This is a genomic window from Pseudomonas sp. MYb541 (assembly GCF_037479595.1).
In the GTDB taxonomy this organism is placed as follows: Bacteria; Pseudomonadota; Gammaproteobacteria; order Pseudomonadales; family Pseudomonadaceae; genus Aquipseudomonas; species Aquipseudomonas canadensis.
The window spans coordinates 1-230,686 of the sequence record NZ_JBBGYS010000002.1; the positions used below are offsets into that span (position 1 = coordinate 1).

General features: G+C 59.6%; 199 protein-coding genes, 1 other RNA gene, 3 pseudogenes and 1 riboswitch (1 of these 204 cut by a window edge). Of the genes and pseudogenes, 126 read left to right on the forward strand and 77 right to left on the reverse strand.

Going from position 1 to position 230,686, the window contains the following annotated elements; translation table 11 throughout:
- Positions 1-74: 74 nt before the first annotated feature.
- The 4 genes and pseudogenes from prpC to prpD form a co-directional block, all read left to right on the forward strand.
- Positions 75-1,112, forward strand: a pseudogene (gene prpC, locus WH299_RS01440) (bifunctional 2-methylcitrate synthase/citrate synthase); the annotation flags it as partial.
- A 198-nt stretch (positions 1,113-1,310) separates the two neighbouring features.
- Complete coding sequence (acnD, locus tag WH299_RS01445; protein WP_339549424.1) at positions 1,311-3,905, forward strand: Fe/S-dependent 2-methylisocitrate dehydratase AcnD; 2,595 nt, start codon at positions 1,311-1,313, stop codon at positions 3,903-3,905.
- A 9-nt stretch (positions 3,906-3,914) separates the two neighbouring features.
- Positions 3,915-5,105, forward strand: coding sequence for a 2-methylaconitate cis-trans isomerase PrpF (prpF, locus tag WH299_RS01450; protein WP_339549425.1), 1,191 nt, complete (start codon positions 3,915-3,917; stop codon positions 5,103-5,105).
- A 115-nt stretch (positions 5,106-5,220) separates the two neighbouring features.
- Positions 5,221-6,705 (forward strand): 2-methylcitrate dehydratase, encoded by a 1,485-nt coding sequence (prpD, locus tag WH299_RS01455; protein WP_339549427.1) that lies wholly within the window; start codon positions 5,221-5,223, stop codon positions 6,703-6,705.
- A 129-nt stretch (positions 6,706-6,834) separates the two neighbouring features.
- Here prpD and WH299_RS01460 read toward each other — a convergent pair whose 3' ends face one another.
- Genes WH299_RS01460 through WH299_RS01480 form a run of 5 tightly spaced genes read right to left on the reverse strand, consistent with a single transcriptional unit; the run spans position 6,835 to position 12,308 of the window.
- The gene (locus WH299_RS01460; RefSeq protein ID WP_323624117.1) at positions 6,835-7,563 is read right to left on the reverse strand and encodes an alanyl-tRNA editing protein; all 729 of its coding nucleotides are present in this window, start codon (positions 7,561-7,563) and stop codon (positions 6,835-6,837) included.
- Between the two features lie 2 nt (positions 7,564-7,565).
- Positions 7,566-8,558: a serine O-acetyltransferase gene (locus tag WH299_RS01465; protein ID WP_028617518.1), complete on the reverse strand. Its 993-nt coding sequence runs from the start codon at positions 8,556-8,558 to the stop codon at positions 7,566-7,568.
- A gap of 37 nt (positions 8,559-8,595) precedes the next feature.
- A complete protein-coding gene (locus WH299_RS01470; RefSeq protein ID WP_025999978.1) occupies positions 8,596-9,510 on the reverse strand; it encodes a PLP-dependent cysteine synthase family protein in 915 nt (304 codons plus the stop codon).
- Positions 9,511-9,525: 15 nt separating this feature from the next.
- The gene (gene moeB, locus WH299_RS01475) at positions 9,526-11,388 is read right to left on the reverse strand and encodes a molybdopterin-synthase adenylyltransferase MoeB (protein ID WP_339549429.1); all 1,863 of its coding nucleotides are present in this window, start codon (positions 11,386-11,388) and stop codon (positions 9,526-9,528) included.
- A 26-nt stretch (positions 11,389-11,414) separates the two neighbouring features.
- On the reverse strand, positions 11,415-12,308 hold the full coding sequence (locus tag WH299_RS01480) for a DMT family transporter (protein WP_339549518.1): 894 nt from the start codon (positions 12,306-12,308) through the stop codon (positions 11,415-11,417).
- Between the two features lie 160 nt (positions 12,309-12,468).
- Between WH299_RS01480 and WH299_RS01485 the strand changes: the two genes are divergently transcribed.
- Positions 12,469-13,893 carry an aminotransferase-like domain-containing protein gene (locus WH299_RS01485; RefSeq protein ID WP_016979259.1) on the forward strand — a complete coding sequence of 475 codons (1,425 nt, stop codon included), beginning with the start codon at positions 12,469-12,471 and terminating at the stop codon, positions 13,891-13,893.
- A 76-nt stretch (positions 13,894-13,969) separates the two neighbouring features.
- Here the strand turns inward: WH299_RS01485 and ppsR are convergent, their stop codons facing one another.
- The gene (gene ppsR / locus WH299_RS01490) at positions 13,970-14,788 is read right to left on the reverse strand and encodes a posphoenolpyruvate synthetase regulatory kinase/phosphorylase PpsR (RefSeq protein ID WP_003193298.1); all 819 of its coding nucleotides are present in this window, start codon (positions 14,786-14,788) and stop codon (positions 13,970-13,972) included.
- Positions 14,789-14,966: 178 nt separating this feature from the next.
- Here ppsR and ppsA point away from each other — a divergent pair, with 178 nt between their 5' ends.
- The 8 genes from ppsA (at position 14,967) to WH299_RS01530 (ending at position 23,052) form a co-directional block, all read left to right on the forward strand.
- Positions 14,967-17,342 (forward strand): phosphoenolpyruvate synthase, encoded by a 2,376-nt coding sequence (gene ppsA / locus WH299_RS01495; RefSeq protein ID WP_028617515.1) that lies wholly within the window; start codon positions 14,967-14,969, stop codon positions 17,340-17,342.
- Positions 17,343-17,448: 106 nt separating this feature from the next.
- Positions 17,449-18,438 (forward strand): alpha/beta fold hydrolase, encoded by a 990-nt coding sequence (locus WH299_RS01500; RefSeq protein ID WP_122726536.1) that lies wholly within the window; start codon positions 17,449-17,451, stop codon positions 18,436-18,438.
- 188 nt (positions 18,439-18,626) lie between these two features.
- Positions 18,627-19,118, forward strand: coding sequence for a ribonuclease E activity regulator RraA (gene rraA / locus WH299_RS01505; protein ID WP_339549431.1), 492 nt, complete (start codon positions 18,627-18,629; stop codon positions 19,116-19,118).
- A gap of 13 nt (positions 19,119-19,131) precedes the next feature.
- Positions 19,132-20,127, forward strand: a complete 996-nt coding sequence (locus WH299_RS01510; RefSeq protein ID WP_016979263.1) for a zinc transporter ZntB — start codon at positions 19,132-19,134, stop codon at positions 20,125-20,127.
- Between the two features lie 86 nt (positions 20,128-20,213).
- Positions 20,214-20,459: a hypothetical protein gene (locus WH299_RS01515; protein ID WP_005790375.1), complete on the forward strand. Its 246-nt coding sequence runs from the start codon at positions 20,214-20,216 to the stop codon at positions 20,457-20,459.
- A 2-nt stretch (positions 20,460-20,461) separates the two neighbouring features.
- Positions 20,462-21,286 carry a mechanosensitive ion channel family protein gene (locus WH299_RS01520; RefSeq protein WP_003175519.1) on the forward strand — a complete coding sequence of 275 codons (825 nt, stop codon included), beginning with the start codon at positions 20,462-20,464 and terminating at the stop codon, positions 21,284-21,286.
- A gap of 87 nt (positions 21,287-21,373) precedes the next feature.
- Positions 21,374-21,964, forward strand: coding sequence for an RNA polymerase sigma factor SigX (sigX, locus tag WH299_RS01525; protein WP_003175518.1), 591 nt, complete (start codon positions 21,374-21,376; stop codon positions 21,962-21,964).
- A gap of 107 nt (positions 21,965-22,071) precedes the next feature.
- A complete protein-coding gene (locus WH299_RS01530) occupies positions 22,072-23,052 on the forward strand; it encodes an OmpA family protein (RefSeq protein WP_339549434.1) in 981 nt (326 codons plus the stop codon).
- Positions 23,053-23,112: 60 nt separating this feature from the next.
- Here the strand turns inward: WH299_RS01530 and cobA are convergent, their stop codons facing one another.
- The 5 genes from cobA to WH299_RS01555 all read right to left on the reverse strand — a co-directional run bounded on the left by cobA (position 23,113) and on the right by WH299_RS01555 (position 28,736).
- Positions 23,113-23,856, reverse strand: coding sequence for a uroporphyrinogen-III C-methyltransferase (gene cobA, locus WH299_RS01535; RefSeq protein WP_339549435.1), 744 nt, complete (start codon positions 23,854-23,856; stop codon positions 23,113-23,115).
- 26 nt (positions 23,857-23,882) lie between these two features.
- The gene (locus tag WH299_RS01540) at positions 23,883-25,553 is read right to left on the reverse strand and encodes a bifunctional protein-serine/threonine kinase/phosphatase (RefSeq protein WP_339549437.1); all 1,671 of its coding nucleotides are present in this window, start codon (positions 25,551-25,553) and stop codon (positions 23,883-23,885) included.
- Positions 25,553-26,764: a nitrate/nitrite transporter gene (locus WH299_RS01545; RefSeq protein WP_016979267.1), complete on the reverse strand. Its 1,212-nt coding sequence runs from the start codon at positions 26,762-26,764 to the stop codon at positions 25,553-25,555. Before WH299_RS01545 ends, WH299_RS01540 begins: the two co-directional genes overlap by 1 nt.
- A 157-nt stretch (positions 26,765-26,921) precedes the next feature.
- Positions 26,922-27,497, reverse strand: coding sequence for an ANTAR domain-containing response regulator (locus tag WH299_RS01550; RefSeq protein ID WP_010208501.1), 576 nt, complete (start codon positions 27,495-27,497; stop codon positions 26,922-26,924).
- Between the two features lie 12 nt (positions 27,498-27,509).
- Complete coding sequence (locus WH299_RS01555; protein WP_028617508.1) at positions 27,510-28,736, reverse strand: CmpA/NrtA family ABC transporter substrate-binding protein; 1,227 nt, start codon at positions 28,734-28,736, stop codon at positions 27,510-27,512.
- A 274-nt stretch (positions 28,737-29,010) separates the two neighbouring features.
- Here WH299_RS01555 and sctC point away from each other — a divergent pair, with 274 nt between their 5' ends.
- The 5 genes from sctC (at position 29,011) to WH299_RS01580 (ending at position 32,784) form a co-directional block, all read left to right on the forward strand.
- A complete protein-coding gene (gene sctC / locus WH299_RS01560; RefSeq protein WP_339549439.1) occupies positions 29,011-30,438 on the forward strand; it encodes a type III secretion system outer membrane ring subunit SctC in 1,428 nt (475 codons plus the stop codon).
- A 15-nt stretch (positions 30,439-30,453) separates the two neighbouring features.
- The gene (locus tag WH299_RS01565; protein WP_095017238.1) at positions 30,454-30,675 is read left to right on the forward strand and encodes a FliM/FliN family flagellar motor switch protein; all 222 of its coding nucleotides are present in this window, start codon (positions 30,454-30,456) and stop codon (positions 30,673-30,675) included.
- A gap of 127 nt (positions 30,676-30,802) precedes the next feature.
- Positions 30,803-31,219 (forward strand): winged helix-turn-helix domain-containing protein, encoded by a 417-nt coding sequence (locus tag WH299_RS01570; protein WP_240037336.1) that lies wholly within the window; start codon positions 30,803-30,805, stop codon positions 31,217-31,219.
- Complete coding sequence (locus WH299_RS01575) at positions 31,212-31,673, forward strand: transglycosylase SLT domain-containing protein (protein WP_122726545.1); 462 nt, start codon at positions 31,212-31,214, stop codon at positions 31,671-31,673. Before WH299_RS01570 ends, WH299_RS01575 begins: the two co-directional genes overlap by 8 nt.
- A gap of 85 nt (positions 31,674-31,758) precedes the next feature.
- Entirely contained in the window at positions 31,759-32,784 is a 1,026-nt protein-coding gene (locus tag WH299_RS01580; RefSeq protein ID WP_339496381.1) for a quinone-dependent dihydroorotate dehydrogenase, read from the forward strand.
- A gap of 126 nt (positions 32,785-32,910) precedes the next feature.
- Here WH299_RS01580 and rmf read toward each other — a convergent pair whose 3' ends face one another.
- A complete protein-coding gene (gene rmf, locus WH299_RS01585) occupies positions 32,911-33,126 on the reverse strand; it encodes a ribosome modulation factor (RefSeq protein ID WP_002553055.1) in 216 nt (71 codons plus the stop codon).
- Between the two features lie 531 nt (positions 33,127-33,657).
- Between rmf and rlmKL the strand changes: the two genes are divergently transcribed.
- Complete coding sequence (gene rlmKL, locus WH299_RS01590) at positions 33,658-35,922, forward strand: bifunctional 23S rRNA (guanine(2069)-N(7))-methyltransferase RlmK/23S rRNA (guanine(2445)-N(2))-methyltransferase RlmL (RefSeq protein ID WP_028617502.1); 2,265 nt, start codon at positions 33,658-33,660, stop codon at positions 35,920-35,922.
- A gap of 142 nt (positions 35,923-36,064) precedes the next feature.
- The gene (locus WH299_RS01595; protein WP_339549441.1) at positions 36,065-38,497 is read left to right on the forward strand and encodes a sensor domain-containing diguanylate cyclase; all 2,433 of its coding nucleotides are present in this window, start codon (positions 36,065-36,067) and stop codon (positions 38,495-38,497) included.
- 1 nt (position 38,498) lies between these two features.
- On the opposite strand, the gene dacB is transcribed toward WH299_RS01595, so the two are convergent.
- The gene (gene dacB / locus WH299_RS01600) at positions 38,499-39,959 is read right to left on the reverse strand and encodes a D-alanyl-D-alanine carboxypeptidase/D-alanyl-D-alanine endopeptidase (RefSeq protein ID WP_016979276.1); all 1,461 of its coding nucleotides are present in this window, start codon (positions 39,957-39,959) and stop codon (positions 38,499-38,501) included.
- 237 nt (positions 39,960-40,196) lie between these two features.
- On the opposite strand from dacB, the gene WH299_RS01605 reads away from it, so the two are divergent.
- Positions 40,197-40,541, forward strand: a complete 345-nt coding sequence (locus WH299_RS01605) for a YggL family protein (protein ID WP_033900540.1) — start codon at positions 40,197-40,199, stop codon at positions 40,539-40,541.
- Between the two features lie 36 nt (positions 40,542-40,577).
- On the opposite strand, the gene WH299_RS01610 is transcribed toward WH299_RS01605, so the two are convergent.
- Positions 40,578-41,768 (reverse strand): benzoate/H(+) symporter BenE family transporter, encoded by a 1,191-nt coding sequence (locus WH299_RS01610; protein ID WP_323624107.1) that lies wholly within the window; start codon positions 41,766-41,768, stop codon positions 40,578-40,580.
- Positions 41,769-41,994: 226 nt separating this feature from the next.
- Between WH299_RS01610 and WH299_RS01615 the strand changes: the two genes are divergently transcribed.
- Complete coding sequence (locus WH299_RS01615; protein ID WP_015885332.1) at positions 41,995-42,759, forward strand: GntR family transcriptional regulator; 765 nt, start codon at positions 41,995-41,997, stop codon at positions 42,757-42,759.
- 201 nt (positions 42,760-42,960) lie between these two features.
- Here the strand turns inward: WH299_RS01615 and guaD are convergent, their stop codons facing one another.
- From guaD to xdhA, 4 genes are read right to left on the reverse strand one after another with little or no spacing between them, the layout of a single operon-like run.
- Positions 42,961-44,265: a guanine deaminase gene (gene guaD, locus WH299_RS01620; RefSeq protein ID WP_236320294.1), complete on the reverse strand. Its 1,305-nt coding sequence runs from the start codon at positions 44,263-44,265 to the stop codon at positions 42,961-42,963.
- Between the two features lie 12 nt (positions 44,266-44,277).
- Positions 44,278-45,117 (reverse strand): xanthine dehydrogenase accessory protein XdhC, encoded by an 840-nt coding sequence (gene xdhC / locus WH299_RS01625; RefSeq protein WP_339549443.1) that lies wholly within the window; start codon positions 45,115-45,117, stop codon positions 44,278-44,280.
- A gap of 21 nt (positions 45,118-45,138) precedes the next feature.
- Positions 45,139-47,541 (reverse strand): xanthine dehydrogenase molybdopterin binding subunit, encoded by a 2,403-nt coding sequence (xdhB, locus tag WH299_RS01630; RefSeq protein WP_123474530.1) that lies wholly within the window; start codon positions 47,539-47,541, stop codon positions 45,139-45,141.
- A complete protein-coding gene (gene xdhA / locus WH299_RS01635) occupies positions 47,534-48,982 on the reverse strand; it encodes a xanthine dehydrogenase small subunit (RefSeq protein ID WP_122726562.1) in 1,449 nt (482 codons plus the stop codon). The genes xdhB and xdhA overlap by 8 nt, the downstream gene beginning before the upstream one ends.
- A gap of 280 nt (positions 48,983-49,262) precedes the next feature.
- Between xdhA and WH299_RS01640 the strand changes: the two genes are divergently transcribed.
- The 10 genes from WH299_RS01640 (at position 49,263) to WH299_RS01685 (ending at position 62,848) form a co-directional block, all read left to right on the forward strand.
- Entirely contained in the window at positions 49,263-49,922 is a 660-nt protein-coding gene (locus tag WH299_RS01640) for a GntR family transcriptional regulator (RefSeq protein WP_122726564.1), read from the forward strand.
- 2 nt (positions 49,923-49,924) lie between these two features.
- On the forward strand, positions 49,925-53,413 hold the full coding sequence (gene smc, locus WH299_RS01645; RefSeq protein WP_339549445.1) for a chromosome segregation protein SMC: 3,489 nt from the start codon (positions 49,925-49,927) through the stop codon (positions 53,411-53,413).
- Between the two features lie 259 nt (positions 53,414-53,672).
- On the forward strand, positions 53,673-54,536 hold the full coding sequence (gene zipA / locus WH299_RS01650) for a cell division protein ZipA (RefSeq protein WP_122726568.1): 864 nt from the start codon (positions 53,673-53,675) through the stop codon (positions 54,534-54,536).
- Between the two features lie 88 nt (positions 54,537-54,624).
- Positions 54,625-56,982, forward strand: coding sequence for an NAD-dependent DNA ligase LigA (gene ligA / locus WH299_RS01655; protein ID WP_323624103.1), 2,358 nt, complete (start codon positions 54,625-54,627; stop codon positions 56,980-56,982).
- 138 nt (positions 56,983-57,120) lie between these two features.
- Positions 57,121-58,284 (forward strand): zinc-binding metallopeptidase family protein, encoded by a 1,164-nt coding sequence (locus tag WH299_RS01660; protein ID WP_339549448.1) that lies wholly within the window; start codon positions 57,121-57,123, stop codon positions 58,282-58,284.
- A 149-nt stretch (positions 58,285-58,433) separates the two neighbouring features.
- Positions 58,434-58,530: signal recognition particle sRNA small type (gene ffs, locus WH299_RS01665), an RNA gene on the forward strand.
- A 126-nt stretch (positions 58,531-58,656) separates the two neighbouring features.
- Positions 58,657-59,070 carry a hypothetical protein gene (locus tag WH299_RS01670; protein WP_122726575.1) on the forward strand — a complete coding sequence of 138 codons (414 nt, stop codon included), beginning with the start codon at positions 58,657-58,659 and terminating at the stop codon, positions 59,068-59,070.
- Positions 59,071-59,090: 20 nt separating this feature from the next.
- Complete coding sequence (locus WH299_RS01675) at positions 59,091-61,052, forward strand: hypothetical protein (protein WP_339549450.1); 1,962 nt, start codon at positions 59,091-59,093, stop codon at positions 61,050-61,052.
- Between the two features lie 157 nt (positions 61,053-61,209).
- Complete coding sequence (locus WH299_RS01680; protein ID WP_028617487.1) at positions 61,210-62,256, forward strand: N-acetylmuramidase family protein; 1,047 nt, start codon at positions 61,210-61,212, stop codon at positions 62,254-62,256.
- A 1-nt stretch (position 62,257) separates the two neighbouring features.
- Positions 62,258-62,848, forward strand: coding sequence for a hypothetical protein (locus WH299_RS01685; RefSeq protein ID WP_339549451.1), 591 nt, complete (start codon positions 62,258-62,260; stop codon positions 62,846-62,848).
- Between the two features lie 127 nt (positions 62,849-62,975).
- Here WH299_RS01685 and WH299_RS01690 read toward each other — a convergent pair whose 3' ends face one another.
- Positions 62,976-63,839 (reverse strand): LysR family transcriptional regulator, encoded by an 864-nt coding sequence (locus WH299_RS01690; protein WP_028617485.1) that lies wholly within the window; start codon positions 63,837-63,839, stop codon positions 62,976-62,978.
- Positions 63,840-63,941: 102 nt separating this feature from the next.
- Here WH299_RS01690 and WH299_RS01695 point away from each other — a divergent pair, with 102 nt between their 5' ends.
- The gene (locus tag WH299_RS01695) at positions 63,942-64,841 is read left to right on the forward strand and encodes a DMT family transporter (RefSeq protein ID WP_122726581.1); all 900 of its coding nucleotides are present in this window, start codon (positions 63,942-63,944) and stop codon (positions 64,839-64,841) included.
- Here the strand turns inward: WH299_RS01695 and WH299_RS01700 are convergent.
- The gene (locus WH299_RS01700) at positions 64,792-65,550 is read right to left on the reverse strand and encodes a substrate-binding periplasmic protein (protein ID WP_323624099.1); all 759 of its coding nucleotides are present in this window, start codon (positions 65,548-65,550) and stop codon (positions 64,792-64,794) included. The two genes, WH299_RS01695 and WH299_RS01700, sit on opposite strands and share 50 nt — an antisense overlap.
- Positions 65,551-65,683: 133 nt before the next feature.
- Between WH299_RS01700 and dnaX the strand changes: the two genes are divergently transcribed.
- The 5 genes from dnaX to WH299_RS01725 all read left to right on the forward strand — a co-directional run bounded on the left by dnaX (position 65,684) and on the right by WH299_RS01725 (position 71,287).
- A complete protein-coding gene (gene dnaX / locus WH299_RS01705; RefSeq protein ID WP_126570585.1) occupies positions 65,684-67,738 on the forward strand; it encodes a DNA polymerase III subunit gamma/tau in 2,055 nt (684 codons plus the stop codon).
- Between the two features lie 43 nt (positions 67,739-67,781).
- Positions 67,782-68,120 (forward strand): YbaB/EbfC family nucleoid-associated protein, encoded by a 339-nt coding sequence (locus WH299_RS01710; protein WP_003175481.1) that lies wholly within the window; start codon positions 67,782-67,784, stop codon positions 68,118-68,120.
- Between the two features lie 134 nt (positions 68,121-68,254).
- The gene (locus WH299_RS01715; protein ID WP_122815034.1) at positions 68,255-69,280 is read left to right on the forward strand and encodes an NADP-dependent oxidoreductase; all 1,026 of its coding nucleotides are present in this window, start codon (positions 68,255-68,257) and stop codon (positions 69,278-69,280) included.
- Between the two features lie 58 nt (positions 69,281-69,338).
- Positions 69,339-69,941, forward strand: a complete 603-nt coding sequence (recR, locus tag WH299_RS01720) for a recombination mediator RecR (protein ID WP_339549457.1) — start codon at positions 69,339-69,341, stop codon at positions 69,939-69,941.
- 197 nt (positions 69,942-70,138) lie between these two features.
- Positions 70,139-71,287, forward strand: coding sequence for an acyl-CoA dehydrogenase family protein (locus WH299_RS01725; RefSeq protein WP_122726591.1), 1,149 nt, complete (start codon positions 70,139-70,141; stop codon positions 71,285-71,287).
- A gap of 134 nt (positions 71,288-71,421) precedes the next feature.
- On the opposite strand, the gene WH299_RS01730 is transcribed toward WH299_RS01725, so the two are convergent.
- Complete coding sequence (locus tag WH299_RS01730; protein WP_028617477.1) at positions 71,422-71,970, reverse strand: adenine phosphoribosyltransferase; 549 nt, start codon at positions 71,968-71,970, stop codon at positions 71,422-71,424.
- A gap of 80 nt (positions 71,971-72,050) precedes the next feature.
- On the reverse strand, positions 72,051-72,785 hold the full coding sequence (fnr, locus tag WH299_RS01735) for a fumarate/nitrate reduction transcriptional regulator Fnr (protein WP_122726593.1): 735 nt from the start codon (positions 72,783-72,785) through the stop codon (positions 72,051-72,053).
- A 153-nt stretch (positions 72,786-72,938) separates the two neighbouring features.
- On the opposite strand from fnr, the gene WH299_RS01740 reads away from it, so the two are divergent.
- Positions 72,939-73,406, forward strand: a complete 468-nt coding sequence (locus tag WH299_RS01740) for a hypothetical protein (RefSeq protein WP_339549460.1) — start codon at positions 72,939-72,941, stop codon at positions 73,404-73,406.
- Here WH299_RS01740 and hemN read toward each other — a convergent pair whose 3' ends face one another.
- The 10 genes from hemN to ccoN (WH299_RS01790) all read right to left on the reverse strand — a co-directional run bounded on the left by hemN (position 73,407) and on the right by ccoN (WH299_RS01790) (position 83,917).
- Positions 73,407-74,789 (reverse strand): oxygen-independent coproporphyrinogen III oxidase, encoded by a 1,383-nt coding sequence (gene hemN, locus WH299_RS01745; protein WP_028617475.1) that lies wholly within the window; start codon positions 74,787-74,789, stop codon positions 73,407-73,409.
- Positions 74,790-74,988: 199 nt separating this feature from the next.
- A complete protein-coding gene (locus tag WH299_RS01750; RefSeq protein WP_323624097.1) occupies positions 74,989-75,672 on the reverse strand; it encodes a sulfite exporter TauE/SafE family protein in 684 nt (227 codons plus the stop codon).
- Positions 75,665-75,877, reverse strand: a complete 213-nt coding sequence (ccoS, locus tag WH299_RS01755) for a cbb3-type cytochrome oxidase assembly protein CcoS (protein WP_033900568.1) — start codon at positions 75,875-75,877, stop codon at positions 75,665-75,667. The genes WH299_RS01750 and ccoS overlap by 8 nt, the downstream gene beginning before the upstream one ends.
- Positions 75,878-75,899: 22 nt before the next feature.
- Complete coding sequence (locus WH299_RS01760) at positions 75,900-78,350, reverse strand: heavy metal translocating P-type ATPase (protein ID WP_339549462.1); 2,451 nt, start codon at positions 78,348-78,350, stop codon at positions 75,900-75,902.
- 114 nt (positions 78,351-78,464) lie between these two features.
- On the reverse strand, positions 78,465-79,004 hold the full coding sequence (locus WH299_RS01765; RefSeq protein ID WP_339549464.1) for a FixH family protein: 540 nt from the start codon (positions 79,002-79,004) through the stop codon (positions 78,465-78,467).
- A gap of 14 nt (positions 79,005-79,018) precedes the next feature.
- Positions 79,019-80,422 carry a cytochrome c oxidase accessory protein CcoG gene (gene ccoG / locus WH299_RS01770; protein ID WP_122687281.1) on the reverse strand — a complete coding sequence of 468 codons (1,404 nt, stop codon included), beginning with the start codon at positions 80,420-80,422 and terminating at the stop codon, positions 79,019-79,021.
- Between the two features lie 278 nt (positions 80,423-80,700).
- Entirely contained in the window at positions 80,701-81,678 is a 978-nt protein-coding gene (ccoP, locus tag WH299_RS01775; RefSeq protein ID WP_339549466.1) for a cytochrome-c oxidase, cbb3-type subunit III, read from the reverse strand.
- Entirely contained in the window at positions 81,675-81,860 is a 186-nt protein-coding gene (locus WH299_RS01780; RefSeq protein ID WP_003175465.1) for a CcoQ/FixQ family Cbb3-type cytochrome c oxidase assembly chaperone, read from the reverse strand. Before WH299_RS01780 ends, ccoP (WH299_RS01775) begins: the two co-directional genes overlap by 4 nt.
- 6 nt (positions 81,861-81,866) lie before the next feature.
- On the reverse strand, positions 81,867-82,475 hold the full coding sequence (gene ccoO, locus WH299_RS01785; RefSeq protein ID WP_003193167.1) for a cytochrome-c oxidase, cbb3-type subunit II: 609 nt from the start codon (positions 82,473-82,475) through the stop codon (positions 81,867-81,869).
- The gene (ccoN, locus tag WH299_RS01790; RefSeq protein WP_339549468.1) at positions 82,475-83,917 is read right to left on the reverse strand and encodes a cytochrome-c oxidase, cbb3-type subunit I; all 1,443 of its coding nucleotides are present in this window, start codon (positions 83,915-83,917) and stop codon (positions 82,475-82,477) included. The genes ccoO (WH299_RS01785) and ccoN (WH299_RS01790) overlap by 1 nt, the downstream gene beginning before the upstream one ends.
- A gap of 885 nt (positions 83,918-84,802) precedes the next feature.
- On the opposite strand from ccoN (WH299_RS01790), the gene WH299_RS01795 reads away from it, so the two are divergent.
- The 3 genes from WH299_RS01795 (at position 84,803) to WH299_RS01805 (ending at position 87,107) form a co-directional block, all read left to right on the forward strand.
- Positions 84,803-85,099 carry a DUF3077 domain-containing protein gene (locus WH299_RS01795; protein WP_339549469.1) on the forward strand — a complete coding sequence of 99 codons (297 nt, stop codon included), beginning with the start codon at positions 84,803-84,805 and terminating at the stop codon, positions 85,097-85,099.
- Between the two features lie 272 nt (positions 85,100-85,371).
- A complete protein-coding gene (locus WH299_RS01800; protein WP_339549470.1) occupies positions 85,372-86,724 on the forward strand; it encodes a hypothetical protein in 1,353 nt (450 codons plus the stop codon).
- Positions 86,721-87,107: a hypothetical protein gene (locus tag WH299_RS01805; RefSeq protein WP_339549471.1), complete on the forward strand. Its 387-nt coding sequence runs from the start codon at positions 86,721-86,723 to the stop codon at positions 87,105-87,107. The genes WH299_RS01800 and WH299_RS01805 overlap by 4 nt, the downstream gene beginning before the upstream one ends.
- Positions 87,108-87,238: 131 nt before the next feature.
- On the opposite strand, the gene ccoP (WH299_RS01810) is transcribed toward WH299_RS01805, so the two are convergent.
- The 4 genes from ccoP (WH299_RS01810) to ccoN (WH299_RS01825) are packed head-to-tail and all read right to left on the reverse strand — an operon-like array spanning position 87,239 to position 90,430.
- Complete coding sequence (gene ccoP / locus WH299_RS01810; protein ID WP_339549472.1) at positions 87,239-88,186, reverse strand: cytochrome-c oxidase, cbb3-type subunit III; 948 nt, start codon at positions 88,184-88,186, stop codon at positions 87,239-87,241.
- Entirely contained in the window at positions 88,183-88,383 is a 201-nt protein-coding gene (locus tag WH299_RS01815; protein WP_010208563.1) for a cbb3-type cytochrome oxidase subunit 3, read from the reverse strand. The genes ccoP (WH299_RS01810) and WH299_RS01815 overlap by 4 nt, the downstream gene beginning before the upstream one ends.
- Positions 88,384-88,386: 3 nt before the next feature.
- Positions 88,387-88,995 carry a cytochrome-c oxidase, cbb3-type subunit II gene (gene ccoO / locus WH299_RS01820; RefSeq protein ID WP_017735321.1) on the reverse strand — a complete coding sequence of 203 codons (609 nt, stop codon included), beginning with the start codon at positions 88,993-88,995 and terminating at the stop codon, positions 88,387-88,389.
- A 10-nt stretch (positions 88,996-89,005) separates the two neighbouring features.
- Positions 89,006-90,430, reverse strand: coding sequence for a cytochrome-c oxidase, cbb3-type subunit I (gene ccoN, locus WH299_RS01825; protein WP_016979314.1), 1,425 nt, complete (start codon positions 90,428-90,430; stop codon positions 89,006-89,008).
- 79 nt (positions 90,431-90,509) lie between these two features.
- On the opposite strand from ccoN (WH299_RS01825), the gene WH299_RS01830 reads away from it, so the two are divergent.
- Positions 90,510-91,202, forward strand: a complete 693-nt coding sequence (locus WH299_RS01830; protein ID WP_339549473.1) for an alpha/beta family hydrolase — start codon at positions 90,510-90,512, stop codon at positions 91,200-91,202.
- A 94-nt stretch (positions 91,203-91,296) separates the two neighbouring features.
- Here the strand turns inward: WH299_RS01830 and WH299_RS01835 are convergent, their stop codons facing one another.
- Positions 91,297-92,862, reverse strand: a complete 1,566-nt coding sequence (locus WH299_RS01835; RefSeq protein ID WP_123474512.1) for a methyl-accepting chemotaxis protein — start codon at positions 92,860-92,862, stop codon at positions 91,297-91,299.
- Between the two features lie 462 nt (positions 92,863-93,324).
- Here WH299_RS01835 and WH299_RS01840 point away from each other — a divergent pair, with 462 nt between their 5' ends.
- From WH299_RS01840 to WH299_RS01940, 21 genes and pseudogenes are all read left to right on the forward strand, one after another.
- Positions 93,325-94,767 carry a mannose-1-phosphate guanylyltransferase/mannose-6-phosphate isomerase gene (locus tag WH299_RS01840; protein ID WP_122726610.1) on the forward strand — a complete coding sequence of 481 codons (1,443 nt, stop codon included), beginning with the start codon at positions 93,325-93,327 and terminating at the stop codon, positions 94,765-94,767.
- Between the two features lie 116 nt (positions 94,768-94,883).
- The gene (locus WH299_RS01845; RefSeq protein ID WP_122687283.1) at positions 94,884-95,678 is read left to right on the forward strand and encodes an ABC transporter permease; all 795 of its coding nucleotides are present in this window, start codon (positions 94,884-94,886) and stop codon (positions 95,676-95,678) included.
- A complete protein-coding gene (locus WH299_RS01850; RefSeq protein ID WP_028617461.1) occupies positions 95,675-96,892 on the forward strand; it encodes an ABC transporter ATP-binding protein in 1,218 nt (405 codons plus the stop codon). The genes WH299_RS01845 and WH299_RS01850 overlap by 4 nt, the downstream gene beginning before the upstream one ends.
- Positions 96,889-97,872, forward strand: a pseudogene (locus WH299_RS29585) (class I SAM-dependent methyltransferase); the annotation flags it as partial. The gene WH299_RS01850 and the pseudogene WH299_RS29585, both read left to right, overlap by 4 nt.
- Before the next feature lie 1,121 nt (positions 97,873-98,993).
- Entirely contained in the window at positions 98,994-102,701 is a 3,708-nt protein-coding gene (locus WH299_RS01860; RefSeq protein ID WP_339549475.1) for a glycosyltransferase, read from the forward strand.
- A 33-nt stretch (positions 102,702-102,734) separates the two neighbouring features.
- The gene (locus WH299_RS01865) at positions 102,735-104,969 is read left to right on the forward strand and encodes a sulfatase-like hydrolase/transferase (protein WP_339549477.1); all 2,235 of its coding nucleotides are present in this window, start codon (positions 102,735-102,737) and stop codon (positions 104,967-104,969) included.
- Positions 104,969-108,037 (forward strand): PEP-utilizing enzyme, encoded by a 3,069-nt coding sequence (locus WH299_RS01870; RefSeq protein ID WP_339549479.1) that lies wholly within the window; start codon positions 104,969-104,971, stop codon positions 108,035-108,037. Before WH299_RS01865 ends, WH299_RS01870 begins: the two co-directional genes overlap by 1 nt.
- The gene (locus tag WH299_RS01875) at positions 108,037-108,675 is read left to right on the forward strand and encodes a gamma-glutamyl-gamma-aminobutyrate hydrolase family protein (protein WP_339549481.1); all 639 of its coding nucleotides are present in this window, start codon (positions 108,037-108,039) and stop codon (positions 108,673-108,675) included. Before WH299_RS01870 ends, WH299_RS01875 begins: the two co-directional genes overlap by 1 nt.
- A complete protein-coding gene (locus WH299_RS01880) occupies positions 108,675-109,454 on the forward strand; it encodes a phosphocholine cytidylyltransferase family protein (RefSeq protein WP_028617455.1) in 780 nt (259 codons plus the stop codon). The genes WH299_RS01875 and WH299_RS01880 overlap by 1 nt, the downstream gene beginning before the upstream one ends.
- A gap of 2 nt (positions 109,455-109,456) precedes the next feature.
- A complete protein-coding gene (locus WH299_RS01885) occupies positions 109,457-110,605 on the forward strand; it encodes a CDP-glycerol glycerophosphotransferase family protein (RefSeq protein ID WP_122726622.1) in 1,149 nt (382 codons plus the stop codon).
- 12 nt (positions 110,606-110,617) lie between these two features.
- The gene (locus tag WH299_RS01890) at positions 110,618-110,854 is read left to right on the forward strand and encodes a hypothetical protein (RefSeq protein ID WP_032864231.1); all 237 of its coding nucleotides are present in this window, start codon (positions 110,618-110,620) and stop codon (positions 110,852-110,854) included.
- A gap of 128 nt (positions 110,855-110,982) precedes the next feature.
- Complete coding sequence (yidC, locus tag WH299_RS01895; protein WP_323624087.1) at positions 110,983-112,581, forward strand: membrane protein insertase YidC; 1,599 nt, start codon at positions 110,983-110,985, stop codon at positions 112,579-112,581.
- A gap of 11 nt (positions 112,582-112,592) precedes the next feature.
- Entirely contained in the window at positions 112,593-113,954 is a 1,362-nt protein-coding gene (locus tag WH299_RS01900) for a hypothetical protein (RefSeq protein ID WP_148050879.1), read from the forward strand.
- 25 nt (positions 113,955-113,979) lie between these two features.
- A complete protein-coding gene (gmd, locus tag WH299_RS01905; protein WP_122726628.1) occupies positions 113,980-115,014 on the forward strand; it encodes a GDP-mannose 4,6-dehydratase in 1,035 nt (344 codons plus the stop codon).
- 94 nt (positions 115,015-115,108) lie between these two features.
- Positions 115,109-116,065, forward strand: coding sequence for a GDP-mannose 4,6-dehydratase (locus WH299_RS01910; RefSeq protein ID WP_126570595.1), 957 nt, complete (start codon positions 115,109-115,111; stop codon positions 116,063-116,065).
- A complete protein-coding gene (locus WH299_RS01915) occupies positions 116,062-117,237 on the forward strand; it encodes a glycosyltransferase family 4 protein (RefSeq protein ID WP_339549483.1) in 1,176 nt (391 codons plus the stop codon). The genes WH299_RS01910 and WH299_RS01915 overlap by 4 nt, the downstream gene beginning before the upstream one ends.
- Positions 117,238-117,317: 80 nt before the next feature.
- Entirely contained in the window at positions 117,318-117,698 is a 381-nt protein-coding gene (locus WH299_RS01920) for a GtrA family protein (protein ID WP_339549484.1), read from the forward strand.
- Positions 117,688-118,623, forward strand: a complete 936-nt coding sequence (locus WH299_RS01925; RefSeq protein ID WP_032864229.1) for a glycosyltransferase family 2 protein — start codon at positions 117,688-117,690, stop codon at positions 118,621-118,623. Before WH299_RS01920 ends, WH299_RS01925 begins: the two co-directional genes overlap by 11 nt.
- Positions 118,624-118,656: 33 nt before the next feature.
- Positions 118,657-120,951, forward strand: a complete 2,295-nt coding sequence (locus WH299_RS01930; RefSeq protein ID WP_339549485.1) for a DUF7024 domain-containing protein — start codon at positions 118,657-118,659, stop codon at positions 120,949-120,951.
- A gap of 353 nt (positions 120,952-121,304) precedes the next feature.
- On the forward strand, positions 121,305-121,751 hold the full coding sequence (locus tag WH299_RS01935; RefSeq protein WP_028617446.1) for a hypothetical protein: 447 nt from the start codon (positions 121,305-121,307) through the stop codon (positions 121,749-121,751).
- An 81-nt stretch (positions 121,752-121,832) separates the two neighbouring features.
- Positions 121,833-122,939: a glycosyltransferase gene (locus WH299_RS01940; protein ID WP_204937120.1), complete on the forward strand. Its 1,107-nt coding sequence runs from the start codon at positions 121,833-121,835 to the stop codon at positions 122,937-122,939.
- 87 nt (positions 122,940-123,026) lie between these two features.
- On the opposite strand, the gene WH299_RS01945 is transcribed toward WH299_RS01940, so the two are convergent.
- On the reverse strand, positions 123,027-124,184 hold the full coding sequence (locus WH299_RS01945) for an acyltransferase family protein (protein ID WP_339496404.1): 1,158 nt from the start codon (positions 124,182-124,184) through the stop codon (positions 123,027-123,029).
- A gap of 333 nt (positions 124,185-124,517) precedes the next feature.
- Entirely contained in the window at positions 124,518-125,306 is a 789-nt protein-coding gene (locus WH299_RS01950; RefSeq protein WP_339549488.1) for a CPBP family intramembrane glutamic endopeptidase, read from the reverse strand.
- Positions 125,307-125,715: 409 nt separating this feature from the next.
- On the opposite strand from WH299_RS01950, the gene WH299_RS01955 reads away from it, so the two are divergent.
- Complete coding sequence (locus WH299_RS01955) at positions 125,716-126,576, forward strand: DMT family transporter (protein ID WP_339549490.1); 861 nt, start codon at positions 125,716-125,718, stop codon at positions 126,574-126,576.
- Between the two features lie 36 nt (positions 126,577-126,612).
- On the opposite strand, the gene WH299_RS01960 is transcribed toward WH299_RS01955, so the two are convergent.
- Complete coding sequence (locus WH299_RS01960; protein ID WP_122687293.1) at positions 126,613-127,500, reverse strand: DMT family transporter; 888 nt, start codon at positions 127,498-127,500, stop codon at positions 126,613-126,615.
- A 52-nt stretch (positions 127,501-127,552) separates the two neighbouring features.
- A complete protein-coding gene (locus WH299_RS01965) occupies positions 127,553-129,178 on the reverse strand; it encodes a methyl-accepting chemotaxis protein (protein ID WP_122726640.1) in 1,626 nt (541 codons plus the stop codon).
- Between the two features lie 389 nt (positions 129,179-129,567).
- On the opposite strand from WH299_RS01965, the gene aceK reads away from it, so the two are divergent.
- On the forward strand, positions 129,568-131,274 hold the full coding sequence (gene aceK / locus WH299_RS01970; protein WP_122726642.1) for a bifunctional isocitrate dehydrogenase kinase/phosphatase: 1,707 nt from the start codon (positions 129,568-129,570) through the stop codon (positions 131,272-131,274).
- A 53-nt stretch (positions 131,275-131,327) separates the two neighbouring features.
- On the opposite strand, the gene WH299_RS01975 is transcribed toward aceK, so the two are convergent.
- Positions 131,328-133,205, reverse strand: coding sequence for a restriction endonuclease (locus tag WH299_RS01975; protein ID WP_339549491.1), 1,878 nt, complete (start codon positions 133,203-133,205; stop codon positions 131,328-131,330).
- Positions 133,206-133,443: 238 nt separating this feature from the next.
- On the opposite strand from WH299_RS01975, the pseudogene WH299_RS01980 reads away from it, so the two are divergent.
- Positions 133,444-133,593, forward strand: a pseudogene (locus tag WH299_RS01980) (isocitrate dehydrogenase kinase/phosphatase-domain containing protein); the annotation flags it as partial.
- Between the two features lie 25 nt (positions 133,594-133,618).
- Here WH299_RS01980 and WH299_RS01985 read toward each other — a convergent pair.
- Complete coding sequence (locus WH299_RS01985; protein WP_122726645.1) at positions 133,619-134,206, reverse strand: hypothetical protein; 588 nt, start codon at positions 134,204-134,206, stop codon at positions 133,619-133,621.
- 585 nt (positions 134,207-134,791) lie between these two features.
- On the opposite strand from WH299_RS01985, the gene hrpA reads away from it, so the two are divergent.
- The 4 genes from hrpA to WH299_RS02005 all read left to right on the forward strand — a co-directional run bounded on the left by hrpA (position 134,792) and on the right by WH299_RS02005 (position 141,132).
- Positions 134,792-138,703, forward strand: coding sequence for an ATP-dependent RNA helicase HrpA (gene hrpA / locus WH299_RS01990; RefSeq protein ID WP_339549519.1), 3,912 nt, complete (start codon positions 134,792-134,794; stop codon positions 138,701-138,703).
- A gap of 308 nt (positions 138,704-139,011) precedes the next feature.
- Positions 139,012-140,133 carry a beta-ketoacyl-ACP synthase III gene (locus WH299_RS01995; protein WP_028617435.1) on the forward strand — a complete coding sequence of 374 codons (1,122 nt, stop codon included), beginning with the start codon at positions 139,012-139,014 and terminating at the stop codon, positions 140,131-140,133.
- 145 nt (positions 140,134-140,278) lie between these two features.
- Positions 140,279-140,893: an RNA polymerase sigma factor gene (locus WH299_RS02000; RefSeq protein WP_123474499.1), complete on the forward strand. Its 615-nt coding sequence runs from the start codon at positions 140,279-140,281 to the stop codon at positions 140,891-140,893.
- Positions 140,887-141,132 carry an anti-sigma factor family protein gene (locus WH299_RS02005; RefSeq protein ID WP_122726649.1) on the forward strand — a complete coding sequence of 82 codons (246 nt, stop codon included), beginning with the start codon at positions 140,887-140,889 and terminating at the stop codon, positions 141,130-141,132. Before WH299_RS02000 ends, WH299_RS02005 begins: the two co-directional genes overlap by 7 nt.
- Positions 141,133-141,238: 106 nt before the next feature.
- Here WH299_RS02005 and WH299_RS02010 read toward each other — a convergent pair whose 3' ends face one another.
- The gene (locus WH299_RS02010; protein ID WP_028617432.1) at positions 141,239-142,561 is read right to left on the reverse strand and encodes a putative porin; all 1,323 of its coding nucleotides are present in this window, start codon (positions 142,559-142,561) and stop codon (positions 141,239-141,241) included.
- Positions 142,562-142,844: 283 nt separating this feature from the next.
- Here WH299_RS02010 and WH299_RS02015 point away from each other — a divergent pair, with 283 nt between their 5' ends.
- A complete protein-coding gene (locus tag WH299_RS02015) occupies positions 142,845-143,969 on the forward strand; it encodes a GNAT family N-acetyltransferase (RefSeq protein WP_339549492.1) in 1,125 nt (374 codons plus the stop codon).
- A gap of 12 nt (positions 143,970-143,981) precedes the next feature.
- On the opposite strand, the gene aqpZ is transcribed toward WH299_RS02015, so the two are convergent.
- The 5 genes from aqpZ to WH299_RS02040 all read right to left on the reverse strand — a co-directional run bounded on the left by aqpZ (position 143,982) and on the right by WH299_RS02040 (position 149,171).
- Positions 143,982-144,683 carry an aquaporin Z gene (gene aqpZ / locus WH299_RS02020; RefSeq protein WP_339496412.1) on the reverse strand — a complete coding sequence of 234 codons (702 nt, stop codon included), beginning with the start codon at positions 144,681-144,683 and terminating at the stop codon, positions 143,982-143,984.
- Positions 144,684-144,947: 264 nt separating this feature from the next.
- Complete coding sequence (locus WH299_RS02025; protein WP_122726653.1) at positions 144,948-146,780, reverse strand: ABC transporter ATP-binding protein; 1,833 nt, start codon at positions 146,778-146,780, stop codon at positions 144,948-144,950.
- A gap of 82 nt (positions 146,781-146,862) precedes the next feature.
- Positions 146,863-147,426 (reverse strand): peptidylprolyl isomerase, encoded by a 564-nt coding sequence (locus tag WH299_RS02030; protein ID WP_339549493.1) that lies wholly within the window; start codon positions 147,424-147,426, stop codon positions 146,863-146,865.
- 3 nt (positions 147,427-147,429) lie between these two features.
- The gene (locus WH299_RS02035; protein WP_095017173.1) at positions 147,430-148,233 is read right to left on the reverse strand and encodes an alpha/beta fold hydrolase; all 804 of its coding nucleotides are present in this window, start codon (positions 148,231-148,233) and stop codon (positions 147,430-147,432) included.
- A gap of 14 nt (positions 148,234-148,247) precedes the next feature.
- The gene (locus WH299_RS02040; protein ID WP_028617427.1) at positions 148,248-149,171 is read right to left on the reverse strand and encodes a LysR family transcriptional regulator; all 924 of its coding nucleotides are present in this window, start codon (positions 149,169-149,171) and stop codon (positions 148,248-148,250) included.
- Between the two features lie 49 nt (positions 149,172-149,220).
- On the opposite strand from WH299_RS02040, the gene WH299_RS02045 reads away from it, so the two are divergent.
- The 3 genes from WH299_RS02045 (at position 149,221) to WH299_RS02055 (ending at position 151,346) form a co-directional block, all read left to right on the forward strand.
- On the forward strand, positions 149,221-149,535 hold the full coding sequence (locus WH299_RS02045; RefSeq protein ID WP_339549495.1) for a 3-phosphoglycerate kinase: 315 nt from the start codon (positions 149,221-149,223) through the stop codon (positions 149,533-149,535).
- 139 nt (positions 149,536-149,674) lie between these two features.
- Positions 149,675-150,274, forward strand: a complete 600-nt coding sequence (locus WH299_RS02050; RefSeq protein WP_028617425.1) for an FMN-dependent NADH-azoreductase — start codon at positions 149,675-149,677, stop codon at positions 150,272-150,274.
- A gap of 202 nt (positions 150,275-150,476) precedes the next feature.
- A complete protein-coding gene (locus WH299_RS02055; RefSeq protein ID WP_126570604.1) occupies positions 150,477-151,346 on the forward strand; it encodes a carboxylate/amino acid/amine transporter in 870 nt (289 codons plus the stop codon).
- Here the strand turns inward: WH299_RS02055 and WH299_RS02060 are convergent.
- Positions 151,343-152,641: a mechanosensitive ion channel family protein gene (locus WH299_RS02060; protein WP_339549496.1), complete on the reverse strand. Its 1,299-nt coding sequence runs from the start codon at positions 152,639-152,641 to the stop codon at positions 151,343-151,345. The two genes, WH299_RS02055 and WH299_RS02060, sit on opposite strands and share 4 nt — an antisense overlap.
- Before the next feature lie 193 nt (positions 152,642-152,834).
- Between WH299_RS02060 and WH299_RS02065 the strand changes: the two genes are divergently transcribed.
- Positions 152,835-154,181 carry a DEAD/DEAH box helicase gene (locus WH299_RS02065; RefSeq protein WP_016979359.1) on the forward strand — a complete coding sequence of 449 codons (1,347 nt, stop codon included), beginning with the start codon at positions 152,835-152,837 and terminating at the stop codon, positions 154,179-154,181.
- A gap of 50 nt (positions 154,182-154,231) precedes the next feature.
- Here WH299_RS02065 and WH299_RS02070 read toward each other — a convergent pair whose 3' ends face one another.
- Positions 154,232-154,507 (reverse strand): hypothetical protein, encoded by a 276-nt coding sequence (locus WH299_RS02070; protein ID WP_339549497.1) that lies wholly within the window; start codon positions 154,505-154,507, stop codon positions 154,232-154,234.
- A gap of 153 nt (positions 154,508-154,660) precedes the next feature.
- Between WH299_RS02070 and WH299_RS02075 the strand changes: the two genes are divergently transcribed.
- From WH299_RS02075 to copD, 5 genes are all read left to right on the forward strand, one after another.
- Positions 154,661-155,050, forward strand: coding sequence for a transcriptional regulator (locus WH299_RS02075; RefSeq protein ID WP_339549498.1), 390 nt, complete (start codon positions 154,661-154,663; stop codon positions 155,048-155,050).
- Between the two features lie 127 nt (positions 155,051-155,177).
- The gene (locus tag WH299_RS02080) at positions 155,178-156,875 is read left to right on the forward strand and encodes a copper resistance system multicopper oxidase (protein WP_339549499.1); all 1,698 of its coding nucleotides are present in this window, start codon (positions 155,178-155,180) and stop codon (positions 156,873-156,875) included.
- Between the two features lie 10 nt (positions 156,876-156,885).
- Entirely contained in the window at positions 156,886-157,698 is an 813-nt protein-coding gene (locus tag WH299_RS02085; RefSeq protein ID WP_028617396.1) for a copper resistance protein B, read from the forward strand.
- Between the two features lie 50 nt (positions 157,699-157,748).
- Positions 157,749-158,135 (forward strand): copper homeostasis periplasmic binding protein CopC, encoded by a 387-nt coding sequence (copC, locus tag WH299_RS02090; RefSeq protein ID WP_068937125.1) that lies wholly within the window; start codon positions 157,749-157,751, stop codon positions 158,133-158,135.
- Positions 158,132-158,986: a copper homeostasis membrane protein CopD gene (gene copD, locus WH299_RS02095; RefSeq protein ID WP_339549501.1), complete on the forward strand. Its 855-nt coding sequence runs from the start codon at positions 158,132-158,134 to the stop codon at positions 158,984-158,986. The genes copC and copD overlap by 4 nt, the downstream gene beginning before the upstream one ends.
- On the opposite strand, the gene WH299_RS02100 is transcribed toward copD, so the two are convergent.
- The 3 genes from WH299_RS02100 to WH299_RS02110 form a co-directional block, all read right to left on the reverse strand.
- Positions 158,983-159,849 (reverse strand): DUF6279 family lipoprotein, encoded by an 867-nt coding sequence (locus WH299_RS02100; RefSeq protein WP_339549503.1) that lies wholly within the window; start codon positions 159,847-159,849, stop codon positions 158,983-158,985. The two genes, copD and WH299_RS02100, sit on opposite strands and share 4 nt — an antisense overlap.
- A 65-nt stretch (positions 159,850-159,914) precedes the next feature.
- Positions 159,915-160,637, reverse strand: coding sequence for a TorF family putative porin (locus WH299_RS02105; protein WP_123474491.1), 723 nt, complete (start codon positions 160,635-160,637; stop codon positions 159,915-159,917).
- Positions 160,638-160,843: 206 nt separating this feature from the next.
- On the reverse strand, positions 160,844-161,023 hold the full coding sequence (locus WH299_RS02110; RefSeq protein WP_003193095.1) for a hypothetical protein: 180 nt from the start codon (positions 161,021-161,023) through the stop codon (positions 160,844-160,846).
- 311 nt (positions 161,024-161,334) lie between these two features.
- Here WH299_RS02110 and WH299_RS02115 point away from each other — a divergent pair, with 311 nt between their 5' ends.
- From WH299_RS02115 to WH299_RS02125, 3 genes are all read left to right on the forward strand, one after another.
- Entirely contained in the window at positions 161,335-162,171 is an 837-nt protein-coding gene (locus tag WH299_RS02115; RefSeq protein ID WP_017845295.1) for a CvfB family protein, read from the forward strand.
- Between the two features lie 52 nt (positions 162,172-162,223).
- On the forward strand, positions 162,224-162,622 hold the full coding sequence (locus WH299_RS02120) for a DUF2177 family protein (RefSeq protein WP_122726661.1): 399 nt from the start codon (positions 162,224-162,226) through the stop codon (positions 162,620-162,622).
- A 199-nt stretch (positions 162,623-162,821) separates the two neighbouring features.
- The gene (locus WH299_RS02125) at positions 162,822-164,264 is read left to right on the forward strand and encodes an NCS1 family nucleobase:cation symporter-1 (RefSeq protein ID WP_122726663.1); all 1,443 of its coding nucleotides are present in this window, start codon (positions 162,822-162,824) and stop codon (positions 164,262-164,264) included.
- Here the strand turns inward: WH299_RS02125 and WH299_RS02130 are convergent.
- Entirely contained in the window at positions 164,176-165,384 is a 1,209-nt protein-coding gene (locus WH299_RS02130) for an MFS transporter (RefSeq protein WP_339549504.1), read from the reverse strand. The two genes, WH299_RS02125 and WH299_RS02130, sit on opposite strands and share 89 nt — an antisense overlap.
- A 103-nt stretch (positions 165,385-165,487) precedes the next feature.
- Between WH299_RS02130 and ptrR the strand changes: the two genes are divergently transcribed.
- From ptrR to WH299_RS02145, 3 genes are all read left to right on the forward strand, one after another.
- The gene (gene ptrR / locus WH299_RS02135) at positions 165,488-166,381 is read left to right on the forward strand and encodes a putrescine utilization regulator PtrR (RefSeq protein ID WP_122687305.1); all 894 of its coding nucleotides are present in this window, start codon (positions 165,488-165,490) and stop codon (positions 166,379-166,381) included.
- A gap of 142 nt (positions 166,382-166,523) precedes the next feature.
- Positions 166,524-166,646, forward strand: coding sequence for a PA1414 family protein (locus WH299_RS02140; protein WP_003193089.1), 123 nt, complete (start codon positions 166,524-166,526; stop codon positions 166,644-166,646).
- A gap of 235 nt (positions 166,647-166,881) precedes the next feature.
- Positions 166,882-167,313 (forward strand): hypothetical protein, encoded by a 432-nt coding sequence (locus WH299_RS02145; RefSeq protein WP_339549506.1) that lies wholly within the window; start codon positions 166,882-166,884, stop codon positions 167,311-167,313.
- A 64-nt stretch (positions 167,314-167,377) separates the two neighbouring features.
- Here WH299_RS02145 and WH299_RS02150 read toward each other — a convergent pair whose 3' ends face one another.
- Genes WH299_RS02150 through speB form a run of 4 tightly spaced genes read right to left on the reverse strand, consistent with a single transcriptional unit; the run spans position 167,378 to position 171,700 of the window.
- Positions 167,378-168,760, reverse strand: a complete 1,383-nt coding sequence (locus WH299_RS02150; protein ID WP_122726669.1) for a sodium:solute symporter family transporter — start codon at positions 168,758-168,760, stop codon at positions 167,378-167,380.
- Between the two features lie 34 nt (positions 168,761-168,794).
- Positions 168,795-170,306 carry a cytosine permease gene (locus WH299_RS02155; RefSeq protein ID WP_122726671.1) on the reverse strand — a complete coding sequence of 504 codons (1,512 nt, stop codon included), beginning with the start codon at positions 170,304-170,306 and terminating at the stop codon, positions 168,795-168,797.
- 21 nt (positions 170,307-170,327) lie between these two features.
- The gene (locus WH299_RS02160; RefSeq protein ID WP_095017154.1) at positions 170,328-170,750 is read right to left on the reverse strand and encodes a YybH family protein; all 423 of its coding nucleotides are present in this window, start codon (positions 170,748-170,750) and stop codon (positions 170,328-170,330) included.
- Entirely contained in the window at positions 170,750-171,700 is a 951-nt protein-coding gene (gene speB, locus WH299_RS02165; RefSeq protein WP_065909690.1) for an agmatinase, read from the reverse strand. Before speB ends, WH299_RS02160 begins: the two co-directional genes overlap by 1 nt.
- Positions 171,701-171,945: 245 nt before the next feature.
- Here speB and WH299_RS02170 point away from each other — a divergent pair, with 245 nt between their 5' ends.
- The 7 genes from WH299_RS02170 (at position 171,946) to WH299_RS02200 (ending at position 179,584) form a co-directional block, all read left to right on the forward strand.
- Positions 171,946-172,839 carry a LysR family transcriptional regulator gene (locus WH299_RS02170; RefSeq protein ID WP_028617381.1) on the forward strand — a complete coding sequence of 298 codons (894 nt, stop codon included), beginning with the start codon at positions 171,946-171,948 and terminating at the stop codon, positions 172,837-172,839.
- Positions 172,840-172,845: 6 nt separating this feature from the next.
- A complete protein-coding gene (locus tag WH299_RS02175) occupies positions 172,846-173,442 on the forward strand; it encodes a tRNA-uridine aminocarboxypropyltransferase (RefSeq protein ID WP_028617380.1) in 597 nt (198 codons plus the stop codon).
- A gap of 111 nt (positions 173,443-173,553) precedes the next feature.
- Complete coding sequence (gene cysM / locus WH299_RS02180) at positions 173,554-174,456, forward strand: cysteine synthase CysM (protein ID WP_123474483.1); 903 nt, start codon at positions 173,554-173,556, stop codon at positions 174,454-174,456.
- Complete coding sequence (gene rlmD / locus WH299_RS02185) at positions 174,456-175,808, forward strand: 23S rRNA (uracil(1939)-C(5))-methyltransferase RlmD (protein WP_028617378.1); 1,353 nt, start codon at positions 174,456-174,458, stop codon at positions 175,806-175,808. The genes cysM and rlmD overlap by 1 nt, the downstream gene beginning before the upstream one ends.
- Before the next feature lie 119 nt (positions 175,809-175,927).
- Positions 175,928-178,171 carry a GTP diphosphokinase gene (gene relA, locus WH299_RS02190; RefSeq protein WP_028617377.1) on the forward strand — a complete coding sequence of 748 codons (2,244 nt, stop codon included), beginning with the start codon at positions 175,928-175,930 and terminating at the stop codon, positions 178,169-178,171.
- 8 nt (positions 178,172-178,179) lie between these two features.
- Positions 178,180-179,013, forward strand: a complete 834-nt coding sequence (gene mazG / locus WH299_RS02195; RefSeq protein WP_122687306.1) for a nucleoside triphosphate pyrophosphohydrolase — start codon at positions 178,180-178,182, stop codon at positions 179,011-179,013.
- A 25-nt stretch (positions 179,014-179,038) separates the two neighbouring features.
- Positions 179,039-179,584: a DUF2058 domain-containing protein gene (locus WH299_RS02200; RefSeq protein WP_016976511.1), complete on the forward strand. Its 546-nt coding sequence runs from the start codon at positions 179,039-179,041 to the stop codon at positions 179,582-179,584.
- A 98-nt stretch (positions 179,585-179,682) separates the two neighbouring features.
- On the opposite strand, the gene WH299_RS02205 is transcribed toward WH299_RS02200, so the two are convergent.
- From WH299_RS02205 to purM, 4 genes are all read right to left on the reverse strand, one after another.
- The gene (locus WH299_RS02205; RefSeq protein ID WP_010208657.1) at positions 179,683-179,871 is read right to left on the reverse strand and encodes a hypothetical protein; all 189 of its coding nucleotides are present in this window, start codon (positions 179,869-179,871) and stop codon (positions 179,683-179,685) included.
- Between the two features lie 374 nt (positions 179,872-180,245).
- On the reverse strand, positions 180,246-180,959 hold the full coding sequence (locus WH299_RS02210) for a DUF3108 domain-containing protein (RefSeq protein WP_028617374.1): 714 nt from the start codon (positions 180,957-180,959) through the stop codon (positions 180,246-180,248).
- A gap of 8 nt (positions 180,960-180,967) precedes the next feature.
- Positions 180,968-181,618: a phosphoribosylglycinamide formyltransferase gene (purN, locus tag WH299_RS02215; RefSeq protein WP_028617373.1), complete on the reverse strand. Its 651-nt coding sequence runs from the start codon at positions 181,616-181,618 to the stop codon at positions 180,968-180,970.
- Complete coding sequence (purM, locus tag WH299_RS02220; RefSeq protein ID WP_016976515.1) at positions 181,618-182,676, reverse strand: phosphoribosylformylglycinamidine cyclo-ligase; 1,059 nt, start codon at positions 182,674-182,676, stop codon at positions 181,618-181,620. The genes purN and purM overlap by 1 nt, the downstream gene beginning before the upstream one ends.
- A gap of 342 nt (positions 182,677-183,018) precedes the next feature.
- Between purM and WH299_RS02225 the strand changes: the two genes are divergently transcribed.
- The 18 genes from WH299_RS02225 (at position 183,019) to WH299_RS02310 (ending at position 199,374) form a co-directional block, all read left to right on the forward strand.
- Complete coding sequence (locus tag WH299_RS02225) at positions 183,019-184,059, forward strand: DUF2066 domain-containing protein (protein WP_122726681.1); 1,041 nt, start codon at positions 183,019-183,021, stop codon at positions 184,057-184,059.
- 32 nt (positions 184,060-184,091) lie between these two features.
- Positions 184,092-185,165: an AI-2E family transporter gene (locus WH299_RS02230; RefSeq protein ID WP_038847700.1), complete on the forward strand. Its 1,074-nt coding sequence runs from the start codon at positions 184,092-184,094 to the stop codon at positions 185,163-185,165.
- A 203-nt stretch (positions 185,166-185,368) separates the two neighbouring features.
- Positions 185,369-186,073, forward strand: coding sequence for a DnaA regulatory inactivator Hda (hda, locus tag WH299_RS02235; protein WP_126570612.1), 705 nt, complete (start codon positions 185,369-185,371; stop codon positions 186,071-186,073).
- Between the two features lie 213 nt (positions 186,074-186,286).
- Positions 186,287-186,916, forward strand: a complete 630-nt coding sequence (locus WH299_RS02240) for a C40 family peptidase (protein WP_016976518.1) — start codon at positions 186,287-186,289, stop codon at positions 186,914-186,916.
- A 144-nt stretch (positions 186,917-187,060) separates the two neighbouring features.
- Entirely contained in the window at positions 187,061-187,597 is a 537-nt protein-coding gene (locus WH299_RS02245) for a C40 family peptidase (protein WP_028617370.1), read from the forward strand.
- 97 nt (positions 187,598-187,694) lie between these two features.
- Positions 187,695-187,945, forward strand: a riboswitch (cobalamin riboswitch).
- Positions 187,946-188,024: 79 nt separating this feature from the next.
- Positions 188,025-188,636 carry a cob(I)yrinic acid a,c-diamide adenosyltransferase gene (cobO, locus tag WH299_RS02250; protein ID WP_339549508.1) on the forward strand — a complete coding sequence of 204 codons (612 nt, stop codon included), beginning with the start codon at positions 188,025-188,027 and terminating at the stop codon, positions 188,634-188,636.
- Positions 188,633-189,964 (forward strand): cobyrinate a,c-diamide synthase, encoded by a 1,332-nt coding sequence (locus WH299_RS02255; protein WP_339549509.1) that lies wholly within the window; start codon positions 188,633-188,635, stop codon positions 189,962-189,964. Before cobO ends, WH299_RS02255 begins: the two co-directional genes overlap by 4 nt.
- On the forward strand, positions 189,961-190,611 hold the full coding sequence (gene bluB, locus WH299_RS02260) for a 5,6-dimethylbenzimidazole synthase (protein WP_339549511.1): 651 nt from the start codon (positions 189,961-189,963) through the stop codon (positions 190,609-190,611). The genes WH299_RS02255 and bluB overlap by 4 nt, the downstream gene beginning before the upstream one ends.
- Positions 190,608-191,516, forward strand: a complete 909-nt coding sequence (gene cbiB, locus WH299_RS02265; RefSeq protein WP_016976523.1) for an adenosylcobinamide-phosphate synthase CbiB — start codon at positions 190,608-190,610, stop codon at positions 191,514-191,516. The genes bluB and cbiB overlap by 4 nt, the downstream gene beginning before the upstream one ends.
- A complete protein-coding gene (gene cobD, locus WH299_RS02270) occupies positions 191,509-192,498 on the forward strand; it encodes a threonine-phosphate decarboxylase CobD (RefSeq protein WP_339549512.1) in 990 nt (329 codons plus the stop codon). Before cbiB ends, cobD begins: the two co-directional genes overlap by 8 nt.
- Positions 192,495-193,946, forward strand: coding sequence for a cobyric acid synthase (locus WH299_RS02275; protein ID WP_122726689.1), 1,452 nt, complete (start codon positions 192,495-192,497; stop codon positions 193,944-193,946). Before cobD ends, WH299_RS02275 begins: the two co-directional genes overlap by 4 nt.
- A gap of 139 nt (positions 193,947-194,085) precedes the next feature.
- A complete protein-coding gene (gene cobU / locus WH299_RS02280; protein WP_122726691.1) occupies positions 194,086-194,607 on the forward strand; it encodes a bifunctional adenosylcobinamide kinase/adenosylcobinamide-phosphate guanylyltransferase in 522 nt (173 codons plus the stop codon).
- The gene (gene cobT / locus WH299_RS02285; protein WP_122726693.1) at positions 194,604-195,659 is read left to right on the forward strand and encodes a nicotinate-nucleotide--dimethylbenzimidazole phosphoribosyltransferase; all 1,056 of its coding nucleotides are present in this window, start codon (positions 194,604-194,606) and stop codon (positions 195,657-195,659) included. Before cobU ends, cobT begins: the two co-directional genes overlap by 4 nt.
- Positions 195,656-196,231, forward strand: coding sequence for an alpha-ribazole phosphatase family protein (gene cobC, locus WH299_RS02290; protein WP_339549513.1), 576 nt, complete (start codon positions 195,656-195,658; stop codon positions 196,229-196,231). Before cobT ends, cobC begins: the two co-directional genes overlap by 4 nt.
- A 2-nt stretch (positions 196,232-196,233) precedes the next feature.
- Positions 196,234-196,962 carry an adenosylcobinamide-GDP ribazoletransferase gene (locus tag WH299_RS02295; RefSeq protein WP_028617361.1) on the forward strand — a complete coding sequence of 243 codons (729 nt, stop codon included), beginning with the start codon at positions 196,234-196,236 and terminating at the stop codon, positions 196,960-196,962.
- A 42-nt stretch (positions 196,963-197,004) separates the two neighbouring features.
- The gene (locus WH299_RS02300) at positions 197,005-197,409 is read left to right on the forward strand and encodes a MarR family winged helix-turn-helix transcriptional regulator (protein ID WP_016976530.1); all 405 of its coding nucleotides are present in this window, start codon (positions 197,005-197,007) and stop codon (positions 197,407-197,409) included.
- A 63-nt stretch (positions 197,410-197,472) separates the two neighbouring features.
- Positions 197,473-198,672 (forward strand): MFS transporter, encoded by a 1,200-nt coding sequence (locus WH299_RS02305; RefSeq protein ID WP_178083546.1) that lies wholly within the window; start codon positions 197,473-197,475, stop codon positions 198,670-198,672.
- 150 nt (positions 198,673-198,822) lie between these two features.
- Positions 198,823-199,374 carry a glutathione peroxidase gene (locus WH299_RS02310; RefSeq protein ID WP_122726701.1) on the forward strand — a complete coding sequence of 184 codons (552 nt, stop codon included), beginning with the start codon at positions 198,823-198,825 and terminating at the stop codon, positions 199,372-199,374.
- Positions 199,375-199,439: 65 nt separating this feature from the next.
- Here the strand turns inward: WH299_RS02310 and WH299_RS02315 are convergent, their stop codons facing one another.
- The 4 genes from WH299_RS02315 to WH299_RS02330 form a co-directional block, all read right to left on the reverse strand.
- Positions 199,440-200,729, reverse strand: coding sequence for an OmpP1/FadL family transporter (locus tag WH299_RS02315; protein ID WP_028617358.1), 1,290 nt, complete (start codon positions 200,727-200,729; stop codon positions 199,440-199,442).
- 146 nt (positions 200,730-200,875) lie between these two features.
- Entirely contained in the window at positions 200,876-201,358 is a 483-nt protein-coding gene (locus tag WH299_RS02320; protein WP_323624061.1) for a hypothetical protein, read from the reverse strand.
- Between the two features lie 282 nt (positions 201,359-201,640).
- Positions 201,641-201,865, reverse strand: coding sequence for a hypothetical protein (locus WH299_RS02325; RefSeq protein ID WP_005790139.1), 225 nt, complete (start codon positions 201,863-201,865; stop codon positions 201,641-201,643).
- Between the two features lie 443 nt (positions 201,866-202,308).
- Entirely contained in the window at positions 202,309-202,614 is a 306-nt protein-coding gene (locus tag WH299_RS02330) for a hypothetical protein (RefSeq protein WP_028617356.1), read from the reverse strand.
- A gap of 457 nt (positions 202,615-203,071) precedes the next feature.
- On the opposite strand from WH299_RS02330, the gene WH299_RS02335 reads away from it, so the two are divergent.
- Positions 203,072-203,395, forward strand: coding sequence for a hypothetical protein (locus tag WH299_RS02335; protein WP_025855837.1), 324 nt, complete (start codon positions 203,072-203,074; stop codon positions 203,393-203,395).
- A gap of 175 nt (positions 203,396-203,570) precedes the next feature.
- Positions 203,571-204,935: a DNA recombination protein RmuC gene (gene rmuC, locus WH299_RS02340; RefSeq protein WP_339549521.1), complete on the forward strand. Its 1,365-nt coding sequence runs from the start codon at positions 203,571-203,573 to the stop codon at positions 204,933-204,935.
- Between the two features lie 36 nt (positions 204,936-204,971).
- Here the strand turns inward: rmuC and WH299_RS02345 are convergent, their stop codons facing one another.
- The 3 genes from WH299_RS02345 to WH299_RS02355 all read right to left on the reverse strand — a co-directional run bounded on the left by WH299_RS02345 (position 204,972) and on the right by WH299_RS02355 (position 209,531).
- Positions 204,972-208,442 (reverse strand): hybrid sensor histidine kinase/response regulator, encoded by a 3,471-nt coding sequence (locus WH299_RS02345; protein ID WP_123474471.1) that lies wholly within the window; start codon positions 208,440-208,442, stop codon positions 204,972-204,974.
- A gap of 73 nt (positions 208,443-208,515) precedes the next feature.
- Positions 208,516-208,923, reverse strand: coding sequence for a YbaN family protein (locus WH299_RS02350; RefSeq protein WP_068937106.1), 408 nt, complete (start codon positions 208,921-208,923; stop codon positions 208,516-208,518).
- 20 nt (positions 208,924-208,943) lie between these two features.
- A complete protein-coding gene (locus WH299_RS02355; RefSeq protein ID WP_028617351.1) occupies positions 208,944-209,531 on the reverse strand; it encodes a UPF0149 family protein in 588 nt (195 codons plus the stop codon).
- A gap of 275 nt (positions 209,532-209,806) precedes the next feature.
- Here WH299_RS02355 and recQ point away from each other — a divergent pair, with 275 nt between their 5' ends.
- Both recQ and WH299_RS02365 read left to right on the forward strand, forming a co-directional pair.
- Positions 209,807-211,933: a DNA helicase RecQ gene (recQ, locus tag WH299_RS02360; RefSeq protein ID WP_016976542.1), complete on the forward strand. Its 2,127-nt coding sequence runs from the start codon at positions 209,807-209,809 to the stop codon at positions 211,931-211,933.
- 121 nt (positions 211,934-212,054) lie between these two features.
- Entirely contained in the window at positions 212,055-212,489 is a 435-nt protein-coding gene (locus tag WH299_RS02365; protein WP_028617350.1) for a MarR family transcriptional regulator, read from the forward strand.
- Between the two features lie 133 nt (positions 212,490-212,622).
- Here the strand turns inward: WH299_RS02365 and WH299_RS02370 are convergent, their stop codons facing one another.
- On the reverse strand, positions 212,623-214,812 hold the full coding sequence (locus WH299_RS02370; protein ID WP_339549522.1) for a patatin-like phospholipase family protein: 2,190 nt from the start codon (positions 214,810-214,812) through the stop codon (positions 212,623-212,625).
- An 84-nt stretch (positions 214,813-214,896) separates the two neighbouring features.
- On the opposite strand from WH299_RS02370, the gene WH299_RS02375 reads away from it, so the two are divergent.
- A complete protein-coding gene (locus WH299_RS02375; RefSeq protein ID WP_028617348.1) occupies positions 214,897-215,184 on the forward strand; it encodes a SelT/SelW/SelH family protein in 288 nt (95 codons plus the stop codon).
- A gap of 34 nt (positions 215,185-215,218) precedes the next feature.
- On the opposite strand, the gene WH299_RS02380 is transcribed toward WH299_RS02375, so the two are convergent.
- The 3 genes from WH299_RS02380 to WH299_RS02390 all read right to left on the reverse strand — a co-directional run bounded on the left by WH299_RS02380 (position 215,219) and on the right by WH299_RS02390 (position 217,366).
- Positions 215,219-215,500, reverse strand: a complete 282-nt coding sequence (locus tag WH299_RS02380; RefSeq protein ID WP_339549514.1) for a hypothetical protein — start codon at positions 215,498-215,500, stop codon at positions 215,219-215,221.
- Between the two features lie 132 nt (positions 215,501-215,632).
- The gene (locus WH299_RS02385) at positions 215,633-216,517 is read right to left on the reverse strand and encodes a DMT family transporter (RefSeq protein ID WP_339549515.1); all 885 of its coding nucleotides are present in this window, start codon (positions 216,515-216,517) and stop codon (positions 215,633-215,635) included.
- 99 nt (positions 216,518-216,616) lie between these two features.
- On the reverse strand, positions 216,617-217,366 hold the full coding sequence (locus WH299_RS02390; protein ID WP_323624059.1) for an AraC family transcriptional regulator: 750 nt from the start codon (positions 217,364-217,366) through the stop codon (positions 216,617-216,619).
- 137 nt (positions 217,367-217,503) lie between these two features.
- Here WH299_RS02390 and WH299_RS02395 point away from each other — a divergent pair, with 137 nt between their 5' ends.
- Entirely contained in the window at positions 217,504-218,313 is an 810-nt protein-coding gene (locus WH299_RS02395; protein WP_122726718.1) for a UDP-2,3-diacylglucosamine diphosphatase, read from the forward strand.
- A 125-nt stretch (positions 218,314-218,438) separates the two neighbouring features.
- Here the strand turns inward: WH299_RS02395 and WH299_RS02400 are convergent, their stop codons facing one another.
- From WH299_RS02400 to phhA, 3 genes are all read right to left on the reverse strand, one after another.
- On the reverse strand, positions 218,439-219,632 hold the full coding sequence (locus WH299_RS02400; protein WP_123474468.1) for an amino acid aminotransferase: 1,194 nt from the start codon (positions 219,630-219,632) through the stop codon (positions 218,439-218,441).
- Positions 219,632-219,988, reverse strand: coding sequence for a 4a-hydroxytetrahydrobiopterin dehydratase (locus WH299_RS02405; RefSeq protein WP_339549516.1), 357 nt, complete (start codon positions 219,986-219,988; stop codon positions 219,632-219,634). The genes WH299_RS02400 and WH299_RS02405 overlap by 1 nt, the downstream gene beginning before the upstream one ends.
- Before the next feature lie 97 nt (positions 219,989-220,085).
- Positions 220,086-220,877, reverse strand: a complete 792-nt coding sequence (gene phhA / locus WH299_RS02410) for a phenylalanine 4-monooxygenase (RefSeq protein ID WP_028617343.1) — start codon at positions 220,875-220,877, stop codon at positions 220,086-220,088.
- 258 nt (positions 220,878-221,135) lie between these two features.
- On the opposite strand from phhA, the gene WH299_RS02415 reads away from it, so the two are divergent.
- From WH299_RS02415 to WH299_RS02450, 8 genes are all read left to right on the forward strand, one after another.
- Positions 221,136-222,698, forward strand: a complete 1,563-nt coding sequence (locus WH299_RS02415) for a sigma-54-dependent transcriptional regulator (protein WP_122726722.1) — start codon at positions 221,136-221,138, stop codon at positions 222,696-222,698.
- A 308-nt stretch (positions 222,699-223,006) separates the two neighbouring features.
- Entirely contained in the window at positions 223,007-223,747 is a 741-nt protein-coding gene (locus WH299_RS02420; protein ID WP_015885209.1) for a flagellar basal body rod protein FlgF, read from the forward strand.
- A 63-nt stretch (positions 223,748-223,810) separates the two neighbouring features.
- The gene (flgG, locus tag WH299_RS02425) at positions 223,811-224,596 is read left to right on the forward strand and encodes a flagellar basal-body rod protein FlgG (RefSeq protein ID WP_005790105.1); all 786 of its coding nucleotides are present in this window, start codon (positions 223,811-223,813) and stop codon (positions 224,594-224,596) included.
- Positions 224,597-224,649: 53 nt separating this feature from the next.
- A complete protein-coding gene (gene flgH, locus WH299_RS02430; protein ID WP_028617341.1) occupies positions 224,650-225,345 on the forward strand; it encodes a flagellar basal body L-ring protein FlgH in 696 nt (231 codons plus the stop codon).
- Between the two features lie 27 nt (positions 225,346-225,372).
- Positions 225,373-226,461 (forward strand): flagellar basal body P-ring protein FlgI, encoded by a 1,089-nt coding sequence (locus WH299_RS02435; protein WP_033901075.1) that lies wholly within the window; start codon positions 225,373-225,375, stop codon positions 226,459-226,461.
- A 4-nt stretch (positions 226,462-226,465) separates the two neighbouring features.
- Positions 226,466-227,737 (forward strand): flagellar assembly peptidoglycan hydrolase FlgJ, encoded by a 1,272-nt coding sequence (gene flgJ, locus WH299_RS02440; RefSeq protein WP_061449189.1) that lies wholly within the window; start codon positions 226,466-226,468, stop codon positions 227,735-227,737.
- A 10-nt stretch (positions 227,738-227,747) separates the two neighbouring features.
- On the forward strand, positions 227,748-229,796 hold the full coding sequence (gene flgK / locus WH299_RS02445; protein WP_339549517.1) for a flagellar hook-associated protein FlgK: 2,049 nt from the start codon (positions 227,748-227,750) through the stop codon (positions 229,794-229,796).
- A gap of 14 nt (positions 229,797-229,810) precedes the next feature.
- On the forward strand, positions 229,811-230,686 hold the 5' portion of the coding sequence (locus WH299_RS02450) for a flagellar hook-associated protein 3 (RefSeq protein ID WP_122726726.1). Its footprint extends 747 nt past the window's final position; only the first 876 of its 1,623 coding nucleotides appear in the window; its start codon is at positions 229,811-229,813; the stop codon falls past the right edge of the window.

Here is a 230,686-nt window from a genome sequence, read left to right on the forward strand (position 1 = left end):
CGGGGGGGGTGGGGGGGGGGGGGGCGGGGGGGTGGGCCCCCCCCCCCCCCCCCCCCGGCCCCCCGCCCCCCCCCGGCCTGACCTATCGCGGCTACGACGTGCGCGAACTGGCCGCCGACGCGCAGTTTGAAGAAGTCGCTTACCTGCTGCTGTACGGCGAACTGCCGACCAAGGCCGAACTGGCCGCCTACAGCGCCAAGCTGAGCAAGCTGCGCGACCTGCCGCAAGCGTTGAAAGAAGTGCTGGAACGCATCCCCGCCGACGCTCACCCGATGGACGTGATGCGCACCGGTTGCTCGTTCCTGGGCAATATCGAGCCCGAGAAAGACTTCAGCGTGCAGCACGACGTCACCGACCGCCTGCTCGCAGCCTTCCCGGCGATCATGTGCTACTGGTATCGCTTCAGCCATGACGGCAAACGCATCGATTGTGTGACCGATGAACCCTCCATTGGCGGCCACTTCCTGCACTTGCTGCACGGCAAGAAGCCGAGCGAGTTGCACGTCAAGGTCATGAACGTTTCGTTGATCCTCTACGCGGAACACGAATTCAACGCTTCGACCTTCACTGCGCGGGTGTGTGCGTCAACCCTGTCCGACCTGTATTCCTGCATCACCGCCGCCATCGGCTCCCTGCGTGGCCCGCTGCATGGCGGCGCCAACGAAGCGGCGATGGAGATGATCGAGCGTTTCTCGTCCGCTGAAGAAGCGGTCGAAGGCACCCTCGGTATGCTGGCGCGCAAGGACAAGATCATGGGCTTCGGCCACGCGATCTACAAAGACAGCGACCCGCGTAATGAAGTGATCAAGGGCTGGTCGAAAAAACTCGCTGACGAAGTCGGTGACAAGGTGCTGTTCCCGGTCTCCGAAGCCATCGACAAGACCATGTGGGAGCAGAAGAAACTGTTCCCCAACGCCGACTTCTACCATGCCTCGGCGTACCACTTCATGGGCATCCCGACCAAGCTGTTCACGCCGATTTTCGTGTGCTCGCGCCTGACTGGCTGGGCTGCCCACGTGTTCGAGCAGCGCGCCAACAACCGCATCATCCGTCCAAGCGCCGAGTACACCGGCGTAGAGCAGCGCAAGTTCGTGCCAATCGAACGTCGCTGAATGGAGAAACCGCTGAACCCGGGGTGAAACCGGATCAAAAATGTGGGAGCGGGCTTGCTCGCGAAAGCGGTGTGTCATTCAACACACATGGCGACTGTTAAACCGCCTTCGCGAGCAAGCCCGCTCCCACCTTTTGATCGCATTCTCTCCCAGGATCCGTGGGCTCCTTTTGCAACCACCGTGACCGAGTCCTGACCGATGAACACTGAATTCCGCAAACCGCTCCCCGGCAGTCGCCTGGACTACTTCGACGCCCGTGCGGCGGTCGAGGCAATCACCCCCGGCGCCTACGCCACCTTGCCTTACACCTCCCGCGTGCTCGCGGAAAACCTGGTGCGTCGCTGCGATCCGGCCACCCTCAACGCGTCCCTCAGCCAACTGATCGAACGCAAGCGCGACCTCGACTTCCCGTGGTTCCCGGCGCGTGTGGTCTGCCACGACATTCTCGGCCAGACCGCGCTGGTCGACCTTGCCGGCCTGCGCGATGCCATCGCCCAGCAAGGCGGCGACCCGGCCCAGGTCAACCCGGTGGTGCCGACCCAACTGATCGTCGACCACTCCCTGGCCGTCGAAGCCGGTGGTTTCGACCCGGACGCGTTCGAGAAAAACCGGGCCATCGAAGACCGTCGCAATGAAGACCGTTTCCACTTTATCGAGTGGACCAAAAAGGCTTTCAAGAACGTCGACGTGATCCCGCCCGGCAACGGCATCATGCACCAGATCAACCTGGAGAAAATGTCTCCGGTGATCCAGGTGCGTGACGGTGTGGCATTCCCGGACACCTGCGTCGGCACCGACAGTCACACCCCTCACGTTGACGCGCTGGGCGTAATCGCCATCGGCGTCGGCGGCCTGGAAGCGGAAAGTGTGATGCTCGGCCGCGCTTCATGGATGCGCCTGCCGGAAAGCGTCGGCGTGGAACTCACCGGCAAGCTGCTGCCGGGCATCACCGCCACCGACATGGTGCTGGCACTGACCGAGTTCCTGCGTAAACAGAAAGTGGTCGGCGCCTGGCTGGAATTCTTCGGCGAAGGCGCTTCGGCACTTACGCTGGGCGACCGTGCGACCATCTCCAACATGGCCCCGGAATACGGCGCCACTGCGGCGATGTTCTATATCGACCAGCAGACCATCGCCTACCTCAAGCTCACTGGCCGTGAAGACGAACAAGTCACCCTGGTTGAGCAATACGCCCGCCACACCGGCCTGTGGGCGGATGACCTGAAAAGCGCGCAATACGAGCGCGGCCTTACGTTCGATCTGTCCAGCGTCGTGCGTAACATGGCAGGCCCGAGCAACCCGCATGCCCGCGTTGCCACCAGCGACCTGGCGTCCAAGGGCATTTCCGGCCAGTGGGACGAAGTGCCGGGGCAAATGCCCGACGGCGCGGTGATCATCGCGGCCATCACCAGTTGCACCAACACCAGCAACCCGCGCAACGTGATTGCCGCAGGCCTGCTGGCGCGCAATGCCAACAAGCTGGGGCTGACGCGCAAACCATGGGTCAAATCGTCCCTGGCGCCCGGCTCGAAAACCGTGGCCATGTACCTGGAGGAAGCGGGTCTGGGCCACGAGCTGGAAAAACTCGGGTTTGGCGTGGTGGCGTTTGCCTGCACCACCTGCAACGGCATGTCCGGCGCGCTCGACCCAGTGATCCAGCAGGAAATCATCGACCGCGACCTGTACGCCACCGCCGTGCTTTCGGGCAACCGCAACTTCGACGGGCGTATCCACCCGTATGCCAAGCAGGCTTTCCTGGCGTCGCCGCCGCTGGTAGTGGCCTACGCGATTGCCGGCACTATCCGTTTCGACATCGAGAAAGACGTGCTTGGCCTGGACGCCAACGGCAAGGAGATCCGCCTGCAGGACATCTGGCCGAGCGACGAAGAGATCGACGCGGTGGTCAAGGCCTCGGTCAAGCCGGAGCAGTTCCGCGCGGTGTATATCCCGATGTTCGCCATCCACGAAGACACCGGCCCGAAAGTCGCGCCGCTGTACGACTGGCGCCCACAAAGCACTTACATCCGCCGCCCGCCTTACTGGGAAGGCGCGCTGGCCGGTGCTCGTCCGCTCAAGGGCATGCGCCCGCTGGCGGTGCTGCCCGACAACATCACCACCGACCACCTGTCGCCGTCCAACGCAATCATGCTCGACAGCGCCGCCGGCGAATACCTGGCGAAAATGGGCCTGCCGGAGGTCGACTTCAACTCCTATGCGACGCATCGGGGCGACCACTTGACTGCGCAGCGCGCCACCTTCGCCAACCCGAAACTGTTCAACGAAATGGTGGTTGAAAACGGCAAGGTCAAGCAGGGTTCCCTGGCGCGCATCGAGCCTGAAGGCCAGGTCACGCGGATGTGGGAAGCCATCGAGACCTACATGGAGCGCAAGCAGCCGCTGATCATTATTGCCGGTGCCGACTACGGCCAAGGCTCGTCCCGCGACTGGGCGGCCAAGGGCGTGCGCCTGGCCGGTGTTGAAGCGATTGCCGCTGAAGGTTTCGAGCGCATCCACCGCACCAACCTGGTGGGCATGGGCGTGTTGCCGCTGGAGTTCCTGCCGGGCACCGACCGCAACACCCTGAAGATCGATGGCAGCGAAACCTATGACGTGGTGGGTGCGCGCACCCCGCGTGCGCAGTTGACCCTGGTGATCAACCGCAAGAATGGCGAACGTGTCGAAGTGCCGGTGACCTGCCGCCTGGACACCGCCGAAGAAGTGTCGATCTACGAGGCGGGCGGCGTGTTGCAACGTTTCGCCCAGGACTTCCTGGAATCGGCGGCGACGGCCTGAGAGGACACCATGGCACACGTAGCGCAAATCAAGATCCCCGCCACCTACATGCGTGGCGGCACCAGCAAAGGCGTGTTTTTCAGCCTCAAGGACCTGCCCGAATCGGCGCAGGTGCCGGGTGCCGCGCGCGATGCCTTGCTGTTGCGGGTGATCGGTAGTCCCGATCCCTACGACAAACAAATCGACGGCATGGGTGGCGCCACATCGAGCACCAGCAAAACCGTGATCCTGGCTAAGAGTGCCCGCGCCGAGCATGACGTGGACTACCTGTTCGGCCAGGTCTCCATCGACAAGCCGTTCGTGGACTGGAGTGGCAACTGCGGCAACCTGTCGGCGGCGGTGGGTTCCTTTGCCATCAGCGCCGGCCTGGTCGACCCGGCCCGCGTCCCGCACAACGGCGTGGCCGTGGTGCGGGTGTGGCAGGCCAATATCGGCAAAACCATCATCGCTCATGTGCCGATCACCGACGGTGTGGTGCAGGAAACCGGTGATTTCGAACTGGACGGTGTGACCTTTCCGGCCGCCGAAGTGCAGTTGGAGTTCATGGACCCAGCGGCGGAAGAAGAGGGCGGCGGTGGTTCGATGTTCCCCACCGGCAACCTGGTCGACGACCTGGAGGTGCCCGGCGTCGGCACCTTCAAGGCCACGCTGATCAACGCCGGCATTCCGACGATCTTCATCAACGCCGAAGACCTCGGCTATACCGGCACCGAGTTGCAAGGCGCGATCAATAGCGACCCGAAAGCCCTGGCGATGTTCGAGACGGTGCGAGCTTATGGCGCCTTGCGCATGGGCCTGATCAAGCACCTGGACGAAGCCGCCCAGCGTCAGCACACGCCGAAGGTGGCGTTTGTGGCCAAGCCTTTGGACTACGTGGCGTCGAGTGGCAAAGCGATCAAGGCCGGTGATGTGGACCTGCTGGTGCGCGCGCTATCCATGGGCAAGTTGCACCACGCGATGATGGGCACCGCTGCGGTGGCGATTGGCACGGCGGCGGCGATTTCCGGGACTTTGGTCAACCTGGCGGCGGGTGGTATTGAACGCAATGCGGTGCGCTTCGGGCACCCGTCCGGCACCTTGCGTGTGGGCGCAGAAGCCACCCAGGTAAACGGCGAATGGGTGGTGAAGAAAGCCATCATGAGCCGCAGCGCGCGGGTGCTGATGGAAGGTTTCGTCCGCGTCCCTGGCGACGCGTTTTAACCCTGTAGGAGCCGGCAAACCGGCTCCTACACAAAAGGCGGGCAATCAGACCCTCCGCAACACATCAACCCTGACCCTGAGGATGAAACAACCTAACCCACTTTGGAGTACTGCCATGAGCGCCAACGTCGACCAGAACAACCGCCCGGACTACGATCAGGTCCTGCAGGATATTGCTGACTATGTTCTCAACTACCGGATCGACTCGCCGGACGCATTGAACACCGCCCGCAACTGCCTGATGGACACCTTGGGCTGCGGCCTGCTGGCCCTGCGTTTCCCCGAATGCACCAAGCACCTGGGGCCGATCGTCGAGGGCACGGTGGTGCCGTTTGGCGCGCGGGTGCCGGGCACGTCGTTTCGGTTGGACCCGGTCAAGGCCGCGTGGGACATCGGCTGCATCGTGCGTTGGCTTGACTACAACGACACCTGGCTCGCCGCCGAATGGGGCCACCCCTCGGACAACCTCGGCGGCATCCTCGCCGTGGCCGATCACCTGTCGCAGAAACGCGTGGCCAATGGCGACGCGCCGCTGACCGTGCGCGCTGTGCTGGAAGCGATGATCATGGCCCACGAAATCCAGGGCGTGATTGCCCTGGAAAACTCCTTCAACCGGGTAGGCCTCGACCACGTGCTGCTGGTGAAAGTCGCCTCCACAGCGGTCACCGCCAAGCTGATGGGCGCCAACCGTGAGCAGTTGCTGGCGGCGCTGTCCCATGCGTTTGTCGATGGGCAGGCATTGCGCACCTACCGGCATGCGCCGAATGCCGGTTCGCGCAAGTCCTGGGCGGCGGGGGATGCGTCGAGCCGGGGCGTGCGCCTGGCGGATATCGCCATGCGTGGCGAGATGGGTATTCCGGGTGTCTTGAGCGCGCCGCAGTGGGGTTTCTACGACGTGCTGTTCAGCCACACCAACAAGGACCTGGCGCTCAAGCCGGAGGACAAACGCGCGTTCAGCCTGGCCCAACCCTACGGCACCTATGTGATGGAAAACGTGCTGTTCAAGATCAGCTTCCCCGCCGAATTCCACGCGCAAACCGCCTGCGAGGCCGCGGTGACGCTGCATCCGTTGGTGGAAGACCGCCTACAGGAAATCGAGCGCATCGTGATCACCACCCATGAATCGGCGATTCGTATCATTTCCAAAGTCGGGCAACTGGCCAACGCCGCTGACCGCGATCACTGCCTGCAATACATGACCGCCGTGCCGTTGGCATTCGGCAACCTGGTGGCCGAGCAGTACGAGGATGATTTCCACGCTGCGCATCCGATCATCGACGAGTTGCGCGACAAAATGGTCATCGTCGAAGACCCACGCTACAGCCGCGAATACCTGGAGGCCGACAAGCGCTCCATCGCCAATGCCGTGCAGGTGTTCTTCAAGGATGGCAGCAGCACCGAGCAGGTGGCGGTGGAGTACCCGATTGGCCATCGCCGGCGTCGGGTGGACGGCATTCCGTTGCTGGAAGACAAGTTCAAGGCCAACCTGGCGACGCGATTTACCGCGCAGCGCAGTGCCGAGATTTTTGCGCTGTGCAAGGACCAGGCACGGCTTGAAGCCACACCGGTCAATCGGTTTGTGGAGCTGTTCGTGATCTAAGCCGTTACAGGGTCAATGTGGGAGCTGCGGTTCGACGCTTCGACTTGCCTGCGATAGCATCACCTCGGTTTGCCTGAGGCACCGAGTTGCCTGCATCGCAGGCAAGCCAGCTCCCACATTGAATGGTGTTCACTCGAACCGCAGGATCACCCGGCGGTTGTGCTTGCTCTTCTTCTCGATCTTCTCGCAATACACCCGGCCGATTTCTTCAGTGTTGATCACATGGGTACCCCCACACGGCTGGATATCGATGCCGGCGATTTCAATCACCCGTACCGATCCCTGAATCACCGGAGGAGCCACTGCCTGTGTACGCGTGATCTGTAGCAGGGTCGAATATTCGGAAGCCGGCATCGACAGGGTTTTTACCGCGTGAGCCTGTTCGATCAGCGCATTGAGGTCGCGGGTGATGCTGTCTTTATCGAGGGTCATTTCGGGCAGGTCGAAATCCAGCCGGCCCTTGTCCGCACTGATGCTGCATCCGGTGACCGGCGCATCGATGATCGAACACAGCAGGTGCAAACAGGTGTGCATTTTCATGTGCTGGTAGCGCCGGTCCCAATCGAGGCCGGCATCCACCTGTACCCCGGCGGTCAGTTGCGCGGGGCAGTGTTCCACCTGGTGCCAGATGATCGAGCGCAGCACCGGGTCGCGCACGGTGCCGATCACTTCGACCCGCGTACCGTCGGCCAGTGTGAGGTGGCCCGTGTCGCCTGGCTGGCCGCCGCCCGTGGGGTAGAACAGCGTGTGCTCCAGGGCGATGCCGTGTTCGCTGACGGCAATCACTCGGGCGCTGAACGCGTTCTGGTAGGGCGCGCTGTCGAACAGCGCCAGGGTTTCCATGGTGTGCACGGACATGTTCAACCTCCGACGATCAGTGGGCTGGCTTGCAGCAGGGAGCGCACCATTGCACTCAGGCCAGGGGGGGAGAGCAGGGTGATTTCGAATTCCGGCCCGCAGACTTTCAGGTTCAGCGGCAAGCGCGGCAATGGAGTGCCCGACTCGACACGGTGCAGACGAAACTGCAGGTGGTGGCGCTCCTTGACCGTGGGCTCCAACATCAGCCCCGGCAGGGGGTGGAAATCAGCGTCCAGCACGGTCACCTTATGGCTGGCGTTGATTTCGCCCACCACATGCAATCGCTCATCCAGGGCGAAGGCACCGAGGTAGTTGCTGTGGTCCGATTCATCGTTTTTTTGCAGCTGGATCTGGTTCACCACCTTCACTTTGGTGCCGGCGGGGACGTCCTGGGTGATCACGCAGGACGGGCTGATAAACACGTTGTCGCCAATCAGCACATAACCCAGCACGCGGGCACCGGAGCCGACCTCGACATTGTTGCCCAGGCGTGGGTGACGCTTGCCGTCGGGGTTGTTGGCGATGCCTCGGGCGCCCAGGGTCACGCCGCAGAGGATGTAACAGTCGTTGCCAATTTCGCAGGTTTCGCCGATCACCGTGCCGTAGCCGTGGTCCAGAACGAAGCGTCGGCCGATGCGCGCCGCCGGGTGAATCTCGGCGCCGGAAAGCACCTTGCCCTGGTTGCTCAGCTTGAGGGCAATGCGCGAAAACACGCCGTTGGTCTGGTCGGGAAAATTCCATACAAGGTGCGCCAGGCGGTAATACAGCACCGCCTTGAACGAGGCGTAGGACTCCAGGATCAACTCGCCGCGCCCGCGTGAGGCCGGATCACGGTAGGCGTAGGCGATCAGGTCTTCGGCTACTGCCTGGGCAGCATTCTGGATCAGGGGCGCCAGATGCGGTTCCAGCTGCTTCATCTGTAGGGGCGTAAGGGTTTTGATGAGGTGAGTGATCAACTCATCGTGCAACTGTTGCATGTCGATAAAACCGCCCATGGAGGCACCCCTGCATTCTGGTTGGCTGGAAACCCGATTATTCGAAACTGGGCAGGTAGCTGTCGGCATTGTCGTAGACCATGGTCAGCACCACCGTTTCGGGCGGCAGTTCGGGGGCGAGCTTGGCAATGGCCACCATGTTGGCGGCGGACGACAGGCCTAGGCTGATAGCGTCGGTGCGCATGATGCGTTTCATCATGTCGATGCAGTCCTGGCGCGAGACCTTGAGCATGCCGTCGATCACGTCCAGGTTGAGAATGCTCGGGATCAAACCGATCGACAGGCCTTGGATGTGATGCGGTGCGTGCTGGTTTTTCAGCAGGTCGCACTCTTCCGGTTCCACGCCCATGACGCGTAGTTGCGGCCAGGCGGCTTTCAGGGTTTCACCGATGCCAGTGATATGCCCCCCGGTGCCGATGCCGCTGACAAAGTAGTCGGCGCGCAGCTCACCGAAGGCGCGCAGGATTTCCGGTGCGGTGGTGTCGCGATGGGTTTGTGGGTTGGCACCGTTGCGCTGCTGGTTGAGCATCACGTAGCTGGGGTTTTCCAGCTGCAATTCCATGCACTTCTCGCCATGGGAGTTGTTGCCCAGGCGGCTGTCCGACAGCACCACCTTGGCCCCGTATAAACGCAGCAGCTTCTGTTTTTCCGGGCTGTAGTTGTCGGGAATCACCAGCACCACTTTGTAGCCCAATACATTGCCCGCCATCACCAAGCCGATGCCGGTGTTACCGCCACTGGGCTCGATGATGGTCTGCCCGGAGTCGCGGATCAGCACGCCTCGGCGCTCGGCGTCGAGGATCATGCCCAAGGCGATGCGAGCCTTGTGGCTGCCGCCTGGGTTGAGGGATTCGAGCTTGGCGTAGACCTCGATACCGAGGTCTTCGGAGAACTGCGCCAGACGCACGATCGGCGTCTGGCCGATCACGTCGAGGATGGAGTTATGCAACATCATTCAGCCCCCGGCTCAATACAACGGCATGTCGGGTTCGACGTCACGAACCCAATGTTTCATGCCGCCCTGCAGGACTTTGGTGTTGGCGAAACCAGCCGCCAGCAAAGTACTGGCGGCTTGCTCAGCACGGGTGCCGGCGTAGCAGATCAGGTAATGGGTATTGTCCCGGCTGAGGCTGTCGAGGTGGCCGTCCAGTTCGGCCAGGGGGATATGCACCACGCCCGGCAATTTGCACACTTCCAGTTCGCTGGCGTCGCGCACATCCAGCAGCACATCGGCGCTGCTGGGGTGTTCGAGTACTTGCTTGAGTACGCGCGGCTTGATGTAACGTTCTTCGGCCAGCGACGGTTGGCTGGGCAGGGCATCCGCGCAGGCGGTCGGTGCCAGCGTTTCGCTGTGGCGCGCCTCGGAGCAGCATGGGCAGTCGGCGCGGCGCTTGAAACGGATCTCGCTGAACTTCATTGCCAGCGCATCGAAGCGCATCAGACGGCCGGATAACGGTTCACCAATGCCGATCAATAGCTTGATTGCCTCGGTGGCCTGGATCATCCCGACCACACCGGGCAGCACGCCGATCACGCCACCGGCGCTGCAATTGGGCGCCAGCTCGGCGGGCGGCGCGCTCGGAAACAGGCAGCGGTAGCACGGCCCGCCTTTATAGTTGAGCACGCTGATCTGCCCGTCGAAGCGGTAGATGGCGCCGTACACCAAGGGCTTGCCCAGTTGCACGCAAGCGTCGTTGACCAGGTAGCGGGTGTCGAAATTGTCGGTGCCGTCGATCACCAGGTCGTAGGCGCCTACCAGTTCCAGGGCGTTGTCGGCATTCAACGCGGTGTCGTGTGCGTTGATCTGGATATGGCGGTTGAGGTCTTGCAGGCGCTGCTTGGCGGATTCGACTTTGGGCATGCCGAGGGTGCTGTTGCCGTGGACGATCTGGCGTTGCAGGTTGCTGCTTTCCACCACATCAAAGTCCACCAGCCCCAGGGTGCCGATACCGGCGGCGGCCAGGTACAGGCTGATTGGCGAGCCGAGCCCACCGGTGCCGATGATCAGCACCTTGGCTTTCTTGAGGTTCAACTGACCTTCGCGACCCACACCGGGCAGGGTGATGTGGCGCACGTAGCGTTGTACTTCTTCATTGCTCAGCGCGTCGACGTCCATGCCGCCGGACGTGGCCAGCAGCACCTCGATTCTGGCTTTCTCGGGCAGTGGGTCATCCGCGCCAACCAGCTCTTCCTCGGCGGTAAACAGGAAGTGCTCCTTGAGCTGGTTGTTCTTCTCGTGAAACAAGTGCGGACGCAACTGTGGGTGACTGCTGCAGAGGTTTTCAATGACTTCGCGCAATGTCGATCCGGTACCCTCAAGGGTCGATTCCGGCAGCTTGGCCACGCGAACCAGAATGTCGGGGAAAGAGACAGCGTTCATGGACAACTCCGTGTGCAGGTCGTTGAAAGGTTGAAGGGCGAAATGCTTGCCATCCCAGGCAAACAGCTTGGAACCAAGGGGCTGGCCCTGGCGAACGTCGACCACCAGGTAGCTGACGGGGTAGATCGGCTCGCCCATGAACAGCGCCTTGTCCTGGTCCTCGTCGCTGAAATAGGCTCCCACATCCGGGTGCGAGTGGTAGATCACCACCACCGGGTTGTCGCTGCGAAACGCCTTGTTCATCAACAGGGTGTCGGCCACCGAGAAGGTGTAGCCGTTGGCCGCGCTGCGCGGGTACATCTCGGGGTTCTTGTGGTGCAGTTCATTCTGGATATTGCTGCCCAGGTACACGCTGCCGTCGGCGAAGACAAAACCACAGCATTCCTCGGGGTAGCTGCGGCTGGCGTGGGCGTAGATCTGTTCCAGGGCTTTGGGGCGGAGGGCGTCCATGTTTCTCTCGCGTGGTTGTAGAAGGGTCAATTTTTCTTGGTCAGGAGTTTTTCAACCGGCAACTTGGTGATCGCAAAGCCGGCCAGCAGGATGGCCGAATACAGCATCAGGTCGCGGGAAATCGACACGCCCTCGTACCAGGCGCCGATGATCACCGCGAACACCGGGAAGATGATGAACACGAACGACAGGATGATCGGGCTCAAGCGCTTGAGCAGCATGAAGTACACGATGAACCCGCCCACCGAAGCCACCAGGCCCAGGTAGAACAGCGCACCCCAGGAGCGCAGGGTGATGGTTTCGAAGGTCGGCGCTTCAAACCATAGCCCGGCGACGAACAGCATCAGCCCGGCAATGCCGATGGGCAGGGTGTTGTAGGTGATCACGCTGATGGCGCTGCCTTTCTGCTTGGTAATGACATAGCACAAGGCGTGCATGATTGCGGCGGTCAGAATCGCCAATACCCCGAAGAACTCGGCGTGATCCAGGTGCAGGCCCTGGCTCTTGATGATCATGTAAAGGCTGCCGAAGCCGATACCGATGCCGACCACCTGGGAAAAGTAGATGCGCTCGCGCAGGAACAGCGCAGAGAAAATCAGGATGAACACCGGCATGCAGCTGAACAGCAGCGCGGTCAGGCCGGAGGAGACATGCATCTCGCCGTAATTGAGCAGGTAGTAGGGCACGCTGAAGTAGGACAGGGTCACGAACACGAAGAACCAGCGGCTCTCGCGGGGGAACAGGATCGGCTCGCGGCGCACCATGGCAAAACACAGGAACAGTGGGAAGGCGATCAGGAAGCGCAGGCCCGCGGACGTCAGTGGCGGCACGCTCTCCACGGCAATCTTGATCCCCAGCCACGTGGTGCCCCAACTCAGGCAGACGATCAGGAACATCACGCTGGTGATCAGCCCTGCCAACCACTGTTTTTGGGTTTTTGTCTTGGCGGTGTTTTCGAGAACGGCGGACATTGGCATCGTTTATTGCTTCCCTGAGCCGAAATTGAACTCTATATTGAGCTTGTAATGAGTTGTAAAATCCGGCGATTGAACCCGTAAAAGCACACTATTAGGGCGAAAGATGGCTGTCAAAACAAATATTGACATGGTGTCAATTATGCGTGAGGGGTTGTCCAACGGGCAGGGCGTGAAGTACAAGCGCCTGTCCGATGTCATGGAACGGGGCATCCTCGAAGGCTTGATTGAACCAGGACGAAAACTGCCGCCCCATCGGGTGCTTTCCGACAACCTGGGTGTGACGATCGGCACCATCAGCCGGGCTTACGGCGAACTGGAACGCCTGGGGTTGGTGGTGGCGCGGGTCGGTGACGGTACTTTCGTGCGCAAGCGTGGGATGGAGCGCCAGCGCGATGAGGGTTTTCGCAACTTCAGCGAAGAACCGCGCCAGTACTTCGACATGAGCCGCAATATGCACATCCCCGGTCAGGAAACCGTGTTCCTGGCCCAGAGCTTCCAGACCCTGTCGACCAACGCCAAATTCCTCCAGGACATCAGCGCCTACACCCCGGACGCCGGCCTGCCGCGCTACCGTGAAGCGGGCGCGCAATGGCTGGTGCAGCGTGATTTTCATCCGATCCCCGAGCAGGTGATCTGCGTCAATGGCGGCCAGCACGGCTTGCTATGCTCAATGATGGCGCTGTTGCGGGCCGGCGATACGGTGGTCACCGAGCAACTGACGTATCCGGGCCTGATTACCGCCGCGCGGATGCTGGGTATCCGGTTGATCGGCCTGGAGATGGACGAAGAAGGCGTGCTGCCCGGCGCGCTGGATGAAGTCTGTCGAAATCACCGGGTTTCAGCGCTGTACTGCACACCGACGATCCAGAATCCGACCACGGCGGTACTTTCGGTGGCGCGCCGCGAAGCCTTGGTCAAAGTGTGTCGCGAGCACAACCTGCTGATTCTTGAGGACGAGGCCCACGGTGTACTGGTCGAGGACCGGCCGCCGCCCCTCAGCCATTTCGCCCCCGAGCGTACGATTTTGATCAGCAGCCTGAGCAAAGCCGTATCGGCCGGGCTGCGTGTGGGTTATGTGCATGCGCCACCGGCGTTGGTCAGCCGTATTTCGGCGGCGCTGCGTTCTACCTGCTGGATGGCTACGCCCGTCACCTTGGAGCTTGCTACCCAGTGGATCGAAAACGGTACGGCGGAGTACCTGCTGCGCCAGCAGATCAACGAAATCAGTCGGCGCAAGGCCCTGGTCCGTGACCTACTGATCGGCCTGGAGTACCGCACCCACCTCAACAGCCCGCACTTCTGGATTGAGGTACCGGAGCCGTGGCGGGCGTCGGAAATCGAGGCGGAGCTCAAGCAGAATAATTACCTGATCGCCACCGCCGAGGCGTTTGCGGTTGGGCAGACGGCGGTGCCGCAATTTATTCGGGCGAGTATCTGCAACACGTCGGGGGATGACCAGTTGTTGCGGGCGGGGTTTGATGCGTTGGCGACGGCGTTGGGGCAGGGGGGAGGGAGGTTTCAGTTGTAGGCCTTGATCCTTGTGGTGAGCGGGCTTGCCCCGCGCGAGGCAAGCTCGCTCACCACAAAGTAATAGGCAGACAACATTATTTGAAGCGTCGCTCCACGCCTTTCTCCACCAGAATCTTCGCCGAAATCTCTTCCACCGAAAAATGCGTGGAATTGATGTGCGCAATATTCTCGCGACGGAACAGATTTTCTACTTCTCGCACTTCGAACTCGCACTGCGCATAGCTGGAATAGCGGCTGTTGGGCTTGCGTTCATTGCGGATCGCCGTCAGCCGATCCGGATCAATGGTCAGCCCGAACAGCTTGTGCGAATGCGCCCGCAGGGCGGCCGGCAGCGTCAAATGCTCCATGTCGTCCTCGGTCAGCGGATAGTTGGCCGCGCGGATGCCGAATTGCATGGCCATGTACAGACAGGTGGGCGTTTTGCCGCAGCGGGACACGCCCACCAGGATCAGGTCGGCCTTGTCGTAGTAGTGGGTGCGGGCGCCGTCGTCGTTGTCGAGGGCAAAGTTCACCGCCTCGATACGCTCCATATAGTTGGAGTTGTGGCCAATGGAATGGGACTTTCCTACCGAGTACGACGAATGTTCACTCAGCTCTTGTTCCAGTGGTGCGAGGAACGTCGAGAAGATGTCGATCATGAAACCATTCGACGTTGCGAGAATCTCACGAATGTCTTGATTGACGATGGTGTCGAAAATGATCGGACGAAAACCGTCTTTTTCGGCCGCCAGATTGATTTGTTGTACCATGGCCCGCGCTTTATCCACGCTGTCGATGTACGGTCGCGTGAATTTGGCGAAGGTAATGTTTTCGAACTGCGCGAGCAGGCTTTGACCCAATGTTTCGGCTGTGATGCCGGTGCCGTCGGAGATAAAGAAAGCAGATCGTTTCATTTGAGCCCTGGGCCTTAAGCTGATGGCGAATCTTGGATATGATAGGCGCGATTTTGCCGTCCCGCAGTGGGCCGCATTCTCACTTATTTTCCAGGTCCAGGCCACAAGCGCTGGCACTCGCTCCTACTGAGCAGCCGGCGTCCTGAGCTTTTCCAACACAGTTAGTGGAGAGATCACCTTGGTAGAGTACGTAGTTTCCCTCGATAAGCTCGGCGTCCATGATGTAGAGCACGTGGGGGGCAAGAACGCATCCCTCGGCGAGATGATCAGTAATCTTGCAGGCGCTGGTGTGTCGGTGCCCGGTGGTTTCGCCACCACGGCCCAGGCTTACCGCGATTTCCTCGAACTGAGCGGCCTCAACGCTCAGATCCACGCCGCGCTGGACGCCCTGGACGTCGATGACGTCAATGCCCTGGCCAAGACAGGCGCCCAGATCCGCCAATGGATCATGGAAGCCGAGTTCCCCGAGAAGCTCAACGAAGAAATCCGCACCGCCTTCGCCGCGCTGTCGGCCGGTAACCCGGACGTCGCCGTTGCCGTACGCTCCTCTGCCACCGCCGAAGACTTGCCGGACGCTTCCTTCGCCGGCCAGCAAGAAACCTTCCTGAACATCCGCGGCGTTGAAAACGTGATCCGCGCGGCCAAGGAAGTGTTCGCCTCGCTGTTCAACGACCGCGCCATTTCCTACCGTGTGCACCAAGGTTTCGACCACAAGCTGGTGGCCCTGTCTGCCGGTGTGCAGCGCATGGTGCGTTCGGAAACCGGCACTGCTGGCGTGATGTTCACCCTCGATACCGAATCGGGCTTCCGTGACGTGGTGTTTATCACGGGCGCCTACGGCCTGGGCGAAACCGTCGTACAAGGCGCGGTCAACCCCGACGAATTCTACGTACATAAGCACACCCTTGAAGCCGGCCGCCCGGCCATCCTGCGCCGCAACCTGGGCAGCAAGGCCATCAAGATGATTTACGGCGACGAGGCCAAGGCCGGTCGCTCGGTGAAAACCGTTGAAGTCGACAAGGCCGAACGCGCGCGTTTCTGCCTGACCGACGCTGAAGTCAGCGAACTGGCCAAACAAGCGATGATCATCGAAAAGCACTACAAGTGCCCGATGGACATCGAGTGGGCCAAGGACGGTGACGACGGCAAGCTGTACATCGTGCAGGCCCGTCCGGAAACCGTGAAAAGCCGCACCTCGGCCAATGTCATGGAACGCTACCTGCTCAAAGAAACCGGCACCGTGCTGGTGGAAGGCCGTGCCATCGGCCAGCGCATCGGCGCCGGCAAGGTGCGGATCATCAAGGACGTGTCCGAAATGGATAAAGTCCAGCCAGGCGACGTGCTGGTTTCCGACATGACCGACCCGGACTGGGAACCGGTGATGAAGCGCGCCAGCGCCATTGTCACCAACCGTGGCGGGCGTACCTGCCACGCGGCGATCATCGCCCGTGAACTGGGCATCCCTGCAGTCGTGGGCTGCGGCAACGCGACCCAGCTGTTGAAAGACGGCCAAGGCGTCACTGTTTCCTGCGCCGAAGGCGACACCGGTTTCATCTTTGAAGGCGAGCTGGGCTTCGATATCAAGCAGAACTCCATCGACGCCATGCCGGACCTGCCGTTCAAGATCATGATGAACGTCGGCAACCCGGACCGCGCCTTTGACTTCGCGCAACTGCCAAACGCCGGTGTGGGCCTGGCCCGCCTGGAGTTCATCATCAATCGCATGATCGGCGTGCACCCCAAGGCTCTGTTGAACTACGACGGCCTGCCGTTGGACATCAAGGAAAGCGTCGACAAGCGTATCGCCGGCTACAACGACCCGGTGGGCTTCTACGTCGAGAAGCTGGTGGAAGGCATCAGCACCCTGGCGGCGGCGTTCTACCCGAAAAAGGTCATCGTGCGTCTGTCGGACTTCAAGTCCAACGAATACGCCAACCTGATCGGCGGCAAGCTTTACGAGCCGGAAGAAGAAAACCCGATGCTGGGCTTCCGTGGCGCCTCGCGCTACATCAGCGAAGCGTTCCGTGACTGCTTCGAACTCGAATGCCGCGCCCTCAAGCGCGTGCGCAACGAGATGGGCCTGACCAACGTCGAAATCATGGTGCCGTTCGTACGCACCTTGGGCGAAGCGAGCCAGGTGGTGGACTTGCTGGCTGAGAACGGCCTGTCCCGTGGTGAGAACGGCCTGCGCGTGATCATGATGTGCGAGCTGCCGTCCAACGCCATCCTGGCCGAAGAATTTCTGGAGTTCTTCGACGGCTTCTCCATCGGCTCCAACGACCTGACCCAGCTGACCCTGGGCCTGGACCGTGACTCCGGGATCATCGCGCACCTGTTCGACGAGCGAAATCCTGCGGTCAAGAAGCTGCTGGCCAACGCCATCCAGGCCTGCAACAAGGCCGGCAAGTACATCGGTATCTGCGGCCAAGGCCCTTCCGACCATCCTGACCTGGCCAAATGGCTGATGGAACAGGGCATCGAAAGCGTCTCGCTGAACCCCGATTCCGTGCTGGAAACCTGGTTCTTCCTGGCGGAAGGCCAAGCGTCCGCCTAAGATCGTCACGTCAAAAGTGCCGGTCACCCGTCGTGGGTGACCGGCATTCTTATCTGTACAGGGCGGGCCTCCTCGCGGACGCCGCCCTTTTTTGTGCAAGAGCATTATGCAAAGCAGCAGCAACCTGTTCCCCGTCGCCTTGATCAGCGCTGAACGTCGTGGCGACCTGAGTGAAGACGTGTATCGCCTCAAACCCGGTAACAGCCCCGACGGCACCGTCGAGCTGGCGGTTACCCGTTTAGGCCTGGCCGACGTCCCGGAAAACCGGGGCATCCCAGTTATTTTATTGCACGGCAGTTTTTCCAACCGGCGCTTCTGGTATTCGCCCAAGGGGATCGGCCTGGGCGCTTACCTTGCGCGCGAGGGGTTTGATGTCTGGATCCCGGAAATGCGCGGTCATGGCCTGTCCAAGCGCAATCATGACTACGCCCGCAACCGCGTCGCTGACTATGCACGTTACGATTTGCCGGCCATCGGCGCATTCGTGCGTGAACAAAGCGGGCAGATTCCCCACTGGATCGGCCATTCCCTGGGTGGCACCAGCTTGGCAGCGGCGCTAGGCGGTCAGCATCTGGGCGCGCCGGCCGTAGCTTCGGTGGCGCTGTTTGGTTGTCAGGTCAGTCGCACCCATTGGCCGTTGAAACTGCCACCAGTGGAGTGGACCGGCCGCTTGCTGTTGAAGCGCTTTGGCGAAGTGTCCGGCTCGCGCCTGAAACGTGGCCCCGAGGACGAACCGGCGGGCGTGATGATCGAAGCCATGCGCTGGAATGGCCTGTTTGGTCGCTTTGGCGAAGGTAAGAACGATTGGTGGAAAGGCTTGGCAGAGGTCGATGTGCCGCTGTTGGCGGTCAGTGCAGCCGGGGACCATCAAGACCCCGACTGGGCCTGTCGCAAGCTGTTCGAGCAAGTCGGTTCCGAGCACCGTCAGTACCTGTGCCTGGGCCGACAGCAAGGCTTTACAGGGGATTTTGGGCATGTGGAGATGCTGGTGAGCAAAGCCGCCCAGGCCGAAGTGTGGCCATTGGTGGCGCAGTGGTTGAAAGATCCGCTCACACCATTGTCCGGTGCGCAGGCGCAGGTGTTGGCCACGGTTTGACGCAGCGCTCTGCCAAGGGCGTTTCGCTCGTGTGTGGTTGCGGCTAAGATATGACGCGTTAAACGCTTCTGGTCATATTCAGTCGCGCAGTGGCTATTGCGTTGCGGCGAGGCGAATGGGATGTTTCGCACCTGCTCTGGCTGGCGCTTCTTTCGAAAGACACCTCTTTGACGGAAAGGAATTTTTCAATGAACCATTACGTGACCCCCGATCTGTGCGACGCCTACCCGGACCTGGTGCAGGTGCTCGAACCGATGTTCAGCAACTTCGGCGGCCGGGATTCCTTCGGCGGCGAGATCGTCACCGTCAAATGCTTCGAAGATAACTCCCTGGTCAAGGAACAAGCCGATCAGCCGGGGGTCGGCAAGGTGCTGGTGGTCGACGGTGGCGGCTCCCTGCGTCGGGCGCTGCTGGGCGACATGATCGCCGAGAAAGCGGCGAAAAACGGTTGGGAAGGGCTGGTGATCTACGGTTGCATCCGCGATGTAGACGTCATTGCCCAGACCGATCTGGGGGTACAGGCCTTGGCCAGCCATCCGATGAAGACCGACAAGCGCGGTATTGGCGATTTGAACGTGGTTGTTACTTTCGCGGGTGTGACCTTTCGTCCGGGTGAATACATCTACGCCGATAACAATGGCGTGATCGTTTCTCCCAGCCCGCTGAAAATGCCCGAATAAGACAGGAGTAAGGATGTTCGAGGAAGAAAACGCGCAATGGGGCCTGGTGCATGCCCTGGTGCTGGACGGTAAAGGCGGTGCGCGTTCGATTGCCCGGACAGAGCTCGACGATTTGCAACTGCAGCCCCAGGAAAGCCTGTGGCTGCATTGGGATCGCAGCCATCCGCAAACCCAGACGTGGCTGCGCAAATCCAGCGGCTTGAGCGAATTTGCCTGTGACTTGTTGCTGGAAGAGAACACCCGTCCGCGCCTGTTGCCGCTGCCGGACTCGGAACTGCTGCTGTTCCTGCGCGGGGTCAACCTAAACCCCGGTGCGGAGCCGGAAGACATGGTCTCGGTACGCATCTTTGCTGCCGCCAGCCGCGTGATTTCTCTACGCCTGCGCCCGTTGCGCGCCACTGACGAACTGTTGGTGCAACTGGCGGACGGCAAGGGGCCTAAGACCGCGTCGGAACTCATCCTTTATATGGCGCAGTACCTGACCAATAAAGTGCAGGATCTGGTCTCCGACCTGTCTGAAATCGTCGACGCTGAGGAAGAAAAACTCGATACCGACGAACGGTATACGCCGGAACATGGCAGCGTGTTGCAGATCCGCCGACGAGCGGCTGGGCTGAAGCGATTTTTGGCGCCGCAGCGAGATATTTTTGCCCAGCTCACGCGGATCAAATTGCCGTGGTTCTGTGACGACGATGCCGACTACTGGAACGAATTGAACAACAGCCTGACCCGCTACCTGGAAGAACTCGAATTGACCCGGGAGCGCGTGGGGCTTGTGCTGGAGGCCGAAGACCGGCGTTTGAGCGTGCGCATGAACCGCACCATGTACCGCTTCGGGATCATCACCGGAATCTTTCTTCCGATGAGTTTTTTGACCGGTCTGCTGGGGATCAATGTGGGCGGTATTCCGTTCTCCGCCAGCCCCTATGGATTCATGGTGGCGTGCCTGTTGATGGTCTCGGTTGCACTCGGACAATGGTGGCTTTTTCGACGATTGCGCTGGGTTTGAGCTGAATATGACCTGAACGTACGTACGGTCCTATGTGACCTCAAGAATTTTACCCTCGTCTTTTAAATCACTTGCGAGAGGTCTTTATGCACGATCCGTTCGAACAGTCTTTGCGTGACATGCTCAATGCCTCGCCGTCCAACCGCGACGACGATGCCTGCCTGGGCCGCGTGTTGAAAACCGCCAACCGCCAAGTCGGTGCGGGTGACCTGTTCGGTCTGCTCGGCCGCTGGCTGCCAGCGTTGATGATGGCCCTGAACAACGGTTCGGCCCATGTATCGCCGGTTTCCCGTCGTAAACCTCTTGCTCGCACTGCTGATAAGGCTGATTGAATATGGAACTTGATCTCTGGACCCAGAGCCTGGTCACCGCGATGACCGCATTGTGGACCAAGGTGGCGAACTTCATTCCCAACCTGTTTGGTGCCCTGGTCCTGGTATTGCTGGGCTTTGTCGTGGCCAAGCTGCTCGACACCCTGCTGTCCAAACTGCTCGCAAAACTGGGCCTGGATCGCCTGATGGCGGGCACCGGACTGACCAAACTGCTGGGTCGTGCCGGGCTGCAAGTGCCGATCTCTACCTTGATTGGCAAGATCGTTTATTGGTTTGTTTTGCTGATTTTTCTGGTTTCTGCGGCTCAATCCCTTGGACTTGAGCGAGTTTCAGCTACGCTCGACATGCTGGCGCTGTATTTGCCGAAGGTTTTCGGCGGCGCGCTGGTGCTGCTGGTAGGCGTTTTGCTGGCGCAACTGGCCAATGGGCTGGTGCGCGGCGCCGCTGAAGGCGTGGGGCTGGACTATGCTGCGGGCCTGGGGCGAATTGCCCAGGGCTTGGTGATCATCATCAGTATTTCAGTCGCGATCAGCCAGTTGGAGGTCAAGACTGACCTGCTCAACCATGTGATTGTGATCGTTTTGATTACCGTTGGTCTGGCCGTTGCGCTGGCCATGGGCTTGGGAAGCCGGGAAATTGCCGGTCAGATTCTTGCGGGAATCTACGTGCGTGAGTTGTATCAGGTTGGGCAACAGGTGCGTGTGGGCGAGGTCGAAGGGCAAATCGAGGAGATCGGCACAGTCAAGACGACAGTGCTGACCGATGACGGCGACCTGGTGTCGCTGTCCAATCGGATTCTCCTGGAACAGCAGGTCAGTAGCCGCTAATCCGGCAAACCCTGCTAATGTACGCCGCCGCAAACCCGGCTGACCGGGTTGTGGCGGACATTGACCTGACTGTCGGCACGACTTGTTTTGAATAAAGCCCAAACGCTGTCCACGCGCTATGACCCCCGTGAGCTCTCTGATGAGGAGTTGGTCGCGCGCGCGCACACGGAGCTGTTTCACGTAACTCGCGCGTACGAAGAATTGATGCGCAGATATCAACGCACTCTGTTCAACGTTTGTTCAAGGTATTTAGGGAACGATAGAGATGCGGATGATGTCTGTCAGGAAGTGATGCTCAAGGTGCTGTACGGCCTGAAGAACTTCGAGGGCAAATCGAAGTTCAAGACGTGGCTATACAGCATCACGTACAACGAGTGCATCACGCAGTATCGGAAGGAACGGCGAAAGCGTCGCTTGATGGACGCGTTGAGTCTGGACCCCCTTGAGGAAGCGTCTGAAGAGAAGGCGCCGGCACCCGAGGAGAAGGGCGGACTTGATCGCTGGTTGGTGTATGTGAACCCGATTGACCGGGAAATTCTGGTGCTACGATTTGTCGCAGAGCTGGAATTTCAGGAAATCGCTGACATCATGCACATGGGTTTGAGTGCTACAAAAATGCGTTACAAACGTGCTCTTGATAAATTACGTGAGAAATTTGCGGGCGAGACTGAAACTTAGTGCGTGGCAAATATCTCTTACGTGTAGGCAAGTTCTGTTAGACTTGTCGCCGAGTTGTCCCCCGGTTTGTGGGACTGCTTTACAATCACCAGATGGGGATTTAACGGATGAAACTGAAAAACACCTTGGGCTTGGCCATTGGTTCTCTTATTGCCGCTACTTCTTTCGGCGTTCTGGCACAAGGCCAAGGCGCAGTTGAAGGCGAGCTGTTCTACAAGAAGCAGTACAACGATAGCGTCAAGCACATCGAAGACGGCTTCAATCCTGGCGCTCGCATCGGTTACTTCCTGACCGACGACCTGTCCTTGAACCTGTCCTACGACAAGACCAACCACACCCGTTCGAACGACGGTACTGGTAACCAGAAGATCAAAGGCGATACCGGCAGCCTGGTTGCCCAGTATCACTTCGGTCAAGCTGGCGTAGACAGCCTGCGTCCATACGTTGAAGGCGGTTTCGGCCACCAGAGCCGTACCAACGTTCAAGCTGACGGCCACAGCGGTCGCGACCAGACTACCTTCGCTACCGTTGGTACTGGCGTGAAGTACTACTTCACCAACAACCTGTACGCTCGTGCCGGTGTTGAAGCTGACTACGGTCTGGACAACGGCAAGTGGGACTACTCCGCACTGGTCGGCCTGGGCGTAAACTTCGGCGGTAACGCTGGCGCAGTTGCTCCAGCTCCTACCCCAGCACCAGCTCCAGAGCCAACTCCAGAGCCAGAAGCTCCAGTTGCTCAGGTTGTTCGTGTTGAGCTGGACGTTAAGTTCGACTTCGACAAGGCCGTTGTTAAGCCTAACAGCTACGGCGACGTGAAAAACCTGGCCGACTTCATGGCTCAGTACCCAGCTACCAACGTAGAAGTTGCTGGTCACACTGACTCCGTCGGTCCAGACGCTTACAACCAGAAGCTGTCCCAGCGTCGTGCTGACGCTGTTAAGCAAGTCCTGGTTAAAGACGGCGTTGCTCCAAGCCGTGTGACCGCAGTAGGTTACGGCGAATCCCGCCCAGTTGCTGACAACGCAACTGAAGCAGGTCGTGCTGTTAACCGTCGCGTAGAAGCGTCGGTTGAAGCTCAAGCTCAGTAATTACTGAGTGGTAGAAAAAAGCCCGGCTTAGGCCGGGCTTTTTTTCGCCTGGAATTTGCCTCAGGCACTGACGGCTTGAGCGAGGCAAGCGACCTGTCCAGGGGCCGCGACACGGCCGATCACCAGGATAGCCGGGCTCTTCAAGGCAAATGCCTGCGCATCTTCATGCATACGCCACAGTTCGCTGCGGCATTCCCTTTGCTGGGGCAGCGATGCATTCTCGATCATCGCCACCGGCATATCCGCCGCCATTGCACCGTCGAGCAGTTGCTGGCGGATTTCCTCCAGTTTCGCCACGCCCATGTACACCACCAACGTAGTCCCGCCCTCGGCCAGGGCGCGCCAATTCAGGCGGCTGTCGTCCTGAGTATGCGCCGTGACCAGGGTTACGCCGCGACTGACCCCGCGCAAGGTCAGCGGCACCGCGCAATTCGTCGCGCCCGCCAGGCCTGCGGTAATACCGTTGACCAATTCCACCTCGACACCCTGTTCACGCAGCCAGATCGCCTCTTCACCGCCGCGCCCGAAAATGCACGGGTCTCCGCCTTTGAGCCGCACCACGCACTTGCCCTGGCGCGCATAGCGCAGCATCAGACGGTGGATAAAATCCTGCGGGGTCGACCGGCAGCCGCCGCGTTTACCCACGGTGACCACGCGCGCGTCTGCGCAATGTTCCAACACTGCCGGGTTGACCAAGTCATCGATCAACACCACATCGGCCTCACGCAGGGCGCGTACCGCCTTGAGGGTCAGCAGTTCCGGGTCACCCGGGCCCGCGCCTACCAGCCAGACTTTTGCATTCATAGGGTGTTCCTCGTCCAGGGATGACGTCAGTGGTGAAAAAGTGAGTACAACAGCACCAGATTGATCAATAACGAGAGCAGCGCCAGCGTGCGCCAGACCTTCATGGGCTCCCGCTCCAGCAAAGGCCGGGGGCGAATGCTCATTTCCTGGCGGTCAGCCTGTTCCAGCACGCGCAACCACTCTTCGGCGGTTTCATAGCGATGGGCGGGTTGGGCCGCCACGGCCCGTTCCAGGCTGAGGGGCAGCCAATCCGGCAGGTCGGGACGGTAGCGGCTGGGGCTGACAGGCTGAGTAAACCGGGGCCGTTGAAAGGCCTCGATTTCGCCGTAGGGGTAATGTCCGGTCAGCAGGTAATACAAGGTAACGCCGACGCCGTATAAATCCTGTTGGGCCGTAGGACGCTCGCCGTTGAAGGCTTCAGGTGCAATAAAGCTGGGCGTGCCCGGCAGCGCATGAGCGCCGTCTTCCGACAGGCCTGGGCAATACGCCAGGCCGAAATCCAGCACTCGCAACTCTCCGTCGTCTCCCAGCAGCAGGTTTTCCGGCTTGATATCGCGGTGCAGGATCTGCCGCCGATGCAGCATGCCCACGGCCCGCAGCAAACGCTCGGCAATCGACTGCCATTGCGCCAAGGGCAAGGGGCCTTGATGTTGGAACAGTTCGGCCAGGGTGTGGCCGGAATAATCACGCATCACGTAGTACAAATGCTGGCGCCCGCTGCCGGCATGGACTTCAGGGAATGCCCGCCCCGCAACCCGGCGCAGAAACCATTCCTCCGATAGCAAGGCTTGGCCGGCATCGTGATCGTCGTCACGGCTCAACGGCAGGGTTTTCAACAGCCAGGGTTGTTGCTGGGCATCGCGCACCCGGTAAAGCAGTGACTGCCGGCTTTGCGCCAACACGCTCTCCACCTGCCAGCCTTCAAAGTGCTGCCCGGCTTTCAACAGCGGTGGCAGTGGCCATTGCTGCAACTGTACCAGCGCATCGCCGAGGGTGGCTGCGCCGAGGGCGTCGACACGCACCAACAGCGCGCTGGCATTGTCCTGGCTACCCGCCAGGTGTGCGGCGTTGACTAGGGTGTTGACCGCCACCTCCAGGTTGGTTTGCTCGCGCAAAATCGCCTGGATACTGTGATCGCCCAGCGTTGCCCACACGCCATCACTGAGCAGCAGGAAACATTCGCCTTCACGCAACTGGCCATCGAGAAAATCCACCACCAGATGTTGATCCAGGCCAAGGGCGCGCTTGAGCACATGCTGCATGCCCGGTTGCTCCCAGACGTGATCCTCGGTGAGGCGCTGCAATTGGCCGTCGAGCCAACGATACGCTCGGCAATCGCCGACATGCGCCAGGGTGAAGCGCTGGCCGCGAAACACCAGCGCACTCAGGGTGGTCAACAGAGGCTGACCACCGCCATTGGCTTGCAACCAGCGATTCTGTGCCAGCAGCAAACGCTCCAAGGCCTGGGCCACGCCCCAGGTTTGCGGCGTGGCGTAGTAATCCAGGGCCAGTGCCTGCAAGGTCGAGCGCGCGGCCAGGCCGCCGTCGGCGCACTGGCTTACGCCGTCGGCGATGGCGCACAGATAGCCTTTGCTCGCCGCCAGTTCGGCCACGGGTGTGACCACCCGCAACGCGTCCTGGTTTTCCGCCCGAGGGCCAATGGCACTGGCCTGGGCGACGCTCAGTTGCAGGCTCATCAGACCCGCGCAGCCGTCACGGCAGCCGAGCCCCAGGTGGTTCTCCAGCGACGCTTAACGCCGTGCAGGCCGAACCAGGCCAATACGCCCAGGCTGGCGAACAACCACAACGCCATCTGATAGCTGCCGGTACTTTGTTTGATCGCGCCCATGCCGGCTGCCAGGGCAAAGCCGCCGATACCGCCAGCCATGCCGATCAGGCCGGTCATCACGCCGATCTCACGGCGGAAACGCTGCGGCACCAATTGGAATACTGCGCCATTTCCTGCGCCGAGCCCCAGCATGGTGCAGACGAAAAGCGCCAGCGCTGCGTAGGAACTCGGCAGGTTGAAACCCACCGCCGCGATGCAGATCGCCGCCACGCTGTACATGCCCAGCAAGGTCCGAATCCCGCCGAAGCGATCCGCCAACGCGCCACCCAGCGGGCGCATCAGGCTGCCGCCGAACACGCAGGCGGCGGTGTAGTAGCCGGCTGTCACCGGGCTCAGGCCGTATTGGTCATTGAAATAGCCGGGCAGGGCGCTTGCCAGGCCGATAAAGCCGCCGAAGGTCACGCTGTAGAAAAACATGAACCACCAACTGTCACGGTCACCCAGGGCCTTGAAGTAGTCGGCCATGGACTTGGCCTTCGGGCGTTCCGGGGCATTGCGTGCCAGCCAGGCAAAGACGATCAGGGTCAGCACCAGGGGGATCAGCGCGAAGCCGAACACGTTGCTCCAGCCAAAGGCGGCCGCCAATACCGGTGCCAGCAACGCGGCGAACACGGTGCCGGAGTTCCCCGCACCGGCGATACCCATCGCCTTGCCCTGATGTTCAGCCGGGTACCACTGGGAGGCCAGGGGCAGTGCAACGGCAAACGAGGCGCCGGCCATACCAAGGAACACGCCCAGCAACAGCGCTTGTTCGTAGCTATGGATCCCGAGTTTCCAGGCGCCGAACAGGGCGCAGATCACAATCACCTGGCCAATCAGGCCTGCCGTCTTGGGCGATAGCTTGTCCGCCAGCATGCCCATCAAAAAGCGCAAAATCGCACCCGCGAGGATCGGCGTTGCGACCATCAGGCCACGCTGCTGAGTGGTCAGGTGCAGGTCGGCGGCAATCTGTATCGCCAAGGGGCCCAGCAGGTACCAGACCATGAAGCTCAGGTCGAAATACAGGAACGCGGCAAACAAGGTCGGGGTGTGCCCGGATTTCCAGAAGCTTGATTTCATCACGCACCTCAACGGTTGGGGGTCTTGTAAGAAGGCCAAAACGAAAAAACGCCGCCACCGGGTTCGCGAGGGCAAACCGGGTGTGCGACGTCTTTGTCGGGGAGGGGCAACCGCCGTTGGCTACCTGTGGTGAATGCTTAGCAAGAGCTGCGCCAAATCAGCCGAGCAACTCGCTCATGGCGATAATCTGCTCCGCCACCTGGATCAGCTTCTGCTGGCGGCTCATGGCCTGGCGGCGCATCAGGGTGTAGGCCTCTTCCTCGTTGCAATCCTTCATTTTCATCAGCATGCCCTTGGCCAACTCGATACGTTTGCGCTCGGCCAACTGCTGGTCGCGGGCTTGAAGCTGCGCGCGCAAGGCCTGATCGCTTTCGAAGCGGGCCATGGCCACGTCAAGGATCGGCTGCAGGCGCTGGGCCTGGATGCCTTCGACGATGTAGGCGCTGACGCCGGACTTGATCGCCTGGCGCATCACGTTCGGGTCGTGTTCGTCGGTGAACATCACAATGGGCCGGGGTTGGTCACGGCTGACCAGCACCACTTGCTCCATCACATCGCGCCCCGGTGACTCGGTATCGATCAGGATCACGTCCGGGCGCACCGTTTCGACGCGTGCGGGCAGGTCAATGGTCAGGCCGGACTCGTCGATCACGTCAAAACCGGCTTCGATCAGCGCAGTCCTGAGTCGGCCTACCTTGCGTGGGGTGTCGTTGATCAGCAGGATTCGCAGCATGGGGTCCTCCTGTCAGCGCAAGGCTTGGCGGTGGGTCGGATCGGCCAGCGCATGCAGCCGGAAGCTGCGGGCATAGCCAGCGGGGTCGGAACCGTCCCAGATTTTGCCGTCGATCAGTTGGCTGCTGCGCATGTCCTGGTCGTTCGTGGCGATCCCCAGTCCATCGGCGGCCTGGCGATACAGCGCCAGTTGCTGCACCTGGCGCGCAACGCCGAGGTAGTCGGGGTCTTCGCGCAACAAACCCCAGCGCCGGAACTGGGTCATGAACCACATGCCGTCAGAGAGGTAGGGGAGGTTGACCTCACCGTCGGCAAAAAAACGCAGCGCGTGGGGATCCTGCCACTGATTGCCCAGGCCGTCGTCATAGATCCCCAGCAGGCGCGGCTCGATGCAGTCGAGCGGGGCATCGAGGTATTCGCGGCCACTGAGCAGTTGTGCGGTGGAGCGGCGGTTTTCGCGGCTTTCTTCGATAAACCGACTGGCTTCCAGGATTGCCCTCACCAGCACGCGTGCCGTGTTCGGGTTTTGATCCACGAACGCCTGGGTGCAGCCGAGCACCTTTTCCGGATGATCCGGCCAGATCGCCTGGGTCGTCGCCAGGGTAAACCCTTGGTTCTGTTTGACCGCGCTGGCGCACCAGGGCTCGCCGACGCAAAACCCATCGATGCGCCCGGCTTGCAGGTGCGCAACCATTTGCGGTGGTGGGACCACTACGCTGTCCACATCCTGTAATGGATGAATGCCCTGGCTTGCCAGCCAGTAATACAGCCACATCGCATGGGTGCCTGTGGGAAATGTCTGGGCGAAGGTCAGTTTTGTTCGACTTTGGTGCACGTGGCGATCCAGCGCCTCAGGAGTGATCACCCCCTGTTGTTGCAAACCGTGGGACAGGTTGATGCTCTGGCCGTTCTGGTTGAGCCCCATCAACACGGCCATGTCGGTGGGCGCGACACCGCCGATACCCAGGTGCACGGCGTAGATCAGCCCGTACAGGCTGTGGGCGGCGTCCAGTTCGCCGCTGACCAGTTTGTCGCGCAGGTTGGCCCAGGACGATTGGCGCTTGAGGTTCAAGGTCAGGCCATAGGGTTGCGCGAAGCCCTGGGTGGCCGCCACCACCATCGAGGCGCAGTCACTCAAGGCCATGAAGCCCAGGTCGAGGCTGCCTTTTTCCGGTGCATCACTGCCGTTGACCCAGGCCAGCGGGTCGTTCATCGGGCTGTTGCCCACCGAATCGTTCATCTACACCTACCTTTTCTTTCAAAAAAAAGCGTCGTTCCCTCAGATGGCGATGTAAGCCAATGCGGGTAACGACGCCTTTGTCCGTAAGCTCGCTCCGCCGTTGGTGCGTGCTCTGATACAGAGTTCATAGCAAGGCACATGCCACGGCCGAGTGGGCCTGGAGAGTCATCAACTTTCCATCAAGATTGAAAGCGGGCGGGCTCTCAGTATGGCGACTCTCCCACTGCCAGACCGCCGAGGAACGCCCACGGTGTACGCCGAAGTCCCAGCAACGATGCCTCGCCTCTGGCTATACCGCCGACTGTTGTTTGTCGCGCTGCTCTTGATCAACACGCGGGCCTGGGGCGAGCTTTATCAAGCGCAGGACGAAAGCCTGCATACCGTGTTCACTGCGCTGTCGGTGCCACTTGGGTTGCCCATCGTTGTGAGTCGCGAAGTCGCACGCAAACGCCTCAGCGCAGCACTGGATTTCGATGCGCCACAACAGGCCCTGGAGGCGCTTGCACTTGAGCAAGGGTTGATCTGGTACAGCGACGGGCAAGCGCTGCATGTCTATGACGCAGGCGAAGCAAAAAGTTCTGCGGTGACCTTGCGGCATATCTCGGTCGACAGGCTACGTAGCCTGATGCGCCGCTCCGGCCTCGATGAATCACGTTATCCATTGCGTGAAAGTGGAGCGCGCACGTTCTATGTGTCCGGCCCACCGAATTATATCGACCAGGTACTGCGCCTGGCTCAGTTGATGGACCGGAAAAGGGCTGACTTGCGAGTGGGCGTTCAGTCCTTTGCCGTCGTCCAAGTGCTCAATACCGATGTGGTGGATCGACAGTACGGCACGCGCGACAACCCGGTCACCGTGCCGGGGATGGCGACGATGATCGAGACCCTGTTGGCCAGCGAGCAAAAGGGGGTGCTCTCGGACAAGAGCCTGGGCGTGATCGCGTACCCGGACAGCAACAGCCTGTTGATCAAGGGCAAGCCGGCCCAAGTGAGTTTCATCCAGAAACTGGTGGCGGAACTCGACGTGCCCAAGCGAGCGATCGAGGTCTCGCTGTGGCTGGTGGATGTTGAACGCGATGAATTGAAGAAACTGGGCCTGGACTCGGATGAAGAACCGAAGGCGTCGACCACGCGAGTCTTGGCCCCCTTGGACGATAGCCTCCTCATGGCGAAGGTCGCTGCATTGGAGCGTCGCCGACGAGCGAAGCTAACCACCTTGCCGGTGATCCTCACCCAGGAGAATGTGCCGGCGGTGTTCCAGGACAACCATACGTTTTACATGCCGCCCCGCGGAGACGATCGCGCCGACTGGAAACCGCTGCGTTATGGCACCCAGGTCAGCGTGCTGCCGCGTTTTGCGCAGGGTAACCAGATTGAAATGCGCCTTGAGGTGGACGAAGGGCGCCAGATGAGTGAGGCGGGGCGGCGTGAAAAAAACGCGGCGGTGGGGCGGGTGGGCATCAACAGCATGGTCCGAGTGCCTCAGGGCAGACGCCTATGGCTGGGTGCGTTTCAGCGGGAATCAGAAGGGCGGGGAGCAGGTCGTCCAGCCCAAGTACGCCTGTTTGTGATCCAGGCCAGGGCGGTGGGTAGCGAGTTGAAGGGGTTGGAAGAGGCAGGAGGGCCACCACCCCTGACTGCGGCGCAATACGAGCGTGTCCAGCGTGCGTTTGTACGACCGCAGCGCGATGTCTCACCGTAAACAAGGTGTTAACTCATGCATCTGGAAATTCTTCTACAGGAACAACTGATCAGCCGCAGGCGGCTGGCTGCCTTTGCGCCCGGAAAGGTGTTGCCGCTGATGCCGGAGATCATCCACTGCGTGGAGGTTCGGGTGAATGGGCAGTTGTTGGCGTTGGGCGAGTTGGTGCAATTGGAAGACCGGCTAGGGGTTGAACTGCATGAGGTGTATCAGACGTGGTTGCCTGGAGGAGGGTAGCGAAATGTCCTACGGCGCGATGTCAAAAAACGCCTGATGTATGGGTTTTTTCCTCGGGTGAGCAGTGAGGCAGGTTTTTATAGTCATGACATGGGCACATGAGCCAGTGATTGAAATGAGGACGTCAATGTCAGTAGTCGGAGGTCGGGATAGCGTCATGGATGATGGAGGGACGACGACTTCCCTGCTTTTTGCGCATTGGACTTTGCATGACCATGGTCGCCTGACGGGGGAGGGTTCGGATGTCCAGTTGCCGCCTAAGGAATGGCGGGTGTTACGGCTGTTGCTGGTCTCCGGTGGTGCGTTGATGACCAAGGATCGCTTGTTGGAACTGGCTTGGCCCCAGGAAGAGGTCGCCGAGGAGTCCTTGACTCGCTGCATTTATTCATTGCGCAAGTACCTTGGTGCCGATAAGGGGTTTATCAAGACGATCTACGGTCGGGGGTATCGTTTCACCTGCCCGGTGAGTGCCATGTCTGATCGTGCGGAGCAGGTGTGTTCCGCCTGCGGCCGAGCCAGCCAGGGGGTGTTGAAACGTGGCTAGGTTCTGGAGCAAGGGCTGGCTGCTGGGTGCCTTGATGGCCAGCAATCAAGCTTTGGCCTACTGCTGGGAGGAGGCTGCCAGTCAATACAGCATCGAGCCGGAGTTGCTGCAGGCGATCGCGGTCGTGGAGTCGGGTAATCGTGCGCAAGCGATAAATCGCGCCAACCGTAATGGCACGTGGGACATCGGTCTGATGCAAATCAACAGCATCCACCTGCCACGCTTGCTGAAGCAGGGCATTACCGAGGATCGCTTGATCAATGAGCCCTGCCTGTCGGTTGAGGTGGGGGCTTCGATCCTGGCCGAGTTCATCCAGCGCTTTGGCTACAACTGGACGGCAGTGGGTTCCTACAACGTGGGGACAGGCACCGGGCCCGAGCGTGAGGCGTTGCGCATGCAGTATGCGCAGAAAATATGGGCGTATTACGAGCAGTTGGTCGCGCACCGTTACTGACGATTGAGGTTCACGCCTCGCGCGCTACCTGTCACCCCGGCTATAATCGCCGCCACCTTTCGCCGCCACCGAGTCTAGCCCGCCCATGTATACCCTGGCCCGCCAGCTGTTGTTCAAACTTTCCCCGGAAACTTCCCACGATCTGTCCCTGGACCTGATCGGTGCCGGTGGACGCCTGGGGCTCAATGGCCTGGTATGCAAGGCACCGGCGAAAATGCCGGTCTCGGTGATGGGGCTCGACTTCCCCAACCCGGTCGGGCTGGCGGCCGGTCTGGATAAAAACGGTGCGGCCATCGATGGCTTTGCGCAGCTGGGTTTCGGTTTCGTCGAAATCGGCACCGTGACCCCGCGACCACAGCCGGGCAACCCCAAGCCGCGCATCTTCCGCCTGCCGGAAGCCGAGGCGATCATCAACCGCATGGGCTTCAACAACCTGGGCGTTGATCATCTGCTGTCGCGGGTTCAGGCGGCGAAGTACAAGGGCATCCTCGGTATCAATATCGGCAAGAACTTCGATACGCCGGTCGAGCGTGCCGTCGACGATTACCTGATCTGCCTGGACAAGGTCTACGCCCACGCCAGCTACGTCACGGTCAACGTCAGCTCGCCCAACACCCCGGGCCTGCGCAGCCTGCAGTTCGGTGATTCCCTCAAGCAATTGCTCGAAGCCCTGCGCCAGCGCCAGGAAGACCTGGCCGTGCGCCATGGCAAGCGCGTGCCACTGGCGATCAAGATTGCCCCGGACATGAGCGACGAAGAAACCGTACTGGTCGCCCAAGCCCTGGTGGACTCGGGCATGGACGCGGTGATCGCGACCAACACCACCCTCAGCCGCGTAGGTGTCGAAGGCTTGGCCCATGGTGACGAGGCGGGTGGCCTGTCGGGTGCGCCGGTGCGTGAGCAGAGCACCCATATCGTCAAGGTGCTGGCCGCCGAGCTGGCTGGACGTTTGCCGATCATCGCCGCAGGAGGCATCACCGAAGGCAAGCACGCAGCCGAGAAGATCGCCGCGGGTGCCAGCCTGGTGCAGTTGTACTCCGGGTTTATCTACAAGGGCCCCGCGCTGATCCGCCAGTCGGTGGACGCGATCGCAGCACTGCCAAAACCCTGATCCGTGCCCATTAAAAAGGGCTCCATTAAGGAGCCCCCTGGGCCGAAGCCCGCCGCCCGGATAGGACGTGCGTGGTTAAGTCGTTACATCTTCATCGGTGATGATGTCGGAATGAGTTGCCCTTGATTAGCCGACGGCGTGAAGTTCGTTGAGTCTGTGGATTCCCGCAGTGCCAGTCATACCGTCCCAGTTGTCGCCGCGTCCTTCTCGCCAGCCGTTGATCCAGGCTTGGCGTACCGACGGTAGAGTAAATGGGCAAAGCTCACGGGATTTGCCATGAACGCCATATTGATATCCGCGTAAAAATGCTCTTTCCAACGGATCACGCTTAAGTCTTCTCATAGGGTGTTTCCCTCACTTGTTGACTGTCTTGATATCCTTCGGCCCCGCGTGGGGCCGGGCAGAGTTTTTCTGCCGTTGGTGGGCTCGCTGCCGGCGTGGCGAGCCTATGTGTCGGCGTCGTTACGGCGCCAACCTGTGTTGAGTTCTAACCAATAGGTCACATGGATTCAATGATCGTTTTGTCATAAGCACGTAACGATAACGATGCTATAGCCATAAGCTGGGATGGCTTTTCGCCCCATTTATCTGGCAAAGCCAGCTATGATGCACCCTGCAAAGAGGATGGGTTTAATCCTTTAGTGAGAATGTCCGCTCGTTGCAGTCGGTTATTATTCGACGAAGGGTCGGAATATTTCTTTTTGTTACAGCTAATTGTTATCTGCCCCGTCAATAAAGGCCCAAGGGCCTGTCGGACGGGGTGGGACGGCACATTCGTGCCACGCGAGCACTCTTCAAGAAAAGTGCTTGATTGAAAACCGAGCCGGCGATGCGTCGCCCGTTCATTTATTGCTGAAAAGCCTGGAATGCCCCATGTCGGACCGTTTTGAACTCTTCCTCACCTGCCCCAAGGGCCTCGAAGGCCTGCTGATCGAGGAAGCCGTCGGGCTTGGCCTTGAGGAAGCCCGCGAGCACACCTCGGCCGTGCGCGGCATGGCCGACATGGAAACCGCCTACCGCCTCTGCCTCTGGTCGCGCCTGGCCAACCGCGTGCTGCTGGTGCTCAAGCGCTTCCCGATGAAGGACGCCGAAGACCTCTACCACGGCGTGCTGGACATCGAGTGGGCCGACCACATGGTGCCGGACGGCACCCTGGCCGTTGAGTTCAGTGGTCACGGATCGGGCATCGACAACACCCACTTCGGCGCGCTGAAGGTCAAGGATGCGATCGTCGACAAGCTGCGCACCCCGACTGGCGAACGCCCGTCCATCGACAAGATCAACCCGGACCTGCGCATCCACCTGCGCCTGGACCGTGGCGAAGCCATCCTGTCCCTCGACCTGTCCGGCCACAGCCTGCACCAGCGCGGTTACCGTCTGCAGCAGGGCGCGGCACCGTTGAAGGAAAACCTGGCCGCCGCGATCCTGATCCGTGCCGGCTGGCCGCGCATTGCGGCTGAAGGCGGCGCGCTGAGCGACCCGATGTGCGGCGTGGGCACCTTCCTGGTGGAAGGCGCGATGATCGCCGCCGACATGGCGCCCAACCTGAATCGTGAACTGTGGGGCTTCACCACCTGGCTGGGTCACGTCCCGGCGCTGTGGAAGAAGCTGCACACAGAAGCTACTGAACGTGCCGCCATCGGCATGAACAAGCCGCCACTGTGGATCCGAGGCTACGAAGCCGACCCACGGTTGATCCAACCCGCGCGCAACAACATCGAACGCGCAGGCCTGAGCCATTGGATCAAGGTGTACCAGGGCGAAGTCGGCACTTTCGAGCCGCGTCCGGACCAGAACCAGAAAGGCCTGGTCATCTGCAACCCGCCGTACGGCGAGCGTCTGGGTGACGAAGCCAGCCTGTTGTACCTCTACCAGAACCTCGGCGAGCGTCTGCGCCAGGCCTGCATGGGCTGGGAAGCGGCGGTGTTCACCGGTGCGCCGGACCTGGGCAAGCGCATGGGTATCCGCAGCCACAAACAGTATTCGTTCTGGAACGGCGCGTTGCCGTGCAAGCTGTTGCTGATCAAAGTCAATCCGGACCAGTTCGTCACCGGCGAGCGTCGTACCCCGGAACAGCGTCAGGCTGAGCGTGAGCAAGCCGCTTACGATCAAGCCCCGGCTGAGCCGCAAGAGCGCCAGTACAACAAGAACGGCAACCCGATCAAACCTGCTCCGGCCCCGGTGGTCGAGCAGGCGCGCCTGAGCGAAGGCGGGCAGATGTTCGCCAACCGCCTGCAGAAGAACCTCAAGTTGCTGGGCAAGTGGGCCAAGCGCGAAGGCGTGGATTGCTACCGTGTGTACGATGCCGACATGCCGGAATACTCCATGGCAATCGACCTGTACCACGACTGGGTCCACGTGCAGGAGTACGCTGCGCCGAAATCCATCGACCCGGAAAAAGCCTCCGCGCGTATGTTCGATGCGCTGGCGGCGATTCCCCAGGCGCTGAACATCGACAAGAGCCGCGTGGTGGTCAAGCGTCGCGAGCGTCAGAGCGGCACCAAGCAGTACGAGCGCCAGAGCGCCCAGGGTAAGTTCACCGAAGTCAGCGAAGGCGGCGTGAAGTTGCTGGTCAACCTCACCGACTACCTGGACACCGGCCTGTTTCTCGACCACCGCCCAATGCGCATGCGCATCCAGAAAGAAGCCGCCGGCAAGCGCTTCCTCAACCTGTATTGCTACACCGCCACCGCCAGTGTGCACGCGGCCAAAGGCGGCGCGCGCAGCACCACCAGCGTCGATCTGTCCAAGACCTATCTGGACTGGGCGCGTCGCAACTTCTCCCTCAACGGTTTCTCCGACAAGAACCGCCTGGAGCAGGGTGATGTGATGGCGTGGCTGGAGGCCAGCCGCGACGAGTTCGACCTGATCTTCATCGACCCGCCGACCTTCTCCAACTCCAAGCGCATGGAAGGCATCTTCGACGTGCAGCGCGACCACGTGCAGTTGCTCGACCTGGCCATGGCGCGCCTGGCACCGGGCGGCGTACTGTATTTCTCGAACAACTTCCGCAAGTTCGCGCTGGAGGACAACCTCAGCGAACGTTATGCGGTCGAGGAAATCAGCGACAAGACCATCGACCCGGATTTTGCGCGCAATGCGAAGATCCACCGGGCGTGGAAAATCACCGCGCGCTGATCGTTGCCACTAAAAGAGCCGCAAGCCTGGATTATTCCGGGCTTGCGGCTTTTTTACGCTGGTCAAACACAGGGCCGATGGCTATAACTTAAGGCCTAGCCAAAGTGACACCCCCCGCACGCTGGCGTTGTGAGTGTTGCCTATGCCGTTGCAAGCCGTACGCCCGAAAATCCTAGGCTTTATCAGTGAGCAGGCGTCGGCTTGGCTGGTGGCATTGGTGGTGTTACTGGCAGGGTTTGCCTTGACGGCGGTTGTCGCCTGGGCGGCCGCCGACCTCTATCAGCAACAGGTGCGCCAGCGCTTTCAATTGCTGGTCAATGAGCGCTACACCCGCCTGCAGGAACGTTTCGAAGACCAGGAGCAACGGCTGAACAGCCTGCGGCGCTTCTTCGTCAATTCCGATGATGTGTCCCGCGAAGAATTCGACGGTTTTGCCCAGCCTTTGTTGTTGCGCGCCCGTGCGTACTCATGGGCGCCACGGGTGTACCGCGAGCAGCGCAGCCAGTTTGAGCAAGACGTCTCCCGCCAGCGCGGCCTGCCTTTCGTGATCCGCGAACTGAATACAGCCGGTGAGCTGGCCCCTGCGCCCCAGCGTGAGGAATACGTGCCGGTGCTGTACAGCCAGACTCAAAGCCTGTTGGGCGCGCCCCTTGGCTTTGATCTTTTGGCCCAGCCCTTGCGGCGTTCAACTCTTGAGCGTGCGCAAAAGACCGGCAAGCTGGCGGTGTCCCAGCCTATGCAATTGGTGGGAGTGGAGCCGGCCTATGCCACCGGGGTTTTACTGGTCGCGCCGGTGAGTCAGCTGCCCACCTCCGATCAGTCGCAGAACGAGCCCTACGGCTATGTGATGGCAGTGATCAGCATGCGCCAGCTGGTGGCCGACGGTCTGCCCAAGCCCGAGCGGGACAACCTGGTGATGCAGATCATCGACACGTCCGACCTGCAGAAACGCGTGCTCTTCGAATCCAGCAATGACGTCGGTAGCAGCGACCTGGTCGGTGCGCGTCGTCTCACGCTGGGTGACCATGTGTACGCCTTGAAACTGCGCCCCAGCCAGGTGTTCGACCAGGCCAACCATTCCTCGCTGAACACCATCCTGACCATGGGCTGCCTGCTCAGCCTGCTGCTCAGTGCCTTGCTCTATGTGCTGGTAAGCCAGCGTCAGCGCGCCGTGAAGCTGGTGGAGCAGCGCACTGCCCAGTTGCGCCTGCGTGAACAGGAACTGCGCGGTGCCCATGGCCAATTGCGCAGCGTGCTGAACGCCGCGACTCAGGTGGCGATCATTGCCACCGACCTGCGCGGCGTCATCAATACCTTCAACGCCGGCGCCGAGCAGATGCTGGGTTTCAAGGCCGAGCACGTGGTAGGCACGCACACATTGGAGAGCCTGCACCTGGCGTCGGAGCTGGAAGCGCGCGCGGCCAGCCTGAGTGTGGCGTTGGGCAAGCGTATTCCCGCCAGCCAGGCGATGCTGGTGGAAAGCCCGGACACCCTGCACGAAGCCCGCGAATGGAGCTTGATCCGCGAAAACGGCACTCAGTTGACCGTGAACATGCTGGCCACGGTGTTGCTGGACGACCATGGTTTGTGGATCGGCCACTTGGCGATTTACCTGGACATCACCGAACAGAAACGTGCCTACGAGGCCTTGGCGGCCCGCGATCGCCTGCTCAAGAAGCTCAGCGCCCATGTGCCCGGCGGGATCTTCCAGTTCACCCTGGAGCCCCAGGACAACTGGAAATTCATCTACGCCAGTGACGGCATGCGTGACATCTATGAAATCGAACCCAAGGTGTTGCAGCGGGATGCGAATAAAGTGTTCGAGCGCATCCACCCGTTGGATGCGGAGCGGGTGCGCGCTTCGATTCGCTTGTCAGCATTGCAGTTGAGCCATTGGCGCGAGGAATACCGCGTGTTGTTGCCGCAACGCGGCCTGCGTTGGATTCGTGGCGAGGCGACGCCGGAAGAGTTACCCGCAGGCGGTACGTTGTGGCATGGGTACGTGTCGGATATTTCCGATCTGAAGCGGGTGGAAGAAGAGCTGCGTGCGCTGTCCATCACCGACGCTTTGACTGGCATTCATAACCGCCGCTATTTCCAGGATCGTCTCAAGGCCGAAATGGTGAGGCTCAATCGCACCTCGGGTAACTTGTCCGTGATCATGCTGGATATCGATCACTTCAAACGCATCAACGACCAGCACGGGCATGCCGTGGGCGATGGGGTGCTGCAGGAACTGTGCAAGCGCATCAGCCAGCGCCTGCGCCGCACCGATGTGTTCTGCCGCCTGGGCGGCGAGGAGTTCATGGTGCTGTGCCCGCACACCGATGGTGCACAGGCCTACAGCCTGGCGGTGGAGTTGTGGACGTCGCTGCGCAGTGCGCCGATGGAACCGGTAGGCATCGTCACCGCCAGCTTTGGCGTGGCCAGTTGGCGGGTGGATGAGGGCATTGACGGGTTGCTGCTGCGCGCCGACTCGGCCGTGTATGTGGCCAAGCAGGCGGGCAGGGATCGGGTGGAAGTTGTGGCGAGGGAGCTTGCTCCCGTTGGACCGCGCAGCGGTCCCGTTCAATAAATCAGAGGACTGGAGCGGCCGCCACTGCCTTCGGCTGACGATACAAGTCCAGCAGCACCTGATCCAGCACCGACGAAGCGCCCCATGGCTTCGGATCGTTGAGGATTGCCACCACGGCCCAGGTATTGCCGTTGTTGTCGCGGCTGAACCCGGCAATGGCACGTACGGTGTTCAAAGTACCTGTCTTGACGTGGGCTTCGCCGCGCATGGCGGTGGTCTTCAGGCGTTTGCGCATGGTGCCGTCAGTGCCGGCAATCGGCATCGAGCTGATGTACTCGGCGGCGTAAGGGCTTTTCCACGCGGCTTGCAGCATAGCCGCCATTTCGCGGGCGCTGACGCGTTCGGCACGCGACAGGCCAGAGCCGTTCTCCATCACCAGGTGCGGCGCGGTGATGCCTTTCTTCGCCAGCCACTGGCGCACCACACGTTGTGCCGCCTTGGCATCGTCGCCATCGGCGTCGTTGCGGAACTGCGCACCCAGGCTCAGGAACAACTGCTGGGCCATGGTGTTGTTACTGTATTTGTTGATGTCGCGGATGATTTCCGCCAGGTCCGGCGAGAAGGCCCGGGCCAGTACCTTGGCATCCTTGGGCACTGGCGCCTGGATGTCACGGCCCTGGATGGTGCCACCCAGTTCCTGCCAGATCGCGCGCACGGCGCCTGCGGTGTAGGTGGCGTGGTCGAGCAATGACAGGTAAGTCTGCGAGCTGCAGCCATCGGCCAATTGCCCGCTGACGGTGACGGTTACGCTGCCATCTGCGGCCGTGACCGGGTTGTAGCGCACATCGCCAGTGCACTGCTTGGCGTTGGAAACCTTGACCTGGTTGTCGATGCGGATGCTCGCAATCGGCGGTTCGACCGACACCAGCACGCGGCCGGAATCATTACGCGTCACAAAGCGCAGGGCTTTGAGGTTGACCAGCAGCGCGTCCGGCTTGACCAGGAACGGTTTGTTCTCGTCGTTGCCATCGTCATTGAATTCCGGCAACAGCGGCTGGTTGAAGAAACCACGGTCCAGCACCAGGTCGCCAGTGACTTGCTGCACGCCGTTGGCGCGCAGGTCGCGCATCAGCAGCCAGAGTTTTTCCATGTTCAGCTTGGGATCGCCGCCGCCCTTGAGGTAAAGGTTGCCGTGCAACACGCCACCGCTGAGGGTGCCGTCGGTGTAGAACTCGGTTTTCCACTGGTGATTGGGGCCGAGCATTTCCAGGGCCGCATAAGTGGTGACCAGCTTCATGGTCGACGCCGGGTTCACCGAGACGTCAGCGTTGAAGACAGTCGGCGTGCCCGGACCGTTCAGGGGGATCATTACCAAGGACAACGCAGTGTTTTGCAGCTTGGCTTTGGCCAGCGCCTGTTGAACATTGGGCGGCAGGGTGTTGTTGACGGGGGCGGCGGAGACGGAAAAGGCCAGTGGCAGAATAAGACCGGCGAAAAACACTGAACGCAAAGATTTGATCATAAGAAGTAAAACCCTACTGCTGAGGAGGGTGAAAAAGGCGAGGGGTAAATAAGAAAAATCCCTCAATGGTCATGAAAGTGTCGGCATTATGCCCCAAGGTGGATCCACTTGTAGCTGAACGATAGCTGGAATTCGGCGTTTTTTTACACGCAAAGTGCCGCCTGTCCCAGAGAGTCGGGCAATCGCCGCCTTAAACTGCTAAAGTGCCGCCCGTTATTACTTATGAGGATTGTTCCAATGGCGACTAACCGTTCCCAGCGTCTGCGCAAAAAACTGTGCGTTGATGAATTTCAAGAGCTGGGTTTCGAACTGAACCTGGACTTCAAAGAAGACCTGAGTGAAGAAGCTACCGACGCTTTCCTCGAAGCATTCATCAAAGAAGCCATGGAAGCCAACGGTCTGGGCTATGTTGGCGGCGATGACTTCGGTCTGGTTTGCCTGCAGAAGCGTGGCTCGGTCAACGAAGAACAGCGCGTAGCTGTTGAAAGCTGGCTCAAAGGCCGCAGCGAACTGAAAAGCGCTGAAGTCAGCCCGCTGCTGGACGTGTGGTATCCGGAAAAGCCGATCAACGCGGCTAAGTGATACTAAAAAAACGGCGACCTCAGGGTCGCCGTTTTTTTATGCCTTGCGCCAGTTCAGAATCAGCAACGTCAACACCCCCGCCACGATTCCCCAGAACGCCGACCCGATGGAAAACAGCGTCAAGCCAGACGCGGTGACCATAAAGGTGATCAGCGCCGCTTCTCGCTCCTTCGGCTCATTCATGGCGATGCTCAAGCCATTGATGATCGAGCCAAACAGTGCCAATGCCGCAATCGACAGCACCAGTTCCTTGGGCAAGGCTGCGAACAACGCCGCCAAGGTCGCGCCGAACACCCCGGCAATCCCGTAGAACACTCCGCACCACACGGCGGCGGTGTAGCGTTTGTTACGGTCTTCATGAGCATGGGGCCCGGTGCAGATGGCCGCGCTGATCGCCGCCAGGTTGATGCCGTGGGAGCCGAACGGCGACAGCACCAGTGAGGCCAGGCCGGTGGCGGTGATCAGCGGCGAGGCGGGCACGTTGTAACCGTCGGCCCTGAGCACGGCGACGCCGGGCATGTTCTGGGATGTCATCGCCACGACGAATAGCGGGATGCCGATGCTGATGGTGGCAGCCAGCGAGAAGTGCGGCGTGGTCCACACTGGCGTCGCCACTTCCAGGTGAAAACCACTGAAGTCCAGCAACCCCATCAATCCGGACAATACGGTGCCGATCACCAATGCCGCCAGCACCGCATAACGCGGCGACAGGCGCTTGATCACCAGATACGTGAAGAACATCCCCAGCACCAGCCCGGTGCGATGCTGCGCGGCGACGAAGATCTCGCTGCCGATCTTGAACAGAATCCCTGCCAGCAAAGCGGCCGCCAGCGACGCCGGGATGCGCTTGACTAGTTTTTCAAAGCTGCCGGTCAGCCCGCAGATCGTCACCAGCACCGCGCAGGTGATATAGGCACCGATGGCCTCGCCATAACTCACACCGCCCAGGCTGGTGATCAGCAGTGCCGCGCCCGGCGTCGACCAGGCAATGGTGATCGGTGTGCGATAGCGCAGGGACAAGCCGATGCTGCACACCGCCATGCCGATGGAAATCGCCCAGATCCATGAAGAAATCTGCGCGGTGGTCAAACCGGCGGCTTGCCCGGCCTGAAACATCAGGACCAGGGAGCTGGTGTAGCCGGTCATCATGGCGATGAAGCCGGCGACAATGGCCGACGCAGACGTGTCGGCCAGCGGGCGCAAAGGCGCTTGGGTGGCGTCGTTCATGGAGAGGTGTTCCTTTTACCTGGATTTTTGCCGTCGTCGGCACGGATTCAAGCCTAAACTCAAACGTAACGACTCATTGCAATACAGCCGACGGCGCAAACAGCCGTACAGTGTGTTGGCGCATCCGGTTGTGTACAATGTGCCCTGATTTTAGGTGATACTTGCCAGCGACACGCTGTTGCCGTATTACCGTTAATTCGCCGCCGTTCTCCAAACCCGAGTGCCCATGAACGAACAGTTGCAACCTCTCAAGAAACAACCGCGTGCCGGCAAGGCCGGTCGCAGCGGAACCCAGGACGATATCGTCTACGCGCATATCTTCGAGGCGATCCTCGAACAACGCCTGGCACCCGGCACCAAATTGAGTGAAGAGGCACTGGGCGAAATCTTCGGCGTGAGCCGCACCATCATTCGCCGCGCCCTGTCGCGCCTGGCCCATGAAGGCGTGGTACTGCTGCGGCCCAATCGCGGTGCGGTGGTGGCCAGCCCGAGTGTCGAGGAAGCGCGTCAAGTGTTCCTTGCGCGGCGTCTGGTGGAGCGGGCGATCACCGAGTTGGCCGTGCAACACGCCACGGCTGAACAACTGGCCGAGCTGCGCCAGATGGTCAACGACGAGCGCGACAGCTTCTCCCGTGGCGATCGTGGCGCCGGTATCCGTCTCTCCGGCGAATTCCATCTCAAGCTGGCCGAAGCGGCGAAGAACGCGCCGCTGATCAGCTTCCAGCGCAGCCTGGTGTCCCAGACTTCATTGATCATCGCCCAGTACGAAAGCGGCAACCGCTCGCACTGTTCCTACGACGAGCACACCCAGTTGATCGATGCGATCGAAGCGCGGGATGCGGCGCTGGCGGTGAACTTGATGATGCATCACATGGACCATATCGACAGCAAGCTCAACCTTGATGAAGAGAGCGCGTCGGATGATCTGCATGCGGTGTTCTCGCATTTGTTGCAGACCAAGAAGCCGGGTCGTTCTTCGATCAAGCTGTAAACGTTCCTGAAATGTTAAGGGGGCTTGTGTGGTGAGCGGGCTTGCCCCGCGCTGGGGCGCGAAGCGGCCCCAATAAAGACACCGCGTTCTATTTAGTAGAACGCGGTGTCTGGGTCTAGGGCCGCTTCGCAGCCCAGCGCGGGGCAAGCCCGCTCACCACAACAAGCCAGCTCCCCCCTTTGTTTTGTGGTGTGGCTGAAATTAGCGCTGGTGCACCAACTGCCCGGCCGCATACGTCTGCAACACCGTCCGATCATCCCCCAACGTCATCAGCACAAACAACGTCTCGGCAATATTCTTCGCCTGCTTCAAGCGATAGCTCAGCAGCGGCGTGGCGTTGTAGTCTAATACCAGGAAGTCCGCATCGGTGCCCGGTTGCAACGTGCCGATCTTGTCTTCCAAGCGCAATGCACGCGCACCACCCAACGTCGCCAGGTACAGCGATTTGAACGGGCTCAACCGCGCGCCCTGCAATTGCATGACCTTGTACGCTTCGTTCAGGGTTTGCAGCAGCGAGAAACTGGTGCCGCCGCCCACGTCCGTGCCCAAGCCCACATTCAGTTTGTGCTTCTCAGCCATCGGCAGGTTGAACAAACCGCTGCCGAGGAAGAAGTTCGAGGTCGGGCAGAACGCGACAGCCGAACCGGTTTCCGCCAACCGCGCACATTCGTCATCACACAGGTGCACGCCATGGGCAAACACCGAGCGCTCGCCCAGCAATTTGTAGTGGTCGTACACATCCAGGTAGCCCTTGCGCTCCGGAAACAGTTCCTTCACCCACTCGACTTCCTGCTTGTTCTCACTGATGTGAGTCTGCATGTACAGGTCCGGGTATTCCCCCAACAGTTGCCCAGCCAGCGCCAGTTGCTCGGGTGTGCTGGTCGGTGCAAAACGTGGGGTGACCGCGTAGTGCAGGCGACCCTTGCCGTGCCAGCGTTCGATCAGCGCCTTGCTTTCCTGGTAGCCGGATTCGGCGGTGTCGGTCAGGTAGTCCGGCGCATTGCGGTCCATCATCACCTTGCCGGCGATCATGCGCAGGTCGAGTTTCTCGGCGGCTTCAAAGAACGAATTCACTGACTGCGGGTGCACGCTGCCAAACACCAGCGCGGTGGTGGTGCCATTGCGCAGCAGTTCCTTGATGAAAATATCCGCGACTTCTTCGGCGTGGGCCTTGTCGGCGAACTGGCTTTCGCACGGGAAGGTGTAGGTGTTGAGCCAGTCGAGCAACTGCTCGCCATAGGCGCCGACCATGCCGGTTTGCGGCAGGTGGATGTGGGTGTCGATCAGGCCGGGCGTGATCAGCGCGTCCTGGTAGTGGGTGATTTCGATGTCGGCAGGCAGGGTTGGCAGCAAATCGCTGGCATGGCCAAGGGCACTGATCTGACCGTTTTCGATCACCAGCAGGCCGTCTTCGAAATATTCGTACGAGGCTTCTATCCCCACTTCAGCAGGGTCGGCGATGCTGTGCAGAAGGGCGGCACGGTAGGCTTTGCGAGTCAAAGGCATGGTGATCTCAATTCAAATGGCTTGGCTGCGACGTGAAGCCGGCAGCAGTTTGGCAATAGGTTCGGCGCTGGCGGTGTGCTGGCCGAAATTGGCGTTATAGGTGGCGATGATTTCGCCGGCGATGGAGATGGCGATTTCCACCGGCAACTTGCCCTTCACCTCGGTGAGGCCCATGGGGCAGCGCATGCGTTGCAACTGCGCGGCATCGAAACCGCGATCACGCAGGCGGTGTTCGAACTTGACCCGTTTGGTCTTCGAACCGATCAGGCCGAAGTAGGCAAAGTCATTGCGTTTTAGCAGCGCGGTGGTCAGTTCCAGGTCCAGCGCGTGATTGTGGGTCATGACGATGCAGTAACTGCCCACCGGCAGGTCGGCAATTTCGTCGACTGGCTCTTCGCTGACGATTTTACGCACGCCCTGGGGGATATGCTCTGGAAACTCCTGATCCCGCGAATCGATCCAGCGCACCCGGCACGGCAGGCTGGCCAGCAATGGCACCAGCGCACGGCCGACATGGCCGGCGCCAAACACCGCGATCTGTGCCTGCACCTGGCCCATGGGTTCGAACAGCAGCACCGTCACGCCGCCGCAGCACTGGCCCAGGCTGGCGCCCAGGCTGAAGCGCTCCAGGTGGGTGTTCTGCTGACCGCGTACGAGCATGTCGCGGGCGATCTGCATCGCCTTGTATTCCAGGTGCCCGCCGCCGATGGTGTCGAAGGTCTGCGCGGCGCTGATGACCATCTTCGAACCGGCATTGCGCGGCGTGGAGCCGAGCTCTTCGATGATGGTCACCAGCACGCAGGGTTCACCCCGGTTTTGCAGGTCGGCGAGGGCGCTGATCCAGTTGTTCATAGTCACCTCTTGTGGTGTCTGTCAGGCCGTCATCGCTGGCAAGCCAGCTCCTACAGGGGGTGGGGTTGTTTGCAACTGCCGCATTTGTTCGCAGCCCCACAACACCCGTTCCGGCGTCGCTGGCGCATCGATCTTGGGTTGATGGCGATAGTCACCCAGGCTCGCTACCGCGTCCTTGATCGCGCACCACGAAGCAATCCCGAGCATGAACGGAGGCTCGCCCACGGCCTTGGAGTGGAACACCGTGTCTTCCGGGTTCTTGCGGTTTTCCACCAGCTTCACCCGCAGGTCCAGCGGCATGTCGGCCACGGCCGGGATCTTGTAGCTGGCCGGGCCGTTGGTCATCAGCTTGCCCTTGTTGTTCCACACCAGCTCTTCCATGGTCAGCCAGCCCATGCCCTGGATAAACCCGCCTTCTACCTGGCCAATGTCGATGGCCGGGTTCAGCGAGGCGCCGACGTCGTGGAGGATGTCGGTGCGTAGCATCTTGTATTCGCCGGTCAGGGTGTCGACGATCACTTCGCAGCACGCCGCGCCGAATGCGAAGTAGTAGAACGGGCGACCACGGGACTGGCTGCGGTCGTAGAAGATTTTCGGGGTCTTGTAGAAGCCGGTGCTCGACAGCGAGACCTGGGCAAAATACGCCTGTTGGATCAACGCTTCGAAGGTGAGGATCTGGTCACGCACGCGCACGTGACCGTTGTGGAATTCCACATCCGCTTCACTCACGTCGTATTTGCGCGCGGCAAACTCCACCAGGCGCTGCTTGATGGTTTCGGCGGCGTTTTGCGCGGCCTTGCCGTTCAGGTCGGCACCGCTGGAGGCCGCCGTTGGCGAGGTGTTGGGCACCTTGTCAGTGTTGGTGGCGGTGATCTGTACACGGTCGATGTCCACTTGGAACACTTCGGCCACCACCTGCGCGACCTTGGTGTTCAAGCCCTGGCCCATCTCGGTGCCACCGTGGTTCAGGTGGATGCTGCCGTCGGTGTAGATATGGATCAACGCACCGGCCTGGTTGAGGAAGCTGGCGGTAAACGAAATGCCGAACTTCACCGGGGTCAATGCCAGGCCTTTCTTGAGGATCGGGCTGTGGGCGTTGTACAGGCGAATCGCTTCGCGGCGCTCGGCGTATTGGCTGCTGGCTTCCAGTTCGGCAGTCATCTCTTCGAGCATGTTGTGCTCGACGGTCTGGTAGTAGTGGGTGACGTTGCGCTCGGTCTTGCCGTAATAGTTGGCCTTGCGCACCGCCAGTGGGTCCAGCGCCAGGTGGCGGGCGATGGCGTCCATCACTTCCTCGATGGCGACCATGCCTTGTGGGCCGCCGAAACCGCGATAAGCGGTGTTGGACGCGGTGTTGGTCTTGCAGCGATGGCCGTTGACGGTGGCATCGCCCAGGTAATACGAGTTGTCCGAGTGGAACATCGCACGGTCGACAATCGAGTTGGACAGGTCCGGCGAACAGCCGCAGTTGCCCGCCAGCTCCAGGTTGATCCCGTGCAGGCGGCCGCTGTCATCGAAGCCCACGTCGTATTCGATATAGAAGGGGTGGCGCTTGCCGGTCATCAACATGTCTTCGACGCGCGGCAGGCGCATCTTGGTCGGCTGACCGGTCAGGCGCGCCACTACCGCGCACAAGCACGCCGGGCTGGCCGCCTGGGTTTCCTTGCCGCCGAAACCGCCGCCCATACGGCGCATATCCACGACGATTTTGTTCATCGACACGTCCAGCACTTCGGCCACCAGCTTCTGCACTTCGGTGGGGTTCTGCGTGGAGCAATAGACGATCATGCCGCCGTCTTCGGTGGGCATTACCGAGGAAATCTGGGTTTCCAGGTAAAAGTGTTCCTGGCCGCCGATATGCAGGGTGCCCTGGATGCGGTTTTTTGCGGTGGCCAAGGCGCCCGCCGAATCGCCGCGTTGGTGAGTGTGGCTGTCGAGCACGAAATGCTTCTTGCGGAAGGCCTCGACCACGTCCAGCACCGGCTCCAGGTCTTCATATTCGATCACGGCGGCCATCGCGGCCTTACGCGCGGTTTCCAGGTCGCGGGCGGCGACCGCCAGCACGACCTGGCCGACGAACTGCACGGTGTCGATCGCCAGCAATGGATCGCCCGGCATCAATGGGCCGATGTCTTTCAGCCCCGGCACGTCTTCGTGGGTGATGACAATGCGCACGCCTTCAAAGGCATAGCAGGGCGCGGTGTCGATGCTGATGATGCGGGCGTGGGCACGGTCGGACATGCGCGCATACAGATGCAGCTGGTTAGGGAATTCCAGGCGATCATCGATGTACTGCGCTTCGCCGGACACGTGCTTGGCGGCGCTGTCATGCTTGACGCTGCGACCGACCCCGGAGGTGAGGTCCTGGGCGAACAGCTCGGCGAGTTCGGCCTGGGTTTTAACGACGGCGTGATGGTTAGACATAAGCGGTCACCCGAGTCTCGATGTGCGGCGTTTGCAGTTCGATGAAGTATTTGCGCAGCAGGTTCTGCGCGCTGAGCAGGCGGTATTCCTTGCTGGCGCGGAAGTCTGACAGGGGGGTGAAATCTTCGGCCAGGGCGGCGCAGGCTTTTTCCACGGTGGCGGAGTTCCAGGTGGCGCCAACCAACGCGGCTTCGCAGCTCTTGGCACGTTTTGGCGTGGCAGCCATGCCGCCGAACGCGACGCGGGCCTCGTTGATCACACCGTTTTCGATCTTCAGGTTGAACGCGGCGCACACGGCGGAAATATCATCGTCCAGGCGCTTGGAGACCTTGTAGGCGCGGAACAGCGTGTGGCCTTTCGGCACGATGATTTTCTCGATGAACTCGCTGTCCTGGCGCGCGGTGACGCGGTAGTCGATGAAGTAGTCTTCCAGCGCCAAGGTGCGGCGGGTTTCGCCTTTGCACAATACGATCTGCGCGCCCAAGGCAATCAGCAGCGGCGGTGAGTCCCCAATCGGCGAGGCGTTGCCAATGTTGCCGCCCAAGGTGCCCTGGTTGCGGATCTGCAGGGAGGCGAAGCGGTGCAGCAGCTCGCCGAAGTCCGGGTACTCATGGTGCAGCGCGGTGTAGCAGTCGGAGAGGGCGGTGGCGGCGCCGATTTCCAGGCGGTCGTCGAAGTCGTCGACACGTTTCATTTCTTCGATGTTGCCGACGTAGATCATCACCGGCAGTGTGCGGTGGAACTGGGTGACTTCCAGCGCCAGGTCGGTGCCGCCCGCCAACAAGCGAGCTTGTGGGTAGGCGTCATAAAGGTCGGCCAGGTCGGCGACGGTCAGCGGCACGAGGCAGCGTTTGTCGCCGCTGTTGAGTTCACCGGTTTGCGTCGGCGCGATGGCTTTGAGGCGGGCAATGGTCTCTGCCTGCCGGCTGTCGAACTGATCCTGGGGTTTGTTGCAGCAGGCCTGTTCGGCGGCGGCAAGGATCGGGCGATAACCGGTGCAGCGGCACAGGTTGCCGGCCAGGGCTTCGTGGGCTTTTTGGCTGTCGGGCGCGTCGCTGTTTTTTTGCAGGGCGAACAACGACATCACGAAGCCTGGGGTGCAAAAGCCGCATTGCGAGCCGTGGCATTCGACCATGGCTTGCTGGACGCTGTGCAGTTGGCCTTGGTGCTTGAGGTCTTCGACGCTGATCAGTTGCTTGCCGTGCAACGACGACACAAAGGTCAGGCACGAATTGAGACTGCGATAGCGAATCTGCTCGGCGCCTTGATCATCGGTGTGCAGTTCGCCGACCACCACGGTGCAGGCACCGCAATCGCCGCTGGCGCAGCCTTCCTTGGTGCCGGATTTGCCTAGATGCTCACGCAGATAGTTGAGCACCGTCAGGTTGGGGTCCAGGGCGTGCTCGCTACGGAGTTCCTGGTTAAGTAAAAACTGGATCACGGAAGGCCTCGCAGACTCATTATTGTTGTTAACCGCTTTGCGCCGAATCTAGTCATGTCTGACTTTTCGGTCAACGATTTTCTGACCAGAAGGTCAAGAAAATGCAGTCGCAACACTTTCAATTATGGTCCAGTCTTCTGGAACCGGTGTTTTTGGGGGCTTGTGGGTGTTCATCGCTGCTTATTCCGTGCCAAATTCTGAAGGGTGGGCGTAGCGCCATCAGCCAGCCAATGCGCTACACTGCCGCGCTTGTACCGATAGAAGATTTTGAAGGGAAAACATGACGTTCAAGGCGCCGGACAGTCTCGCCGAGCAAATTGCTCACCACCTCGCCGAACGCATCATTCGCGGCGATCTCAAGCCTGGGGAGCGGATCCAGGAGCAAAAGGTCACGCTGGCACTCAATGTCAGCCGTGGTTCCGTGCGCGAAGCCTTGCTGATCCTCGAACGCCGCCACCTGATCGCGATCCTGCCGCGCCGTGGCGCCCACGTCACAGAACTCACGGCACACAAGGTGCAGAGCCTGTGCACCTTGATGGGCGAGCTGTATATCCTGCTCGGCAATGCGGTGGCTCAAGGCTGGCAGACCCAGGCCGACATGGCGCCGTTCATGCAGATCCAGCAGCGCCTGATCGCCAGCTTCGAGCACCAAGACATCCGCGCCTTCGTCGAAGAAAGCTTCAATGTGATGCGCGCCGCCTATCCCTTCGCCAACAACCCGTACCTGCAGGAAACCGTCGAGAACCTGCAACCGGCGATGAACCGCGCCTACTACCTGGCGCTGGATCAACGCAAGGCGTCCATGAGCGAGTACCTGGCGCTGTTCGAGCAACTGCTCGCCGCCGTACTGGCCCGTGACCTGCCGCAGATCCGCCAAGTGCTGTCGGCCTACGGCGAGCGTAGTTGCTCGCTGGTCATCGCTGCGTTGGCGGACGCCTAAACGTGCGGCTCAAGTGCATCAAACTGGCGGGGTTCAAATCCTTCGTCGACCCGACCACGGTGAACTTCCCCAGTAATATGGCGGCGGTGGTCGGGCCCAATGGTTGCGGCAAGTCGAACATCATCGACGCCGTCCGTTGGGTGATGGGCGAGAGCTCGGCCAAGAACCTGCGTGGCGAGTCGATGACCGACGTCATCTTCAACGGCTCCACCAGCCGCAAGCCGGTGAGCCAGGCCAGCATCGAACTGGTGTTCGATAACTCCGATGGCACCTTGATCGGCGAGTACGCGGCCTACGCGGAAATCTCGATCCGCCGCAAAGTGACCCGCGACAGCCAGAACAGCTATTTCCTCAATGGCACCAAGTGCCGCCGTCGCGACATTACCGATATTTTTCTCGGCACTGGTTTAGGCCCGCGCAGCTACTCGATCATCGAGCAGGGCATGATCTCCAAGCTGATCGAAGCCAAGCCCGAAGACCTGCGTAACTTTATCGAAGAAGCGGCCGGCATCTCCAAGTACAAGGAGCGCCGCCGCGAGACTGAAAACCGTATTCGTCGCACCCATGAAAACCTCGCCCGTCTGACCGACCTGCGCGAAGAGCTGGAGCGTCAACTTGAACGCCTGCACCGCCAGGCCCAGGCCGCCGAGAAGTATCAGGAATACAAGGGCGAAGAACGTCAGCTCAAGGCGCAACTCTCGGCCCTGCGCTGGCAGGCGCTGAATGATCAGGTCGGCCAGCGCGAAGCAATCATCGGCACCCAGGAAATCAGCTTTGAGGCCCTGGTCGCCGAGCAGCGCAACGCCGACGCCAGCATCGAACGCCTGCGTGACGGTCACCATGACCTGTCCGAACGCTTCAATCTGGTGCAGGGCCGTTTCTATTCGGTGGGTGGCGACATTGCCCGCGTCGAGCAGAGCATCCAGCACGGCCAGCAGCGCCTGCGCCAATTGCAGGATGATTTGAAGGAAGCCGAGCGCGCACGCCTGGAAACTGAATCGCACCTGGGCCACGACCGCACCTTGCTGCTGACCCTTGGCGAAGAGCTCGACATGCTCACCCCCGAGCAGGAAATCACCAGCGCCGCCGCGGAAGAAGCCGCTGCCGCCCTGGAAGAATCCGAAACCACCATGCACGGCTGGCAGGAGCAGTGGGACACCTTCAACCTGAAGTCCGCCGAGCCACGCCGCCAGGCCGAGGTGCAGCAATCGCGCATCCAGCAGCTGGAAACCAGCATGGAGCGCCTGGCCGAGCGCCAGCGTCGAATGCAGGAAGAGCGCGCATTGCTGTCCGCCGACCCGGAAGACGCGGCGATCATGGAACTGAGCGAGCAATTGGCCGAAAGCGAAATGACTCTGGAAGAGCTGGAAGCCAGTGAAGAACAACAAGTGGAGCGCCTGGAGCAATTGCGTCAGCAACTGCAACAGGCGACCCAGGCGCAGCAGCAGGCCCAGGGTGATTTGCAGCGGCTCAATGGTCGGCTTGCTTCCCTTGAAGCCTTGCAGCAAGCCGCCTTGGACCCCGGTACCGGCACCGCCGAGTGGCTGCGTGACCAGCATCTGGCCGAGCGCCCGCGCTTGGCGGAAGGCTTGAAGGTAGAGGCAGGTTGGGAGTTGGCGGTTGAAACGGTCCTCGGTGCCGACCTTCAAGCCGTGCTGGTGGATGATTTTGGCGGTTTCGACCTGGCCGGTTTTACCCAAGGCGATTTGCGTTTGCTCAGCCCAGCGGCGGACGGCACGCGGGTGCCGGGCAGTCTGCTGGATAAGGTTGAAGCGGCGATTGATCTGTCGCCGTGGCTGGGCCAGGTCAAACCGGTTGAATCCCTTGAGCAGGCGTTGGCCCAGCGCGGCCAGCTCGGCGCCGGTGAAAGCCTGATCAGCCGCGACGGTTACTGGGTCGGCCGCCATTTCCTGCGCGTACGTCGCGCCAGTGAAGCCGAAAGTGGCGTATTGGCCCGTGGCCAGGAAATCGTCAACCTGATCGCCGAACGCGAAGAGCGCGAAGCCACCCTCGAAAGCCTGGAAACCGAACTGCAAACCCTGCGCGCCACCCAGCGCCAGCAAGAGACCGGTCGCGAACACCTGCGGCGCCTGTTGCAGGACGAAGCGCGCCAGCAAGGCGAATTGAAAGCCCAGCTTTCCGCGAGCAAAGCCAAGGTCGAGCAACTGACCCTGCGCCGCACCCGTCTCGACGAAGAAGTGGCAGAGATGGGCGAGCAACGCGCCCTGGAACACGAACAGATCGGCGAAGCACGCCTGCAGCTTCAGGAGGCCCTCGACAGCATGGCGCTGGACACCGAGCAGCGCGAACTGCTGCTGGCCCAGCGCGACAGCCTGCGCGAGCGCCTCGACCGTGTGCGCCAGGAAGCCCGTCAGCACAAAGACCATGCCCACCAATTGGCGGTGCGCTTGGGCTCGCTCAAGGCCCAGCACGCGTCCACGGCCCAGGCCCTTGAACGCCTGGAGATGCAATCCGAGCGCCTCACCGAAAAGCGCGAACAACTGAGCCTCAACCTGGAAGAGGGCGAAGCGCCGCTGGAAGAGCTGCGCCTCAAGCTGGAAGAATTGCTCGACAAGCGCATGACTGTCGACGAAGAGCTCAAGACCGCACAAATCGCCCTGGAAAACGCCGACCGCGAACTGCGTGACGCCGAAAAACGCCGGACCCAGGCCGAGCAGCAATCCCAGCTGATCCGTGGCCAGCTCGAACAACAGCGCATGGAATGGCAAGCCCTGACCGTGCGCCGCAAGACCTTGCAAGACCAGTTGCTGGAAGACGGCTACGACCTGCACGGCGTGCTCAATACCCTGACCGCCCAGGCCAACGAGAAAGACGCCGAAGAAGAACTTGAGCGGATTGCTGCGCGTATTCAGCGTCTGGGCGCGATCAACTTGGCGGCCATTGACGAATACCAGCAGCAATCCGAGCGTAAACGTTATCTGGATGCCCAGGACGCCGACTTGGTCGAAGCCCTGGACACCCTGGAGAACGTGATCCGCAAGATCGACAAGGAAACCCGAAACCGCTTCAAAGATACCTTTGATCAGATTAATAGCGGTTTACAGGCGTTATTCCCAAAAGTTTTCGGCGGTGGCAGCGCTTACTTGGAACTGACGGGCGAAGATCTACTCGATACAGGGGTGACGATCATGGCGCGGCCTCCGGGCAAGAAGAACAGCACCATCCATTTGTTGTCCGGCGGCGAGAAAGCCCTGACCGCATTGGCCCTGGTATTTGCCATCTTCAAGTTGAACCCGGCGCCGTTCTGCATGCTCGACGAAGTTGACGCCCCGCTGGATGACGCTAACGTTGGACGGTACGCACGGTTGGTCAAAGAGATGTCCCAGACCGTGCAGTTCATCTATATCACCCACAACAAGATCGCCATGGAGATGGCGGATCAATTGATGGGCGTGACGATGCACGAACCGGGCTGTTCGCGTTTGGTCGCAGTGGATGTGGAAGAAGCGATGGCGATGGTGGAGTCTTGATCCGTGCCGGGACAGAATTTTTATAGCGCGCGGTAAGACGCTTTACCGGTCTGGCGAAAGTGGCAAATGGACATATTTGTTCAAGGCATTTTGACAGACGGTGTAAAGTTATCTTTGGTCGTGCTAGTTTAATGTCAAATTTTCGTATGCGTGGGCAAAACGTCAGTCAGAACATAGAGTTGGCGCCACGTTTTAAAGCGGTTTGCACGTTGCTAAACCCCTTATTTTTCAGCATTTTTTATTAGAGGCACGGGATTACATGGAAATCGGTCTGCGCGAGTGGCTGATCGTCATCGGCATTATTGTCATTGCCGGTATTCTTTTTGATGGCTGGCGCCGCATGCGCGGTGGCAAGGGCAAGCTCAAATTCCGTCTGGACCGCAACCTGTCCAACTTACCCGACGACGACGGCGCCGCCGAGTTGCTGGGGCCGCCGCGTGTGCTGGATACGCATAAAGAGCCGCAACTGGACGAACACGACTTGCCGTCGATGAGCGCGCCGGTGCGTGAAGCCCGTGAGCCGTCCTCCAAGCGTGGCAAGCGTGCCAGTGCGGCCGTGGCTGAACCGCATCAGGGTGACCTGAACCTCGACGTGGATGAGGGCCCGAGCTTCAGCAGTCGCGACGATGATTTCCCGGACGAAAACGCTGGCAAGAATGCACCGCGCCAATCCGTGAATGATCAGCCTGCTGCCGAAGAAGTCCTGGTGATCAGCGTGATCTGCCGCGACGCCGCCGGCTTCAAAGGCCCGGCTTTGTTGCAGAATATTCTGGAAAGCGGCCTGCGTTTCGGTGAGATGGATATTTTCCATCGCCACGAAAGCATGGCCGGCAACGGCGAAGTGCTGTTCTCCATGGCCAACGCGGTCAAGCCGGGCACCTTCGATCTGGACGATATCGACCTGTTCAGCACCCCGGCGGTGAGCTTCTTCCTCGGCCTGCCAGGCCCGCGTCACCCGAAACAAGCGTTCGACGTGATGGTGGCTGCAGCCCGCAAGCTATCCCAGGAACTGAATGGCGAACTCAAGGACGACCAACGCAGTGTCCTGACCGCCCAGACCATCGAGCATTACCGTCAGCGCATCGTCGAGTTCGAGCGTCGCGCCCTGACACAAAAACGCTGAGGATTGCTCCTCGGCGTTGTCGGATAGAATAAGCGCACTAACATATTGAGCAGCTTCGGCTGCTCTTTTGCTTTCTGAGAGAACACCCATGACCGCCGCCCACACCCGCATCCTCGAACTGCGCGCTGAACTGGATCAGCACAACTACCGTTACCACGTCCTCGACGAGCCGAGCATTCCCGACGCCGAGTACGACCGGCTGTTCCATGAACTCAAGGCCCTCGAAGCCGAGCACCCGGAGTTGGTCACGCGCGATTCTCCGACGCAGCGGGTCGGCAGTGCGGCGTTGTCGGCGTTCACCCAGGTCAAGCATGAGATCCCCATGCTCAGCCTCGGCAACGCCTTTGACGAAACCACCATGCTGGAATTCGATCGCCGGGTCACCGAAGGCCTCGACCTGCCGGCCGGCGATCTATTTGGCGGTGGCGCGGTGGTGGAATACAGCTGCGAACCTAAGCTGGATGGCCTGGCGGTCAGCCTGCTGTATCAGGACGGCGAACTGGTACGCGGCGCCACCCGTGGCGACGGCACGACCGGCGAAGACATCAGCGTCAACGTGCGCACCGTGCGCAATATCCCGTTGAAACTGCACGGCAGCGGCTGGCCGGCGACCCTTGAAGTGCGTGGCGAAGTGTTCATGTCCAAGGCCGGTTTCGAGCGGCTCAACGCCTCGCAACTGGAAGTCGGCGGCAAGACTTTCGCCAACCCGCGCAACGCCGCTGCCGGCAGCCTGCGTCAGTTGGATTCGAAGATCACCGCCAGCCGACCCTTGGAGTTCTGCTGCTACGGTGTAACCACCGACATCAGCGACACCCACATCGGCAACCTGCAACAGTTGCGGAAATGGGGCATGCCCATCAGTCACGAACTGAAACTGGCCAAAGGCATCCAGGATTGCCTGGACTACTACCGCGATATCGGCGAGCGGCGCAACAGCCTGCCGTATGAGATCGACGGCGTGGTGTTCAAGGTCAACAGCATCGCCTCCCAACGTGAGCTGGGCTTCCGTGCCCGCGAACCGCGCTGGGCCATCGCGCATAAATTCCCGGCCTTGGAAGAACTGACCGAATTGCTCGACGTGGAATTCCAGGTCGGCCGTACCGGCGCCGTCACGCCGGTGGCGCGGTTGAAGCCGGTCAAGGTCGCGGGTGTCACCGTGTCCAATGCCACCTTGCACAACATGGATGAAGTGGCGCGCCTGGGCGTGATGATCGGCGATACCGTGATCATCCGCCGCGCCGGGGATGTGATCCCGCAGGTGGTCTCGGTGGTGCTTGAGCGCCGTCCGGAAAACGCCCGTGCGGTGCCGATCCCCGAAAGCTGCCCCGTCTGCGGTTCCCACGTGGAGCGCACGCAACTGGTCAAGCGCAGCAAGGGCAAGGAAACTGTCAGCGAAGGCGCGGTGTACCGTTGCGTCGGGCGTCTGGCCTGTGGCGCGCAGCTCAAGCAGGCGATCATCCATTTCGTCTCGCGCCGCGCCATGGACATTGATGGCCTGGGCGACAAGACCATCGAGCAACTGGTGGATGAAAAGCTCATTGGTTCGCCGGCCGACCTCTACAAGCTCAAGTACGAACAGATCATCGACCTGGAAGGCTTTGCCGACATTTCCAGCAAGAAGCTGATCACCGCCATCGAAAACAGCAAATCCCCGACCCTGGCGCGCTTTATCTACGCCCTGGGCATTCCCGACGTCGGCGAGGAGACCGCCAAGGTGCTGGCGCGCTCCCTGGCCTCCCTGGAGCGCGTGCAGAAGGCCTTGCCGGAAGTGCTGACGTACTTGCCGGACGTGGGCCTGGAAGTGGCGCATGAGATTCATAGTTTCTTTGAAGACAGCCATAACCAGGACGTGATCGGCGCGCTGCTGTCGCCGCAGGAATGCGGCCTGCAACTGCAGGATCAGGGCGACCTGAGTGCCGAATTCGCCGCCAGCACCACCTTGGGCGGGTTGCTCGACAAGCTGCACGTGCCGAGCGTCGGCCCCGGTGCGGCGCAGAAGCTGGCGGACAAATTCGTCACCCTTGAAGGCGTGATCAAGGCCGACTGGCTGGACATGCGCCAGGCCCTGCCCGAGAAACAAGCCAAGGCCGTGCGCGAGTTCTTCGATAACGCCGACAACGCCAGCCGCGCCCTGGCCATCGAGCAGCAGCTCAAAGACTTCGGCATGCATTGGAACAGCGAGAAGAAGGTTGTCGAAGGCTTGCCTGAGGCTGGGCACACCTGGGTTCTCACTGGCTCCCTGGAGCTGATGAGTCGCGACGTGGCCAAGGAAAAACTCGAAAGCCTCGGCGCCAAGGTGGCGGGTTCCGTGTCGGCGAAGACTCATTGCGTGGTGGCGGGGCCGGGGGCCGGTTCCAAACTGGCCAAGGCCAGCGAGTTGGGCCTGAAGGTATTGGACGAAGAGGCTTTCGTCGCCTTCCTCGCCAAGCACAACATCACTGTCTGATGTGGACTGTGGGGTAAACAAGCGTGTTGTGGTGAGCGGGCTTGCTGTGGTGAGCGGGGCAAGCCCGCTCACTACAACAATGTGGAACGATTCTGAAGCGAAAGTGATCTAGTCTCAGTCACCCAGGGAGAGATCGCCATGTTTCGCTACTTCGAGCAACTCAGTTCGCGCATCGCTGCACCCTTCGTAGCCGGCAGCTCCCGCGACAGCAAGGTGTGGCAGTGCCGTTGCGGCCAATCGCTGTTCTTTCGCAACAGCCAATGCCTGGCCTGCCAGGCGCTGCTGGGCTACCAGCCCCAACAAAGTCGACTCGCCTCCCTGCAACCCGGCCCGGTCGAAGGCACCTGGCTGCAAGACGGCAACCTCGACGCCGGCGCCTTCCGCCGCTGCGCCAACCTCGACACCCCGGCCGCCTGCAACTGGCTGATCCCGGCCCACAGCACCGCGCCGCTGTGCGTGGCGTGCAGCCTGAACCGCACCATTCCTGACTTGTCGATCCCGGAAAACCCAGAACGCTGGCGCAAAGTCGAAACCGCCAAGCGCCGTCTGGTGGCGCAACTCATCAGTCTGGGTTTACAAGTGGTGCCCAAAAGCGTCGACGAAAACACCGGCCTGGCTTTCGACTTTGTCGGCATCGATCTGGATGGCAACGCGCCAATGACCGGCCATGCCAACGGCCTGATCACCCTGGACATCAAGGAAGCCGACGACGCCCACCGCGAAAAAGTCCGCGTGCAAATGCGCGAACCTTACCGCACCTTGCTCGGGCACTTTCGCCATGAGGTCGGCCATTACTACTGGGACCGCCTGATCGCCAATACCCATTGGCTTGAACCGTTTCGCCACTTGTTCGGCGACGAACGCGCCAGTTACGCCGACGCTCTCGACCAGCACTACCAGAACGGCCCACGATCGGACTGGCAGCAAACCTGCGTCAGTGCCTACGCCACCATGCACCCCTGGGAAGACTGGGCCGAAACCTGGGCGCACTACCTGCACATGATGGACGCCGTCGACACCGCCCTCGGCTTTGGCATGAGCGCCCGCGAGATGGACCTGGATTACCAGCCATTTCCGCTCACCACCCTCTACGACCCCGAACACCCCGGCGGCGTGGCGTTCCTGTCGTTCGTCAACGCCTGGATCGAGCTGGCCGGCATGCTCAATGAACTGTCGCGCAGCATGGGCCAGCCGGATTTCTATCCCTTCGTGCTGCCACCGGCGGTGATTGCCAAGCTGCACTTCATTCACCTGGTGATTCAGGAAGAAGGTGGCCGAGCAGACGAAGCCGTCACCCTGTAGGAACCGGCTTGCCGGCGATGGCGGCCCCGCGATAGACACAAGTGCTTGAACCATCGAATATTTTTAATCCGCCCCCAACGGTTGTAACTTCCGATGAGATCGGTACAATGGCCCCGCTTGCCGAGAGGCAGGCGTCGTTATGGTGACCCCATCGGTCCCCCCGCAACGATTACCCGTGAACCTGGTCAGAGCCGGAAGGCAGCAGCCACAGCGGGAACATTGTGTGCCGGGGTGTGGCTGGTGGGGTTGCCTCCATAACGCTCTTCCTTGCAACATCTCCTCAAATTCAATTCAAAAAATGCTTTCAAGCCATCTGCCATCGTGCAGTCCATGGCGGCATACTCCAGTGCCTGGCATCCGGAGACAACACACGTGGAAAAAGTCGACGACCTCACGCGCGAAAAACTGCGGGAGTGGCAGATGCGGCGCCTGGAGATCAAGGACCGCATCCAATCCCATCCTGAACAGACCCTGGAATTGTCGCGGGTGCTGGATCTTATGGACGACGAGCACGCGGAAATCCTCAGCCAGGCGGAAATGATCCGGTCTGCGAACGTGGCCAATGAGCCCACGCCACCGCCACTCACTGGTGCCTACACGCTGCAGTTGAATGTAGCCGCACAGAGCGCCGAGGACCTGCGCCGGCTTCTGGATATGGCGGTCTTCGAACTCCAGCAGCAGGTCAATGCGATGGCCGCCACGGCTGACGCGGGTCCCCATTGCGGCGGTATGTCGGGCTCCCTGGGGGAGTATCGGTTTGAACTGGGCGGTCATGGCAATGCCTGATTCCCTGGCGGCGAGGCACTATGCAACCGGAACACTTTGACTTATCCAGCCCTGTCTTCCTGCCTGTCACGGAGGAAGCCTGCACGGCCCTGCTCGGCGTGGACGGCGACAAGGCCCTGGTCGGTCTGACAGACCCAGAGCTGGCCGCCGTGCTGGTTATCCAGAACCTGGCCCAGGCGGCCGAAAAGGACCTGACCTGCGCGGGCGCCGAGCGCATTTTGGCCAAGTTGCTCGACTGGGCGGTCGATACCCAGGGAGCGGGCGCCGCCACGTTGTTGTCCGAAGCCCAGCGGCTGTTCGATCCACGCAAGTTGTACTTCGGCTTCAACGCCCTTAAAACGGTCAATCTGCGCCTGTTGTCGGTTGAAGAAGTCGCAGCGCGGGATTACCTGTTGCCTACCGGCAAATGGGATATCGGCTACAAGGTCCGCCATCTGCGTAGCAATGATCCGTTCAGCCAGCAGATGGTCACGCCCCGGCACCGCGAGCGCTGGCTCAGCCCGGCGCAGGACAAGCTGGTGCGGACCTTCCGCGCCAACCTGAACGAAGACCTGCATGTCCAGGGCTACGCCGGCATCGGCAAGAGCCACCTGCTTGGCGCCTTGATGGAGTGCCTGCGGCCCGCCCAAACCCTGATACTGGCGCGCACCGGGGCAAAACTCGCGACCCTGCGTGAACGCATGGGACTGGCCAAGGACAGCAAGACCGGCTCGACCTTTGCTGCTTTCGCCAAGGCGCTGTTGCAAGGGCAACGACCCGCCGCGCAGGCCAAGCCAACTCGGTTGCCCGGCAAACACGAAGTGTCGCAGACCCTGAATATCCACGGCTGGCGTGGTCACGATGGCGCGGCAACGCTTGATATCTGCCTGAAGGTGCTCGACAGCTACTGCCACTCCAACCATCACAGCCTGTCGGCCAGGCATTTGCCACATTTCAAACAACCCCTGTCCAGTGTGGATGCCCAGGCGTTGCTGGAGTATTCCAGCCGGTTGTGGACGTATCTGGACGCCAACCCACAATGGGCCGGCCAGACCGCCTTCGCAGCCCTGTTGCTGATCAAGCGCGCAAGCCTCGATGGATGCGTGGTGCCGCCTCTCTACACCCACGTCCTGATCGATGAAAGCCAGGACATCCCCCCTTCGTTGTTGCAGATTATCGAACGTGGCCGCCAGGTGCTGATCACCCTTGGCGATGAGTACCAATTGGCCAGCGGTGTGATGGTCAGGCGCAAGCGCGAAGTCCGGCACACCGACATCAATTACTCGGTGCGCTCGGGCCGCAACGTCGAGCGCCTGGTCAACCCGCTGATCAGCGTGCACTCGCAGAAGGGCAAGACGCCCTTCGAAGGCGCGCGGGATGCCGACGTTGGCATTGAGCATTACCCTCAGGGTTTCGTGCCGCCCGAAGGCTGCGTGGTGTTGACTGCGTCCCCTTGGGACACCATGAAGTGGGCCATCCAGTTGCAACAGGCTAACTGCCCGTTTGGTTTCTTCGACAGTGGCGCGCAACAGGATTTGCAGCGTTTCATGATCAGCGTCATCGCGCTGTTCAAGCCAGAGTTCTACAGCAACGAGCACAACGACAACGGCCCCCATGCTTACTTCAGCGACATGGACGACTGGCAACAGGTGCGCGATGCCAGCCAGTACGACGAGTCGTTCCTGTGGGTCGAGAGCGAGCTGGAAAAAGGCTTCAACGTTGCCGATATCACGCGCTTGAACCGCCTGAGCGGCGTCCCCGGCAAGCGCTGCCTGCTGATGCTGGCGGAGGAGGCGGGCGGCATGGAGTTCGACCGAGTGCTGCTGACGCCCGAACTGCTGACCAACGTGAAGTTCAAGGACGCCTACGCGTTCGACCAGCGGTTGTGCGCGGTGTACATCGCCATTTCCCGAGCGCGGATGCAGCTTTACCTGCCTTACGACGTGGTCGAGTGGATTGATTTCCACACCTACCAGAAAACCCGTGAATTCCACGGTTACTGATTTATTTAATTCGGCTGTTTCACAACTTTCAGCGGTCGCTCTGGACAACCTAAAACCACCTTGTTAGTTTCCGCCAGCCACTTGTTTCAAAGTATGACAAGGGTGTGCGGTTGATATTGAAGTGCTATCACTTCTTTAACTAACAAGGATGTCTGTGATGAAAAGCCTGCAAGGGTTGCCCCGTCTTATCAGTGCTTCAGTCGGCGCGCCCGGTAAAGCCCGCAACTTGCCCTCCGATGTGCAGTGCATCCAATATTTATTCAATCTGATCATTCCCAAACTGGGCTTCCCACTGGCCGAAAACGGCAAGTGCGACGGTCAGTTGGTGCAGTGCATCAGCCAGTATCAGTTCCGTCATCTCAAATATGCGCACCCCGATGGTGTGATCGACCCGACCGGTAAAACCTTCAACAGCCTGATCGAAGAGGCGGTGAAGGTACCGGTGAAGGCCTTTCCGAGCATGCGTATTCCAAGCTTTCTAAATGCATTCGGTAACAACCAAGGTGACGCGGTGCAAGCCACCGTCAACGTGTACCTGGACCGTATGCGGGCAATGATCGAGGCTGAGCGGCGCAATCGCCAATTGATGCTCCAGGCCACGTGCGATGGCGGCATGACGCTCACCGATACGGATTTTCAGAATGCCGCCAAGCAGTTGGGCAACGGCATTTCGGTGAATGTCATCAGGGCCTTCGCCACGGTGGAGTCCGGTGGTCGCTCGGGTTTCGGGCCGGCCAAGTTACCGATCATTGCGTTTGAAGGGCACCAATTTCGCAAGTACACCAAGCATATCTACGACCAGGCGCATCCGCTGCTTTCGTACATCTATGTGAGAAAGGCCGGGCCGCAGTGGCAGGTCAATAACAAGGATCAGGTCAAGGCCTGGGAAACCATGGCCACTGCATTCGCCCTGGACCAGGAAGCGGCGTTGATGTCGGCGTCGTGGGGCATGTTTCAGACCATGGGGTTCAACTACGCCTCATGCGGTTACAAAACGGTGTTTGAGTTTGCCGCGGCATTAAAAGTGAATGTCGGTAACCAACTGAAGGCGTTCCTCGCGTTTTGCGCTAACAGCCCGGCGTTGATGACGGCCATGAAAGCCAAGGATTTCACTTCGATGGCCCGTAACTATAACGGCAAGGACTACGGCAACTATGACGTCCTGATGAAAGAAGCCTACGAGAAACTTGAAGGAAAAAAATAAGATGATCCGTTTTCTAGCAGTGGGTGTGTTGTCGTTGTGCGCCGTTGTCCCCGCATTTGCCGGTTCGCCTGCGTTGCATTCCGGAAAATACGAAGGGCTGATGCTGGCGGTGACGCCTGAGCATCAGGTGGAAGGCTATTACGCGGAAGAGATGGGCGAGGGCGTTACTCGCAGCTGCACGTTCTACCTGCAAGGCAAGCCCTCAGCGCTGACCACCTGGAACGACACTGCCTACCCCGGCAGCGTGGCACCCTCGTCCGATGGCGTGACCCTCACCGTGGCAGAAGGCCGTCAGCATCCGGGTTGCCTCAATGTGCTGATGCCGGAAATTGCCACCGGCCTGGACCTGACCCAGACCGCCAGCAAAAAATGGATCGGCTTGGTCAAGGTCTCAGCCGACAAGGCTTTCCTGCTGAAAAATCCAAGTGCCAAGGCGGCTAAACGTCCCTACATCGTCAAGAACGACGTGGTCGGTGTGCTGGCATTCAAGGATGGCTGGGCCCAGGTCGAGTTCATCAACGCAGATGATCGCTCGTTTACGGGGTGGATTAGCCAGGATCAATACGCGCGGTTGGCGGCCCCCAAAAGCTGATCTCGAAAACGGCAAAAATCTAAATGTGGGAGCGGGCTTGCTCGCGAATACGGAGTGTCAGTCGCTGGATGCAGTGACTGAGCCACCGCTTTCGCGAGCAAGCCCGCTCCCACATTTTGGATCTTCATCAGCCGAATATTTCGCGGAGTAACCCGGCAAACGCATCCCGTGCCAGATGCCGCTGGGTGTCCTTGTGCCAGAACAGCAGGTTGTCCACCGCCTGCAGTTCATCGAACCGGTACGATGCCAGCTGATTGGCCTGCTCATAGCGGGCCAGGATGCCTTCCGGCGCCAGCGCCACGCCAATCCCGGCACTCACGCAACCAATGATCGTGCCCCAACTGGCATAGCTGGCGATGGTCGGCTTGAAGGCATGGGGCTTGACCCAGTTCTCCAGCGCTGCCCGATAGGGGCAACCCGGTGGCCATACCAGCAAGGTGCGGCCGGCCAGGTCTTCGGCGCTGCGGATCGGTTCGCTGGAGGCGCTGGCGATCAGCACCAGGCGCTCGCTGTAGACCACGCTGTGTTCGAGCTTTGCGCGTTTGTTGCCGGCGGCCACCAGCGCCACATCCAGGCGATGGTGTTGCAGGTCATCGAGTAGCTCGCCCCAGGCGCCGGTCACCAGTTCCAGGCTGACATCCGGGTAGCGTCGGTGGTATTCCGCCAGCAGCGGCGGCAGACGGCCACTGGCGCTGGACTCCACTGCGCCGATGCGCAGCGTGCCACGGGGTATGGCGTTGGCGTCCACGGCGCGTTTGGATTCGTCCACCAAGGCCAGGATGCGTTCGCAGTATTCGAGGAAAATCTCCCCCGCCGCACTGATCGCCAACCCACGCCCGGCTCGGATGAACAGCGGCGTGCCCAACTCGCTTTCCAGCTGCTTGATCCGCGTAGTGATGTTGGACGGCACGCAATGCAAGTGCACGGCGGCCTGGGCCACGCTGCCGGTTTGCGCTACGGCTCGCACCATTTTCAGTTGGGCCAGTTCCATTGCTCAGTTCCAGTGATTTCAGAAGTCAGAAACGGTTAATTGTCCTGCGTCTTGTGCGGGCCAAGACTGACGGTATTCCTTCTCTGTTTTCGGATGCCTTCGATGAACACCCCGTCACCCCTGAAGCTTACGCTAGTCATCGCCAGCGTCATCCTCTGTTGGGCCTATTCGCCGATTGGCGTGCACATGGGGCTGCACAGCTACAGCCCTGGCCAGTTGGCGTTGCTGCGGTTCTTGATTGCCTCGATGTTCATGGCGGGTGTGGCACTGGTGATGGGCATTGGCCGGCCGCGCCTGCGGGATCTGCCGTGGCTGCTGGTGTTGAGTTTTTTCGGGGTGTTCCTGCATCACACCAGCCTCAATTACGGACAGCAATTCGTGACGGCAGCGGCGTCCAGCGTGCTGGCGCAATCGGCGCCACTGTTCAGTGTGTTAATCGCGTTCTTCTGCTTGAAGGAGCGGATCAGCCTCTGGCGTTGGAGCTGTGTGTTGCTCGGCCTGCTGGGTGTGCTGGTGGTGATCTGGGGCGATCACGGCCTGGGCGATATCGACCCGCGCGGTTTGTTGATCCTGTTGGCGGCGGTGTCGTGGAGCCTGTACTTCGCCATCCAGAAACACTATGCCCATCGCTATAGCCCGTTGACCATGGCGTGCTACATGGTGTGGGCGGGCACCTTGATGCTCTGCGTGAATCTACCGGGCCTGCCCGCTGCCATGATGCAGGCGCCATTGCCGGAAAACCTCGCGGTGCTGGTGCTGGGGATCTTCCCCAGTGCCCTGGCGTACTTGGCCTGGGGTTATGTGTTGAAACATGTCGAGGTCAGCCGTGCCTCGGTGGCGATGTACCTGATCCCGCCCGTGGCCATGACGATGGCGGCGACGCTGCTGGGTGAACATATCACCCTGCAAGTGGTGCTGGGCGGTGTGATTGTGTTGGCCAGCGTAGCTGCCATCAGTCTTGAGGGACGTTGGCTGCGGTCTCTCCGGTGTACAGCTGGATGATCTGGTCGATCTCGCCCGACATCTTCATCCGCAACAAGGTACGCAGGATCAACTGCACCGGCACGTTCGGGTCATTGCGTACGGTGCAGCCCAGGTTCTGTTCATCGATCACCGCCACCTTGTGCAGGCGTTTGCCCACCGGCATCCGCTGGTTGAAGCGGTCGAGTATCCATTCATTGATCACTGCGAACTTGAAACGCCCGGCCACCAGTTTTTGCAACACCTGCTCTTCGCTGCGCGCATCGTCGCGGCTGAGTTGGCCGCCGGCAAACAGCGGGTCGAGGGTGACGTAGCGGTAATTGAGCACGGTGCCGATGGCTTGCGGCGCGAGCTGGTCGATGTGTATGGGTTGCGGGGGAATGTGGGTGCTGACCAACAGGTTGCGCTGCACCATCAGCGGAATGCTCCAGGTGTAGTCGCCGGACTGGTCGTCGACCCAGGCCTGGGTGACATAACAGCGCACATCGATATCACCGTGTTCCATGGCGCTGGAGATGCGCGCCCGTGCCAGTACATGGAATTGCGCAGGGCGGCCGACCTGGGTGGCCAGGCTTAACATCACGTCATACAAAATGCCCTGGGTAGGCCGGCCATCTTCCAGTTGCACCATGGGCATCGCCCAACTGTCGGAAACCGAGAAGCGCAGCGGTGCGGGCGCTGCAAGGCTGGCCGTGGCAATCATCCATAAAACGCCCAGGACTGCGCGCATAAGCTCTCCGGGTTCAGGCCTTTTCGGGGCCAGTCACATGAGCTTAGTCAGATTAGGCAAGCGTGCCGGATGCAATTTCCCCCTTGCTCCGCTAGCATTACCGGCTTCTGTTTCCCAGTTGCGACGGTTTTCGATGAGTTATCAGGTTCTTGCACGTAAATGGCGTCCGCGCTCGTTCCGCGAAATGGTCGGCCAGACCCATGTGCTCAAGGCTCTGATCAATGCCTTGGACAGCCAGCGGCTGCACCACGCCTACCTGTTCACCGGTACGCGGGGAGTGGGCAAAACCACCATTGCGCGCATCATCGCCAAATGCCTGAACTGTGAAACCGGTATCACTTCAACGCCGTGCGGCACCTGTTCGGTGTGCAAGGAAATCGACGAAGGGCGTTTCGTCGACCTGATCGAGATCGACGCCGCGAGCCGCACCAAGGTCGAAGACACCCGCGAGCTGCTCGACAACGTGCAGTACGCGCCGAGCCGTGGCCGCTTCAAGGTCTACCTGATCGACGAAGTGCACATGCTCTCCAGCCATTCCTTCAACGCCTTGTTGAAAACCCTGGAAGAGCCGCCGCCCTACGTCAAATTCATCCTGGCTACCACCGACCCGCAGAAACTTCCTGCAACGATTCTGTCGCGGTGCTTGCAGTTCTCACTGAAAAACATGACCCCTGAGCGGGTGGTCGAGCATTTGACCCACGTGCTGGGCGTCGAGAACGTACCATTCGAAGACGACGCGCTGTGGCTGCTCGGCCGCGCTGCCGATGGCTCGATGCGTGATGCCATGAGCCTCACCGACCAGGCCATCGCCTTTGGTGAAGGCAAGGTCATGGCCGCCGATGTGCGCGCCATGCTTGGCACCCTCGACCACGGCCAGGTTTTCGACGTGCTGCACGCGCTGATCGAAGGCGACGCCAAGGCGTTGCTCGAAGCTGTGCGTCACCTGTCGGAGCAAGGCCCGGACTGGAACGGCGTGCTCTCGGAAATTCTCAATGTGCTGCACCGCGTTGCCATCGCCCAGGCGCTGCCTGAAGGTGTCGACAACGGCCATGGTGACCGCGACCGTGTGTTGGCCCTGGCCCAGGCGTTGCCGGCCGAAGATGTGCAGTTCTACTACCAGATGGGCCTGATTGGCCGCCGCGACCTGCCGCTGGCGCCCGACCCGCGTGGTGGCTTTGAAATGGTGCTGCTGCGGATGCTGGCGTTCCGGCCCGCCGATGCGGCCGATGCGCCGAGACAGCCGCTAAAGCCAGTGGGGATCAGCCAGGCCACAGTTGATTCCGCCAAACCAGTGGCTGGCGCGGCGGTGGTTGCGCCAGTGGTTGCTGCGCCTGCGCCGGTTGCTGCGGCGCCCGAGCCTGAGCCTGTGGTCGCTGCGCCGGTGATCGAGCCGGAACCCGTCGTCGAACCTGAGCCGGTCGTAGACCTGCCTTGGAATGACCCGGTAGACGCTGAAGTCGAAGCCGAGCAAGCGCCCGCCGTGGAGCCCGTGCTGGAAACCATCGGCGAGCAGCCCGAGCTGACCCCGATGCCCACGCCGACTCCGGACAGTGTGGTGCCGGACGCGCCCGAATGGGTGTCGGCGCCGGTTCCCGAGCCGACCGTGGCCCAAGTGGAAGCCGCCACGCCGGGCATCGACCTCGACGACGAACCGCCGCTGGACGAAGACTACATCGAGCCGGACATGGATTCGGCCTACAGCTACTTGGACGATCTGGCCAGCGAACACACCGCCGAGCCGGCCCCCGAGCCTGAGGCGGAACCCGCTGCCGCGCCGGCCACTGGCCTGGCCCTGCAATGGCTGGAATTGTTTCCGAAGCTGCCGATTTCCGGCATGACCGGTAGCATCGCCGCCAACTGCACGCTGATTTCCATCGATGGGGATCACTGGCTGCTGCACCTGGACCCGGCCCACAGCGCCCTGTTCAACGCGACCCAGCAACGCCGCCTGAATGACGCACTGAACCAGTACCATGAGCGCACGCTGACCATTACCATCGAGCTGATCAAGCCGGAGCAGGAAACCCCGGCCCAGGCCGCGACCCGCCGGCGTATCAACCGTCAGCGTGAGGCCGAGGACTCGATCCACGGTGATCCGCTCATCCAGCAAATGATGCAACAGTTCGGTGCGGTCGTCCGTCACGATACTATTGAACCTGTCGAAGCCCCGGTGCCCCAGGCGTCCTGACACCGGGCTACTAACTTGATCCACGTACTTTGAGGTGATTCCCATGATGAAAGGTGGCATGGCCGGCCTGATGAAGCAGGCGCAGCAGATGCAGGAAAAAATGGCCAAGATGCAGGAAGAACTGGCCAACGCCGAAGTCACCGGTAAAGCCGGTGGCGATATGGTCAGCGTGGTGATGACCGGTCGTCACGACATCAAGCGCGTGAGCATCGACCCAAGCGTGCTGCCAGGCGTCGGTGAAGATGACCTGGAAATGCTCGAAGCCTTGTTCGCTGCCGCCGTCAACGACGCCGTGCGCAAGATCGAAGCCAACAGCCAGGAAAAAATGGGCGGTGTGACCGCTGGCATGCAATTGCCACCGGGCATGAAGCTGCCGTTCTGATCCGGCAGCTTTAGCTAGACTCCAATGCCAGGCCTTGTGCCTGGCATTTTTGTTTGTGCCGAATCTGATCGAACCCTGGCACGGCACGCATGGTCTGCACCCTATACCGATGGATTCGATAAAGGAGCCCTTTCATGCCTCAAGAACCAACCCTGAACCAGCGCATTGTCTTGGTCTCACGCCCCCAAGGCGCACCGACCCCGGAAAATTTCCGCCTGGAGCGCGTGAATCTACCGGAGTTGGCAGACGGCCAAGTCCTGCTGAAGACGTTGTACCTGTCTCTGGACCCTTACATGCGTGGACGTATGAGCGACGCACCGTCCTACGCCGCTCCGGTGGAAATCGATGAAGTGATGACCGGTGGCGCTGTCAGCCGTATCGAGCAATCGCGCAATCCGAAATTCGAAGTGGGTGACCTGGTAGTCGGTTCCACCGGCTGGCAGAGCCATAGTATTTCCGATGGCCGGAACCTGATGCCGGTGCCCAAGGGCCTGGCCAGCCCGTCCATGGCCCTGGGTGTGCTGGGCATGCCGGGCATGACCGCCTACATGGGCCTGATGGATATTGGCCAGCCCAAAACCGGGGAAACCCTGGTCGTCGCCGCAGCGTCCGGCGCAGTGGGCTCGGTGGTGGGTCAGGTGGCCAAGCTCAAGGGCTTGCGCGTGGTCGGGATCGCAGGGGGCGCGGACAAGTGCCGCTACGTGGTGGAGGAGTTGGGCTTCGATGCCTGCGTCGACCACAAAAGTGCACACTTCGCCGACGAATTGGCCCACGCCTGCTTCAAGGGCGTCGACATCTATTTCGAGAACGTCGGCGGCAAGGTATTCGACGCCGTGGTGCCCTTGCTCAATCCCAAGGCCCGGATTCCGCTGTGCGGGTTGATCGCCGGCTACAACGCCCATGAAGCACCCAGCGGACCCGACCGGTTGCCGGCCCTGCAGCGCACGCTGCTGACCAAGCGCGTGCGGATCCAGGGCTTTATCGTGTTCGATGACTACGGTGATCGCCAGCCCGAATTCCAAAGCGCCATGGCGCCGTGGGTGCGCGACGGCAAGATCAAGTTCCGCGAGGATGTGGTCGAGGGCCTGGAGCGGGCGCCCGAGGCCTTTATCGGTCTGTTGGAAGGGCGCAACTTCGGCAAGTTGGTCGTGCGCATTTGACGCTTATCCGGGGCGCGGGTATAAACCGCGTCTCGTTGTTTTGTCGGACCCTTCGCCCATGAGCTTCAGCCCCCTGATTCGCCAACTGATCGACGCGCTGCGCATTTTGCCGGGTGTCGGCCAGAAAACCGCCCAGCGTATGGCGCTGCAACTGCTGGAGCGTGATCGCAGCGGCGGCGCCCGGTTGGCCCAGGCCTTGAGCCAGGCCATGACCGGTGTCGGTCACTGTCGCCAGTGTCGCACCCTCACTGAAGAAGAACTCTGCCCGCAATGCGCCGACCCACGCCGCGACGACACGCTGCTGTGCGTGGTAGAAGGGCCGATGGATGTGTACGCGGTGGAGCAGACCGGCTATCGCGGCCGTTACTTCGTACTCAAGGGCCACCTGTCGCCCCTGGACGGCCTGGGCCCGGAAGCCATCGGCATTCCGCAACTGGTGGCGCGCATTCAAGAGCAGGGCACCTTTACCGAAGTGATCCTGGCTACCAACCCGACGGTGGAGGGCGAAGCGACTGCGCATTACATCGCCCAACTGTTGAGCAATAAAGGCCTGATTACCTCGCGCATCGCCCACGGCGTGCCGTTGGGTGGCGAGTTGGAGTTGGTGGATGGTGGGACCTTGGCGCACTCGTTCGCCGGTCGCAAACCGATCGCCCTTTAAGGTTCACCACAGGAAAAAATGTGGGAGCTGGCTTGCCTGCGATAGCATCACCACGGTGTAACTGATACACCTCGGTGCCTGCATCGCAGGCAAGCCAGCTCCCACATTGGTTTTGTGCTGTCAGTGGAATTTTCGTACAGCTTGATAACCAAGCAAGCGCTTGGTAAGTTCGCTCCACCTCACCGTGGAGCTTGCCGATGTCTGCCTATCAGGACTACTTCGACCCCAGCCACCAATTGGTTCGCGACAGCGTGCGCCGTTTCGTCGAGCGCGAGATGTTGCCGGGCATCGAACAGTGGGAGGAGGCGGAAAGCTTTCCCCGCGAGCTGTACCTCAAGGCCGGCGCGGCGGGGATTCTTGGCATCGGTTACCCCGAAGCTCTCGGTGGCAGTCATGAAGGTGATCTGTTCGCCAAGGTGGCTGCCAGCGAAGAATTGATGCGTTGCGGCTCTGGCGGCGTCGTCGCGGGGTTGGGTTCATTGGATATTGGCTTGCCGCCTATCGTCAAATGGGCCCGGCCCGAGGTGCGCGAGCGCGTGGCGCCGCAGGTCCTGTCCGGTGAAAAGATCATCGCCCTGGCGGTCACCGAGCCGGGCGGCGGTTCGGATGTGGCCAGCCTGCAAACCCGTGCCGTTCGCGAGGGCGACCATTACCGCGTCAGCGGCAGCAAGACCTTCATCACCAGCGGCAGCCGCGCCGATTTCTACACCGTGGCCGTGCGCACGGGTGGACCGGGCTTTGGCGGCATCAGCCTGCTGCTGATCGAAAAAGACACCCCCGGTTTTACCGTTGGCCAGCCTCTGAAGAAAATGGGCTGGTGGGCGTCGGACACCGCTGAATTGTTCCTCGACGATTGCCGCGTGCCCGTCGGCAACCTGATCGGCGCTGAAAACATGGGCTTTGCCTGCATCATGGGCAACTTCCAGAGCGAGCGCCTGGCCCTGGCGCTCATGGCCAACATGACCGCGCAGTTGGCCCTAGAGGAAAGCCTCAAATGGGCCGCCGAGCGCGAAGCCTTCGGCAAACCCATCGGCAAATTCCAGGTGATCAAGCATCGCCTGGCAGAGATGGCCACCGCCGTGGAAGTCTCCCGCGAATTCACCTACCGGCAGGCAGCAAAGATGGCCGCCGGTATCAGCGTGATCAAGGAAATCTCCATGGCCAAGAACCTCGCCACCGACACCGCCGACCGCGTCACCTACGACGCGGTGCAGATTCTCGGTGGACAGGGCTATATGCGCGGCAGCCTGGTGGAACGGCTGTATCGGGATAACCGCATCCTGTCGATTGGCGGGGGGACGCGGGAGGTGATGAACGAGATCATCAGCAAGCAGATGGGTTTGTGATCGTTGCTGGTCTTTCGGGCCTCATCGCTGGCAAGCCAGCTCCCACTTTTGATTGGGGTCACACAGTCATATCTGTGAATGCGATCAAATGTAGGAGCCGGGCTTGCCCGCGATGAGGCCCGCCCAGGCAACTGTTACTGTTCGGTCAGCGCAAATTGCGTCAAACAAAACGTCGGAATCCCCATGTCTTCCAGACGCTGCGACCCACCCAGTTCCGGCAGATCAATAATCGCCGCCGCTTCAAAGATCTTCGCGCCCATGCGCCGCACCAGGTTTGCCGCTGCAATCAGGGTGCCGCCGGTGGCGATCAAGTCATCGAACATCAATACCGAATCGCCCTCGCACAGGCTGTCGGCATGCACTTCGAGGAACGCTTCGCCGTACTCGGTCTGGTAACCCTCGGCCAGCACGTCAGCCGGCAGCTTGCCTTGCTTGCGGAACAGGATCAGCGGCTTGTTCAGTTGGTAGGCGATGATCGAACCGATCAGGAAACCCCGCGCATCCATCGCGCCGATATGCGTGAACTCGGCCTCGACATACCGATGGGCAAAGCTGTCCGCCACCAGGCGCAGGGCGCGGGGCGATTGGAACAATGGCGTGATGTCACGGAAGATCACCCCAGGCTTGGGGAAGTCGATGACGGGGCGGATCAGGGATTTGATGTCGAACGAATCGAAGGTCATCGTCGAAGAGTCCTGGGGCTGGAAACGGACTCGAAGTATACCTGCGGCCTTGCCGGTTGGCGCGGCCGCAAGTGTCTGCATCAACCTTCTAGCGAGCCACCGGCCAGCGCACACAACTGGATCGGGTCGAGGATATGCACTTCTTTACCTTCGGCGGCGATCAGTTTGTTTTGCTGGAAGCGGGTAAACACGCGGGACACGGTTTCCACCGCGAGGCCCAGGTAGTTGCCGATTTCATTGCGCGACATGCTCAGGCGGAACTGGTTGGCCGAGAAACCACGGGCACGGAACCGCGCCGACAGGTTGACCAGGAAGGTCGCGATGCGCTCGTCGGCGGTTTTCTTCGACAGCAGCAGCATCATTTGCTGGTCGTCACGGATCTCGCGGCTCATCACACGCATCAACTGACGGCGCAGTTGCGGCAACTGCAGGGCCAGTTCGTCCAGGCGTTCGAAGGGGATTTCGCAAACGGACGTAGTCTCCAGCGCCTGGGCCGACACTGGGTGAATCTCGGTGTCCATGCCCGACAAGCCCACCAGTTCACTGGGCAGGTGGAAACCGGTGATCTGCTCTTCGCCACTGTCGCTCAGGCTGAACGTCTTCAACGCACCCGAACGTACTGCATAAACGGAATCGAACTTGTCGCCCTGGCGAAACAGGAACTCGCCTTTTTTCAGCGGGCGGCCACGTTTAACGATGTCGTCCAGCGCATCCATGTCTTCCAAATTCAACGAAAGTGGCAAGCAGAGGGGCGCCAGGCTGCAATCCTTGCAATGAGCCTGGCTGTGAGCGCGCAGTTTAACTGGCTCGGACATTTCTTAAATCCTTGTGGGAAAACACACATAAGACGTAAGGGTAACGCACTGGGGGGCGGTGAGGCCAGCTTGTACAAAAAACCGGCAGCGGTATAAAGGTTTTTGTATCGAGGTCGATACAGCAGGCATACCTATTGAGTCGGAGCTTGGATCATGTCTGTTATAGCTGCCTACAACCCTGCCATCCGCATTCCGACGGTGCCGGATGCAAAGCCAGCGGCTGAGGCCCAGGAAAAAGTGTCTGAGGTAGAAACGACCAGCGCACCCAAAGTGGTGGAAGGTGTGACGGTGACTATTTCCGCCGATGCATTCAAGGCCGCCGGTGCAGCCAAGAACTCCAATGCGGATATCGATGAAAGTGGCCTGGACGACAACGTCAAACAGGTGCTGAAAATGATCCGCCAGTTGAAACAACAGATCGCCGAAAAACAGGCTGAGCTGGCGGCCCTTGCAGCGGCCACTAATCTTTCCCCTGAAGAGGCCCGCGCAAAGGCCAGCGCTTTGCAGAGCGAGATCAGTTCTCTGCAGGCGGGCCTGATGTCGGCCCAGACTTCACTCGCTAAGTCGATGAAAGGGATGAGTGCCGAGGATTCGATGAAGACTGCCTCGCTGTCGATGTAATCAAATCACCCGGGAAAATCGCTGCCTGTTCTGGTGCTCCAGATAGGCATCGAACACCATGCACACCGAACGCACCAGCAGTCGCCCGGCTGGCAACACGCGAATGCCTTGGGCGTCGAGTTCGATCAGGCCATCCTCGGCCATCGCCGTCAGTTGCGGCCAGATGTCGTCGAAATACCCGCGAAAGTCGATGTTGAAGGCCTGCTCGATCGTCTCGAATGCCAGGCTGAAATTGCAGATCAACTGCTGGATTACTTCCCGCCGCAACCGATCGTCCGTGGTGCAGACCAGGCCGCGACTGGTAGCCAGTTGCGCGCCGGCCAGGGTGTTCTGATAGCCGTTGAGGTCGCTGCTGTTCTGGCAGTACAGGTCACCGATCTGGCTGATCGCCGACACCCCGAGCCCGATCAAGTCGCAGTGGCCGTGGGTGGTGTAGCCCTGGAAGTTGCGTTGCAGGGTGCCTTCTTCCTGGGCAATGGCCAACTCGTCGTCGGGCAGGGCGAAATGGTCCATGCCGATGTAGCGGTAGCCGGCCTGGGTCAGTTGCTCGATGGTGGTTTGCAGCATCAAGAGCTTTGACGCAGGGGAGGGCAGTTCGTCGGTGCTGATACGCCGCTGGGGCATGAAACGCTCCGGCAGATGCGCGTAATTGAACACCGACAGACGGTCGGGTTGCAGCCTGATGACTTCTTCCACGGTGCGCGCAAAATTGATCGGTGTTTGCTTGGGCAAGCCGTAGATCAGGTCGATATTGATCGAGCGAAATTGCAGGGTGCGCGCCGCATCGATGACCGCACGGGTTTCCTCCAGGCTCTGCAGGCGATTCACTGCCCGTTGTACCTCGGGGTCAAGGTCTTGCAGGCCGATGCTCACGCGGTTGAAGCCAAGTTCACGCAGCAGGCCCATGGTCGCCCAGTCCGCTTCACGGGGGTCGATCTCGATGCCGTAGTCGCCGGAATCGTCATCCAGCAAATTGAAGTGCTGGCGCAGGCAGCCCATGACCTGGCGCAGTTCATCGTGGCTAAGAAAGGTCGGGGTGCCGCCGCCGAAGTGCAGTTGCTCAACCCGCTGTTTCGGATCGAGGTGGCAGGCCACCAGTTGGATCTCTTGCTCCAGGCGTTGCAGGTAGGCCTGGGCGCGGCCACGGTCCTTGGTGATGACCTTGTTGCAAGCGCAGTAGTAGCAGATGTTCGCGCAGAATGGCACATGCACATACAGCGACAACGGTCGCACGGCTTTGCGGCTGTCGCGCAGGGCGTGGAGCAGGTCGAAAGTGCCGACCTGGCTGTCGAATTGTACGGCGGTGGGGTAGGACGTGTAACGCGGTCCCGCCAGGTCGTAGCGGTGAATCAGATTGGTGTCCCAACGAATGGCGTCGAGCATGCGGGCGTTCCCCCGGATAGGCTAGTGGGCCGAGTCTAGGGGCGGGGCGGGGATGGCATCTTGATTTGCATCAACGGGGAGCGGCGCTATGCCACATGGCGCCGAGCGCCCTGCCTCGCAAGTACTGATCGTTTTTGACGGCGTCTGTTGCCGTCATGCTGCGTTGCCGCTCCTCCCCACGTACTTACGAGGCAGGGCGCTAGTGGCCCATTAGCCAGTGCTGGTGCGGGCCGGGCAACGTCCAGATACCGAAGAGTATGACCAGCACGCCACCGGTCATCCGCACGCTGCGTTTGCGCAATAATGCCGTGACCCGTTCGGCGGCCAGGCCGGTAGCCAACAGCACCGGCCAAGTGCCCAGCCCGAATGCCAGCATCAGCAACCCGCTGTCCAGCGCATTGCCCTGGCTCGCCGCCCACAGCAACGTGCTGTAGACCAACCCGCACGGCAACCAGCCCCACAGCGCGCCCAGCAGCAAGGCGCGCGGTACGCTGGACACCGGCAGCAAACGGTTGGCGACTGGCTGTATGTAGCGCCACAGGCCGCGTCCGAGGCTTTCGATACGGGTCAGGCCGCTCCACCAGCCGGCCAGGTACAGGCCCATGCTGATCAATAGCAACCCGGCCAGTACGCGCATGAACGTCGCCGCCGGGCTGTTCGCCACTGCCCAACCGGCCAGGCCGATCAACACCCCGGCAGCGGTATAGCTGAAGATGCGCCCAAGGTTGTAGGCCAGCAGCAGTTTAAACCGGCGACCACGCTGCTCCTTGGGGATGGCCAGGGTCAGCGCGCCCATCAGGCCGCCGCACATGCCCAGGCAATGGCCGCCGCCGAGCAGGCCGAGGATCAGCGCGGAGACCAGCAGTGGCGCCAGTTCAAGCATGGGGCGGGTCTTTGGGCGGTTGTTCGGGGTGGTTGGCCTCTTCGATACCGGCCAGGTGGTTCGGGTCCTGGTCGTCGAACAGCACGCTATGGGCCGGGCCGTCGAGGTCGTCGTACTGACCGCTGTCCACCGCCCAGAAGAAGATGTAGATAGCCACGCCCACTAACAGCAGCGCCGCCGGAATCATCACGTATAAAGCTGGCATCTGCACTCCATGGCCGTGCGGCTCACACCGGCAGCGGGCGGGTTACTGAGGGGGCTCGGACCGCTGGCGCGCTCGGCAGGCGAGTCAGGCGCAGGGCATTGAGCACCACGGTCAACGAACTGAGGGACATGCCCACTGCGGCCCAGATCGGGGTGATCCAACCCAGGGCGGCGAACGGCAGCATAAGGCCATTGTACAGCCCGGCCCACAGCAGGTTTTCAATGATCACTCGGCGGGTGCGCCGCGCCAGGGTAAAGGCTTGTACGAGGGCGTCCAGGCGGTTGGACAGCAAGACCGCGTCGGCGTTGGTCTTGGCCAGGTCGGTGGCCGTGCCCATGGCCACGCTGATATCGGCGGCGGCGAGGACTGGCACATCGTTGACCCCGTCGCCGAGCATCAATACCTTGCGGCCTTCCTTGTGCAGTTGTTGCAGTACGTGCAGCTTGTCATCGGGGCGCAAGCCGCCGTGGGCCTCGTCGATCCCCAGTTCGGCGGCGACGCTGGCGACCATCGGCGAACTGTCGCCGGACAGCAACAGCGTGCGCCAGCCACGTGCCTTGCACGCGGCGAGCAGGGCCGGCGCGTCACTGCGCAGACGGTCATCGAGGACGAACCAGGCCAGGGCGCCTTCACGGTCGCCGAGCAGCAGCCATTGGCCCGAAACCTCAGGCGCGGCTGGGATCGGGCAACCACTGAGTTCACAGACAAAACCCGGTTGGCCAATGCGCAATACGCGCTCGCCGACACGCCCTTCAAGGCCCAGCCCTGGCGAACTGATCACTTCATCGGCGGCCAGTGGCGCACGGCCAAAGGCGCGGGCAATCGGGTGTTCGGAGCGGTTTTCCAGGGCAGCGGCGAGGCTCAGGCACAGGTCGGTGCTCAAGCTGCCCAGGGGGCGGATGGCTCTTAATGCCAGGCGTCCTTCGGTGAGGGTGCCGGTCTTGTCGAAGATCACTGTATCGATCTGGTTCAGCCCTTCCAGCACATGCCCGCGGGTCAACAGCAGGCCCAGTTTGTGCAAGGTGCCGGTGGCGGCGGTGAGGGCGGTGGGTGTGGCGAGGGACAGCGCGCAGGGGCAGGTCGCCACCAGCATCGCCAGCACAATCCAGAACGCCCGCGACGAATCCAGTTCCCACCACAGCAGGCCGATCAACACTGCGGCGATCAACGAGCACAACAGGAACCACTGCGCGGCACGGTCGGCGATCTGCGCCAGGCGCGGTTTCTCGGCCTGGGCCCGCTCCAGCAGGCGCACGATGGCGGACAAGCGCGTGTCGTGGCCCAAGGCGCGCACTTCGACGGTCAGCGCGCCTTCGACATTGAGGGTGCCTGCGGTGACCGCGTCGCCGGTCTGGCGGGGCTGCGGCAGGTACTCGCCGGTGAGCAGGGATTCATCGATGCTCGATTGCCCATTAAGGATCACGCCATCTGCTGGCAGCACAGCGCCTGGATGCACCAGGACGCGATCGCCCAGTGCCAGTTCCGGGAGCAGGATGCGTTCACTCTGGCCATCGGCCTTGAGCCGCAGGCACGAGGCGGGCAACAGGTTCACCAACTGTGCGGTGGCGGCGGCCGTGCGCTCGCGGGCGCGGCGCTCAAGGTAGCGACCGGCCAACAGGAACAGCGCAAACATGCCCACCGCATCGAAATACAGCTCGCCCACGCCGGTGATCGCGGTCCAGATCCCCGCCAGATAGGCGCCACCGATAGCCAATGACACCGAAACGTCCATGGTCAGGTGACGCGTGCGTACGTCGCGCATAGCGCCCTTGAAAAACGGTGCGCAGCTGTAGAACACGATGGGCGTTGTCAGAAACATTGCCACCCAGCGCAGGATCACGTGCAGCTCCGGGCTCAGATCGATATTGAATTCCGGCCAGGTGGCCATGGTTGCCATCATCGCCTGGAACCACAGCAGCCCGGCCACGCCCAGTTGGCGCAGGGCCAGACGGTTTTCGCTGGCCAGTTGCTCGGCGGCGCGGTCCGGCTGATAGGGATGGGCGGCGTAACCGATGTGGCGCAACTCGCTGAGCAGTTGGCTCAGCGGCAGTTGGCCGTCGGCCCAACGCACTTGCAGTCGATGGTTGGACAGGTTCAGCCGCGCCTCGGCCACGGCGGGCAGGCTGCGCAGGTGTTTTTCGATCAGCCAGCCGCAGGCCGCGCAGCTGATGCCTTCCATCAACAGGGTGGCTTCGGCGAGTTCGCCTTCGTGGCGCACAAAGGGTTTTTGCACGTCGGCGCGGTCGTACAGCGCCAGCTCATCCACCAGTTGCACCGGCAATGCCTCGGGGTTGGCCGAGGCTTCGCTACGGTGCTGGTAGTAGCTTTCCAGGCCGCCGGCCACAATGGCTTCGGCCACCGCCTGGCAGCCTGGGCAACAGAGCTCGCGGCGTTCGCCGAGGATCACTTCGGTGAAGCGGCTGCCCGGCGGAACAGGCAGGGCGCAGTGGTAGCAGGGGATTGGGCTGGTCATGGGTATGAATCTTAGTCGGCTGGGAAGGCCTCATCGCCGGCAATCCGGCTCCTACAGGTCTAACGCGGTCCCTTGTAGGAGCTGGCTTGCCGGCGATGCGCGAAGCGCAGGTGTTTATTTTTTCAGGTCTTCGGCACCCTGCAACGGTTCATCGCCCAGCAGCAAGTCCTTTTCGTGGCTGACCTGTTCTTCTTCGAACATGCGCCAGGTACGGTCGCCTTCCACACCCAGCAACTCGACGAAGCGACGGCCTTCGACCTTGTCGGTGACCTGGCCGATGTAGCGACCGGGTTCGCTGTCGCTGCGGGCAAGGTTGATCTTGCGATCCTTCTCCGGCTGTGTCGGGGAAATCAGGTTCAATTCCAGGGTGGTCGGGTTGCTGTTGCCGGTGAGGTTCACTTCGACTTCACCGGTCAGTTCATCCAGGTGCACCTTGGCGCGCAGTTGCAGGGTCTGGGCCAGCAGTTCGCGGTCCAGGGAGCGGTTGATGCCTTTGCCGGCCTCATAGTAGTTGTCGTTGACCAGGTTATCCGGGTTGTTCACCGCGATGGTCACCATGGACAGGGTCAACGTCACCGAACAGGCCAGGATCCCAATGATGATCCAGGGCCAGAGGTGCTTGTACCAGGGGCTTGCGGCAGTGGCTACGGACATTGTTCTGCTCTCTTCTAACGAACTTGTGGGCCGATGAATCGGCTCTTGGCTTCAATATGGACGCTGGCGTCATCGGCATCGGTGAGGATGAATTTCACCTCGTTGGTACTCGACGGCAACTGTTCTGGCGCACTCGAGAGCTCGACCGGCATGCTGACGATATCACCAGCAGCGACCTTGATTTCGCGGCGACCTTGCAGCTTGAGGTCTGGCAATCCGGAGGCATCGAGCACATAAGTGTGGTCGCGCTGGTCCTTGTTCATGATCTTCAGGCTGTAGACGTTTTCGATGCGGCCTTCGGCGTTTTCGCGGTACAGCACACGGTCCTTGCTCACGTCGAAGCCCACCAGCGAACGCATGAAGAACGCTGCCACCAACAGGCTGATCATCGCCAGCAGCACCAGTGCATAACCAATCAGGCGCGGGCGCAGCTTGTGGGTTTTCTGCCCCGACAGGTTGTGCTCGGTGGTGTAGCTGATCAGGCCGCGTGGGTACTCCATCTTGTCCATGATGTTGTCGCAGGCGTCGATACACGCTGCACAGCCGATGCACTCGATCTGCAGGCCGTCGCGGATGTCGATACCGGTCGGGCACACCTGCACGCACATCGTGCAGTCGATGCAGTCCCCCAGGCCCTGGGCCTTGTAATCGATGCCTTTTTTGCGCGGGCCACGCAACTCGCCACGGCGCGGATCGTAGGAAACGATCAGGGTGTCCTTGTCGAACATCACGCTCTGGAAGCGTGCGTACGGGCACATGTAGATACACACCTGTTCGCGCAGCCAGCCGGCGTTGCCGTAGGTGGCGAGGGTGAAGAAACCGACCCAGAAATACGACCAGCCATCGGCTTGGCCGGTGAAGAAGTCGAACACCAGTTCGCGGATCGGCGAGAAGTAGCCGACAAAGGTCATGCCGGTGACAAAACCGATCAGCAGCCACAGGGTGTGCTTGCTGAACTTGCGCAGGAACTTGTTGGCGCCCATCGGCGCTTTGTCGAGTTTGATGCGCTGGTTGCGGTCGCCTTCGGTGACCTTTTCGCACCACATGAAGATCCACGTCCACACGCTTTGCGGGCAGGTATAACCGCACCACACACGTCCGGCATACACGGTGATAAAGAACAGGCCAAATGCCGCGACGATAAGAATGCCCGAGAGCAGGATGAAATCCTGGGGCCAGAAGGTCGCGCCGAAAATAAAGAACTTACGCTCCGGCAGGTTCCACCATACGGCCTGGTGGCCACCCCAGTTCAGCCATACCGTGCCGAAGTAGAGCAGGAACAGTCCGGCACCGCCGAGCATGCGCAAATTGCGGAACAGGCCGGTGAAGGCGCGGGTGTAGATTTTCTCTCGCGAGGCGTAGAGGTCGACAGTTTTGGCAGGCGGGGTAACGTCATGTACCGGTATTTGGTTGCTCATCATTGCATCCCACGGCGGTGGAGATTTGCCTCGGCCAGTACGTGCCAACCGGGGTCAAATTAGGGGTGTTGCAGTGGCCTAATGATACGCCCCCGATGGTGTGCAAAGGGTGCGACCTTTGGTCGCGTTGGGGGAAATCAATTGATGGTGTACGTGATCTGGATCAATTGACTTGGGAAGTATGGACGGTTTTTGCTGACCCTGACCTCAAAAGTGGTGGAGGCCCTCTGAATGTGGGAGGGGGCAAGCCCCCTCCCACATTGGTATTGCAGCGGCTTTTATTGCTCTTCAGCCTTCTTATCCCCATGGGACAAGCTGTACACATACGCCGCCAGCAAATGCACCTTGTCATTGCCTTGCAGTTGTTGCTGCGCTGGCATCTGGCCCTGACGGCCCCAACGGATGGTCTGTTGCAGTTGCGCGAAGCTCGAACCGTAGATGAACGCACCTGGGTGGGTCAGGTCAGGCGCACCCATGGCAGGGGTGCCTTTGCCGGCCGGGCCGTGGCAGGCCACGCAGTTGGCGGCGAAGAGTTTCTCGCCGTTGGCCACATCGGCTTTCACGCCTTCGGGCAGCTTGCGGCCGTCAAGGTTGGTGACCACGAACGCGGCGACATCGCTGATGCCTTGTTCCTTGAGGATATCCAGCCAGGCCGGCATCACCGCATGGCGGCCCTTCATGATGGTTTCCTTGATGGTGGCTGGCTCGCCACCCCAGCGCCAGTCGGCGTCGGTCAGGTTGGGGAAGCCATAGGCGCCTTTGGCGTCGGAACCGTGGCACACCGAGCAGTTGGAGGCGAACAGGCGGCCGCCCATCTTCAAGGCTTGCGGGTCCTTGGCCACTTCCTCAATCGGCATCGACGCGAATTTGGCGAAGATCGGGCCGAACTTGGCATCCGACTTGGCCATTTCCTTTTCCCATTCGTGTACGCCTGTCCAGCCGGTCTGGCCGTTGGCGAAGGGGGTTTGTTTGTCGGTGTCGAGGTAGTTGTAGCCCGGCAGCAGGCCCTTCCAGTTACCCAGGCCGGGGTACAGCGCCAGGTAGCCGAGGGCGAAGATGATGGTGCCGACGAACAGCATGAACCACCATTTCGGCAATGGGTTGTCGTACTCCTCGATGCCGTCGAACGAGTGGCCGACGGTCTCGTCGGTTTGCTCGGCGCGCTGGCCCTTGCGGGTCGACAGCAGCAGCCAGGTCAGGGCGAAGATGGTACCCAGACTGAGGACTGTGACGTACAGACTCCAGAACGTAGTCATTCTTTGTTACTCCTAGAAGCTTGCTCGACGTGCTTGATGGCTTCGGGATCATCCGCAAAGGGCAGCAAGGTCGCGTCTTCAAACTCCGACTTGCGCTTGGGGCTGAACACCCACAACGCCAGGCCGATAAAGGCCACCATCACTACAACGGTGCCCAGGCCACGAATCATCCCGATATCCATGAAGAATCACCGTTTGCTTTTGATGATGGTGCCCAGGCCTTGCAGGTAGGCCACCAATGCGTCCATTTCGGTCTTGCCCTTCACGGCTGCGGCTGCACCGGCGATGTCTTCGTCGGTGTAGGGCACGCCCAGGGTGCGCAAGACTTCCATCTTCTTCGCGGTGTCCTTGCCGTCGAGCTTGTTTTCCACGAGGAACGGATACGCTGGCATTTTCGACTCAGGCACCACGTTGCGCGGGTTGTACAAGTGCGCACGCTGCCAGTCATCGGAGTAACGACCGCCAACACGGGCCAGGTCCGGGCCGGTACGCTTGGAACCCCACAGGAACGGGTGGTCCCACACGCTTTCACCCGCGACCGAGTAGTGGCCGTAGCGTTCGGTTTCGGCGCGGAACGGACGGATCATCTGCGAGTGGCAGCCGACACAACCGTTGGCGATGTAGACGTCGCGGCCTTCCAGTTCAAGCGCGGTGCGCGGCTTCATGCCCTCGACCGGCTTGTTGGTCACGTCCTGGAAGAACAGCGGAACGATCTGGGTCAGGCCGCCGATACTCACGGCGATGACCATGAAGAAGGCCAGCAGGCCGATATTCTTCTCGACTACTTCATGCTTCATCAGTGGGCTCCCACAACGGCGATCTTGGCGGCGGCTTCGGCTTCGGCAGGGTCCGAGGCACGCACGGTGCGCCAGACGTTGTAGGCCATGAACAGCATGCCGGCGGCAAAGAACGCACCGCCCAGGGCGCGGACGATATAGCCCGGGTGGCTGGCTTGCAGCGCTTCGACGAAGGAGTAGGTGAGGGTGCCGTCATCGTTGATCGCACGCCACATCAGGCCCTGGGTGATGCCGTTGACCCACATCGAGGCGATGTAGAGCACGGTGCCGATGGTGGCCAGCCAGAAGTGGGTGTTGATCAGCGCGACGCTGTGCATCTGCACGCGGCCGAACAGTCGGGGGATCATGTGGTAGATCGCACCGATGGAAATCATCGCCACCCAGCCGAGAGCGCCGGCGTGTACGTGGCCGATGGTCCAGTCGGTGTAGTGGGACAGCGAGTTGACGGTCTTGATCGCCATCATTGGCCCTTCGAAGGTCGACATGCCGTAGAACGCCAGCGATACCACCAAAAAGCGCAGGATCGGGTCGGTGCGCAATTTATGCCAGGCGCCCGACAGGGTCATCATGCCGTTGATCATGCCGCCCCAGCTCGGGGCCAACAGGATGATCGACATCGCCATGCCCAGCGACTGCGCCCAATCCGGCAGCGCGGTGTAGTGCAAGTGGTGCGGACCGGCCCAGATGTACAGGGTGATCAGTGCCCAGAAGTGCACGATGGACAAACGGTACGAGTAAATAGGACGTTCGGCCTGTTTCGGCACGAAGTAGTACATCATCCCCAGGAAACCGGTGGTCAGGAAGAAACCCACGGCGTTGTGGCCGTACCACCATTGGATCATCGCATCCGTGGCCCCGGCGTAGGCCGAGTAGGACTTGAACAGGTTCACCGGCAACGATGCGTGGTTGACGATGTGCAGCATCGCCGTCACCAGGATGAACGCGCCGTAGAACCAGTTGCCCACGTAGATGTGCTTGGTCTTGCGCTTGACGATGGTGCCGAAGAACACCACGGCATAGGTCACCCATACGATGGCGAGCAAAATGGCGATCGGCCATTCCAGCTCGGCGTATTCCTTGGTGGTGGTGTACCCCAGCGGCAGGGTGACGATGGCGCTCGCGATGACCGCTTGCCATCCCCAGAAGGTGAAGGCCGCGAGGCTGTCGGAGATCAGTCGCGTCTGGCAGGTTCGCTGCACGACATAGTAGGAGGTGGCAAACAATGCACATCCACCGAAGGCGAAGATCACCAGGTTGGTGTGCAGCGGGCGCAGGCGGCCAAAGGTCGTCCATGGCAAACCGAAATTCAATTCCGGCCAAACCAGTTGCGAGGCGATGAACACCCCGAGCCCCATGCCAAGGATCCCCCAGACCACCGTCATGATGGCGAACTGGCGGACTACCTTATAGTTATAAGCAGTCGGACTGATTGCTGTGCTCATTCTAAGGTTCCACGGTTTAGGTTTTTTTATAGGTAAAATCGGCCGCAAGTATGTAGAAAGCGAGGGGCCATTGCAACGCAATGGCTGACCTGTATCAATGCGTTCCACGCCAGATTCTGCGCCCTTTCCATGTTTCGCGTAGGGACAAAATCAGAATTCGAAAGCTGATCGAGTGGACAGGAAAATTCTGGGGTCGCAACGAATGTCGTTGCGTACGCCAGGATCGGTCCGCTGTGGGAACAAGCGTAGACCCGAAAGTGAGGGGGGGAAAGGTGTGCTTTGGAAGGGTGCGACACTTGGTCGCGCAGTATCAACCCACTGTCGGAACGAGCTTGCTCGCGAAGAATTCAAGAGCGCCGCGTTCATTCTGGGTAAACGGGGTGTCCTCAGGTTTTTCGCGAGCAAGCTCCACCGACAGCTCATCGCGGGACACGATTCGTCCTTTCTCTCCACATACTTTGCAATAAACTCTCATAGCCCCACCCCATAAGCCCTGACTGAACGGAATTTCATCACTCCCGCATGTCTTATTCATTCGTGGGTTGCGGCGTTAGATACATAGCATTATCTTCCCTCCGTCGCTGCTCATCAGCGAACGGGCGTGGAATCCCGTGGGGAAAGACGTTACAGCGTCGCCAAACAATAAACAGATGCTATCTCAGATCTGTTTATTGTGCGTTTTGGCGGCTGTACGTGGGAGACATTCGTGTCTGCCGAGTAAATTCCCCTCGGATTCCAACCTGCGTACAGCTGCCACCTTTACGCGTGGAATCGTAAATGGCAGTTCTTTTTGTTCATACAAAGGGAATTAAGCTATACCGTACGAAATATCCGTAATTGCTTTCACAATTGTTCGTAACGATTGCCAACCTCTGAAATCGGGAGGTGAGCAATGAGCATCCCACCCTCAGCAAAACCATTGGCGTTCAAACCTTCGCAGACTGCGGAGAAAACAAAAGCCATCTGAAACTGTTCCGTGTAAACGCCGGGGTCCCACTGCGTGAAGCGCTCGAACACGCAGCGCAGGTCCTCGACTGCGCCACCACCCTCTCGCTTGAAGTTGCCATGGACCCCAGAAACGCGAGGCTCGCATTTGCCGCGCACTATCTGTGTGAAATGGGCAAAGCAGTTCTGGATGACCTGCACCTGGCTATCCAGCCGGGCGGCCCTCACCCGCAGTAACTGAAGTTGACCGGCGCCTGATACGAACTATCAGGCACCGGCCAAAACTCAATTCCCGTCTTTGCGTCTTTCACTATCAAAGCCACTCTATTTCAAATCGTTTCTAATCTAACGAATTTAATGGTAACTACCCGCTAATCACCTCGCACGGAGCCTCCGACATAAAACGTAATAACCCCGCATTTTAGCCATGGCTAACGACGATTACTCTTCCGTATCCCTTTCGCGAGGGAAATAAATATCTCGGCTCAACCCAATCAGGAAGATAATCAATGCGTCTAATTCACTGGAATAAACGTGAACGCGAAGGGATAAGTTTAAGCCAAATAGAATCCCCATTTTTTGCTGTTTCTACTGTAAGAAATGCCTTTCAGAATTCGGCATCTTCACTGATGTATGGACTACAGCTCCACTCCAACGGGAAGGTCTGGAGCCAAAAAGAAATTCTAAGCGCGCTCGAAAACTGCGATCTTTTTTTGGTGACCAACGACCCGTTCAGCCCATTGAGCAATGACACCTTAGGAAGGTATTCATTCTTCACCGGCAAAGGCAGGACCGGCAGTATTCAAAGGCCCCAAGCAAGCGAACCGTCCCCCGTTTCAACACGCCGGCCAAAAGTTAGACCCCATCCGCAAGAGCCCGGCTTCTACATCGTGCCAAAAAGCACGACCGTCGATGAATTGAAAACCACGTTATTTCCCGCCCCAAGTGCCGAGGTGCTTGAGAAGTTTCAATCGCTGAACCCCAATCTCGGCGAAGTGAAAGCGGGCTCAATGATCGTATTGGCCGACCCAAACAGTCCTCGATGCACCCGAGAAGACTCCATCTTGATGGAAGCCGCTGCACAGACCAATGACGCCCTTGAGCCCCTTAGCACGGATGAGGCTGACTTCATGCAGCGCCATCGCGAAGAAATCCAAGGCTTCCTCGCCCTAGGTTCCACTTCAATTGGGGCAGGCGAAGCCATGTTCGCCAGAAATATGGTCAGCCTCAAAAATGTCCTTCAGGAAATCGAAACATTGCATCAAAGAACATTCCTCAAGGATGGGCACCTTCGATCCCCTGAGTTTTTCAGTGAACGCAAACGCCTGCTCGCCCAGCTCGATACCCAACTGACGTCCCTTGTACGCAAAGGCATCGGCTTGCCCGATCATCCAAACCTGAAGTCCGCTTTAGGCATCTCAAGTCGAAGCCTTGTTCATCGATGGACACAGGCCGGCGCACCTGGGCAGATACCTGGATACGCCACCCACATTCAAAAGCTGGCCAAGGCAGCGACGGTGATCAAGTACGGGGGCTGGGTCGGGACGTCTATTGGTGGGGGCGCGTCTTACATGAAGGTCCAAAACGTGTGTTCGGCAGGCGACGACGAGGCCTGCCAGAAGGTCAAATTTACGGAAACGGGTAGTTTTACCGGTACGATCGGGGGCGGCGCCGTTGCGGGGGCGGCGCTATCAACGGCTGTCGTTGGCGGTTTGTGTGTTGGGCTGGGCGTGCCTACGATGGGCGCTGCTACTCTGGCGTGCGGCCTGATTGTAGTGGGCGCAGGCTCTGTCGCAGGAGGCGCCCTTGGCGGCGCATTTGGCGAGTGGGTAGGCGAGAAGATCTACGAGGCTGTTAAATGACACTAAGCACCGGCGACACAGTTCTTTTGACTATAGCGCTAGCCGACTTCGCTGGGATTTTCCTTTGGATTGGCGTCTGCCTGCACTTGGCATACACCAAAGCGGAAGTGATGCTGGAACACCTCAAAAATAGTCCTGCAATTACATTTTGGGCCCCCATGCGACACGGTGGCCCCTGGGGCAAACTGCTCTTGATAGGTGGCATTTCCGGGCTGATCACGTTTCCGGGCTACCAGCTCAAAAAAGGGAATTTAAGCGCCAAAGACTTTGCAGGGTTTCCTGCAGATCTCAAACGCAAGTTGGTTTTTTTGCAGTGGTGCATGATTGGGCTTTTGGTGGTGATGGTGAGCTTCGGCATCGCCGTTAAGCTCGGCGTGATTTAAATCTGCAACCCTCAAGCGCCATGACTTTCTTCTGTGCAAAATTAAGTCTGGGACGGTCCACATTTTCCCGAAGGAGCAAGCTCGCTCAGGAAAAACGGTTGCCGCCCCGGATGAGGGGCGGCAGTTAAAGGTTAATGCGCGGGGCTTTCTGGCGTTGCACCATCAGCGGTGTGGGACAAGCTGTAAACATAGGCCGCCAACAAGTGCACCTTGTCATTGCCCTGCAGCACTTCCTGCGCGGGCATCTGGCCCTGGCGGCCATGGCGGATAGTCTGCTGCAACTGCGCAAGGCTGGTGCCGTAGATATAGCCGGCCGGTTTGGTCAGGTCTGGCGCGCCCATGGCTTCCATGCCGTGGCCTTCCGGACCGTGACAGGCGACACAGGTAGTGCTGAACGCCGCCTGGCCTGCTGCCAGGTCTGCGGTGCTGTTGGCCGGCAAGGGCAGCTTGGCCACGTCGTGACGAACATAGGCCGCGACGTTTTTCACGCCTTCATCGCCAAGCATGTCACCCCACGCCGGCATCGCCGCGTGGCGGCCGTTGAGGATGGTGGTCTTGATCGCTTCGGCCGAGCCGCCCCAGCGCCAGATGTTGTCCGCCAGGTTCGGGAAGCCAAACGCGCCCTTGGCATCCGAGCCGTGGCACACCGCGCAGTTGGAGGCAAACAGGCGACCGCCCATTTTCAGCGCTTGCGGGTCTTTGGCCACTTCTTCCACGGGCATGGCCGAGAATTTGGCGAAGATCGGCCCGAACTTGGCGTCGGCCTTGGCCATTTCCTTGTCCCATTCCTTGGTCTGGGTCCAGCCGTCTTCATAGCCCGGCAACACGCCTTTCCAGTTGCCCAGGCCCGGGTAGAGGATCAAATAGCCGACCGCAAACACCAGGGTGCCGGCGAACAGCATGAACCACCATTGGGGCAGCGGGTTGTCGTATTCCTCGATACCGTCGAAGGCGTGGCCCATGGTCTGGTCGACGCTGCCCTTGGTCTCGCCCTTGCGGGTGCCGATCAACAGCCAGGTCAGGCCGATCAGGCTGCCGAGGGTCAGTACGCAGATCCATGTACTCCAGAATAGGGTCATGGCCGAGTGCTCCTTATTGCAGGCTCTTCTTGAGCGTCGGATGGAGAGGGTTCATCGGCGAACGGCAGCAGGCGCGCCTGCTCGAATTCCGCATTGCGCCGGTTGTTGAACACCCACAGCGACAGGCCGATAAAGGCGATGGCGACCACCAGCGTGCCAAGGCCGCGGATGGTGCCCGCATCGAATTCAAATCCCATGGCTCACCTCTTGCTCTTGATGGCAGTGCCGAGCACTTGCAGGTACGACACCAGCGCGTCCATCTCGGTCTTGCCCTTGAGGCTGGCGACGGCGCCACTGATGTCGTCGTCGGTGTAGGGCACGCCGAGGGTGCGCATCACTTTCAACTTGGTCTCGGTGTGGCTGCTGTCGACGGCGGCGGTGACCAGCCACGGGTAGGCCGGCATTTTCGACTCGGGCACCACGTTGCGCGGGTTGTACAAGTGCGCGCGGTGCCAGTCGTCCGAGTAGCGCGCGCCAACGCGGGCCAGGTCCGGGCCGGTACGCTTGGAGCCCCACAGGAACGGGTGGTCCCACACGCTTTCGCCGGCGACCGAGTAGTGGCCGTAGCGCTCGGTCTCGGCGCGGAACGGGCGGATCATCTGCGAGTGGCACTGTACGCAGCCTTCGCGAATGTAGATGTCACGACCCTCCAGTTGCAGCGCGGTGTAGGGCTTCATGCCTTCCACCGGCTTGTTCGTCACGTCCTGGAAGAACAGCGGGACGATCTGGGTCAGGCCGCCGATGCTCACGGCGAGCACCATGAGCAGCATCAGCAGGCCGACGTTCTTTTCAATCGTTTCGTGTTTCATCACAGACTCCTCAGGCCAGCTGCGCAGTGGTAGTGGCTTCGACGGGCTGCGCCGAACGCACGGTGCGCCAGGTGTTGTAAGCCATCAGGAACATGCCGCAGAGGAACACCGCACCGCCCACCAGCCGCACGATGAAGCCAGGGTGACTGGCTACCAGGGTTTCGACGAAGGAGTAGGTCAAGGTGCCGTCTTCGTTGACTGCACGCCACATCAGGCCCTGGGCGATGCCGTTGACCCACATCGAGGCGATGTAGAGCACGGTGCCGATGGTGGCCAGCCAGAAATGCGCGTTGATCAGGCCGAGGCTGTACATCTGCTCGCGGCCGAAGACTTTCGGGATCATGTGGTACAGCGCGCCGATGGAGATCATCGCCACCCAGCCGAGGGCGCCGGCGTGTACGTGGCCGATGGTCCAGTCGGTGTAGTGGGAGAGGGCGTTGACGGTCTTGATCGCCATCATCGGGCCTTCGAACGTCGACATGCCGTAGAACGCCAGGGAGACCACAAGGAAGCGCAGGATCGGGTCGCTGCGCAACTTATGCCAGGCGCCCGACAAGGTCATCATGCCGTTGATCATGCCGCCCCAGCTCGGTGCCAGCAGTACCAGCGACATCACCATACCGAGGGACTGTGCCCAGTCCGGCAGCGCGGTGTAGTGCAAGTGGTGCGGGCCCGCCCAGATGTAGAGGGTGATCAGTGCCCAGAAGTGCACGATGGACAAGCGATAGGAATACACCGGACGCTCGGCTTGCTTGGGTACGAAGTAGTACATCATCCCCAGGAAGCCAGCGGTGAGGAAAAAGCCTACCGCGTTATGTCCATACCACCACTGCACCATGGCATCCGTCGCACCGCCGTAGAGGGAGTAGGACTTGGTCAGGCTGACCGGGATTTCCAGGTTGTTGACGATATGCAGGATGGCCACGGTGATGATGAATGCACCGAAGAACCAGTTACCGACGTAGATGTGCTTGGTGTTGCGCTTCATCACCGTGCCGAAGAACACGATGGCGTAGGCCACCCAGACGATGGTGATGAGGATGTCGATCGGCCATTCCAGCTCGGCGTATTCCTTGGAACTGGTGTAGCCCAGCGGCAAGGAGATCGCGGCCAACAGGATGACCAACTGCCAGCCCCAGAAGCAGAACGCGGCGATTTTCGGCGCGAACAGCTGGGTCTGACAGGTGCGTTGCACCGAGTAGAAGGAGCTGGCGAACAGCGCACAGCCGCCGAAGGCGAAGATTACCGCGTTGGTGTGCAACGGGCGCAGGCGGCCGAAGCTGGTCCACGGCAAGTCGAAGTTGAGTGCAGGCCAGACCAATTGGGCGGCGAGAAAAACCCCGAGCCCCATGCCGACGATGCCCCACACCACCGTCATAATGGCGAATTGGCGGACCACCTTGTAGTTATAGGCGGTACTTAATGTAGTGTTCATGGTTCCCCATCCACGGTTCAACCCAAGCAAATGCGGCACTTGGGCTGGAGTTATAGGCAGACTAAAAAGCGAGGCAAGCATGGGCAAAGAGCACAAGGCCAGTATTGACGGGGATCAATGGGCGCAGTGTGTGCAGGAACGCGGCTGGTTGTGGGATGTCGCGTCGAACGTTGCCGGACGTGAACCTGTGACGCTGATCCTGGCCCACGGCGCCGGTGCACCGATGGACTCATCCTTCATGAACGATATGGCTGCACGCCTTGCCGGGCATGGCGTCAACGTGTTGCGCTTCGAGTTTCCCTACATGGCCCAGCGCCGTGTGGACGGCGGCAAACGCCCGCCGAACCCGGCGCCGAAACTGCTGGACGCCTGGAGCGAGGTGTACGCCGAGGTGCGACGTCATGTCGCTGGGAAACTGGCGATTGGCGGCAAGTCCATGGGTGGGCGCATGGCCAGTTTGCTGGCTGATGAATTGGCTGCTGATGCGTTGGTGTGCCTTGGGTATCCGTTTTATGCAGTGGGCAAGCCGGAGAAACCGCGGACTGAACATCTAGCCGGGTTGAAGACGCCAACCTTGATTGTGCAAGGCGAGCGGGATGCGCTGGGCAATCGGGCGGCGGTGGAGGGGTATGACTTGTCGCCGAGCATCGAGGTGATGTGGCTGGTGGCAGGGGATCATGACTTGAAGCCGTTGAAGGCTTCGGGGTTCAGTCATGAGCAGCATTTGGAGGCTGCGGCGGGGCGGGTGGTCAGGTTTTTAGGCGGCTGTTAGGGCCTCATCGCAGGCAAGCCAGCTCCCACATTTAACCGTGTACATCCCTTGGAATGCGGTCGACGGTGGGAGCTGGCTTGCCTACGATAGCGGTTTACCGGTTAAAACGCTCAACCAGCGAATACTGGGTATTCGCGGTGTGCGTCAGCTCTTCACTCAACTGAGCCGAGTTCAACGCCTGCTCTGACGTCTGGTCCGCCAACAACGCAATGGTGCTGATGTTGCGGCTGATCTCTTCGGCCACCGAGCTTTGCTCTTCAGTTGCCGCCGCGATCTGCGTGGTCATGTCGGTAATATGCGCCACCGCCTCACTGATGCCCACCAACGCCTGATCCGCCTCCATCACCCGCGCCACGCCTTCTTCGGCCTGGCGATGCCCGGCGTCCATGGTTTGCACGGCGGCGCTGGCGGTTTGCTGCAGCTTGGCAATCAGGGCGTGAATCTGCCCGGTGGATTCGGCGGTACGTTGCGCCAGTTGACGGACTTCGTCCGCGACCACCGCAAAACCACGACCCATTTCGCCGGCACGCGCCGCTTCAATGGCCGCGTTCAGTGCCAGCAGGTTGGTCTGGTCGGCAATGCCCTTGATCACGTCGACTACGCCGCCGATCTCATCACTGTCCTTGGCCAGTTGGGTCACGGTCACGCCGGTCTCACCCACTGCAACAGATAGACGCTGAATCGCCTCGCGGGTTTCCCCGGCGATATCGCGGCCGCGACCGGTCAGGCGGTTAGCCTCTTGGGTTGCATCAGCGGTGCGCTGCACGTGGCTGGCGACTTCCTGGGTGGTGGCCGCCATCTGGTTGACGGCGGTCGCTACCTGCTCAGTCTCGACGCGCTGGCGCTCCAAACCGCTGGAGCTGTTATGCGCCAGGGTGTTGGATTGCGCGGCCTGCTCGTTAAGGTGTTCGGCGGTGTCCTGCAAACGCGTAAGGCAGGTCTTCAGACGTGCCTCCTGGCTGAGGATCGACATTTCCAGGCGCGCCTGGGCGCCACGGCTGTCGGTGTACATCTGCGCGATCAGCGGGTCAGAGGTGGTCTGCTCGGCCAGGCGCAGCAAGCGCTTGAGGCCGCGCTGTTGCCAGCTCAGACCCAACAGGCCCAACGGCACCGACAGCCCCGCCGCCAAGGCAAAGCCCCATTGAGAGGTGAGGGTGGCGCCGATCATGAAGCTCAACTGGCTCACCAGGATAAACGGCAGCCAGTCCTGCAACACGGGCAGCCACTTGTCCCGCTGAGGGATCGCCGACTTGCCTTGGTTGATGCGGTGGTAGAGCGCTTCGGCACGGCGGATCTGCTCGGCGGTAGGCTTGATGCGCACCGATTCGTAGCCGACCACCTGGTTGCCTTCGAAAACCGGCGTCACGTAGGCGTTAACCCAGTAGTGGTCACCGGTCTTGCAGCGATTCTTGACAATGCCCATCCATGGCAAGCCTTGTTTGAGCGTGGACCACATGTGTGCGAACACCGCCGCCGGCACGTCCGGGTGACGGACCAGGTTGTGCGGGGCACGCACCAGTTCGTCACGGGAGAACCCACTGATCTCGACGAAGGCGTCGTTGCAGTAGGTGATAACGCCTTTGGCATCTGTGGTGGAGATCAACCGTTGCTGAGCGGGGAAGGTACGTTCGCGCTGGGTAACGGGTTGGTTATTACGCATGGTTGTTCAATCCGCAAGGCTTTCATGGGTTATCGGCAGCAGTAGGCCATTGTTGAGGGCGATTTTTCGAGGGGCGACACGCCAAGGGCTGGCGCGCAAAAGCGACAGTATCTGCCAGGGCTCTAGGTCAAGGGAGTGGAAGATTTTAGGCGAGATTTCGCTGAGCTTAAGAAATCTCATACAGAAAAGTGACAAGTTTCGCCTGAAGCACCCTTTTCCTTGAGATGAATAATGGCCGTGCCCATAGGAATATTCCGCCTTTTCCTAGACATAAATGACCGTTTGATAAAGAATGCACAGGATATTTTGTAAGAAAAATACCGTATTTTCCCCCCGAAACGCCTCCGGCGTTTTGACTTTTTATAGCTGGAAGACTCTACGTCACTTTTCTTTCGAGCATGCTGCATCGAGGGTGCGAGGGCTGCAGCACAACTGTAGTGGCAATGCGTAAAGGAGTACAAAGTGACACTTGTTCCAGTCATTATCTGTGGCGGTTCGGGCAGCCGCCTCTGGCCGGTTTCACGTTCTGCGCATCCCAAGCCGTTTATCGAATTGCCAGATGGTGGCAATTTGATTCGGAAAACATATAGCCGTGCCTTGGCGTTGGACGCGGTGAGTGAAGTATTGACGATTACTAACCGTGATCTCTACTTCAAGACGCTTGATGAATATGGTGCTCAGGCGCCTCAATTTACGAACTTGAGTTTTGTCCTGGAACCGTTCGGGCGTAATACAGCAGCAGCAGTAGCATTGGCTGCCCTGGAAGTTGCACGCACGCATGGGCAAGATGCCATCATGCTGGTACTGCCAGCCGACCACTTGATCGATAATCAGGCAGCCTTCGCCACCGCTGTTTCAAGTGCGTGCGAGCTGGCCAAAGATGGCTGGCTGGTGACGTTTGGCGTGAAGCCTGAGTATCCGGAAACCGGTTATGGCTATATCCAGAAAGATAACGACAGCCCCTTGGGTAGCGGTTTCAAAGTCAAGCGTTTCGTAGAGAAACCGGACCTCGAAACTGCCCAGGGTTATCTGGCGTCGGGCGAGTACTTCTGGAACTCCGGTATGTTCTGCTTCCGCGCCGGAACGTTAATTGAACAAATGGCAGTGTGTGCACCGGACGTGTCCAGTGCCGTAGAGCTGTGCCTGGCGGGTTCTGGCACGATGACCGGCAGCAGTCATCGCAGCCTGCATCTGGAGCCCGAAAGCTTTGCCAACGTGCCTGATATCTCCATCGACTTCGCGCTAATGGAGCGTTCAAGCAAAGTGGCGACGGTGCCTTGTGACATTGGTTGGAGTGATATTGGCTCGTGGAATGCCATGAGCGAGTTGTCTGCGGCGGATGAGCAGGGCAACCGCGTCGAGGGTGAAGCCATCTTTCACGACGCCAGCAACAACTACGTACGCAGTCAGCGCCGCTTGGCCGCCCTGGTAGGTGTTGAGGACCTCATCATTGTCGATACGCCGGATGCCCTGTTGGTTGCGCACAAAGATCATGCGCAGGACATCAAGGCGATCACGGCGCAATTGAAGAAAAATGGTCACCAATCACACTTGGACCACACCACAGTAAGTCGACCCTGGGGCGCTTACACCACGCTGGAAGAAGGGCTGCGGTTCAAGATCAAACGTATTGTCGTCAAGCCACAAGGGTCGTTGTCGCTGCAAATGCATCACCACCGTAGTGAACACTGGATTGTGGTGAGTGGTATGGCGCGTGTGGTTAACAATGATCGTGAGTTCTTGTTGAATACCAATGAATCGACCTTTATTCCTGCCGGGCACACCCATCGCTTGGAGAACCCAGGTGTCATCGATCTGGTATTGATCGAAGTGCAGAGTGGCGACTACCTGGGGGAGAACGACATCGTCAGGTTTCAAGACATTTATGGCAGGGCCGGAGGATGAACAGCGCGCCTGCTTGGGGAAGCGCTAAGGGTTGATCGTCGGTGCATGACGGGCGAGTCCGCAGTTAAGTGGTGCAATAAGTCAGGCATAGGCCTGGCTTTTTTCAGGAGTCAGCGATGTTGGGGTTGTTTAGAAGCCTTTGGGAGTACCGGGGTTTCGTCTGGTCATCCATTCGGAATGAGTTCGTTGCCCGTTTTGCCCGTAGCCGATTGGGTGGGCTGTGGATGATCATTAACCCGCTGGCGCAGGTGGCGATCTATGCGCTGGTGTTGTCCAACGTGTTGGCGGCGAAACTGCCCGGAATCGACAATAAGTATGCGTATGCACTTTATTTGATGGCCGGGATGCTGGCGTGGAGTTTGTTTTCCGAAATTATCAATCGTTGCCTGACCTTGTTTATCGATCAAGGCAACTTGATGAAGAAGATGCGTTTTCCGCGTATCACGTTGCCGGTGATTGTTGTCGGATCCTGTTTGCTCAACTACGTGTTGCTGTTTCTCGCTTTGCTGTTGGTTTTTGCATTGCTTGATCAGTTTCCAGGCCCTCAGATGTTCTGGATTATTCCATTGACGGCTACGGTCACAGCGTTGGCCGTTGGGATTGGCTTGATTCTGGGTGTTTTGAATGTGTTTGTGCGTGATATTGGCCAAGTCGTTCCTATTTTGATGCAGGTGTGGTTCTGGTTTACGCCCATTGTTTATCCCGTCACTATTATTCCTGAGCAATTCAAGAACGTAATGGACTTGAACCCGATGTTTCCGATAGTCAGTGCGTTTCACGACATTTTGGTATACGCCAAAACACCGGATCTGCAGGACGTTATGCTCACGGCACTGATCTCCCTGGGTTTAATGTTGCTCGGCTTGTTCATGTTTCGGCGCGCCGCGCCGGAAATGGTGGACGTACTATGAGCCTGCTGTCTGTTAAGAATCTGGGTAAGGCTTATCGTGTTTATGCGTCGGAGTTTCAGCGGATAGGCCGCTGGTTCGGTTTGCCCACGCGTCCCTCTGAAGAGCATTGGGTACTCAAGCACATCAACTTTTCCATCGAGCCTGGAGAAGCGATAGGGATCGTCGGCCAAAATGGTGCAGGTAAGTCGACCCTTCTTAAAATGATTACCGGCACGTTGCAGCCTACTGAGGGCACGGTAACGGTGAATGGACGAATTGCGGCCATTCTCGAGTTGGGCATGGGGTTCAGCCCTGAGTTGACCGGCCGGCAAAATGTTTACCACGCCGCCGGGCTTATGGGTTTCAGCGCTGATCAGATTCACGAGGTAATCGATGACATCGAGGCATTTGCCGAAATTGGCGAATACTTCAATGAGCCGGTGCGTACTTATTCAAGTGGTATGCAGATGCGTGTCGCGTTTGCAGTGGCAACCGCGATTCGGCCCGAAATCCTCATCGTCGACGAAGCGTTGTCGGTGGGTGACAGTTACTTCCAGCATAAAAGCTTTGACCGGATTCGCGAATTTCAGCAACAGGGTACGACCTTGCTGATTGTTTCCCATGATCGTGGCTCGATCCAGGCCCTGTGTGATCGTGCGATTCTGCTCGAAAGCGGGACCGTCATCAAAGATGGCAAGCCTGAAGAAGTGATGGATTTCTACAACGCAATTATCGCCGAGAAAGAAAACGCGACCGTAAGCGTGCGGCAATTAGAGGATGGGAGTATCCAGACTCGCTCCGGGAGTGGTGAAGCCACTATCGAGTCGGTTTCCTTGCACGATGCAGCGGGACAGATGGTGGAGTATGTGCCGGTGGGCGAGCCGGTTACATTGCGTATCAAAACGCAGATCAACGCGGATATTCCTGAGCTGGTGGTCGGCTACCTCATTAAGGACCGCCTGGGCCAGCCCGTCTTTGGCACCAATACACATCACCTTGACTGTAAGCTGACTGATCTGTCAGCAGGTGAAAGCCCGGAGTACCGTTTTGACTTTTCTGCCAACCTTGGCGTGGGGTCTTACTCGGTAGCAGTGGCGCTGCATACCGCTGATACACACCTTGCCCGAAGCTACGAGTGGCTTGACCTGGCGATGGTGTTCAATATCGTGAATATCTCCAAAGATGAGTTTGTCGGGTTGGCCTGGATGCCGCCAAGTGTGGAGTGTGTGAGATGACCGTCCCTTTTTATCGCGCATTTGAGGATCGTCACAGGGGCTCTCGTGAGTTGATTGCTCAGCGGCTTCAGGTTTACATGGCCTTTCTTGAGCCTTTGAAGAACCTGTATCAGGATCTGGATGCACTGGACCTGGGCTGTGGTCGCGGAGAGTGGCTTGAACTGCTGGTCCAAAATGGCTTTGCGCCTTCAGGCGTGGACCTGGACAGTGGAATGCTAGAGGCATGCCAGTCTCGCGGTTTGCCTGCCGAGCAGGGGGATGCGCTGTCGGCGTTGCGAAGCCTGCCTGACGCCTGCAAGGTGGTTGTCTCCGGGTTTCATATCGCGGAACACATCCCGTTTGCCGATTTGAAGGTGCTGGTCGCTGAGGCATTGCGTGTTTTGCGCCCGGGAGGGCTGCTGGTTCTGGAAACGCCCAATGCGGAAAACCTGATGGTGGGCACCCAGAACTTCTACCTGGACCCGACACACGAGCGCCCGATTCCACATTTGCTGCTCAGCTTTTTGACCGAGTACACAGGTTTTGCTCGGTCCAAATTGCTCCGCCTGCAAGAGTCTGCGTCGCTGGTAGAGGGCTCTGCGGTTGATCTGATGAGCGTTCTGGGAGGCGTAAGTCCCGATTATGCGATCGTCGCTCAAAAGGCCGCCGAACCTGAGCAGTTGGAGCATTTTAACCCTGCGTTCGAGCGTGATTACGGGCTAGCGCTGGATACCCTTGCCAAGCGTTACGACGACCAGGCCGAAAAGCGCAGCCACAAGCTGGAGGTCCATACGGATCTGCTGCATCGCAATCTGACGCAGATCAGCACCCACGTTGAACATACTGAGCGGCATAGCAAGCATCTGGAAGCCTCGGTGCGTGAATTGCTGGGGCGCAATGCGAATGCCGAAGCTCGGCTTGATGGATTGGAAGCGGGCTCGAATCAGTTGCGCCACCAATTGCAGGACTTGAGCATTCGTAGTCGGTTGGCTGATGACCGTTATGAGCAAAGCGAGCGCATGGGGCGCGAGTTGAGCAGCCGTGCCAGCGAGGCGGAGGCGCGTTTGAGTGCCGCGCAAGCCATCAACGAGCTGCTTCAGACGCAACTGCTTTCAGAAAAGAATCAAGTGCTGCAATTGCAGGCTCAGTCTGACTCTCTCAAAAGCGCCTTGGGGGAGCATGCTGACCGTAACAGGTCGTTGGAAGCAGAGCTGGCTGAACTCGAAGCGGCGTTTCAGGCGATAGCGCTGGAACAACTCGCCCCGCAACAGGAGGACCTGGCCCGTCGGATGCAACAGCTTGCCGATGCTCAGGATCGAGAGGAGTTGCTTGAAGCCCAGATTGATACGTTCAAACATGAAGCAACCAAGGCTGAGACTCACATAAGGCTGCTGGAAACCTCCTATTTCCAGGCCAGTGAACAAATCGAGCAGTTGCAACAAAGTCTGGCGCATGCCGAGGAAGAGGTCAGAAAGGCGCATAGCCAGACTGAAGTTGAATCCCTGAATGCCCGGATCAATGAGCTCAAGGCAGAGGCTGAACAGCTCAACAATCGTTTGAACGAATCCCTTGGAAATGCCCATCACTGGTGGGAGCGCGCCACGCATCTTGGCGACCGTTTGAATGAGTCCCTTGGCAACGCCCATCACTGGTGGGAGCGTGCGACAGCTCACGAAACGCGACTTGAGCAGGTGTTAAGCAGCAGTTCCTGGCGGATCACATCGCCACTGAGGGCACTGGTTCGGGCATTCAAATGGTTGATACGCCTACCGTTTCGTATCGCGCGCAGACTATTGAGGCCCGTCCTGGCCACTTCCATCAATATGGTGCTCAAGCGCCCTGGCTTACGCCAGCGTCTGGCCAGGGGCGTTCGCAGTGTGTCTCCAGCCTTGTTCAATCATCTTGAACGGTTCGCGCGGCATCGTGGCATTTTGTCCACGGGGACTGCGCATTCGCATGTGACAGGAGCTGCGCCGATCACTTCGGCGCCCGTGGCTCACCTCAGCGTCGCCGCGCCGCATCATGACGAGAGTCCGGAGGAGTCGGTCTCAAGTATGACGCCGGGCGCGCGTCGCATTTATACAGAAATGAAGAAAGCTTCAATGAACAAGGAAATTCATTAATGCGTATTGTCATCGACCTGCAGGGGGCGCAGGCCGAAAATCGCCATCGTGGCATCGGTCGATATGCGCTTTCCGTAGCGCAGGCGATTGTCAGAAATCGTTCAGACCATGAAGTGCTGCTGGTCCTGAACGGCAGTTTCCCTGAAACGATCGAGCCTGTCCGTGCGGCCTTTGAGGGCCTGTTGCCGCAGGCTAACATCCACGTATGGCAGGCTGTCGGGCCGTTGAGCCATATTGATTCAACCAACAGTTGGCGTCGTAAATCCGCGGAGCTGGTGCGCGAGGCTTTCATCGCTCAACTGGACCCGTCGATCGTGCTGGTGACCAGTGTGTTCGAGGGGTTGGTCGATGACGCGGTGACGAGTGTCGGGACGTTGAGTCGAGCGATACCTACCGCAGCCATTCTTTACGATTTGATTCCTTTGATTCGGCGCAGCCCCTATCTCGACAACCCGGCCGTGGCCGCCTGGTACGAAAACAAGCTGGATCATCTTCGTCGCTGCGATTTGCTGTTGGCGATATCGGGGTCATCGCGAAATGAAGGTATCGATCATCTAGGGTTTGCCAAAAGTAGCATCACTAACATTTCCACGGCCGTGGACGACGTCTTTAGGGTGACGCCACTGACGGACGATGAACGGGGTGACGTACAAAGTCGCCACGGTATCGTGCGTGATTTCATTATGTACACGGGTGGCATTGACTATCGGAAAAACATCGAGGGTTTGATCCGGGCCTATGCAAAGTTGCCTGTGGCGTTGCGACGAGCCCACCAGTTGGCTGTTGTCTGTTCCATCCAGCCTGCTGATCGTGAGCGCCTGCTCGCGTTGGCCAAGGCGCAGGGACTGGGCAAGGATGAACTGGTTCTGACCGGCTTCGTCTCAGAACACGACCTTGTTGCTCTTTATAACGGTTGCAAGGTGTTTGTTTTTCCATCTTTTCACGAGGGTTTTGGTCTTCCCGCGCTGGAGGCGATGGCCTGCGGACGCGCAGTGATTGCTGCCAATACTTCCAGCTTGCCCGAGGTCGTCGGGTTTCCTGAAGCCCTGTTTGACCCGTTCGACGATCGTTCGATAACGCAAAAACTGGAACAGGTCCTGACGGATGACACCTTTCGCACCCAGCTTGAGCGCCATAGCCTTGAGCAGGCAAAAACGTTTTCCTGGGATGCCAGTGCACTGGCCGCAATAGCGGCGCTGGAGGCTTACTACGCCCAGCACGTGGATGAACGATCCGCCAAGGCGGTCAGGCGCCCGCGCCTTGCATTTGTCTCTCCACTCCCTTCAGAGCGTAGCGGCATCAGTGACTACAGTGCGGAGCTTTTGCCCGAGCTGGCACGCCATTATGCAATTGAAGTCGTCGTCGCTCAGGACACCATCACCACTCCGTGGATTACCGCGAATTGCCCTGTGCGTTCCGTCGAGTGGTTCAGGCAGCATGGAAGAGCGTTTGACCGGGTTATCTATCATTTTGGCAACTCGTCATTCCACGAGCACATGTTCTCGCTCCTGGAGCATATTCCCGGGGTGGTTGTGCTTCACGACTTCTTTGTCTCCGGTATCGTCGCGCATAAAGAGTGCCATGGCGCGGTTCCGAATTTCTGGTCCCAGGCGCTGTACTCCGGGCATGGCTACCACGCACTTCGTCAGCGTTTTCATGCCAAGGACACGGCCGACGTGGTGTGGGCGTACCCGTGCAACTATGACGTGCTGCGCAACGCCCAAGGCATCATCGTTCATTCGAATGACGCTTGCAGGTTGTCCCGCAAGTGGTATGGCCTCGAAGTGGGCGGCGAGTGGTCATGTATCCCGCTGCTGCGTACACCCTATTTTCCTACCCCGCAGAGTCGCAAGGTTGCACGTTCGACGCTAGGGCTTTCTGACAATGCCTTTGTTGTCTGCAGCTTCGGGCTGCTTGGCCCAAGCAAGCTGAATCACCGATTACTCAATGCCTGGGTCAACTCGGCCCTGGCCCGTGATGAAAACTGTGTGCTCGTTTTTGTGGGCGACTTGGCTGCGGGCGATTACGCGCGGGAACTGCAAGTAATCATCAAGAAAAGTGGTTCTCGCGCACGCATCAAAATTACTGGCTGGGCTGACGCCGGAGTTTTCGAACAGTACCTGGCGGCAGCCGATATCGGTGTGCAACTGCGTACCCTGTCTCGCGGTGAGACCTCTGCTGCGGTTCTAGATTGCATGAACTACGGCCTGGCAACCATCGTCAACTCTCACGGCAGCATGGCTGACCTCCCTGAGGAGTGCATCTGGCGGATGGACGATGAGTTCACCGACAGCCAGTTGGTCGAGGCCCTTGAGACGCTGTGGGGTGATGATCAGGCGCGCCGGGAGTTGGGTGATCGCGCGCAGTTGTCGATTCGCCAGCAGCATTCACCGCGGGCCTGTGCCGAGCAGTATTTCGAGGCCATCGAGCATTTTCACAACCGCGCATCGACGTCCATACCGGCGTTGGTCGAGGCGATGGCCCAGTTGGATGCGCCCGGCAATGGTGCTGAACTGATCGAGTTGGCGAGCGCCATCGATAGCTCGATGCCGGCTCGGTTCTCTCATCGACAATTGCTGGTCGATGTTTCGGAGCTGGTTCAGCGCGATGCCCGCAGCGGTATCCAGCGTGTAGTGCGTAGCATCCTGCGAGAGTGGTTGCTGAATCCGCCGGACGGGTACCGAGTTGAGCCGGTCTATGCGACGACTACCTCGCGCGGGTATCGGTACGCCAGGCAGTTCACCCTTGGTTTTCTGGAGTGCCCGTCAACGGTGTTGGCCGATGAACCCATCACCTACCGAGCCGGTGACGTGTTTGTGGGGCTGGATTTTCAACCGGAAGTTGTTCCCGCGCAGGCGGCTTGTTATGAAGCTATGCGCCGCAGCGGGGTGGGCGTGCACTTTGTTGTCTACGACCTGTTGCTGCTTGAATTGGCGCAGTACTTCCCTGAAGGTGCCGGTGCGTTGTTGGAGCGGTGGCTTGCAGTGGTAGCCCGTTCCGATGGCGCTGTGTGCATCTCCGGGGCGGTACGCGATCGATTGGCTGAGTGGCTGGAGCACAGCGGCGGCAAGCGTGAACGGCCCTTCAAGCTGGATTGGTTTCACCTGGGCGCTGATATCCAACAGTCTGTTCCCTCGACAGGTTTGCCTGTGCAGAGTCAGGGTGTCCTTGAACGCCTGCGGGCGATGCCGGGATTCTTGATGGTGGGTACGGTGGAGCCGCGTAAAGGGCATTCGTTGATTTTGAGTGCTTTTGAGTTGCTATGGGCCAAGGGCAACGACGTCGTGCTGGTCATCGTCGGCAAGCAAGGCTGGATGGTTGAAGCACTTGTGGACAGAATACGAGCGCATCCAGAGCTTGGTAAGCGCCTGCTTTGGCTGGAAGGCATCAGTGATGAATACCTGGAAGCGGTTTACCGTTCGGTGAAGTGCTTGATCGCCGCTTCTGAAGGAGAGGGGTTCGGGCTGCCGTTGATTGAAGCGGCCCAGCATGATTTACCGATTATTGCTCGTGACCTTGCTGTTTTTCGTGAAGTCGCCCAAGGGCATGCGTTTTACTTCAGTGGAAAACAGCCAGAGAAGGTGGCGCAGTCTCTGAGTGAATGGTTGAAGTTGTTTGAAGAAGGCGCGCACCCGGTTTCCAAGGATATGCCTTGGCTGACCTGGGAGCAAAGCGCTCAACAATTAAAATGCTCACTGTTTAAGTGATTTGTTTTTTACCAAGTTGGTAGTGGGAAGTTTATGGGGCGTCAATTGGAGTTGGGTAAGTTGGGTGGCTATGCATTGCTTGCATTCCCCTTTGCTGTTGTTTTTCTATTTATACCGACGGAGCTTTACTATCATAATATTTATGATTGGGGAGGAGACGCTTTTCTGCTGAAGAGCGCGGCGTGTGCCGGCCTGATCATTGCCTTGGTTGTTGGATTGGTGGCCATTTGTTTCAAGTGGTTCTCCGGTTGGGCGGTTGAGAAGGTGTGCTTCTGGTTTTTTATTGCGGGTGTCTATCTATTATTTGCAGACGTGTTTGCACCCTTGCAGTTGGCACGGTTGGACGGTTCTGTCGGGCTCAGTGACGAGCCGTTGATGTATACCGCTATTGAAGCGGGGTTGCTGATAGGCATCGTTCTGTTTGCTCGACAACTTAAAACGCCAGCACAGCGAAAAGCCTGTAGCGCTGTAGCAACCGTATTGATCCTGTGCTTCGTGGGATACTTTGCTTATGCAGTGAAAGTAGACTTGCCACGCCAGGCCCGCGGAGTGCCAGCGGGAGGCGAGGCGATGGAGAGTGTCCGTAGGCCTAATGTCTATCATATTGTGCTGGACGAGATGGAAACGGATTACTTTCTCGAACTGCTCAAGCACCCCGAGCGAACCAAGGCGCTTAAAGGCTTTAGCTTGTTCAAGCATAACGTGAGCAACTATCCCTATACCGATGTGTCGGCCGCGAGTTATCTGACAGGAACGGGCTTTTATTCCGGGTCATTCTCTAAGTGGGTTGGTGAGTCGGATAACAGTTTGTTAAACCTTGCTGCCAAAAGTGGCTACAGCGTCAATGTATACGCGAAGCCTGCGCTCATTCATGCTAAAGCAGCCACGACCTACACCCAGCAAGACGAAGTCTTGAAACGATACTCCGAACTAAAACATCCCTTTATCAAAGAGTTCGTCAGGCTGTGGTTCGCCAGGGTTTCCCCTAACTTCATGACGAATGCGGCATTGGAATATGGCAGTGCATTGGGCGAGGCGGCCAGCAATGTCGTTGAGTCGAACGCGACAGTACAGCCAAAGACGATCGAAGAAGGTATCGAACCTTATGCCGGTGTCTTCATGTTTGATGATGCCCTGCGCACAGAAAAGGATCGGCCTGACGTTTCAAGTTATCTCTATCTGCACGCCCTGTTGCCGCATGGCCCCTATGTATTGGACGAACAGTGCAGGTACGACCCGCAGCCAGGAGAAATTGCCAATCTTTACTTGCGACAAGCGGCGTGTGCGCTGAACAAGCTTGAGGAGTTCCTTGCGGAGCTGGAAAGGCTCGGGCGTTTGGATGACTCGATCGTTATCGTTCAGTCGGACCACGGTGCGGGGTGGGCGGGCTTTCTGGACGGCACTAAAGAAAGTGGGTTTTACAGTTCCACCGGTGTCGAGTCTGAAAACCCGCCCTTCGACGCCTCGATCACCCCTTGGAGCAAGCAGCAGCTGGAATCACGCTCCATGGCACTGTTGATGATCAAGCCTGCCCATGCCGATCACGCCCTTGTGACAGTGGACACTGAGTCGCAATTGCTGGATGTGTACCCAACGATCGCCGATCTGGCCGGAATTGACACCTCCGGTATTCGGCTGGATGGGGTGAGCCTGGTGAGTTGTCTGTCCCCCGACACGTGTAATATTCCGAGTGGTCGAGAGCGGTTTTTCAATTTCTTTTCTACTGACGAGATTATTGCGGGGAATTATTACAAGTTTAAAGTCAGCATCAATGGGCAAGGCCGACCCCATTTCGACAGTGTTGAAAATGCCAAGGTCAAAGTTTCAGACGTTGAGTTGGGCAGTGTAATTTCCTTCTCGCAATCCGGTTTTTCCGACACGTTCATCGGTCATGGATGGAGTGGCCAGGAAGGTGATCATCGTTGGACGGATGGTGCGAAGGCCGACCTTAGTTTGCCAATGAAGCTATCCGGTAAGGCGCGTGATCTTCTCTTGCGCGTGAAAGCCGGTGGTTTCCCTGGGCGCGGAGGTCCTCAGCAGGTTGATGTGCTGGTGAATGGTGTGAAAGTTGCAAACTGGACCTTGTCGGGAGTGGGTTGGTACGAGGCCCCGATTGCGAAGCGTGTGGTAGGGGATGGTGTGCTGGGTGTTGTTTTCAAGATCAAAGATCCCACAGCGCCCTGCGAGATAAGTGCCTCGCAAGATTGTCGAAAACTGGGCATGGCTGTCCTTGAAGTCAGTGTTGCCGAACAGGGAGTGGCTCAGTAATGCAACCCGCTTTCATTATTCTTGGCGCTGGTCGCCCACACTCAGGGGAGGAGCACGTAGCGCTTCGCAGCGCGTTGGGCCCGTCCAGAGTCCTGGACTGGTTGCTGCGCGCTGTTGGTCCGATTCAGCCTGTTGTTCACTTTGTGGGTGGGTATCAGGTCGAAACCATCGAGGCGCGCTACCCCGAGTTCACTTATTGGCTCAACGGCGCGTGGCAAAGTACGCGCGCGGCCTATTCGTTTTTACAGGTTGACCTGCCTTCCTTCAGTGAATGCCTGGTGTCGTATTCCGACATTCTGATACGTAAGAGCCTGGTGCCGGCGTTGCGTGCGGTCGACGCCGACGTAGTAATTGCGGTGGACTCCCACTGGCGCAAGCGTTTCTCCGGGCGGACTCAAGACGATCTGGCCCGCTGTGAAAAAGTGTGCCTGCATGAGGCGTTGGTGACCCGTCTTGGTGCCGATATTGCGTCGGACGTCGCGTCGGCGGAGTTTGTGGGCTGCGTACGATTCGGGCCTAAAGTCATCGAGATGTTGATGGGGGAGAAGGCCAGTCTGCGCCAGCGGTTGCGGCAGGGGAATTTGTCGGACCTCATTGAAGTCTTGCGAATGCAAGGTTTCACCGTGCAGGCGGTCGATGTCCATGGCGACTGGGCGGAGTTGAATGAACCGCGAGATCTGGCGCATTTCGTGCTCGGCACCAAGGCCCAGACGCTGCAGCGCTTGTATGGCATGGTCACATTGAGTCGTATCGAGGACCAAGTCAGCTTCACCGTCGCTGAATGGCGTGACGAGCCAGAGGCTGTGCTGCTGACGATTCAACGCCATTTCCCTGATCAGAACCTGGTTATTCGAAGCAGTGCGTTATCGGAGGACGGGTTTGTAAACTCCAATGCGGGCGCCTATACCAGCCTGTTGAATATCCCGGGCAGTGACTTGGGCGCCCTGCGTCGTGCCGTGGAAGAGGTCGTTGCTTCCTATCCGGACTACAACCCCGAGGACCAGGTCCTGGTCCAGCCCATGCTGGATCAAGTCTTGGCCAGTGGTGTGGTTTTTACCCGCAGTCTGAGCAGTGGGGCACCTTATTACGTTGCCAACTACGACGATGTCAGTGGCAGCACAGAATCGATTACCAGCGGTAGCAGTCGCGAACATAAAACCCTGGTCATGCGCAGAGATGCCGAAGATCACAACCCGAACATCCCTGCTCATCTGCGTTCGCTGTTACCGGCAATACGCGAAATCGAAAGCCTGTTGGGGTACGACTCGCTGGATATCGAGTTTGCCGTCACTGCCAGCGGTGGCTTGCATATTCTCCAGGTGCGCCCGATTGCCGTTGACCACTCGGGATGGAGTGGAAATGACAGCGAACTGATGGCGTTGATCGAGGAAGCCCGTCATCGTTTTTGCCAGTTACAGACGCCATCGCCCTTCGTACTGGGACACAGCGGTGTATTTGGCATCATGCCGGACTGGAATCCCGCAGAGATCATCGGTACCAAGCCCGGTCTTCTGGCCTTCAGTTTGTATCGCTTCCTGATCATGGATCAGACGTGGGCGACCCAACGCGCCGAGTACGGCTACCGGGATGTTCGGCCACAGCCCTTGCTGGTGGCATTTGCCGGTCATCCTTATGTGGATGTCCGGGCCAGTTTCAACTCGTTCGTGCCCGCGGTACTGGATGATGGGTTGGCAACCCGGCTGGTCGACTTTTACCTGGAATGGCTCAAGCAACATCCGCACTTGCATGACAAGGTTGAATTCGACGTAGTGCCCACCTGTTTTGCCCTCGACTTCGAACGCTGGGAAACTCGCCTGATCGAGCAGGGCGGTTTTTCTGTCGAGGAGTTGAGAACATTACGCGTTGCATTGCGTGATATCAGCGCCCAAGCGATTGTGCGTAACGCTGATGATTTGGCTCAGATACAGAAACTCGAAGTGCGCTATGAGCGCCTGCGGGAGTCGGCGTTGCCTCCGCTGGAGAAGGTATGGGCGCTGCTGCATGATTGTCGCAAGTACGGCACTTTGCCCTTTGCACATTTGGCTCGCAGTGCGTTTGTCGCGGTCACGTTGCTTCGCTCAGGCGTCAGCGTGGGTGTGTTGAGCGAGGCGCAGGTCGAGGATTTCCTTGGGACAATCCGTACCGTCAGCCATCAGTTGACACAGGATGCCAAGGCTTGTGCTGGGGGTGATCTGAGTTGGGAAGCGTTTGTCGATATGTATGGGCATTTACGCCCGGGTACTTACGACATCGCCTCCCTGAGTTACCGCGCCGACCCAGAGCATTACTTAAAACCCATTGTGACCAGTGCTGTGCAATTCAACACTGCGGGTTCCAGCCATGAGGTCGCGCCTGCCGGGACGTTATGGCATGAAGCCCGTCAACGGTTTGCCGACGCGTTAAACGCCCAGGGGCTGCAATGCACGGTTGAGAGCCTGGAAGCATTCTTGCGAGGCGCCATCGAAGGGCGTGAGTATGCAAAGTTTGCCTTCAGCCGCAATTTATCTCTGGCACTGGATGAGCTCGTACTGTGGGCAGAACCATTGGGTGTCTCCCGTGAAGCGCTGGCCCACGTCAATCTTGACGACATCCTCGCGTTGCGTACAGGGTCGGTAGCGACTGCAACACCGGGCGCCTGGCTCTTGCAGCGGGCGACGGAAGGCAAGGCAATGAACAGTCTGGCATCCGCTGCCGAACTGCCGCCGTTGTTGAGTCGTGAAGAAGACTTTTCGGTCTTTCTTTATCCCTCGACACAAGCCAACTTTATCGGCAGTACCAAGGTTACAGCGTCTTGTGTTGACCTGAGCAAGTGCGATGATGATGTCGAACTGAGTGGGAAAATCGCGCTGATACCCCAGGCCGATCCTGGTTACGATTGGCTGTTCGGTCGCCAGATCGCTGGGTTGATCACCATGTATGGCGGTGCCAATTCACATATGGCAATTCGAGCGGCGGAGTTTGGATTGCCTGCGGCCATCGGCGTGGGCGAAACACAATACCAGGCCCTGTCGGGGGCTCGCGTACTGGAGCTCAATGCCGCCAACCGTCTGATCAGGATCATTCGGTGATGCGTGTCGCGGTCACCCAGCGTGTCGAGTGGATCGAGGGTTACGGCGAGCGTCGTGACTGTCTTGACCAGCAATGGAGCGTCCTGCTGGAGTCTTTGGGGATTGATGTCGTCCCTGTGCCCAATTCGTTGACAGCGCCCCAGGCATGGCTTGAACGCCAACGGGTTGCCGGGATTATTTTGACGGGGGGCAATGATCTTGCCCATCTACCAGGCGCGGCCCGTTCCGCGCCTGAACGCGATGCCACAGAAACCGCATTGTTGTCATCGGCCGCTCTCCAGCGTCTGCCCGTGCTGGGGGTTTGTCGAGGTATGCAAATGCTTAACCACTTTCTTGGAGGTGGACTGGCCCCCGTACCCAATCACATTGCCGTTCGACACGCGGTGCGTGCGCTGAATAATGACGGTTTCTTCAGTGGCTACCGTGAGGTCAACAGCTTCCATGGTTGGGGGATGCAGATCAGCGATCTGGCCCCCGAGGTGTCCGCGCAGGTCTGCGCTATCGATGGTACGGTCGAAGCGTTTACGCATGACCATCTACCCTGGGTCGGGCTGATGTGGCACCCGGAGCGTGAAGCGCCCTTCCACATCCTCGACGCCGAACTCATTCGCAAGCTTTTTGAATCAGGGACTATTTAATGCGAGCCATCATTCTTGCCGCAGGCCAGGGCACTCGTTTGCGCCCCTATACCAATGATCGCCCCAAGTGCATGGTCGAGCTGCTCGGAAAGCCTCTGCTGCACCGCCAGCTTGAAGTGTTGCGGGCTGGGGGGGTGGACAAGGTCGCCCTGGTTGGGGGCTATTGTGCTTCGGGCTTACAGGCGGATGACATAGAAGTCGTGCTGAACCCTCGTTACGCGCAAACCAACATGGTATCGACGCTCTTTTGTGCCGAAGCCCTGATGCCGGAAGGTGAAGATCTACTGATTGCCTATGGCGATATTGTCTACGAGCCGCGAGTGCTCGAGGCGGTATTGCGCAGTGATGCGCAGTTGTCTGTCGCTGTGGATCGCCAGTGGCGTCGATTCTGGGAGATCCGTATGGAAAATCCCCTGGCCGATGCCGAAACGCTCAAGCTCGACGCGCACGCTTGCATCGTGGAACTGGGTAAAAAACCCAGTGACTACAGTGAAATCCAAGGGCAATACATGGGATTGTTCAAGGTGCGAGGCGATCAGGTGGCTGCATTTCGCGCTGCTTGGCATGCCCTGGATCGTTCGGCGCTCTATGACGGTAAAGATGTCGACAACATGTACATGACCAGTTTTATCCAGCATCTGATTGATGGAGGTTGGGAGGCCAAGGCTGCATTTACCGACAACGGGTGGTTGGAAGTCGATACGGTCGAAGACCTGGATCAATACCACCAAATGCATGAAGCCGGACAGTTGGCCTCTTTTATTCAACTAGCGGTTTAAGCATGTTCAATTCACTGCGCAAAACTTACAGGGAATGGAAAGGCTTGCAGGCCTTCAAGCGGCTGCCACAGCACCAGAGGCAATTGGTTTTCTATTCGGAGGGGCGTGGCTACTGGACTTACTTTGAGTCAGTCTTTGAGGCCTTGCGGGCCGAGTATGCGCAATCGGTCATCTACGTGACATCGGCGGAGGACGACCCCATCTTGTTGAGCCCGCCAGAAGGGCTACTGGCCTTTTATGTGGGGGAGGGCAGCATGCGCACGTTGTTCTTCTCGACGCTGGATGTTCAGGTCCTGCTGATGACGATGCCGGATTTGCAGAGCTTTCATATCAAGCGGTCGCCCTGTCCGGTGCACTATGTCTACCTGCACCACTCGATTGTCAGCACGCATATGATCTACCGCGAGGCGGCCTTCGATCATTTTGATTCGATCCTGTGTGTCGGCCCGCACCACGTCCTGGAAACGCGCGCTCGCGAGCAGATGGCAGCATTGCCGGAAAAAACACTGGTCGAACATGGCTACGGTCGTCTGGATGCGATTCTTCGAGAAGGTAACTGCGGATCGTTGGCGCGCTCACCCGGCCAACCTGCGCAGGTGCTGGTAGCGCCGACTTGGGGCGACAATGGCCTGTTGGAGTTGCATGGAGTCGAAGTCATACAGCCGCTGATCCAGGCGGGCTTTCGTGTGGTGCTACGGCCCCATCCGCGTACTCGCAAACTGCGTCCGGACGTCCTGGAAGCCATTGTCAGTCATTTTCATGGCGAGCCACTGTTTCATCTGGATGAAGACGGGGATGCGCGCAAGTCGTTGATTGAGTCGGATTTAATGGTCAGCGATTGGTCGGGCGCTGCGCTTGAGTTTTCCCTTGGGCTAGAAAGACCCACCCTTTTTGTTGATGTTGCGCGTAAAATCCTCAATCCCGCGTATGAGGCAATTAGCCATGAACCGCTGGAAGCGGCTATCCGTGAACAGGTTGGTCTCATTCTCTCAGAGCATGAGTTAGCCAGTCTGGGGTTGAAAGCAACTGAATTGATCCATAACGCACGCCAGTGGCAGATGGCTATCCGCACGGCACGCGAGCGTTGGGTTTTCAATTCGGGCAAAAGTGGCAGCGCTGCTGCAGCTCATCTGATTTCTTTGCTGAATTGATATGGAGTATCTATGAACACATCACGTTTCTCGCTGGTAGCTCTGGTTTGCCTGGTCGTATTGCCGATCAACGCTTTTGCTTACCTGGATCCGGGTACCGGCAGCGCGGTATTGCAAGGCATTCTGGGGGCACTGGCCGCAATCGCCGTTGTGCTCAAGCTTTACTGGCACCGCTTCCTGCGTATGCTGGGGTTGCGCAAAGACACCGTGAAAAAACAAACTCGCGGCGATACCCCTACTGAGAAATGAAGCGTCGCCGGCAGGTGGATTCAAGTCCTTGTCATCAGGATGAATCGGGCCTTTTCCGTCGCAGGTTTCCATACGCATAGTGCACTCCGCCAACTCGTGTTGGCGGAGCTGATAATCAAAGTGTCCCAATGTCTATTCAGAAAAAGAGCATGCCGAGTGTGTTTTATCTCTGGCTGCTGATGTTCATGGCGCCGTTTGCATTCGCGACTGCCCCAGCTCAGGTCTCTCCCTCCCTTGCTGACTCCAATGTGCAATTGTCGCTCGACCTGACGGCGGGCACGGTCTCGCACTGGCGTTTGCCGCAGGTGATGAATGCGCAGGGCCAGCCACAGGACCTTGCGATGCCGGCTGGTCAATTGTTCGCGCTGAAGGGGCGTCTGCAAGGAAAAACACTCGAAGAGTGGACGACCCTCGCAGGTGGTTGGAAAACCGTAGCCGCCGACAGCGGCGCGGTAACCATTGCACTCGACAGCGCAGAGTTGCCGTTCGTAATCCGCAAGACATGGCGCCTGACCAACACACCCTCGCGCGTTCGATTTGAGCTGAGCCTTCAATCACGATGGCAAGCCAAGCAGGCGCAAGACGCTTTGTGGCTTGAGCTCGGCCCTGGGCTCGGCGAGCAGCCGACACACGGACTGGGCATGGGGCAAGCGATTTACTCGTTCACTGAGGTGGTTTACCGAAACGCTGAAGGTGTTTCCACTCAGCGATTGGGGCATGACGACAACGTGCAGTTCAAACCCCCGGCGGATCACGGCGTGACCGAGTGGGTGGGTTTGCAAAGTCGATACTTTGCGCTACTTCTGATCCCTGAAGGGAGTACCGAGGGTCGCCTTGAATGGGAAGCGCAGGCGCCAGCGACGGGCGTCGAGTATCCGCAGCAACCTGACTTTGAAACCTTGCTCAGGGTAAATATCCCCCTGCCTGAAGCCCACAGCGAGTCTTCCCAAATCTTGCGTTGGGATGTGTTTGGTGGCGGCAAGTCCTATGACGTCCTGTCTGCTCAGGAGCCGACACTGACCAGCTTGTTGTTTGCGGGGTTGTGGGAATGGATGCGTGCACTGATCCTGGGCATCATGTATGTCCTGGCCTTTATCCACCAGGGTGTTGGCAACTGGGGAGTCTCGATTATTCTGCTATCGATCCTGGTTCGGCTGGTGATGTATCCCGTCGCGAAGAACGCTATGGCGGCGCAGAAAAAATTTGCAGCTATCCAGGAGCGTATCCAGCCAGAGTTGCAGGAGATTCGCCGCAACTATAAAGGCGGAGAGCAAAGTGAGCGTATCCTTGAGCTGTATGAGGCACATCAAGTCAGCCCCCTGGCCGGATTGAAACCTCTTTTGATCGTGCTGATACAGATACCGATTTTTGTGGCACTGTATCACCTGCTCGGCCAAGCGTTTGAGCTTCGTAACGAACCTTTTTTGTGGATACAGACGCTCGCGCAGCCCGACCAGCTGTTCTCGTTCGGGGTTGATATTCCATTTTTTGGAGCCTACTTCAACCTGCTGCCGGTGCTGATGGCACTGAGTACCCTACTGAGTATCAAGTTCTCCCAAACCGTTGCGGCTAATGCAAAAGAGGCATTTCGCCAGCAATTTTTTCTGTGGCTGATGGCGTTAGTATTCTTCCTGCTGTTTTACTCATTTCCTTCCGGCATGGTGCTTTACTGGACGATGGCTAATATTTTGCAGTTTGTTCATCAACAATTGGCATCGCGTAAATGATGGAGGGCCAGATGATCGATGGGTTGTTGTTCAAGGTCCTGCCTGAGCAGGTGCCAAATAGAAATGATGCTGTGCACTTTGATACGGTTTTCGAACTATATCAATTGGCCACTACTTCGCCGGTTGCCAGCGAGCGGTTACGGTTGTTGAGCTTCCTGTGCATGCGGTTGGAAATTACAGGTCGTTTGTTTGACGCTTATGGTGTTGATGGTAAAAAAATCGGTAATCAGCTCATAGATTCAGCATGGGCCGAAGTTGCGCTTGTCCTGTTACTCTTGGATTTTGTGCAGATATATGAGGCCCCAGAGCAGGCTCCATTGGCGTTCAAACGTCTGAACGCGATGTTGAAACTGACAGACTTTATCGGGACTGGCCGGGATATAAACGTTGACCTGCGCAAAGCCATCGACGCCCATGCCGAGCGGTTTCTGAATCAACATTCAAGCGCTGACACGGTTGAAACCATTGCGCCTGCGGTTTCGCGCACTGTTCCAGAGCAACAGAAAGTCTTGCCCATCACCGTACTGTTCTGGGAAGGCCCCATTGCAAGGGCCTACCTCGCAACGCTTAAAAGCATGGGTTACCGACCTGAGAAAATCATTCATTTGATCTCGGCCGTAGACCTGGTGAGCAAGAAAGTTGTCGGGGGATACCTGCCAGCCTTTATTCGCGAGGGGTATGCGGCGGTACGCCAGAAAAACAGCATCCATTACTGGGCCTCGGCACTCCTCAAGAAAGAACGCGCCTTGTGCGACGCCATACGTATGGCCGTAGCGGATTCGCTGTGTTTTGAGCCGCATGTCCTTGACGATGCAGTGTCGTTGTCATCCTTGCGTGAATATTGTCCTGTCGTCGAAACACTGATGATCGATAATCTCGCGGATGATCGTTTGTTCGACTACCTTGCGAAATTGCCGGAAACTACCCTGTTGTTTACAGGAGGCGGTATTGTTCCTGCCCGGTGCCTGCAGTTGCCTGCGCTGAAATTCATTCATATTCACCCCGGGTATCTACCGGATGTGCGGGGAGCCGATTGCGTACTGTGGTCGCAATTGATCAAAGGACGTACCTCCGCCAGCTGTTTTTTCATGGCGCCGGGCATTGATGACGGGGATGTCATTCTTCCGTGCTACTTGCCGAAGGTGGAGATTGCATTCAACACGTCGGCATTGCCTTCGAAGATGTTGTACCGCGCTATATATGCCTTCTTTGATCCATGGGTGAGGGCGTATGTGTTGAGGGAGGCACTCGAGGTAATCGAGGGTCTTAAGTTTGATCAAGTGTTCAGGCAGGATGACTCGCTAAGTACAACGTATCATTTCATGCATGAGAGAATTCAAACAGTTTCTTTGAATAGCATTTTTATAGACTAAGCACAGCTTGCTCAAGGAGTTACACGTGAAAAAGGCAATTATTACCGGCATTACCGGACAGGACGGCGCCTACCTTGCTCAGCTGTTGCTAGAAAAAGGCTACATCGTCTATGGCACTTATCGCCGTACCAGTTCGGTCAACTTCTGGCGGATGGATGAGCTGGGCGTCACTCAGCACCCGAACCTGCATCTGGTGGAATATGATCTGACCGACCTCTCGGCCAGCATCCGCCTGCTCCAAAGCACCGAGGCGACCGAGGTCTACAACCTAGCCGCTCAAAGCTTTGTCGGCGTGTCGTTCGATCAGCCGGTGACCACCGCGGAAATCACAGGCTTGGGCGCTGTCAATCTGCTGGAAGCGATTCGGATCGTGAATCCGAAGGTTCGTTATTACCAAGCCTCCACTTCTGAAATGTTTGGCAAGGTCCAAGCGATTCCACAGATCGAGACCACGCCGTTTTACCCGCGCAGCCCCTATGGCGTTGCTAAGTTGTACGCCCACTGGATGACCATCAATTATCGTGAGTCCTACGGCATATTCGGGGCCAGCGGCATCCTGTTCAACCATGAGTCCCCGCTGCGTGGGCGCGAGTTTGTCACTCGCAAGATCACCGACTCGGTGGCCAAGATCACCCAGGGCAAGCTGGACGTCCTGGAGCTTGGAAACATGGACGCCAAGCGCGACTGGGGATTTGCCAAGGAATATGTGGAAGGCATGTGGCGTATGTTGCAGGTCGATGAGCCGGATACTTTCGTACTGGCGACCAATCGCACCGAGACCGTCCGTGACTTCGTCTCGCTGGCATTCAAGGCGGTTGATATCCATCTGGACTGGCGTGGCGATGGCGATCAAGAGCATGCGCTAAATGCTGCAACCGGCAAAGTCGTTGTACGGGTCAACCCGAAATTCTACCGCCCCGCGGAAGTTGAACTGTTGATTGGCGATCCTGCAAAGGCCAAGGAAAAGCTGGGTTGGGAGCCTGCAACCAATCTTGAAGAATTGTGCCGCATGATGGTGGAGGCTGATCTACGTCGAAACGAACAAGGCTTTTCGTTCTGAAGCTGACAGAGCGCGTGGTTTGCGCTCGGAGCGAGCGGGCTGTTTTTTGGCCCGTTCGTCCTACCTGTGTTGTCCAGTCTAAAGGTGAATAGCCGTGAAACATGTTCTGTTAACCGGAGCCAATGGCTTTGTTGGGAAAGTTCTGCTGGAGCAGTTGTTGGCCGCTGGCTACCGGGTAAGCTGCGCTTGCACCTCGCCTGGCGCATCGCTTCGAGCGGATGTTGAGCATGTATTGCTGGATATTCGTGATGCGCAGGCGTGCGCTGCGACACTTGAGCGGATCAAACCCACTCATGTTCTTCATTTGGCCGCCGTTTCTCATGTGCCGACGAGCTTTCGTGATCCATTGCTGACCTGGAATACCAACGTCCTGGGGACTATGAATCTGCTGGAAGCAATAAAGCAGAAAGCACCTGATGCGTTTGTTGTCCTCGTCAGTTCTTCCGAAGTGTATGGCGAGGCATTCAAGGCGGGCGTCGCGCTTGATGAAAGCAGCCCTTGCTTGCCGATGAATCCCTATGCAGCCAGTAAATTAGCGGCTGAGTTGGCCGGCGAGCAGTATTTTCGGCAAGGCGTCCGAGGGGTAATTGCACGTCCGTTCAACCATATCGGCGCGGGGCAGTCACCCGACTTTGTCACTGCTTCGTTTGCCCGGCAAATTGCCCTGATCGAGAGCGGTAAACAAGCACCGGTCATACAGGTTGGCAACTTGGATGCCTACCGGGATTTCCTGGATGTGCGCGATGTCTGTTCGGCTTACCTGCAGTTGCTGACCCTCAGCGAGCAGTCGGGTTACCCACGTCTTTTCAATATTTCCTCCGCAAATGCCTGTCAAATTCGCAGCGTCCTGAACGAGCTTGTCGGTCAGAGCCGTCAGAGCATCGCTGTCGAGTTGGATCCTCAGCGCTTGCGTCCATCGGATATTCCATTTGCCGTTGGTAACAGTGATCGCATGCGTGATGTTCTGAACTGGCAGCCGACTATTTCGTTGAAGGACACACTGGCGTCGCTGTTAGTGGACTGGCGATCCCGTGTGGAAACCGAGCAGTGAACGTGCTGATGGGCGCCGAGTCGCTGCGTCCGCCCTTGACCGGGATAGGAAACTACACGCTTAACCTTTTGCGTGAGTATTCTAGGGTGCCTGATGTTGGGGCCACGTGCTGTTTTGACGGTCATCGGTTCTTACCTGCAGCAGATTTGTTGGCCGGGCTTGACTCAGCCTCTGCGCCATCAGGTGGCGCGCGCTCAGGCGTGCTGGGGTATCTGCGTAGAACGTTGCGTGCTGCACCGTTGGCCTATCAACTGAAGTCGATGGTCTCGAATACGCGATTCAAGCAAGGCGCTCAACGCTGCCGGAATTTCGTTTATCACGAGCCTAACTTCATCTTGAGGCCCCATGATGGGCCCAGCGTCACAACGGTGCATGATCTCTCGTTTATTCGCCATCCCGAATTTCACCCGGCCGAGCGTGTGGCCTGGTTGAGTCGTCAGCTCCCGAAGACACTGGCTCGGGCGGACTTCGTCATTACCGATTCCGAAGTGGTGCGCCGTGAGCTTATTTCACAATTCAACGTTCCATCAGCCAGGGTCAGGGCCATTTATCTGGGGGCCGATGAGCGTTTCATGCCGCGTTCGGCACAACAGAGCGAGGCGGTACTGGCCAAGTATGGCTTGGTGCATGGTGCCTATCTGGCCTATGTCGGGACGATTGAGCCGCGCAAAGGGCTGTCGATTCTATTGGACGCGTGGCAGCGCCTGTCTGCGGATGTCCGCCGCGCCTGGCCTTTGGTTATCGCCGGTGCACCAGGTTGGCTCAATGCTGATTTGATGGCGCGCATTCAAGTACTGCGTGCCAAGGGGGAAGTGAAGTTTCTGCAATTTGTGAGCGCTCAGGATTTACCTTTTATATACGCCGGTGCCAAAACCTTTGTCTTTCCCTCGTTGTACGAGGGGTTTGGGCTGCCGGTGCTTGAGGCGATGGCGAGTGGCGTACCGGTTATTTGCGCTGGGGGTACCTCCATGGCGGAATTTGCCGAGGACGCCTGTACGCTATTCGAGGCCGGGGACGCCGAAGCCCTGACGACAGCTATTTCCCGACTGCTTGAGGATTCAGGGCTGCATGAAAGAATGGTGCAGGTGGGTAAGGCCAGGGCCAGCCAGTTTTCATGGGCGCGTTGTGCGCGAGAAACGCTACAGGTTTACTCAGAAGCCGCAGAAACATAGCCATGAGCTGGGGGCATGATTAATGGGTATTGTTTTAGCTGGAACGGCGCAGTCGGCTCAAGGGGTATAAGGTCAGGATGATGACGTTCAATGAACTGATCCAAGTGAAGTTTTTGAGATTTTTGCTCGTCGGACTGATGAACGCAGCATTTGGCTATGGATGCTTTGCGGGTTTTATTTATCTGGGCTTGCATTACAGTTTTGCATTGTTACTGGCAACCGTTTTAGGTGTGGCGTTCAATTTTAAAAGTACGGGTTCGTTGGTTTTCGGCTCTCATGACAATAAGCTGATTGTCAGGTTTGTACTGGGCTACGCAGTGGTTTATGGCGTGAATCTAGGTGGCGTGGCGGCGCTGGCGCTATTCGGAGTTGTACCTTACGTGTCCGGATTGATCTTGCTTCTGCCGATGGCCGTATTGTCGTTCCTCATTAATAATAGGTTTGTTTTCAATGACGCGTAAATTAATAAGTATTGTGACGCCTTGCTATAACGAAGAGGCGAATATTGATGAGCTGTGCCAGCGAATTAATGACGTCATGTCAAAGCTGGATTACGATTATGAACACGTGTTCATCGATAACTGTTCGACGGATGGAAGTATTCCAAAGTTGAGAGCGATCGCGGCGCAGGATAAGCGCGTCAAGATTATCTTGAATGCCCGCAATTTTGGTCATATCCGTTCCCCCTACCATGCGCTGCTACAAGTCAAGGGCGATGCGTGCGTACTGATAGCCTCCGATCTTCAGGACCCACCGGAAATGATCGAAGAGTTTGTCAAGAAATGGGAGGCCGGTTTCAAGACTGTCCTGGCAGTCAAGCCCGAGAGTGAAGAGTCGCCGGTCATGTTTTTCCTCAGGAAAACCTACTACCGATTCGTTTCTCGTATTTCTGAAGTGCCACTTGTTCAAAATGCCACGGGCGCAGGATTATTTGATCGCGCGGTGCTGGATATCCTGAAGAAGGTCGATGATCCGTATCCCTATTTTCGCGGTTTGTTGTGTGAGATTGGTTTTCCTATCGCCACTGTTCCCTTCAAGCAACCTCGGCGTCAACGCGGGATTACAAAAAACAATTTCTACACCTTGTATGACATCGCTATGTTGGGAATTACCAATCACTCGAAGGTTCCTCTTCGCTTGATGGTAATGGGAGGAGGGCTGCTTGCCCTGGTCAGCTTGTTGATGGCGTTCTGTTTTTTTGTGGCAAAAATCATATTCTGGGACTCATTCCAGATGGGTATTGCGCCGTTGTTGATTTCACTATTTTTCTTCAGTTCGGTTCAGATACTGTTCCTGGGCATGCTGGGAGAATACATAGGGTCGGTGCACACGCAGGTACGTAATATGCCTCTAGTGGTAGAGGCAGAGCGCGTCAACTTTGATTAATCTGGTAAGGGATATTGGACAGTGGCCTCAAGCATGACGCTCCAGGAAAGAACGGTTTTAAGTTCAGGACAGCCACTCGCATCATTGTGGCAGGTATTTAAAAGTGACTGGGTAATAGTGCTTGGGGGCGCTTTCTTATCTTTTGTGTTGGCGAGCGTATTCATCAGTGGCTGGCCTTCGGGCCTGCTGCCTGATCTTTCTGCGCCTTATCGGTATGCGGGAGACAGTCTCTTTCATGCCTGGATGGCTCAACGGGTTTCTGAAGGATGGCTGTTTGAAAATATTCGCAGTGGGTATCCGTTTGGGTCAAATTTTCTAGATTATCCAGGTTCTGACTTTGGTAACCACCTTCTCATTAAGCTACTTGCAATCGTATCGGGGAGCAGCTTCAAAGCGACAAACCTGTTTCTTCTCCTGAGTTTTCCAGTAGGGTTTTCTGCGACGTTCGTCGTGGTTCGCGCTTTCGGCCTGTTCCGCTCATTTGCATTTGTGGCGGCCATGCTGTTCACGTTTTTGCCATTTCACTTGTTAAGAATGGACCATCTGTTTTACACCTGGTATTTCGTTGTTCCGTTCTTTTTCTACTTGTCGTATTCAATATTTCAATCTTCAACCGACGCTGATAGCCAAACGTTAAAAGGCTTTTCTTATCCGAAGGCTGTGGCCGTCGTGCTTGGGCTGCTGGTGCTGTCGTCATTCGGTGTGTACTACGCGTTGTTTGGCGTTATGTTGGTTGCGCTTGGGGGCGTATTGGGGTGGTGCAGAGCCCGTCGTGTCAGTGTGATTATTCGCACCCTGTGCGTGCTTTCGATATTGATGGGTGGGGTGTTGCTTAATGTGGCACCTAATATGCTCGCGAAAAACCAAGCGGGTCCCAACCTGGAGGTGGCGCAACGGTCCCCAATGGAAGCCGAGGTCTACGGTTTCAAGTTAATGCAACTCATCCTTCCGAGAGCGGATCACCGCATATCGTGGGTGGGGAGGTTTACAAGCCTGTATAACTCGACCTTTCCATTAATCAATGAGAACGCGACTTCTACACTGGGTGCAGTCGGCGCACTCGGCCTGTTGTTAGCGTTCTGTGTGTTGCTACTGTCTCTCACGGGGCATTCTGTTGATCCGAAACTGGGGTTTCTGGTAGCGCTTGTTTTTGTGCTTTTTATGCTAGGTACTATCGGCGGGCTCGGCGCACTTTTTTCATCTTTTGTTTCTTCTTCAATCAGGGGGTGGAACAGAATCAGTGTGTTTGTTGGGTTCGGCGCACTATTGATTTTCTTTATAGTGCTGCAGACGTTGATGACGCGTTTTTCATCAAGGCTTGCGGTCTATTCGACGGCGATTCTGACCCTGCTGCTTGTCGTAGGGTTATATGATCAGACAGCGCCGGCCTGCCGGGCTTGTAATGCGAGCGCCAAGGCTGCTTTTGAGAATGACAGGGCGTTCGTGACTTCGATTGAAGCGGCGTTACCCGCTCAGGCTGCTGTTTATCAGCTTCCCTACATTGCCTTTCCAGAAATGCCTCCTGTCCACCGCCTGAATAACTACCAGTTGGGTGCGGGCGTGCTGCATTCCAAAACACTGCGCTGGAGCTTCGGTGGCATGAAGGGGCGGGAAGGCGATCTATTTTATCGAGCGCTTGCCCAAGAAACACCGGAAAAGCAGTTGGAAGTGATCAAAAATCTTGGTTTCAACGGGATTTATATTGATCGTCGCGGCTATGAGGATAATGCCCAGAGTGTGGTTCAACAGTTTACCGCGCTGCTGGGCAGCGGGCCCTCGATATCCAGCGTTGATGGGAAGCTGGTTTTTTTCAATTTGAATAGGCCGAAGCCGGCTGATCTCTCGGGTCTGAGCTTTGCGCAGATCATGAAAAAATCCGGTTATTATGCTGACAAGTTGGGAGCCCGCTATCCCGGTAGTCTGAAAGACGGTATCGATTTTACGCGAGATGGTTGGCCGAATACGGTGAAAGGGGCCGAGGGGCTTTCTGGGAAAGAATCCTGGGGGCGCTGGTCCGATGCGAGACTTTCCAACACGGTGCGTATTGAATTCACAGCCCCGCTGCCACAAACATTCACGTTGGTGTTAGTCGCTCGGGCATTTGCACCTAACGTCAATAAACCCATCAAAGTGACAATAGGTAATCGCGAATATGAAGTCTTGCTGGGGGCTGAGCCATCTGAAGTCCGACTCTCGGTAGACCTTCAAGGTGACGATGCTGACAGCATTGTCTTCAGCCCACCTACCCCCGTTTCACCCCAACAGCTGGGCGTAGGGAACGATTCGCGTAAATTGGGGATTGGGTTCGTATCATTACGGCTTGAATAGTCGAACGCTTGCTATTTACAGCTACGCGGTGCTGTGAACTGAGGGCTGCCTGTTCGGAAAAATATAGAACTGTTCAAAAGGTTCTGTGTCTAAACGAAATGTGTAGGGTGGCCCGCAGTTTACTGACACATTCGAGGAGTAAAGCTGTCCGTAAGTCCCGGCTCGGTTGTGTCCCGTTCAGGGCATCCGGCGCATCAGCGTGAGGGCTCGATGCGGCTTCTCGATTTTTTTGGAATAGGGGTTGATCTCAGGCAGAGACAGCCGATTTAAGTTAGTAATTTTCGTCGATGTATCAACACGTACACACTGTACCAACCGATGAAAACTGGAAAAATCACTCACAAGGTAGTTATATGATGAAGTTAGGTAAATTGGCGGGCGTGATGGTTGGTATTGCAGCGTTGAGCGCTTGCGATGATGGTAAAGTGGAGAACGTCTTTTCTGCTCAATACAGTGCCTCCTCGTCGAGTTTAGATGTTGCCGCAGGCAGCAAGTTTGCAGTGCCGATTACCGTCAAGAACACCAGCAGCGGTACTTGGGATTCCAAGGCTTCGAAGGCCCCTGTCTTGGCCAGCTATCACTGGCTGAATGCGGACAAAACAGTGCTTTTGCTTGATGGGAACCGTACACCATTTGCACAACCGGTTAAGCCTGATTCAGAAGTGGCAGTGCAGTTGGGTGTAGTGGCACCTAAGGCGCCCGGGAACTATATCCTTCAAGTCAGCCTTGTCAAAGAAGGTGCAGGTTGGTTTGAGGCGAAGAATGTCAAACCGCTGGAGCTTGCTGTGAAAGTTAAATAAGTGTTTGTATTTTAATCAAATAGCCGTGAAGTTTGCTCGCTTGTCAGGCGGCAAGCTTCACCGTTTTAAAGTAGGTGTTATTTGAAAATTCTACACTTTTATAAAACCTTTGCCGCTGACCAGCATGGTGGCGTCGAAATGTTTATTCGCCATTTGACACATGTGAGCGCTCAGCAGGGTTGCGAAAATGTAGTGCTTTCGTTAGCCAAGGGTGAAGTGGCGAACGTCGAAGGCCCGAGTTATAAGTTGGTCCAGGCGAAAGAAGATTTCAATGTGGCCTCTACCGGCTTTTCTGTGTCTTCGTTCAAGCTGTTCGCGGAGTTGGCCAAGTCTGCCGATGTTGTGCACTACCACTTTCCTTGGCCATTTATGGACGTGGTTCATTTTGCAACCCGGATCCAGAAACCAACCGTCGTGACGTATCACTCGGATATTGTCCGTCAAAAAGTTCTTAAATGCTTATACAGTCCCTTGCAGCGCCTTTTTTTGAATGATGTCGATGCGATTGTGGCAACCAGTCCGAACTATCTTGAAAGCTCTCCCGTTTTAGCGCGTTATCGTCATAAGTCTACTTCGATTCCCATCGGGTTGGAGCAGTCAATGTACCCCGTTTCTGAGGCTGATAAGGTTCAGGAGCTTCGAGGCCGTTACGGGCGTTTTTTTCTATTTGTGGGTGTGCTGCGCTATTATAAAGGGCTTGAGTTTTTACTCCGGGCCGTCGAAGGGACTGATTGGCCGTTGTTGATTGTTGGTGCTGGCCCCTTAGAGCAAGAACTAATGCGCGTTGCATCCGAGCGGCAACTGCACAATGTGCATTTCATCGGGCAAGTGACCGAGCAGGAAAAGGTCAATCTATTTGAGGCCTGTTATGCGGTAGTGTTTCCTTCGCATTTACGCTCAGAGGCGTTCGGTATTAGCCTGCTTGAAGCGGCAATGTTTGGTAAACCGATGGTATGCAGCGAAATTGGTACGGGAACCAGTTTTATTAACCAGCATGATGTTTCTGGAATAGTAGTTCCCCCAGGCGATGCGCCCGCCATGCGCCATGCCATGGCAGCATTGTGGGAGTCTCCTGAGTTGGCTGCACGTTATGGTGCTGCTGCAAGAGAACGATATTTGAAGGTGTTTACTTCTCACTCGATGGGTGAGGCTTACGTGAAGCTTTATCGTGATTTAATCAATCGCTAATAACGTCGTTTTAATTATGTGTGGCTACCAGAGACAGTATGAATAAGCTGTATTTGGCGTGGTTGCGCCAAATACAGGCAGGGGTCATTAGAGGGTCGAACGAGACTGGAGTTGTGTATCCGGTATCGCTGGCTCCACTTTTCGCATCCGTTTGATAAGCGTCTTGGCGTAATTGATTGATGCATTTTCTACGGTGATGTGGAGAAGATAAGCAATCCCTATCACGGTTAAAACAGCCGTTGCCAGTGCCACATAGAAGGATGCATTGTTGTCCAGCATCACGCGCATTATCGAATAGCTGATCAAAGAATGTATGATGTAAAGCGGGTAGCTGATTTTGGCGATAAAGTCGAGTGGTGCAATGGGCCTGAAGTATTTCCTCAATGTATAAGCGAGCGTGAACACACCAAGCCCATAAAAATAGTTCAAGGGTGTATTAGGTATTCCCGGTGCCCATTCATTGTGAGTCCAGCACATGAGCACAAGGCTCAACAGAGCAGTGCTATAGATGACCAACTGGAGAGTACTGATCTTTTGGATGAAGTGAAAATGAAACAGAGTGCCGACGAACATGAAACATACAATCATCAGTTCGGCTTTTAGCGACTCCACCGAAAAGTTTACGTATTTAAGTGCGATGATGGATTTTGCAGTGGGGTAAAACTCAGTGAAACCCAGCACACCGATGGCCAATAACAGTATTGGCATGACGCTGGCTTTTCTCAGTGCGCTGAAGAGTAGGGCGGATATGATATAAAACTTTATCTCTATCGCCAGTGTCCAGTTGACTAAGTCAATGGTGCGAGTGTTCAGGTTGGAGTGCGTCAGGGTCAGGTTTAAGAACAGCTCTTTGAAGTTTATGCTAAACGTCTTTCCCCAATACAGGCTGGAAAGCCAGACCGCTGTGATCGCGAGAACGGATCCGATCAAGTAGGTTGGATAGATTCGAAGCGCTCGCGAAATCAAGAACTCAACCGGCGAAGATTTAGAAAGAGAAAAGGGTATGACGAAACCACTGATAAGAAAGAAGACAGCAACACCAAAGGGACCATAGTTTACTGTTCGCGGCGACAGCCACCCATATAAAGGTGGCGTAGCACCTTCTATGACGGGAGAGTAAATGTAAGTTGAAACAGTCTCTCGGGCCAGCCAGAAAATTCCACACAGGTGAACTATCATCACTGCGATAATAGCCAGAGCCCGTAGCTGGTTGGCAAAGATGACTTTGTCATTGTATTGTTGCATTTACAGTGTCCATTTTGGCGTGTAGCCGGCTTAGGGTGACTTCTGGGTCAGTTCCGCGTTTTGAGACCTTGCGGGCTGCAAGATATGCCAGATATTAATAGGCTGTCTATTGTGTTTTTTTTTGTTAAAAACTTGACGCCTTGCCCCGCATCCATGAATTCCGGGTTTTGGCCTGAGCATTTTCTATGTTGGCGATGTCTTGTGCTGCTAGTTTGGGTTGATGAACACATGAAAAACTCAAATATGTGCTCCAGTTCACCTTCTTCTTTCTTGAGCGAGAGGCGCCTATTGATAGCAGGGTAGTAGGTTTTCATTGCGTGCGGGGAGGGAAGTTCAGGCCGCCATCGGATACACAAACAACCCGAAATGCACCAGATTTACCCCAAAATGGGTGACCACCGCTGCCCCCAGCCCTCCAAACCGATACGCTAACCCATACCCGACGCCAGCAATGGTTGCCAGCATTGTCCATTGCCATCCAGCACCTAGGTGCACCAGTCCAAACAGCAATGAGGCCAGTAACAACGCCAGGTTGTCGCCATACGACAAATGCTTTAATCGTCGGCTTATCCCGCCCTGTACGTAGCCCCGAAACAACGCCTCTTCCACCAGCGTGACCAACAGTAAGTTATTCAGCACCCATAACCACGACTGCTCCGGCCATTTTGGTGCCCAGTGGGTGATCCCCAGCAGCACTGCTCCACCGAGTGCTACAACGGCAGTCAAGGTCAGTGCCAGGGCCGCGACGCAGATCGACAGCCGCAGCGGGCGCCGTGCCACGATCCACGGGCAGGCAAGCAACAGCCAGAAGCCAATCAGTGGTTTGTCCTGGTTCAGGTACATCAAGAAGGGCACTGCATCTTCGGTGAAACGTTGTGAGGCAATGCCACGCCCATTGTAGAAGCCCGGTAGCCAGTGCATCGCCAGACCCAGCGCCAGTACGATAAACAGGCCGTGACCCAGGTAGCGCGCCCACGGCGTGCGTTGTTGGCGTACCGCATAGCCGGCGATCAGCAGCAGGCCGACGGACACACCTGCCAACAGCCCGAGTTGCCCGTAGATCAAGGCCAGCAGATAGCCGATGGAAAGAAGCGCCAGGTACAGCCAGGGCAATGCGATCATGGGGAATCCTTGGAAAAATCTGGGCGGCATTATAGCGAGCCATCTCGCAGGGCCCACATGAAAACTCCACCATCCAGGGTGATTGCAAAACCTATCAACGGCTGGTTATAGTCCCAGCCTCTTCATTCCTTCATACAAGATCAGCCCATGCCAGCTTTCCAGCGCATAGCGGTAGTCGATTCAGCGGTCAACGCTGCGGTCGTGCCGTGCGCGGACAAGCAGCCTGCGCAGATCAGCCACTACCCCCCACCTGTCCGTAGCACGCCGGTGTACGCAGTCGTATCACCGCCGGGTGTTGGCATTTCGGGCTGATCAGCTGATTGCTGTTCCCGTCTGCCCGCCTGAAAAAAACTACTGACCTTCAGCGTCTGCTGAATCGGCTTTTTTTGCCTGATGACAGGTGGTATCCATGTCTGTTCTTTCGAAACAATCCGTGGCCGCGGCGGCCTCGACGAGTCTGTTTGTCCTGCTGTGGAGCAGCGGGGCGATCTTCTCCAAATGGGGCCTGGCCCACGCATCACCCTTCGCGTTTTTGTTGATCCGCTTTGCCATCGCCCTCGTGGGCTTGGTGATCCTGATACCGATCCTCAAACTCAAGCTGCCGCGCCCCGGCAAACCCATGCTGTACGCGGCGGTAACCGGGTTGGTGCTGCTGGGTGCCTACCAGATTTTCTATCTGCTGGCCCTGGACCTCAAGGTCACCCCCGGCGTAATGGCGACCATCATGGGCGTGCAGCCGATCCTTACCGTTGTGCTGATGGAGCGCCAGCGTTCGTTGAGCCGGCTGTTTGGCTTGGCGCTGGGGTTGGTGGGGCTGATCATGGTGGTCTACCAGGGCATCGGTTTGTCCGGCATGTCGTTGGCGGGGATGCTGTTCGGGTTATTGGCCCTGGCCAGCATGACCTTCGGCTCGATCATGCAGAAGCGCATCACCGACAACCCCTTGGGCACACTGCCGGTGCAGTACCTGGCGGGGTTGCTGCTGTGTTCGGTATTCGTGCCGTTCCAGCCGTTCCACTTCGAGCACGGCAGCGGTTTCTACCTGCCGGTGCTGTGGATGGGGTTGGTGGTGTCGTTGCTGGCCACCCTGTTGCTGTACCGCCTGATCGCCCGGGGTAACCTGGTGAATGTCACCAGCCTGTTTTACCTGGTGCCGGCGGTGACGGCAGTGATGGATTACCTGATCTTTGGCAACCGGCTCGCGATGTTGAGCCTGATGGGGATGGGGTTGATCATCATCGGCCTGGTTTTCGTGTTCCGTAAGACCTGACACAACCGCACCCTGTAGGAGCCCGCAAGCGGGCTCCTACAGGATTCTTTTCGGCCGCAACACCAACCACAACGCCCCCGCAATCAACACCCCGCCATACAGGTGCGCCATCGACAACGGCTCATCCAGCAACAACGCCCCCCACAGCACCCCAAACGGCGGAATCATAAACGTCACCGTCATCGACTTAACCGGCCCAATGGACGTCAGCAACCGGAAGTAAAGAATGTAGGCAAACGCCGTACACACCAGCCCCAAGCCCAGCAACGACAACCACACCTGCCACCCACCCCAACTGGCGGGCGGCTGGCTGATCGCGCTGTAGGCGAAGAACGGCAACAGGAACAACGTCGCACCGAGCATGCTGCCCAGGGCCGACAGGCGACTGTCCAAGCCACCGCGCTGATCCAACCAGCGCCGCGCCAGGAACCCGGCAAAGCCATAACAGGTGGTCGCCAGCAAACAGGCCAGCGCACCCATCAACAATTCCAGGTCAAACGCCACCGGCCCTGCGCGGGTCAGCACCCCCACGCCAAACAGGCCCAGGCACACGCCAGCAATTTTCGACGGTGTGAGCCGTTCACTGAAGAACAGCCCGCCAATCAATACGCCCATCAACGGTGTGGTGGCGTTGAAGATCGCCGAGTAACCCGCCGGCAGCACCTGGGCGGCTACCGAGTACATGGTCGCCGGGACCCCGGAGTTGATGACCCCCAATAGCAACACCGTCCTGAACTTGCCCTGGAAATCCCAGCTCACGCGCATCATCGCCAAAATCACCAGCAACCCGGCGGCGGCGATCGACACGCGGAAAAACGCGGTTGGCACCGTGCCGATCTCCGGCGCAATGATGCGCATGAACAGGAAACTCGCGCCCCAGATGGCGGCGAGCCCCAGTAAATACAGGCTGTCGACAGGTCTCACACAACACTCCTACCTCAATAAGCCCGCGAGTGTTGCATGACATTTCCAATGATTACAGGACAAACCGCGTCACCAGCCCATTCAGGTCCACTGCCAGGCGCGACAGTTCCTGGCTGGCCGCCGACGTCTGGGTGGCGCCAGCGGCGGTTTGGGTGGACAGGTCGCGAATGTTCACCAGGCTGCGGTCCACATCGCGTGCCACCAGCGCCTGCTGCTCGGCGGCGCTGGCGATCACCAGGTTGCGCTGGCTGATCTGCGAGATGGCCGCGGTGATCTTCTCCAGGGCACTGCCTGCGCTGTTGGCGCGTTGCAGGGTTTGGCCGGCATGTTCGGCGCTGCTGTTCAGGGCTTCGACCGTGTCTTGGGTGCCCTGCTGGATACCGGTGATCATCTGCTCGATTTCTTCGGTGGAGTCCTGGGTGCGCTGCGCCAGGGAGCGCACTTCATCGGCCACCACCGCAAAACCACGCCCGGCCTCGCCCGCGCGGGCCGCTTCAATGGCGGCGTTGAGTGCGAGCAGGTTGGTCTGCCCGGCGATGCCACGGATTACTTCCAGCACCTTGCTGATGTCCTGAGCCTGTACCGCCAGGCCTTCGGCTTTGTTTGAAGCGCCGAGCACTTCGTCCACCAGGTTCTGGATCGAGCTGATGGTTTCGCTGATCTGGTAATGGCCGTGCTTGCTGTCCTCGTCGGAGGCCTGGGACGCCTCGGCGCTGGACACCGCATTGCCCGCCACTTCATCCACGGCCGCGCTCATTTCGGTCACGGCAGTGGCGGCCTGTTCGATCTCGTCGTTCTGCGCCTGCAGGCCACGGGTGCTTTGCTCCATCACCGAACTCATCTCTTCGGCAGCAGACGCCAGCTGCTGCGCCGACTCGCTGATCCCGCGAATGGTGCCTTGCAGCTGCGCCTGCATGGTGGCCAGGGCCGTGAGCAATTGGGCGGGTTCGTCGTTGCCGTTGACGGCGATTGGCTGGCTCAAGTCGCCGCCGGCAATGGTGCGGGCAACGATCAGGGCCTGGCCGAGGGGGGCGATGATGCTGCGGGTCAGCAGCCAGGCCAACAGTAAGGTGACGATCAACGCGAAGACGATGATCGAGCCGACGACCCACTGCGCGCTGGAATAGGTCTGTGCGGCGGAGTCCACAGCGGTTTCCACGCCGCTCTGGTTGAACGCGATCATGTCCTCCAGGCTTTTGTTGAGAATCACGCCTTGTGGCGCGAGGCGGCTGTTGAGCAGATCGATGGCGTCCTGTTGCTGATCTTTGTCCACCAAGGCAACGATCTGCCCGACGAGGGTCAGGTAGGCGTTCACATTACCTTCGAGTTGCTTGAGCATCTCGCGCTCTTCATCGCCACTGAGCAGGGTTTTGTGATGGTCGAGCAAGGTTTGCAGCTCGGTGCGCTGGCGGGTGATCAGGGCTTTGCTGTTGTCGCGGATCCGCGATTCGTCAGTGGTCGCCAGGCGCAACGCCTCTAGGCGGATGCTGGCCACGAAGGCCGCGCTGTCGTGGATGTTCTCGATACTCGGCATCCACGATTCTTCGATAACCAGTGCGCTCTGCCGCAACTTGGCCATCTGGCCCAGCCCAAACATCCCGACGATCACCAGCAAGCTGGCCAAAACCCCAAAACTCAGACTGGCACGCAGACCGATCCTCATGTTCCTCAATGACATCTCAATGCTCCTTGGGCGATTAGAACCTGTTCCCGGATCGGTCTTATGACCTTGTTAGGGTGGGAGAGGGCGCGCTATATATCAAAGTGCCACTATCGTGGTAATCAGGGTTTCCCTTAGTTGGATCCAGAGCACTGCGCGCAGATTGCGGCCGGCGTTGCATAGGGATTTCCGGCATCAATCTGCCAAGCCCCGCCAATGCAGGCGTGCAGGTAAAACGCAGTGTGACTTGATGGTGTGTTTATTGACCAAATGGTCGAATTAAAAAAATTGAAAATAAATGTACGAAATGAACGAAGTTGTACAAGGCAGGGCAAAAAATGACCCTTCTCCTGTTCTCGTACACTGGCTAAGCTCAGGGCTTCCAGATGCCCGTAGAGGTTTCCCGCATGTCGCAATCCGCCCTCGCAGTCGCCCAGATGATCCTCGATGGCTTCGACGATTACCGTGAGCACTTCCGCCAGATCACCGACGGCGCCCGCGAGCGTTTTGAGAAGGCCCAGTGGCAGCAGGGGCAGGCGGCGTCGGCGGCGCGGATCAACCTCTATGAAGAAAAGGTCAGTGAGGTGATTGCGCGTTTGCGCAGTAGCTTTGATGACGGAGCATTACTCGATGTTGACCAGTGGCCCGTGGTGAAAAGCGCCTACATCGGTCTGATCGACCTGCGTTTCGATGATGAACTCTCCGAGACCTGGTACAACTCGATCTTCTGCGGGCTGTTCAGCCACGACCTGATCAGCGACGGCAGCATGTTTATCCACACCACCCGGCCCAGCCTGCGCCGGGCACGGGCCGCGCAGACGCGCACCTACACGCCCGCCGCAAAAATCCCGGAGATGCTCGCGCAGATCTTTGCCGACTACCGTTTCAGCGAACCCTACGCGGACCTGGCCGGCGACCTGCACCGCCTTGAAGCCCAACTGCGGGAAAACTTGCCGGACTGGGTGTGCAAGGACCCAGACCTCAAGGTCGAGCTGTTTTCCTCGGTGCTTTACCGCAATAAAGGCGCGTACCTGGTAGGACGCATCTACACCCGCGACGAACAATGGCCGCTGGTGATCCCCCTGTTGCATCGCGAAGGGCAGGGCATCCAGATCGACGCACTGATCACCGATGAAGCCGATGTATCGATCATCTTCTCGTTCACCCGTTCCTACTTCATGGTGGATGTGCCGGTGCCGGCGGAATTCATCGGCTTTCTCAAGCGCATCCTGCCGGGCAAGCACGTCGCAGAGCTGTACACCTCCATTGGTTTCTACAAGCACGGCAAGTCGGAGTTCTACCGCGCCCTGATCAACCACCTGGCGACCACCGACGATCAATTCATCATGGCCCCTGGCGTGCGTGGCATGGTCATGAGCGTGTTCACCCTGCCGGGCTTCAACACCGTGTTCAAGATCATCAAGGACCGTTTCTCACCGTCGAAAAACGTCAACCGCGCCACGGTGATCGAGAAGTACCGCCTGGTCAAAAGCGTCGATCGGGTCGGGCGCATGGCTGACACCCAGGAGTTCGCCGATTTCCGTTTTCCCCTGAGCAAATTCGAGCCCGAATGCCTCGCTGAATTGCTGGAAGTCGCCGCTGGCACCGTCGAGGTCGAAGGCGACACGGTGTTGATCCGCCACTGCTGGACCGAACGGCGCATGACCCCGCTCAACCTCTACCTCGACAACGCCAACCCCGCCCAGGTGCGTGAAGCCTTGGAAGACTACGGCCTGGCGATCAAACAACTGGCGGCGGCCAATATCTTTCCCGGCGACATGCTGCTGAAGAACTTCGGCGTCACCCGCCACGGCCGCGTGGTGTTCTACGACTACGATGAAATCTGCTTTCTCACCGAAGCCAACTTCCGCCACATCCCCGCGCCGCGTACTCCCGAGGATGAGATGGCCTCGGAGCCGTGGTACTCCATTGGCCCGCTGGATGTATTCCCGGAGGAGTTCCCGCCGTTCCTGTTTGCGGATGCTGGCCAACGCAAGTTGTTCGATGAGCTGCATGGCGAGTTGTACAACGCCGATTACTGGAAAGGGCTGCAGGAGGCGATTCGTGCCGGTAAGGTGATTGATGTGTTTCCGTATCGGCGCAAATCGACGTAACGCACCAAAACTCGAACGGGGCAACAGGCAAGCCGCTGCCCCGATGTGACGAGTTAGCCTGGCAACCACTGGCGAATGAGCGGTGTGTCGTCGGCACCGTCGTTCTTGGCTTGCAAGTAGGCGCTATAGTTTTTCCTGACGGCGTCAGGTACGCCGACGACAGGTGTCTGCACCGGCGCTGCGTTGCCCCCTTCGGCCGTTGCCTTGGCCCTGAACGCCTGGTCATCCAGATGCCGCAGGTGCAAGACCTCATCAATGAAACGGCTGGCCGTGGCATTGCCGATGTTCGGGTATCGGTGGGCGATGCCTGCGCGCAGCATCGTGCGATCATCGGCGGTGAAGTTGTTTTCGCCTTGTGCCACGTAGGCCGGCATCAATCCTGAGAGTGCAGCGACGGAAGCTTTCACCGTACCCAACTGTGGAGAGACGATCACTGAAGGCACCTGGTTCAGGGTCTGGTTTTCCACTTCTTGCGCCACCCCACGGGGGCCTTTTTTCTGAGCTTGTTGCTGGAAGTACTCGCGGGCTGCCAAGTAGTCCGCGATCGAGTTGAGTAATGTCTGCATACGCGGTGTGCTTGGGGTGTCGGCCGCCCATGTCTGTATGTGTGCCTGGATGTCTTGGGTGTTTGCGTCCTCCACGATAAGACGTGAGAGTGCTTCGCCAGCGGCGCCTGGAAGCTTTTCCAGTTGTTGGAAAATTCGGTCGGCTGCATGGTCCAGGTAGCTGTGCTGGACAGTGGCTGCCAACTGCGTGACGGCGGCGCCGACAATGAGCAGGCCGCTATCGCTGTTGCTGCCGCGGGTTTGCAGGCCGAGAACGGTCTTGAAGGGCTGGTCGCTATAGACCTGATCGTAGTCGTAAACGGGTTCGAGCTTGCCAAACAAGTCGCCCAAGACGGCACCGGCGCTTCCCGGCTTGTGAATGTCCTGTCCGAGGGCATAGACGTAGTAGTCGGCGTCGAGGGTTTGACGAGGCGCCTGGCTCTCGCCGGTGGGCACACTGTACCTCAGTTGCAACGGCGCGCCACCAGGGGTGGGGTTCGGATGGATGTCGAGCGCGTCCACCGACACCAAGTGGTGGTTGGCCACCTGGGGTGCAAACTTCAGCTGGTGGCCGTCCAGCAGCACCGGCTTGGTACTGCGGATCAGCCAATTGACTTGTGCGCCCAGTTCTCCCGCGCGTTCGACCGCATCGATACCTGCGTTGGGGCCGTGCACCACCACCTTCTTGCCCGCGAACTGTTCAGGGCGGCTGTCGGTGGCCCGCATAAACTCATCCAGGTCCATGACGTTGCCCCGCAAGACCTCTTGCTGGTGCAGGCGGATATTGCCTAGGCGTTTCTCCGCCAAAGTCTGTGCGCTGTCGTTGTTCCATACGCTGGTGTGCGGCCCGGCCCCCATGCCCAACACTACCTGCCGGCTTTCTATAGCCTGGCCGTTTTCCAGGCGAACCTGATAGCGACCGTCTTTCAGTTGGTTGATGCCTGTGACCTGCGCCGGTAGATATTCCGCCCCCAATGCCTGTGCCCGGTCCAACTGTTGTCGGTTCCGCGCTGCAAACTCGCCCCGGTCCGCGTAGCCAGAGTTATAGCAGGGTACCGTAGGGCCCCATTGGTCGATGATTTCACGTTGATGATTGATGTAGCCCTGGCCTCGCACACTGGGCAGCCAAGGATCTTCCTGGCCGATGATGCTGACTTTTCCGTGCAGAGGGGATGCGTGACTATTCGTCGAAAACCGGTGGTTCAATTCGTTGACCAGATAAGCCACGCTGCTGCCGGTGCCGACAAATGTCAGGTCACGCACTCGGTGAGGGCTCAACGGTTTGTCGGCATCGCCAACGGCTTGGGTGCCGACCTGGATTGCGGTCGGCTGTACAGCGTTCGCTCTTTGGGGCTGTGGTTCATGCAGCGATTTACCGAGTAGCATCAGGATAATCCTTTCAAAAGGCCTCATCCGCAGGCATTAAGAACTCGTCCTTGTGATTGGTGTGAAGCGGTCATGCGGTGAAGGGTCAGATTGTTTCTCAAATCAGTGTAGATATTGAATAAATCGGTATTCAGTTCGGCAACTAACGCCCGCTGTTTATTGCTTTCTTTTAGCGGATTGATGGCGCCCAGTTTGACGTGCGGTTTGCCTGTGGAATGAATCAATACCTTGAAGTCCAGCCGATGCTGGTCAGGGCAAGTTGTTCGATGAGCTGCATGGCGAGTTGTACAACGCCGATTACTGGAAAGGGCTGCAGGAGGCAATTCGCGCCGGTAAGGTGATTGATGTGTTTTCGTACCGGAGCAAGGAGCGCGATCACTGCTCATGAACTTGATTTACGGATTGATCAATCTTTAGAAAATACCGAATTGGCTTTTGGTCGACTTCACGCCGATATTTTCCAAGTAATCCTGTGCGGGCCTCATATTCTCCTTTGTGGGTCGGTAGTGGCCCGAGGTATTGGATAAGTGAGTTCTCCCTGTCATGGTTTGCTTTAAGTAGCCGGCACTGACGATGTTATTCGACTGCCCGGCACCGACGCCCAGTTCGGCGGTGGCGGGGTGGGATATCATTTTTGGCGCTACGTTTTTACTGATGTTGGCAATCGCCATCTGTCCGTCTCCCGTCACCACAAACTTGGTAACCGTATTCGGTGTCTTCGCGATGTTCAGATCCTCTGGCTTTTTTACGGTTGTCACCGTTGCCGTGGAGTTTCGGGGGTTTGTAGCCGCTCCCGCCAGATGCAGCTCAGCGCCCAAGTCTCTCGCCTTCGTATTGGGTAGCTTCGGGTAGCTCTTGGAGGCATAGGAAGGTCCAGAGGGGTTTGAGGTCCAGGAACCGTTCGCCGAATCGGATACAGGTGCAATGTCCTGGTATTTGTTGGCGTAACTATGCAGGTTTTGGGTGGATGCGTTGTAGTAGCGGCTGGCGTCAATGGGCATAAGAATTCCTCGGGCGTTAGAGGCGATATCAATCAGGTTTTTGCCGCTGAGTTACAGGCCGCTCATGAAATTCATGCCTCGTACTGCCTGAGTGGCCGTGTGGAAATTCGAGATTCGATTGGCCGTCAAATCAGTGGGCGGTGTCGAGGCGGTCTGCGGGGCTGCTTTGGACGACGGCTTTTCTGTGTAGGCGGGCGGGAACTCATATTTGGGCGGTGGTTGCGACGCTGCCGAGCGCGGTTGGGCCTGCATGGATGCAGAGTAGCTGGGTAGATAAGGTTGGCTATTTGTCGAATCGATAGGCATAAAAGCTCCGGTTTCATAAGCGATACAGTGATCTGCCAGAGGTTTCTGGCGGGTTGATTTGATCCTGCGTACGGCACTCAAACCATCGGATTTGCACTGTGAAATGGTCGGATGAGCGACTTTCTCGTGTAAGAAATATGTTGATTAGGCGGCGTTACGCGGCCAGTCACTGACTGAGCGTCTCCAGGAATGTCGAAATCTGCGACAATCGCTCCTCTTTTCTACGTCCACAGTTATGCAGGCGTGCCCTGCCTCACCCAGAAGACCTTTGCCACCCTGATGACCGACCAAGCACCCACCATCGACCAACTGCTCAAAACCCTCGATCACGCCATGCTCGCCGACCGCCACCGTTTGCGGCGGCAACTGCTTGAGCTGCGCAAGAAGCCCGACGAGGAAAAGTTGGCGCAATGGGTTGCGCGCATGCAGGCTTCCTGCGCCCAAGTCACGGCGCGACGCGCCAGTCTGCCGGTGATTCGCTACGACGACAGCCTGCCGATTGCGGCCAAGCGCGATGAGATCAAAGCCGCGCTGAACAAGCACCAAGTGCTGATCATTGCCGGTGAGACCGGTTCGGGTAAGACCACCCAGTTGCCGAAGATCTGCCTGGAAATCGGTCGTGGCCAGTTCGGCCTGATCGGTCATACCCAGCCACGCCGGATCGCGGCCCGCAGCGTCGCCAGCCGGGTCGCCGAAGAGTTGGCCACGCCGTTGGGCGCGTTGGTTGGCTATCAGGTGCGTTTTGAAGACCAGAGCGATTCCAACACCCTGATCAAACTGATGACCGACGGCATCCTGCTGGCGGAAACCCAGAACGATCGCTACCTGGAACGCTACGACACGATCATCGTCGACGAAGCCCACGAACGCAGCCTGAACATCGACTTCCTGCTGGGCTACCTGAAAACCCTGCTGCCGCGCCGTCCGGACCTGAAGGTCATCATCACCTCGGCGACCATCGACCTGGAGCGTTTTTCCAAGCATTTCGACGATGCGCCGATTGTCGAAGTCTCGGGTCGTACCTTCCCGGTGGACACCTGGTATCGCCCGCTGACCCTGGAACAGGATGAAGAAGGCAACCGCGTCGAGGACGACTTGACTGTTGACCAGGCGATCCTCGCCACCCTCGATGAAATCGCTGCTTATGAACGCAGCGAGCGACGCAGTCCTGGTGACGTATTGGTGTTCCTGCCCGGAGAGCGAGAGATTCGCGACGCCGCCGACATGCTGCGCAAGGCCCAGCTCAAGCACACCGAAATCCTGCCGCTGTACGCGCGCCTGTCGCCGGCTGAACAGCAGCGCATTTTCCAGTCCCACCCGGGGCGGCGCGTGGTGTTGGCGACCAACGTCGCGGAAACCTCGCTGACCGTGCCGGGCATTCGTTATGTGATCGACAGCGGCACCGCGCGCATCAGCCGCTACAGCTACCGCGCCAAAGTGCAGCGCCTGCCGATCGAGGCGATCTCCCAGGCCAGCGCCAACCAGCGTAAGGGCCGTTGCGGCCGGGTCGAGCCGGGCATCTGCATTCGCTTGTACAGCGAAGAGGATTTTATCGGCCGTCCGGAATTTACCGACCCCGAGATCCTGCGCACCAACCTCGCCGCCGTGATCTTGCAGATGCTGCACCTGCGCCTCGGCGAGATCACCGATTTCCCGTTTATCGAACCGCCGGACGGCAAGGCCATCAGCGACGGTTTCAACTTGCTGCAAGAGCTGTCGGCGGTGGACCGCAACAGTCAGCTCACGCCGTTGGGCCGCCAGTTGGCGCGCCTGCCGGTGGACCCGCGCATGGGCCGCATGCTGCTGGAAGCCGCCAAGCTTGGCAGCTTGCAGGAAGTGCTGATCGTCGCCAGTGCCATGTCGATCCAGGACCCGCGCGAGCGTCCGCCGGAACGTCAGCAGGCTGCTGACCAAGCCCACGCGCAGTGGAAAGACCCGGATTCGGATTTCGCCGGCCTGGTCAATCTGTGGCGCGGTTTCGAAGAGCAGCGCCAGGAACTGACGGCCAGCCCGTTGCGCAATTGGTGTCGCAAGAACTTCCTCAACTACCTGCGCCTGCGCGAGTGGCGTGATTCCCATCGCCAACTGAGCCTGATCTGCCGCGACATGCAGTTGACGGTCAACAAAGAGCCGGCGGACTTCCCAAAACTGCACAAGGCGGTGCTGTCCGGCCTGCTCAGCCAGATCGGCCAGAAAACCGAAGACGGCGATTACCTCGGTGCCCGTCAGCGCCGCTTCTGGATCCACCCGTCGTCGGGCATCGGCAAGAAGCGCCCGCAATGGCTGATGACCGCCGAACTGGTGGAAACCACCAAGCTGTATGCGCGCATGGTCGCCAAGATCGACGCCGACTGGATCGAGCCGCTGGCTGGGCACCTGATCAAGAAAAACCACTTCGAACCCCATTGGGAGAAGAAGCGCGGCCAGGTCGTGGCCTTTGAACAGATCACCCTGTTCGGGCTGATTGTGGTCGGACGCCGGCCGGTGCATTACGGGCCGATCGACCCGGTGGTGTCGCGCGAGCTGTTTATCCGCGAAGGCCTGGTGCGTGGCGAGATCCAGTCGCGGGCCAAGTGCCTTACCGCCAACCAGCAACTGCTGGAACAACTCGACGAACTGGAGGCCAAGGCGCGTCGTCGCGACATCCTGGCGGACGAAGAAACCCTGTTCGCCTTCTACGATGCGCGGTTGCCGGCGGAGATCCACCAGACCGCGACCTTCGACAGCTGGTACAAGATCAACAGCCAGAAAGACCCGCAACTGCTGATCATGCGCGAAGAAGACGTGCTGGCCCGCGAAGCCAGTGAAGTCACCGCCGCGCATTACCCGGACACCCTGCACCTGGGTGACTTGGAACTGGCGTTGAGTTACCACTTCGAACCCAACCACCCGCGTGACGGCGTGACCCTGCGCGTACCGGCGCCGCTGCTGCCGGCGTTGCCGCCAGAGCGTCTGGAATGGCTGGTGCCGGGGGTGATCGAAGCCAAATGCATCGCCCTGGTGCGCAACCTGCCCAAGGCGCTGCGCAAGAACTTCGTGCCGGTGCCGGACTTCGTCAAAGCCGCGCTGCAACGCATCGAATTCGGCCAGGGCTCTTTGCCCCAGGCGTTGGGCCGTGAGTTATTGCGCATGACGGGGGCGCGTGTCAGCGATGAAGCCTGGGCCGAAGCCGCGCAGCAGGTTGAAAGCCATCTGAAGATGAACTTGGAAGTGGTCGATGGCCAGGGCAAGTTCCTCGGCGAAGGCCGCGACCTGGCCGAACTGACCGCACGTTTTGCCGAGGCCAGCCAGGCCGCGCTGGCCGTGCCGCAAACCGCGAAAAGCCAACAACCGGTGGAAGCCAAGGTGTTTGCGGCGGTGTCGGAAAAGACCCAACAGAAGATCGCTGGGTTGTCGATGACGGTGTATCCGGCGTTGGTGGAAGAAAGCGGCACGGTCAAGGAAGGGCGTTTCTCCACGGCCGCCGAGGCGGAGTTCCAGCATCGCCGCGCCTTGCAGCGTTTGCTGATGCAACAACTGGCGGAACCAGCAAAATTCCTGCGCGGCAAATTGCCGGGCCTGACCGAGCTGGGGCTGATGTATCGCGAGCTGGGCCGCATCGATGCGCTGGTGGAAGACATCCTGCTGGCCAGCCTCGACACCTGCGTGCTCGAAGGCGAAACCAGCCTGCCGCGTGATGGTGCTGGTCTGGCCGCTTTGGCCGAGCGCAAGCGCGGCAGTTGGACCGAGCACGCCGAGCGCTTGGCGCGGTTGACCCTGGATGTGTTGAAACTGTGGCACGGCCTGCAAAAACGCTTCAAAGGCAAGATCGACCTCGCCCAGGCCGTGGCCCTGAACGACATCAAGCAGCAGCTGAGCAATTTGGTGTATCCCGGTTTCGTACGGGAAACCCCGGCGCAGTGGTTCAAGGAGCTGCCGCGTTACCTCAAGGCCATCGAGTTACGCCTGGAAAAACTGCCGAGCCAGGTGCAAAAGGATCGGGTGTGGAGCGGCGAGCTGGCAGGCTTGTGGACGCAGTACGAGAATCGCCTGAAAAAACATGCCCAGGAAGGCAAGCGCGACCCCCAGCTAGAACTTTACCGCTGGTGGTTGGAGGAATACCGGGTGTCGTTGTTTGCCCAGCAACTGGGCACTAAAGTGCCGATTTCCGACAAGCGCTTGAGCAAGCAATGGAGCCTGGTAGAGGCCTGATATTTACACGGTTTCCAGGGCAATACAGGTCCAGTGTGGGAGGGGGCTTGCCCCCGATTGCGGTCTGTCAGTAAAGGATGTGTTGACTGTCCCACCGCTATCGGGGGCAAGCCCCCTCCCACAGATAGCGCCAAATTCCGAGGGTTGTGGCAAACTTCGCGCCTATAAATGCCGGGATCGTCGTGAAGGGCTGCGACGCGAAGGAATAAAGCGATGCCAGTTTGGTGTCCGCGGTGCGGAATCGGACTACTTACAGTTTGGTACGACGGTACCAATATCTTCTGCCTGACAGATTTAGAGGAACGACCGTGCATAACGTCGTCATCAGCGGCACTGGCCTGTACACCCCGGCCAACAGCATCTCCAACGAAGAGCTGGTGCAGTCTTTCAATGCCTACGTGCATCAGTTCAACAGCGACAACGCTGCCGCCATCGAGCGCGGTGATGTGCAGCCGCTGACCGAATCCAGCGCAGCCTTCATCGAAAAAGCCTCGGGCATCAAGAGCCGCTTCGTGATGGACAAGGACGGCATTCTCGACCCGCAGCGCATGGCCCCACGCTTGCCCGAGCGCAGCAACGACGAATGGTCAGTGCTCTGCCAGATGGCCGTCGGCGCTGCCGAACAAGCCTTGCAACGCGCCGGCAAAACCGCCGCCGATATCGACGGTGTGATCGTCGCTTGCTCCAACCTGCAGCGTGCCTACCCGGCCATCGCCATTGAAGTGCAGGAAGCCCTGGGTATCGAAGGTTTTGGTTTTGACATGAACGTGGCGTGTTCCTCGGCTACCTTCGGCATCCAGAACGCGGCCAACAGCATCCAGTTGGGCCAGGCGCGGGCGATTTTGATGGTTAACCCGGAAGTCTGCACCGGCCACCTGAATTTCCGCGACCGTGACAGCCACTTCATCTTTGGTGATGCGGCCACTGCCGTGGTGCTGGAGCGCGCCGACCTGGCGACTTCCGAGCACCAGTTCGACGTGGTGAGCACCAAGCTGCTGACCAAGTTCTCCAACAACATCCGCAACAACTTCGGCTTCCTCAACCGCACGGCGGAAGAAGGCATCGGCGCGCCCGACAAGCTGTTCGTACAGGAAGGCCGCAAGGTATTCCGCGACGTGTGCCCGATGGTAGCCGAGCTGATCGGCGTGCATTTGCAAGAAAACCAGTTGAACGTAGCCGATGTGAAGCGCTTCTGGCTGCACCAGGCCAACCTGAGCATGAACCACCTGATCGTGAAGAAACTGCTGGGCCGTGAAGCCTCGGTGGAAGAAGCGCCGGTGATCCTCGATACTTACGCCAACACCAGTTCGGCGGGCTCGGTGATTGCGTTCCACACGTATCAGGATGATTTGCCCAAGGGCTCTGTCGCGGTACTCAGCTCGTTTGGCGCGGGCTATTCGATCGGCAGCGTGATCCTGCGCAAGCGCTGATTGATCGGTCAGACTCGGTCAAATGTGGGAGCTGGCTTGCCTGCGATAGCATCACTGCGGTGTGACTGATCCACCAATGCGCCTGCATCGCAGGCAAGCCAGCTCCCACAGGGATCGGGTTTCCAGAGTGAAATCGAGGTAAACGATGGCAGCAGCGGACGACGCGCACCTGCTTGAACGCCTGCTCAAGGGTGAGCAGCAGGCCTACAAGGAATTGGTCACCACCTACCAAAGCGCCATGCGGGCGGTGGCCTATGCCATCGTCGGCCAGCGTCACACCGACGAAGTCGTGCAAGACGCCTGGCTGTCGGTGGTGCGCAACCTGCCTAAGTTCGAAGGGCGTTCCAGCCTCAAGACCTGGCTGCTGACCATCACCGCCAACGCCGCCAAGGGGCGCTATAAGCAGAATCGTCGCGAAGTGTTGCTCGACGATCTGCCTTCGCCCCATGGCACCATTGGCGATGACCGTTTCTCTCCGGATGATGGCCACTGGGCTGTCGCCCCCTACGCCTGGCATCAGGACACCCCGGAAGCCTTGCTGACCGAGGATGAGCTGCGCAAGTGCCTGGAGCATACGTTGCTGAGTTTGTCTGAATTGCAAAGCAGCGTGCTGGTGCTACGTGAACGCCAGGGGCTGGAGTTGGAAGAGATCTGTAATCTTCTGACGCTGTCGCTCTCCAATGTCCGTGTGCTATTGCATCGAGCACGGCTTAAAGTCTTCGCCACGGTGGAGCATTTTGAGGAAACGGGCGAATGTTGACCTGTAAAGAACAAGTGGCACGTTCCAGTGACTATCTCGATGGGCAACTGACCTTTCGCGAGCGTCTGCTGGTGCGTCATCACCTGATGTTCTGCCCGAACTGTCGCCGGTTTATCCGCCAGATGCGCCTGATGCAGGCGACGCTGAAGATAATGCCGGATGAGCCGGGAGAGGGGGTGGAGGCCTTGGCGCAGCGCTTGGCTGAAGAACGACTCAAGGATCACAAAGGCGGGGAATAAGCAGGCTCACGTGGATGGATCGGACGGATGATGGGACCGCTCCACCCACGCAAGACTGTTACAGCCACCCCGGGCCGTCCTGGCCCGAGGCTTTCAACACTGACTATTAGAACTTGGCTTCTGCGTCCAACTGCAGGGTGTTGGTGTTGGCGTCACGCTGGGTGCGGCTGGCGTAGTCGGCCTTGGTCAGGAAGTACGTGGCACCGAGGGCGAAGTTCTTGTCGATGTCGTAGCTGACCTTCATCTTGTGACCGCGCGAACCGGTGGTGCCGTTGGCGAAGTCCGAGTCGGTGAAGGCACCCACCACGGCATTACGCTGAATGTCGCGGTAGTTGTAGTCCAGGTTGAAACCGAACACTTTCGACTTGGCGCCGATCAGCCAGGCGGTGTCCTGGTCGGTCACGGCGTCGTTGTTTTTCACGTACTGGCCGTAGAACGCCAGCGGTACAGCCAGGCCGCCGATGTCGGCTTGGGCAAAGCCTTCATACAGGCGGAACTGGTTGTCGGCCGAGTTACCGTTGACCGCCAGTGCGCAAGGCGTGGTGGTGGTTGTGCAACGGCTGTCCTTGTCATTCTGGTAGGCGTAGACGCTGCCGCCCAGGGTCATTTTCAGGTTGTCGGTGACCGAGAAGCGTGTGCCCAACTGGCCAGAGGTCAGGCGCAGGTCGTGACGGAACTGCACGCCGTCGCCGTCGACGTTGTCCTTGAGGTTGTAGTTGCCGAGGCTGCCGAACAGTTCGGCGCTGCTGCCCAGAGGGTATTTGTAGGTCAGGGCCAGGCCTTCAGGGTTGATGTCGCTATCCCAGATGACGTCGCCCATGTTCACCCACGGTTGCAGCATCTTGCCGCCGATCACGTGCAGGTTCTTGATCTGGTCCGGGTGGTAGTCGATGTAGCCAAGGTCCAGCCAGATCGACTTCTTGTCGAAATAGTTGTCCTGGTCCTGGTTGGTCGAGCGCGCATCGTCGCTGCTACCGGTGGCAATGCGGATACCGGTGTCGACTTGCGAGTTGATCTCGGTGTAGGCGCCCAGGCGGGCACGGATGCGCTGACGGTCTTTGTCGCGGCCGCCGTTGTTGGATTCGCCCTGGATTTTCACGGTTTCCTGACGGAAACGTACGTCACCCTTGAACTGAGTCTTGGCCGCCCAGGCCAGCTTCTGGTCAAAGCTGCTCAGCTCGTTGGTTTTCTTCGCGGTGGCCGCGATCTGTTCGTTGGTCTCTTGTTGAGCTTGCCGTGCGATCTGCTGTTCTTTCTGGTCTTTGGCCAATTCGCTTTGCAGTTCAGTGTACTGCGCCGCGGTGATCTGGCCGTTGGCCTTGAGCATGTCGAGCAATTTAGCGTCGACTGCGGCGCTGGCCGGAACGCTCAGGGCCAGTAACAGGCCGCCGCACAGGACCGCCGCAGTTTTAGTGGAAGCAAGACGCATATCAATCTCCGAAAGTGAGGAGGGATGGCAAACCATCCAGGACACAACCGACCGATGACGGACGGAAAAATAGCCGCCGGGTAGAACCAGGCGCTCTAAAAACAGGCGTCAGTATCACGATCGTTTATGACGGAGCAGTGGCGAAGTGATGTCATCTAGATGACAAATTTTTCACGTTCGGAACTATTGGTTTAGAGCCTTGTCGTGCGAAACGGGGGTGTGCCAAGGCCGGCAATCAGCGATACTCGCCAAGCTTTCACGCCCCAAACCAGTGAGGATGCCGATGCCGTTGCAACGCCTGGACAGCCTGTCCGAGATCGCCCCGCAAGCCTGGGATGCGCTGGTGCCACAGGCCCAGCCGTTCGTACGGCACGCCTTCCTGAGCGCATTGGAAGACAGCGCCAGCCTGGGCCCGCAATCGGGCTGGCAGCCGGAGCATTTGCTGCATTGGGAAGGTGATCGGCTGGTGGCGGCACTGCCCAGTTATCGCAAGTGGCATTCCTACGGCGAGTACGTGTTTGATCACGGTTGGGCGGATGCTTGCGAGCGGGCTGGCATTGAGTACTACCCTAAGCTGCTGACTGCCGTGCCGTTCAGCCCGGTCAGCGGGCCACGCCTGTTGGCGGCGAGTGCAGAGGAGGGTTTCGAACTGCTGAAAAGCCTGCCGGGTTACCTGGAAATCGAAGGGCTCTCCAGTGCCCACATCAACTTCACTGACGAACTGGCCGATACGGCACTGGCCCAACAACCGGGCTGGTTGCAGCGCCTGGGCTGTCAGTTTCACTGGCAGAATCGGGGTTATCGCGATTTCCAGGATTTCCTTGATGCCTTGAGTTCACGCAAGCGCAAACAGATGCGCAAAGAACGCGAACAAGTAGCGGGGCAGGGCATCGACTTCGAGTGGCTGCAAGGCCATGAACTGAGCGAGGCCCAGTGGGATTTCGTCTACGCCTGCTACGCCAACACCTACGCGGTGCGCCGCCAATCTCCCTACCTGACCCGCACGTTCTTCAGCCTGCTGGCCGAGCGCATGCCCGAAGCGATCCGCGTGGTCCTGGCCAAACAAGGCACCCGCCCGGTGGCCATGGCCTTCAGCCTGATCGGCGGCAACAGCTTCTACGGCCGCTACTGGGGCTGCCTGGCGGAGTTCGACCGCCTGCATTTCGAAACCTGTTTCTACCAGGGCATGGACTACGCCATCGCCCACGGCCTGCAACGCTTTGATGCGGGGGCACAGGGCGAGCACAAGTTGATTCGCGGGTTTGAACCGGTGATCACGCGGTCCTGGCACTACTTGCGCCATCCGGGATTGAAGAACGCCGTGGAAGATTTCCTCGAGCGCGAGCGGGTGGGGATCGTGGCGTATGCTGAGGAGGCGAGGGCAGCCCTGCCTTATCGGCAGGGCTGAACCCCTGTTGCGTCAGCCCGGCTCTTCCTTGCCCAGCCATCGATAGGTAGCCCCACCGATCCCCGCGCCAAGGATCGGCGCGAGCCAGAACATCCACAACTGCTGGATCGCCCACCCGCCGACGATCAGGGCCGGACCGGTACTGCGGGCCGGGTTGACTGACGTGTTGGTGACGGGGATGGAGATCAGGTGGATGAGTGTCAGCGCCAGGCCGATGGCGATAGGCGCAAGGCCCACTGGGGCACGGCGGTCGGTGGCGCCGAGGATGATCACCACGAACATGGCGGTCATTACCAGCTCACTCACAAACCCCGCCGCCATCGAATAGCCGCCGGGTGAATGCGCGCCATAACCGTTGGACGCCAGGCCCGACGCCAGTTCGAACCCCGGTTTGCCGCTGGCAATGAAATACAGCAACGCAGCGGCGATCGTACCGCCGACCACCTGCGCCACGATGTACGCCGGTAGTTCCCTGGCCGGAAACCGTCCGCCCACAACCAGCCCAACCGACACTGCCGGGTTGAGGTGACAGCCGCTGATATGCCCGATGGCGAACGCCATGGTCAGCACCGTGAGCCCGAATGCCAGGGACACGCCCAACAATCCAATCCCGACTGCAGGGAACGCTGCGGCAAGCACCGCACTCCCGCAACCGCCCAACACCAACCAAAATGTACCTAGCCCCTCTGTGATTGAACGCTTGAACAAAGACATGCCGCCCGTCCTTGATAGATCGCTCTACCGGATCCGTAAATCAGTGATGCTCCCTGCAGATTTACTTCAGCGCCCTTCTGGGCACTGCACTGATTACAGCAGGGTTGCTGCACAATTCCAGGCCAAAAAAAACGCCAGCCCTTTGAAATAGAGGGCTGGCGTCGTTTTAACCTGTAGGCGCCGGCTTGCCGCCGATGAGGCCAGATAGATCACTGCAGTGCTTGAGGCCGCAATCGCCGGCAAGCCGGCTCCTACAGAGGTGGGTTAGTCGATGCCGACAAAACCTCCGGTCTGGTGCTGCCACAACCGCGCATACAGCCCGCCATGGGCCAGCAACTCGGCGTGGCTGCCGCTCTCGGCAATCTGGCCTTTCTCCAGCACCACCAGGCGGTCCATCCGTGCAATGGTCGACAACCGGTGCGCGATCGCAATCACCGTCTTGCCCTGCATCAGGGTTTCCAGGCTCTCCTGGATGGCCGCTTCCACTTCCGAATCCAGCGCGGAGGTGGCTTCGTCCATGATCAGGATCGGCGCGTCCTTGAGCAGCACGCGGGCGATAGCGATGCGTTGACGCTGCCCGCCGGAGAGCTTCACCCCGCGCTCACCGACATGCGCATCCAGCCCGGTACGGCCTTCGGAATCCGACAGCAACGGGATGAACTCATCGGCACGCGCCTTGTGCACGGCGGACCAGAGTTCTTCATCGGTGGCATCCGGCTTGCCGTATAGCAAGTTGTCGCGGATCGAGCGGTGCAGCAGCGAAGTGTCCTGGGTGATCATGCCGATCTGTTCGCGCAAGGATTCCTGGGCGACGTCGGCGATGTTCTGACCATCGATCAGGATGCGTCCGCCTTGCAGGTCGTACAGGCGTAGCAGCAGGTTGACCAACGTCGACTTGCCGGCACCCGACGGCCCGATCAGGCCGATCTTTTCACCGGCCTTGATCTCAAGGTTCAGGCCGCCAATGATTCCGCTCGTCTTGCCGTAGTGGAAATCCACCTGTTCGAAACGCACTTCGCCATGGGGTACGCTCAGGCGCGGGGCGTTGTCGCGGTCGATCACGGCGAGTGGCTGGGCGATGGTCTTCAAGCCGTCCTGCACCTGGCCAATGTTCTCGAAAATGCCGTTGACCACCCACATGATCCAGCCGGACATGTTGACGATACGGATCACCAAACCCGTGGCCAGGGCAATCGCGCCCACCGAGATCAGCGACTGCGTCCACAACCACAGGGCCAGGCCGGTGGTGGTGACGATCAGCAGGCCGTTCATGGTGGTGATCACGATGTCCATGCTGGTGACGACGCGGCTAGCCAACTGGGTTTTTTCGGTTTGTTCGATGATCGCTTCCTTGGCGTATTCCTGCTCATAGCGGGTATGGGCGAACAGCTTCAAGGTGGTGATGTTGGTGTAACCGTCGACGATGCGGCCCATCAACTTGGAGCGCGCTTCGGAGGAAATCACCGAGCGCTCCTTCACCCGTGGCACGAAGAAGCGCAGCGCCAGGCTGTAGCAAATGATCCAGGTCACCAGCGGGATCATCAGGCGCCAATCAGCTTCGGCAAACAACACCAGGGAACTGATGGCGTAGATCGCCACGTGCCAGATCGCATCCACTGCAGCCACGGCAGAGTCGCGCAAGGAGTTGCCGGTTTGCATGATGCGCTGGGCAATACGCCCGGCGAAGTCGTTCTGGAAGAAATTCAGGCTCTGCTTGAGCACGTAACTGTGGTTCTGCCAGCGGATCAGGCTGGTCATGCCGGGGCTGATGGTCTGGTGCACCAGCAAGTCATGCAGGGCGCCGAAGATCGGGCGCAGCAGCAGGGCGACCACGGCCATCCAGATCAGCTCGGTGCTATGCAACTGGAAGAAGTTGGCCGGCGGCGTGCCTTGGGCCAGGTCGATGATGCGGCTCAGGTAGCTGAACAGCGCCACTTCGATCAGCGCCCCGATCAGGCCCACCACCAGCAAGGCGGCGAAATGCGGCCACACTTGGCGCAGGTAGTAGAGGTAGAAGGGCAGGACGTTGTCGGGCGGGGCTTCGCTGGGGGCGTCGCGGAAAATATCGATCAGTTGTTCAAAACGACGATAGAGCATTAGGGTTGACGCCCGCGGGGCGGGCTCTCCTTTCAAGTGCGCGCGCGGCCTTGTGGGCTGCGCGCGGAGCTACCTGCTGACCTCAGTCCATGCGCTTGGCCGACTTGATCACAACAGGATCGATTGGCACGTTCTGCATGCCCTGCTTGGTGGTGGTCTGCGAGTTGACGATCACATCAACCACGTCCATGCCCTTGACCACTTTGGCGAATACGGCGTAACCGGCATCGCGGCCCGGGTCGAGGAAGGCATTGTCAGCGACGTTGATGAAGAATTGGCTGGTGGCCGAGTCCGGGTTAGTGGTGCGCGCCATCGACAGGGTGCCACGCACGTTATGCAGGCCGTTGCTGGCTTCGTTCTTGATCGGTGCTTCGGTCGGCTTCTGCGACATCTGTGCGGTAAATCCGCCGCCCTGGACCATGAAGCCTGGGATCACGCGGTGGAAAATCGTATTGGTGTAGAAGCCCTTGTCGACATAGGCCAAGAAGTTCTTGGTGCTGATCGGCGCCTTGACCGGGTCCAGTTCGATCTCGATGTCGCCGTTGGTGGTGGTGATCAATACGTGGGGCGCCTTGGCGGGCTCAGCGGCCATCAGGTTGGCGGCGAACAGAACGGAACCGGCAAAGAAGGCGATTTTTTTCAACATGGGTCAGTGATCCTGGGTAGTGGTTTCGACTGTCTTTAGAAAATCGAGCAGGGTTGCGTTAAAGACTTCGGGTTGATCCAAGGGCGTGGCATGGCGGGAATCCTCGATCACCACCAGTCGCGCATCGGGCAGCAGTTTTACATAGTTTTCTTTCTGCGCCACGGGGGTGTAGTCGTGGTCGGCGCTGATGACCAGGGTTGGACAGGTGATTCTGGAAAGTCGTTCCTGCACGCCCCAGCCCACAATGGCATCGAAGCTGGCGAGATAAGCACGTTTGTCGTTTTTTGCCCAGCGTTCGGCCATCTTGCGGCGCAGGTCGGCCTGCTCTGGTTTGGGAAAAAGTCGGTCGCCCAGCGCCTTGCCGATAGTGGCCAGGCTGAGCACGCGCGCCAGGCTCCAACGTTTGGCCCATTGCCAGTAATCATCGGCACTGCGCACCTTCACCTCCGGCGCGCTGTTGACGATGCAGAGGCTCTTGACCTGGGCGGGTTCGTCCACTGCCAGTTGGAAGGCGATCATGCCGCCCATAGACAAACCCACCACATGGGCGGGTGGCAGATCCAAGTGTTCGATCAGCGCCAGCAGATCAAAGGTGAAGCCCTGGATGCTGTAGCGTTCGCGCGGTTTGTCCGAGCGCCCGTGGCCGCGCACATCCACCACGATCAGTCGGTAATGCCTGGCCAGCACCGGAATCTGCAGCTCCCAATCCTGGCTGCTGGAGCCCAGGCCGTGGATCAGGATCAGCGGCGTACCGTGGCCGTATTCCTCGTAGTGCAGGCTGCATCCTTCGTGGTCGAACCAGGCCATGCGTGAACTCCGTTTCAGGCTTGCTGTGGGGCGGCGAAAGGCGCATCCAACGGGGCGGTGTCAAAGGTGCGCAGCAGTTCCACGAGGATCTGCGTTGCCGGGCCCAAGGGTTTGTCTTTATTGGAATACAGAAAGAACGTGGGGTGACGGCTGCCGCCCTGTTCCAAGGGTAGTTGCTTGAGCACGCCTTCGGCGAGTTCGCGTTCGATCATGTGTCGGGGCAGCCACGCAAAGCCCAGGCCACTGCCCACAAACGCGGCGGCGGTAGCCAGGCTGCCGACAGTCCAGCGCTGTTCGGCGCCGAGCCAGCCCACATCCCGTGGTTGCTGGCGGCCGGAATCGCGGATCACCACTTGCATCTGGCTTTCCAGATCCTGGAAGCTCAACTCGCGATTCATGCGGTGCAAGGTATGCTCGGGGTGCGCCACGGCGACGAATTCCACATCGCTCATTTCTGTGCCCAGGTAACCTGGAATGCTGAAACCGCAAATCGCCAGGTCGGCCACGCCTTCCATCAGCAACTCTTCAACACCCGACAGCACTTCTTCACGCAGACGCACACGGCAACCGCGGCTCTGCGGCATGAATGCGGTGAGCGCGCGTACCAGGCGAGCGTTTGGATAGGCCGCGTCCACCACCAGTCGCACCTCGGCTTCCCAGCCTTGTTCCATATGGTGGGCGAGGTCTTCCAACTGACTGGCGTTTTTCACCAGTTGCCGGGAGCGGCGTAACAACACTTCACCGGCGTCGGTGAGCACCGCTTTGCGCCCGTCGATGCGCAGCAACGGCACGCCAAGCTGGTCTTGCATGCGGGCCACGGTGTAGCTCACCGAGGACTGCGAACGGTGCAGCGCTTCGGCCGCCTGGGCGAAGCCGCCATGGTCGACCACGGCTTGCAGCGTGCGCCATTGATCGAGGGTAACGCGGGGCGCTTTCAAGATGGGTTCCTCTTGTCCTAAGCTGACAGTCCTTATTGGAGACTGCCGAATGAGAAAATTCTGTTGTGTGTTGCTGGCGCTGCTGCCGTTAAGTGCGTTTGCCTACCCCATCGACGTGACGAAAAAGATCGACGGCGTCAGCATCGATTACACCGCCTCTGACGTGGACGGCGATATCAGCTCGATTCAACTCAATAACTACGGCACCAACGATGCCGTTTGCTCGGTAATCTTCACCAACGGCCCGGAATCGCCGCGCCGCAGAACGGTCACGGTGCCGGCAGGCAAAAGCACCAACACCACGGTCAAGTTCAACCGCGCCATTATCAAGATGCGGATCGCCCTGGCTTGCACACCGAAGTAACCCAGCAGCGGAGCACGCTCCGCTTATAAACAAATTTATAGATGGGTTATAGCAGTTTTTTGCGCTTTTTAATCGAATTGGCTCTGTTTAATCTCCACTCCATCGCCTTACAGCAATTTCAGATGGAGCCTACAAAGCCATGTCCAATGTTCTGATCATCGAAAGCAGCGCCCGCCAGCAGGATTCGATTTCCCGCCAACTGACCCAGCAGTTCATCAGTCAGTGGCAGGCCGTTCACCCGGCCGATCAGATCACCGTGCGCGATGTGGCCCTCAACCCGGTTCCGCACCTGGACGCCAACCTGCTCGGCGGCTGGATGAAACCAGCGGATCAACGCAACGACAGCGAGCAGGCGTCCCTGGACCGCTCCGACGAATTGACCAATGAGTTGTTGGCTGCCGACGTTCTGGTGATGGCCGCGCCGATGTACAACTTCGCTATCCCCAGCACTCTCAAAGCCTGGCTGGATCACGTGTTGCGGGCCGGTGTGACCTTCAAGTACACCGCCACCGGGCCACAGGGCCTGCTGACCGGCAAACGCGCCATCGTGCTCACCGCGCGCGGCGGTATCCATACCGGGGCCAGCTCTGATCACCAGGAACCCTACCTGCGTCAGGTCATGGCTTTTATCGGGATTCACGACGTCACCTTCATTCACGCCGAAGGGGTGAACCTCAGTGGGGACTTCCAGGAGAAGGGCATCAACCACGCCAAGGCCCTGTTGGCCCAGGTCGCCTGATCCGTTAATCGCCAGATAATCCCGCGATGTTTATCTAGCCCCACGCAAGCCCTTCAAGTACGCGTAACAGACCTCCCTTTGCACTTTTGCTCCTGAGTGCTCCTGCCCGACTGCCGCTTTAGCGAGGTCGGGTTTTTTTTGCGCCGAGTTTCTTCAACCGTCGAAAACCTTTAATGTCCCGCCCATTCGAAACGAGGCGCGCATGGGCTACTTACTGGTTGTCACCCTGATTCAGGCATTTTCCTTCAGCTTGATCGGCGAATACCTCGCCGGTCACGTCGACAGCTATTTCGCCGTGCTGGTGCGCGTGTTGCTGGCCGGCTTGGTATTCATCCCGCTGACCCGCTGGCGCTCGGTGGAACCGGGCTTCATGCGCGGCTTGCTGGTGATCGGCGCGTTGCAGTTCGGCGTGACCTATGTGTGCCTGTACCTGAGCTTTCGCGTGCTCACGGTGCCCGAAGTGTTGCTGTTCACCATCCTCACGCCGTTGCACGTGACCCTCATCGAGGATGCACTCAATCGTCGCTTCAACCCCTGGGCGCTGATTGCGGCGCTGGTGGCGGTGGCGGGTGCGGCGGTGATCCGCTTCGACCAGATCACTCCGCACTTCCTGGGAGGCTTCCTGCTGCTGCAATTGGCCAACTTCACCTATGCCGCCGGGCAGGTGATGTACAAGCACTTGGTCAAACGCTACCCAAGCGACCTGCCGCATTACCGCCGCTTTGGTTTCTTCTACGTAGGGGCATTGCTGGTGGTGCTGCCGGCGTTCCTACTGTTCGGCAAGGCCAATTTCTTGCCCGATGCGCCACTGCAATGGGGCGTACTGGTGTTCCTCGGGCTGGTGAGCACCGCGCTGGGCATGTACTGGTGGAACAAGGGCGCTTGCCTGGTGCAGGGCGGCACGCTGGCGGTGATGAACAACCTGCATGTGCCAGTGGGGTTGCTGCTGAACTTGCTGATCTGGAACCAGCATGAGCCGCTGGGGCGGTTGGCGTTGGGCGGGTTGGTGATTCTGGGGGCGGTGTGGATCAGTCGGTTGGGCGTGAAGTCGCCCAACCGATCCGTGATTTAGCCCGCGCGACTTTCAGGGGCCGGTAAATGACTAGCCCCAAACACCGCCGGCAACACCCCCGCACGCAAGTCATTGCCACTCGGCTGCTGATACAGGCTCAAGCCAAACTCCGGCAGCACCGCCAGCAGGTAATCAAAAATATCCCCCTGGATACGCTCGTAATCCGCCCAAGCCGTGGTGCGGGTAAAGCAGTAGATCTCCAGCGGTACGCCTTGGGCGGTGGTTTGCATCTGGCGCACCATGCAGGTCATGTTCGGCTGGATGTCCGGGTGGCTTTTCAGGTAGGCGAGGGCGTAGGCGCGGAAGGTGCCGAGGTTGGTCATGCGGCGGCGGTTGGCCGAGAGTTGTGCGCTGTGGCCCTGGGCTTCGTTCCAGGCCTTGAGCTCGGCCTGCTTGCGCCCGATGTAGTCGGTGAGCAAGTGCACCTGGGTCATACGCAGTTCTTCGTCGTCGCGCAGGAAGCGCACGCCGCTGGCGTCGATGAACAGGCTGCGCTTGATACGGCGCCCGCCGGAGGCCTGCATGCCGCGCCAGTTCTTGAACGACTCGGACATCAGGCGCCAGGTGGGGATGGAGACGATGGTCTTGTCGAAGTTCTGCACCTTGACCGTGTGCAGGGTGATGTCCACCACGTCGCCATCCGCGCCGACCTGGGGCATTTCGATCCAGTCGCCGACCCGTAGCATGTCGTTGCTGGTCAACTGCACGCTGGCGACGAACGACAACAGCGTATCCTTGTATACCAACAGGATCACCGCCGACATGGCGCCAAGCCCTGACAGCAGCAACAGGGGGGAGCGGTCAATCAGGGTGGCGACGATGATGATCGCGCCAAACACGAACAGCACCATCTTCGCCAACTGCACGTAGCCCTTGATCGAGCGGGTGCGCGCGTGTTCGGTGCGGGCGTAGATGTCCAGCAGGGCATTGAGCAGCGCGCTGGTGGCCAGCACCAGGAACAGGATGGTGATTGCCAGGGCCACGTTGCCGATGAACAGGATGGCGGTCTTGCTCAGGTCTGGCACCAGGTACAGGCCGAACTGGATCACCAAGGACGGCGTCATCTGCGCCAGGCGATGGAAGACCTTGTTGTGCCGCAGGTCGTTGAGCCAGTGCAGCGCCGGTTGCCGGCCGAGCAGTTTGACGGCGTGGAGGATGAGGTAACGTGCCACTCGTCCGAGCAACAGGGCCACCACCAGCAACACCAGCAAGCCGAGGCTGGCATGCAGCAGCGGGTGTTCGTCGAGGGTGCCCCAAAGGTCTTGGACGTTGAGCCAGAGCTGTTTGATATCCATGGGTGAAACCGATTCTTCTATAAGACAACACGGGGCGATTAGAGCATTTAAGTGCAACAAAGTTGATGTCATGGACAAATGCCCTGACAAAAAAGCAGCCGATTCGCACCGTTCGCGTAAAGAAACTCGGTTTGGACGCCCGAAACCGGTAACCTATGCAGCTGATTTTTTGTATTTCTTCGAGGTAGCACCCGTGTTTTCCCAATTCGCCCTGCACGAACGCCTGCTCAAAGCCGTGGCCGAGCTTAAATTTGTCGAGCCTACGCCTGTGCAAGCAGCGGCCATCCCGCTCGCGCTCGAAGGGCGTGACCTGCGGGTGACAGCTCAAACCGGTAGCGGCAAGACCGCCGCCTTCGTCCTGCCTGTGCTGAACCGCCTGATCGGCCCGGCCAAGGTTCGCGTCAGCATCAAGACCCTGATCCTGCTGCCGACTCGCGAGTTGGCCCAGCAGACCCTGAAGGAAGTCGAGCGTTTCTCGCAGTTCACCTTCATCAAGTCCGGCATCATCACCGGCGGTGAAGACTTCAAAGTCCAGGCCGCCATGCTGCGCAAGGTGCCGGACATCCTGATCGGCACCCCAGGCCGCATGATCGAGCAGCTCAACGCCGGCAACCTCGACCTCAAGGAAGTCGAAGTGCTGGTGCTGGACGAAGCCGACCGCATGCTCGACATGGGCTTTGCCGACGACGTTCAACGTCTGGTGGGCGAATGCGTCAACCGTCAGCAGACCATGCTGTTCTCTGCCACCACCGGTGGTTCGACCCTGCGCGACATGGTCGCCAAGGTACTGAACAACCCTGAGCACCTGCAGGTCAACAACGTCAGCGACCTGAACGCGACCACGCGTCAGCAGATCGTCACCGCCGACCACAATGTGCACAAAGAGCAGATTCTCAACTGGCTGCTGGCCAACGAGACCTATCAGAAAGCCATCGTGTTCACCAACACCCGCGCCGCCGCCGACCGCATCTATGGCCGCCTGGTGGCCCAGGAATACAAGGCGTTCGTGCTGCACGGCGAGAAAGACCAGAAGGACCGCAAGCTGGCCATCGACCGCCTCAAGGCTGGCGGCGTGAAGATCCTGGTCGCCACCGACGTCGCCGCCCGTGGCTTGGACGTTGACGGCCTGGACTTGGTGATCAACTTCGACATGCCGCGCAGTGGCGACGAATACGTGCACCGTATCGGGCGTACCGGGCGTGCCGGCAATGACGGCCTGGCCATCTCGCTGATCTGCCACGGCGACTGGAACCTGATGTCGAGCATCGAGCGCTACCTCAAGCAATCGTTCGAGCGCCGCACCATCAAGGAAGTCAAAGGCACCTACACCGGGCCGAAGAAGGTCAAGGCGTCGGGCAAGGCCGTTGGCGTGAAGAAGAAAAAGACCGACGCCAAGGGCGACAAGAAGAAAACCGGCGCCAAGTCGCCGACCAAGCGCAAGATCGCCAACCGGCCGAAGACCGACAACCTGTCGCTCGTCAGCAAGGACGGCATGGCGCCGCTCAAGCGCCGCAAGCCGGAAGCCCCGGCCGCCGAATAAGGCGCAGGTGATGTGAAAAAACCGGACGATTGTCCGGTTTTTTTATGCCGTCAGTTTTTGCCCTTGGCGGCTGCTTCCTTGAGCTCCTTCAGGCGAGCATTGATCAACTGGCACTTGTCCGGGAATTCCGCGCTTTCGGTGTCCAAGTCCATCTTTTGCAGCTCGTCGTTCATCTCCTTGGCCTTGGTCGGGTTCTGCTCGGTCAGCTTGGCCACTTCCTGAGCCAGTTGCTCGCGCTTGGCGGTAGCCTCGTCTGGCGTACAGGCCCAGGCGGGCAGGGCGGTCAACAATGCGGTGGCGATGGCCAGGTTCATCAGGGTTTTCATGGGTGCACCTCCTTGGCTGGGATATTCAGTTGAGGTCGCGGGCACCTGGAAAGTTCACGCCAATGACGCTCGTCTCCTGGGCTGAACGGCCAGTGGCGCGGCGGGTCACACCTTTAACGGGCTACTTTCCACTCGCCCGCAGGAGGAATCAGGATGACGACTTACAACTGGGATTTGATCGAACGTCTGCTGCATGAAGTGCAGAACGGCGAGGGCAGCTTCGCCCCGCGCAAATACGCCGAGCAGGAAGCGGCCGAGAAGGCCACGGCGGGCGAGTCCACCGGCAACCTGGACGCGCTCAAGAAGACTGCTGCGGATTATGAAGCGCTGCTGTTCAAGCGCGGTTTTATCGAATCGCGCCCCGAAGATGAGGGCGGTAATGGCGAGAATTTCATCCTGACCCCGCTGGGCGCGCAGTTGCTGGCGCTGATCGACAGTTCGATTCCGGGCGACGATCATCCACGCCAGGTGCTGGATGAGCAATCCGACGCGCTGGACCCGGCGACCTTCGCCGAGGTCGCCTCCAAGGCCCAGATCGCCTGATATCCATTACGCCCCGGCACGCTCGTAACGCCGGGGCGAAACTGTCAGATCGGTAATCTGCCGCTAAGCTGGCTGACAGCCGACCCTGCCTACTCTGCTGCCATTCAACTCATGGAATTGAATCGGCATGCACTCCAATATCTCCCGACGAACCTTCGTCAAAGGCTTGGCCGCCGGCGGCTTGCTGGGCGGGCTCGGCCTCTGGCGCAGCCCGGTCTGGGCCTTGACCAGCCCCGGCCAGCCCACGGTGCTGGCCGGCACCGAGTTTGATCTGTTCATCGACCAGGCCCCCGTCAACCTCACCGGCCGCCACCGCACGGCGCTGACCATCAATGGCGGCTTGCCCGGCCCGCTGCTGCGCTGGCGCGAAGGCGACACCGTGACCTTGCGCGTGAAGAACCGCTTGGCCGAACCGACGTCGATCCACTGGCACGGCATTCTCCTGCCGTCGAACATGGACGGCGTACCGGGCTTGAGCTTCAAGGGCATCGAGCCGGGTGGCGTGTTTGTCTACCAATTCACGGTCAAGCAGCACGGCACTTACTGGTACCACAGCCATTCCGGGTTCCAGGAACAGCAGGGCGTGTATGGCCCGCTGGTGATCGACCCGAGAGAGCCCGAGCCCTACACCTACCAGCGAGACTACGTGGTGATGCTGTCGGACTGGACCGACGAAGACCCGGTCGCCTTGATGAAAACCCTCAAGAAACAGTCCGACTACTACAATCTGCACAAGCCCACCGTGGGCGACTTCGTGCGGGATGTGGGCAAGCAAGGCTGGTCGGCCACGATTGCCGATCGGCTGATATGGGCGCAGATGAAGATGAACCCCACGGACTTGGCCGATGTCAGCGGCGAGACCTACACCTACCTGCTCAACGGCCAGCCGCCGGAGCGCAACTGGACCGGTGTGTTTCAGGCTGGCGAGACGATCCGGTTGCGCGTTATCAACGGCTCGGCAATGAGCTACTTCGATGTGCGCATTCCGGGGCTGAAGATGACCGTGATTGCCGCCGATGGCCAGCCAGTGCAGCCGGTGAGCGTGGACGAGTTCCGTATCGCCGTGGCGGAGACCTTCGATGTGCTGGTCGAGCCGACGGCCGAGGCTTACACGCTGTTCGCCCAGTCAATGGACCGCAGTGGTTATGCCCGCGGCACGCTTGCCCGACAAACCGGGGCGACGGCCCCCGTACCGGCACTGGACCCGCGCCCCTGGATCACCATGGACGACATGGGCATGGGTGGCATGGACCACGTTGCCATGGCGGATATGCCGGGCATGGATCACAGTGCCATGTCGATGCAGGCCCATCCTGCCAGCGAGCAAGACAACCCGCTGGTGGATATGCAGGCCATGAGCCCGGTGCCCAAGCTCGATGACCCCGGTATCGGCCTGCGCAACAACGGCCGGCGCGTCCTGACGTATGCCGACTTGCGCAGCACCTTCGAAGACCCCGACGGGCGCGATCCCAGCCGCACCATTGAACTGCACCTCACCGGGCATATGGAGAAGTTCGCCTGGTCGTTCAATGGCGTGAAGTTTTCCGATGCCGAGCCCTTGCAGTTGGCCTACGGCGAGCGAGTTCGGCTGGTGCTGGTCAACGACACCATGATGAGTCATCCCATCCACCTGCACGGCCTGTGGAGTGACCTGGAAGACGAAAACGGCCAGTTCCAGGTGCGCAAGCACACCATCGACATGCCGCCGGGCTCACGGCGCAGCTACCGAGTGACTGCCGATGCGTTGGGGCGTTGGGCCTATCACTGCCATCTGCTGTACCACATGGAAATGGGCATGTTCCGTGAGGTACGCGTGCATGAATGAGGACGCGAGCATGAGCCGTGTTTTAACTGTCCTGATCGGGCTGGCGTTCGCTCCATCGGCGCTGGCCGACGAATTCCAGGGCATGAGCCCGGCGACACCGGCGCTCACCGAGAGTCGCACACCGATTCCCGTGTTGACTGCCGCCGATCGCGCTGCGGTCTACAACGCGGCTGGTGGGCACAGGGTCCACGACAGTGGCATCAATTCCCTGCTGCTGATCAACCAGTTGGAATGGCAGGGCGGCGAGGGCGACGGCGCGCTGAATTGGGATATCAAGGGGTGGGTCGGTGGCGATATCGATCGCCTGTGGCTACGCAGTGAAGGCGAGCGCAGTGCCGGTCGCACCGAAAGCGCCGAAGCCCAGGCGTTGTGGGGGCATGCCATCACACCCTGGTGGGACTTGGTGGGTGGTGTGCGCCAGGACTTCAAGCCAGGGGACGGCCAGACCTGGGCGGCGTTCGGGGCCCAGGGCATGGCTCTTTACAACTTTGAAGCCGAAGCCACGGTGTTTGTCGGTGAAGCAGGGCGTACTGCTGCGAGATTGGAGGGCGATTACGACATTCTGCTGACCAATCGGCTGATCCTGCAGCCCACCGCTGAACTCAACTTCTATGGGCGCAACGATCCGCAGCGCGGCGTTGGTTCGGGCCTGTCGGACAGTGAGCTGGGCCTGAGGCTGCGTTACGAAGTGCACCGCGAATTTGCGCCCTATGTGGGCGTGACATGGAATCGCAGCTACGGCCAAACCGCGCAATACGCCCGAGATGACGGCGAAGACACGAACCAGGTGCGCTGGGTCGTGGGTGTGCGCCTGTGGTTCTGACGTTTCTATTTTTCCTATAACTCGCCGCCACGAGCGGCCTGGAGCCTTGCATGTCGATGTTTAAAACCGCCCTGGCGGGCGTTGTGCTGTGCGCCGGAGTGATCGCCAGCCTGGCGGCCTCGGCCCATCCGAAGTTGTTGTCGTCCACGCCAGCGTCCGGTGCCCAGGGCGCGGCACCGGCAGTCATTGAACTGCGGTTCTCGGAAAACCTGTTGACGCAGTTTTCCGGCGCCAAGCTGATCATGACCGATATGCCCGGCATGCCCAATTCGCCGATGCCGGTCAAGGCCAGTGTCGCGGCCAGTAGTGATCCTAAGGTGATGTTGATCAAACCGGCCTCCACACTGACGACCGGGACCTATCGGGTCGATTGGCGGGCCGTGTCTTCCGACACGCACCCGATCCTTGGCAACGTGGTGTTCAGCGTCCAGCCATGAGTGAACTGGTCCCGGTGTTACTGCGTTTCGCGCTGTATCTGGACTTGATGCTGGTATTCGGCCTGGGGCTGTTTGGCCTGTATGCAGACAGCAAGTTGCTGAATCTGAAACCGCTGCTGCGCAGGTTGGCGGCGCTGGGTTTGCTGCTGTCGTTGGCGTCGCTGCTGTCCATGACCCAGGCCATGAGCGGCGCCGAGGATTGGCCGACACTGTGGACGCACCTGCAGATGATGCTCTGGCAGACCGAGCTGGGCTGGACGTGGTGGTTGCGCATTGCGGCGCTGGTGCTGGTTGCGCTCAGTACCCGATTGGCCACCTTGTTCGGCGGCGTCGCGTTGGTGACGCTGGCGTGGGTCGGGTATGGCGTGATGCATGAGGGCTCGTTGGGGCAGTGGCATCTGCTAAGCGACAGTGCGCATCTGCTGGCAGCGGCGGGCTGGGTCGGGGCATTGGCGGCGTTCGGGCTGATGCTGGCGAGTGCGTCTGAGCAGGCGGTGCAGGTGTTGGCACACGCCTTGGCGGGCTTCGAGCGTGTTGGTGTGGTCTTCGTCGCGGTACTGATCGGCACGGGCGTGGCGAATTATCTGTTTGTGGTCGGGCCGAACCTGGACGGCATCACCGGCGGTGTCTACGCAATCCTGTTGTGCTTGAAGTTGGGGATGTTCGGCTTGATGTTGGGGCTGGCGGCGCTCAATCGCTCGCACTTGACGCCCCTGCTTCAGCGCTCCCTCGCGGCGGGTGACCACAGAGCGGCGCGTAATGCCTTGCGTCGCAGCATCACCCTGGAGTTTGGGGCGGTGGTGCTGATCCTGGGGCTTGTGGCCTGGCTGGGGACCTTGGCACCCAGCTAGGGCTGCACGCTCTTCAGGCATTTAAGCGCCTGGAAATCGCTGCGCACCTTGTCGATTTTCTGGGTGAGTTTCTGCCGTTGCTGCACAGTACTTTCGGCCATCACGTCGACAATCAGGCTGCGGGCCGCGGCTTCCGTCTGTGCATAGGCGGTGCGATATTGCGGGGTCCACAGGTTTTCGCGGTCCACCAGCAACTGCTGCATTTTCTGCGGGAAGTCGGCGTTTTTGCGCTGTTGCACGGCGTCGATAAATTGCGCCTGCCAGCGGGCGCGGTTGCCGATCCATTCATGGTTCTGCTCGCCCAGTGCGATGGACCAGGCGGTCACCCGGTTCTGCTGGCTGGCGCTGAGCGGGCCGATCCAGGCGTCCAGGCGTTTGCTCATGCGCTCGGCGCGGTCCTTGATCTGCTGGGTAAGGGGCGGCTTGAGATATTCGTCCTGGCGCTTGCGCATGTCCTTGGCCAGGGCGGCGCTCATTTCCTTGACCTGCTGGTCGTCCAGGCCTTGGAGCAGTTCGATGGCGGAGGGCGTGATCTCACGGGCGACTTCGTCGATGGCCTGTTTGGCCTCGGTGGTCCGGGCCTGGAGCGCGGCGTCGGTGACCTGGTTGTCGTTGGCCATCTGTTGCAGGCGGTCCAGCCAATCCAGGTAACCCGGCAATTGCGTGGTGCAGTGCCAGGCCAGGTGTTCCTTGAGCTTGTCGTTGAACCAACTCTTCTGCCCGGCATTCATGTCCAGGTAGTCATTGAGGGTCCAGGGGATGATCACGTCGAGGTTGCGATAGGCCAGGCCCACGCGATTGCAACCGGTGAGCGCCAGGCTCAGGGTCAGCAGTACCACCAGTAGTTTGAGCCGACGCAGCATGGGCGGGTCCTTCGCAGAGTGGGTTATCACATGTGAACCCGCGCCGGGTGCGACAGTTCAGCCCCTCAATAAAACGACCGTGCGGCCTTCAACGTCAACAGGCCATCGCATTGCGAGTTGTGTCCGGAATAGGCCGAGCAATCCCCGCCGCTGAGGCTGGAATCGCTGTAGATCAGGTTCAAGTCCACGCCCATCCACTGTCGGGAGAATTGCACCGACCAGTCGCTGAAGGTCCGAATGGAGCCGCCGTCCACCGAGACCGGGGTGCCCAACTGATGAGTGGTGTATTTCATGCTGACGCCGATGCCGAACGGCTGGGTGCCGCCGAGGTCGGCAAACAGGGTGCTGTCCTGGCGGTCCGGGTCGTTGCTGAAGGAGGCGCCGAAGCGATTGCCCAGAAGGTTCAGGCCGCCGTAGAACTCCTGGCTGTCAAGGGGGCTGAGCGTGGGGTAGCTGTAGTGGATCAGGCCCACTTCGTAGCCCAAAGTCTGGTCGAAGGGGTGCTTGAAGCCCATGTAGGAGTCGACTTCGAGGTTGCTGGACGAAGACAGGCCCATGTTCGGTGAAAACTGGCCGAAGTACAGGCCGCTGTCGTGGCTCAGGTCCAGCCCGCCATGGAAGGAATCGCTGCCGGGAGACGTTGGCTTGACCAGGCCCTGGGCCATGCTGCGGCTGGGCGTCGTGCCCAATTTCAAGTCGAAGTCACCCAATTCACGCTGGAAGATCTGGGCTTCGGCGAGAGGGCTGGCAATCAGGGCGCCGACCAGGAATATGCAGGGTTTGAACATGCTTCACTCCATGAAAAGCGAGGAGCAGTAACGGAGAAAATCGGGCAGATGCCCGTGCTAGACGTGTGCAAGCATACCGGCGAATGCCAGGCGGTGAGGCCCGTTCGTCGATTAGCGCGATGATGAAGGTAAGCAGAGGGTATTTCGGGCTCTAGTCCTAGCGCCTTGATGGCAAGACGCTTAGGGACCAGGTGTGTTGCGCGGTATTACTTCTTACCCAGGCTGATCTGCTTGGATGGGCCGAAAGTCTGGCCGCTCACGCCCTTGGCAATCTGCTGGATTTCGCCGCCGGACTTGAGGAATGCAGCAATTTGGCTGTTGATCGATTCGCTGGTTTCAACGGCGGGAGCTGGCTTTGCTTTGCTGTTGGATGCTTTTACGCGCATGGCGGCCACTAACCTGTAGAAAATTAACTTGGCCAGGCATCGTACAGGAAATACTTGACAATTGCTTGGCAAATATCCCTTGGGAATAAGTGAGTCCGTGGGAAATAGCCGAAGTTCATCGTTGAAATAGTCCCCTAACTTACTGTTTTAGCTCGAAACCATGGAGCTATCCGTGACCGACTGCGCGGAAAAAATGGGTCGATTGATCAGACGAGCGGGGCGGAGCCATGGCAACCCGCGATTTTTCAGGGGCGCGCGCGTGGCGGGCACAACTCGGGTAGAATGCCGCCCACGTAATGAGGGTATTGAAAATGGCTTTGGTCGGGCGCTACAACAGCTTGCAAGTGGTTAAACACACTAACTTTGGTTTGTACCTGGACGGTGCGCAAGATGGCGAAATCCTCTTGCCTAATCGGTATATCCCCAAAGATATTCCTAGTGAAGATGAAGACTGGCTTAACGTTTTCATTTATCTGGACAGCGATGACAAACTTATCGCCACGACTGAAAAGCCCAAAGTTCAAGTGGGTGAATTCGCCAGTTTGAAAGTGGTGGAAGTCAACAGCATTGGCGTGTTCCTCGACTGGGGTTTGCCCAAGGACCTGTTGCTGCCGTATTCGGAAGAAAAGCGCCAGATGACCGCAGGTGAATACTGCGTGGTGCACGTCTACCTCGACAAACACACCAAGCGCATCACCGCCACTGCACGCCTGGATCGCTACCTGGACAAGACCCCCGCCAACTACCAGGTGGGCCAGGAGGTCGACCTGCTGGTGGCCGAAGCCACTGACATGGGCTTCAAGGCGATCATCAACAACAAGCACTGGGGCCTGATCCACAAGAACGAAGTGTTCAAGTTCCTGCGCCCAGGGAAAGAAGAGAAGGGCTTTATCAAAGAGATCCGCGCCGATGGCAACATCAGCCTGAGCCTGCAGCCGGTCGGCCAGGAAGCGGCCTCCAGCCTCAACTCGAAGATCCTCGCCAAGTTGCGTGAAAACAACGGCAGCTTGCCGGTCAGCGACAAGAGTGATCCGGCGGTGATCAGCAACTTGTTCGGCGTGAGCAAGGGCAACTTCAAGAAGGCCATTGGTGCGTTGTACAAGCAGGGCCAGATTGTGATTCACGCGGATCGCATTGAACTAAGCTGACTACGCTTTGCTCTTCTGTAGACGCTCGTCGGCGTCTACAGAGGTTGCACCAATGACCAAGAAATCGCTGTTCGCCTACCTCGGCACGTTGCTCGCCTTCCTAGTGCTGGACGGTCTCTGGCTCGGTGTCCTCATGGGCCCCACCTACAAATCCCTGCTGGGTCCATTGATGCTGGACCAGCCCCGTCTGTTGCCCGCCACATTCTTCTATCTCCTTTACGTGCTCGGTTGCGTGGTGTTCGTGGTCTTGCCCAGCGCAAGCTGGCAACGCGCAGCACGCCTGGGTGCCTTACTGGGCTTGGTCGCCTACGGCACCTATGACTTGAGCAACTGGGCCACGCTGAAAGGATGGTCTGCGCAGTTGGCGGTCATGGACATGGCGTGGGGCACCTTCTTGACCGCAGCCTGCTGCACGGTGGGTTATCTGTGTGCACATCGAGTGCAGCGTTGATTGTGTACAGGATTTTTGTGCACCGTTGCTGAGCGTAGGCCCTGTATCCAAGCCTGTTCCCCTCCCTTTGGAACACCGTTTCATAGGGATTGCGTTCAATTGGCACGCATTCTGCTGAACGCCTCGTATACAAACCATGCCGCCTCCCGTATGCATCCCCGTGACGGAAGCGCAGGCCGGTATTTCGAGGAGCCCCGCGATGACCGAACAATTGCCCAAAGGCTACAGCCCGCGCCTGTACAACCAGGACCTGGGCCCGCTGCCACAAAAGTGGAACTGGTACAACATCTTCGCTTTCTGGATGAGCGACGTGCACAGCGTCGGCGGTTATGTGTTTGCCGCCAGCCTGTTCGCCTTGGGCTTGGCCAGTTGGCAAGTACTCATCGCCTTGCTCGCCGGTATCTGCATTGTGCAACTGATCGCCAACCTGGTGGCCAAGCCGAGCCAGCAAGCCGCTGTGCCTTATCCCGTGATCTGTCGCCTGGCGTTTGGTGTGTTCGGCGCGAATATTCCTGCGGTGATTCGCGGCTTGATCGCCGTGGCCTGGTACGGGATTCAGACGTACCTGGCGTCGAGCGCCTTGATCATCGTGGTGCTGCGTTTCTTCCCACAGATGGCGGTGTACGCGGAGCCGCATTTTGCGGGCTTGTCTTACCTTGGCTGGTTTGGTTTCCTCAGCCTGTGGCTGTTGCAAGCGGCGGTGTTCTGGGCCGGCATGGAGTCCATCCGCCGTTTTATCGATTGGGCCGGGCCGGTGGTCTATGCGGTGATGTTCGCCCTGGCGGGTTGGATCGTGTGGAAGGCGGGCTGGTCGAACATCAGCTTCACCCTGGCGGAAAAATCCCTGTCGGGCTGGCAGGCATTCGGTCAGGTGATCGTGGCGACGGCGTTGGTGGTGTCGTACTTCTCCGGGCCGACCCTGAACTTCGGCGACTTCAGCCGCTACTGCCGCAGCATGCAGGACGTACGGCGCGGCAACTTCTGGGGGCTGCCGGTGAATTTCCTGGCATTTTCCCTGGTCACCGTGGTGATAGTCTCGGGCACCTTGCCGGTGTTTGGCGAAATGCTGCATGACCCGATCGCCACGGTTTCGCGCATCGATAACAGCATGGCGGTGTTGCTGGGCGCCTTTGCTTTTGTCACCGCAACCATCGGCATCAATATCGTCGCCAACTTCGTGTCCCCAGCCTTTGACTTCGCCAACGTCGCGCCGAGCAAGATCAGCTGGCGCGCGGGTGGGATGATCGCCGCCGTGGCGTCGATCTTCATCACACCGTGGAACCTGTTCAATAACCCGCTGATGATCCACTACACCCTGGATATTCTCGCGGCCTTCATTGGGCCACTGTTCGGCATTCTGCTGGTGGATTTCTACCTGATCAAAAAACAGCAGATCGATGTGGACGCGTTGTTCGATGACAGCCCCAGCGGGCGCTACTACTTCGACGGCGGCGTGAACTGGACGGCGGTCAAGGCGCTGGTGCCCGCGACGCTGGTGGGCGTCGCGATCACCTTTACCCCGGCGTTGCAGGGCATGGCCAACTTCGCCTGGTTTACCGGCTGCTTCCTGGGTGGGCTGTTTTTCCTGGTGTTGGCGCGGCGTGAACAGGTGCGCGTGCCTGCGCCGCTGGTTGCCGGCTGACCAGAATCGAGCCCGCCACCAGTAATCCGGCACCGGCGACTACCAGTGCCGTTTGCAGCCCGCCACTCAGGTGGCTGCTGACCGAGGCCAGTAATGGGCCGCTCAATTGGCCGATGGCGAAGCTGGCGGTCAGCAGTCCGGTGCTGCGCTGATAGCCGTGGGGGGCAACGTCCCGCAGGCGGGCCATCACCAACTGCATGCAAGTCAGGAACGGTCCGCCGCACAGCAACACCCCCAGTGCCAGGCCCCAGCCATTGCCCAGCAAGCAGGCAAACACCCCGGCCGCTTGCAGCCACAATGTAGTCATCAGCCAGCGGCGAGTGGTGTCTGGGTCCTTGCGGCGCAGGGTCGCCACCACCACGCCAATCGCGGCGGCCAAGCCAAAGCACGGCCAGAACAGATCGGCTTGCCAGGCACCCTTGAATTGCGCGCTGGCCATCTGCGACAGGAACGTCGCTGGAATGATGTAGCCAAGACCATACAACACATAGATCCAGCACAAGTGCGCGATGCTGCCGTTGCTGCCAGCATCGGTCTGGCCGACAACGGGCTTGCCGCTGGCGGAGGGCTTCGGCAGGAAAGGCAAAATGGCCAGCAACATCAGCAGCGCCACCCCGCCATACACCAGCCACAATGTGCCCGAATTTTGCCCCATCAGGTTCGAGCCCAACGCCAGTAAGCCAGTCAACAAAATCCCCAGCCCCGGCCCGGCAAAGACCAAGGCACCCAGGCGCGGACGTCCGGCGGCAATCGCCAGCGGCTGGCTCAGGCTGGTGATCATCACCAGGGCCCAGGCACTCGCGACACCGGTGCCAAAGCGCAGCAACAAGTGCGGCCAGAACCCGTGGGCCCAGTACGACGCGAGCGTCAGCAGCACGCACAACCACAACCCGCCATATAAGCGCCCACGGACATGGTGATGGCTGCGCGCGAAGATTGAATCCACCGCACCGACGAAGTAGCCCAGGTAGTTGGCGGCGGCGATCAGGCCGGCGCCGGTCAGGTCGATCTGCCCTTCACTGAGCAGATGGGGCATTTGGGGGGTGAGGGCGAAGCGGCCAATCCCCATCGCCATCATCAGGGCGACAAAGCTGGCGAGTAAGCGGACGAATGGAGACATGGTCAGTTTTCCTGCGGGTAAACGAATACCCTCAGGCTAAAGCGGATTGACTTTCTGTAAAAATGAATAATAGTGAGTAACTTGTTCAGTTTTGGAGAAAGGTATGGAGTTCAGTCAATTGCGCATTTTCCAGGCGGTGGCGGAAGAGGGCTCCATCACGCGCGCGGCGGACCGCTTGCATCGAGTGCCGTCGAACCTGTCGACACGCCTCAAGCAAATGGAGGAGCAGCTCGGAGTAGAGCTGTTTGTGCGCGAGCGCCAGCGCTTGCAGCTGTCTCCGGCCGGCAAGGTGTTGCTGGACTACAGCACCCGTCTGCTGGCCCTGCATGATGAAGCCCACGGCGCGGTGCAAGGCGGGCAACCGGCCGGCGATTTTGTGGTAGGCAGCATGTACAGCACGGCGGCGGTGCATTTGCCGAAGCTGCTGGCGGGCTATCACAAGGCTTACCCGATGGTGAATCTGCAAGTGCAATCGGCGCCCAGCGGTGAGTTGCTCGAAGGCCTGATTACTGGCCGTCTGGATGCGGCATTTGTGGACGGCCCTATTACCATCGCTTCCCTGGACGGTGTGCCTCTGTGTGAAGAGCGCCTGGTGCTTATCTGCGAGGCCGACCACCCGCCTGTGCGAGGGCCCCAGGATGTTGCGGGACGCTCGGTGTTCACCTTCCGTCGCAGTTGCGCCTATCGCACGCGCCTGGAAACCTGGTTTTCCCACGAGCGCGTGGCCATGGGGCGGGCAATTGAGATCGAGTCTTATCAGGGCATGCTGGCGTGCGTGATCGCTGGCTCCGGGGTGGCGTTGATGTCCGAATCCATGCTTGAGAGCCTGCCAGGCAAGGACAGCGTGTCCGTTCATCCGCTGACAGGGCCTTTTGCCACTGCGACCACCTGGCTGATGTGGCGAAAGGGTATGCTCGGCGCTAACCTCAACGCATGGATCGACCTGCAGCAAGCCAGCAAGACTGCGGTCCTGCAAGACACCCGCGCCATTGCTTGAACGATCCGTCAGGATTTTGATGAATTCAGTAATAGTTCGTTGTGGTTTCGTTCAAGCATTACGTAGGACTTAGGGCTACTATCAGTGTAGGAAAGGGCGACAGAACTTGCGCCTACCAGCATTACCCTCAAAGGGGGCAACCATGAAAGAGAAAATTCAAAACTGGCTCCATGATCTGGGTGTTGCACTGGGCTTGATCGAGCCCCCACTGCAACCCGTGCCGATTCGCACCGATGACGAGCAACGTCGCCCACGTCGCAGGTAAGTCCTGGAAGCGCTCACGTGATTGAATCGCGCGGGCGCTGATACCTCGGGTCGTTCTTCAGGGCGTGTTCGGTTCCCTGTAGCAAGACTGTATCCGCTGTTCATTTCGTAGTATCCGCAATTGTCTGACGAGGCATGCCGCATTGTCAGAGCCTTCCTCTTATTCCGTCATCCGTGCCCTTTTTCCTGTTCGTCCTTCTATATTTCTGCCTTCACATGGATCAGGAGGCGTGGGGATGTCCCGCGTTTTAGTCGCCAAACATTTAACCCACAGCCTGTTGTCAATGACTCTGCGCGGGTACTCATTCGGCGTGTGGGCATCACTCGCCGGTTGCGCAGCTTCCCCTCCAGATATCGACAACATCGCTATCTCGGGTTTTCACTCCGAAGAACCGGAGCGCTGTCGACCCAGCGACGTTACGTTGGATGAGCGACAAGTCGCGTCCTTCTTCAAGCGCGCAGAACCTATTGACGCACGCACGCTGCATGACGAGTACGACTGGGCACCTTGTTACCTTGAAGGCACACTCAGATTTCACGGCGAGGCTTGTGCGTGGCGGGTGAGGGCGGGGGCGACAGGGGAGATCGATTGCCCTATAACCGAGCAGTATTTTGGCTGTAAATCCTGCGGAGATTTGTTTGAAGAAGCCGGCCGGAATGCTGAATAAAAAAAACGGGCACGACATCCGACGTCGCGCCCGCTGAAGAAACCGCTCTAAATCCAGTTGTATCTCAAACCGCGCTGGCCGCCACACCCGCTGGCCGGCGCGACAACAAACTCACCACCACAAAACTCACCAGCCCAATCGCCAGGCTGTAGTAGATCGGTGTGTTCGCATCCAAGCCATCCTTGATCATGAACACCAACGCCGTCACAAAGCCCAGGGTCATGGACGTAATGGCGCCCGAGGTGGTCGCGCGTTTCCAGAAGATCGCGCCGATCAGCGGGATCAACATACCGCCCACCAGCAGGTTGTAGGCCAGGGTCAAGGCGCTGATCACATCGCTCACCACCAGTGCAATACCTAGCACGGCAATACCGGTCAGCATCGTGAACAGGCGGTTGATGGCCAGGCTCGACTGCTTGCCGCCACGCAGGCGCGGCAGCAGGTCTTCGGCCAGTACGGTGGAGGCGGCGAGCAAGCCGGCGCTGGCGGTGGACATCATCGCGGCCAGTGCCGCGGCAATCACCAGGCCGCGGATGCCGTCCGGCAGCGACACTTTCACAATAGCGGCAAACGCATTGTTGACGTTATCCAGGTCCGGGATCAGCACATGCGCGGCCATGCCGATCAATGCACAGGCCAGGCCGTAGAGGATGCAGTAGAAACCGGCGAAAGTGCCTGCGTACTTGGCGACCTTTTCGTCACGGGCGGTGAACACCCGTTGCCAGATGTCCTGGCCGATCAGGATGCCGAAGAAGTAGATCATGAAGTAGGTGATGATCGTGTCCCAACCGATCGCGGTGAAGCTGAAGCTCGATGCGGGCAGCTTGGCCACCAGTTCGTCCCAGCCGCCGACGCGGTACAGGCAGATCGGCAGCAGGATGAACATCAGGCCGACGGTCTTGATCACGAACTGCACGATGTCAGTGAGGGTCAGCGACCACATGCCGCCGATGGTGGAGTACACCACCACCACGCCACCGCCGAGCAGCACCGAGATCCAGAACGGCAGGCCGAACAGCACTTGCAGTACGGTGCCGATGGCGAGGATCGAGGTCACGCCGATCATCAGCGCGTAGGCCAGCATGATCACGGCGCTGGCCTGGCGGGCCATCGGGTTGTAGCGTTTTTCCAGCACCTGGGTCACGGTGAAGATCTTCAGTTTCAACAGTGGCTTGGCCAGGAACAGGTTCAGCGCAATGATGCCCATGCCCAGCGCGGCACACAGCCAGAAGCCGGAGATGCCATGCACGTAGCCCAGACGCACGGTGCCGACGGTGGACGCACCGCCCAATACCGTGGCGGCCATGGTGCCCATGTACAACGACGGGCCCAGGTTGCGCCCGGCCACGAGGTAGTCTTCGTGGGTCTTGGCGCGGCGCATGCCGTAGTAGCCGAGCACGAGCATGCCGGCGGCGTAGATGAGTACGACGAATAAATCCAAAGCCATGACGGCGGTTCTCCGATTATCTTTTTTATGAGGATCAGGCGGCTTGTTGCAGCGCTGGTTTAACGCGCGCATCCGTGCGCTTGCTGCGAGAGTCGGTCGGCCCATAAACAGCCGCCGGTTCCGGGAACACACGAAGCAAGGTCAGGTACACCACCGAGGCCAGCCCCAGCGTCACCGGCAGGCTGATATCAATGCCGTCCGCCAGATTGCCCAACGGCCCGACAAACTGCCCCGGCAGGTTGACGAAGCACAGGCCCACCAGCGCACTCGGGATCCAGGCCCCCAGCCCGCGCCAGTTCCAGCCATGGCTGAACCAGTAGCGGCCGCCGGTTTCACCACGCGTGAACACCTGCAGGTCATCCGGGCAATAGAAGCCGCGACGCACGATCAGGCCGATGATCATCATCACCATCCACGGCGTGGTGCAGGTGATGATCAGCACGGCGAAGGTCGACACGCTTTGCACCAGGTTGGCGGCGAAACGTCCGATAAAGATGAAGGCAATCGACATCACCCCGATCAGCAACGTGGCCTTGACCCGCGACAGCAGGCGTGGAAACACGCTGGACATGTCCAACCCGGTGCCATACAGCGAAGTAGTGCCGGTAGACATACCGCCGATCACGGCGATCAGGCACACCGGCAGAAAGAACCAGCTCGGCGCCACCGCCAGCAAACCGCCGACATAGTTGTTGGCTGCGATGTAGTCCGGTGCCTTGATCGCCACGATGGTCGCGGTGGCCAAGCCGAACAGGAAGGGGATCAAGGTCGCGATTTGCGCCAGGACCACCGCCAGCATGATGCGTATTTTCGGCGTCTCACGCGGGATGTAGCGCGACCAGTCACCCAAGAACGCGCCGAAGGAAATCGGGTTGCTCATGGCGACCAATGCAGCGCCGATGAACGCCGCCCAGAAGCCGGTCTGACCCAGGGCGACAGTGCCGGCGAAGTGGCTGTCGAAGGCCGGCGCGAACGCGAAGATCCCCAGCAGGAACAGCAGGCTCGCCGCCCACACCGCAATGCGATTGACCCACAGCATGAAGCGAAAACCGTAGATGCACACGGTCAGCACCAGGATCGCGAACACGCCGTAGGCCAGGCCCAGACTCAGGTCGGTTTCCGGCAAGCCAATCAGACGTTTCGCACCGCCCACCAGCGCGTCGCCTGAACTCCACACCGACAGTGAGAAGAAGGCAATCGCCGTCAGCAGCGAGAGAAACGAGCCGACAATCCGCCCGTGCACGCCAAAGTGCGCACCTGAAGACACGGCGTTGTTGGTGCCATTGATCGGCCCGAACAGGCCCATGGGCGCCAGGATCAGCGCACCCACCAGCACGCCCAGCACAATCGCCCAGACACCCGCCTGGAACGACAAACCGAACAGTACGGGGAAAGAACCCAGCACGGCGGTGGCAAAGGTATTGGCACCGCCGAAGATCAGTCGGAACAGATCCTTGGGGCCGGCGGTACGTTCGTAGTCCGGGATCTGTTCGACCCCGTTGGTTTCTATCTTTCGAATACTTTTATCGTTGTTTTTATTATTCATGATCTGCTCCGATCACATTGGCTAAGGGGGCGGCAGCCCTTCCGGCATAGCGGACAAATGTTCGTGACAGGCCAGCCACAGGCCTTCTTGTTGTTCTGCGCCAAGCCCTTGCCGTTTGAAGACAATGGTCTCGCGTTCCTGGCTATTGAATTGCTCCCCGTTCATGCGCAGCTCGGTGGCCACGTCATGCATGAAAATCGCCACGTCACCTTGCAGGCTGACAAAGGCGTTGCTCGAGGTGCAGGACAGCACCTCGAACCCCTCATCCCGGCGCCAGCTGTCCCACAACGCCTGGTAGGCGTCGCGACTGAGCAGCGGCTGGGGCAGGGTGTAGAACACGAAGCTGGCGTCCGCCGTGAACGCGCCGAAGTAGGCGGCGCGGTCATTGCGGGCGAAGGCCGCCACCAGGTCGGCGGCGGCTTGCAGTACTTCGTGGGCGCTCATCAGCGATGTGCCACGCCAGGCAGCACGCAGAGCATCTCGTACAGCAAGTTGGCGCCCAATAGCGAGGTGTTGCCGGTGGTGTCGTAGGGCGGCGAAACTTCTACCAGGTCGCAACCAATCAGGTCGAGGCCCTGGCAGCCACGGATGATTTCGATGGCCTGGATGGTGGTCAGCCCGCCGATTTCCGGGGTGCCGGTGCCCGGAGCCCAGGCGGGGTCGATGCCGTCGATGTCAAAGCTCAGGTACACCGGGCCGCCGCCGACTTTTTCACGCACTTCGGCCATCAAGGGCGCGAGGGAGTGGTGCCAGCATTCTTCTGCCTGAACCACACGGAAGCCCTGTTTGCGGCTCCAGTTGAAGTCTTCGGCGGTGTAGCCCTGGGCGCGCAGACCGATCTGCACCACACGGTCGCAATCGAGCAAACCTTCTTCCACGGCGCGGCGGAATGTGGTGCCGTGGGCGATTTTTTCGCCGAACATATGGTCGTTGACGTCGGCGTGGGCATCGATGTGCACCAGCCCGACCTTGCCGTGTTTCTTGTGGATCGCCCGCAAGATCGGCAGCGTGATGGTGTGGTCGCCGCCCAGGGTCAGCGGGATCACGTCGTGTTCGAGAATCTCGTCGTAGGCTTCTTCGATGATGCGCACGGCGTCGAGCAGGTTGAAGGTGTTGATCGCCACGTCGCCGATGTCGGCCACCGACAGCGAGTCGAATGGTGCGGCGCCGGTGGCCATGTTGTAAGGGCGGATCATCACGGATTCGGCGCGGATTTCACGCGGCCCGAAGCGGGTGCCGGCGCGCAGCGAGGTGCCGATGTCCAGGGGCACGCCGACAAAGGCGGCATCCAGGCCCTTGGCCGTTTGCAGGTGGGGAAGACGCATCATGGTGGCGATGCCGGCGAAGCGCGGCATTTCGTTGCCGCCCAGTGGTTGGTGGAAAATCTTGTCCACGGGAGTGCCTCATCGTTGTTTTGTTTATTAGGGGCCGATTCTGCGAAATACATGGAAATGAAAGAATCGGCAGGGGCAAATACTTAGTTCAGATTTTTCTAAACTATTGCCTGAGGTAAACTCGGCTCAAATGTGGGAGCGGGCTTGCTCGCGAATACGGTGTGTCAGCCATAGATAGCTCGACTGATCCACCTCATTCGCGAGCAAGCCCGCTCCCACAGGTTTTGTGTGTTTCTGGAGAACCCATGGCCAACGCCTTGCCCGACCTGAAACTCCTGCGCATCTTCGTCAGCGTCGTGCGGCACCAGGGGTTTGCCAATGCCCAGCACGAACTCAACCTGTCCACATCGGCCATCAGCACGTACATGAGCCAGCTGGAAGCGGCGTTGGGCCTGGTGCTGTGTCATCGCGGGCGTGGCGGGTTCAGCCTCACCAGCAAAGGCGAATTGTTTCATCAAGAGACCTTGCGTCTGTTGGGCGAGCTGGAAGGTTTCGAGCAATACGCTGCCGCGTTGAAGGGCGAGTTGCGCGGCACGCTGAAACTGGGTGTGCTGGATTCCACGGTCAGCGACAAAGCGTTGCCCTTCGCCGAAGTGATCGGCGCCTACAGCCTGGAACACCCGGCGGTGCACTTGCATCTGTCGGTGATGAGCCCTTATGAGCTGCAACTGGGCGTGCAGGACAACCGCCTGGACTTGGCCATCGGCGCGTTTTCCAACCGTATGAGCGGGCTGATCTACATGCCGCTGTACCGCGAGCAGCACTGGTTGTATTGCAGCACGCGGCATCCTTTGTTCAATGAACGGCGCATTCCCGAGCAGGTGATCACACAGCAACGGATGGTCGGTCGCGGCTATTGGAGCCAGGCCGAGTTGGCACGCCATGGCTTCAAACACAGCGCAGCCACCGTGGAGAGTATGGAGGCGCAGTTGATCCTGGTGCTGTCCGGCGCCTACATCGGCTACCTGCCCGAGCACTATGCCCAGGCCTGGGCCGACAAGGGCGACCTGCGTGTGTTGCTGCCGGCTACCTTCGGCTATCAGGCGCCGTTCTCGATGATCATGCGTCGAGGCCGCAGCCGCGAACCGCTGATCCAGACCTTCCGCGATTTACTCAAAGCCCAGCTCAACCAGGCCTGATAAACCATGTCCAGACCCCAATGTTCCCGTTGCCTCAGGCCTGTCGCCCACTGTCTGTGCGCGTTGATCCCCAATCTCGACAGTCGCACGCGGGTGTTGCTGTTGCAGCACCCGAGCGAGGTCAACCATGCGCTGAATACCGCACGGCTGGCGGCGTTGGGTTTGAACAACGCGCAGTTGGTAGTAGGGGAGGTGTTTGAAGACTTGCCGACGTTATTGAACGTGCCCGGTTACCAGGCACGGTTGCTGTTTCCGGCTGACGACGCCCAGCCATTAAAGGTGTACGCGCCCGAAGATCAGCCGCTGCTGCTGGTGGTCCCCGACGGCACTTGGCGCAAGGCGCGCAAGCTTTTGCACCTCAACCCGCTATTGGCGGCGTTGCCAAGGGTGGCGTTGGCCGACAGTGCGGTGTCCCGTTATCGGTTGCGCAAGGCCCCCGGCCCCGGTGCGCTGTCGACAGTAGAGGCAATTGTGCAGGCGCTGGAGGTCCTGGAATCGCCAGCTTCGTTTGCACCCTTGCTCAAACCCTTCGATGCGTTGATCGACGGCCAGATTGCGGCGATGGGGCCTGACGTGTTCCAGCGCAACCATGGACAGCGGTGACCATTCGATGGCTTATTCCTTTTAGCCATAACGACCGCACTTTGCGTGATATGGCCCGCCGGCCTTTCCCGGTATGATGTTCGCCCCCGCAGTCTGGATTGCGAATACGCCATGACCTTGCAGTACCCTACAATCGCCGATTGCGTCGGCAACACGCCCCTGGTCCGCTTGCAACGCATGGCGGGTGAAACCAGCAATACCCTGTTGCTCAAGCTCGAAGGGAACAACCCGGCCGGCTCTGTAAAGGACCGCCCGGCGCTGTCGATGATCACCCGCGCCGAGCTGCGCGGGCAGATCAAGCCCGGCGACACCCTGATCGAAGCCACTTCGGGTAACACCGGGATCGCCCTGGCCATGGCCGCCGCGATCAAGGGCTACAAGATGATCCTGATCATGCCCGACAACGGCAGCGCCGAACGCAAGGCGGCGATGACCGCCTACGGCGCCCAGCTGATCCTGGTGACCCAGGAAGAGGGCATGGAAGGCGCACGGGACCTGGCCGAGCGCATGGCCGCCGAAGGCCGTGGCCTGGTGCTGGATCAGTTCGCCAACGGTGACAACCCGGAGGCGCACTACACCACCACCGGCCCGGAAATCTGGCGCCAGACCCAGGGCTCAATCACCCATTTCGTCAGCTCCATGGGCACCACCGGTACAATCATGGGCAACTCCCGCTACCTGAAGGAGCAGAATCCGGCGATCCAGATCGTCGGCCTGCAACCGATGGAAGGCTCGGCCATTCCCGGTATCCGCCGCTGGCCCGAAGAGTATCTGCCGAAGATCTACAACGCGACTCGCGTGGACCGCATCATCGACATGGCTCAGCGTGAAGCCGAAGACACCACCCGCCGCCTGGCCCGTGAAGAAGGTATCTTCTGCGGCGTGTCGTCCGGGGGCGCGGTGGCCGGCATGTTGCGCTTGTCCCAAGAAGTGGAAAACGCGGTGATCGTCGCGATCATCTGTGACCGAGGCGACCGCTACCTGTCGACCGGCATCTTCGACGAACCCAACTGATGGCCAAGCACGAGAGAGGCCTGCGCTTCCAACCGACGGGCGGCAGCCGGGCCCCGCAGATCCCAGTGGGCAAGAAACAACGCCTGACCATCGAGCGCCTGGCCAATGACGGCAGGGGCATTGTGTTCTTTGAAGGCCGCACCTGGTTCGTGAATGGCGCGCTGGCCGGCGAAGAAGTTGAAGCGCGAGTGTTGGGTGCCCACGGCAAGATCGTCGAGGCGCGCACCGAGCGCGTGTTCAAGGCCAGCGAACTGCGCCGCCCGGCGCCGTGCGCCCATGTTGGCCGCTGCGGCGGTTGCAGCGTGCAGCATTTGCCCCACGGCGAACAACTTGCCCTGAAACAGCGCATGCTCGCCGAGCAACTGTCCCGTGTGGCCGGTGTCGAACCGCAAGAGTGGGCCGCACCGTTGAGTGGGCCGGAGTTCGGCTACCGACGCCGCGCCCGCGTCGCCGTGCGCTGGGATGCCAAGGCGAAGCAGCTGGAAGTAGGTTTTCGCGCCGTGGCCAGCCAGGACATCGTCGCCATCGACGATTGCCCAGTGCTGGTACAGGCCTTGCAACCGATCATGCAGCGTCTGCCGAACATGTTGCGTCGCCTGAGCAAACCGCAGGCCTTGGGGCATGTGGAGTTGTTCAGCGGTACGTCCATCGCCGTGTTGCTGCGGCACATGGCGCCGTTGTCGGAAGCGGATCTGCAGGTGTTGAAGGAATTCTGCGCCTTCCATGAAGCCCAATTGTGGCTGCATGGCGAGGGTCAACCTGAGCCGGTCGAAGTCGATTCAGTCTTGGGTTTTCGATTGGAACAGTGGGGTCTGGAGCTGGCATACCGACCTGGCGATTTTGTGCAGGTCAACGCCGGCGTCAACGAGGCTATGGTCGCCCAGGCCCTGGAATGGCTGGCGCCACAACCCGACGAACGGGTGCTGGACCTGTTTTGCGGCCTGGGCAACTTTGCCCTGCCACTGGCGCGCCAAGTGCGTGAAGTGGTGGCGGTGGAAGGCGTGCAGACCATGGTGGACCGCGCGGCCGTCAACGCCGTCAGCAACGATTTGCATAATGCGCAGTTTTTTCAGGCCGATTTGTCCCAGCCTTTGACTGACGCGGAATGGGCCAAACAGGGCTTTTCTGCGGTACTCTTGGACCCACCCCGTGATGGTGCCCTGGAGGTTGTGCGCAAGCTCGCGACCCTGGGAGCCAAGCGTCTGGTGTATGTGTCCTGCAACCCGGCCACGCTGGCGCGGGATACAGTTGAGTTGGTCAAGCAAGGCTACCGGCTAAAACGTGCCGGGATCCTCGACATGTTTCCGCAAACCGCGCATGTCGAGGCGATGGCGTTATTTGAAGCGGGCTAGGATGCCCGTTTAATCCGACCGGCCTGTCGTCTCCAGGGCCTGTGATCTGCCAGGGAGCAGTAGAAGGTCGGCGATGAATTCTGGCGCATCAAAGGTGCGTCGTAGGGAAGGTAAGCAAGATGGTACAGGTGAGAGCACACCAGCCGATCAACACCGACGGCAGTATCAATCTCGAGGCATGGCTGGATCATGCCATCAGTGTCGACCCGGCACTGGACCGTGAAGCCTTGAAAGCAGCCTGCGAGTTCGCTCGCGAGTCTGAGCAGCAAGACAATGCGGCCAAGAACCTGTGGGCCGAAGGCACTTCGAGCTTTCGCACCGGGTTGGAAATCGCCGAGATCCTCGCCGATCTCAAGCTGGACCAGGATTCACTGATTGCCGCCGTGCTCTATCGCGGCGTGCGTGAAGGGCACATCCCGTTGCCCACCGTCAGCCAGCGTTTCGGCGCGGTGGTGGCAAAGTTGATCGACGGCGTGCTGCGCATGGCCGCCATCAGCGCCAGCCTCAGCCCGCGCCAGTCCATGGTGCTGGGCACCCAGGGCCAGGTCGAGAACCTGCGCAAGATGCTGGTGGCGATGGTCGACGACGTGCGTGTCGCCCTGATCAAGCTGGCCGAGCGTACCTGCGCGATCCGTGCGGTGAAGACTGCCGACGACGAGAAGCGCAACCGCGTTGCCCGCGAAGTCTTCGATATCTATGCGCCGCTGGCGCACCGCCTGGGTATCGGCCATATCAAGTGGGAGCTGGAGGACTTGTCCTTCCGCTACCTCGAACCCGATCAATACAAACAGATCGCCACGCTGCTGCACGAGCGGCGGCTGGACCGCGAGCGCTTCATTACCGACGTGATGGGCCAGTTGCGTTCCGAGTTGCAGGCCACCGGCGTCGATGCCGACATCAGCGGTCGTGCCAAGCACATCTATTCCATCTGGCGCAAAATGCAGCGCAAGGGCCTGGCCTTCAGCCAGATCTACGACGTACGGGCCGTGCGCGTGCTGGTACCGGAAATGCGCGACTGCTACACCGCGCTCGGTATTGTCCACACCTTGTGGCGGCACATTCCCAAGGAGTTTGACGACTACATCGCCAACCCCAAGGAAAACGGCTACCGCTCGTTGCACACCGCGGTGATCGGCCCCGAGGGCAAGGTGCTGGAAGTGCAGATCCGCACCCACGCCATGCACGAAGAGGCCGAACTGGGGGTGTGTGCGCACTGGCGCTACAAGGGCACCGACGTCAAGGCCGGGTCCAACCAGTACGAAGAGAAGATCTCCTGGCTGCGCCAAGTGCTGGAATGGCACGAAGAACTCGGCGATATCGGCGGCCTGGCCGAACAGCTGCGCGTGGATATCGAGCCTGACCGGGTCTACATCTTCACCCCGGACGGTCACGCCATCGACTTGCCCAAGGGGGCGACGCCGCTGGACTTTGCCTACCGTGTGCATACCGAGATCGGCCACAACTGCCGGGGCGCCAAGATCAACGGGCGCATCGTGCCGCTCAACTACAGCCTGCAGACCGGTGAACAGGTCGAGATCATCACCAGCAAGCACGGCACGCCGAGCCGCGACTGGCTGAACCCGAACCTGGGCTACATCACCACGTCGCGGGCACGGGCGAAGATCGTTCACTGGTTCAAATTGCAGGCGCGCGACCAAAACGTCGCCGCCGGTAAAACCTTGCTTGAACGCGAACTGGGGCGCCTCGGTTTGCCCCAGGTAGACTTCGACAAGTTGGCCGAAAAAGCCAACATGAAGATCGCCGAAGACATGTTCGCCGCCCTTGGTGCCGGCGATCTGCGCCTGGCCCAACTGGTCAACCTGGCCCAGCAACTGGTCGAGCCGGAGCGCGGCAGCGAACAGCTGGAGCTGATCCCACGCAAGGCCACCGGCTACAAACCCGGCAAGCGCGGCGATATCCAGATCCAGGGCGTGGGCAACCTGATGACCCAAATCGCCGGCTGCTGCCAGCCGTTGCCGGGTGACGCCATCGTCGGCTACATCACCCAGGGCCGTGGCGTGAGTATTCACCGCCAGGACTGCGCCTCGGTGCTGCAACTGGGCGGCCGTGAGCCGGAGCGGATCATCCAGGTCAGCTGGGGCCCGGTGCCGGTGCTCACCTACCCGGTGGACATCATTATTCGCGCCTACGACCGTTCCGGCTTGCTGCGTGACGTGTCGCAAGTGCTGCTCAACGAGCGGATCAACGTGCTGGCGGTTAACACCCGCTCGAACAAAGAGGACAACACCGCGTTGATGTCCCTGACGATCGAGATTCCGGGGTTGGACGCATTGGGGCGGTTGCTGGGGCGGATTTCCCAGTTGCCGAACATCATTGAGACACGCCGTAACCGTACCCCATGAGTGAGTCGATGTATTCGCTGGAAGACCTGCTACACCTGATGAGTCGCCTGCGGGACCCGCAATACGGGTGCCCGTGGGACATCAAGCAAACCTACGCGACCATCGTCCCGCACACCCTGGAAGAAGCCTATGAAGTGGCCGACGCCATCGAGCGCGGCGACTTCGATCACCTGCAAGGCGAGCTGGGCGACCTGCTGTTCCAGGTGGTGTATTACAGCCAGTTGGCGCGCGAAGAAGGGCGCTTCGAATTCGCCGGTGTGATCGACAGCATCACGCGCAAGCTGATCCGGCGTCATCCGCACGTGTTTCCTACCGGCGATCTGTATGCACCGCTGGATATCCCGCAGCTGAGTGAAGAACAGGTCAAGGAACGCTGGGAGCAGATCAAGGCCGAGGAGCGTGCGGAAAAATCCGATGCGCCGGAGCAGCTCTCCCTGCTGGACGATGTGCCCACGGCGCTGCCGTCCCTGTCTCGTGCCGCCAAATTGCAGAAGCGCGCCAGCCAGGTCGGCTTCGACTGGCCGTCGGCCCTGCCGGTGGTGGATAACGTGCGCGAAGAGCTGGATGAAGTGCTCGAAGCCATGGCCGACAACGATTCGGTGGCCATTGCCGATGAGGTCGGTGATCTGCTGTTCGCGGCGGTCAACCTGGCCCGTCACCTCAAGGTCGACCCGGAAACCGCGCTGCGTGGCGCCAATGCCAAGTTCGAACGACGCTTCCGATTTATCGAACAGGCATTGCGCGATACGCACCAATCCATAGAAGATTGCACCCTCGAAACGATGGACGCCCTGTGGGGCGAAGCCAAACGTCAGGAAAAGAATGTGTCCAGCTGCGGTTGAGCAGTTGCCTAAGTGAGTAAGCACCATGAGCCTTTCCCTTCGCGACCAGTTGCTCAAAGCAGGTCTGGTCAACCAAAAGCAGGCCAAGCAGGTCGGCAAAGAGAAACAGAAGCAGCAGCGCCTGGTCCACAAAGGCCAAATCGAGGCGGATGACACCCAGGCCCGCCTGGCGGCCGAGGCGCACGCCGAGAAGGTCAAGCGCGATCAGGAACTGAACCGCCAGCAGCAGGAAAAAGCCGAGGCCAAGGCCCGCACCGCCCAGGTCAAGCAACTGATCGAGACTTCGCGGCTGCCCAAGCTGACCACTGAGGACTACTACAACTTCGTGGATGACAAGAAGGTCAAGCGCCTGTCGGTCAACACCCTGATGCGCAACAAGCTGAGCAACGGCTCCCTGGCTATCGTGCACCACGGCGGCAGCTACGAGGTGATCCCGCGCGAAGCGGCGCTGAAGATCCAGGAGCGCGCACCGGAGCGTATCGTGCAGCTCAATATCCTGACCGAGAGCCAGGTGCCGGACGAGGATGATCCGTACGCGGCCTACCAGATCCCGGATGATCTGATGTGGTAAGGCTGTAGAAACAACAAACCCCGCTCAAAAGGCGGGGTTTTTGTTTGCAGGCAATCCAACTGCTGTGTGGGGCTGGATGCCTGCCGAATTTCAGAGTCTCAGGAGCCTTGCGCCTGGCGTCTCATCTCAAGGGCTTCGAGCTCGTTTTTATAATTATGAGCGTCGCTCTCGTTGTGAAACATGCCGACCAACAGGTCTTGTTGGTGTACATCCCAGATGTGAATCCCATGGCCCAGTGCTTCGTGGGACATATGTTCGTCGTCGCGTTCAGTTACTTTTACAGTCATCTGCTTGCTCCAATCTCTGGTGGATCTGCGGCAAGTCGTCGCAGGCCTTTGTTATATGATTTGTTAGCTTGCTAAGTAAACCGACTTTTCGCGCAACAATTCATTGCAGTAAACGCAACAGTCCTGCAGGCCGCGTAAATCGCGACATTGCGGCAAAGGGGGTTGAGTTTTATGACAAAAGTTTCATGTTGGCGTAAGGCTTCAGCCTCGTATTGACTGGACCGCCGCTATCGCAGGCAAGCCAGCTCCCATATTTTGAAATGCATTCCAAATGTGGGAGCTGGCTTGCCTGCGATAGCGGTAGACGCGTCAACACAAAACCTCCAGACGAAAAAAAGCCCCGCATCTGCGAGGCTCTTTATTCCATCTACCGATCAGCTACCTTTGACAGCCTTACCGTCAACGGTACCGTCCTGCAACATGATGTTGTATTCCTTGCCATCGGTTTCCACCTGACGCAGGGCAACCAGGATGCCGCCCTGGTCCTTGGCAAACCACATCTGGGTGATGCGCTTGCTCTGAGTCGGGTCACGCACGCGCTCGACCTTGATCGCGTCGATGGAGCCCACCTTGGTCTGGACCTTTTCCGGGCCAATCACGCGGAAGTCGTAGGTGTCGACGTCGGTGCCTTCCACCACGTTGTAGCTCATGCTCTTCTTGCCGGCCGCCACGTCGCGCTGCAGGGCCAATTGGTAGGTCGACTTGTCGAGCATACCGCTTTGCAGGGGCACGTTGACCGCGTCCTTGTTTTCAAAGCCGGTGACTTTCTTGGCGGTCTGGTCGAAGTCCAGGTTGATCTTCTTCGCCTTGCCCAGGCCACCGCGCTCGAAGGTGTAGCTCTTCGGTTGCAGGGCGTCCTTGTCAAACAGGATCACGCTGGTTTCGGTGAGGCTGGCGATCATCATGGAAGCCTTGAAGTTCAAGGTCCAGGTGCCATCGCCATTCTTGGCCAGGCTGCGTTCAGCCGAGCCACTCATGGGCAACTGTTTCCAGTCGGCGGTGTAGCTGACGGAGAAAGGGTGAAGGTCTGCTGCTTGCACGGTTGGCAAGGCGAACAGCGCAAAAGCGAAGAGCAAAGCGCGACGCATAAAATCTCCTAGGTTCGAATCAAGTGGCCGCTGGCCGCGAGTAACTGACCGTCCAATAATGCACCCTGGTCACCAAGAATCAACCGCCCCTCGGCAAACCAGCGCACCGCCAGCGGGTAAATCCTGTGTTCCTGGGTGTGAACCCGTTGCGCAAGCGTCTGCGCCGAGTCGTCAGACTCTACCGGAACCACTGCCTGTACGACCAGAGGCCCGCCATCGAGTTCCTCGGTGACAAAGTGCACGCTGCAGCCGTGCTCGCTGTCGCCGGCATCGAGCGCACGCTGGTGCGTGTGCATGCCTTTGTATTTGGGCAGCAGGGAAGGGTGGATATTGAGCAGGCGCCCTGCGTAATGCCGCACGAAATCAGCGCTGAGGATGCGCATGAAACCGGCGAGTACCACGAGCTTGGGGTTGAAGGCGTCGATCAGTTCGATCAAGGCGCTGTCGAAGGCCTCGCGACCGTCGAAAGCCTTGTGATCCAGCGAGCGGGTGTCAATGCCCGCGTCCCTGGCGCGTTGCAGGCCGTAGGCGTCGCTGCGGTTGGAGATCACCGCAGCAATGCGCACCGGGCTGTCGCCGGTGCGCGTGCTGTCGATCAGGGCCTGCAAGTTACTGCCGGTGCCGGAAAGCAGCACCACGACATCACAGGTCTCAGGCATCAGTGAGCCTTGAGGTTCTTCAGTTCGACCTGGGCCGCGCCTTCGGCGGCAGTGGCGATCTGACCGATGACCCAAGGCTGCTCGCCAGCTTCACGCAGGACGTTCAGCGCGGTTTCAACGTGCTCTTGCGCCACGCAGATGACCATGCCTACGCCGCAGTTCAGCACGCGGTGCATCTCGGTTTCGTCGACGTTGCCTTTCTCTTGCAGCCAGTCGAATACTGCCGGACGCTGCCAGCTGGCCACGTCAACGATGGCCTGGGCGCCTTTTGGCAGCACGCGCGGGATGTTGTCCAGCAGGCCGCCGCCGGTGATGTGGGCCATGGCCTTGACGGCGCCAGTGTCCTTGATCAGCTTGAGCAGAGGCTTGACGTAGATGCGGGTCGGGGCCATCAGCAGGTCGGTCAGCGGCTTGCCGTCGAGCTGGGTGTTCTCGATCTCGGCGCCGGACACTTCGATGATCTTGCGGATCAGCGAGTAACCGTTGGAGTGCGGGCCGGAAGAAGGCAGGGCCAGCAGGGCGTCACCGGCAGCAACCTTGGAGCCGTCGATGATTTCGGCTTTTTCCACGACGCCGACGCAGAAGCCGGCCAGGTCGTAGTCTTCGCCTTCGTACATGCCTGGCATTTCAGCGGTTTCGCCGCCGACCAGGGAGCAACCCGACAGCTCGCAGCCAGCGCCGATACCGGTCACCACTTGTGCAGCGGTGTCCACGTTCAGCTTGCCGGTGGCGTAGTAGTCCAGGAAGAACAGCGGCTCTGCGCCGCACACCACCAGGTCATTGACGCACATGGCAACCAGGTCGATACCGATGGTGTCGTGCTTGTTCAGGTTCAGTGCCAGGCGCAGCTTGGTGCCCACGCCGTCGGTGCCGGACACCAGGACAGGCTGCTTGTAGCCGGCCGGGATTTCGCAGAGGGCGCCAAAACCGCCCAGGCCGCCCATGACTTCGGGGCGCGCAGTGCGCTTGGCGACGCTCTTGATGCGTTCGACCAATGCTTCACCGGCGTCGATGTCTACACCGGCGTCCTTGTAGCTCAGGGAGGGTTGCTTGCTCATGATCCAGGCCTTTAGGGGGGATTCAGGGGTAACGACCGAGCGGGCGGGGGCTTTTATAAAGGCCACGCCGTTGACGGTCTGCGAAGGCGCGCGATTTTATCAGGCTTGAGGGGCAGCGGCCATCCTCGGGCCGACGGGCAGGGGCATATGGCGTTAAAAAAATGCTAATCGAGTCTGCTTTGGCGCGTATTAAGGTATAGCCTTTACTGCGCTAGCGTTGTGACAGTACGAAAACTTACCAAGACCCTGTGAATGTTTTACCGGTCGCCGTGGTCACAGCCTTGGCAAACCGAGTTCACGCGGTCTGTTCCAGCCGCTAAATTTGTCGTTCGGGAATCTTCCATGCGTCTGTGTAAATTCTTCTTTGTAGGCTGCTTGTCGTTGGTCAGCCTGGCGAGTCATGCCGAAACCCTCAATGGCCTTTATCAAGTACTCGAACCCGTCAGCAGCCAGTCGCCCCAAGAGCGCGACCAGGCCACCCAGCGTGCGGTGCAGACCCTGGTGATCCGCCTGACCGGCGACGCCAAGGCCGCCGAGGGCCCAGGTTTGGCGGCCGTGCGTAAAGATCCGCAACAAATTATCAGCCAGTACGGCTATGACGCCGGCCCGCCGGAAAGCCTGCAAGTGGATTTCGACCCGGTAAGCACTGATCGCGTCCTGCGCGAAGCGGGCTTGTCGATCTGGGGCAGCAATCGGCCGTCGATCCTTGGCTGGTGGCTGAACGACTCCACCGAAGGCAGTAGCCTGGTGGGTGATGGCCAGACCGTCGCCCAGGCGCTGCGCCGTGCCGCGCAACACCGTGGCTTGCCGCTGCGCCTGCCGCTGGGCGACCTGGATGAGCAGGTGGTCGCCACCGCACCGAACCTGGAAAGTGCTGACGCCACACCGTTGCGCGCCGCCTCCGAGCGTTACGGCGCCGACGCTTTGCTGGCCGTGCATGCGCGCCAGGAAGGCAGCCAATGGCAAGCCAAATGGCGCCTGTGGCTGGGCGACAAGAGCGAGCAGGGCACCGCGCAAGGGGCTGACACCGGCGCTGTGGCCGACGCGGTGATGCTGGCGGTCAGCCAAAAGCTCGCGCCACGCTTTGCGGTCAAACCCGGCGTGAGCACCGAACAATTGCTGGAAGTGCAGGGCATGACCCTGGAGCGTTATGCCGCACTGGGTCATCTGCTGGAGCCTTTTGGCGGTCAGCCGCAATTAGTGGATGGCAATCGCATCGTGTACCGCGTCAATGGCAGTGCCGATCAATTGCGTACCCAGTTGAGCCTGGCCAAGTTGCAGGAGGTTCCCGCAGGTGAAGCGCCGGTCCAGCAACCGGTAGTGGACGGCACTCAGCCTGCGGTTGCTGCCGAACCTCAGGCGCAACTGCGTTTTCGTTGGTAGCAGTTTTCTTCTTTATATAGGTGGAGTGGTTTATGGCGGATACGCGTCGTTGGGTGTGGCTTGGCGGGATTGTCCTGCTGTGCGTGTTTGTGTTCCTGCTGCATTCGATCCTGACGCCGTTCCTGGTCGCATTGCTGCTGGCCTATCTGTTCGATCCGGTGGTGGATCGCCTGGAAAAAGCCGGGTTGTCGCGAACCTGGGGCGTGGTGGCAGTGTTCGCCCTGTTTACCTTGATCATCACGGCGTTGGTGCTGGTGCTGGTGCCGATGCTGGCCAAGCAACTGTTCCGCCTGTATGAGCTGGCGCCGCAGATGCTCGATTGGTTGCAGCACACAGCGATGCCGTGGGCTCAGGCGAAGTTGGGGTTGTCGGATGGCTTCTGGAAGTTTGACAAGGTCAAGGCGGCCATCAGCGAGCATATGGGGCAGACCACCGATATCGTCGGTGTGGTTCTCAGTCAGGCCACGGCGTCCAGCCTGGCGTTGATCGGCTGGCTGACCAACCTGGTGCTGATCCCGGTGGTAGCGTTCTACCTGCTGCGCGACTGGGACATCATGATGGCCAAGATTCGCAGCCTGCTGCCGCGTAATCGCGAAGAGCGCATCGTGTCTCTGGCCGAGGAGTGTCATGAAGTGCTTGGCGCCTTTGTGCGCGGCCAATTGCTGGTGATGCTGGCCCTGGGGATCATCTACGCCGCTGGCTTGATGGCCATCGGCCTGGAGCTGGGCCTGTTGATCGGCCTGATTGCCGGTCTTGCCGCAATCGTGCCTTATATGGGCTTTGTGATCGGTATCGGCGCGGCGTTGGTGGCGGGGCTGTTCCAGTTTGGCGGCGACCTCTACCCGATGCTGGGGATCGTGGCGGTGTTCATGGTCGGCCAGGCCCTCGAAGGCATGGTGCTGACGCCGTTGCTGGTGGGTGATCGGATCGGCCTGCACCCGGTGGCAGTGATCTTTGCGATCCTGGCGGGCGGTGAGCTGTTTGGCTTTACGGGTATCTTGCTGGCGCTGCCGGTGGCGGCGGTGATCATGGTACTGGTGCGCCATGTACACGATTTGTATAAGGATTCGGATGTGTACACGGGGGTTGAAGACCCCGATCTGTAATCCCTCTGCAACAAACCCGGCCCAGGCCGGGTTTGTTGTTTCTGAAGCTGGGGTGTCAAACAATCTGCGTAAATCCAACAAGTTAACGCAAACCTTTGATTTTGCTTGGGGTCTGTTGCATTGTGCGCCCGGCGTCACGGGTATAAACTTTGCAAACTTTACACAGAGGCCACTAACGGTTCGTTTGGAGCCGTTCAGTCAGCATGAAACCGATTCAGCTGCCCTTGGGTGTGCGTCTGCGTGACGACGCCACCTTTATCAACTACTACCCAGGCGCCAATGCCGCTGCACTCGGCTATGTCGAGCGGCTCTGCGAAGCCGACGCCGGGTGGACCGAAAGCCTGATCTATCTGTGGGGCAAGCACGGCGTAGGACGTACCCACCTGTTACAGGCCGCGTGCCTGCGTTTCGAGCAGATGGGCGAACCGGCGGTTTACCTGCCCTTGGCTGAGCTGATGGATCGCGGAATCGGCATCTTCGACCATCTTGAGCAGTACGAGTTGGTGTGCCTGGACGATCTGCAAGCCATCGCTGGCAAGGCAGAGTGGGAAGAGGCGCTTTTTCACTTATTCAACCGCTTGCGTGACAGTGGCCGGCGCCTGTTGATTGCCGCGTCTACCTCGCCGCGCGAGTTGCCGATCAAGCTGGCCGACCTCAAGTCACGCATGACCCTGGCGCTGATCTTCCAAATGCGCCCGCTGTCCGACGAAGACAAATTGCGTGCCTTGCAACTGCGCGCATCCCGTCGCGGCCTGCACCTCACCGACGAAGTGGGGCATTTTATTCTCACCCGCGGTACGCGCAGCATGAGCGCGTTGTTCGAGCTGCTCGAACAGCTCGATCAGGCTTCCTTGCAGGCCCAGCGCAAGCTGACGATTCCCTTCTTGAAAGAAACCTTGGGTTGGTAGCCAGCCCGCTGTTTTCACGGCTTTCGGCAAATTCCAGGCGCCAGAAAACCTGCGTTTGAGCCGGTTTGGCTACGCAAAAGGCAGATATAGGGTGTTAAGGGCTTAGATGTCATAGTCGAAACAAGAAGTCACATAGATCACGATTGAATTTGCAAATCGATGTGATAGTGGGCATAGTCTCGTCTTCTTTACATATCAGCCACGGTCGTGCCCATGCTAAATCGCTTCGCACCCCTCGTGCCCCTCGCACTCGTTACCCTGTTGTTTGGTTGCGCCTCCCACCCTCAACAGGTGGCAGAACAGCAAAAACCACAGGTTCAAAATCAGGCAAAATTCGTTGCTGCACAGTCTGCTTCTGTTTATGAAGAAGAGCTGGCAACGGAAAAAGAACTGGCCAATTTCTCCGGTAGCAAGCCTTACCAGCTTCCAGTTCTCGCCGACAGCATCCTCGAACGCGGCATGTCCCTGATCGGTACCCGTTACCGTTTCGGCGGCACCTCTGAAGCCGGTTTCGACTGCAGCGGTTTTATCGGCTACCTGTTTCGCGAAGAAGCTGGCATGAATCTGCCACGCTCCACCCGCGAAATGATCAACGTGGATGCACCGTTGGTCGCGCGCAACAACCTCAAGCCGGGTGATCTGCTTTTCTTCAGTACAGCGGGTCGTGGTCGTGTAAGCCATGCCGGTATCTACCTGGGCGATAACCAGTTTATCCACTCCAGCAGCCGTCGCAGTGGCGGTGTCCGAGTCGACAACCTGGGTGACAGCTACTGGAGCAAAACCTTCATCGAAGCCAAGCGCGCACTCGCCATGGCCCCGACGACGGTTACCGCTAGCAAGTAAACTTAAAGTGATACTTGAAGTTTGACGTGTAAGCGCTAGAATCCCTGGACATTGTTGTAATCCGTTCGCGCGAGCTTTGCTTGCGCGTTCTGGTTTTCAGCGTTCGGCAGCGAAAGCCGCATCCAGACCAGGATTGTTCTGCCCATGTCGACCTCGGCCCGCCTGATCCTTATTCTTTGCGCCGCGCTGCTCAGCGCCTGCGCAAGTCGTCCACCGCCCGCGCCTGTAGCGGTTAAACCCAAGCCGGTGTTCAACTATTCCACCCAGAATTTCTCGCCTGCGGCTGAAGACGTACTCTTCCGCGCGCTGGGCCTGGTCGGCACGCCTTACCGTTGGGGCGGCAATACACCGGACTCCGGGTTTGATTGCAGTGGCCTGATCGGGTTTGTCTTCCGCGACGCTGCTGGCATCTCCCTGCCGCGTACCACCCGTGAACTGATCGTGATGCGCGCGCAGGATGTCAGCGAGCAAAATCTGCAGACTGGCGACTTGCTGTTCTTCGCTACAGGTGGCGGTTCACAGGTCAGTCACGCGGGCATCTACGTCGGTGAAGGCCGCTTTGTGCACGCGCCGCAAACCGGCGGTACGGTGAAGTTGGACACCTTGTCCAAGGCGTATTGGCAGAATGCCTACCTGAGCGCCAAGCGCGTATTGCCGGGGAATCTGGCGCGGAATCCGTAAGAAGCAGCGGCAAGTTTCAAGCTTCAAGCTGCAAGGGGGGTGATGCCTGCTTGCGGCTATCTGCTTGAAGCTTGCAGCTCGCCCCTCAACCTACTACCCTTCGCCGCTTGTTCCAGGTGCTCTGTGACCCATGGGTCGACGGAGTGAAACAGGGAAGCCGGTGAGTGAGCGCACTTGTACACAGTGCTGCCGCGATTCCGGCGCTGCCCCCGCAACGGTAAATGAGTCAAGACGCTGCCTTTTGCCACTGTATCGCTCGCGATATGGGAAGGCGCAGCGCCGGTCTGCGTGTCTATAAGACGTGCGCCACTCATGAGCCCGGAGACCGGCCTGCAACATCCAACAGCATCACGGTGGGCGATGCTTGGCTGTCTGTTTTTTCTTTTTCCTGCCCGCCGTTTTTGTCCAGCCCCAACGGAGAGCTGCCATGACCGATTCCCCCGACCGCGACGAACGCCACCTGGCGCGCATGCTGCGCAAAAAAGCCGTGATCGATGAACGCATCGCCAATTCCCCGAACGAGTGCGGCCTGCTGCTGGTGTTGACCGGCAACGGCAAAGGCAAGAGCAGCTCCGCGTTCGGCATGCTGGCCCGGGCCATGGGCCACGGCATGCAGTGCGGCGTGGTGCAGTTCATCAAGGGGCGCAACAGTACGGGTGAAGAGTTGTTCTTCCGCCGTTTCCCCGAGCAAGTGCGCTTTCACGTCATGGGCGAAGGCTTTACCTGGGAAACCCAGGACCGCCAGCGCGACATTGCCGCGGCCGAAGCCGCCTGGGCGGTTTCCCGCGAGCTGCTGCAGGACCCTTCTATTGGTCTTGTCGTACTTGATGAGCTGAACATCGCCCTCAAGCACGGCTATCTCGACCTGGACCAGGTACTCAGCGACCTGCAAGCCCGCCCGCCGATGCAACACGTGGTGCTCACCGGCCGTGGCGCCAAGCCTGAGCTGATCGAAATGGGCGACACCGTCACCGAAATGGGCATGCTCAAGCACGCATTCCAGGCCGGTATCAAGGCACAGAAGGGCGTCGAACTTTGAATCAGCCCCGTCATTGCCCGGCCGTCTTGATCGCCGCACCGGCGTCCGGCCAGGGCAAAACCACTGTCACCGCCGCGCTGGCCCGTTTGCACCGCAACCTGGGGCGCAAGGTGCGCGTGTTCAAATGCGGCCCGGATTTCCTTGACCCGATGATCCACGAACGCGCCAGCGGTGCGCCGGTGTATCAACTGGACATGTGGATGGTGGGCGAGCAGGAAAGTCGCCGTTTGCTGTGGGAAGCGGCGGGGGAGGCGGACCTGATCCTGATCGAAGGCGTGATGGGCCTGTTTGACGGCACGCCGTCCAGCGCCGACCTGGCGCGACACTTCGGCGTGCCTGTCTTGGGCGTGATTGACGGCACCGCCATGGCCCAGACCTTTGGCGCGTTGGCCCTGGGCCTGGCGCGTTATCAGCCAGATTTGCCGTTCGCCGGCGTGCTGGCCAACCGCGTTGGCACCCTGCGCCATGCGCAATTGCTCGAAGGCAGCCTCACCGAAGGCCTGCGCTGGTACGGCGCGTTGTCTCGCGAGACCGGTATCGAACTGCCTAGCCGTCACTTGGGTCTGGTGCAGGCGAGCGAGCTGAATGACCTCGATGTACGTCTCGATGCCGCCGCCCAAGCGCTGGGCAGCAGTTGCGAAGTCGCCTTGCCGCCGCCGGTCACTTTTGCCGCGCCTGAAGTGATCGACGCTGCGCCACTGCTTAATGGCGTGCGCATCGCCGTGGCCCGCGACGAAGCCTTCGCGTTCACCTATGGCGCCAGCCTTGACCTGTTGCGGGCAATGGGCGCCGAGCTGAAGTTTTTCTCGCCGATCCACGATCGCCAATTGCCTGACGCCGACAGCCTCTACCTGCCCGGTGGTTACCCGGAACTGCACCACCAGGCGCTGTCGCAAAATACCCCGATGCTCGATGCCATCCGCGCTCATCATGCCGCCGGTAAACCGCTGCTCGCCGAATGCGGCGGCATGCTCTACCTGCTGGACTCGCTGACCGATGTCGACGGCACTCGCGCCGAACTGGTGGGTTTGCTGCAAGGCGATGCGGTGATGCAGAAGAAACTCGCGGCCTTGGCGCTGCAAAATGTCGAGTTGCCCGAAGGCACGCTGCGCGGCCATACCTATCACCACTCGCTGACCACCACCGAATGGCAGCCGATTGCCCGTGGCCTGAGCCCCAATGGCGGGCGCGGTGCCGAGGCGGTTTATCGCCAGGGGCGGATGACGGCGTCCTACGTACATTTCTATTTCCCCTCGAATCCCCACGCGGTGGCCGCATTGTTCGCGCCCGATCTTGTAGGAGCCGGCTTGCCGGCGATGAGGCCATGACCGACAACGCCTTTCCCGAGGCCGACCGCCAGGCTGTTTACCGCGCCATCGCCGAACGTCGTGACATGCGCCACTTCAGCGGCGGCACCGTCGCCCCCGAATTGCTTCATCGCCTGCTCCAGGCCGCCCACCTGGCACCCAGCGTCGGCCTGATGCAGCCCTGGCGTTTTATCCGCATCAGCGATCGCCAGCTGCGTGGGCAGATTCAACAGTTGGTGGAAGAAGAACGCGTACGTACCGCCGAAGCCCTGGGTGAGCGCTCGGATGAGTTCATGAAGCTCAAGGTCGAAGGCATCCACGACTGCGCCGAAGTGCTGGTGGCGGCGTTGATGGATGATCGCGAACGCCACATCTTTGGCCGGCGCACCTTGCCGGAAATGGACATGGCGTCATTGTCCTGTGCTATCCAGAATCTATGGCTGGCGGCCCGAGTAGAAGGGCTGGGCATGGGCTGGGTCTCGCTGTTCGAACCCCAGGCCCTGGCCGATCTGCTGGGGTTGCCGCCCGGCGCGAAACCGTTGGCCGTGCTGTGCCTGGGGCCGGTGGCCGAGTTCTACCCGGCACCGATGTTGCAACTCGAAGGCTGGACCGAGCCTCGGCCGCTGAGTGACATGGTGTATGAGAATGGGTGGGGAGTGAGTCAATGAGTGTGGCTTTGCTGTGTGTCGCTGCAGTCGCGCTGGATGCGCTGCTGGGCGAACCCAGGCGCTGGCATCCGCTGGTGGCGTTCGGCAATTTCGCCGGGCGCATCGAGCAACGTTTCAATACCGGTGGCCGCGGCTGGCGCAGCCATGGAGTGACTGCATGGTTTATCGCCGTGGTGCCGCTGACCCTGCTGGCGACGGCTTTATCGTGGGCACCTTACATCGGCTGGGTATTGGAGATCCTGGCGCTGTATTGCGCCCTCGGCATGCGCAGCCTCGGCGAGCATGTGATCCCGGTGGCCCAGGCCTTGCGCAGTGATGACCTCGAGGAAGCGCGCAAACGCGTCAGCTACTTGGTGAGCCGTCAGACCAGTGAACTGGACAGCACTGAAGTTGCCCGCGCCGCCACCGAGTCAGTGCTGGAAAACGGCAGCGATGCCGTGTTTGCTGCGATTTTCTGGTTTGTCGTCGCGGGCGTGCCGGGTGTGGTGCTTTACCGCCTGAGCAACACCCTCGATGCGATGTGGGGCTATCGCAACGAACGCTTCGAACGCTTCGGTTGGGCTGCGGCCAAGATCGACGACGTGCTGAACTACATTCCCGCACGCCTGGTGGCCTTGACCTACGCCGTACTGGGCAAGACGCGCCTGGCGCTCAAATGCTGGCGCACCCAAGGCCCGACCTGGGACAGCCCTAACGCTGGTCCGGTCATGGCGGCGGGTGCTGGTGCCCTGGGCGTGGAGTTGGGCGGTGCCGCGATCTATCACGGTGAAGTGCATCAGCGTCCGCAATTGGGCGAGGGCCCGGCGGCGGATGCCGATTCCATCGAGCGGGGCTGGCAACTGGTGCAGCGCGGCGTATGGTTGTGGCTGCTGATCCTATGCGCGGGGGCGCAATTCTATGCTTGAGCACGGTGGCCGGTTGCGCAAGGCGGCGATTCAATACGGAATAGCCGAGGCCGATTGGCTTGATCTGTCCAGCGGCCTCGCGCCCTGGCCCTGGCCGATCCCCGAGATCCCGCTGCGGGCCTGGGCGCGCCTGCCGGAAACCGACGATGGCCTGGAGCAGGCTGCCAGCGAATACTACGGCGCTGCGCACCTGTTGCCAGTGCCCGGTTCCCAGGCCGCGATCCAGTTTCTGCCTCGCCTGCGCCGCGCCGGCAAAGTCGGCGTGCTGTCACCGTGCTACGCGGAACACGCCGAAGCCTGGCGCCGCGCCGGCTATGTGGTGCGCGAAGTGCAGGAGCAGGAAGTCGACTTCTTTCTCGATGGCCTCGACGTGCTGGTGGTGGTCAACCCCAACAATCCCACCGGCCTGAGCCTTACCCCGCAACGCTTGTTGGACTGGCATTCGCGGCTGGCCCAGCGCGGCGGTTGGCTGGTGGTGGACGAAGCGTTCATGGACGTCACCCCTCAACTGAGCCTGGCGGCCCAGGCCCATCAGGTTGGCCTGATCGTGTTGCGCTCATTCGGTAAGTTTTTCGGCCTGGCCGGGGTGCGGCTGGGCTTTGTGTTGGCCGAGCGCAAGCTGCTCAAGTTGCTGGCCGAGCAGGTCGGCCCCTGGGCGGTCAGCGGACCGACGCGGGTATTGGGCCAGGTGTGCTTGCGCGATACGGCCGGACATGTGCGCCAGCGCACGCGTTGCATCGAGGCGGGCCAGCGTCTGTTTGCCTTGCTCGACCGCCACGGCTTCCAACCCCAGGGCGGCTGCGCGTTGTTTCAATGGCTGATCACGCCCCACGCCGAACGCATGCATGAATTCATGGCCCAGCGCGGCATCTTGCTCCGGCTGTTTGTCCACGACAGCAGTCTGCGCTTTGGCCTGCCCGACACCGAGGCCGACTGGTTGCGCCTGGACCAAGCCCTGGTCGCCTATAAGGACGCCGCATGAGTACGCTGATGGTGCAAGGCACCACCTCCGACGCCGGCAAAAGTACCTTGGTGACGGCGCTGTGCCGCTGGCTGGTGCGCCAGGGCGTAGCGGTGGCGCCGTTCAAGCCGCAGAACATGGCGCTCAACAGCGCCGTGACCGCCGAAGGCGGCGAAATCGGCCGCGCCCAGGCCGTGCAGGCCCAGGCCGCCCACCTGGCGCCGCACACCGACATGAATCCGGTGTTGCTCAAGCCCAACAGCGACACCGGCTCCCAAGTGATCATCCATGGTCGCGCCGTCACCACCATGAACGCGGTGGCCTATCACGACTACAAGGCCATCGCGATGCAGGCGGTGCTGGCCTCCCACGCACGCTTGAGCCAGGCTTACTCGGTGGTGATGGTGGAAGGCGCGGGCTCCCCGGCGGAGATCAACCTGCGCGCCAATGACATCGCCAACATGGGCTTCGCCGAGGCGGTGGATTGCCCGGTGTTGCTGATCGCCGATATCAATCGCGGCGGGGTGTTTGCCCATCTGGTCGGCACCCTGGAACTGCTGTCGCCCACGGAGCAGGCGCGGGTCAAAGGTTTCATCATCAACCGTTTTCGCGGTGACATCGCGCTGCTGCAGCCCGGCCTGGACTGGCTGGAAGCGCGCACCGGCAAGCCGGTGGTGGGCGTGTTGCCCTACGTGATGGACCTGCACCTGGAAGCCGAAGACGGTATTGATCAGCGCCAGATCGACAAGGCGGCTCAGGTACTCAAGGTGGTGGTGCCCGTGCTGCCGCGCATCAGCAACCACACGGATTTCGACCCGCTGCGCCTGCATCCCCAAGTGGATCTGCAATTTATTGGGCCTGGCCAGCCGATCCCGGCTGCCGACCTGATCATCCTCCCCGGCTCGAAAAGTGTGCGCAGCGACTTGGCCTATCTGCGCGCCAACGGCTGGGACACCGCCGTGGCGCGGCACTTGCGCTATGGCGGCAAGGTGCTGGGTATTTGCGGTGGCCTACAGATGCTCGGCGAGCAGGTGCATGACCCGCTGGGCCTGGAAGGGGCTGCCGGATCCAGCGATGGCCTGGGTTTGCTGGCGTTCAGCACCACGCTCGAAGAAGAGAAGCAGTTGCGTAATGTGCGTGGGCGTTTGGTGCTGGAGGATGCCGAGGTCAGCGGTTATGAGATTCATGCGGGTGTGACGACGGGGGATGCGTTGTCGAATGCTGCTGTGGTCCTGGAAGACGGTCGCTGTGATGGCGCACAAAGTGCCGATGGGCAAATTCTTGGGACCTACCTGCATGGTTTGTTTGAAAGCCCGGCGGCGTGTAGCGCCTTGCTGCGCTGGGCGGGTTTGCAGGATGTGCAGGAGGTCGACTACCACGCCTTGCGCGAGCGCGATATCGAGCGCTTGGCCGACTTGGTGGAAAACCACCTGGACACCGAGCTGTTACGCAAATTGTGCGGGATTTAAGGGTGTGCACACGATCCCCCTGTGGGAGCTGGCTTGCCTGCGATGGCATCAACCGGGTATCCCTGATGCACCGAGGTGACTGCATCGCAGGCAAGCCAGCTCCCACATTTGACCGCGTTGTAAATAAAGGTGTGACGCTATGCTCCAACTGATCCTCGGTGGCGCCCGTTCCGGCAAAAGCCGCCTCGCCGAAAAGCTCGCCAGCGACAGTGGGTTGCCCGTCACTTACATCGCCACCAGCCAACCGCTGGATGGTGAGATGAATCAGCGCGTCGCGCTGCATCGCCAGCGTCGCCCTGACCATTGGGGTCTGATCGAAGAGCCCGTCGAACTGGCTCGCGTACTACGCGAAAACGCGGCTGTCGGGCAATGCCTGCTAGTGGATTGCCTGACCCTGTGGCTCACCAATCTGCTGATGCTTGAAGACTCTAACCGACTGGCGTCCGAACGCGATCAATTGCTGGAAACCCTGGCCACGCTGCCGGGTGAAATCATTTTTGTCAGCAACGAGACCGGTCTGGGTGTCGTGCCGCTGGGCGAATTGACTCGCCGCTATGTGGATGAAGCCGGTTGGCTGCATCAAGCCTTGGCCGAGCGCTGTCAGCGTGTTGTCCTGACGGTTGCCGGCCTGCCCCTGACGTTGAAAGGTACTGCGTTATGACTGACACCTGGTGGCTCAACCCTTGTAAGGCGATCGACGTGCAAGCGTATGAACACGCTCTGGCGCGCCAGCAGCAATTGACCAAGCCGGCCGGCTCCCTCGGCCAGCTGGAGGCGCTGGCGGTGCAATTGGCGGGCTTGCAGGGCCAGGTTAAACCTTTGGTGGATCACGTGTGGATTGCCATCTTCGCCGGTGACCACGGCGTGGTCGCGGAAGGCGTGTCGGCGTTTCCTCAGGAAGTCACCGGGCAGATGCTGCTCAACTTTGTCAGCGGTGGTGCGGCCATCAGTGTGTTGGCGCGGCAGTTGGATGCACAGTTGGAAGTGGTCGACCTCGGCACGGTCACGCCGTCCCTGGAGCTGCCCGGTGTGCGTCACCTGAATATCGGCGCGGGCACCGCCAATTTCGTCAACGGTCCGGCGATGACCGAGGCTCAGGGGCAGCTCGCTCTGCAAGCCGGCCGCGACAGTGTGCGACGTGCATTGGCGAGCGGGGCGCAGCTGTTTATCGGTGGTGAGATGGGCATCGGCAACACCACCGCCGCTAGTGCGCTGGCGTGTGCCTTGCTCGATTGTCAGGTCAGTGATCTCACGGGGCCCGGTACGGGCTTGAATGCCCAAGGCGTCAGCCACAAGGTGGCCGTGATCGAGCGAGCCCTGGCGCTGCACGCCGGTCAGCGTGGTGATGCGTTGCAGACGCTGTTCAATCTGGGCGGCTTTGAAATTGCCGCGCTGGTGGGCGCATACCTGGCCTGCGCCCAGGACGGCATCGTGGTGCTGGTGGATGGCTTTATCTGCACCGTTGCGGCGCTGGTCGCGACACGCTTGAACCCGGCATGCCGTGAATGGCTGCTGTTTGGCCATCGCGGCGCCGAGCCGGGTCATCGCCATGTGTTGCAAAGCCTCGACGCGCAGCCGCTGCTGGAACTGGGCCTGCGCTTGGGCGAAGGCAGTGGCGCGGCGTTGGCGGTTCCGTTGGTGCGTCTGGCGTGTGCATTGCACGGGCAGATGGCGACATTCGCCGAAGCCGCCGTGGCAGACCGCCCGGCATGACCTTGCGCCTGGACCTGCTGCGTCACGGCGAAACCGAGCTGGGCGGCGGCCTGCGCGGCAGTCTAGACGATGCACTCACCGCCAACGGCTGGGCGCAGATGCGCGCGGCTGTGATGGAACAGGGGCCGTGGGACCGACTGGTCAGCTCGCCGCTGCAACGCTGCGCGCGGTTTGCCGAGGAGTTGGGGGCTCAACTGAAGCTGCCGGTGATCCTGGAAAAGGATCTGCAAGAGTTGCACTTCGGTGCCTGGGAAGGGCAGAGCGCGGCGGCCTTGATGGAGACCGACGCCGAAGGGCTTGGGTTGTTCTGGGCTGATCCCTACCGCTTTACGCCACCGGAGGGGGAGCCGGTCAGCGCTTTTTCCGACCGGGTCCTGGGCGCTGTCGCACGCTTGCATCAGGCCTATGCCGGTGAGCGTGTGTTGTTGATCAGTCATGGCGGTGTCATGCGTCTGCTACTGGCGCAAGCACGTGGTTTGCCGAGGGAGCAATTGCTGAACGTCGAAGTGGGCCATGGCGGGTTGTTCAGTCTGTACGTCGCCGCTGACGGCGCCCTGAAGGAAGGGGATTAGACATGTTGCCCTTCTGGATCGCCCTGCAGTTTCTCAGCAGTTTGCCGATTCGCTTGCCGGGTATGCCGCAGCCTCAGGAATTGGGGCGTTCACTGCTGTTTTATCCGGTCGTGGGTGTGTTGTTCGGTGTGCTGTTGTGGGGCTTGAATTCGGTATTGATGGGCGCGCCGTTGTTGCTGCATGCCGCATTGCTGCTGGCGGCCTGGGTGTTGCTCAGTGGTGGCCTGCACCTGGACGGATTGGCGGACAGTGCCGATGCCTGGCTCGGCGGTTTTGGCGACCGCGAGCGTACGCTGACAATCATGAAGGACCCACGTAGCGGGCCGATTGCCGTAGTCACCCTCGGGTTGGTGCTGCTGCTCAAGTTCACCGCGTTGGTAGCCTTGATTGAGCAACACAACGGCGCGGCGCTGATCCTGGCGCCGCTGATCGGCCGCGCCTCGATGCTGGCACTGTTTCTCACCACGCGTTATGTGCGTGCCGGTGGATTGGGCCAGGCATTGTCGGATCATTTACCGAGAATTGTCGGCCAACAGGTACTGATCCTCAGTGGTTTGGCCTGCATCCTCATCGGCGGCTTCAGTGGCGGGATGGCTGTACTGCTCGCTGTGATCTGCTTCCTGGGGCTGCGCCAACTAATGGTCAATCGGCTGGGTGGTACCACGGGCGATACCGCAGGCGCCTTGCTGGAGCTGCTGGAAGTCGCGGTTCTGGTCGGCCTGGCGCTGTAACACTTTCTTGCATTTCCTTAATCGCGGGTATATACACCTTCCATGCTTGCCTCCCAATGTTTATGTACCAACCTGCGACGTGCCGCCCGTGGCGTCAGCAGGCATTACGACGGCGCCCTGGATGGCTTCGGGATCAACGTCGCCCAGTATTCTTTGCTGTGTAACTTGCAGCGCCTCGATCAGCCGAGCATTTCCAGCCTGGCGGAAGCCATGGGCCTGGATCGCAGCACCTTGGGGCGCAACCTGCGGGTGCTGGAAGGCGAGGGCCTGGTGCGGTTGGTGGAAGGCGATGACCTGCGCAACCGCCTGGTGATGTTGACCGAGGACGGTGTCGCACGACTGGCCGCGGCATTACCCGCCTGGGAGGCGGCGCAGCAGAAATTGATCGATCAACTCGGCGCGGAAAAACGCGAAACCTTGTTGGCCTTGCTGGATGAACTCGCCTGAGCGCGGATTTGTTCGAATACAAGCGGGTATATACCCGCGAGCGGAGAATAAGAAATGACCTCGATGTGGCGCACCAGTGGATGGATTCTTGTAGGGAGTGCGCTGATCCTGGCGTTGTCGTTGGGCGTGCGGCACGGTTTCGGCCTGTTCCTGGCACCGATGAGCAGCGAATTCGGCTGGGGCCGTGAGACCTTCGCCTTTGCCATCGCCTTGCAGAATCTGATCTGGGGCCTGGCGCAACCGTTCACCGGCGCCCTGGCTGACCGCTTTGGCGCGACTAAAGCGGTGTTCGTCGGCGGCGTCCTGTACGCGGCGGGCCTGGTGTTGATGGGCATGTCCGATTCGGCGTGGTCGTTGTCCTTAAGTGCCGGCTTGCTGATTGGTATCGGCCTGTCCGGCACCTCGTTCTCGGTGATTCTGGGTGTGGTCGGCCGGGCTGTGGCGCCGGAAAAACGCAGCATGGCGATGGGCATCGCGAGTGCTGCCGGTTCGTTCGGTCAGTTCGCCATGGTGCCGGGCACCTTGGGCTTGATCAGCTGGTTGGGTTGGTCTGCGGCACTGCTGGCACTGGGCCTGATGGTGGCGCTGATCCTGCCTCTGGTGAGCATGCTCAAGGACCGACCATTACCGGTGGTGGCGGGTCAGCAAACCTTGCGCGAAGCCTTGAAGGAAGCCTGTTCCCATTCCGGTTTCTGGCTGTTGGCCTTCGGCTTTTTTGTCTGCGGTTTCCAGGTGGTGTTTATCGGCGTGCATTTGCCGGCCTACCTGGTGGATCAGCACTTGCCGGCCACCGTCGGTACCACGGTGTTGGCGCTGATTGGTCTATTCAATATTTTCGGCACCTACACCGCCGGCTGGCTCGGTGGGCGCATGTCCAAGCCGCGCTTGTTGACCGGTTTGTACCTGCTGCGTGCGGTGGTGATCGTGCTGTTCCTGTGGGCGCCGGTCACTGAAGTTACCGCCTATCTGTTTGGCATGGCGATGGGCTTCCTGTGGCTGTCTACCGTTCCGCTGACCAACGGCACTGTCGCCACATTGTTCGGCGTACGAAACCTCTCCATGCTCGGTGGGATCGTGTTCCTGTTCCACCAACTCGGTTCGTTCCTGGGTGGCTGGCTGGGCGGGGTGGTCTATGATCGAACCGGCAACTACGATTTGATCTGGCAGGTCGCGATCCTGCTGAGCCTGCTTGCCGCGGCCCTGAATTGGCCGGTACGCGAGCGGCCAGTGGCGCGATTGCAGGCGCAGATGGAGGCGGCATGAGCATAGCGATACGCGGGTTGATACTCGCCGTGGTGTTGGTTTTGATGTTGCTGGCTTGGTGGGGCTGGCAAAACGGCGGGCTGGCGTTGATGCAACTGGGTATGTCGATCTGTTAAGTTCGTGGTTTGACTACTTTCAAGGACACACGACATGCAGATGCGGTGGCTTGCTGTACCCGTCCTGATGGCTATTGGCAGTGCTGCGCTGGCTGCCAGTTGCCCGCCGCTGCTGGAAGGCCAATTGCCCAAGCTGCGCGCCAAGGAATCCATCGATCTGTGCCAGCGCTTTGCCGGCAAGCCCCTGGTCATCGTCAACACCGCTAGCTTTTGCGGATTCGCCCCACAGTTCAAAAGTCTCGAAGCGTTGTATCAACGCTACAAGGGCGAAGGGCTGGAAGTGATCGGCGTGCCATCGGATGACTTCAAGCAGGAAGCCAAGACCGGCGAAGAAACCGCCAAGGTCTGCTACGTGAATTACGGCGTGACCTTCACCATGACCGAGCCACAGAAGGTCAAGGGGCCGGATGCGGTGCATCTATTCAAGGTGTTGGCGCAGCAGACCGACGCGCCGCCGAAGTGGAATTTCTACAAGTACGTGGTGGATCGGCAGGGCAAGGTGATTGCCAACTTTTCCAGCCTCACCAAGCCGGACAGTCCGGACATGATCAAGGCAGTGGAGGAGGCGATAGCGTCCAAGCCTTGATCGTCTGCCATTAAAAAGCCCCGCCTCCTTTGCAGGAGAGCGGGGCTTTTTTATAGGGTGTCAGGTCAGAACTTGTACGTTACGCCCAGGCCAAAACCGTTGGCGCTGTTTTCGTACTTAGCATTGTAGGACTGGCCCAATGCGTTAGCGCGAGCGACCTTGACTGGTTCTTCCTTGAGGTAGGAGTAAGCCAGGTCAACGGTCATATTCGGCATTACATCGTAACCAAGGCCGAGACTGAAGATAGTCCGGTCACCGGTTGGGATACGCGGCGAACGGTCTTTGTTGTTGGTAGGCGACTGGTCGAAGGTCAGGCCGGTACGCAGCACCACTTGCTTGGTGACACGATACGAGGTACCCAAGGCATAGGCCCAAGTGTCGTGCCAGTTCTGGTCTTCTTTGATGGTGCCGACAATTTGCGGAGCCAAAACACCGCTACCGGCTGCGGCCGATACACCTTCGTTGTTGACGGTAATGTCTTTCAAGCGGCTCCAACGGGTCCAAGTAGCGCCGGCGTAGAGTTTCCACGCGTCGCTCATGTCTTGAGTAACCGAGAAGTCCCAGGATTCAGGCGTGTCGATCTTCAGCGACGCGTCGTAGCGGCCATTGTTCAGCAGCGCAGCCGGAACGTTGGTGCCTTTGGTCACTTCAGTATGGCCTTCGAGCTTGTACTTCACCTTCGAGTGGTAGGTCAGGCCCACGCGAGTTGTATCAGTGGCTTGAACCAGCAGGCCGGCATTGAAGCCGACGGCGGTGTCATCTCCCTTGATCTTGATGTTGTTGGAGCCGGTACCAGCGATTGGCAGGTTGATATCGGACTCAAGCGTACCAGCGATACGGTTGATGGTCGGGCCAAAACCAATGGAAACCCGATCGTTGAAGGCGTAGCTCACCGTAGGCTGGAAGGTGATGACCGTCACTTCGCTTTTGCTGCCAAAAGCTTTGCCTTGGAAGCCACTTTCGTAGTCTGTCACGAGACCAAACGGAGCATAGACGCCGAAACCTACAGCCCATTGTTCGTTAAGTTTATTGGTGTAGAAACCGAAAGGAACGGCAGTGAAAGGCACCATATCGCCTTTGTTCGTGCCTGTGGAGCGGCCGCTGACATCCTTGATGTTGCTTGAGGCATCAATCGCTGCAACACCGCCAGTGACTTGCTGGCCTTCAAGGCGAGCCATACCGGCAGGGTTACCATAAACGGTACTTGCATTTTCGGCAGAAGAAGAGCGGCCTGCGAAACCCGTTCCCATTCCTGCGACGTCTTGTTCGTTAAGGGCAAAGCCACTTGCGAATACGTGGGAAGAGGCCATGGCAACGGCGAGGCTAAGTGTGGTCTTGAGCATTACTTTTTTCATTATTAGAACTCCGTGGTGATCACCGCTGCGGAAAGTAACAATAATTTTAAGATCGCGCTATAGGCTGTAATGTAGGAGATAGAGCGGTTTTGTAGGACAATCCGACCAAATTCCCGGGTTTTTGACGAATCTTGCAAATTGCCCGGTCAGCAAACCACGTGATTCATGGGCGAAACACAGGTTTGCCAGGCTTGAGTGAAATCGCGCAGCCGTCCTTGTGGGTGAAAAATTTCTTTCCAGATACGTGCCATTGCCAGCACATCACCGGGCGGAGGCAGCGCGGGGGTGTGTTGTTCGACCAAAAGCCAGGCGATGGCTGTGGCGTAACGCAGGTTGACGGTGAGTTCCAGTTGCGGCGCGCTGAGGAAGGCGTGCTGGCTCGCGAGCCCACGTACCAGGCTGGCGCGCTCGGGGTCCAGCGCCAGGTAGTCATCCCACAAGGCGCGGTGGCGCGGTTCGGTGATGCTGTACAGGCCATGCCCACGGCGGTCGTGCAACGCTGAACCGAGTTCCGACTGGCTGGCGGCAATGCCCAGCAGCAGGGACTCGGCCGTTGGGTTATGGCGGCCCAGGTACATCAAGGTCGGCCGGATCACATAACGACACAATTCGCTGGCAGCGATACCCATACAAGCCTCAATCCGTGAAAGTGGTCGACGAAGCCTGAGAAGGTGTGGGGGCTTGGCAGCAGTGGATCGGATCTCAGGCTCGCCGGAAGCGGATCATGCCGCTTGAGTTGAAGTGTAGTGTCATATTTATGATGTAAAGGACTGTTTTTAAAACATCTTCTTCATTTAGTTATAACGTTTATATCTATTTGAACTTAGTGCAAAAGCTCGATTAGCAAATTCCGGGCAATAAAAAACCCTGCTTTTTAAACAGGGTTTTTGTGTTTCAGCGACTCAGGTCGATCAGGCAGTCAGTGCCTGACGGGTACGCTCGATCACGGCCTGCAGCGGTTCTGCGCTGGAGTATTGATCGGGGTACAGGCGTTCGCTGTGACGAGCGATGCCGTGTTCGTTGACCAGGGTGAAGCTGAAGCAGCCTTTGCGAGCGGCCATGATCAGGCAGTTCATTGGAGCAAAAGCGTTGGTGAGGGTGCGAATGGCATCCTGAGTATGGATTTGAGCGTTCATATTATTGGTGTTCCTACAAATGACACAGATAAGAACCGTGCCGTATTAAAACGTTCCAGCGACGTTGACCACGATTGATCGAACGAAGAAACCGACTGGAACAAAGCAGCCAGTTTGAAGCGCTGATAAGTTAGGCGCGCTTGGGCTGGCAGGTAGGTACTTAGGAGGGCAGGCAACACAACAGGGGCAAAGGTTCTGGGCCCGGGGTGAAGATCCTGATCAATTTGCAGGTTGGTTCGGTCAGAGTATGGAAACTTCGCGCCACCCTTTGCTTGTTCAAAGGCAGTGTCGTCGCAAGTGATACCTGGAAACCATCGAGGTGGTCGATCCCGTGTTGGACAAGGGAGTTGTTCGACCAGAATTGACTTTCAGCTTGGTACTAACGCCGCGGATAGTAACGGATTGAAGCAGGTAAGGGAAGTATGTCAGTCAAAAAATTTCCATCAGCCGCCCAGCAGGCCCCGATAGACCAGCACCGTAGTCGCTGCCGCCAGTGAACAGCCCAGCCCATAGGCGGCGAGGGTCAGACGTAGGGATTGGCCAGTCTCGACCACTTTCATCACGTCGCCCATGTCGTTTATCCGGCCTTCGCCCAGTTCGATGCACAGGCTCACGGCAGTGAACGCCGCCGACAGCAGGATCGCAATGGCGAACAGCGCCCCATCCGGTGACGGCAGTGCTGCATTGATCCCCAAGGAAACGGCGCAGATGGCCAGCAGCAATACGGCGAATAACAGAATCCCTTTCATCAACCCACCCATTGTTGCGTTGTAGGTCGGGGAGTGTGGCGAGCCGAGAAAGATTTGAAAAGTCCCCGATTTGTCCCTGCGGTAACATTTTTGTAGCGAGTGGCTTCAAAAAAAGCCGGTGATATAACCATCGGATGGGTACTTGTGCACATTGGTTGCGGCGTGTGTAACCGCACTGTCAACTGCAATGCGAGGCCGCCATTTGCCTGCAATGAAAATTTAAGTCAATGAAAAATCTGGCTTTTTTTTATTGGTGAAAAAATCGTCAGTTTGACTGCGGCCCCCATTCCATGGGGCTTTGCGGGAGTTAAAGGAGGGTTGTCCACTGAGTTATCCACAGCTTCTGTGGATTGTCCCGAGCGCTTGCTCTAGAACGGGCGTGCAGAGTTTTTTCAGCTTTACCTGTGCGAAAAAAAGAGTAGAGTGGCGCGCCTTCCGTTCTGTCCCACAGTGCTTTATGAAGTTTCGCTCAGTATCACCTTCTGTTACCGACACTCCTCAAACTGTTACCGCCCCCAAGCGCTTCTCCTTGAAAGTTGCCTTGTGGTTGCTCGACAGTCCTCGCCTGGGCCACAACACCAACGTCAAGCATTTCGCCGGGCGTTTGCTCAAGCAGCCAGCCCGGGAAGGTGTGGTCGCTGCACAGAGCCGCCTGGGCCAACTGATGTGCCGCGAATGCGGGAATGCCCGCGACCGCCGCATCGGCCACGACCTGCTACGCCTGGCCGCCCGCGCCGGTGACCGCCGCGCCCAGCGCGAATTGGGCCAGGTCGAAGACTGAGCTGTCCTCAGGCCCTGTGCTCCGCTAACCTTGTTTTTTTTCGGTGATGGCAGACATGTCTATGGTTTTTGACTGGACCAGTATTGCCCTGGGCCTGGCTGGCGCTGCCGTGCCTTTATTGGCCGTGTGCTGGCAGCTCCAGCGACGTTTGACCGCACGCATGACTGGCTGGGAGTTGCTCGAGGAGCGTTTGGCCACTGCACAGCTGGCCCAGGAAGGCTTGGCCGCACAGCTGGATGCCAGCCGCGATGAAATCAGCGACTTGAGCCAAGCCAACGCCGCCAAGCAAGCCGATCTCGCAGCAGTACGCCGCGAGGTCGAGTTGCTGCAAATCGATCGTGACAACGCCCGCGATGCTGCCCACGCCTGGAACCTTGATCGTAGCGCCAAGGAAACCGAGCTGCGTCGCCTCGATGCATTGTCGGCCGCCTTGCGCGCCGAATTGCGTGAACAGCAGGACAGCCATCAACAACGCCTCACCGACCTGCAAGGCTCGCGCGATGAGCTGCGTGCGCAATTCGCCGAGCTGGCCGGCAAGATCTTCGATGAGCGCGAACAGCGCTTCGCCGAAACCAGCCAGGAACGCCTGGGCCAATTGCTCGACCCGCTGAAGGAGCGCATCCAGTCCTTCGAAAAACGCGTGGAAGAAAGCTATCAGAACGAGGCGCGCGAGCGTTTTTCCCTGGCTAAAGAGCTGGAGCGCCTACAGCAACTCAACCTGCGTCTGTCGGACGAGGCGACCAACCTGACCCGCGCGCTCAAGGGCCAGAAAACCCAAGGTAACTGGGGAGAGCTGATCCTTGAACGGGTGCTGGAGCATGCAGGCCTGGAGAAGGGCCGTGAATACCAGACCCAGGTCAGCCTCAAAGGCCCGGATGGCGAGCGGTTCCAGCCCGATGTATTGATCATGTTGCCCGGCGACAAGCAGGTGGTGGTGGACTCCAAGGTCAGTCTCACTGCGTATCAACAGTACGTGGCGGCGGAGGATGAAGTTATCGGCCAGGCGGCCCTGAAGCAGCATGTGCTATCGCTGCGGAACCATGTCAAAGGCTTGGCCGGTAAGGATTACAAACGCCTCGAAGGCTTGCACAGCCTGGATTTCGTGTTGCTGTTCGTGCCCATCGAGGCGGCGTTTTCTGCTGCATTGCAGGCCGAGCCCAACCTGTTCCAGGAAGCGTTTGACCGCCACATCGTGATCGTCAGCCCGACCACCTTGCTCGCGACCCTGCGCGTGATCGACAGCTTGTGGAAGCACGAACGTCAGAGCCAGAACGCCCGGGAAATCGCCGAACGCGCCGGGTGGCTGTACGACAAGTTCGTACTGTTCATCCAGGACCTGGACGAAGTGGGCAACCGCTTGCAGCAGTTGGATAAGGCTTACAGCGCGGCGCGGAACAAGCTGACAGATGGACGTGGAAATCTGGTCAGCCGGGTCGAGCAATTGAAGCTGCTCGGTGCTCGGGCCAGTAAGAGCCTGCCGGCCGATTTGTTGGAGCGCGCGATGACTGATTCAGACGGTGTGGCCCATCTACCTGAATAAACACAGACCAAAAATGTGGGAGCGGGTACAAACCATTTACAGCGGTAAATGTCGACTCAGCAACGCGCGCAATGCCGCCGGCTTGACTGGCTTGGCCAGGTAATCCAACCCCGCCGCATGCACTTCGGCCACCATTTCCGGTCGGCCGTCGGCGCTGATCACCACGCCGGGAATCGGCTCGGCCAATTGTGCGCGCAACCAGCCCATCAGCTCAGTGCCGGTTTCGCCATGGTCCAGGTGGTAGTCCACCAGTGCCAGTTGCGGGCGCACACCGTCGGCGAGCAACGCCGCGCATTGCGCCTGGTCGGTGGCGGTCCACACTTCACAGCCCCAGCGCGTCAACAGGCTGCGCATGCCGATCAGGATGCTCTCTTCATTGTCCACACACAGCACCTGTGCACCGCTCAACGGCAGTCCGGTTTCCTGTGGCGTCTTGACCTGCGGGCTGGCCTGGTTGCGCGCCAACGGCACGCGCACGCTGAACACGCTGCCTTTGCCTGGCCATGAACGCACGCTCAACCGATGGCCGAGCACGCGACACAAGCCGTCGGCGATTGCCAGGCCCAGCCCTAGGCCTTTCTCTGCGCGGGTCTGGTGGCTGTCCAGGCGCTTGAATTCTTCGAAGATCACCTTCTGTTTATCCAGCGGGATACCGGGGCCACGGTCCCACACTTCCAGGCACAGCTCGCCCTTGCGTCGGCGTACGCCAAGCAGCACCGGGCCGTCGGCATAACGGAAAGCGTTGGTGAGAAAATTCTGCAGGATGCGCCGCAGCAATTTGATGTCGCTGTCGACGCGCAAGCGACTGCCGCGCAGGCGGAAACGCAAGCCTTGCTCTTGGGCCAGCGCTTTAAATTCTGCGCCCAAGGTGTCGAACAGTTCGTTGAGTACAAACGGCTGGCGCTGCGGATTGATCTTGCCGTTTTCCAGGCGTGAGATATCCAGCAGGTCGCTGATCAGGTCTTCGGCAGAGCGCAGTGAGCTGTCCAGGTGCTGCACCAACTGCCGGGCTTCGCTGGACAGTCCGTCGTTCTGGTGGGAGAGGGCAGCGGAAAACAGCCGTGCGGCATTCAAGGGTTGCATCAGGTCATGGCTGACGGCCGCCAGGAAACGCGTCTTCGACTGGCTGGCGGACTCGGCCACGCCCTTGGCATCGGTGAGCGCCACATTGAGTTGCGACAGTTCATGGGTACGCTCGGTCACCCTTTGTTCCAAACCTTCGTTGGCCTCGGTGAGCGCCTGCTCGGCTTCGCGGAACGCGGTAATGTCGGTGAAACTCATAACAAAACCGCCGCCGGGCATCGGGTTGCCGATCAGCTCGATCACCCGACCATTGGGGAACAAGCGCTCGGAGGTGTGCGCACGGCCTTGGCGCATCCAATGCAGGCGTCGCGCCACATGCACTTCGGCCTCGCCCGGTCCGCACAGCCCGCGTTCGGCATTGTAGCGGATGATGTCGGCGATCGGCCGGCCGACGCTGATCAGTCCGTCCGGGTAATTGAACAGCTCCAGATAACGCCGGTTCCAGGCCACCAGTTTGAGGGACTGGTCGACTACGCTGATGCCCTGAGTGATGTTCTCGATGGCGCCTTGTAGCAGCGCGCGGTTGAATTGCAGCACTTCCGACGCTTCGTCGGCGATGCGGACTACGTCTTCCAGCTGCATTTCCCGCCCTTCGATAGCAGCTTTTACGACCGCACGTGTCGAAGATGCCCCCAGCACGCCAGCCAATAGCCGCTCGGTGTGGGCGATCCAATCATTGTCGGCATTCTGGTTAGGGTTGAAGCCTTTGCCTTGGCGATAGGCGAAGCGGATAAAGCTTTGCTGGGCGCGCTCTTCACCGACAAAGCGCGCCGCCAGGCTGAGCAAGTCGCTGATTTGCACGGACAACATCGAGCGAGCGCTGGCGCGTTGGCTGATTTCCTGACCGATGAAACGTCCGGCTTGCCAGTGCTCGGAAACCCGCGTGCGCGACAGCATCGACACCCACACAAACAGCGTGAAGTTACCCGCCAGGGAGAACACGGTGCCCAAGGTCAACGACGTGACGGACAGGCCCAGCGGGTGGGAATGCATCCACGTCAGCCCAGGGAAAAGGCTGAGGGACCAGCCCAGGCTTTTCGCCGTCACCGGTAGGACCAAGGTGTAGAACCACAGGAAAGTACCGGCTGCCAGCCCGGCGAACACCCCGCGTCGGTTGGCCTGTTTCCAATACAGCGCACCGAGCATGGCCGGAGCCAGTTGGGTCACGGCGGCAAAGGCGATCTGGCCGATGGTCGCCAGGCTCGCGGTGGAGCCCAGCAAGCGATAGCTGACGTAGGCCAGCAACAGAATGATCACGATGCTCACGCGGCGTACCGACAGCATCCAGTGGCGGAACACTTCGAACGGCCGCTCGGCGCTGGAACGACGCAGCAGCCAGGGCAGCAGCATGTCGTTGGACACCATGGTCGACAAGGCGATGCTCGCCACGATGACCATGCCGGTGGCGGCTGATGCGCCACCGATAAATGCCAGCACGGCCAGCGCGGGATGAGCTTCGGCCATCGGCAGGCTGATCACGTAGGAGTCCGGCAGTACCGAGCTGGGCAGCAGCATCTTGCCGCCCAAGGCGATCGGTACTACAAACAGTGCGGCAAGAATCAGATAGGCGGGAAACACCCACTTAGCCAGGCGCAGGTCCTGGGGGTCGATGTTCTCCACCACCGTGACGTGGAATTGCCGGGGCAGGCAGATGATCGCCATCATGGCCACGCCGGTCTGCACCACCATTGAGGGCCAGTTGACGGTCTCTTTCCAGTATTCCTCCAGCCGTGGCGCGAGCATGGCCTGGCTGAACAGGTCGCCGAAACCGTCGTACAGGCCGTAGGTCACAAACGCGCCGACCGCGAGAAATGCAAACAGCTTGACCAGCGATTCAAAGGCAATCGCCAGCACCATGCCACGGTGGTGTTCCGTGGCATCGAGGTTGCGCGTACCAAACACAATGGTGAACAGCGCCAGCACTAGCGACACGATCAGCGCGGTGTCCTGGGCGCGGGTGCCTGTGGTGTCGGCCCCGGCGCCGATCAGCAGGTTGACCCCCAGCACGATGCCTTTGAGTTGCAGGGCGATATAGGGCAGTACACCGACCAGGCAGATCAGTGCAACCACCACGGCCAAGGATTGGGACTTGCCGTAGCGCGCGGCAATAAAGTCAGCAATGGAGGTGATGTTTTCCTGCTTGCTGATCAGAATCATCTTCTGCAGCACCCAAGGGGCCAGCACCAGCAACAGTACCGGTCCCAGGTAGATCGGTAAAAATGCCCACAGCTGCTCGGCAGCCTGGCCTACAGCGCCGAAGAATGTCCAACTGGTGCAGTAAACAGCCAGCGACAGGCTGTACACCCAGGCGCGCATGCGCGGCGGCAATGGCGCGCGGCGGCGGTCACCGTAGAAGGCGATGGCAAACATAATGGCCATATAGGCCAGGGCAACGGCGGCGATCAGCCCGCTGGACAACGTCATGGTAACTCCGCACATAAGAACACCCAGGCATTCCAGGCCCGGTTGGACAGTCTCGCAGAATGCCTGGGGTTAGTCAGTGTCGACCAAGGTCGTGTGGGTTCTTATGCCGCAGGGTCTTTTGGCGCAGGATATAGACCGTCACCAGTACCGCGCTGGTCAGCATGAACCCGCGCGCCCACGGCAGTGGCACCAGGTAGCAGGACACGCCAATGCTCAGCCACATCAAACCGATGGCGTAGACCTTGCCTTTGAGGGGAATGCCATTGCCATCCAGGTAGTCACGGATCCACGGCCCCAAGCGCGGGTGTTGCACCAGCCAATGGTAGAAACGCGGGGAGCTTCGAGCGAAGCAGGCGGCGGCGAGCAGCAGGAAGGGCGTAGTCGGCAATACCGGTAGGAAAATGCCGATCACCCCCAACGCTACACTGAGCCAGCCGATGGCCAGGAGCAGGTAGCGCAGGAGCAGAGAGCGATTGCCCATGGGTGTCACGGGCAAGCGACTCAGTGGTGACGTGGCTTGAGGATCGCCGGTTTTTCGTCAGGTGCGTTGCACAGCAGGTACAGCGCGGTCAGGGCTTCCGGGATCTGAACGATCATGTCGTCCATCAGGTTGGCGTCGGCAGCAATGTCGGCGAACTCAGGCTGGTCGTCGAACAGGCCCGAACCGACCATGATCGGCAGCAGCATTTCGCTGACTTCTTCCTCGGCGGTTTCAAACCAGGCGGCTTCGCGCAGGAACACGCCTTCCATGAAGCCGATGCACCAGCCGCGCAGGTCGGAGTCATCCGGTTCTTCGCCCAGGTCCAGTTCGCATGGCAGCTCGAACTCCTCGTCGGAGGCCAGTTGACGACCGATGTGGGCCTTGAGGGCCAGCAGGGTGGATTCGATTTCTTCGCGTTGGGCAGCATCGGCGTAGTGCGGCTCTTCGGCGAACAGTGCATCGATCCATTCACGGTCGGGGACGACGTCGGAGCAGATCGACAGGGCGGTCAGGTAGCCGTGGGCGGCCACGTAGTCCAGCGCCTCGTCATGCAGCTCATCGGCGTCGAGGAAGGCTTGCAGGCGGGTTAGTTGCTCAGCGAAGGACATTGAAGGGCTACCTTGGGAATAAACGATGCTGAATTCTAGGCTTTCTTGAGCGCACAGGCCAGCCGCACTGCATATTTGCCAGGTTTTAGATAGCGCCCGCTATTCGTCAGTGGCGCCCTTTGGCGGGTAACGCTCGGGTATACTGCCGCGTTTTGTGATGCCCTTGCAGGCCAAGCCCAGTGCGCGAAAACTTCGCTTACGGATTATTTCCCGTGAAAGCGGTTTTTTTCGGCCAGCCTGTACAGAGGGATTTCGGCACTATTTTGGAGTTTTACATGCTCGAGCAGGCACAACGCGTCCTCAAGGACATCTTCGGCTACGACAGTTTTCGTGGCCGCCAGGGTGCGATCATTGAGCGCGTGGCCAGTGGCGGTGACGCACTGGTACTGATGCCTACCGGCGGCGGTAAATCGTTGTGCTTCCAGGTGCCGGCGCTGTTGCGCAATGGCCTGGCCGTGGTGGTGTCGCCTTTGATTGCATTGATGGACGACCAGGTGGCAACCCTGGAAGAGCTGGGTGTCGCCGCTGCATCGTTGAACTCCACCCTCAGTGCCGAACAGCAGCGTGACCTGGCCGCTCGCATCAAGCGCGGTGAAGTGAAGATGCTGTACCTGGCCCCCGAGCGTCTGGTGCAGCCGCGCATGCTGGCGTTTTTGCAGAGCCTGGAAATCGCCCTGTTCGCCATCGATGAAGCCCACTGCGTCTCCCAATGGGGTCATGACTTCCGCCGCGAGTATTTGCAGCTCGGCCAATTGGCGGAGCTGTTTCCCGATGTGCCGCGTATTGCGCTGACCGCCACTGCCGACAAGCGTACCCGCGAAGAAATCGTCGAGCGCCTGCACCTGCAGAACGCCGAGCGCTTCCTGTCGAGCTTCGACCGACCGAACATTTTCTACCGCATCGTCCCCAAGGAGCAGCCGCGCAAACAGTTGTTGGCGTTCCTTTCCGAGCGACGCAGCGATGCGGGCATCGTCTATTGCCTGTCGCGCAAGAAGGTCGATGAAGTGGCTGCGTTTCTCTGCGAGCAAGGCTACCCGGCGCTGCCCTATCACGCCGGCCTGCCCAACGACACGCGTTCGGCTCACCAGAAGCGCTTCCTCAACGAGGAAGGCCTGATCATGGTCGCCACCATCGCGTTCGGCATGGGCATCGACAAATCCAACGTGCGCTTTGTTGCGCACATGGATCTGCCCAAATCCCTTGAGGCGTACTACCAGGAAACCGGGCGTGCCGGCCGTGACGGTTTGCCGGCGGATGCGTGGATGGTCTACGGCCTGCAAGACGTGGTGATGCTTAAGCAGATGTTGCAGAACTCCGAGGGCGACGAGCGCCACAAGCGCCTGGAGCAGCACAAACTCGACGCCATGCTCTCGCTGTGCGAAGAGACTCGCTGCCGCCGCCAGACCTTACTGGCGTATTTCGACGAAGACATGCCCGAACCCTGTGGCCACTGTGATAACTGCACCGACGGCGTGCAGACCTGGGACGCCACCGAGCCGGCGCGCCAGGGTTTGTCTGCCATCTATCGCACCGGCCAGCGTTATGGCGTCGGTCACTTGGTGGATGTGTTGCTGGGCAAGGACAACGAGAAAGTACGCAGCTTCGGCCATGAAAAACTCTCGGTCTACGGCGTCGGCAAGGCCCGCGCCGAAGGCGAGTGGCGCTCGCTGTTCCGGCAGATGGTGGCGCGCGGCCTGGTGGATATCGACATCGAAGGGTACGGCGGCCTCCGCTTGAACGACAGTTGTCGTCCGCTGCTCAAGGGGGAAGTGACGCTGGAGCTGCGCCGCGACCTCAAGCCGCAGACTACCGCCAAGACCAGCACCAGCCAGGCCAGTCAGCTTGTACGTGGCGAAGAACGCGAACAGTGGGAAGCCCTGCGCACCCTGCGCCGCAAACTGGCCCAGGAACACAGCGTGCCGCCGTACGTTATTTTCCCCGACTCGACGCTGTTGGAGATGTTGCGCGAGCAACCTACGACTATGTCGGAAATGGCCAGGGTCAGCGGCGTCGGTGCACGCAAGCTGGAGCGCTATGGCCAGGCGTTCCTCGAAGTGCTCGGCGGCCAGGCCGAAGCACCGAAGGAAGTCGCCGATATTCGCCACGAACTGATCAGCCTGGCACGTGCTGGCATGACCCCGATCCAGATCGCCGGCCAGTTGCAATGCTCGGAGAAGAACGTCTACACCTTGCTTGCCGAATCCATCGGCAAGCAGCAGTTGTCGTTGGAGCAGGCGCTTGATTTGCCAGAGGATCTGCTCGGCGAAATCCAGGATGCGTTCCTGGACGGAGAGGGCGAATTGCCACCTGTGGCGGAGATTGCACCGCTGTTTACGGGGCGCGTTCCTGAAGGTGTCTTGTACTGCGTGCGGGCGGCTTTGCAGTCTGAATTCGAGATTTAGTGCGCCAATTACGACAATGTAACGAATCAGTACATAGCAACTCTTGCCTATGGGCAAAGCTCATGCTTAGCTGACTAATAATTAGCCACACTTTATTTTCAGTCTTAAACATGAGTTTTTTATGCCGTTAACCGATCAACACCGATTTGGCATGCAGTTGGCGCAGATGTCCCGTGGTTGGCGCGCCGAGCTGGATCGCCGGCTGGCGGGGCTTGGCTTGTCCCAGGCGCGCTGGCTGGTGCTGTTGCACCTGGCCCGTTTTGAAGAAGCCCCTACCCAGCGTGAGCTGGCGCAAAGCGTTGGTGTAGAAGGGCCGACACTGGCCCGCCTGCTGGACAGCCTTGAAGGCCAGGGCCTGGTGCAACGCCAGGCCGTGGTGGAAGACCGCCGTGCCAAGCGCATCCTGCTGTGCGATACCGCTCGCCCGCTGATCGAACAAATCGAAACCATCGCCACCGCCCTGCGTCATGAGCTCTTTGTAGGCGTGGACGAAGCCGACTTGAGCGTGTGCATGCGCGTGCATGGGCACATTCTGGCTAACTTGGAAAAATCCTGACCTTGCATAAGCGGCAGGTCGAAAATGTGGGAGCTGGCTTGCCTGCGATAGCATCACCTCGGAGCAACTGAAAAATCGAGGTGCCTGCATCGCAGGCAAGCCAGCTCCCACATTAGTTTTGCGAACGACCTTTTTAGAACGTCTGCCCCAGGTTCAGGTACACCGCCTTCTGGTTGTCATCATTGAACCCGTAGCTGAAATTCAGCGGCCCCAACGGTGTATCAAAGCCCAGGAAAATACTCGCCGCGTTGATATACCCGCTGTCGAATTCATTGTCGTTGTTCCACGCCCGCCCGCGTTCCAGTGACGCGCCCAGGTACAGTGGGAAATCCAGCGGCAGGTACGAACGCGGTGTGAGACGGCGGTAGTACACCGCGCGCATCAGGCTGATGTTCTGCCCCGAGATCGCGTCCTGGCGAAAGCCCGACAACTGCCGCGCACCGCCCAGCAGGAAGCTGGAAATCACCACGTCCGAATCATCCAGGGTGCGCCCGTAACGTCCGCCCAGCACCAGCGTATCCGGGCCGTGGCTCATGGCTTTGTCGAGCTTGAACTCCCACTGGCGGTAGCGCTGGTCCGAGCCCAGGCCCGGTTCGAACTCGCGGTAGGCCAGGCCGATGTCTTCGCCAGTATGGGGAAAGTACACGTTGTCCAGGGAATCGAAGGAGTACTTCAGTTCATAGAAGCCTTCGCTGAAACTCACGCTGGGCAAATCCCTGTCACCGATGCGCACATCCGCCTTGCCCCAGGCTTCGCCGACGCCGAAGCGGATCTCGCCGCTGTTGCCGATCTGCCGTCCGACGTTCAAGCCGAAACCGTAGCGTTCAAGGCGATATTCGGAGATGGGGTCGTTGTCCAGGATCAGCTCGACGTTCTGTGCCTGGGCGCTGATGTACGGCGCGACAAAGTAACGCGAGCCGGTGTCCATCGGCTGATAGAACTCACTGTACAGCTCTTGGCGATCACCAATCTGCACCCGCGTCAGCCATTCGGCGCCGAGGCGGTTGATGCCGTTCATGCGGTAGCTGGCACCGAGGTTGAAGGCGCTGTCGCCACGCATGTCATCTGACAGGTTCAGGCCGAGGCGCAGGTAGTCGGTGCCGCTGCGTTTGCCGCGCGCGCTGATGACCAAGGTATTGTCCTGGCCCTTTTTCACCACGCGGTATTGCACCTGCTCGAAGTAATCCAGGCCGTACAAGGTGCCCATGTCCGATTGCAGGCGGCCCAGGTTCAGCGGCTCGCCCAGGGGTTGGCGGATGTAGTAGCGGATCACGTCGTCGCTGACTTTCGAGTCGTTTTCCACGTTGATGGCGGTGATGACCGGCGTGCGTTCGCCGGGTGTGCGGGCGGCCACCAGTTGCGGGTCGACCGGCTCGGCGGGGCGCAGGTGGGCCAGGCGCGCGTCGAGGGCGCGGGTAGCGCGGTAACCGGCATCGATCATGTCCTTGGCGCGGCCGAAATCAGTTACGCCATAGGCGGCGAGGGGTGGCTGGATCAGCACGTCCTTGGGGTGCAGGTCTTTGAGCTGCTCTTCGGAGTTGCGCCGGGTCATCAGGGTGATCGATTGGTTGAGCACGTCCACCACCGTCGCCAGTTGTTTGCGCGAACGCAGCGGGGTGCCGATGTCGACGACGATGGCGATATCCACGCCCATTTCCCGCGCCACATCCAGCGGGATGTTATCGGTCATGCCGCCGTCCACCAGCAGCCGGCCATCCAGCTCCACTGGCGCGAAGACCGCCGGGATCGACATGCTGGCGCGGATCACCTGGGGCAGGTGGCCCTTGCGGAACACCACTTTTTCGCCGGTGGTGATATCGGTCGCCACCGCGCGAAAGGGGATCGGCAGCTTGTCGAAGTTACGCGTGTTGCTGCTGTGGGCGAACATGCTTTCCAGCAGCAACGCCAGGTTCTGGCCTTGGATTACGCCCAGTGGCAGGCCCAGGCTGCCATCGTCGCGAAAGCTGAGTTTCTGTTTGACCAGGAAATCCCGGTCATCCTGCTTGCGCCGGAACGGCACGTCTTCCCGAGGCGGTGCGTCGGACAGTGCCTGTTGCCAGTCGATGCTCAGCGCCAGTTTTTCCAACTCATCGATCTTGTAGCCCGAGGCGTACAGCCCGCCAATCACCGCGCCCATGCTGGTGCCGGCAATCGCATCGATCTGTATACCTTGCTCCTCCAGCGCCTTGAGCACGCCGATATGCGCCAGCCCACGGGCGGCACCGCCAGACAGCACCAGGCCGATTTTCGGGCGTGGCGGTTCGACGGCGTCGGCGAAAAGGGGTAGCAGGCAAAGAAACAGGCAGGACAGCAGGCGGCGCATCATGAATCTCGAGGCTGGGCGATAAAGGCCGCTATTATAGCCACTCGATCCGCTGAGCCCGTTACGCCTGGAGCCTCTCAAATTATGTCTTCGATTAAACCCGAGATCGTCATCACCTATTGCACCCAGTGCCAGTGGCTACTGCGCGCCGCCTGGTTGGCGCAGGAACTGTTGAGCACGTTTGCCGATGACTTGGGCAAAGTGGCGCTGGAACCGGCCACCGGCGGCGCGTTTCGTATCACGTGTGATGGCGTGCAGATTTGGGAGCGCAAGGCGGACGGCGGTTTTCCCGAGGCCAAGGTGCTCAAGCAGCGCGTACGTGACCAGATCGACCCGCAGCGTGACCTGGGGCATAACGACCGTACGCAATAAACGTCACCGCCGTGTGAGGGCGGTGACACGGTGGTTATTTGGCCGCCATCTTTTGCTTGATGAAGCCAATCACCCACGTCAGCACCAGTCCGCCGACACCACCGCCGACAATGTTGCTGCCCACTGCCGCCACGTCCAGGGCTTCGCCGCCCGAGGTGCCTGTGAGTGCCGCGACGACTTGGCCGACCACCAGCCCGCCGGCACCGCCGATCAGGGTATTGAGCCCGGTCCCGAGGCTCTGTTTGGTCATGCCGGCGATGTTGCCGCCGACGGCGCCGCTGATGATCTGCACTAACAAATTGATGAGCATTTCCATGGTAAAGCTCCCGCATCGCGTTGAGGTTGTGACCACTCGCGTGCAGCAACTTCAGAAAATACCCAGGCTGTCATCGAGCTGTCGGTTATCCGTTGAACGACGACAAACTGTTGCGGATGTTCAAAGTGTAGATCAAGTCGTTGCAACGGGCTGTTTGGCCTGGCTGGCACCACCCATCAACCCGGAAAGCACGATTGCGACGATGATCAGCACGCCGCCCAGGAGCATGCGCAGCGTCGGGGTTTCGGCAAACAGCAGCCAGGCCGCGGTAATGCCGTAGACCGGTTCCATGGCAAACACCACCGAAGCGGTGCGCGCCTTGATCACCGCGAGGCTGGCGACAAACAGGCTGTGGGCCAGGCCGGTGCAGAACACCCCGAGCAGGCCTATCCATAACCAGTCAATCGCGCGCACCTCTGTCAGACCGGGCGCCGCCACGGGCAACAAGCACACGGCGACCACCACGTTCTGGCACAGCGCTGCCTGCACCGCCGGGATACGTCCGGAACTGGCGCGGTTGTTCAGTGACAGCAGGGAAAACAGCAGCCCCGAGGCGATCCCCCAGAGCAACCCACCGGTGGCTTCGCTGGCGAGGTTGAAGTCCGGGGTCACCAATACCAGGCCGACGCTGACCAGCACCACCAGCAGCACTTCGTTGGCGCGGATGCGCTCGCGGAAAATCAGCCCTTCGAGGATCACGGTAAAGGCCGGAAATGCGGTGAAGCCCAAGGTTGCAACCGCCACGCCGGCTACTTTCACGGCAATAAAGAAGGTCACCCAGTGCGCCGCCAGCAACACGCCGCTGATCAGCAGCCGGCGCCAGTCGCGCAGTTCCAGGGTTTTCCAGGCGGTGCTGCTGGCAAACCGTGCGAATACCGCCAGTGCTACCACGGCAAACACGGCGCGACCAAAGACGATGATGGCCGGGGAGGCGGCCGCCAGTTTGCCGAATACGCCGGTGAGGCCAAACATCAATGCGCCGATATGCAGGGCGCCGAGGGCTGAACGGGGAGTCATTGCGATCCTTGAGTCATGGGGGTGACAGAAACGCAGTCTAGTGGGTCGCCCGCGTGGGTGTCTGTCGTCCGGCTCGCGATGTTTATCGCGAAACTCTTCCTACGGGTTGCGACGCAAAGCGCCCGGCGAGGCGCCAAACTCTCGCAGCATCGCGGCGGCGAAGGCGCTTTGCGAGGCGTAACCGACGCGATCGGCAATTTCACCGATGGGCAGCGGTGTCTTGCGCAACAGGTCCAAGGCCATGTGCAGGCGACGGCTGCGGATGTAGTCCATCGGTGTTTGCCCGCATTCCGCCATGAAGCGTGCGTGCAGGCGCGCCACCGACAGCTCGGCGATACGTGCCAGGTCGGCCACCTGCAGTGGGTGCGCAACATGCCGTTCGATATGTGCATTGAACGCCGCATACGGAAGGCGCCGGCCTGGTAGGGGTTGGTCCAGCGGATGATTCAGGCTGGCCAGCAACAGCACCGCGCCTTGCTGCACGATCAACGGGTCATGCACCGGGCTGTGCGCCAGCCATTGCACTAGCTGGCTTTGCCGCGAGTCCAACGTCAGCCGCGCGGGCTGATCGAGCAGGCGACGACTGGCATCGGCATGCTCGCCCAACGATTGCAGCACCCAATGCTCAGTGGGCACATCCAGCACCAGGCAGCGGCTACCGTCGCGACTGCCGCACGCGTGGTGGGCGGAGAAGGGCAGCACCATCACGCTGCTTTCGCGCACTTGGCTGCCACGGCCGTCCACCTCCAGGTCCAGGTGCCCGGACAGGCCGAATACCAGCTGCGCATGGTCATGGCTGTGAGCGAGGGGCGCGTCGACGTAGTGGCGTAGGGTGAGGGTGGGTCCCATTGCGGTCTCCTGGGCGGCAAGCTGGCAGTCTACAACGGTTTGCAGGCCCTGAGCGCTGTCATCAGACTGACGCACAGTTGTCATGGGCTATTAATCGCCAGGGCGCAAGCTCGCGAAAACACCGTCGAGGGATGCCCATGACCAGTGCCGAGTTCGCCAAGCCCAGCCGCAAGCAACGGGTTCGTACCCTGTGGATTTCCGATGTGCATCTGGGCACCCGGGATTGCCAGGCCGAACATTTATCGCAGTTCCTCAAGGGCTATCACGCGGACAAGGTCTACCTGGTCGGTGACATCATTGACGGTTGGAAACTGCGTGGCGGCATGTATTGGCCCCAGGCCCATACCAACGTGATCCGCCGCCTGCTGACCATGGCCAAGCGTGGCACCGAGGTGATCTATGTCACCGGCAACCATGACGAGTTCCTGCGCCGTTATTCCAAGTTGATCCTGGGCAATATCCAACTGGTGGACGAAGCGGTGCACGTGACTGCCGATGGCCGGCATTTGTTGGTGATTCATGGCGATCAGTTCGACGTGATCACCCGCTACCACCGCTGGCTGGCGTTCCTCGGTGACTCGGCCTACGAGTTCACCCTCACGCTGAACCGCTGGCTGAACCACTGGCGTGCGCGCTACGGCTATGGCTATTGGTCGCTGTCGGCGTACCTCAAGCACAAGGTCAAGACGGCCGTGAACTTCATCAGCGACTTCGAAGAAGCCATCGCCCACGAGGTGACCAAGCGCGAGTTGCATGGTGTGGTGTGCGGGCATATCCACCATGCGGAGATTCGCAAGGTGGGCGAGGTGGATTACCTCAACTGCGGAGATTGGGTGGAGTCGTGCACAGCGTTGATCGAGCACTGGGATGGGAGTATCGAGTTGTATCGGTTGGCGGATGCGCAGGCGAAAGAGGCACTGCTGAAAGCAGAGATGGTCACAGGCTGACGGCCCTACTCGGTTTAAATGTGGGAGCGGGCTTGCTCGCGAATGCAATGTGTCAGTCACCAAATGTACTGACTGATACACCGCATTCGCGAGCAAGCCCGCTCCCACATTTGGTTCCAATTTCGTCAGTTGGAGACGTCGGCTATGGCCTCGGCGAGCAATGCCAGACGCGTCGCATCAGCCCCCGCCACGTTAGCCCGCCCCGAACTCACCATGTACACGCTGTGTTTCTCGCGCAGTTGCTTCACCTGTTCGGCACTCAAGCCGGTGTAGGAGAACATCCCACGCTGCGCCCCGATATGCGCAAACCGCTCCGACAGACCGTGTGGCGCCAACGCCTCAACCAAGCCCGAACGCAGGTGTGCGATCCGCGAGCGCATGGCTTCGACCTCGTTGCTCCATAGCGTTTTCAGCTCGGCATCGCCCAGAATGGTCGCCACTACCGCAGCACCATGGTCCGGGGGCGTCGACCACAGGTTGCGCGCCGTGTTGGCCAGTTGGCTGCGCACATCCGTCAGTTTCTCGGCATCCGCCGCGCACACGATCAACGCGCCGACACGGTCGCTGTACAGGCCGAAGTTCTTCGAGCACGAACTGGTGACCAGCACTTCCGGCAACTCGGCCGCAAACAGCCGCACCGCCCAGGCATCCTGCTCCAAACCATCGCCAAAGCCTTGGTAGGCGAAGTCGATCAGTGGCAGCAACTGGCGCTCGCGCACGATCTGCAGCACCTGGCGCCAGTCGTCCTGGGACAGGTCGAAACCGGTCGGGTTATGGCAGCAGGCGTGCAGCAGCACCACGTCGCCCTCGGGCACGGTGGACAGGGTGGCGAGCATCGCCGCCACATCCAGGCGGTTGTCAGCGCCCACGTAAGGGTAATGACTCACCGGGATCCCGGCCTTGGCAAAGATCGTTTCGTGGATCGGCCAGGTCGGGTTGCTCAACCAGACGCCACGACCGGGCAGGTTGTGCGCAATGAAGTCGGCGCTCAGGCGCAGGGCGCCGGTGCCTCCTGGGGTCTGGGTGGCGCCGGCACGTCGCTCGCGGATCAGCGCGGAGTCCGCGCCGAGGACCAGCTCGCTGATCAGCTTGCCGAACGCCGCATTGCCGTGGCCGCCGATGTAGGTCTTGGTGGTTTGTGTGTCCACCAGGCGCTGTTCGGCCAGTTTTACCGAGTGTGGAATTGGCGTCAGGCCTTGGTCGTCTTTATAGACACCCACGCCGAGGTCGAACTTATTCGGGTTGGCATCCTGGGCGTACAGGTCCATCAGCCCGAGGATCGGGTCGCCGGGTACGCGGCCAATGGCATCGAAATGCATTACTTGCGGCCCTCGGCGTCCTTGGCCACTTCGTCGGTGCGCGCGGCCATGATGAAGTCGTTGCGGTGCAGGCCCTTGATGGAATGGCTCCACCAGGTCACGGTGACCTTGCCCCACTCGGTGAGCAGGCCTGGGTGATGGCCTTCGGCTTCGGAGATTTCACCCATGGTGTTGGTGAAGGCCAGGGCGAATTTGAAGTTCTTGAACAGGAAGACCTTTTCCAGTTGCATCACACCGTCACGGACTTCGATGTTCCAGTCGGGGATCTGCTTGAGCAGTACCGGCAGTTCTTCGTCGCTGACTTGAGGGGCATCGGCACGGCAGGCTTCGCAGTGGGCTTGGTTCAAGGTGGTCATGATGGTGTCCTGAATTCGAGTGTTTGAAGATCAGTAGCGTCACCCTAAAGCAACGCGCGGCCAGGGAACAGACTCACCTGGCCTCAAGATGTAAGGTTCACGCAGCTTTGGGTTTTGGGGGAAACTTCGGGGCATGCAAACCCAGCTGCATCCCGCGCTCCACCATGCCCATGATGTCTTCCTGGGCCACTTCGAACAGGCGCTTGAGGTTGGGGAGGACGAAGTACAACGGTTGCAGGATGTCGATGCGATACGGCGTGCGCATCGCCTCCAGTGGATCGAACACCTGGTGTTCGGGCTCGGACGACAGGCTGTACACCGTCTCCTTGGGCGACGACAGAATGCCGCCACCGTAGATGCGCCGACCTTCGGGCGTGTCCACCAGGCCGAACTCGATGGTCATCCAGTACAGGCGCGCCAGGTACACGCGTTGCTCCTTGGTGGCCGCCAGGCCGAGCTTGCCGTAGGTGTGGGTGAATTCGGCGAACCAAGGATTGGTCAGCAGCGGGCAGTGGCCGAAGATCTCATGGAAAATGTCCGGCTCTTGCAGGTAGTCCAGTTCTTCGCGGGTGCGGATAAACGTCGCCACTGGAAACTGCTTGTTGGCCAGCAACTCGAAGAACGTCTGGAAGGGGATCAGCGCCGGCACACGGGCGACTTGCCAGCCGGTGGTTTCGGCCAGCACCTGGTTGATCTCGCCCAGTTGCGGGATGCGGTCATGGGGCAGGCCGAGCTTGTCGATGCCATCCAGGTATTCCTGGCAGGCGCGACCCTCGATCACTTTCAACTGGCGAGTGATCAGGGTGTTCCACACCGCATGTTCTTCCGGCGAGTAGTGGATAAAACCTTGCGCATCGGGCTCGCGGGCCACGTACTGCGTCTGCTTCATACGGCTCTCCTGCTAGGCATTCGTTCTTGTTATGTCCTGCGTTGAGCTTATTGATAACCCGTGCGCGGCCGGATTCCACCCGTTTAGAACGCCGTCGCGTAGGAAAACTTACCATTTTTCGTAAAGTATTCGTTACGCTTGTGAGGCTGGCCGCTGCATTGGGCTGGGAAAAGCCTGCAAGCTGTCACATAATCTTGACGACTATCTGCGCCCAGCGACAAAAAGACGCGGCGCCTTCCCACTTTTTCGGGCCTCTTCATGCGTATCAAAGTGCACTGCCAGAACCGCATCGGCATCCTGCGGGACATCCTCAACCTGTTGGTGGAATACGGCGTCAACGTCGCCAAGGGCGAGGTCGGCGGTGAGCATGGCAATGCCATCTACCTGTTTTGCCCGAATCTGGTGAACATGCAGTTCCAGGCGCTACGCCCGCAGTTCGAGGCGATTGCCGGAGTGTTCGGCGTCAAAAGGGTAGGGCTGATGCCCAGCGAGCGTCGGCATATGGAGCTCAATGCACTGCTCGGCGCGCTGGAGTTCCCGGTACTGTCCATCGATATGGGCGGCTCTATCGTCGCCGCCAACCGCGCGGCGGCGCAGTTGCTCGGGGTGCGGGTGGATGAGGTGCCGGGCATTCCGTTGTCGCGGTATGCCGAGGACTTCGACTTGCCGGAACTGGTGCGCGCCAGCAAATCGCGGATCAACGGCCTGCGGGTCAAGGTCAAGGGTGACGTGTTCTTGGCGGACATCGCGCCGCTGCAATCCTCCGAGCATGATGACAGCGAGGCCATGGCCGGCGCCGTGCTGACTCTGCATCGCGCCGACCGCGTCGGTGAGCGCATCTACAACGTGCGCAAGCAGGAACTGCGTGGCTTTGACAGCATCTTCCAAAGTTCCAAAGTCATGGCCGCCGTGGTGCGCGAAGCCCGACGCATGGCGCCGCTCGATGCGCCTCTATTAATAGAAGGCGAAACCGGCACCGGCAAGGAACTGCTGGCGCGCGCCTGTCACTTGGCCAGCCCGCGTGGGCAATCGCCGTTGATGGCGCTCAACTGCGCGGGCTTGCCAGAGTCGATGGCCGAGACCGAGCTGTTCGGCTACGGCCCCGGCGCGTTCGAAGGCGCGCGGGCCGAAGGCAAGTTGGGGCTGTTGGAGCTGACGGCGGGCGGCACGTTGTTTCTCGATGGTGTCGGGGAGATGAGCGCGCGGCTACAGGTGAAATTGCTGCGTTTTTTGCAGGATGGATGCTTCCGACGTGTAGGCAGCGATGAAGAGGTGTACCTGGACGTGCGCGTGATCTGCGCCACTCAGGTGGACTTGTCTGAGTTGTGTGCCCGTGGTGAGTTCCGCCAAGACCTTTATCACCGCCTCAACGTGCTGTCGCTGCATATTCCACCGCTGCGCGAATGCCTGGATGGGTTGGCGCCGCTGGTTGATCACTTTCTCGACCAGGCCAGTCGCCAGATCGGCTGCCCGTTGCCCAAGCTGGCGCCAGCAGCCATGGATCGCCTGAGCCACTACCACTGGCCGGGCAACGTACGGCAGTTGGAAAACGTGTTGTTCCAGGCGGTGTCGTTGTGTGACGGCGGGACGGTCAAGGCCGAACATATTCGGCTGCCGGATTATGGCGTGCGTCAGCCCCTTGGCGATTTCTCGCTGGAGGGTGGCCTGGAGGACATCGTCGGCCGCTTCGAGAAGGCGGTGTTGGAAGCCTTGTACGCTGAGCATTCCAGCAGCCGGCAGTTGGGTAAGCGACTGGGGGTATCCCACACCACCATCGCCAATAAACTGCGCGATTACGAAATCCTGAAGACCGATAAATAACCCAATGTGGGAGGGGGCTTGCCCCCGATGGCGTTGGATCAGCCAAATCACAGTTGGCTGATACTCTGTCATCGGGGGCAAGCCCCCTCCCACCGTTGTTCTTTGGCACCCATCAGACCTGTGTTTGCCGCAGGCGGCAGTAGTCCGCCGTTTTTTCGACTCGCGCTCAACCCGGCAATCCTCACGCCTCGCCGCAAACCCCCGCCCCGCCTGCACTTCTCGTTCTTTTCAAAAGTTGGTTCGCAAATTGCTTAAGCCTCATCAGTACAGCGGTGGGCGGCAAGCGTCCGTCAGAAAGAGGAAAGAGCGTGGACAAGTACCTTTATGTGGCAATGACCGGCGCCAGCCAGAATGCTCTGGCGCAGAAGGCCCATGCCAACAACCTGGCGAACATTTCCACCAATGGTTTCCAACGTGACCTGGAGCAGGCACGTTCGATGCCGGTGTTCGGTGACAGCTTTCCGGCGCGGGCGTTTGCCTTGACTGAGCGCCCGGGCACCGACTTTTCTCCTGGCGCGATGATCGAGACCGGCCGTGACCTGGACGTCGCCGTCAGCGGCAATGGCTGGATGGCCGTGCAGACCCCGGACGGCAGCGAAGCCTACGTGCGCAGCGCGAGCATGAACGTCGATGCATTGGGCGTGCTGCGCGCCGGCAACGGCATGCCGATCATGGGCAACGGTGGTCCGATTGCCGTGCCGCCCCAGCAGAAAATTGAAGTGGGTGCCGACGGCACCATCAGCATTCGCGCCATGGGTGAAGGCCCGCGCGTGATGGCTGAAGTGGACCGCATCAAGCTGGTCCAACCGGACCTGAAGAACATGAATAAAGGCCTCGACGGCACCATCCACACCAAGGATGGCCAGCCGGCCCAGGCTGACGCGACGGTCACGCTGACCTCGGGCTTCCTGCAGGCGAGCAACGTCAACGCGGTGGAAGAAATGACCGCGGTGCTGGCGCTTTCCAAGCAGTTCGAGCTGCACATCAAGATGATGAACAGCGCCAAGGAAGACGACCAGGCCATGACTCGCGTCATGCAGATGAGCTGATTGCAGCCCACTCACTAATTTTGCGATGCAGCGCCAACAAACAGGCGCACGAAGGAGAACAGCATGCTTCCGGCTCTATGGGTTGCCAAAACAGGTTTGTCCGCCCAGGACACCAACCTGACCACCATTTCCAACAACTTGGCCAACGTGTCGACCACGGGTTTCAAACGTGATCGTGCCGAGTTCCAGGACTTGCTCTATCAGATCAAGAAGCAGCCGGGCGCCCAGTCGACCCAGGACAGCGAACTGCCGTCGGGCCTGCAATTGGGTACCGGTGTGCAGATCGTCGGCACCCAGAAGAACTTCAGCGCCGGTAACCTGCAACAGACCGGCCAGCCGCTGGACATGGCCATCAACGGCCGTGGTTTCTTCCAGATCCTGCAACCGGATGGCACCACGTCCTACACGCGTGACGGTACGTTCCACCTGGATTCCAACGGTCAGATTGTCACCGCCAACGGCTTTGCCCTGGAACCGGCCGTGGTCGTCCCCGCAGACGCCAAGACCTTCACCGTCGGCAACGACGGCACCGTGTCCATCACCGTGGCCGGCAACCCCGCGTCGCAAGTGATCGGCAACCTGCAGACCGCCGACTTCATCAACCCGGCCGGCCTGCAAGCCATGGGCAACAACCTGTTCCTGGAAACCGCCTCCAGCGGCGCGCCGCAAATCGGTACCCCTGGCTTGAACGGTTTCGGCACCACGCTGCAAAGCACCCTGGAAACGTCCAACGTGAGCACGGTCGAGGAGATGGTCAACATGATCACCACCCAGCGCGCCTACGAGATGAACTCCAAGGTGATCTCCACCGCCGACCAGATGCTTTCGTTCGTAACGCAGAATCTGTAATCAAGTCTATGGGGCGCTCTTGAGGGCGCCTGCAACACCGTGAGGTAAGGGTCATGAATCGCTATGTTTCTGTTCTGGCATTGAGTGGGATTGCCGTGCTCGCGGGCTGTGTCGCCCCGACGCCAAAACCCAATGACCCGTACTACGCGCCGGTGTTGCCACGCACGCCGTTGCCAGCGGCCGCCAACAATGGCTCGATTTACCAGGCCGGTTTCGAACAGAACCTGTACAGCGACCGTAAGGCGTTTCGGGTCGGTGACATCATCACCATCACCCTGAACGAGCGCACCCAGGCCAGCAAGAACGCTAACTCGCAGATCGGCAAGACCAGCAAGGCCAACCTCGGCCTGACCTCGTTGTTCGGCGCGGTGCCCAACACCAATAATCCATTGGGTGACGGCGACCTCAGCCTCAGCGCCGGCTACAGCGGCGACCGTGCCACCAACGGCAAGAGCGCGGCAGGGCAGGGCAACAGCCTGACCGGTTCGATCACCGTGACCGTGGCCGACGTATTGCCCAACGGCATCATCGCCGTGCGCGGTGAAAAGTGGATGACCCTCAACACCGGCGATGAGCTGGTGCGCATTGCCGGCATGGTCCGCGCCGATGACATCTCCACCGACAACACGGTGCCGTCGACGCGGATTGCCGATGCGCGCATCACCTACTCGGGTACAGGTTCGTTCGCTGATGCAAGCCAGCCGGGCTGGTTCGACCGTTTCTTCCTTAGCCCGCTGTTCCCTTTCTAGGTGGCCACTTTGAACTTCAAACAGCTGATGGCGGCCGCACTCCTGCTTTCCTTGAGCGCTGTCGCCCAGGCCGAACGCCTGAAGGACATCGCCAGCATTTCCGGCGTGCGTTCCAACCAGTTGATCGGCTACGGCCTGGTGGTGGGGCTCAACGGTACGGGTGACCAGACCACGCAGACCCCGTTCACCTTGCAGACCTTCAACAACATGCTCTCGCAGTTCGGCATCAAGGTGCCGGCGGGTTCGGGCAACGTGCAGTTGAAAAACGTCGCGGCGGTGTCGATCAGTGCTGACTTGCCGGCGTTCTCCAAGCCGGGCCAGGTGGTGGATATCACTGTGTCGTCCATCGGTAACTCGAAGAGCCTGCGCGGCGGCACCTTGCTGATGACGCCCCTCAAGGGTATCGACGGCAACGTCTACGCCATTGCCCAGGGCAACCTGGTGGTGGGCGGTTTTGACGCCGAAGGTCGCGATGGTTCGAAGATCACCGTCAACGTGCCGTCGGCCGGTCGAATCCCGGGTGGTGCCACCGTTGAGCGCACCGTGCCAAGCGGTTTCAACCAAGGCAACAGCCTGACCCTGAACCTCAACCGCTCCGACTTCACCACCGCCAAGCGCGTGGTCGACAAGATCAACGACATGCTTGGCCCTGGCGTGGCCCAGGCCATCGACGGCGGCTCGATCCGTGTGACCGCGCCGCTGGACCCAAGCCAGCGCGTCGATTACCTGTCGATCCTGGAAAACCTTGAAGTCGACCCAGGCCAGGCCGTGGCCAAAGTCATCATCAACTCGCGTACTGGCACCATCGTGATCGGTCAGAACGTCAAGGTATCGCCGGCAGCGGTGACCCACGGCAGCCTGACCGTGACCATCACCGAAGACCCGATCGTCAGCCAGCCTGGGCCGTTGTCCAACGGCCAGACGGCGGTGGTGCCGCGTTCGCGCGTCAACGCCCAGCAAGAAGCCAAGCCAATGTTCAAGTTCGGCCCCGGCACCACCCTGGATGAGATTGTCCGCGCGGTGAACCAGGTGGGCGCAGCGCCCGGCGACTTGATGGCGATTCTTGAAGCACTGAAGCAGGCCGGCGCCTTACAAGCCGACCTGATCGTGATCTGAGGCCATGGCCATGGATATGCGCAAGAGCGGCATCAGCAGCACGGCGGACTCGGGGTCTTACTCCGACTTGAACCGGCTTAACCAGCTCAAGGTCGGTGCCGACAAGAACAGCGAAGGCAACATGCGCAAGGTGGCGCAGGAGTTCGAATCGCTGTTCCTGAGCGAGATGCTCAAGTCCATGCGTTCGGCCACCGAGGCGTTGGGCAAGGACAACCCGATGAACACGCCCGCCGCCAAGCAGTACCAGGAAATGTATGACCAGCAGTTGGCGGTCTCGATGTCCCGCGAAGGCGGTGGTATCGGCCTGGCCGACGTGCTGATGCGCCAGATGCAGAAGAACAAACCGGTGGAGGCCCAGGCCGCCACCTTGCAAGGCCCGGCGGCGGCCGAGCCTGTGAAGAAAGTTGATGTGCCGACAGAAATTGCCGCGGGCACCCAGGCTGACGGGCCTTTGGGTCGCTCCAATGGCCAGCGTCCGCTGTGGGCTTACCGCGTGGCTGAGCCACAGGCGGGTGCCCCGTCGGCCCATAGCAATGACATGGAATTGATGAATCAGCGGCGCATCGCCTTGCCGAGCAAGCTGACTGATCGCCTGCTTGCCGGCATTGTGCCAAGCACCCAGGTGACCGGCGAAGCCAAGGCCGCGCCACTGCGTAACAGCGCCGCTGACGACAATGTCGTCAACAGTGCAGCGCGCACCTTCGCCGTGCCGAGCGGGCGCATGCAGGTGTACGGCCGCGCCGTGGCCCAGCCACCGTTGGCCCCGGCGAAGAAAGCCTTCAGTTCGCAGGATGAATTTGTCGCCACCATGTTGCCGATGGCCAAGGCGGCCGCCGCGCGTATTGGTGTCGATCCGAAGTACCTGGTGGCCCAGGCTGCCCTGGAAACCGGCTGGGGTAAATCGGTGATGCGCGCCGAAGACGGCAGCAGCAGCCACAACCTGTTCGGCATCAAGGCCGGCCAGAGTTGGCAGGGCGGCCAGGCTCGCGCGATCACCAGCGAGTTCCGTGATGGAGCGATGGTCAAGGAGACGGCACAGTTCCGTTCCTACGACTCCTATCAGGACAGCTTCCATGACCTGGTGACGTTGCTGCAAAGCAATGATCGCTATAAAGAAGTTGTGAAGTCGGCCGACAACCCGGAACAGTTTGTCCGCGAGTTGCAAAAAGCCGGTTACGCCACCGATCCGGCCTATGCCAGCAAGATTTCGCAGATCGCCAAAACGATGGACAGTTACCAGAATTACGCTGCCGCTGGCGCAACCACACATTTATAAGGTCTGAACCATGAGTTTGCTCAGTATCGGGATGTCAGGACTCAATTCCGCTCAAGGATCGTTGTCGGTCTTGAGTAACAACATTGCCAACGCCAACACAGTGGGCTACTCACGGCAGCAGACTACCCAGAACGCCAACGCGGCCAATCAGTTCGGTGGCGTGTTCATCGGCAGTGGCACCACCCTGGCCGATGTGCGCCGGGTGTATAACGAGTTTCTCGACGCGGCGTACCAGAACAGCACCTCGCTCAACAGCGATGCCAAGGCGTATCTGGATCAGGTCAGCGCCGTGGACAAGACGCTGTCGGATAAGACCACCGGCATGTCGTCCGTGCTCAGCGCGTTCTTCGCGGCGGCGCAGACCGCATCCGCCAATCCGAGCGACACGTCGGCGCGCCAGATTCTGCTCACCAGCGCCCAGACCTTGAGCAACCGGTTCAACTCGATCTCCAACCAGTTGAGCCAGCAAAAAGAGACCATCAACAGTCAGTTGACCTCCATGGCTGACCAGGTCAACCAACTGACCTCGTCGATTGCGTCCCTCAACAAGCAGATCAACCAGGTTCAAGGCGCGTCGAACACCACGCCGGCCAACCTGCTGGATGCGCGCGCCGAGGCCGTACGCTCGCTCAATGAGCTGATCGGCGTGACCGCCACCGAGAAAAACGGTGTGTTCAGTGTCAGCACCGGCACGGGTCAATCGCTGGTGCTGGGCGATCAGTCCAACTCGATTTCTGCAGTGCCTGGCAAGGACGATCCGACCCAGTACACCATTCAGATGAACATGCCGGGTAACACGGCGGTAGACATAGGCAATGTGATCAGTGGCGGCAGTATCGGCGGCCTGATGCGCTATCGCAGTGACGTGTTGATGCCAGCCATCAACGACTTGGGTCGCATCGCCATCGTCACCGCCGATACGATCAACAGCCAGTTGGGGCAGGGCATCGACCTCAACGGTGAGTTCGGCGCGTCGATGTTCAAGGACATCAACAGCGCGGCGGCGGTGGCTTTGCGTAGTGTGGCTGGCCAAGGCAACCAAGGCGCCGGTAGCCTGGGTGTGACGATCAAGGACTCCAGCAAGCTGACCAACTACGATTACAAGGTCACCTTCAGTGACCCGACCAATCTCAACAAAGTGACGGTGCAGCGCTCCGATGGCAAAGCCATGGGCACCTTTGATATCTCCGCCACACCGCCTTCGGTGATCGACGGCTTTACCCTTGAGCTTAAAAATGGCCCGATGTCGGCCGGTGACAGCTTCAAGGTCAGCCCGACCGCCAGCGGCGCGAAGGACATCGGCACAGTCCTCACCGACCCGAGCAAGATTGCCTTCGCTGCACCGCTCAAAGGCGAGGCCAGCAAAACCAACCAGGGCACCGGCACCTTCACGCCGCCGACCTTGACCGTGCCGCTGGATCTCCAGGGCGGCGCCAATACCGCACAACTGCGCGTCGGCATTGAAAACTCGATGCCGGTGAAGATGGTATTTGGCAAGCCTGCGGCCGACGGCACCCAGAGCTACACGATCAACGACGCCAAGGGCGATCCGATCGGCACCGGCACCATTATTCCGGGGCAGGCCAACAAGATCAGCATCAACGTACCGATGCGCGATGCCAGTGGCGCCCTGGTGGTGCCGGCCAAGAGCTTCAGCTTTGACACCTCGGTGGCTGGCTCGCCGACCGATGGTGACAGCACCACCTTTTCGTTCAACGCCAGTGGCAAGTCCGACAACCGCAATGCCCAGGAACTGCTGAACCTGCAAACCAAGGCGACCGTAGGCGTGGCGGCAGATGGCACCGGCGGCACCAGCCTGGTCGGGGCCAACAGCAAGTTGGTCTCGACGGTCGGCGCCAAGGCCGCAGCGGCCACCACGGACACGACTGCCACCAACGCGTTGCTGACGGCTAACAAAAATGCGCGCAACTCCGTGTCCCAGGTCAACCTGGATGAAGAGGCGGGCGACATGATCAAGTTCCAGCAGTACTACACAGCGTCGTCGCAGATCATCAAGGCTGCGCAAGAAACCTTCAGCACGCTGATTAATAGTCTTTAAGGGAGTCTGGGACGATGCGCATTTCTACACAGCAGTATTTCGACACCAGTGCCGCCAAGTACCAGAACAACTATGCCGGCGTGGTGCAGGCTCAGCAGCAGGCGAGTTCCGGCGTGCGCGTGCAAACCGCTGGGGATGACCCGGTGGCGGCGCAGCGTTTGCTGATGCTGCAGCAGCAGAAAGACATGCTGGCGCAGTTCAGTGGCAACATCACCAATATCCAGAGCTCGCTGACTAACGAAGAAAGCGTGTTGACCGCGATCAGCGCGACGATCCAGGCCGCCAGCCAGTTGGCGTTGAAGGCCGGTGGTGTGACCAGTGATGCCGATCGCAAATCCATCTCGGTCGAAGTGGGTGCCCTTGAAGACCAGTTGCTGGGCTTGCTCAACAGCAAGGATGCGGCGGGCAACTACCTGTTCTCCGGCTCCAAGACCGATACGCCACCGTACTCGCGCAACATTGACGGCACCTACAATTATCAGGGCGACGAAAACGAGCTGAGTCTGCAGGTTTCCGAGACGTTGACCGTGCGTACGGGCGACACCGGCAAGACCATTCTGGAAGGCGCGGCCAACAACAGCCGCACCCAGTCCACATACACCACGCCGGCCCCTGTGCCTCCGGCGACGACACCGTCGCAGGTGAATGACAACAAAGTTGCCATCTCGGCCGGTCTGATTACCTCGAGTGTCGACTACAGCAAGTCGTTCGCCGACGGTCAGCCGTACAAAGTGACCTTCAGCAGCAGCACCCAGTACGTGGTGACCGACAAGGACAACAACGACATCACCTCGCAACTCCCGGGTAATGGCACGTTCGACTCCACCAAGGAAGGCAGCGCCAGCATCAACATACGCGGGGTCAAGTTCGATATCACCGTCGACCTGACC

Coding starts and splice junctions, on each gene's coding strand:
- acnD (WP_339549424.1), top strand. CDS start 1,311: ATGAACACTGAATTCCGCAAACCGCTCCCCGGCAGTCGCCTGGACTAC.
- prpF (WP_339549425.1), top strand. CDS start 3,915: ATGGCACACGTAGCGCAAATCAAGATCCCCGCCACCTACATGCGTGGC.
- prpD (WP_339549427.1), top strand. CDS start 5,221: ATGAGCGCCAACGTCGACCAGAACAACCGCCCGGACTACGATCAGGTC.
- WH299_RS01460 (WP_323624117.1), bottom strand. CDS start 7,563: ATGTCCGTGCACACCATGGAAACCCTGGCGCTGTTCGACAGCGCGCCC.
- WH299_RS01465 (WP_028617518.1), bottom strand. CDS start 8,558: ATGGGCGGTTTTATCGACATGCAACAGTTGCACGATGAGTTGATCACT.
- WH299_RS01470 (WP_025999978.1), bottom strand. CDS start 9,510: ATGTTGCATAACTCCATCCTCGACGTGATCGGCCAGACGCCGATCGTG.
- moeB (WP_339549429.1), bottom strand. CDS start 11,388: ATGGACGCCCTCCGCCCCAAAGCCCTGGAACAGATCTACGCCCACGCC.
- WH299_RS01485 (WP_016979259.1), top strand. CDS start 12,469: ATGGCTGTCAAAACAAATATTGACATGGTGTCAATTATGCGTGAGGGG.
- ppsR (WP_003193298.1), bottom strand. CDS start 14,788: ATGAAACGATCTGCTTTCTTTATCTCCGACGGCACCGGCATCACAGCC.
- WH299_RS01500 (WP_122726536.1), top strand. CDS start 17,449: ATGCAAAGCAGCAGCAACCTGTTCCCCGTCGCCTTGATCAGCGCTGAA.
- rraA (WP_339549431.1), top strand. CDS start 18,627: ATGAACCATTACGTGACCCCCGATCTGTGCGACGCCTACCCGGACCTG.
- WH299_RS01510 (WP_016979263.1), top strand. CDS start 19,132: ATGTTCGAGGAAGAAAACGCGCAATGGGGCCTGGTGCATGCCCTGGTG.
- WH299_RS01515 (WP_005790375.1), top strand. CDS start 20,214: ATGCACGATCCGTTCGAACAGTCTTTGCGTGACATGCTCAATGCCTCG.
- WH299_RS01520 (WP_003175519.1), top strand. CDS start 20,462: ATGGAACTTGATCTCTGGACCCAGAGCCTGGTCACCGCGATGACCGCA.
- WH299_RS01530 (WP_339549434.1), top strand. CDS start 22,072: ATGAAACTGAAAAACACCTTGGGCTTGGCCATTGGTTCTCTTATTGCC.
- cobA (WP_339549435.1), bottom strand. CDS start 23,856: ATGAATGCAAAAGTCTGGCTGGTAGGCGCGGGCCCGGGTGACCCGGAA.
- WH299_RS01540 (WP_339549437.1), bottom strand. CDS start 25,553: ATGAGCCTGCAACTGAGCGTCGCCCAGGCCAGTGCCATTGGCCCTCGG.
- WH299_RS01545 (WP_016979267.1), bottom strand. CDS start 26,764: ATGAAATCAAGCTTCTGGAAATCCGGGCACACCCCGACCTTGTTTGCC.
- WH299_RS01550 (WP_010208501.1), bottom strand. CDS start 27,497: ATGCTGCGAATCCTGCTGATCAACGACACCCCACGCAAGGTAGGCCGA.
- WH299_RS01555 (WP_028617508.1), bottom strand. CDS start 28,736: ATGAACGATTCGGTGGGCAACAGCCCGATGAACGACCCGCTGGCCTGG.
- sctC (WP_339549439.1), top strand. CDS start 29,011: ATGCCTCGCCTCTGGCTATACCGCCGACTGTTGTTTGTCGCGCTGCTC.
- WH299_RS01565 (WP_095017238.1), top strand. CDS start 30,454: ATGCATCTGGAAATTCTTCTACAGGAACAACTGATCAGCCGCAGGCGG.
- WH299_RS01570 (WP_240037336.1), top strand. CDS start 30,803: ATGTCAGTAGTCGGAGGTCGGGATAGCGTCATGGATGATGGAGGGACG.
- WH299_RS01580 (WP_339496381.1), top strand. CDS start 31,759: ATGTATACCCTGGCCCGCCAGCTGTTGTTCAAACTTTCCCCGGAAACT.
- rmf (WP_002553055.1), bottom strand. CDS start 33,126: ATGAGAAGACTTAAGCGTGATCCGTTGGAAAGAGCATTTTTACGCGGA.
- rlmKL (WP_028617502.1), top strand. CDS start 33,658: ATGTCGGACCGTTTTGAACTCTTCCTCACCTGCCCCAAGGGCCTCGAA.
- WH299_RS01595 (WP_339549441.1), top strand. CDS start 36,065: ATGCCGTTGCAAGCCGTACGCCCGAAAATCCTAGGCTTTATCAGTGAG.
- dacB (WP_016979276.1), bottom strand. CDS start 39,959: ATGATCAAATCTTTGCGTTCAGTGTTTTTCGCCGGTCTTATTCTGCCA.
- WH299_RS01605 (WP_033900540.1), top strand. CDS start 40,197: ATGGCGACTAACCGTTCCCAGCGTCTGCGCAAAAAACTGTGCGTTGAT.
- WH299_RS01610 (WP_323624107.1), bottom strand. CDS start 41,768: ATGAACGACGCCACCCAAGCGCCTTTGCGCCCGCTGGCCGACACGTCT.
- WH299_RS01615 (WP_015885332.1), top strand. CDS start 41,995: ATGAACGAACAGTTGCAACCTCTCAAGAAACAACCGCGTGCCGGCAAG.
- guaD (WP_236320294.1), bottom strand. CDS start 44,265: ATGCCTTTGACTCGCAAAGCCTACCGTGCCGCCCTTCTGCACAGCATC.
- xdhC (WP_339549443.1), bottom strand. CDS start 45,117: ATGAACAACTGGATCAGCGCCCTCGCCGACCTGCAAAACCGGGGTGAA.
- xdhB (WP_123474530.1), bottom strand. CDS start 47,541: ATGTCTAACCATCACGCCGTCGTTAAAACCCAGGCCGAACTCGCCGAG.
- WH299_RS01640 (WP_122726564.1), top strand. CDS start 49,263: ATGACGTTCAAGGCGCCGGACAGTCTCGCCGAGCAAATTGCTCACCAC.
- zipA (WP_122726568.1), top strand. CDS start 53,673: ATGGAAATCGGTCTGCGCGAGTGGCTGATCGTCATCGGCATTATTGTC.
- ligA (WP_323624103.1), top strand. CDS start 54,625: ATGACCGCCGCCCACACCCGCATCCTCGAACTGCGCGCTGAACTGGAT.
- WH299_RS01660 (WP_339549448.1), top strand. CDS start 57,121: ATGTTTCGCTACTTCGAGCAACTCAGTTCGCGCATCGCTGCACCCTTC.
- WH299_RS01675 (WP_339549450.1), top strand. CDS start 59,091: ATGCAACCGGAACACTTTGACTTATCCAGCCCTGTCTTCCTGCCTGTC.
- WH299_RS01680 (WP_028617487.1), top strand. CDS start 61,210: ATGAAAAGCCTGCAAGGGTTGCCCCGTCTTATCAGTGCTTCAGTCGGC.
- WH299_RS01685 (WP_339549451.1), top strand. CDS start 62,258: ATGATCCGTTTTCTAGCAGTGGGTGTGTTGTCGTTGTGCGCCGTTGTC.
- WH299_RS01690 (WP_028617485.1), bottom strand. CDS start 63,839: ATGGAACTGGCCCAACTGAAAATGGTGCGAGCCGTAGCGCAAACCGGC.
- WH299_RS01695 (WP_122726581.1), top strand. CDS start 63,942: ATGAACACCCCGTCACCCCTGAAGCTTACGCTAGTCATCGCCAGCGTC.
- WH299_RS01700 (WP_323624099.1), bottom strand. CDS start 65,550: ATGCGCGCAGTCCTGGGCGTTTTATGGATGATTGCCACGGCCAGCCTT.
- dnaX (WP_126570585.1), top strand. CDS start 65,684: ATGAGTTATCAGGTTCTTGCACGTAAATGGCGTCCGCGCTCGTTCCGC.
- WH299_RS01710 (WP_003175481.1), top strand. CDS start 67,782: ATGATGAAAGGTGGCATGGCCGGCCTGATGAAGCAGGCGCAGCAGATG.
- WH299_RS01715 (WP_122815034.1), top strand. CDS start 68,255: ATGCCTCAAGAACCAACCCTGAACCAGCGCATTGTCTTGGTCTCACGC.
- recR (WP_339549457.1), top strand. CDS start 69,339: ATGAGCTTCAGCCCCCTGATTCGCCAACTGATCGACGCGCTGCGCATT.
- WH299_RS01725 (WP_122726591.1), top strand. CDS start 70,139: ATGTCTGCCTATCAGGACTACTTCGACCCCAGCCACCAATTGGTTCGC.
- WH299_RS01730 (WP_028617477.1), bottom strand. CDS start 71,970: ATGACCTTCGATTCGTTCGACATCAAATCCCTGATCCGCCCCGTCATC.
- fnr (WP_122726593.1), bottom strand. CDS start 72,785: ATGTCCGAGCCAGTTAAACTGCGCGCTCACAGCCAGGCTCATTGCAAG.
- WH299_RS01740 (WP_339549460.1), top strand. CDS start 72,939: ATGTCTGTTATAGCTGCCTACAACCCTGCCATCCGCATTCCGACGGTG.
- hemN (WP_028617475.1), bottom strand. CDS start 74,789: ATGCTCGACGCCATTCGTTGGGACACCAATCTGATTCACCGCTACGAC.
- WH299_RS01750 (WP_323624097.1), bottom strand. CDS start 75,672: ATGCTTGAACTGGCGCCACTGCTGGTCTCCGCGCTGATCCTCGGCCTG.
- ccoS (WP_033900568.1), bottom strand. CDS start 75,877: ATGCCAGCTTTATACGTGATGATTCCGGCGGCGCTGCTGTTAGTGGGC.
- WH299_RS01760 (WP_339549462.1), bottom strand. CDS start 78,350: ATGACCAGCCCAATCCCCTGCTACCACTGCGCCCTGCCTGTTCCGCCG.
- WH299_RS01765 (WP_339549464.1), bottom strand. CDS start 79,004: ATGTCCGTAGCCACTGCCGCAAGCCCCTGGTACAAGCACCTCTGGCCC.
- ccoG (WP_122687281.1), bottom strand. CDS start 80,422: ATGAGCAACCAAATACCGGTACATGACGTTACCCCGCCTGCCAAAACT.
- ccoP (WP_339549466.1), bottom strand. CDS start 81,678: ATGACTACGTTCTGGAGTCTGTACGTCACAGTCCTCAGTCTGGGTACC.
- WH299_RS01780 (WP_003175465.1), bottom strand. CDS start 81,860: ATGGATATCGGGATGATTCGTGGCCTGGGCACCGTTGTAGTGATGGTG.
- ccoO (WP_003193167.1), bottom strand. CDS start 82,475: ATGAAGCATGAAGTAGTCGAGAAGAATATCGGCCTGCTGGCCTTCTTC.
- ccoN (WP_339549468.1), bottom strand. CDS start 83,917: ATGAGCACAGCAATCAGTCCGACTGCTTATAACTATAAGGTAGTCCGC.
- WH299_RS01800 (WP_339549470.1), top strand. CDS start 85,372: ATGCGTCTAATTCACTGGAATAAACGTGAACGCGAAGGGATAAGTTTA.
- WH299_RS01805 (WP_339549471.1), top strand. CDS start 86,721: ATGACACTAAGCACCGGCGACACAGTTCTTTTGACTATAGCGCTAGCC.
- ccoP (WP_339549472.1), bottom strand. CDS start 88,186: ATGACCCTATTCTGGAGTACATGGATCTGCGTACTGACCCTCGGCAGC.
- WH299_RS01815 (WP_010208563.1), bottom strand. CDS start 88,383: ATGGGATTTGAATTCGATGCGGGCACCATCCGCGGCCTTGGCACGCTG.
- ccoO (WP_017735321.1), bottom strand. CDS start 88,995: ATGAAACACGAAACGATTGAAAAGAACGTCGGCCTGCTGATGCTGCTC.
- ccoN (WP_016979314.1), bottom strand. CDS start 90,430: ATGAACACTACATTAAGTACCGCCTATAACTACAAGGTGGTCCGCCAA.
- WH299_RS01830 (WP_339549473.1), top strand. CDS start 90,510: ATGGGCAAAGAGCACAAGGCCAGTATTGACGGGGATCAATGGGCGCAG.
- WH299_RS01835 (WP_123474512.1), bottom strand. CDS start 92,862: ATGCGTAATAACCAACCCGTTACCCAGCGCGAACGTACCTTCCCCGCT.
- WH299_RS01845 (WP_122687283.1), top strand. CDS start 94,884: ATGTTGGGGTTGTTTAGAAGCCTTTGGGAGTACCGGGGTTTCGTCTGG.
- WH299_RS01850 (WP_028617461.1), top strand. CDS start 95,675: ATGAGCCTGCTGTCTGTTAAGAATCTGGGTAAGGCTTATCGTGTTTAT.
- WH299_RS01860 (WP_339549475.1), top strand. CDS start 98,994: ATGCGTATTGTCATCGACCTGCAGGGGGCGCAGGCCGAAAATCGCCAT.
- WH299_RS01865 (WP_339549477.1), top strand. CDS start 102,735: ATGGGGCGTCAATTGGAGTTGGGTAAGTTGGGTGGCTATGCATTGCTT.
- WH299_RS01870 (WP_339549479.1), top strand. CDS start 104,969: ATGCAACCCGCTTTCATTATTCTTGGCGCTGGTCGCCCACACTCAGGG.
- WH299_RS01875 (WP_339549481.1), top strand. CDS start 108,037: ATGCGTGTCGCGGTCACCCAGCGTGTCGAGTGGATCGAGGGTTACGGC.
- WH299_RS01880 (WP_028617455.1), top strand. CDS start 108,675: ATGCGAGCCATCATTCTTGCCGCAGGCCAGGGCACTCGTTTGCGCCCC.
- WH299_RS01885 (WP_122726622.1), top strand. CDS start 109,457: ATGTTCAATTCACTGCGCAAAACTTACAGGGAATGGAAAGGCTTGCAG.
- WH299_RS01890 (WP_032864231.1), top strand. CDS start 110,618: ATGAACACATCACGTTTCTCGCTGGTAGCTCTGGTTTGCCTGGTCGTA.
- yidC (WP_323624087.1), top strand. CDS start 110,983: ATGTCTATTCAGAAAAAGAGCATGCCGAGTGTGTTTTATCTCTGGCTG.
- WH299_RS01900 (WP_148050879.1), top strand. CDS start 112,593: ATGATCGATGGGTTGTTGTTCAAGGTCCTGCCTGAGCAGGTGCCAAAT.
- WH299_RS01920 (WP_339549484.1), top strand. CDS start 117,318: ATGACGTTCAATGAACTGATCCAAGTGAAGTTTTTGAGATTTTTGCTC.
- WH299_RS01925 (WP_032864229.1), top strand. CDS start 117,688: ATGACGCGTAAATTAATAAGTATTGTGACGCCTTGCTATAACGAAGAG.
- WH299_RS01930 (WP_339549485.1), top strand. CDS start 118,657: ATGACGCTCCAGGAAAGAACGGTTTTAAGTTCAGGACAGCCACTCGCA.
- WH299_RS01935 (WP_028617446.1), top strand. CDS start 121,305: ATGATGAAGTTAGGTAAATTGGCGGGCGTGATGGTTGGTATTGCAGCG.
- WH299_RS01945 (WP_339496404.1), bottom strand. CDS start 124,184: ATGCAACAATACAATGACAAAGTCATCTTTGCCAACCAGCTACGGGCT.
- WH299_RS01950 (WP_339549488.1), bottom strand. CDS start 125,306: ATGATCGCATTGCCCTGGCTGTACCTGGCGCTTCTTTCCATCGGCTAT.
- WH299_RS01955 (WP_339549490.1), top strand. CDS start 125,716: ATGTCTGTTCTTTCGAAACAATCCGTGGCCGCGGCGGCCTCGACGAGT.
- WH299_RS01965 (WP_122726640.1), bottom strand. CDS start 129,178: ATGTCATTGAGGAACATGAGGATCGGTCTGCGTGCCAGTCTGAGTTTT.
- aceK (WP_122726642.1), top strand. CDS start 129,568: ATGTCGCAATCCGCCCTCGCAGTCGCCCAGATGATCCTCGATGGCTTC.
- WH299_RS01975 (WP_339549491.1), bottom strand. CDS start 133,205: ATGCTACTCGGTAAATCGCTGCATGAACCACAGCCCCAAAGAGCGAAC.
- WH299_RS01985 (WP_122726645.1), bottom strand. CDS start 134,206: ATGCCCATTGACGCCAGCCGCTACTACAACGCATCCACCCAAAACCTG.
- hrpA (WP_339549519.1), top strand. CDS start 134,792: ATGACCGACCAAGCACCCACCATCGACCAACTGCTCAAAACCCTCGAT.
- WH299_RS02000 (WP_123474499.1), top strand. CDS start 140,279: ATGGCAGCAGCGGACGACGCGCACCTGCTTGAACGCCTGCTCAAGGGT.
- WH299_RS02005 (WP_122726649.1), top strand. CDS start 140,887: ATGTTGACCTGTAAAGAACAAGTGGCACGTTCCAGTGACTATCTCGAT.
- WH299_RS02010 (WP_028617432.1), bottom strand. CDS start 142,561: ATGCGTCTTGCTTCCACTAAAACTGCGGCGGTCCTGTGCGGCGGCCTG.
- WH299_RS02015 (WP_339549492.1), top strand. CDS start 142,845: ATGCCGTTGCAACGCCTGGACAGCCTGTCCGAGATCGCCCCGCAAGCC.
- aqpZ (WP_339496412.1), bottom strand. CDS start 144,683: ATGTCTTTGTTCAAGCGTTCAATCACAGAGGGGCTAGGTACATTTTGG.
- WH299_RS02025 (WP_122726653.1), bottom strand. CDS start 146,780: ATGCTCTATCGTCGTTTTGAACAACTGATCGATATTTTCCGCGACGCC.
- WH299_RS02030 (WP_339549493.1), bottom strand. CDS start 147,426: ATGTTGAAAAAAATCGCCTTCTTTGCCGGTTCCGTTCTGTTCGCCGCC.
- WH299_RS02035 (WP_095017173.1), bottom strand. CDS start 148,233: ATGGCCTGGTTCGACCACGAAGGATGCAGCCTGCACTACGAGGAATAC.
- WH299_RS02045 (WP_339549495.1), top strand. CDS start 149,221: ATGAGAAAATTCTGTTGTGTGTTGCTGGCGCTGCTGCCGTTAAGTGCG.
- WH299_RS02050 (WP_028617425.1), top strand. CDS start 149,675: ATGTCCAATGTTCTGATCATCGAAAGCAGCGCCCGCCAGCAGGATTCG.
- WH299_RS02055 (WP_126570604.1), top strand. CDS start 150,477: ATGGGCTACTTACTGGTTGTCACCCTGATTCAGGCATTTTCCTTCAGC.
- WH299_RS02060 (WP_339549496.1), bottom strand. CDS start 152,641: ATGGATATCAAACAGCTCTGGCTCAACGTCCAAGACCTTTGGGGCACC.
- WH299_RS02070 (WP_339549497.1), bottom strand. CDS start 154,507: ATGAAAACCCTGATGAACCTGGCCATCGCCACCGCATTGTTGACCGCC.
- WH299_RS02075 (WP_339549498.1), top strand. CDS start 154,661: ATGACGACTTACAACTGGGATTTGATCGAACGTCTGCTGCATGAAGTG.
- WH299_RS02080 (WP_339549499.1), top strand. CDS start 155,178: ATGCACTCCAATATCTCCCGACGAACCTTCGTCAAAGGCTTGGCCGCC.
- WH299_RS02085 (WP_028617396.1), top strand. CDS start 156,886: ATGAGCCGTGTTTTAACTGTCCTGATCGGGCTGGCGTTCGCTCCATCG.
- copC (WP_068937125.1), top strand. CDS start 157,749: ATGTCGATGTTTAAAACCGCCCTGGCGGGCGTTGTGCTGTGCGCCGGA.
- copD (WP_339549501.1), top strand. CDS start 158,132: ATGAGTGAACTGGTCCCGGTGTTACTGCGTTTCGCGCTGTATCTGGAC.
- WH299_RS02100 (WP_339549503.1), bottom strand. CDS start 159,849: ATGCTGCGTCGGCTCAAACTACTGGTGGTACTGCTGACCCTGAGCCTG.
- WH299_RS02105 (WP_123474491.1), bottom strand. CDS start 160,637: ATGTTCAAACCCTGCATATTCCTGGTCGGCGCCCTGATTGCCAGCCCT.
- WH299_RS02110 (WP_003193095.1), bottom strand. CDS start 161,023: ATGCGCGTAAAAGCATCCAACAGCAAAGCAAAGCCAGCTCCCGCCGTT.
- WH299_RS02115 (WP_017845295.1), top strand. CDS start 161,335: ATGGCTTTGGTCGGGCGCTACAACAGCTTGCAAGTGGTTAAACACACT.
- WH299_RS02120 (WP_122726661.1), top strand. CDS start 162,224: ATGACCAAGAAATCGCTGTTCGCCTACCTCGGCACGTTGCTCGCCTTC.
- WH299_RS02125 (WP_122726663.1), top strand. CDS start 162,822: ATGACCGAACAATTGCCCAAAGGCTACAGCCCGCGCCTGTACAACCAG.
- WH299_RS02130 (WP_339549504.1), bottom strand. CDS start 165,384: ATGTCTCCATTCGTCCGCTTACTCGCCAGCTTTGTCGCCCTGATGATG.
- ptrR (WP_122687305.1), top strand. CDS start 165,488: ATGGAGTTCAGTCAATTGCGCATTTTCCAGGCGGTGGCGGAAGAGGGC.
- WH299_RS02140 (WP_003193089.1), top strand. CDS start 166,524: ATGAAAGAGAAAATTCAAAACTGGCTCCATGATCTGGGTGTTGCACTG.
- WH299_RS02145 (WP_339549506.1), top strand. CDS start 166,882: ATGTCCCGCGTTTTAGTCGCCAAACATTTAACCCACAGCCTGTTGTCA.
- WH299_RS02150 (WP_122726669.1), bottom strand. CDS start 168,760: ATGGCTTTGGATTTATTCGTCGTACTCATCTACGCCGCCGGCATGCTC.
- WH299_RS02155 (WP_122726671.1), bottom strand. CDS start 170,306: ATGAATAATAAAAACAACGATAAAAGTATTCGAAAGATAGAAACCAAC.
- WH299_RS02160 (WP_095017154.1), bottom strand. CDS start 170,750: ATGAGCGCCCACGAAGTACTGCAAGCCGCCGCCGACCTGGTGGCGGCC.
- WH299_RS02170 (WP_028617381.1), top strand. CDS start 171,946: ATGGCCAACGCCTTGCCCGACCTGAAACTCCTGCGCATCTTCGTCAGC.
- WH299_RS02175 (WP_028617380.1), top strand. CDS start 172,846: ATGTCCAGACCCCAATGTTCCCGTTGCCTCAGGCCTGTCGCCCACTGT.
- cysM (WP_123474483.1), top strand. CDS start 173,554: ATGACCTTGCAGTACCCTACAATCGCCGATTGCGTCGGCAACACGCCC.
- rlmD (WP_028617378.1), top strand. CDS start 174,456: ATGGCCAAGCACGAGAGAGGCCTGCGCTTCCAACCGACGGGCGGCAGC.
- relA (WP_028617377.1), top strand. CDS start 175,928: ATGGTACAGGTGAGAGCACACCAGCCGATCAACACCGACGGCAGTATC.
- mazG (WP_122687306.1), top strand. CDS start 178,180: ATGTATTCGCTGGAAGACCTGCTACACCTGATGAGTCGCCTGCGGGAC.
- WH299_RS02200 (WP_016976511.1), top strand. CDS start 179,039: ATGAGCCTTTCCCTTCGCGACCAGTTGCTCAAAGCAGGTCTGGTCAAC.
- WH299_RS02205 (WP_010208657.1), bottom strand. CDS start 179,871: ATGACTGTAAAAGTAACTGAACGCGACGACGAACATATGTCCCACGAA.
- WH299_RS02210 (WP_028617374.1), bottom strand. CDS start 180,959: ATGCGTCGCGCTTTGCTCTTCGCTTTTGCGCTGTTCGCCTTGCCAACC.
- purN (WP_028617373.1), bottom strand. CDS start 181,618: ATGCCTGAGACCTGTGATGTCGTGGTGCTGCTTTCCGGCACCGGCAGT.
- purM (WP_016976515.1), bottom strand. CDS start 182,676: ATGAGCAAGCAACCCTCCCTGAGCTACAAGGACGCCGGTGTAGACATC.
- WH299_RS02225 (WP_122726681.1), top strand. CDS start 183,019: ATGCGTCTGTGTAAATTCTTCTTTGTAGGCTGCTTGTCGTTGGTCAGC.
- WH299_RS02230 (WP_038847700.1), top strand. CDS start 184,092: ATGGCGGATACGCGTCGTTGGGTGTGGCTTGGCGGGATTGTCCTGCTG.
- hda (WP_126570612.1), top strand. CDS start 185,369: ATGAAACCGATTCAGCTGCCCTTGGGTGTGCGTCTGCGTGACGACGCC.
- WH299_RS02240 (WP_016976518.1), top strand. CDS start 186,287: ATGCTAAATCGCTTCGCACCCCTCGTGCCCCTCGCACTCGTTACCCTG.
- WH299_RS02245 (WP_028617370.1), top strand. CDS start 187,061: ATGTCGACCTCGGCCCGCCTGATCCTTATTCTTTGCGCCGCGCTGCTC.
- cobO (WP_339549508.1), top strand. CDS start 188,025: ATGACCGATTCCCCCGACCGCGACGAACGCCACCTGGCGCGCATGCTG.
- bluB (WP_339549511.1), top strand. CDS start 189,961: ATGACCGACAACGCCTTTCCCGAGGCCGACCGCCAGGCTGTTTACCGC.
- cbiB (WP_016976523.1), top strand. CDS start 190,608: ATGAGTGTGGCTTTGCTGTGTGTCGCTGCAGTCGCGCTGGATGCGCTG.
- cobD (WP_339549512.1), top strand. CDS start 191,509: ATGCTTGAGCACGGTGGCCGGTTGCGCAAGGCGGCGATTCAATACGGA.
- WH299_RS02275 (WP_122726689.1), top strand. CDS start 192,495: ATGAGTACGCTGATGGTGCAAGGCACCACCTCCGACGCCGGCAAAAGT.
- cobU (WP_122726691.1), top strand. CDS start 194,086: ATGCTCCAACTGATCCTCGGTGGCGCCCGTTCCGGCAAAAGCCGCCTC.
- cobT (WP_122726693.1), top strand. CDS start 194,604: ATGACTGACACCTGGTGGCTCAACCCTTGTAAGGCGATCGACGTGCAA.
- cobC (WP_339549513.1), top strand. CDS start 195,656: ATGACCTTGCGCCTGGACCTGCTGCGTCACGGCGAAACCGAGCTGGGC.
- WH299_RS02295 (WP_028617361.1), top strand. CDS start 196,234: ATGTTGCCCTTCTGGATCGCCCTGCAGTTTCTCAGCAGTTTGCCGATT.
- WH299_RS02300 (WP_016976530.1), top strand. CDS start 197,005: ATGCTTGCCTCCCAATGTTTATGTACCAACCTGCGACGTGCCGCCCGT.
- WH299_RS02305 (WP_178083546.1), top strand. CDS start 197,473: ATGTGGCGCACCAGTGGATGGATTCTTGTAGGGAGTGCGCTGATCCTG.
- WH299_RS02310 (WP_122726701.1), top strand. CDS start 198,823: ATGCAGATGCGGTGGCTTGCTGTACCCGTCCTGATGGCTATTGGCAGT.
- WH299_RS02315 (WP_028617358.1), bottom strand. CDS start 200,729: ATGAAAAAAGTAATGCTCAAGACCACACTTAGCCTCGCCGTTGCCATG.
- WH299_RS02320 (WP_323624061.1), bottom strand. CDS start 201,358: ATGGGTATCGCTGCCAGCGAATTGTGTCGTTATGTGATCCGGCCGACC.
- WH299_RS02325 (WP_005790139.1), bottom strand. CDS start 201,865: ATGAACGCTCAAATCCATACTCAGGATGCCATTCGCACCCTCACCAAC.
- WH299_RS02330 (WP_028617356.1), bottom strand. CDS start 202,614: ATGAAAGGGATTCTGTTATTCGCCGTATTGCTGCTGGCCATCTGCGCC.
- WH299_RS02335 (WP_025855837.1), top strand. CDS start 203,072: ATGAAGTTTCGCTCAGTATCACCTTCTGTTACCGACACTCCTCAAACT.
- WH299_RS02345 (WP_123474471.1), bottom strand. CDS start 208,442: ATGACGTTGTCCAGCGGGCTGATCGCCGCCGTTGCCCTGGCCTATATG.
- WH299_RS02350 (WP_068937106.1), bottom strand. CDS start 208,923: ATGGGCAATCGCTCTCTGCTCCTGCGCTACCTGCTCCTGGCCATCGGC.
- WH299_RS02355 (WP_028617351.1), bottom strand. CDS start 209,531: ATGTCCTTCGCTGAGCAACTAACCCGCCTGCAAGCCTTCCTCGACGCC.
- recQ (WP_016976542.1), top strand. CDS start 209,807: ATGCTCGAGCAGGCACAACGCGTCCTCAAGGACATCTTCGGCTACGAC.
- WH299_RS02365 (WP_028617350.1), top strand. CDS start 212,055: ATGCCGTTAACCGATCAACACCGATTTGGCATGCAGTTGGCGCAGATG.
- WH299_RS02370 (WP_339549522.1), bottom strand. CDS start 214,812: ATGCGCCGCCTGCTGTCCTGCCTGTTTCTTTGCCTGCTACCCCTTTTC.
- WH299_RS02375 (WP_028617348.1), top strand. CDS start 214,897: ATGTCTTCGATTAAACCCGAGATCGTCATCACCTATTGCACCCAGTGC.
- WH299_RS02380 (WP_339549514.1), bottom strand. CDS start 215,500: ATGGAAATGCTCATCAATTTGTTAGTGCAGATCATCAGCGGCGCCGTC.
- WH299_RS02385 (WP_339549515.1), bottom strand. CDS start 216,517: ATGACTCCCCGTTCAGCCCTCGGCGCCCTGCATATCGGCGCATTGATG.
- WH299_RS02390 (WP_323624059.1), bottom strand. CDS start 217,366: ATGGGACCCACCCTCACCCTACGCCACTACGTCGACGCGCCCCTCGCT.
- WH299_RS02395 (WP_122726718.1), top strand. CDS start 217,504: ATGACCAGTGCCGAGTTCGCCAAGCCCAGCCGCAAGCAACGGGTTCGT.
- WH299_RS02400 (WP_123474468.1), bottom strand. CDS start 219,632: ATGCATTTCGATGCCATTGGCCGCGTACCCGGCGACCCGATCCTCGGG.
- WH299_RS02405 (WP_339549516.1), bottom strand. CDS start 219,988: ATGACCACCTTGAACCAAGCCCACTGCGAAGCCTGCCGTGCCGATGCC.
- phhA (WP_028617343.1), bottom strand. CDS start 220,877: ATGAAGCAGACGCAGTACGTGGCCCGCGAGCCCGATGCGCAAGGTTTT.
- WH299_RS02415 (WP_122726722.1), top strand. CDS start 221,136: ATGCGTATCAAAGTGCACTGCCAGAACCGCATCGGCATCCTGCGGGAC.
- flgG (WP_005790105.1), top strand. CDS start 223,811: ATGCTTCCGGCTCTATGGGTTGCCAAAACAGGTTTGTCCGCCCAGGAC.
- flgH (WP_028617341.1), top strand. CDS start 224,650: ATGAATCGCTATGTTTCTGTTCTGGCATTGAGTGGGATTGCCGTGCTC.
- WH299_RS02435 (WP_033901075.1), top strand. CDS start 225,373: ATGGCGGCCGCACTCCTGCTTTCCTTGAGCGCTGTCGCCCAGGCCGAA.
- flgJ (WP_061449189.1), top strand. CDS start 226,466: ATGGCCATGGATATGCGCAAGAGCGGCATCAGCAGCACGGCGGACTCG.
- flgK (WP_339549517.1), top strand. CDS start 227,748: ATGAGTTTGCTCAGTATCGGGATGTCAGGACTCAATTCCGCTCAAGGA.